This is a genomic window from Paraburkholderia sp. C35, assembly GCF_003121405.1.
GTDB lineage: Bacteria > Pseudomonadota > Gammaproteobacteria > Burkholderiales > Burkholderiaceae > Paraburkholderia.
The window spans coordinates 1-230,686 of record NZ_QBUY01000001.1 but is presented as its reverse complement, the minus strand read 5'-3'; the positions used below and the strand labels follow the sequence as shown (position 1 = coordinate 230,686).

Here is a 230,686-nt window from a genome sequence, read left to right as displayed (position 1 = left end):
GCGGCTTCACCGTCGACCTGCCGATCCTCAACGGCTTCCCGATTGCGAAGGACAACACGGTGCTGCGCAACGCCGTGCTTGCATCGATGAAGGTCATTCAGGACAAGGGCATCCAGAAGACGCTGCTCGACAAGTGGGGCCAGGATGCGGCCTCGCAGCGTACGGCGAGCGACGCCGAGTGATGTCCCGGCGTGACGGTCGTGCATCGATGCCGATGCCTGCCGTCACGCCGCAAAGCATGCAAACCGTTTGACCAAGTAAGCGCCTCGCCGCCATGCAAAACTTTCTGCATTACCTGACTTTCCCGTATCTGCTTCAGGGCTGCGTCACCGCACTCGGGCTGCTGTTCGGCGCGCTCGTGGGCGGGCTTCTGATCGGATTCGTGCTGGCGCTCGGCGCGGATGCACGCTGGATCTGGCTGCGTTATCCCGTGCGCGCCTACATCTATGTGATTCGCGGCACACCGCAGCTTCTGCAACTGATTCTGCTGTTCAACGTCTTGCCGCAGGCGGGCCTGACGCTGTCGCCGTTCGTGAGCGCGCTGCTGGCGCTCACCATCAACGAGACTGCGTTCTGCGCCGAAATCATTCGTGGCGGGATTCGCTCGGTGAACCGCGATCAGCGCATCGCGGCGCAGGCATTTGGCTTTTCCGCGCTGACGGAGCTGTGTTATGTCGTGGTGCCGCAAGGCTTGCGCGCGATCATTCCCGCGCTTGGCAACGAAGCCGTCGGCCTGCTGAAGTCGACGTCGCTCGCGTCGGTGGTCGGCGTCAGCGAGTTGACGCTGCGCAGCCAGACCATCGTGTCGCAGAACTTCGAATTCCTGCCCGTGCTGCTGGCGTCGGGTGTGATGTACATCGTGTTGTCGGCGGGAATCGCGGGCGTGCAGAACTGGTGCGAGCGCAGTATCGGCACAGGTCGTCGACTGCGCCGCAAGCACGCCGCAACGCCCATCGCCGACGATGCCGGTCCGCTCGAACGGATGGCGCCGCATCGCTCCGACGCGACGCCGGGCGTGCCGCAACTCGACATCGACGCCGTACGCGTGCGTTACGGCAACAGGGACGTGCTGAAGGACGTGTCGCTGTCGGTTGCGCCGGGTGAAGTGGTCGCCTTGCTCGGCAAGTCGGGCTCGGGCAAAAGCACGTTGCTGAAGACGATTCTCGCGCTCAATCCGGTGGAGTCGGGCGCGATTCGTATCGAAAGCCGTTCGTTGACGGCGACGCCTTCGGGCGCGCCGATGCCGCGCCGACGCCTGCCGAAAGCCCGCGCCGATGCACGCATCGGCATGGTGTTCCAGAACTTCGCACTATTCGATCACTTGAGCGCCGTCGATAACGCCGCCTCGATTCCGCTGCGTGTGCAGAACGTGCCGTACGGCGAAGCGCTGCGCCGTGCGCGTATCGCGCTGGTGAAGGTGGGCCTGAAGGATTTCGCGGATCACATGCCGCACGAATTGTCGGGCGGTCAGCAGCAACGCGTCGGCATTGCACGGGCGCTCGCCAGCGACCCGCGCGTGATTCTGCTCGACGAGCCGACTTCCGCGCTCGATCCCGAACTGGTCGGCGAAGTCGATGAGACGATCCGACGGCTAGCGCAGACGGGCATCACCATGCTGCTGTCGACGCACGACGTCAACTTCGCCGCGAGCGTGGCGGACCGCGTGGTGTTCCTGCACGACGGACGCATCATCGAACAGGGCACCCCCGATATCCTGCGTGCACCATCCACCCCTGAATTTGCAGCGTTTTTGCGTCATCCCGATGATGATGCACAACCGTTGCGTGCCGCCTCGCCTGAACCGAAGCCGTTCGTGCTGCCCGCCGGCCTGGAGCCCACGCGATGAAAGACTGGCGCGACGAATCCCGCGCGGCGCTGGGCGCCGAACTGTTCGGCTATCTGTTGGGCCGCCCGCATGACATGCGTCCCGATGACGCCGATCCGAATGAACTTGCGTGGTCGCGCTATCGGCTGGTGCCGCGCGTGTTGCAGGGGCACGATGGTGTCGATGTGACGTGCCGGCTGTTCGGTCGCGTGTATGCGGCGCCTGTCGGCGTAGGTGCGTTCGCGGCGGACCGGCTGTTCGGTGCCGATGGCGTGACCGCGATCGCGCGTGCGTGCGCAGCGCTGTGTTTGCCTATCGTCGTATCTGAAGAGGCCGTTACGCCGCTTGCCGACGTCACCGCGACCCATGCCGACTGCTGGCTGCAACTGCGCGCTGCGGGTCCGCTCGAACGCGCGATCCGCCTTTCGGAAAGCGCCGCACAGGCGGGCTGCCAAGGCATCGTACTGACTGTGCTGGCGCCTGTGCATCCTGCGCCGGGCTTGCATCCGGGCGGCGTCGATGTCGCCGCGCAGGTCGCGCAACGCGGCTGGTCAACCATCGGCGCACAGGAAGGCGTGGCGAAGCTGCCGGCGTTTCCGTCGTGGGGCATGGACGAGTTTCGCGAGATGCTCGCGGCGATTCATGCGTTGGGTATGCGCGTCGTCGTGAAGGGCGTCATGCATCCCGCCGATGCCATCGCGATTCGCGCGACCGGTTGCGACGGCGTGATGGTGTCGAACATCGGCGTGCGTCAGTCGTATCGCTGGGCGCCCGTGCCGAGACAACTGGAGCGCGTGAGCGAAGCGCTCGAAGGCAGCACGGCGATTCTCGTCGATGGCGGCATCCGCCATGCCGCCGATATCCTCGCGGCGCGCGTACTCGGCGCGCATCTCGCCGTCGTCGTGCGTCCGGTCGTGCATGCGCTTGCGGCAGGCGGCGAAGACGCGGTGCAGTCCATGCTGCGCGCGACAATCGGCGAGCTGCAATCTCTTTGCGCGTGGATGGGCGCGGCCACGCCTTGCGACATCACGCGCGATCAACTCATCACACTTGCCTGACACTCATGTTCGATCTGCTGTTACGCGGCGCGACACTCGTCGATGCCACTGGCGAGCGTCAAGCCGACCTCGCCATCGCGGGAGAAAAAATCGCCGCGATCCTCGCTCCGGGTACGCCCGCCGAAAGCCTCGCCACGCGTGATGTGCGCGGCCACGTGATGCTGCCGGGTCTCGTCGATGCTCACGTGCATCTGTGCGATCCCGGCTACACGCACAAGGAAGACTTTACGTCGGGCACGCGCGCGGCGGCGGTGGGTGGCGTCACGACGCTGCTCGACATGCCGACTGATCAACCCATCACCACACACGCCGACGACTTGCGCGACAAGATGGATATCGCGCGAGGACGTATTCATGTCGATGTCGGTTTTCAGGTGGCGAAGCTGTGCGACCATCCATCGCTCGATGCCGTGCGCGCGCTTGATCCGGTGTCGTTCGAACTGTTTATGGCCGGCGTGCCCGATGCGTACCGGCACGACACGCAGGAGCGGCTGGTGCGTTCGATGAAGGCGCTGCGCGAGGTCGATGCGATCGCGTGCGTGTCGCCGGGCGATCACTCGTTGCAGACGGCGCCGCAAAGCGCTACGGGCCGCGCTGGCCTCGACGCGCTGCTGGCAAGCCGCCCGCCCGTTGCCGAGGCGGCGGGCATCGCCAACGCCGTGCTGGCGGCAGCTGCCACGGGTGCTCGCGTGCACTTGCGGCAAGGCAATTCACAGCTTGGCTTCGATACCTGGCGACGCTTGCGCGATATTGCGGACGTCACCATCGAAACGACGCCGCAGGCGTTGCTGCTCACGGAAGACGCCTATGGCGAGCGGCGCAACTTCTTCAAGGCACTGCCGCCGCTGCGTCCCGCACAGGATCGCGATGCGTTGCGCGCGGCCTTGCGCGAAGGTCTCATCGATATGATCGTGACCGATCATGCGCCGCATGCTTACGAAGAAAAGGCCGCGCACTACGACGATTTCCGCGACGTGCCGAGCGGCGTGCCCGGCGTGCAGACCTTCCTCGCCGCGATGCTCAGTCTGGTGCAGCAAGACGTTATCGATTTGCGTGGTGTGGCAACGCTGTGCGCGCGCAACCCTGCGCAACGCTTCGGGCTCGGCGCGACGAAAGGACTGCTTGCGCCAGGCTTCGATGCCGATCTGCTGCTGCTCGATCCTGCCGGCGTGATGCATGTGCGCGATGCCGACCAATGCTCGAAAGCACGCTATACACCGTTCGACGGAATGAGCGTGCCGTGGGCGCTGTCGGGTGTCTATTTGCGCGGCCGGCTCATCAATGGCGATGTGCCGTCGGGCAAGGTCGTGGTGTCGGCGAACTGAAGTCCCACGCTGCCGGACAGCGGCAGCGCTGCGCTTCGTCAGAACTAGTATCCGCGTGCGAGATTGACGGCGTCGGGAATCGTGCCGTTCGTGCGATAGCGGCGGATATTCGCGGCGACGATAGCCGAAGCCGTACCGCGATCAGGTGGTGCGGAAATATGCGGAAGCACTGTCACACGCGGGTGACGCCAGTGCCAGCTGTCTTCAGGCAGCGGTTCGACAGCGAACACGTCGAGCACGGCATGACCCAGTGCAGCGCGATCGAGCGCGTCTTTCAGCGCGGCATCGTCGATGACGGGTCCGCGCGCGAAATTGATCAGCGACGCATCCTTGCGCAGCAGACTCAAGGTGGATGCGTTCAGCAGTCCGGTTGTTTGCGGCGTCAACGGCAACAGGCACACGACGATATCGCACTTGCGCAGCATAACGGGCAACTCGTCGTCGCCCGCGTAGCAATCGACATGTTCCAGCGTCTTGTGCGAGCGGCTCCATCCGCAGACTTTGAAACCCGCATCCAGCAGGCGGCGCGCAGCGGCTTCACCGAGTGCGCCGAGCCCGAGCAGACCGATGGTCTTGTGCTGCGGGCGCAGATATTCTTGCGGCTCCCAGCGGCGCTGTGCCTGTTGTGCGGCATAGCGCGGCATCTCGCGATGCAGGTACAGCGTCCACGCGAGCACGGCTTCTGCCATCGTGTCGGCGAGTTGCGGATCGACGAGGCGCACGATTTTCAGATCCGTCTCGCCGAGATCGTTCACCAACCGCTCGACACCCGCCCATACGCTATGCACCCAAGTCAGTGCGGGCAGGGCACGTAAATCTTCCGGACGCGGATTCGCGACAATGGCGACCTCGCATGTGGCACGCGCCGCGTCGTCAAGGGCGTCGAACGGCACGATCCGTTCATCGGGCATCGCGCGTTGTAGCGCGTCGATCCATTGCGCGGTGAACGGATACGTCGGGTTGGCAATGAAGGGCAGCACGGGTTTCATTTCGCGTACACCTTGCCGAGATTCGCGAAGCCTTTGATTTCGATGGGGTTGCCGCTTGGATCGCAGAAGAACATGGTTGCCTGCTCGCCGGGTTGGCCTTCGAAACGCAGGCTCGGCGCAATGATGAATTCGACGTTGTGCGCGGACATGCGATCGGCCAGTGCACGCCAGTCTTGCATGTCCATGACGAGGCCGAGATGCGGCATCGGCACCAGATGATCACCGACGCGCCCCGTGTTGGTTACAGCAAATGGATCGCCGAGATGCAAGGAAATCTGATGACCGAAGAAGTCGAAATCGACCCACGTGTCGGTACTGCGGCCTTCGGTGCAGCCGAGCACGCCAGTATAAAAAGCGCGGGATTCGTCGAGGTCGCGCACGTGATACGCGAGGTGAAAAGCGGTGTGCATGCGGGTTCCTGTATTGCGAGGCTTGTGACAGATGTCAGCCTAGCAGTGGCTTTTCAAAAGAGATAGCATGGATTTATTTTCTAATCGAAAGGGATTCTTTTGGACACGCGTTTTCTGAAAAGCCTGATTGCCGTCGTCGAGAGTGGCTCGATCGCCGAGGCTGCGCGTGTCGAGCATCTGACGGCGGCGGCCATCGGTCAGCGCGTGCAGGCGCTCGAACGCGAACTGGGTTTTGCGCTGCTGTCACGCAACGGCTATACCGCGCAGCCAACGGAGGCATGTCTCGCACTGTTGCCACGCGCGCGACGCATGGTGCTCGAAGCATCGCTGTTGCGCGGCGACGCGGATCGCGACGGGCTGAGCGGTCCGCTGAAAATCGGTGCGATTTCGACAGTGCTGACAGGGATGCTGCCCGCAGCATTGCGCGAGTTCACGCGCCGCGCGCCGAACGGACGGCCCGTGATCGTGCCGGGAACATCGAAGAGCCTGTATCAGGCGCTGCACGCGGGCGAACTCGATGCGGCCATCGTCGTCGCGCCGCCGTTCGCGTTGCCCCGATCGATGTGCGTCGTGCCGTTGCGCTCGGAATCGCTGGTGCTGCTGGCCGCAAAGAACGTGCGCGGCAGTGCGGTGAAACTGCTTTCGACACAAGCCTACATCCGCTATGACCCGGGCACGTGGGGCGGGCGGTATGCGGCCAACTGGATCGCCGACCACGGCATCGAGCCCACGGTGCTTTGCGATCTCGACGCACTGGAAGCCATCGCGATGCTGGTCGCGGACGGCATGGGCGTGAGCCTCGTGCCGCAGTGGTCCGGCATCGAACGCTTCACGGCCGACTGCCGGATGACGCCGCTGCCGGGCGAGATGTGGCAACGCCAGATCGTGCTGCTTTCGAATGTTGGGATGGACCGGCCGAACATGATGCGCGTACTGGCCGATGCGCTCGGCCGGTGACGCGATTTCGCTCACGACGAACACTCGACTCAATAAGAAACAAAACTCATGAATAGCTGCACCCGACGAATATGCGGGAAAACTAGGGGCGCGCGTCACCGCGACTATCGATATATTGTGAACGCGTGTCCTCTCGCACCGTGCCCCGCGTCTACTCACGCGTCTTCATGTTAGGGCCACAGGCCCGATAGCGAGACGAATCGGAGCCAGCCATCGGCGGAATCTGTACCCTTTCGAGGAGGAGCGGTGGAGACCTACGGCGAACTGCACCGTGCCATCCTGAACAACATTCCCGATCAGGCATGGCTCAAGGACACCGAGTCCCGTTACGTGCTCGTCAACGAAGCATTCGTCACCGCATGCGGACGTACCGAACAGGAAATCATCGGCAGCACGCCTGACAAGGTCTGGCCGTCCGAACTCGGCAAGGTGTATCTGTCGACCGATCGTGCAGCGCTCGACGGTGGCGTGCGCCGGCGCTACGAGGAAACCCGCCAGGGCGCGGACGGAACGCTGCGCTGGTTTGACACGGTCAAGATGCCGCTTCGCGACGATGACGGACGCGTCGTCGGCACGGTCGGCATCTCGCGCGACATCACCGACCTCAAACGCTCACAGACGGAATTGCTCGATTCGCGCTCACAGTTGCGGCAGCTTTCGGCTTATCTCCAGTCGATACGCGAAGCCGAACGCACGCGGATTTCGCGCGAACTCCACGACGAACTCGGTCAATTGCTGAGCGGACTGCGGCTCGGACTGAACTATCTTCAGACGCAGGCGAGTGCGACCACGCCCGAGCAGGCCGGTCATCTGCAGATGCTCAAGCATCTCGTCGACGCCACGATGGATGCGGTGCATCGCATTGCGTCCGATCTGCGGCCTGCCGTGCTCGACGAGCTTGGACTGCATGCCGCGCTCGAGTGGCTGACGGAATCGTTCACGCAGCGCAATGGCGTCCCGTGCGAACTTCACCTGGCGATGCCCGAGGAACTTGCCCGCTCGATTGACGCGGAACGCAGCACAGCGATCTTCCGCATAGTTCAGGAGGCGCTCACCAATGTGAGCCGTCACGCGCAGGCGTCGCGCGCCGTCGTCGAGATTCACGCATGCGACGATCACTGTCTCCTTTCGATCGCCGATGACGGTTGCGGAATGGACACCTCGCGTGCCGCCGGCAGCGGCAGCCTCGGTCTGCTCGGCATGCGCGAGCGTGCGTTGATGCTCGATGGCCAGCTCAGTGTGGAAAGCCGTCCTGGCCACGGCACGCGCGTGGCCGCGCGCATTCCGCTGCACCACACGGCAGTGGCCGCTACAGCAGGAGCACGGCAATGATGCGCGTGATGATCGCCGACGACCACGCGATCATTCGCGACGGTCTGAAAAAAATCATCTCGACTGCGCACGACATGGAGGTGGTCGCGGAGGCCGTAGACGGTGCCGACCTGATCGAACGGCTGCGTTCGACATCCGTCGATGTATTGCTGCTCGACATGTCGATGCCGGGCAGAAGCGGCATTGCACTGATCCAGCAGATCAAGGCAAGCCATCCGTCGCTGCCGGTGCTGGTGCTCAGCATGTACCGGGAATCGCAATATGCGGTACAGGCGATCCGCGCGGGTGCCGCCGGCTACCTCACGAAGGACGCCGAGTCCGAGCAACTGATGGGCGGAATCCGCAAGGTCGCGCGCGGTGGATCGGTCGTCTCGCCACTGGTCGCCGAAAAGCTCGTCAAGCAGTTGCATCAGCCCGCGAGTTCCTTTCCGCATACGCGCCTCACGGCGCGCGAATTCCAGATCTTCCAGATGCTCGTAGAAGGCAGTGGTATCAACGAAATCGCCCATTGTCTCTCGCTGTCGAGCAAGACTGTCAGCACCCACAAGGCCAACATCCTCGTCAAAATGGATATCCCGTCGACAGCGGGACTCGTTCACTACGCCATCCAGCATGGCCTGATCGTCGCCAGCACAAACGCCTGAAGTCCGTTCGCGTTGTGCGGTGCGTCTCGGGAAAATCCTAGATAAAAAGCAGTCAATCCCGATGCCTCGCGCGGGCACACGCCCTTAATCTCTTCCTAACGCACCAGCTTGCGTGTTACGCACTGGAAACGCGGAGCACGTCGGTCCATCGATCCCAGACGCAAGGAGACCGCTTCATGCACGTAGACCTACTGATCAGAGACGTGTGCGTTCGCGACGACGACCCACCCGTCGACATAGCGATCCGCGACGGCCGCATCGTAGCGCTGGAGCCGCATATCGACGCATCCGCGGATGAAGCCATCGACGCTCGCGGACGCGCGGCCATTCCGGGGCTGATCGAAGCGCATCTGCATCTGGACAAGGCCCTGCTGCACCGCCGCCTGCCTGCGCGCTTCGGCACGCTCGACGAGGCGATCCGCGTGACGGGCGTCCTCAAGAGCAAGCAGGAACGCAACGATGTGCTGGACCGTTCGCGCCAGGTGCTGGACATGACGGTGCGCAACGGCACGGTTGCCGTGCGCGCGCATCCTGATGTCGATCTCATCCAGGGGTTGATCGGCGTTGAGACGCTGCTCGAACTGAAATCCGAGTATGAAAACCTGCTCGATCTGCAGATCGTGGCTTTTCCGCAGGAAGGCATTCTCAAATCGCAAGGCACACACGAACTGATGATCGACGCGTTGAACATGGGCGCGGATGTGGTCGGTGGTTGCCCGTACAACGAACTGAACTGGGCGGATACGAAGCGCCATATCGATGTCGTTTTCGAACTGGCGCAGCGTTTCGATCTTCCAATCGATATGCACGCCGATTTCGCCGACGACACCACCGACCCGCGCTTCTCGGCGATTTCGTACATCGCGCAGAAGACCATCGAGTCTGGCTATCAGGGGCGCGTCGCGCTTGGGCATGTCACGAGCCTGGGCTCGCTGGATGCCGACACGCTGGGGCCGTTGATGGATCAGATCCGTCAGGCCGACATCAGCATCGTGACGCTGCCTGCAACGGATCTCTATCTGGGCGGACGTAAGGATCAGGCCAATCAGCGACGCGGTCTCACACCCGTGAAGGCGCTGCACAACGCCGGCGTGAACGTCGCCTATTCGTCGAACAACGTGCGCAATGCGTTCACGCCATTCGGCAAGGCGGACATGCTGCTGATCGGCAATATGCTGGCGCACGTCGCGCAGTTCGGCGTGCCCGAGCATCAGCAGGCGATCCTCGACATGGGCACCCGCAACGCCGCGCGTGCAATCGGGCTCGACCGGGACTACGGCATCGCCGTTGGCAAGCAGGCCGATCTCGTCATTCTCGATACATTCAAGGTAGCCGATGCGCTGCTCGACATCCCGCCGAGGTTGTGGGTCGTCAAGCGTGGGCGCATCACGGTGGTGACGCATCACCACTGCGAAATTCACCGGCACTCGTGCTGTTGCGCGCAATGAAGTCCACTACAACTCAAGGAGACAAGCATGAAGAAGCTGCCTGCGGAGATCGTCGCATCATTGCTCGCCGTCACCACGATTCCGATTGCGATGCTACCGTTGCACTTGCCGCCATGGGCGATTTTCATCAGCTGGGCCGCGACGTTCGCGATGGGCGGTCCAAGCGCACAGAACCTCAAGCGCATCTGGCCGACGCTGCCCGTCGGCTCATGCTTTGCGTTTCTGATCGTGCTCGGTTTCGAGCAGGCGTCGAAGCACTTCAGCGGCAACACGCTGGTGCTTGCACAAATGATGATCCTGTTCACGCTGAACGGCACCATGATGGCGCTCGCCCGACTGTTCGTCTGCCTGAACTTCATTCCCGGCATGTTCTTCGGCTTTGCAACGTACTTCGGCACGCTGTTCGGCGGCTTCGGTCCAGTAGCGAACGATCCTGTCATGGCGCTGGCTGCGGCCATTGTGATGAACGCGCTTGGCCCGGCTTATGCTTGGGTGAAAGAGCGCTACTCCGCGCCGGAAGCGACGGCTCATCGCTGGTGGAAGGGCTGGAAGCCGGAAGTCTGATGTCAATTTGCGGAAAAGCGGCAGCGTGCGTCCGGTGAAACCCGCGCTGCAAACATACGACGTACGACGGAGGCGGCATGGCAGTGTTGGTTGAATCGGCATCGGGCAGCATCGGGACCACGCGACGGGATTCTGTGGCAAGTACGGCTGCCGTAGCCAGCAGCGCCGCGTTTCCAGCCGGCCACGTCCCGGACGACATGGCCAGGACGGCCAGGCTCGCGAAATCGGTTCACGGCATGGTCACCTGTCCGCATGAGCTTGCGAGCGAAGCGGGGCTCGACGTGCTTCGCGCGGGCGGCAACGCCATCGAGGCCGCGATTGCGGTCGGCGCGGTATTGAGCGTGACGTATCCGCACTTCACGGGCCTGGGCGGTGATGCGTTCATGATGATCAGCGACCGCGCCGGCAACGTTCGAACGCTGTCGGGCATCGGCCAGGCCGCGTCGCAGCCCCTCGAGTACCGCGGCACGATACCGGTGCGAGGGCCAGGCGCGACGCTCACGGCAGCGGCCACTGTCGCCGTGTGGGACAAGGCGTACACCTTGAGCCAGACGTCGTGGGGCGGCACGCAGGCGTGGTCATCGCTGTTCTCGCGCGCAATCGAATACGCCGCCAACGGATTTCCCGTCACACCGTCACAGCAGTTCTGGCATGAATTCCGTGCGAGCGAGTCGACAGGCTGGAACGGCTTTGCTGAAGTATTTGCGCCGAGCGGGCGAATTCCCCAGGCGGGCGAGCAATTCTTCCAGCCGGCGCTCGCGCGTAGCCTCGATGCCATCGCAACGCATGGCGGTCGCGAGTTCTACGAAGGCGATCTTGCGGCGCGGATCGCAGCAGGCCTGAAGCAGGCCGGTTCGCCACTTACGATGGACGATCTCGCGCGCGCGCAGGCTCGCGAGGAAGTGCCGCTGCGCGTCGCCTATCGCGATGGCGAACTGCTGGGTTTGCGCCCGCCGACGCAAGGGGTGACCACGCTGGAGATTATGGGCATTCTCGATCGGTTTGATCTTGGCGCCATTCCCGAAGGCAGTGCCGACTACTATCACCTCCTCGTCGAGGCCGTGAAGCTCGCGTTTCTCGATCGCAACCGCTATGTTGCGGATCCGGACTTCGTCGATGTGCCCGTCGATCGGCTGCTGTCTGCTGCGACACTCGACGCACACGCACACCGTATCCGCATGGATCGCGCGATGCCGTGGCCGCACACGTTCAAGACTGGCGACACGGTGTATATCGGCGCGGCTGATCGCGATGGAAACTGCGTGAGCATGCTTCAAACGGTGTACTTCGATTGGGGCAGCGGCGTCGTACTCGGTGACACGGGCGTGCTGTGGCACAACCGGGGAGCGTCGTTCAGCCTTGATCCGCACAGTCCGAATGCGTTGCGCGGCGGCAAGCGGCCGTTTCACACACTCAATCCCGGCATGTATCTGAAGGCGGGCCGTCCGCATCTGCTATATGGCACGCAAGGCGCCGATGGACAGCCGCAGACGCTCGCCGCCGTGCTGACACGCCTGATCGATTACGACATGGACCCGCTGACGGCACTCGGCCGCCCGCGCTTTCTGCTGGGCAAGACGTTCTCGGACAGCCGCGACAGCCTTAAGCTGGAGCAGGACGCCGGCGCAACGGTTTTCAGTGAACTGGCGGAACGCGGGCATCAACTGAGTCCGATTGCCGCGCAAAGCCAGCTGGCAGGACACCCCGGCGCCATACGGATCGATGCGCAAGGTTTCACGGGCGCACATGATCCACGCAGCGACGGCCGGGCGCTAGGGTTGTAGGGCGTGGTTGCAAAGCGCGCTTAATCCGGCTTCGGTACTTTATCGGTTTGCAGACTTGCTGCACGCAGGAAGTCGAAATCGACGCCTTCATCGGCTTGCGTGACCGTCTGCAGAAACAGCTTGCGATAGCCGCGCTCAGCGGTTGGGCGCTCGATTGGCGTTTCCGTTGCGCGCTTTTGCAGGTCTTCATCGGCAACCAGCAGGGCGAGTTCGCGGCGAGACACACTCAAGCGGATGCGGTCGCCATTGCGCACGTAGGCGAGCGGTCCGCCAGCGGAACCACCAGCCCGGGACCTCACCCGCTGCATCCATGCTGACAGATAGTATTAGAATTGTTGATACTGTCCCGTCACCTGCTGTTTTCCTGAAATTGCCACTCTAGACTGCTCTCCAAGGTGCATCGCCACGAGCACCACACCAGAGACAGGAGACGACTGTGAGCAAACAGGTATTACTCGAAGACTTGCCGCTTCGCCCGTTCCACGTTGGAGTCGCATTCAGCGGAACGGGCGGGCAGTTCAGTGATGGCTTCGTGCTCGGCATCATCGGTATTGCGGTCAGCATGGCGGCGGGACCGCTGCATCTCGACGCGCTCTGGATGGGACTGCTGGGCGCAGCTTCGCTTGCGGGCCTGTTCTTCGGCAGCATGCTGGCCGGTCCCATCGCGGACAAATACGGCCGCCGCACAATTTTCGCGTACGACATGCTGCTGTTCGCAGTCGTCTCTGCTGCGCAGTATTTCGTGACCTCGCCTTCGCAACTGCTCGTCCTGCGACTGTTGCTCGGGCTGATTCTTGGCGCCGATTATGTGGTGAGCAAGTCCCTCGTGACCGAGTACTCGCCGCGCCGCTATCGTGGCCGTCTGCTGAGCGTGCTCGCAGCAGCGTGGGCGGCGGGCTATGTGGGCGCATACCTTGCCGGGTTCGCGATGCGCGACATCGGACCCGACGCGTGGCGGATCATGCTCGCAGCGAGCGGCATTCCCGCACTGCTGATTCTGCCGTTCCGATTGATCGTTCCCGAGTCGCCGATGTGGCTGATGAAGCGGGGACGTGGTGACGAAGCGCTCGCCATTGTCCGCCACAGATTCGGCCCGGAAGTCACGCTGGCGATAACAACCGCACCGAAGCAACAAAAGGGAGCATGGTCGCAATTGTTCTCGCACCAGTGGCGCAAGAACACGCTGGTCGGCTGCGTTTTCTATACCTGTCAGGTCATTCCGTACTTTGCATTGGGGACGTTCGCGCCGAAGGTACTCGAAGCGCTGCACGTCAAGGACAAGTTCGTGGGCGGCCTCGTCTATAACGTGCTGCTTCTCGCTGGCGCAGTGATCGGGCTGCTGCTGATCGACAGGATCTCGCGCCGCACCTTTCTTCTCGGGACTTTCTATCTCGCAGCGCTTGGTCTCGCGGTGCTGACTTATGCGAGCTTCGGCCCGGTCGGCACAATGCTGGTCTTCGGCCTCTTCGCGTGCGTTCTGTCAGCGGCAGCGAACCTCGAGTTTGTCTATCCGCCCGAACTCTTTCCGACGCACCTTCGCGCATCGGGTGTGGGTCTCGCGGTTGCATCGAGCCGCTTCGGATCGGCCATCAGCACGTTCCTGCTGCCGATCGCGGTGCAGCAGGTCGGCATTCATGCAGCGCTGGGCGTCTGCGTCGCGGTGCTGCTTTTCGGTGGCGTCTTCTGCCACTTCATGGCACCTGAAACGGGCAGTGAGAGTCTTTCTGACCTGAAATCGGACGTCGTTGCCGACGATCAGGTAGACGCCGGACATCATGAAGCCACGTTCGCGACTTCTGCGCCGGGCGGCACCAAAACGCACCTGTGATGAACCCGGAAACGGACGACGCACCGGTCGCGGAACGATAGACAGCCGCACTCACGTCAGGACACGACATGCCGTCGAACAAACCCATTGATATGCACGCTGTACAGGTCTTCGTCGCTGTTGCGGAAGAGGGCAGCATGTCTGCGGCAGCAACGAGGATGGGCATCTCGCAGTCGGGCGTATCGCAGATCATCCGGCAACTCGAAGATGAACTCGGGGTTGTGCTGGTCAACCGCACAACGCGACCGATGGCGCTCACGCCGTTCGGCATCGCCCTGCGAAACCGGGGTGCCGTGCTAAGCGAGGAAATTGCCAATCTGAAGGCACAGGTCGTCGAAGCGGGACGAGGCATCAAACCCGATCTGCGCATTGGACTAGTGGATTCGTTTGCGTCGACATGTGGTTCGGTATTCACGAAGAAGCTGCTGGGGAAGGTATCGCAACTGTCGATTCGCACGGGCCTGAGTCCGCAACAGGGCGAAGCGCTGCTGCGCCGCGATCTCGATCTGATTGTCACGAGCGACCCGTTGATCGACGCCAACGACGTCGTCAGGTATCGGCTCTTTTCCGAGCGGTATTTCGTCATAACGCCGAAGAACCTCAGAACGCCTGTAAAGAGTATCGACGACCTGCGCACGCTGATCAACAGCTTGCCCATCGTCAGATTCAACCGGACTTCGCAGGTGGGCATGCAGATCGAGCGATACCTCCGGCGCATCGAGATACGCGCACCGAACCGGCTGGAACTGGACAACGCCGATGCGCTGACTTCGATGGTAGCGGAAGGAATCGGCTGGGCCATTACGTCGCCGATGTGTCACCTTCAGGGCGTGACGCATGCTGCCAACGTTGCTGCGCATGTCGTCGAGAACATGGGGCTGGAGCGCTCGCTGTATCTCGTCGCGCGCCGTGACGAATACAACGTCTTTTTCGACGACGCGTGCGACACAGCGCGCGAAGTAATCGAAACATCTTTCCTGCCGAGACTGACAGCGCTCGGCAGGGGCATTGAACAACTTATTACCGTTGGTGGAAGGAATCTCTATGAATAAGCTTGCTCAGGGCGAAGCCCGTGTTGAACGTGACTATGTGGGTGAAGTCACGATTCCCGGCGACAAACTGTATGGCGTGAACACGGTTCGCGGCGTCGACAATCTCACGGTTTCACCGTTGACCATCGCCCACTATCCCGCGTTTCGCGACGCTTTTGCGCAGGTCAAATGGGCCGCAGCGTTGGCGAATCGCGACAACGAGGTCATCACGGGCGAACAGTGCGAGGCGATCGTTGCGGCTTGCAAGGAATTGATCGACGGACACTTCGACGCCTCGCTCGTGGTCGATTTGATGGAAGGCTCGGGAGGCACATCGACCAATATGAACTTCAACGAAGTCATTGCGAATCGCGCACAGCAGATTCTCGGCCACGCTGCAGGAACGTACGAGGTCGTTCATCCGAATGACCATGTGAACCACTCGCAGTCGACCAACGACGTGTATCCCGCCGCCCTCAAGATGGCGACCCACGCGATGCTCGGTTCGCTCGTGAGCGAGGTCACGCAACTCGCGGCCCTCTTCAAGGGCAAGGCGACGGAGTTCGCCGACATCCTGCATCTGGGCCGCACCTGTCTGCAGGATGGACAACCGATGCGCCTCGGCCAGCTATTTGGCGGCTACGCGGCGCTGACCGAACGTCTGGCTGAAGAACTGGCCGCAGTTCGCGACAAGCTGCGCACGCTTCCGCTCGGCGGCACGGCAATCGGCACGGGCTTTGGCGCACCGGCGGGCTATCGCGCGGCCGTCTACGCGCATCTGCAGCGCGTCACCGGTGTCGATTATCAGGCGCCTGCCAATCCGTTCGATGCCATGCAGAACATGGATGTGTTTTCGCGCGTCTCCGCAGAACTTCGCACGTGCGCTGTATCGCTTGCGAAGATCGCTTCGGACCTGACGGTGCTGTCGTCGGGTCCGGTGGGAGGTCTCGGCGAGTTGAAGCTGCCTGAGGCGCAGGCGGGTTCTTCGATCATGCCCGGCAAGGTCAATCCGGTGCTGCCGATGGCGATGATCCAGTTGAGCTTCGCCGTGGTGGGTAACGACGTTGCCGTTGCTCAGGCGGTTCAATACGGCGAACTGGAAATCAACCACTTCGAGCCGGTGGTCGGTTCCCGCGTTTTCGACAGCATCGCGTTGCTGAGCAACGGCATTCGACGCTTTGGCGAAAAGTGCGTGAAGGGTATCGAGGCCGATGCGGCACGCAACGAGGAACATCTGCTGGAATCGATGGCCGTCGCGACAGCGCTTGTCCCTAGAATTGGCTATGCTCGCGTGAGCAAGCTTGCAAGACAATCGGTCGCTGAGGGTCGCTCGCTGGTCGCCATTCTCGACGAGTCGGGTTTGCTTCCTCGCGATGAAACGATCGCGGCGATCCGCAAGGCATCGTATCCCGTGTTTGATGCCTGAGCTGAGAGATGTGTGAGGAACCGGCTTCGTACAGTTTCGGGGTCGGTCTGTTTCTGGAACAACGTGAACAACAGCATGTTAGGAAAAGACGAAGTATTGAAGCTTCTTGAAGAACGGGAGATTCCGTTTTCCTGTGAGGAGCATGACGCGGTACTCAATATGGCTGAGTCGGGAATGTTGACGCTGTCCGTTGAAGGGGCTCGCTGTAAGAACCTGCTGCTGCAGGATAAGAAGGAGCAGTACTTTCTTATCGTGACGACTTCAGCGAAGTCGCTGGATCTGGTGGCTATTGCTGAAACGATCGGTAGTAAGCGACTGTCGTTTGCGTCGGCAGACACGCTGTTTGAGTTACTGGGCATCCGTACGGGCTCTTTGAGTCCGCTCGCACTGGTCAATGACGATGCCAAACGGGTGCAACTTGTCATTGATGCTGCGTTGGCCGGGGAAGCGGTGTTTCTATTTCATCCACTTGAGAATAATGCGAGTGTGTCGCTTTCCCGAAGCTCACTGGATGCCTTTCTTTGTAGCATTGAGCATCCAGCGTGTTGGCTGTCTCTTGCTGCGAAATTGATGGATTGACGGTGAATTCGATGTGCCTTGCATGTTCGAGGGCACACTAACGTTGCGCGGCCAATGTCCCTTTTTGCGCGGAAGCGGCGGCCGATGTTACGGCGTTGGGAAGCGCGGTTCAGGGGCGGCTACGGAAGTTGATGGACGGTTTGACGACTCATCATCGTCGGTGGGTTACGAACTGCCGGATCCGGCGGCCAGTTGCATCCATAGGCCGGCTCAGCTTGAGGGCGCGTTGAACGTCGGCTTGCCACACGAGAGCCGACGTTCACTCTAGATCGTTGCAATTGGATCAGGCCTGTGCTCGCCCACGGATAAACGTTACCCTTAATACGGGCGCCCGCCACTCGAAATTGCCAGCTCCGCGCATCGGCGCATCCGCGGCGAAGGGTATGGCGACAGTGCAGGCAACCGGAAAGCCATCTGAATGCAGAGTACGGACGCGAGTTTTCCGAAACTCCAAACTAACGTGCCGTTCGAGTGTCTGAGCGGCAGGGGATGTGTTAATCGGTTTTTGATGTTTGATTAGGCACTCAACTGAGTGTACAGAAGATGTCGATTAGCGTTTCACTGTTTTCAGTTTGAGGGGTGGTTTGATGTGATTGATTTTGAGAGTGCATCATTGGTTCATGTGAGTTCCGGTCACAATTGCCACTCTTTATAAGAGTAATGTAGCTATTGCCATTCAGTAAAAATGTGAATCGCATATTTGACTTTTCAATTTGTATTCTCGACGCCTTTTTAAAGGTTCGGCGATCATTATTCGTTTCAATATTGTAGAATCGCGCGGGTTATTCAGTAACGAACAAATAGAGGCGTTATGGGGGCGCAGGATTTCGTTGCGGCCGTCACGGGTGGGCTTGTGCAAAGCGACCGGCTGTTGAAGCTTGACACTCCGTTGGGCAGCGACTTGGTGATTCCGCAGCGCGCGGTGGGCAGTTCGCGCCTTGGACGGCATTTCGAATTCACCGTTGATGTCGTTTCGGCGTCGTCCAGTATCGAACTCAAGAAACTGATCGCACAGCCCGTCACGCTGTGGGTCCAGCAATCCGACAAGTCGTATCTGCCATATAACGGCTTCGTCCATACCGCGCGACGGCTTGGCTCGGATGGCACGCTAACCAGCTATCAGATCGGCTTTGCATCGTGGATGCATTTTCTCAGGTTCAGGCGCGATCAGCGTATCTGGCAGGATGCCAGCGTCGAGGACATCGTCAGCGACGTATTTAATTCACATCCTCAAGCGCAAGGGCGATTCCAGTTTCAGTTGTCTATGCCGTTGCCGACACGTTCGTATTGCCGGCAGGACGAGTTCGACTGGAACTTCGTGCATCGTTTGCTGGAATCGGAAGGCCTGTATGGTTTCTGGCAACAGGCGGAGGATGGTAAATCGCACACGCTGACGATTACCGACAATCTCTCGACGCTCGCCGCGATGTCACCAGGAACGTTGACGTTTTATCGCGCGGGAACGGGCAGCGAGGCGGACGCACTTACTCAGTGGTCCGGCACGCGCACCTTGCAAAGCGCGCTGCTGACCACGCGCACGTTCGACTATAAACGTCCATCTGGCGTCTATAACCCGAAAGGCACCAGCATCCCGACAATGCCCGCGCAAGGCGCGTTGCCAGCACAAGCTGAAGTCTACGAATACACGGGCGCTTACACGTATGGTGCACAGGATCGCGGCGATGCGCTCTCGCGAATCCGCATGGAGGAGTGGGAGTCGCGAGCAAAGCGGTTTCACGGCGCGGGCGGTGCGCGTGGCGTCGATGCTGGACGGCGCTTCACGTTGACCGACCATCCCGATCACGATAGCGATGCAGCCGATCAACGGGAGTTTGCCGTGATTGAGGCCATATGGACGATTGAGAACAATCTGCCTGTTAGCAGCGATGCGCCGGTGTTCCCCCATAGTCTTCAGGAGACCGTGGCGGCTGTGCGGGCACGGCATCAGGCCGATGCAGCGTCCGGCGTGGCCGCAGGCAATGCGTCTGACGGCTTCTACCGGGTAGATATCGAGGCTCAGCGTTCGACGGTACCCTATCGGAGTCCGTTCGAACATGAGAAACCGGATGTGCAACTCGAATCGGCCATCGTCGTCGGCCCGCAAAACGAAGAGGTCTATACCGACGAACTGAATCGCGTCAAGGTCCGCTTTATCTGGGACCGGCTCAATAGCGGCGACGAACGCGCTTCGTGCTGGCTGCGCGTCGTGCAGTCGGACACGGGCGGTGGTTATGGCGGGGTGCATCTTCCGCGCGTTGGCGAAGAAGTCCTCATCGACTACGTCGACGGAGACTGTGACCGGCCAATCGTGGTTGTCCGAGTCTACAACGGCGCTGCCAAACCGCAGTGGCATTCGAATGGCTTGCTGTCTGGCTATCGATCGAAAGAGTATGGAGGCAGCGGATACAACCAGTTCGTGATGGATGATGCGACCGGGCAGAACCGTCTGCAGCTTTATAGCAGCAGCGCGAACTCGTATCTGCATCTGGGCTTTCTCATCGCACAGAATGGCAATGAGAGAGGCAGTTATCTGGGCAGCGGCTTCGATCTGAAGTCGGATGCATATGGAGCGGTGCGCGCAGGGCAAGGTTTGTATATTACGACCCATGCTGCCGTCAGCCAGCCGCTCGATGCAAGCGCATCACGCACTCAACTGGTGAATGCGCAGAGCGTGCTTGACGCGATGTCGGATGCGAGCACTACACATCAGGCAGAAGACCTCAAAGAAGGCCGCGACGCGTTGAAGTCGTTCACTGATGCGACTGAAAGTAGCGTAACGGGTCCTTCGTCTGGCGGAAACACGGCGGGCGGCGGCACGGGCGCCGCCATTGCATTCAAGCAGCCTGTCATGCTGTTCGGCAGTCCGTCGGGCATTGCGCTGTCGGCACAGACATCCCTGCATATCGGTAGTCGCGAGCACACCAACCTGGTGAGCGGACAAAACGCGCACATCGCATCTGGCAAGTCGCTCATTGTCAGCGTCGCTGAAAAGTTGAGCCTGTTCGTGCAGAACGCAGGCATGAAGCTATTCGCGGCCAAGGGCAAAGTCGAGATTCAGGCGCATTCGGACAACATCGAAATGACCTCGCAGAAGAACCTCAAGGTGCTTTCCGCCACGGAAAATATCGAAGCGGTGGCGTAGCAGGGGATTCTGCTTACGTCGGGTGGCGCGTATATCCGTATCAAGGATGGCGGGATCGAAATTCACGCGCCTGGAAAAATCGACATCAAGGGTGCGCAGCATTCATTTGCCGGACCAGCAAATCTTGAGACGCCTCTTCCCGTTCTTCTACAGGGCGATGTGAAAATCAGCAACGCATATCCCATATCGCGATAGCCATAATGATTATCAGCCCACCTTTTTTACCCGCGGCAGGCGTGACAGCGAACGGCATCAACGTGCTGGATCCTATGATGGACGCTGTCGACCAGTTCGAACTGGCTCACGGCATCTATCCTGTTGCCTTCGATCGCCGGTGGCACACGGGCGTCCATTTGATGCCCACGACGCAGAACGAACGCGTCAGGGCGATCGCGGACGGCGAGGTTGTTGCATATCGCGTGTGTCAGAAAGCAATCGACGGCGGGAGTGGCACACCTGACAGCAATGCCGGCTTCGTTCTCATCAAGCACTCGACCGAAACGGGCGACGGGCGTTCGATCACGTTCTATTCGCTCTACATGCATCTGCTCGAACTCGATGGATACACGGGGCTAGGCGTGCAGTTGAATACATTGCCCGAGTACCTGCGCACACCTACACCCGAGGACGGCCAGGCTGGCGGCGGAAAGAAGATCTACCGGAAGGACGTATTGGGGCTGCCCGGGCGCTGTCACGGGCAGATGCATGTCCACTTCGAAGTATTCATGCTGCCTGCCGACTTCAACGCGTATTTCGGCAGCACCCAGTTGGACAACAAGGGGCCCGCAACACCGACCGGCAAGGATTGCTGGGGGCATACCTACTACATCATTCCAGCGGATCAGACCTTCCTCGCGAAGCCGCCAGGCACGGACAGTCACAACAAGCTGCATGGTGTGCTATTCCAGCCGCTTCAAAGCGGAACTAATCAGGGTGGCGCGCTGCATGTCGAATCGTATTTTCACAAGGGCACGAAATACACGTCGACATGGCAGGTGGGAAGCGACGGGGTGCGCACGCTAATGACGCCGCAGCCAGTTAGCGAGTCTGGCTACGAATACAGCATGATTACGCGCGCAACACAACTTTATAAGGATGGCCCGAACGACGGCTATGAATTGCTGCGATTCGGGCGCATTCTCGCAGACCAGCCGGTGCTGGCCAGCGGCACAGCCAATACGCCCACTGGTGTTGCGCCTGACGTGGCGGGCAATCCGCATCCCATCAGCGCGCCTGGGCCGCGTACGACGTGGATGCGCGTGACGTTCGCGCAAGGGCAGGAGGGATATATCGACATCAACGCGGATAGCATCATCAAGCTATCGGATGCCGATTTTCCATTCTTTACCGGCTGGCAGAAGATCAGCGAAGGCAACACGCCCTTCAGCGACGACGGACTGTGCGACGTCGATCAACTAAAAAAGATCGTCGATGTGGCGCCGCAGGCAACCAATGCGAACGAGTCTGTCGATGACGATGCATTGAGCAGCTACGTCAAGGGACATGCTGCCATTCGCGAGCAGCTGCGCGGATTCATTTGTGAAGCGCCGACTGAATGGAACAGCGCACACAACGATGTCCGCTACGCGAAGCTCAACGAGCCCGATGGCTTTTATGGGAAGCAGAAGAGCACGAATCCCGACGGATATCACGACTTCGTGGAATTGCTGAAGAAATTCCAGTTCTGGGACAAGACGGGCTTGAGTGAAGACAAGCTATGGTTCTTCCATCCATTGCAGTTCATCCGCTATTTCAGGCGATGCGGCTGGTTGAGCGCGGATGAAATGGCGAGGTGCTTTCCGCCGAAATGGCTTTATCTGCAAGGAACCCAGTTCGCGCAATCGACGACGCGATGGAGCACCGCGAGAAGCCGTGCCGGTGAGTGGGTTTTGGCGTTCAACAAAGGTACCAGGAAATACGGTGTATCGGCCAGCCGACAGCGTTTAGCCCATTTTTTTGCGCACGTCGTGCCAGAAACGGACAGTCTTCACTACGTCAAGGAACTCGGCGGCGAGCATGCCTCGTACAACCCTTACTATGGTCGCGGCCTGATTCAGTTGACGCACCTGGAGAACTACAAGCCTTACGGCGAGTTTCGAAAATTTCCGACGGGTACTGCTGTTCCCGCTACGTTTTCCCAGCTTGGCTGGGACCCGAATGCGCTAATCGCTCGCAATAACGATGGTGATAGCAACAAGGAAAACTGTGTCGACAGTTCCTGCTTCTATGTGGCGAATCGGTCTGGCATGCTCCGTCACATGGACGCGGGTGTCACTCAGGATGACGCCGCCGCAGTCAGCAGGGATGTCAACGGCAACGTAAGCATTGAGAATCTGAATGGCTACGATGTCAGGTTGCAGGCCGTTCTCTATTTGCGGAATGCATTGCTCGACGATGTATTCTCAGGCAGTACGACTCCACTTACGTTCGTTTGGCGGCGCAATAGTGCGAAGGAACCTGTTCTTGACGCGCAAGGGCAACCGGTAGCGGTAACGGCCGGCAATCCACCGCATGTCGTCATGACGGGAAATCCGCCGCATCCGAAGATCAAGACAAAGTTCTATGCTACCCAACACACAATCGATGCTTTTTTGACACTGCAAAAACCTTGATTCCATGATATCTATGAAGGCACTAATTTCTACGGCCACTTTGCTTTTCGTTCCTTTGATCGCTCATGCGGAAATCAGTCACGACACGTTTTGCTTTGGTTCAGGCGGGGCGAAATCAACCAATTTCGAACTGCAGACGTATTCTGATTCGTCGAGCAAGTTGTCGTGGGGGTTCGTCAAGTATCAAAACTCCCGGCAAACCATCCCGTTGATACTGGCGGAATCAACATCGGAAACACTTGACAAGAATGCGCCTGATGAAATTACCACGACGTGGATCGAGGTCTACGGAAAGCAGGTCACGGGTGAATATCAAATGGTAAGTCAGGGAACGATGGTCCCGTCGATGGTTTATATCAACAGGAAAAGCGGCAAGAGAACTGCGTTTGGATTGAAGTCCGGCGCTGCGACTGACACAGGTAGTTGCGACTGGCAATGATTCCCGGTGCCTCCATTCTTCCCGGTGGCGCTCGTAAGGGACCGTTTGTCAAGTGTGGAACAACATCGGGGGACAACGACCGCAGTGGCTTTGAGTAATCAAGCGACCCGACAGTAAGTATGACCGCTGTACCTTTAAAAGCGGCCATCCTGACGTTTGGGGTGCGTATTGACTGCTGTGGGTCGAAAGTCCCCATCCCCTTACGCCGACATCCAGCGCAATCAACGAATTGACCACTGCACGTAAGCCATCTGCAAGTTCAAGGCACGTCCCCTGCTGACATTGTCTTCCGCTTATCTACTGCGCACTCGGAACGGAAAACAATGGCGAAGAACGACAAGTCAATCAAAGCCCCGTCGGAACCGCACGATCGCCAGACAGTGCTGACGGAGCAACGTCGCCTGAAAATGGCGCGGTCGCCGCACGCGTATGTGCGCGGCAACACCGAACAGTTCTACGAATGGGCCATCGAAACCAACGGCGATTCATTGCCGCACGGTCCCGCCATCTGGATCTGTGGAGATTGCCACACGGGCAATCTCGGTCCCGTGGCCAACGCGAATGGCGAAGTCGAGATACAGATTCGCGATCTCGATCAGACAGTGATCGGCAATCCGGCTCATGACCTCGTGCGCCTCGGTCTGTCGCTCGCGACGGCGGCGCGCGGCTCGTCGTTATCCGGGTTACACGTCGTTCGCATGATGGAAGCGCTGGCGGCGGGCTACGAATCCGCCTTTGCACACGGCGCGAAGGCGTCTGATCGTCTCGCTCGTCCCGAACCCGTGCACGTCGTGATGAAAGAAGCCGTGCGCCGTTCGTGGCAACACCTGGCGCGTGAGCGCATCGACGACCTGAAGCCCACAATTCCGCTCGGCAAGCGCTTCTGGCCGCTCACGAAGCGGGAGTGCAAGGAGATCGATGCGCTCTTTCGCGACGAGGCGATTGCCAGCCTGCCGACGTCACTGAAAGGCCGGCGCGACGCGGGCGACGTCGAGGTGCTCGACGCAGCGTACTGGGTCAAGGGATGCAGTTCGCTCGGACGTCTGCGCTACGCGGTTCTGCTCGACGTCGATGGCGGCGTGGTCGAAGGGGACGATCTGTGTCTGATGGACATCAAGGAAGGCGTGAAGGCGGCCGCGCCACGCTATGAAAACGTGACGATGCCGCGTGACAACGCGCAACGAGTGGTGGAAGGCGCACGGCATCTTTCGCCGTTTCTGGGCGAGCGCATGCGCGCGGCGCGTTTGCTGGATCGTGCCGTGGTGATTCGTGAACTGCTGCCACAGGATCTGAAACTGGAGATCGATCAGCTCGACAAGGACGATTCGATGAAGGTATCGCACTATCTTGCCGCGGTTGTCGGACGGGCGCACGCGCGGCAGATGGACAAGGCGACGCGCAAAGGCTGGCTTGGTGAATTGCGGCGCAACCGTTCGAAGACCATCGACGCCCCGCTCTGGCTCTGGAACAGCATCGTGCAACTCGTGAGCAGCCACGAAGCCGGCTATCTCGAGCATTGCCGGCGCTATGCAACAGGGCGTTAGGTCAGGTCAATGCGCGCTTGCGGCAGTCGCGGCCGGATAGAGCGTTTCGATCGCGCGCTCGAAGGTGGCGCGCGAGAACGGACCCAGATGCGCGGCCAGCAAGGTTCCGTCGGCGGAATAAAACAGCGTGGTCGAAAAGTCGAATGGCAGTTTAGGGTTCATGCCTGCGATGTCGATGACGGAATGCTGCACGCAGTCCGGACATGGACATTCACCCATCTCCATCAATTCCTGCAAGCTGTCAACGCAAGTGCTTTGACCAACGCGTCAAAGACCAACCGCACACGCCTCGGGACGGGACCGCGCTGCGGCCGGTAGACATAGAGATTCCACGGGTCGGGATCGCTGCGCGGTAGCACCCGTACGAGCCGGCCGTCCGCCAGTGCCTCGCGCACGAGGTACTCCGAACATTGGCTGATACCGCGCGCCGCTATGCAGCCGAGCACTTCAACCTCGGGATCGTCGGTGACGAGCGCCGGCAGCGGCGGGACAAGCTGGCGATTGTGACGAAACGTCCATGGCCACGCACGGCCGGTGCTGCGCTCGATCAGCGCGGTCAGCGGCATGCCGAGCAAAGCGTCGACGTTCTTCGGCACACCGGTCGTATCGAGCAGTCGCGGTGCTGCGACAGTGTGAATCGGCAGCGCGCCGACGCGCCGCGCGATGAAGCGGCCATCCGTAATGAAGCCGGCGCGCACGCCTATGTCGATCTGCTCGTCGACGACGGACGACAGCGTGTCCGACAGGCGCATGTCGATGACGATGCCAGGATGCTCTTCCATCAAGTGCGTCAGCACCGGGGCGATATAACGTCTGCCGAGTCCGCCCGGGGCGGTGACGCGGACTATGCCGCTGGTTGAACTCTTCTGATCGCTGCTCACTTCGAACAGATCATCGACGGACTGCAGGAGCGCGTGCGCACGCACGGCAAACGCCTTCCCGAAAGTCGTGATGCGTACGCTGCGCGTGCTGCGATGAAACAGCGTTTCGCCGAGCCGTTCTTCGAGTTGCTGGATCGCACGCGTGACGACCTGGGGCGACGTGCCGAGGCGGGCCGCCGTCTCGCGGAAACTGTCCGACTGCGCCGCCGCTGTGAAGATGCGGATGAGTTCGATCTGGTTGTCCATGGTATGGGGTTCTGTCCGTCGATGCCGTCGGTGCATCTTAGCGCAGCGGAGCAATAGCACAATTGTTCCCCGAGAGGGAATTTTGAATGCCCCGTCAGGCCATTCTCTTCGACGTCGCTGCTGCCCATAATTCATTGCATGCGGCCAAGCCGCGACTCAACTGGAGAACATCATGAACACATCCGATACTACGAAAAATGGCAGCCATTTCCGTCAACTGGAAGGGAAGGTCGCGCTTGTCACGGGCGCGAGTTCCGGCATTGGCAAGGCGACGGCGATCCTGCTCGCACAACGAGGTGCGAAAGTGGTTGCGACGGCGCGACGTCAAACGGAACTGGATGAAGTCGTGGCCGCGATCACTGCGGCAGGCGGCGAAGCGACCTCGCTCGTCGTCGATGTGACGAAAGAGGAGGAGATCGCCGCGATGGTGCGGCTCGCGGTCGATACATACGGCAAGCTCGACATCGCGTTCAATAATGCAGGCACGGAAGGCGTGTTCGCGCCGCTCGTGGAACAGAATAATGAACGCTTCGACATGGTGTTCGAACCCAACGTGCGTGGCGTGTTCAACAGCATGAAATATGAAGCCGAAGTCATGCTGAAGCAGGGTTTTGGCAGCATTATTAACAATGCGTCGATGGGTGGAGTCATCGGGTTCGAAAACGCGTCGCTCTATATCGGCACAAAACATGCTGTGATCGGAATCACGAAGACGGCATCGATCGAATGGTTCAAACGCGGCGTGCGTGTCAACGCGCTGTGTCCCGGGCTGATCGAGACGCCGTTTCATCATCGCGGCATCTGGCCGTCGGTCGAAGCGCAGCATGCATTCGCCGCCGGTACGCCGGCGGGACGCTTCGGTTCCGCAGAGGAAATGGCGACGGTCGTCGCGTTCCTCGCATCCGATGACGCGTCTTATGTGTCCGGTCACGCGCTGCTTGCGGACGCTGGCTATTCCGTCGCCTGAAGAAACGTTTGAGAGGTCGTTATGAATATCAGCATTATCGGAGCCGGAAACATCGGCAAAGTACTCGCACGCCGTTTCGTTGAAAACGGGCATGCCGTACGAGTCGCGAACTCGCGCGGAGCGGCATCGTTGTCGGAGATTGCGAAGGAAACGGGCGCAATGGCAAGCGACGTGCAGGATATCGTCAGAGACGCGGACGTGATCGTCGTGACGATTCCGCAAGCCAGAGTGACGGATTTGCCGAAAGGTTTGTTCGAGGGAGCAAAGCCGTCGGCTGTCGTCGTGGACACGGGAAACTATTACCCTCGTCAACGCGATGGGCGCATCGACGGCATCGAGAAGGGCGCGACCGAAAGCCAATGGGTCGAGGCAGAGATTGGTCACGCCGTCGTCAAGGCTTTCAACAATATTTACGCATCGCACCTCGAAGGGATGGGCAAGCCTGCCGGCACACAGGGCCGCATCGCGCTGCCCGTAGCAGGCGATGATCCAAAGGCGAAGGAAGTCGTATTCAAACTCGTCGATCAGATCGGCTTCGATCCCGTCGATGCGGGTACGATCGCTGACTCATGGAGGCAGCAGCCCGGCTCGCCTGTCTATACCGGCGATTTCGATGTGCAAGGCGTGAAGGACGCGCTGGAGCGCGCGACGAGTGAGCGCACCGAAGCCTGGAAGGCGACGCCTACGAGTCCTGGCACGTTTGAACGTCCGGCGTGAGGCGATGCCTGGATGGGTACTCCCGTGTCTGATCGGCCCATCTTTATTGTTTCAACTCGAAGATGCTGTCGATCTCGACCGGGATGCCCATCGGCAAGGTATAGACACCGAGCGCACTTCGAGCCGGAAGCTTGTCCTGCCCAAACAAGCTTAGCAAGACGTCACTGGCGCCATTGGCTACTTGGGGGTGCTGGGTGAACGACTGTTCAGCACGCACATAGACTGTCAGTCGGCTGCATCTTTCGATGTTGTCGAGACCGCATGCCTGATCGACGCATGCCAGGATCATCAGCATCGTCAGACGCGCCGCGTGCAGAGCCCTTTCGAGAGACACATCGTCACCGACTATTCCGACGATTGGCTTGTTATCTTCGAAGGGCCCGAGGCCGGAGACATAGAGTTGATTCCCCGAAATGGAGACCGTTCGATACGAGCCGAGCGGGTCGATGGGCGGCGGCAATGTGAGGCCCGCTCGTGCAAGGCGTTCGGATATATTCATGTTCGGCTAAGAGTGATGACAGGAACAAAACACAAAGCAGGAGCGGGTTTGATAGCGCTGTCCGCCAGCGCTTGCGTTTCTATTGCAGTACCGCAGCACAAAGCTTGGCCAGCCGATCGTCGAGTGAACGGCCCTGAACGTCGATCTGGGCGCTGTGGAACTGGCTGAGTTGGGTCGACGGCTTATCGTACTCGATTGTCGTGCCGCCCTGTGCGTTCTCGTAGACCATGATGCGCAACGGTGCGTACAGTCCCGCCGCCATATTGACGCTGGTCATTTCAGTCGCAGTGAGAATGTTGCCGGTGAAATACTCGGTACCGTTTTTGCGCTGTCCTTTCAACGTGAGCCAGTCGCCATGCGGCCCGATGTAGTGAATCACCAGCCCGTCATTGCCAGCGGCTTTTTGAAGGGCAGTGCGCAATTCGTCGACCTTGTCCTGCTTCAGCAGAGTGCGGATGTGATCGTCGAGTCGCCCAAGACGGCTCTCGAGATCCTGTTTAACGAGCGCGTAAGGCTTGCTGGACGAAACGGTCACATGATCGATAATCGTCTTTGTTTCCGATACCTCGACGGTCGCTGCCGTCGCGGGCGCACAGAACGCGCTCACGCTGATCGCTGCAAAGGCTGCCGTGGACAGGGCAAAGCGTGAAGCGGTAGTACATAAGCGAATCACTGGGTGTCTCCTTGTTGGATCGATGGATCGATAGTTGGGTTGAAGTTTCTCGCGTCAGTGCTTCGACGCTGCCTCCGCTCCAAGGCCGCTTAGCATGCGAAGTTGCTGCGCATCGAAGGACGCGTCGCCAATGTGTCGACGTGTCGTGACCGATCCGATCCAGCCCGCGATAAAACCCACGGGAATGCTGAAGAGACCGGGATTCGAGAGCCAGAACGGCGGCGTGGCGTCCTTGAAGATGATGCCTTTCGCTCCGATGACGGCCGGTCCCAGAAGCACGAGGCCAATCGAAGAAAGCGTGCCGGCGATGACTGCGGCTACTGCGCCTCGATCCGTAAACCGCCGCCAGTACATCGAGAAGAGAATCACGGGCAGGTTTGCGCTCGCCGCGATGGCAAACGCGAGTCCGACGAGAAACGCGACGTTGAAGCTCTTCACGAGCAACGCCAATCCCATCGCAGCGATACCGAAGACTATCGTGGCGATCTTCGCGATCACGACCTGCAGACGTTCCTTGTCGCGCGAAGCCGGGAACAGATGACCGAAAATGTCATGAGAGATGGTCGAAGCCGAGGAGATCATGATCCCCGACACGACGGCAAGAATGGTCGCGAATGCAATTGCCGAAACGCAAGCGAGCAGCAGTTCGCCGCCGATCGAACCCGCACCGCCGCCAAGCGTCGTGGCGAGCAACGTGATGGCGCTGTTGCCGGAGCTGTGCGTCGCGAGAATCGCCGCCGGTCCGACGATCGCAGTGGCCGAAAATCCGAGCAGGATCATCATGAACGCAAAGGACGTCATCACGATCAGGCCGATTTTCGCCGACTGTCTCGCCGCGACAGCGGACGGCACCGTGTAGAAGCGGGTCATGACGTGCGGCAGGCCGGCTGTGCCCAACGCGAGCGCGAGCGTGAGCGACAACGTATCTAGCGGGTCCTTGAAGTAGCCACCGGGCACCAGGTACTGCGCAGGATGCAACGACGACAGGCGTGCCTTGTTGAACAGGGCGCCAACGTCGAAGGAGAAATGCACCAGAGCAAGCACCACGAGCACCGCGCCCGCAGTCCAGACGAGGATGGCCTTGACGATCTGCACGTACGTCGCGGCCACCATCCCGCCCAACAGCACATACGCGATCATGAGTACGCCGATCAGCACGATCGCGGCGTCGGGTCCGATCGGCAATAGCAGACTGGCCAGCGCGCCAGCGCCGACGAGTTGCGCGAGCAGATAGGCTAACGAAATGATCAATGAAGAGCCCGACGTCGCCGCCCTCACGCCACGGCTGCGCAAACGAAGTGCGACGACATCCGAGAGCGTGTACTTTCCGCAGTTTCTCACTGGCTCGGCGACGATCAGCATGATCATGATCCAGCCTGCGATAAAGCCGACCTGATAGACGACGCCATCGAATCCGAACAGTGAAACAAGGCCCGTCACGCCAAGGAACGAACCTGCGGACATGAAGTCTCCCGCCAGCGCGAGGCCGTTCTGGGTAGGTGACAGATTGCGTCCTGCCACGAAAAATCCGGAGGTTCCGCGCGATCGGCGTGTGCTCCAGCCGGTCAGAAGAAGGCTGAGTCCGATAAACCCCACGAAGGCGATGATTCTGAGTCCGCCATGATTGATCAGGTTATTCATGTCGATCACCGTCCGGTTGTTGTGCAGACGCGCTGCGAAGCAGGTCGGCCGCTCTCGGGTCGTAGGCCCGTTCGGCCCAGGCGCAGTAGCCCCAGAAGGTAGCGATCGTGAGCGCGAACTGAACGACCACCGCGAGCAGTCCCAGGTTGAGTTCGCCGTAGACGGATAACGACATCGCGCCAGGAAACTCCAGCACGGCGATCAACAGCCCAAAGTAGATCCCCAGTGAGATGTAGAGCAACGGCCATACGAAGTGATTGCGAAACTTTGCGAGCGCCTGTGTCTTCTCGGCGAGGGACGTGCCGGATGATCCGGCTTTCGTCACGTTTTGCCGCTCGAACTCGGCGTTAATTGATTCCATCGATTGCATATCGGGTCTCCTCCGTTCTAGGCTTTCTTGACAGTCTTGTGTCGCAGTCGTCGCTAGCACTTTGCGGGCAACACTTCGCCACGGCTCTCTCCAAAGCCGATTCGGGCAAAGCCCGCTTTCTCGCAGTAGCCGCGCAGAATAATGGCGTCGCCATCCTCCACGTAGCTGCGCTGTTCGCCCGTACCTAGCGTGACGGGTTCGCTTGCGTTACTGGCAAGTTCCATCAACGCGCCTGCCTCCGATCTTTCCGGGCCTGAAATGGTGCCGCTGCCAAGTAGATCTCCCGGTCGCAGATTGCAGCCGCCTATGGCGTGATGCGCGACCATCTGCGCGATGCTCCAGTACTGATGCCTGAAACTCGTGTGTGAGAGTTGCGTCGCCGGAAGATTCGCGGCTCGATGATGAGCAGTCTCCATGTAGACCTCCAACTGGATATCGATGGCGCCCGTCGTGCTGTTATGGTCCGAATCCAGATAAGGCAGCGGCTTGCCATCCGCGTCCGGGCGAGACAGGGGAAGCCTGAAGGGCGCCAGTGCCTCCATCGTCACGATCCACGGCGAGATCGTGGTGGCAAAGTTCTTTGCCAGAAACGGTCCTAATGGCTGCATCTCCCACGCCTGGATATCGCGTGCGGACCAGTCGTTGAGCAGACACAGTCCGAATACATGGCTGTCGGCCTGATCGAGATGGATCGGTTCGCCAGCCGCATTGCCTTGTCCAACGTAGATGCCGAGTTCGAGTTCGTAATCCAGCTTGCGCGATGGCGAGAAGATCGGCGCCTCTTCACCTGGAAGCATGATTTGACCCATCGGGCGATGGAATCGCTGGCCACTTGTTGCGATGCTCGAAACCCGGCCGTGATACGCGATGGGTATCGACTTGAAGTTGGGGCTGACACCGTTCAAGCCGAGGAGCTTGCTGATATTGGTCGCGTGATGAATCGAGGTGTAGAAGTCCGTGTAGTCACCGATCTGCGCAGGCAGGGTGTATTCCACTTCCGCTTGCGGGATCAACGATGCGTCGATTGCCGCACGATCCCTGGAAGAGGCACGCTCATGAAGTGCAGCGAACAGCGCATGGCGCAATGCGCGCCATGCGGAAGGGCCCATCGAGAAAAACGCATTGAGCACGGGCTGCGCGCATGCTCGCGCGGCCTCGCCCGCCATTCCTTCCAGACCGGCACGAGACGCCCATGCAGCGATGTCGACGACCTGATCGCCGATGGCGACCGCGCCTCGAAACGTCTTATCGGCATCTCTTCTGCGGAAAACCGAAAACGGCAGGTTCTGAATGGGGAAATCGCCTGCTTCTGCATTGGCTGAGTCGACCCAACTGCGTGCAGCGGGATCATGAGTCTGATTCAGTGTGTGTTGCATGTTCGTCTCGATTCATTCGTAGTCAGGCGCGAGCCGCGCGCATCAAGGCATCGACATTCAGTCGAACGGGCGCGTGGGGCCCGGGCGGCTGAGAAGTATTCCGCGCTCCTGCAAATCGCGGATGAACGCGGCGCTGAGCTGGCGCTCGGCAAGCACCTCGGCGTTATGCTCGCCCTGGAAAGCGGGGCTGCCCGGCTGCGGCAGTTCTGACTGGCTGAAATGCCAGGGCGCGCCGGGCATGCGTGTCGTGCCGCCCGATCTGTCGTCGACATCGACTAACGCACCCCATTCCTGCACCCACTCGGATTCGGCGAACTCATTGACGCTGCGGACCACGCCGATCGCCAGTCCCGCTTCGCTGACCTGCGTCTGCAGAAGGTCGAGAGCGTTGCACGTGAGAATCCACGCGCGAACTTCGGTCAGCAAATCTGCAATGTTCTGCCGCCGCAACAGCGCGGTGCCAAAGCGAGGATCGCTCAGCAGATCGTTGCGGCGCATCATCGCGCAGTAACGCGCGAACATCGGCGTGTAGATCGGGCTGCCTGCGATAGTGAGCTGGCGTCCGTCGGGCAGATCGAAGATGTGCGAATCGGGTGCCGAAAGAATGATCGGCTCGCCGTCGGTGTCGATTTCCGACAGTTGCGCGCCTACGCGTTCGTTCACCGACAACATGGTGGCCGCCATCGACACATCGACGTGTTGCCCTTCGCCTGTTCGCGCGCGATGCGCAAGCGCGGCCAGGATGCCGATGACGCCGTGAAGTCCCGTGTACATGTCGGCGTGGCTGCATGCGTCGTTGCGGACTTCCGTCAGCGCATCGCCGAAATGATGCTGGACGATGTCCGTCAGTCCCGACTCCGCCTGCACCGTCGGCGCGAACGCAGGCCGGTTGCGCCATGAGGTCGATTGCCCATAGCCACTCAACGACGCGTAGATCACGGACGGATTGAACGCGCGCACCTGCTCGTAGCCGAGTCCAAAACGGTCGAGCGTTCCTGGCCGAAAATTTTCGACGATGATGTCGGCGTCGCGACACATGTCGATCATGATTGCGCGAGCCTCTGGAAAGTTGAGAGCGAGGCTCACGTTGCGCTTGCCGGCGTTCTGCTGCACGTAATACAGCGACATGTCGCCGATATGCGGCATGCTCACGCGACCAATATCGCCGGAAGGCGGTTCGATCTTGGTCACAGTGGCGCCGAGATCGAGGAGTGTTTTGGTGCAATGCGGTCCGGCCAGCACGCGCGTGAAATCGATCACACGAATACCTTCGAGCGGTGCTGACATGATCAGTCTCCCTTGAATTCGGCAGTGGCGGGCCCCGTCGCAAAGAACGAGGCGAAACCGCGTTCGCGATCGCCCGTCTTCCAGATCATGTTGTTGAGGTTGATCTGTTCCAGGTCAGCGCTGCGCACGCCGCCATTGGCCGCGAGATTGGCCTGCTGCTTGATGCCGTTGAGGACTTTGGTCGGGCCTGCCGCCAGTTGGCGGGCGAACGACAGGGCCGCTGTCTGGAGTTCCGCTTCGGGCACGACATGATTGATGATGCCCCAGCGTTCGAATGACTCCGCCGAATGCCGTCGCCCGATCAACGCGATTTCCTTGGCGCGCACGACACCTGCTCGCTGAACGAGTCGTTGTGTGCCGCCGAGCAGCGGGATCAGGCCCACGATGTTCTCGACCTGACCAAAGTAGGCCGTGTCCGCGGCCACGATCATGTCGCAGGTGAGCGCCAGCTCGAGCCCGCCGCCCAGCGCGGCGCCGTGAACGGCGGCGACGGTCGGAACGGGGGCGTTCTCCAGCACGTCGAGGAATTCGAGGAATTGATCGGCGTTGTGCTGGATCATCGTTTCGCCATTCGTGAAGGAACGCATCTCTGCGCCGGCGGAAAAGTGCCGCATGTCACTCTTGAGGATGATCGCGCGGGCGCCATCGGCGACGACACAGCGATATGCGGCCAGCAGATCCGCGATCATCGCGTCGTCGATCAGGTTATGCGGTGGCTTGGCGAGCGAAACGATTCCGACGGCGCCGTCCATCTCAATCTTTACTGTGGTCATGGTTCTCTCTGCAATGTGCGATAAGTCATGTGCTTCAGTCAGGTCATGCCGCGCTGCGGGAGCGGAGGGGGTCGAGCAGGCGAGCCTGTCACTGACGTGTGCTGCGAATGCCGCCAACGGAAATCATCGGACGTGTTGCATCGCCGCATGGGGCGAATCGCGCCAATTTTCGACTTCGGATAAGCGTGGATGGGGGGATGTCGAACGCGTCAGGGCGGAGGTAATTGAGGGCTTCAAGGCTTGTCTCCATCTATTTTCCGGCGTGTGCCGTTGATGGTTACTATCTCAGCGAGCCCTTTTGGCGGCAACGTTCAACCCTGCCAATTGACGCGTCAAAGTGTGCCAACCGCGCTCGACGAAGTTCGGGAAAATATGCGAGCATTGTTCGCAACTGGAGCGAGACATATCGTGCGTCCCCCGAAAATCATTACGCCGTTGCATCCGGATCTCGATGCGCCGACTCAAAGTCTTCTTGGCCTGGCCGCGCTTGCCGCAGAACTGGCCGCAGAGGGCGTGTCCGTCAACAAACTGTTCGCGCACACGGGTGTCCATGCGAACCAGTTGGAGGATTCGCAGGCAAGAATTTCGCATCGCCAGCGTCTCGCCATTTATCGAAACGCCCAACGGCTCGCAACACGAGCAGATGTCGGCTTGCTTGCGGGGGCGCGTCAGAGGATCAGTGACTTTGGCATATACGGCTATGCGATGGTCAGCAGTACGACCTTTGGAGACGCCCTCAAATTCAGCGTCGAGAATGTCCGGATGGCCGGCGCGGTCTTGCAGATCCGCTATTCAACAGAAGGCGATACGGCCATTCTGAGCAGTCACGGACTCGCATCGCTGGGTGACATGCTGCCGTTTGTCGCCGAATTCTGGCGAAGCTCGATGACGGTATTGTTCAGCCGGGTGCTGGAAGCGCCTTTCCCTTCGAAGCGGATGGTCATGGCATATCCTGCGCCGCCACACTGGCGAAATTACGAAAGGATGTTCGCCTGTCCCGTTGAGTTCGGCGCAGACACGATGGAGTGGCATTTCGACGTGCATGTACTGGATCGTCCGTGTCCCAATGCGAATCCCATTACTGCGCAAATCTGCCAGCAGCTTTGCGATCGCATTCTCGAAGAACGGGATGGCATTCCCGAATTGCCGAGGCAGATCCGCATGGCCTGCCTGAACGCGCCAGGCGTGTTCCCATCCGCAGAGAAAATGGCTGCACAGCTCGGCATGTCACTGCGAACCTTGCATCGACGGCTGGCCGACGATAACTACTCGTATCAGACCTTGTTGAACGATGTTCGCCGGTCGCTTGCCATCGAGTTTCTGGAAAATACGCGGCTTCCCATTGATCAGGTCGCCGAGCGCATCGGGTTTTCGGACGCAGCGAGCTTTCGCCGGTCCTTCAAGAAATGGACTGGAAACTCACCTGGCGTGTATCGGAAGGGCGTGGACAAGGATGCGTGAGGAGCGTTGTATCGGATGAGTGCTTTTTTAGTGCCCGTCCGTTCCATCGGCATCGAAATGAAGTTGCAGATGCAAGCAACGCACCCGTAGCCAGTGCTCCGGGCGCGTGCGGGATGCCTGTTCCTGTCAGGCCTGGTCGTTGTTCAGCATGCTCTTCGGAATCGAGAGGATGAGCACGCAGCTGATGAGCAGGCGGGCCCCGAGTGCGTAAGTGCCATTGTTGATATTGCCCGTCATGTCCTTGGCTACGCTTGTAATCATCGAACCTGTGTAGCCGGAAAGGTTGCCGACGGAGTTGATGAGAGCAATGCCTGCCGCGGCTGCCGTGCCCGAAAGAATCTGACCCGGAAAGGTCCAGAAGATTGGCATCAGACCGAGGATTGCGCAGGTGGCAATCGTCAGGAAGAGGATAGACAGGGGCACATTGTTCGCGAAGGGGGCGCTGAGGATCAGGCCATTGCCACCGATGCACGCGGGAATGGCTGCGTGCAACCGGCGCTCGCCTGTCTTGCGCGAGTGGCGCGCATTCCAGATCATCGCGACCACAGCGCTCAGATACGGAATGGCCGTCAGCAAGCCGATATTGAATGTGCTCTTGACACCGGAGGCCTTGATAATCGACGGCAGCCAGAACGCGAGACCATAGAAGCCCGTGTTGAACGTGAGCAGAATGAAGGTCAACAGCCACACACGCGGACTCTTGAGTGCTGCGCGAATGCTGTGAGTTTTCTTTGCGCTTTCCTGTTCGAGGTTCTTCTGGAGCAGTGCTTTCTCGGCTGCCGTCAGCCATGTTGCCGACTGGATACCGTCGCCCATGCGGAAAAGTACGAGGAACGCGACGAGGATCGATGGAATGCCCTCGACCAGCAGCATCCATTGCCAACCGTCCATGCCGAACGCGCCGTGTGTGTTTTCCATCAGCCAGCCAGAGATCACACCGCCCAGCGTCAGGCTCACTGGAATAGCGATCAGGAATCCAGACATGGCGATACTCTGGCGCCGCGCGGGGAACCAGTAATTCATGTAAAGGATGATGCCGGGGAAGAAGCCTGCCTCACAGACACCCAGCAGGAAGCGCAGGATGTAGAACATCGTGGACGTTTGCACATGAAAGAAGCTGGCAAGCGGTGCGATGAAAGCGAGAGAAGAAGAAACGATGCCCCACGACACCATGATGCGTGCGATCCAGAAACGAGCGCCATAGCGATGTAGAAGCAGATTGCTGGGCATTTCGAACAGGAAATAGCCCCAGAAGAAGATGCTTGCGCCGACGGCGTACACGGCGTCGCTCAGCCCCAGTGAATCGAGCATCTGCAATTTCGCGAAGCCGACGTTCACGCGATCGAGGTAAGCCACCACATAACACAGCAGCAGAAGGGGAAGAATGCGCTTCAGAACCTTGCGGTATAGCTGTTCTTCAGTTTCATTGACCGTAGCGGGCGACGCTGCGGTCTGAGCGATTGTCGGCATTGGAATGTCTCCGTTTTTCATTTCTTGAGCGCTACGACGGTGCAAATTGTTCGTGCGAATTCCCCGCGTGGCGCGTGAGCAAGCGTCAATCTGTTCATCGCAAAAGAACAATCAGGCTGGATTATGTTACCGATAACAAATCGGAGCGTAGCTTTCCGTCGTTTCAGATGTTATCGGTAACGAAATTAGCACGTTGTACCCGGAAGAGGCAAGCCAGGGGAATCGGTGAGCTGCTTCTCGCAGCCTATACTGTCGTGGCGCGCGAAAGCGCGTAGCTTCGTCTGTATCTTCCGAAGTGCGCGCTGCGTTCGCGCGTGATACCATCAATGGATGTTACCGATAACAATGCGCGGATAAGCCTTTGCGCGGTTGGCCGGATGCACGCCGAGCCGGCACCCGATATCTGCACAAGAGACGAATTGCGCCCGTTGATCTTTCGACGGGCCATGAAACAGGAGTACAGCATGACCCCATCCAATGCACGCCGCCTGCGCAGTCAGGAATGGTTCGACGACCCATCGCACGCAGACATGACCGCGCTCTATGTCGAGCGTTTCATGAACTATGGGCTCACGCGTGAAGAACTGCAGTCGGGGCGCCCGATCATCGGCATTGCGCAGACGGGCAGCGATCTCGCGCCGTGCAATCGGCATCACATCGAACTGGCCGAACGCACGAAGGCGGGCATTCGCGACGCGGGCGGCATTCCGATGGAATTTCCCGTGCATCCGCTGGCCGAGCAGAGCCGCCGTCCCACGGCTGCACTCGATCGCAATCTTGCGTATCTCGGCCTTGTCGAAATCCTGCATGGTTTTCCGCTCGACGGCGTGGTGCTCACCACCGGTTGTGACAAGACCACGCCCGCTTGCCTGATGGCAGCCGCGACAGTCGATCTGCCCGCCATTGTTCTTTCTGGCGGCCCGATGCTCGACGGCTGGCATCAGGGCAAGCGCGTCGGCTCGGGCACGGTCATCTGGCATGCGCGTAATCTGCTGGCGACGGGCGAGATTGATTACGAGGGATTCATGGAGCTGACCACGGCCTCGTCGCCGTCCATCGGTCACTGCAATACGATGGGCACGGCGCTGTCGATGAACAGCCTTGCGGAAGCACTCGGGATGTCCCTGCCGGGCTGTGCGAGCATCCCCGCGGCGTACCGTGAGCGCGGCCAGATGGCGTACGCGACAGGCAAGCGCATCGTGGACCTCGTGCGCGACGACGTGCGGCCGTCGCACATCATGACCAAAGAGGCGTTCGAGAACGCCATCGTGGTGGCCTCTGCATTGGGTGCATCGAGCAACTGTCCGCCGCATCTGATTGCGATTGCGCGGCACATCGGCGTCGAGTTGAGCCTCGATGACTGGCAACGGGTAGGCGAGCAGGTGCCGCTTATCGTCAACTGCATGCCTGCGGGCGAGTATCTTGGCGAGAGCTTCCACCGCGCTGGCGGCGTGCCAGGCGTGATGCGTGAACTCGACAAGGCAGCAATGGTGCATCGTGACTGTCTGACGGTGTCGGGGCGGACCATGGGTGAGATTGCGGACAGCACGGCCGAGCCTGATCGCGAGGTGATCAGGACGACCGCTGAGCCGCTCAAACACGGGGCGGGATTCATTGTGCTGTCGGGCAATTTCTTCGACAGCGCCATCATGAAGATGTCGGTGGTGGGTGACGCGTTCCGCCAGACGTATCTGAGTGAGCCGGGCGCAGAGAATACCTTCGAGGCGCGCGCTATCGTGTTCGATGGCCCGGAGGATTACCACGCGCGCATCAACGATCCGGCGCTCAACATCGACCAGCATTGCATTCTGGTGATTCGCGGCGCCGGCACGGTCGGATACCCCGGCAGCGCGGAAGTCGTCAACATGGCGCCGCCGGCAGAACTGGTGCGTCAGGGCATCACCTCGCTGCCGACGCTTGGGGACGGACGCCAGAGCGGCACGTCCGCGAGTCCGTCGATTTTGAACATGTCGCCGGAAGCAGCCGTTGGCGGCGGCCTCGCGCTGCTGCAAACGGGCGACCGGATTCGTGTCGATCTGAATGCCCGCAAGGTCAACGTGCTGGTGGATGAACAGGAACTGGCGCGTCGGCGTGAAAGCGTAAGCTTCACGATTCCCGAGGCACAGACGCCGTGGCAGGAGCTTTATCGCAAGACAGTTGGACAACTCTCGACGGGCGGTTGCCTCGAGCCTGCTACGCTTTATCTGAAAGTCATCGAGGAGCGCGGCAATCCGCGCCATTCCCACTAACCGGCCCGATCAGGAGACAACCAATGACTGCCATTCCCTCTGACAATTTCCTTCCGAACGATCTCCAGCAGGCGCTGCTCGTCGGCCGCGTGTGGCGTAAGTTCAGCACGCACGCCGGTGAGATCGAAGGACCGTGTGTGGTGCTGGTGCGAGGCGGCCAGGTGCTGGATATCACAGCAAGCGTGCCGACGACGGCTGACCTGTTCGAGCGTGAGGATCTCATCGCGTTCGCGCGCACTGTGTCAGGCGAATCGCTGGGCTCGGTGGAAGCGCTGATCGAAGCCACCTTGCGCGCTGGCCCGGCGGATGCGCCGCGGCTGCTCGCACCCAATGACGTGCAGGCCATCAAGGCATGCGGCGTGACATTCGCTGTCAGCCTGATTGAGCGCGTCATCGAGGAGCAGGCGGGCGGCGATCCTGCCAAAGCGCAGGAAGTGCGCGCCACCATCGCCGCGACGATCGGCACCGACCTGTCGAAGATCCGGCCAGGCTCCGAAGCGGCGATGAAGCTCAAGGCTGAACTCGAGCGGCGCGGCGCGTGGTCGCAGTACATGGAAGTGGGCATCGGGCCGGACGCGGAGGTTTTCTCGAAGTCGCAACCGATGTCGGCTGTCGGCCTCGGAGCAGACATCGGTTTGCTGGCGGCATCGACCTGGAACAATCCGGAGCCGGAAATCGTGCTCGCCGTCAATAGCCGCGGGGAAATCGTTGGCGCGACATTGGGTAACGACGTCAACCTGCGTGATATCGAAGGCCGCTCGGCGCTGCTGCTCGGCAAATGCAAGGACAACAACGCGTCGTGCTCGATCGGACCGTTCATCCGCCTCTTTGACGACACGTTCAGTCTCGATACCGTGCGCACTACCAGTGTGAGCCTGCGCGTAGAAGGGGCTGACGACGATTTCGTGCTCGACGGCGTGAGCCACATGAGCGAGATCAGCCGCGATCCGCTGGATCTCGTGTCGCAGACGTGGGGGCGTCATCATCAGTATCCCGACGGCTTCATGCTGTTCCTCGGTACGATGTTTTCGCCAATCAAGGATCGCGATACGCCGGGCGGTGGTTTTACCCATCATCTCGGCGACACGGTCACCATCTCGGCGCGCGAACTGGGTGCGCTCGTGAATACCGTCCGGTTGAGCACAGAGGTGACCCCCTGGACGTTCGGCGTGCGCGCGCTGTACCGGAATCTGGCGCAACGCGGCCTGATTCAGGCGAACTGATTGTTGGGCACGAGCGAGGGCAAGGGCGAGAGCGCGCGAAACAGACTCATTGCAGGAATGTTGCCAAGGGTCTCATTACGAACCCGCGGCACGCATCGCCCGATACTCTCGCCGCACGATATCCATCAGTTCCGTCACGGAAGTCAATGCGCTCTTCTGCTCGTACGTCACACGGCCGCGCTGCATCAACATGATGCGATCGGCGATATCAAGCGTCTGCGCGTAGTTGTGCATGATCATGATGATGGACAGGCCGCCCTTTTCCTTCAGACGCATCAACAGATCGATGATGAGACCCGCCTCGCGTGCGCCCATCGCCGCGAGCGGCTCGTCGAGCAGCAGGATCTTCGCATTGGAGTGCACGGCGCGTGCGACGGCGATAGCCTGACGCTGTCCGCCCGAAAGCCGTTCGACGGGTAATTCCACCGAAGGCACGTGGACGCCGATATCGTCGAGACATTGCGCCGCGCGCTCGCGCATCTTCTTGTGATCGAGCAGCTTGAACGGTCCGCGTCGCACGATCTCGCGGTTCAGGAACATGTTGTGATAAATGCTCAGCGAGTTCGCCAGCGCGAGATCCTGATACACGCATTCGATGCCGAGCGACCGCGCATGATCGACGGAGCGCAGCAGCGTCTCCTGGCCGTCGATAAAGAGCTTGCCGCCCGTTTGCTGGTGATAGCCCGTCAGAATCTTGACGAGTGTCGATTTACCCGCGCCGTTATCGCCGAGTATGCCGAGGATTTCGCCCTTGCCGAGCGAGAGCGATACGCCGTCGAGCGCGGTCACCGCGCCGAAACGTTTGACGAGGCCCTCGCCGCGCACGGCGCGCGGGGCATCGCGCGTCGTGCCGGGTGGGGCGCTCGCGCCGGGAAAGGCCGTCTGAGGTTCGTCCATTAGCGTCCTGCCTTGCGGCGAATCCGCCCGACGTGGATGTTGAAGATCATCGCCGCCAGAATCGCAGCGCCGAGGATGATGTTGAACGTGAACGCGTTGATGCCGATGAGCGTAAAGCCGTCGTTGAGAATACCGAGCACCGCTGCGCCGATCAGCCCGCCGACGATCGTGCCCGAGCCGCCCGTGAGCGGCGTGCCGCCGATCACCGCGGCCGCCACCGCAAGGAACATGATCTGGTTGCCACCCGCCTGCGGATCGATCGAGGTAATGCGGAACGCTTCGAGAATGCCTGTCAGACCCGCGAGCACCGCGGCGAGGATGAAATTGCCGAGACGCAGTCTGTTCACATGTATGCCGGCCTCGCTCGCGCCAATCGGATTCGCGCCCGCCGCCTGGGTATGCAGGCCCCAGCGGGTATGCCGCAGCAATACATGCATCAGGAAGGCGACCGCCACGGTCCAGATGATCTCGCTGTAGCCCCAAGCGCCCATGATCGCGGAAAATGCGGGCGATCCTGGCGTGGGCGCAGGCGTGCCGCGCGAAACCGTGAGCGTAATGCCGTTGATGAGAAACAGCGTACCGAGTGTGGTGACGAAGGAGGGCAGCCGCAGCCATACCGTCACGGCGCCATTGACGAAGCCTATGATCGCCGCGGCGACGAGCCCCGCGATCACGGCGAGCCACATCGGCGCGCCCGCGTCATTCGCGAACACCATCATGAACGGCGCGAACGCGAACACCATACCGGCCGACAGATCGATGTCGCCGCCTATCATCAACATGATTTCGCCGAACGCAATGATCGCAACGGGCGCGATGAACTGCGACAGGTTGACGAGGCTTGCGTTCGTCAGCAGGAAATCGTGGTTGGCGAATTCGAAATAGGCAGCCAGCAGCACGGCCACCAGCAGGATGCGCAATTCGGCCGCCCAGTGCGACGCGAATGTGCTGCCCGCGCGCCGGGGCGCACGGGCCGCCTTGACCTTGCTGCTCTCGTTCGCTGTATTCATCACGATCGGATTGCGCCGGACATCGGAACGATTTGCGGCTTGGTGGTCTTGCCTTCATAACGCGTCGACGTATTCAGATAGGGGTCGACGGTTTCTTTGGTGACGAATTTCAGGCCGGTGTTGATATCGGCTGGTCCCACCAGTCCGCCTGACGCGAGGAACACGAACGCCTCCATCACCGTATAGAAACCCTGCACGTACGGTTGCTGGTCGATCGTGAAGTCGAGGAAGCCATCCTTGATGAGCTGGATCGTGGTCGGCAGCAGATCGAAGCCGCCGCCGTGCACGCCCTTCGACGGCAGGCCGGATTCCTTCATCACCTGCGCGACACCTTGCGTGCTGCCTGCATCGACGGCGAACATGCCTTTCAGGTCCTGATGGCCCAGATAGAACGACTTGATCTTCGAGAGCTCCTCGTTGACCGTTGCACCCGTCGCCACTGTCTGGATGTCGATCTTCTTGCCGGACTTCTTGATGGCGTCGCTCGCACCGTCCAGGCGAGGCTGGATGTTGAGTTGCCCCGGCGTCGCGATGAACAGCGCGACCATGCCGCTGTCGATCAGGCTCACGATACGCTCGCCCATCTGATAGCCGGACAGATACAGGTCCTGGCCGATGTAGGCGAGGCGCGGATTTTTCTTGCCGCGCGGCGCGTCGGCGTTATAGGCGAAAACCGGGATGCCCGCATCGAGAGCGGCCTGAATAGGCTTGTCGAAGGCGCCCGGATCGACGATCGGCACGGCGATCGCATCGGCTTTGGCGGCAATCGCGGAGTTCCCTGCCCGAACCATTTCGCCGGCGTCCGAAGTCGCGGAGCCCGTCCATTGATAATCCATGCCGAGCAGCGAACAGGCGTCCTGAATCCCATATTGTGTGGGCACGAAGAACGGATTGGTCGTAACGTGATTGACGAAGACGATCTTCCACTTCTTGTGCGCCGGGAAAGCCGTCTCGGCGGCCTGCGCGGCGCCGATCAATCCGCCCGCGCCGCCTAGCGCGCCCATCAGCGAAAGCGCCGCGCCCAGGCCAGCGCCCTGCATCAGCCCTCGTCGCACTGTGTTCAAGCCTGTGCGGTCCTGTTCCTGGTCGTCCTCGCGTTGCTGTGCCATGTCTTCCTCCGGTTTCATTCTTCGTTGGTCGATTGGGTCGACGTTGCGTCGATCGCGTGCGGATGTTCGGCGGCACCGGGACTGCGCGGCAGTGTTGGACTTCGGTGTGAAGACGCGCTTGAACGATTTGCAACCACTTAACGTGCGCCGACGATACCGAAAAAATGGTAGTGCAACGGGGTGACGCCCTCTAATCCATGTATACCCGTAACTAGTAAGACTATTTCATTACGACTTGATGTGGCCGGCGGCACGACACGGGGTGACGCACCGCCGATATCGCGCGTGTCTGCGCTAATCGTCACGTGGGTATCCTTGCGAGAACGTCTTGTCGGTATAGATGCCCTCCGTTGTCACCAGCCCGAAGCCGCCTTCGGCAAAGCGCCGGTAGTAGTCGAACATGGTCTGCGTCGGATCAGATTGAATGCGGTGAAGCAATGGCCGCTCATCGTCGACGGTGCCTTGATACGCAAACGTGTGGACGCCTGCGTCACCACGACCAGTGTCGAAGCGGCACGCACGGCGGCCGTGCAAGGTCTGAGGCTGGCCCAGTTGACCTACTGGGATGTATTCAGGCAGTTGGCCGATCAATCGCTTGTGGAGATCGAATTGCAGGACGCGGCGATGGAGGATCTGTCCGTATGGGCCGTCATGCCGAGTCGACGCTATGTTCCCAACCGGGTGAACGTCTTCCTGGCTGCACTTCAAAATCAGATTGCCGAACTTGGCCGAAACCTTGGCAAAGAAGCTCGATGATCTGCCACAACCCGCCGTTCCGCGAGAAAGGAACCGGGCCGTCGGTTTGGTTGCATTACTCCGAAACCCGACTGTTTGTCCTGATGCGACGACGCAATTCGACCCCGCCCAGAGTTGAAACCGCGAGTGAGCCAGGCAAATCCGGCATCCTCCCCGGTGCGGTCGACGGCGCCCGCGTTCGGAAGTTGCCAGTCGTTGGTACGTGCCTCATTGGCCTAAAGCCCGCGAGCCGCCCTTCGCAATGACAGCGGCGCTGTTCCATAGGTCCGGGTAAACACTTCGCGGAGATGACGTCCATCACGGAATCCGACTTCTCGCGCAATCGTCTCAAGCGAATGACGGCCACGCTCGACCATGTTTCTCGCCGCTTCGAGGCGGAGTCGTTCGATTGCCCTGGCCGGAGATTCGCCCGTCTCGGCAAGAAAAATGCGTCCGAATTGCCGGGTACTGAGGTGCGCAGCCTTTGCCAGATCGTCGACGCGCAAGGGCTTGGACAGATTGACGCGAGCGTATTCCAACGCCATTTGAATTCTGTCCGACTTGGGTGCGAGCGCAAGCATTTCCGAATGCTGCGATTGTCCGCCGGACCGTCTGTGGTGCATGACCAGCGCGCGTGCTACCGAGGTTGCGAAGTCAGAGCCGTGATCTTTTTCGACAAGGCCGAGTGCGAGATCCATCGCAGCCGTTAATCCCGCCGATGTCCATATCGCACCGTCGACGATAAAAATCCGATCGGCTTCAATCTGCGCGAGTGGACAGCGTGCCTGCAAGGCGTCCGCATACGCCCAATGCGTGGTTGCGCGTCTTCCGTCGAGAAGTCCGGCTTCACCAAGTACAAAAGCACCCGTGCAAAGTCCCGCTGTGCGCCTCGAGCGTGCGAATGCATCACCGATGAATTTCAGTTCTTCGGCCGACGTGATGCGATTGGTTGGATCGGCGACGCCGCTGATCATCCACGTGTCTTCTGCCGTTTCCGCGCTCACTGCTTTTGTTATGACGGAAACACCCAGTGACGAGTGCGTTTCTCCGCCAGCGAGCGAATAGTTCGTCACGCGATAAATCGGCTCACGCGCCACGATGTTTGCGATTTCGAACACTGTCTGGGTTCCGATGGCCATCACCTGAAAACCATCCGTCAAGAAATAACCAATCCGATGCATTACTTTTCACCAGTCGCTATGTCCGAAAAACTGATTATAAATGTCGTTGAAAAACAAGGTGCGTGGGACGGATCATAAGCTTATCGAATCATGTCAAAGCTCTGCTTCCAATCAGCAAGTCGTTAAAAAGGAATATGTGCCTGTGTTTGACATTTTTTAGCGGGCACCGATCGATAAGGATTTTGACTAATCACATGCTGTCATTTTGAACGCATTTCAAACGCTACCCTGTCTGTGAAAAAGCAAACCCCGACTCCGCCACCCACAGATTCATTATCAAACGATGACGATATTGTCGAGCGTGCGCTGCTGCGTTTGCTGTTTCCCGGAAAGTTGCAAGCCCTGCCGCCTGTCGAAACGTCGTACAGCAAAAAAATGCGGCGCGCGAGTGTCGCAGCCGGACAAAAAAATCACGACGCTGAATGGATCCCTCTGCCAGCCCGCATTTTCGTGCATGAAATCCTGTCCGCGCATACGGTCAGTGTCAGCTGGAGCGATTCGCAAACTGGGCACTACGCGGAACAGATCTGGCGCCTAGGCCTCGCACGCAATGATGGCTACTGCGCGCTTTCCGGTCTGCCTATCGTTGAAGGAAATGACGTATTCCGTCCTCGACGCAGTGCGACAGGTGTTCCAGCAAACTGGAGTCGTATGATCCTTGCGTCAGCCGTGCCGATCGAGCGGCAATTTGCTGTGCGTGAAACGGATCATGCGATATGAAAGCGCCAAGGCCGTAGCGGCGGTTTCACGCTCACGTCATGATTGAAGCGAGCTACCACAGGTTCCCGGTTTCGCCTTCGCCCCAACCGACGCTTGCGAGATTCTGAGGCTGAGAGTCGCCAGCGCGAGAAACAGCAGCGAGCTGCCGATCACACCGGCGAATCCAAGGACCGGATAGATCCATCCTGCGACGGCCGAGCCTAAGCCAATTCCACAGAACACGAACGATGCCGTCAACGCCAGCGCGACGCCGCGCCATTGCGGCACGAGTTCGACGATGCGCCGCTGCTGCGAAGGCCACAGCAGATCGGTCGCGAACGCCCACGCCGTGAGTGCGACGAAGAGCCACCGTACGCTCGGCGCCGAGAACCACAGAAACGCGAGGTCGGCCGCAAGCAGCGCGAGTCCAGCAAGCAACATCGTTTCCGCGCGATAGCGCCGTGCTGCGCGCGTCACGAACAGATTGCCTGCGACGCCCGCAACGCCCAGCACCACAAGCGATGTCGATACCGTCCCAGGCCCCGCATGAAATACATCGCGGATGATGGGCGCGATGAACGAATAGGTCGAATAGACGCCCGCTGCAATAAAGAACACGACGAGGAATGCGCTGAGCGTGTCGACGCGTGTCAACAGCGCGGTGACCGTCGAGAGCTTGATGTGTTCGCCTTCGCTGGAATCGGGCACCTGCCATGCGATGAGTGCTGCCGTCGCGGCGCTAGCGACGCCCACGGCCACAAACAGGGTCCGCGCGCCCCACGCATGCGCGATCCACGCCGACAGCGGCATACCGACAAGGCCCGCGACGCTCAGTCCGAGCAGCACGACGGCGATGGCGCTGCCCTGGTGCTCACGATCGGTGAGACTTGATCCAAGTGCGCCCAGCACGGGGCCGATGAATGCCGCACCGAGCCCCATCAGCACGCGCGAAAGCAGCAGCACAGGATAATTCGGCGCGGCAGCGAACAGCAGCGCCGCCGCGCTGAAGACAGCCAACCCGAGCAATACCTGGCGACGCCGTCGCAAGTGTCCGAAGCCGACTTGCAGCAACGGCGCAGCAAAGGCGAACGTGACGCCGAATACGGAGAGCAGGTAGGCGCTTTGCGCATCGGCAAGCCCCCATTGACGCGAGATGGCATCGAGACTGCCGACGACGGACAGCGCGCCCGTCGCTTGCACGAAGTACGCGAGGCTGAGGGTACGAAGTGCGCGTTGGGTCGGCGCGGAAAAGGGCGTGGTCATGAGTGGTTCCAGAATTCAGGCGCGCTGCAATCAGACACCGAGCGCGTACCGGATGGCATCCGCTGCGAGGCGAAGTGCGCCCGCAGCGAAGATCAGCCAGCCGAGCGTTCGACGCAGCGCAAGTGGCTGCGCGTTCACAGGTTCGCGAGCAGCGTGTAGCTGGCCGCTTTTGTGACATCGGCATGGGGATTCGAGATCGCGTTCTCCATCACGCCGACAACCTTTCCGCCGCTCACCAGCGCGGGCGCATCGTGGCTCGGCAGCAGGAAGCGACTGGTGGCGAGAGCACGCTTGATCGCGCGCTTTTCGTCGAGTGTCGACATCGCGCGGTTCGCCGTGATGGTCGGCTCGTGCGACGCCTGATCGAGAATTGGGTCGATCAGTTGATCCTTCACGTTGTACGCAATGTCGCCGCTGATATTCGCGATACCTTCGTCGGTTTCGACCAGTACGGACAGCGAGCCCGGCGTGTGTCCGCCCGAGAGCCGCACGGCAACGCCAGGAATCACTTCTTCCTCGTACGTGCCGTCGATGTCATACAGCCGCAACGCGCCGCGTGTGTACAGGCGGTCGATCAGATGTTTGGTGGCGGCGGCGGTGTACATCCCCGGTCCCATGATCCCGGACGCGGCAAATTCGAGTTCGCGCCGTGTGATGCCGACCGTGGTCGTCATCGGAAAGCGGTCGGTCATGCCGACGTGATCGATATGCGCGTGCGTATGCACGATGTGCCGGATGTCGCGCATCGTCAGCTCGTGCTGAGCGAGGTGATACTCGATCGCCATCTCGGGCGTGACCTCGTACGGCATGCCGAACTCGGCGTATTGCTCGACGTTGCGTGAACCCGTGTCGACCAGCACCGGATGTTTGCCGCCCGTAATCAGGAATCCGAGCACGGGAATCGTCACCTGCTTGCCGGGTTCGCGAAACAGGACGAGGCCGCTCGAATCGAGCGATATGTTGCCGAAATTGATGGGGTGGACTTTCAGTGCCATGACTGCTCTCCGCTGGAAACGCTATTTATTGAACCGACCAGTTCATTATGTGTGGCGTAACGCGGTGCAGCAAATGAAAAAAACCAATCGGTTCAGAATAGTCGATCTATGGCCGGCGACCGACGTGATTCGAAACCCGGAGAGTTACAGAAGGCGCACGGCCTGCATGAAAGCGCCGACGGGATCGCTGTCGGCCAGTGCGGGCAGATTGCGTTCGATGCAATAACCCGAAAAGAACACCGTCACGATAGTGGCGATGGTGTCGGCGGGGAGCCGGTGAGGCTCTGCCTCGATGTTCTCTACAAGTTGCGGTATCAGCCGATGGTGATACGCGCCGACGACATCGCGCACGCGCGCCGACAGCGACGGGAATTCGCGGATCGCGCTAACGGAAAAGCAGCCCACGCAGCCGTCGTCTTGTGGATCGCCTAGCCGCAGGAATCGCTCGATGTTCCCGTAGCCCTTGGGTTCGGCAGTGAGGATCTGCAATGCGCCACGATGCTCGTAGTAATAGACGAGCGATTGCAGGAACAGGTCTTCCTTGTCTTCGAACTCGGAATACAGCCCGGACTTGTTCACGCCTGTCGCCTGTTCAAGTTGCTGCAGCGAAGTGCCGGCGAAGCCATATTTCCAGAAGAGCGGAAGCGTCTTCTGCAATACGCCTTCGCGGCTGAATTTCTTGGGTCTGCCCATTACCGTCACATCGCAGAGAGAACTGTGTAGCTATTTTAAACCGAACGGTTTGAAACTGCACAGTGTCTCGGCGAAGTGAACGGGAAGGGATCACGAGCGTCAGGCGACGGGGATCGGGCTATCATGCAGCGACAGGTTGAACTGGTCGACGAATGCGTGCTCGTTTGGCCCCGCGTTGTCGCGCAACGGCTGCGCGACGCTGACGATCACTTCCGTGGTGGCTGTGGCCAGCTTGTCCATCGTCTCGGCGATGAACGCATCCAGTGGCATGGCACGCGGATCGCCGCTCTTGTGGACGAGATCCGTGTCGACCCAGGGCGGTGCGATTTCGAGCACGCGCACGCTGGTGTCACGCAGCATGAATCGCTGCGACATCGAGTACGAATGCAATGCCGCCTTCGTCGCCGAGTAGAGTGCGGTGGAAGCCAGTGGCACGTAAGCGAGCACCGAACTGTTGTTGATGATGTACGACTCGGGCTGTTGCTTCAGATGCCCGACGAGTGCAGCGCTCAGCCGTACGGGCCCGAGCAGGTTCGTGTCGATCAGGTGGACGGCCTGCGCGTCATCCAGTACGCCGCCGGCATTGTCGAACGGCATGATGCCGGCGTTGTTGATGAGGACGTTGAGTGCTGGATACTTCGCGATCAGCTGCTGCGCGACCTGCTGGATCTGTGCGCCGTCGGCGATGTCGAGTTCGATTGTGTCGATGCCCGGATTCGCCTTTGCGACCTCGTCGAGCAGCGCCTTGCGGCGTCCCGCGACGATGACCGTGTTGCCGCGCTTGTGAAACGCTTCGGCCAGCGAACGGCCGATGCCCGACGTACCGCCCGTGATGAAGATCGTGTTACCCGTGAGTTTCATGAGTGCTGCTCCAGTGACGATGAAGTGCGAGCGTGTTCAGCGGGAGGCCGCATAGCGCGGTGCGGGCGTATTGGTCGACAGCAGGTTCGACATCGCGCGCCGCGCGCCCTCGAAGTCGTCCCACTTGCCGGCGTCGTGCAGTGACGGGATCGTTACGAGTTCGCCGCGGTCGAACCCGACCAGTGCGGCATCGACGAGGTTGTCGGCAGACATCACGATTGCCTTGTCCAGGTTGTCGAGCGGAAGGCCGCCCGTCTGCCAGAAATCGGTGGCCGTCGCACCAGGCAGGACGGCCTGGACCTGGATGCCCTTGCTGGCCAGCTCGTGATGCAGCGACTGGCTGAACGCGAGCACGAACGCCTTGCTGCCGCCATACACGCCGTTGAGCGCTTCCGGTGCGATTGCGACGATCGACGAGATGTTGATGACGGCGCCCTTGCCACGCGACAAAAAGCCCGGCACGGCGGCATAGGTGAGACGCGTCAGTGCCGTCACGTTAAGATCGATCATGCGCGACATGGCATCGACGTCGCTATCCGCGAGCGAAGTGTGCGTACCGACGCCTGCATTGTTGACCAGCAGCGTGATGGTTGCATCTTCCTTGAGCTTCGCTTCGACGCTCGCCAGGCCCGCCTTGTCGCCGAGATCGGCGTCAAGGATCTCGACGCTGCGCTGCGTAGCTGTGGTAATGCGGTTGGCGAGCGCGGCGAGGCGTTCGCGGCTGCGCGCCACCAGCACGAGGTCGTAGCCGCGCCGTGCGAGACGGTCGGCATAGATAGCGCCGATGCCTGACGAAGCGCCCGTGATCAGCGCTGTGCCCAGATGTGTTTGCGTCATGCTCGCTCCGGATCGGAAAATGGTGTGAGCGAATTGTGGAACAGGCAGCGTTGGGCGCAAACGACGTAGAAGGGTGTGTTTTAGGACATTCTGCAAATCATTGACTATGGACATTCGCTACGTGCAGAGTTTCGTCGCAGTGGTTGAGAGCGGCTCAATTGCCGAAGCCGCGCGGCGCCTTGGTTTAACTGCAACGGCGGTTGCAGCACGGATCCGGTCTCTGGAGGAGACGCTGGGTGCGCCGCTCATCCAGCGCTCGGGCCGATACGTCAGGCCCACTGCCGAGGGCATGAAGGTTCTGGACAGCGCGCAGGCGCTCCTGCGAGCCATGCGGGACATGCAGGCGATCGCCCAGGACGGTCAAACCCAGATTGGCGAACTGAGAGTCGGTGTTTTCGTCTCGGCCATGGTCAGCGTGTTGCCTTCGGTGCTTCAGCGCGTGTATGCGGACTATCCCGATGTGAAGCTCTTCGTGGAACCGGGTAGTTCCGTCGAACTTTGCAGGAAGGTGGCGTCGAGCGAACTGGATGTCGCGATCGTCGTGGAGCCGCAGTTTGCGATGCCGAAGACCTGTGAGTGGCAACCGCTCACAGAAGAGCCGCTTGTTGTCGTGGCGCATGAATCGATGGCGGGACGGGATGCTCACGAGGTCCTGCAAAGCGAACCATTCATTCGCTACGCACGTTCGGTTCTCGGCGGTCAACTCGCGGACCGATACCTTCGTGATCACAACATCCACACGCGGTCGCGACTGGAGATTGATGGCCTGCTTGCCATTGCGACGCTCGTGGACAAGGGACTTGGCGTTTCACTCCTGCCAGACTGGCCGTCGATGTGGACGAGTGGTCTGGCGATTACCCGCATACCGCTGCCTGAACGCGCGCCCGTTCGCCGCATTGGCCTGATCATGGCGCGTCACACTCCGCGTTTTGCGCTGGTCGAGGTCTTTGCTCGCGAGGCGGTTGGCCTGTTCAATCGTCCGCACGGCGATCTCGGCGCGTGACCGTTCCGCTGCGTCAAATCGCAGGCAGATCTGCCGATGATTTCGTTACTGTTGTCATGCAAGAAAGCCCCGCGAGAGCGGGGCCAACATGCAACAGCCAGAGGGGAACTAGCGATACAACGCGCTCAATCCGGCTTCGTCTTTGCGTCGTTCTGCAGGCTTGCCGCACGCAGAAAGTCGAAGTCGACACCCTCGTCGGCTTGCGTGACGGTTTGCAGGAATAGCTTGCGATAGCCGCGCTCAGCGGTGGGTCGTTCGACGGGCATTTCCGCCGCGCGCTTCTGCATGTCTTCATCGGAAACCAGCAGGGCGATCTCGCGGCGAGAGACGCTCAGGCGAATGCGGTCACCGTTGCGCACGTAGGCGAGCGGCCCGCCGACGGCAGCTTCAGGAGTCACATGCAGCACAACGGTTCCAAACGCAGTACCACTCATGCGCCCATCTGAAATGCGCACCATGTCTTTAACTCCCGCCCGCGCGAGCTTTCGTGGGATCGGGATATAACCGGCTTCGGGCATACCGGGCGCACCGACCGGGCCGATGTTCTTCAGAACCAGAACATCGTCTGCGTTGACATCGAGCGCTTCATCGTCGATCCGGTTGATCAGGTCTTCGACATTCTCGAACACCACCGCCCGGCCCTCATGTTCCATCAACGCGGGATCGGCGGCAGACTGCTTGATGATGGCTCCGCCTGGCGCAAGGTTTCCACGGAGCACGGCAAGGCCGCCTTGTGGATAGATCGGGGCTGCGAACGGGCGAACTACATCCTGCCTGAAGCCCTCGCCCCTTGCCTCGATTTCTTCGCCAAGCGTGCGGCCCGTCACGGTCAGCGCATCCAGATGCAGCAGAGGCTTCAACTCACGAAGCAAGGTCACAACGCCTCCGGCTTTGTGGAAGTCCTCCATGTAGTGCTGACCGGTTGGTTTGAGGTCGAGCAGCACTGGCGTTTCCTTGCCCATGCGGTCGAGCGTGTCCAGCTCGATCTTGTGGCCCAGACGGCCAGCGACAGCCGCCAGATGAACGATCGCGTTCGTTGATCCACCAATCGCCAACAGCACGCGCATCGCGTTTTCGAAGGCCTTTGGCGTGAGAATCCTGTCGATGGTCAGACGTTCGCTTGCGATCTTGACGGCAATCGTTCCCGTCTGTTCGGCAACCCGGATGCGGTCAGATGTGACGGCAGGCGGCGTCGCGCCACCCGGCACCGTCATGCCCAGCGCTTCGGCGATGCACGCCATCGTGCTGGCGGTGCCCATCACCGAGCACGTTCCCACGCTCGCGACCAGCTGGTTGTTCACATCCGCGATCTCTTCCTGATCGATCTCGTTCGCGCGGAACTTTCCCCAATACCGCCGGCAGTCAGTACAGGCTCCGACCCGTTCGCTACGATGCGATCCCGTCAGCATCGAGCCGGTGACAAGCTGAATGGCCGGAATGCCAGCGGACGCTGCGCCCATCAATTGAGCCGGTACTGTCTTGTCGCAGCCGCCGATCAGCACCACGGCGTCCATCGGTTGCGCGCGAATCATCTCTTCGGTGTCCATCGACATCAGATTGCGCAGATACATCGACGTCGGCGACGAGAAGCTTTCGTGGATCGAGATAGTGGGAAAGTCCACGGGCAAGCCACCCGCAAGCATCACGCCTCGTTTTACGGCCTCGACCAGTTGCGGCATGTTGCCGTGGCAGGCATTGAATCCGCTGCCCGTGTTCACGATGCCGATGACGGTACGATCCAGCGCCTGGTCCGTATAGCCAGCGCCTTTGATGAATGCCTTGCGCAGGAACAGCGAAAACCCCTGATCGCCGTATGACGTCAATCCACGCTTCATGCCCGTTGCTTCGACGGGTTTCTGGGGAGCATCTTTCTTGTCAGCCATGACTTTCTCCAAATTAAACGGCGCTCGCGATCAGGCGACGGCGCGTACGACGATCTTGCTACGCATGCAATCTGCAGCATGCCAGACGAGGAGGGTCGGAGAAGTGCTTCATTGACGGCTCATCAAATCAGTTATCTCACGACATTTCCCGAGTGTCATCGGTTGACGACGCGGGCGGGAAGAAAAACCAGAATCAGGATCGCAGAAAGGGTCAAACATCCAGCGACGAGGTAAAGGCCGGACGTGAGCGAATGCGTCTCGGTCTTGAGCGATCCCATCACGGAAGGACTGACGAAGCCAGCAAGATTGCCTGTCGAATTGATCACAGCAATGCCGGCCGCCGCGCCCGTGCCGCCGAGAAAGGAGGTAGGAAGCGCCCAAAACATAGGTAGCGCAGAGATAATGCCGGCGGCAGCGAGGCACAAGCCGAGCATCGATGGAACCAGTCGACTGCCACTGAGCGCGCAGATGCAAAATCCAAGCGCGGCCACGAGAGCTGGCGCGCTCACGTGCCATCTGCGTTCCCTGGTTTGATCTGCATGGCGACCCACCATGATCATGGAAACAAGCGCACAGGTATAAGGAACGACTGTGAGCAGGCCGACGATAAACGGATCATTGACGCCGGCGCTTTTGATGATCGTCGGTTGCCAGAAACCGAGTGCATACGATCCCATGATAATGCCGAACAGGATGACGCAAAGCAGCCAGACCCATTTTGACGTAAAAGCGGCCTTGACTGATCCATGTGTGCGCTTTGCCGTGTCGCCGTTTATTTCATGCGCTATGTGCGACTTCTCCTGATCGCTGAGCCACTTTGCATCCTGCACCCGATCGTCAAGAAAGACATAGACGACGATTCCGAGGACGATGGCCGGCACGGCTTCAATGATAAAAAGCCACTGCCAGCCTGCATATCCAGCCGTGCCACTGAATGCGTGCATGATGTAACCGGACAGCGGTCCGCCAATCATGCCCGACACAGGGTTACCCGCTGTGAGTACGGCCATCATCTTCCCTCGGCGATGAGATGGAAACCAGTAAGTGAGGTACAGGATCATGCCGGGATAGAAGCCCGCTTCGGCGACACCGAGAAGGAATCGCACGACATAGAACGTCGCGGGTGTGGTGACCCAGGCAGTCACGAGCGACAGGACCGCCCATGTCACCATGATGCGCGCGATCCAACGGCGAGCGCCGAGGCGGTGCAACAGCAGGTTGCTGGGAATCTCGAAGAAAAAATAGCCCACGAAAAAGAGGCCAGCGCCGAGTCCGTAGACAGCGTCGCTGAAATGCAGATCGTTGAGCATCTGCAGTTTTGCGAATCCCACGTTGACGCGGTCAAGGTAGGCGACGACGTAACAGACGAACAGCAATGGCATAAAGCGCCATGCTGCCCGCCTGAAAATCGCATCGGCGGTCGCACGTTCAGCGTCCACCGGCAAGGCGGAATGTGAGGACATCAGTTGTCTCCTTTCATGAGTCGACTCGTGCCATTCGGCGTCGGGACGATCGCGTGCCGCCTCTCGTTTCTGGAGGCGTTTCGGTGGAACGGGCAGGGCGGTGTCGCCGGGTGGTCAAGCAACGGTGCTCGTTGTCGACGCTGTGAATATTGCTGGAGGCGGGAAGACGGAAAAAGGCGGGATCGGGAGGTTGAGAACGAAAAAATATTTTGGTTTGCGCTTCACACGGGGCGTGTGTTTTTATGATTCTTTGCCCGTCATGGGCAAGCTCATGTTGGCATTGCGCGCTCTTTCGCTCACGGCTTCCACAACGCGAACTCGCCCTCTGCAAGCTCACGCTTGAGAAAATCGATGCAGACGCGCACCTTGGCCGACTGCGCCGCGCGTGCGGCCGACATTGCCCACACGTCGGCCGGTTGCTCCCACGCCGGCAGTACGCGTTCAAGCGTACCGTCGGCAAGCGCCTGTGCCACATAGGACCGCCCGACCATCACGATGCCGTGTCCGTCGTGAGCCCAGCCAAGCACGACGTCACTGTGGTTCGACGCGAGCGTTCCGTTGACCTTCACCGTGCTCCAGCCGCCCGGCCCGAGCAGACGCCACACGCCGAACGGTTCATCGCGCTCGCGAAAGACGAGGCATTCGTGCTGCGCAAGATCCTCAACACTCTTCGGGCGCCCGCGTGTGTCGAGATAGCCAGGCGCTGCACACAGCACACGAGGGCTGACCGCAATGTGATGCGCAATCAGCCCAGGCTCCTGCAGCGCGCCAACACGGATGTCGAGATCAAATCCCTCTTCGACGAGGTTCACGCGGCGATCGACGAGTTCCAGCCAGATTTCGAGCTCCGGATAGCGTTTCTTCATCAACGAGACGATAGGCGTGATGTGACTGCGTCCGAGGCGCTGGCTGGAACTGATGCGCAGCGATCCCTTGGGATTTACCCGCAGGCTGGACAGGTCGTCGCGCATCGAGTCGACATCCTGGAGAATCGCGCGCGCCCAGCGGTGCACCGTTTCGCCATCGGTCGTGAGGGATACGCGGCGTGTCGTGCGGTGCAGCAGCTTCACCCCGAGGTTCTTTTCCAGCAAGGCGATGCGCTTGCTGACGTGAGTCTGCGAACTGCCGAACTCGTGCGCGGCGGCGACGAAACTCAATCGGCGCGCGACTTCACAGAAAAGCCGTAGATCGCCGAGCATCGGTTCATTAAGCATGATCTGGTGATTATGGTGTGCAGAATCGGATAATAATAGTTCAGATTGGTGATAGTAATCTCCGGTCATGCTTTGAATACGGAGACAGGCATGATCAACGGCAATACCGGGCTCATTGCCCACATCGGCTATCCGACCCACGCATTCAAGTCGCCGATGATTTACAACCCCTATTTCGAGCACGCCGGCGTGAATGCGGTAGTCGTGCCGATGGGATGCAAACCCGAGCATTACCCCGCCTTCCTGCAGTCAGTCTTCTCGCTCGAGAACATCTGCGGCGCGCTCGTCACGATGCCTCACAAGGTGACGACCGTCGGCTTGCTCGACGACGCGACGGCGACCGTGAAAATCGCCGGCTCCTGTAACGCAGTGCGGCGCGCGAAGGACGGGCGGCTCGTCGGCGACATGTTCGACGGCGAAGGCTTCGTGCGCGGTGTGCGGCGCAAGGGCGGCCAGCTCGAAGGCGCGCGGGTGCTTGTGGTGGGTTGCGGCGGTGTGGGATCGGCGATAGCCGCATCGTTGGCTGCGGCTGGCGTGGCATGGCTCGCTCTGTTCGACGCGCGAGCCGAATCCGCGCATGGGCTGAAAGCGCGTCTCACGACGCATTACCCGAGGCTCGAAGTCACGACGGGCAGCAATGACCCGGCCGGCTATGACCTCGTCGTCAACGCGACGCCGATGGGCATGAACGACGGCGACCCATTGCCCATCGATGTCACGCGCATCGCGCCAGACACCTTTGTCGGCGAAGTCGTGATGAAGACGGAAATGACGGCGTTCCTCAAGGCGGTGCAGGCACGCGGCTGCCGTTATCAGGTCGGCTCGGACATGCTGTTCGAGCAGATTCCCGCTTACCTCGAATTCTTCGGCTTTCCGACCACCACGCCTGACGTGCTGCGCTCGGTTGCGAAGCTGAGCTACTGAGCCAACCTGAATATCAAGGAACAGACATGACGACGACACCCCAATTCGGCTGGTGCGGCCCGCTGCAGAACGCTACGTTGATGAAAGAGGCCGGCCTCGATTACATCGAGGCGCAGCTTGTGCCAATGAAACTCGAAGACGACGCAGCCTTCGATGATGCGAAGGCACGCATCCGTGATCTGCCATTGCCTGCGCTCGCGTTCAGTTATCTGTTTCCGCACGATGCGCGCATTGTCGGTCCTGAGAAAGATGAAACACGAAATCGCGCCTACTTCGACCGTGTGGTGGCACTGCTGACGCTGGCACGAGCACGCATCGTCGTGCTCGGTAGCGGCTGGACGCGGAACATCCCTGAAGGATGGACTCAGGCGCGTGCCGAAGACGAATTCCTGACGACGCTCGCATGGTGCGCCGACGCCTTGCGGGGCAGCGGCACGACACTCGTGATCGAGCCGTTGAATCGCAAGGAATCGAATCTGGTCAACAGCGTGGCCGATGGTGCGCGCCTCGCGAAAGCGTTGAACCGGCCCGAGGTGCGTGGTCTCGCGGACTTCTATCACATGGATGAAGAAGCCGAGCCGCTTGACGAGCTACGTGAGCATGGCAACTGGCTCGCGCACATTCATCTGGCTGACACAGGGCGGCTCAATCCAGGCACAGGTTCCTACGATTACGCGACGTTCTTCGCGCATCTCAAGTCGTGCGGCTATCAGGGTCTGCTGAGTGCCGAATGTGGTCTCAAAGGAGAGCCGCTCGCCTCGATGCGCGAGAGCGCGGCGTTCCTGCGCGACGCGTGGAGCGCCGCATAGCCCACGTTGATTGAACGGGTCGATACAGACCTGACACGGGTCCGCGACACGCGGGCCGACCTCATCGGAGGAGACAAACATGAATATCGCCATCAATGGCAAGACGGCTGCCGACCGCGCCGTCGACAAATCGACACAACGCCTGATTCCCTTTCTGCTGCTGATGTACGTGCTCGCATTTCTGGACCGGGCAAATGTCGGGTTCGCGAAACAGGCACTGCATGACGTGGTCGGCATTTCCGATGCGGCGTTTGCATTTGGCGCCAGCGTCTTTTTCATTGCGTATGTGCTGCTCGAAATCCCCAGCAACCTCGCGATGTACAAGGTGGGCGCGCGCGCCTGGATGTGCCGGATCATGGTGACGTGGGGACTCGTGTCGGCATCGCCGATGTTCGTGCAAGGATCGACGAGCTTCTACACGGTGCGCTTCATTCTGGGTGCCTGCGAAGCGGGCTTCTTTCCCGGCGTGATCCTGTATCTGACTTACTGGTTTCCGGATCGCACCCGCGCAAAGGTCATGGGTCTTTTCTACTTCGGCGCGCCGCTTGCATTCATGTTCGGTTCGCCGCTGTCCGGGTATCTGCTGCATTTCGACGGCGTGTTCGGACTGCACGGCTATCAGTGGATGTTCATGCTGGAGGGACTCGCGGCAACTGCAGTCGGCGTGTGGGCATTCTTTTATCTCGACGACAGTCCCGCTGACGCCCGCTGGCTTGATATCGAAGAGAAGAGCGAACTCTTCACCGTGCTTCAGGCGGAGCAGTCTGCAAAGATGTCCCATGGACCCCATAGCCTGGGCTCAGCGCTCACCGATCGCACCGTGCTGTACTTTGGCCTGATTTTCTTTCTCATCCAGATGGGCGTGTCGGTGGTGGTGTTCTATCTGCCGACCTTCGTCGGCAAACTGCTCGGCACGGGTCCGAATGCAATCGTGGGCTTCGTCGTTGCGATTCCGTGGACGTGCGCGCTCATCGCGACCTTTATCGTTCCGCGGTGGGCGGCACGTCGAAACAGGCTGGCGTTCTTTGGCAGTGCAAGTTTGCTGGTGGCCGCGATCGCGATGTTCATTTCGGCAGGCGCTTCGCCGCTACTTTCAATGATCGCGCTGTGTCTCGCGGTGGCGGGCCTATGGGCAGTCCAGCCGATATTCTGGTCGATGCTGACGAACTACCTCGGCGGGATGGCAGCCGTCTCTGGCGTCGCGATGGTGAACACGATCGGCAACATTGGCAACTTCGTTTCACCGAACGTGAAGACGTGGGCCGACGCGAACTTCGCTTCCAGCGTGGCCGGGCTGATTCTGTTGAGCGGCGTCGTGGTGCTGGCAGCACTGCTCTTTGTCGGCGCGCGGCGTTCGTCACAACCGGCTGTTGCGAGACCCGTCCAGACGTGAAGTCCATCTAGCGACCGCGTCCGGAATCCGACACGTTCACGACGGCGCTTACGCTACCGTTTCCGTGCAACAGAAAGCGTGGTCTCAGCGGTCGGGTTAGCGCTTAGGCTTCCGACCGCCCGACGACAACACCTGACTGACGCGATCAGCCGCTGGCATCGGAGTCGAGAGCACAAGCGAAGTCGTAATCGTGCCGAAGCTGCCAATCCTGTCGATAACCGCCTCCAGCTCCGCACTCGAGCGGGTCAACACGTGAAGAACGTAGCTATCTTCTCCCGTGACCCGCATGACCTCCACCACGTTTGGCGTTTCGCGAAACGTTTTCAGCAGACTGGTGCCTCGCTCCGCGTAAGCCCCGATGCGGATGATGGCATTGATCGGAAAACCCAGCCGCGTCCAGTCCACTTCAGCGCGATAACCCTTGATCACGCCGCGCTCCTTCAGACGCCGGACACGCTCCGCACACGCGGGCGCAGTCAGGCCGACTTCGGCCGCAAGTGACTTGTAGGGCGCCCTGCCGTCGCGCAGAAGCATCTGCACCAGCTTCAGGTCAATTGCATCGAGAAAGTTTCGATCCGCGCTTTCCATGGAAATAAAAGGTAGATGACGTTCTGACTTTCGATTCTAAAGCGAACAACACCTCGATATAAAGCAAACTTGCTCCATCCCCGACTTCATATGGAGCGTTCGATGAGTAACGTGATGACAGCAGGCTTCGCCTTCGTCGAATTTGTCTGCCGCGATCCCGGCGCGCTGGTTGCCCTGTTCGCCAGGCTTGGATTCAGGGTGCTGGGGCAGCATGCGCACAGTGGGGCAATCCTCTTGCGCCAGGGCGACGCTGTCCTGCTCGTGAATCCTGCGCCGAATCCGTTTCGGGACGTGCACGGGACCTCTGCGCGCGCGATCGCCATCAGGGTCGACGACGCTGAGCATGCCTTGGCGCAGGCGTTGAAGGGCGGCGCCCGCCAGGCCACACCCGCCGGGTTCGGTGCATTCGCCGTCGACGTCCCTGCAATCGTAGGCATTGGCGACAGCCTCGTCTATTTCGTCGATCACGACATCGCGCCTGTGTTTTCGACGCCGTATCGGCCGGGGCAAGTTGCGGAAGTCGCGGACGCGGCCATCCTGGCAATCGACCACACCTCGAATATCGTCAAGCCAGAGAACCTCGATTACTGGGCCGACTTCTACAAAGACACCTTCGCCTTCGTCCAGAAGCAGTATCTGGACGTGAAAGGCAGGCAGACAGGAATGCGGGCCCGCTCGATGGTGAGCCCGTGCGGAAAGGTGTCGATCCCGATTGCAGCCGCCGCGCACGACCAGCCCGGCGTGCTCAACCAGAACGACGAATTCATCCGCGACTACGGCGGCGAGGGCATCCAGCACATTGCCTTCCTGTCGTCGAACATCGAGCAGACCATCGCGGTGATGGACGCGGCGGGAATCGGCTTCATGGATCCTCCGCCGAGTGCTTACTACCGGAACCTGGATGCGCGGGTTCCCGGGCATGGCCAGAACCTCGACAACATGGAACGCCAGGGCCTTCTCGTCGATGGCAAGCGCGACGGCAGGATTCTGCTGCAACGCTTCACACGTCGCCAGATCGGCCCGATCTTCTTCGAAATCATCGAGCGGCGCGGCGAGGACGGGTTTGGCGAAGGCAACTTCAAGGCGCTCTTCGAATCGCAGGAACAGGATCAGGTTCGGCGCGGGTCATTGGACGCTTCATAGGCTGGGCCCGTTCAACACGCTTTCTTTCACAAGGTACCCATCATGCAATCTTCCAAGACGACAGTGTCTCTCTCGAATCCACATCCGGTTTTCGGCAGCACCGAGGTGTTCAGGACATTCAACTACGCGCCGGCCGTTGCGGCGGGCGGCTTGCTGTTCATTGCCGGCCAGATCGGCATACGCGCAGACGGCAGCGTGCCGGAGAGCGTGGAGGAACAGATCGATCTCGCATTTCAGAGGCTGGGCGCGATATTGCAGGCGGCGGGGCTAGGCTTCGAAGATCTCGTCGAGCTGGTCAGCTATCACGTGGATGTCGGGTCACAACTCGCGGCGTTCCGCGAGATCAAGGACCGCTACATCAAGGCGGACGCGCCGGCGTGGACCATCCTCGGCGTAGCGGCATTGGCCCGGCCGACGCTTGTGGTCGAAATCAAGGCAGTGGCCGCGACACGCGCTGCGTAACGGCCAGGACCGCGGCACCGGATATCGACCGAGCGTTTCCTCGTGCGTACCGGGCCGCTCTGGCAGACAGGACTCCCTTTACGCGAGCGACACATATCGCGTTTTACGATTTCGATTTGCCAATCGCTTCGTAGACCGTCTTTTCAGGCGCCCCTATCATAAGCCGACCTCAATTGGAGAGAGGCGATGATGCATCCGGCGACCCATCCTGTTTCCCGCTGTCGGCGCTGAGCCTGCGCGGCAGTCGTCCACACGCGGTACCCAGCGGCGCACACAGCCTCCCCGAGCATGACAAGCCCAGCAGGCGTGAATCGACACGCCTGCGTCGGCGCATGCTCCCCAACCCGACCATCCCATCGTGAGAATCCGAGCATGAGCCAGATCCTGTCCGCTATCCGGCGCGTTTACCACGCGCGAACCCGGGCGGCCCTCCGCGTCATCCTGCTGGCGTTCGCCGTGAACGCCACTTCGGCCTTCGCAGCCGACACCGAGACACTCAAGATCGGCACGGCAACCAGCCCGCAGATCGACGCATTGAAAATTGCGGCCCAGGAAGCGAAGCAGCAGGGACTGGACGTCAAGATCATCGAATTCACCGACTGGAATACGCCGAACGCCGCACTCGCCAACAAGGACATCGACGTCAATTACTTCCAGCACATTCCTTTCGTCGAAAACGCGAAGAAGCAGGGCGGCTACAACTTCGTGGCGATTGCGCCCGGCACGATCATGAAGATCGGTTTGTATTCGAAGAAGGTCACACGCTTTGAAGACCTGAAAGACGGCGCGACTGTCGCGATTGCGAACGACCCCGTCAACGGCGGACGGGGACTGTTGCTGCTGCAACGCGCGGGCCTTATCAAGCTGAAGCCGGGCGTCGATTACCGCGCGACCACGCTGGATATTGTCGACAACCCGAAGCATCTGAAGATCGTCGCGCTCGAAGCCTCGCAACTGGCTCGCTCGCTCGATGATGTCGATCTCGCGCAGGGCTATCCGAGCTTCATCAAGCTCGCAGGCACGGCAGACCCCAATAGCGCACTGCTGTTCGACGGCCTCGAAAACAAGAACTTCGCGATTCAATGGGTAGTGCGCCCGGAAAGCGTCAACGACCCGCGTATCCGCAAGTTCATTTCGATCTACCAGCATTCGCCCGCCGTGCGCGCGGCGCTCGACAAGGCGTTCGGCAACCTGTACGCGGTTGCCTGGTGAAGGCTGCGATGGCGTGAACGGACCGCCTGACAAGGAATCGACGACATGACCCATCTGTTCGACGCAGCGCATTTCATCGAGGACGCCGCCGCGCTCGCCGTCCGACCGGCGCCTGCTGAAGACACCGCGCCCGCCGTCGTGTTCGACGATGCCGGCAAGGTCTTCACGGGCGCACGTGGCGAGTCAGCCGTGGCGCTCGCGAACGTGCGATTGAATGTGCGCCGGGGCGAGATCTTCGGCATTATCGGACGCAGCGGCGCGGGCAAGTCGACCTTGCTGCGTCTTGTCAACGGACTCGAAAAGCCGACTTCGGGCGCGGTGCGCGTGAACGGCGTCAGCGTCGGCGAACTCGATGAACGTGGACTCGTCACGTTGCGACGGCGCATCGGTATGGTGTTCCAGCATTTCAATCTGTTGTCCGCGAAGACGGTGCACGACAACATCGCGCTGCCGCTGAAAATCGCGGGCGTGCCAAAGGCTGCAATCGAGAAGAAGGTGGCGGCGCTGCTCGAACTGGTCGGGCTGTCGGCCAAGCGCAATGCGTATCCGGCGAGTCTGTCGGGCGGGCAGAAGCAGCGCGTCGGCATTGCGCGCGCGCTGGTGCACGATCCCGACATTCTGCTGTGCGACGAAGCGACCTCCGCGCTCGATCCTGAAACGACGCAGTCCATTCTTGCGCTGCTGCGCGACATCAACCGGCGCCTTGGTCTCACGATCGTGCTCATCACGCACGAGATGGAAGTGATACGCGAAGTGTGCGATACCGTCGCCGTGATCGAGCAGGGTGCCGTGGTCGAAACCGGGCCTGTGTGGCGTGTGTTCGGTGCGCCCCAGCACGATGCGACCCGAGCGCTGTTGCGTACATTGGTACACGATCTTCCGGACGATCTTGCCGCACGACTGAAACCCGCGCGCGACGATGCCTTGCCGCACGGCGCGACCGATGTTCTGCTCGATGTCCGCTACACGGGCGCCGATGGGCACGACCCGGACCTCGCCGCGCTGAGCTCGGCGCTGGCCCTCGACGGCGGCCGCGTGAGCTTCGTGCACGGCGGCATCGACCGGATTCAGGGGCACGCGCAAGGCCGTCTGGTGGTGGCCGCACAACTGTCGAACAGCGCGCGCGAACCCGGCGCACTGGCCAGCCGTATTGCCGCATTGATCGAGCGCGCGCGGCGGCACGCGGATCACGTGGAGGTACTCGGCTATGTCTGAACTCTGGCTCTCGGAACTGACGGGCGCGATTCGCGACACCGTGCTGATGGTCGGCATATCGGCCATCGTCGCGTTGATCGTCGGCATTCCGCTTGCCCTCGTGCTCGTTACCACGACGCGCGGTGGCATCTACGAACGGCGTGCTGTGAACTCGACGCTTGGGGCGCTGGTCAACGCGTTTCGCTCCACGCCCTTCATCATTCTGCTCGTTGCGCTATTGCCGCTCACGCGTTTGCTGGTCGGCACGACGATAGGCGTGTGGGCCGCCATCGTGCCGCTTTCCATTGCGGCGATTCCGTTCTTCGCTCGCGTTGCGGAAGTGAGTCTGCGCGAGGTGGATCGCGGCCTGATCGAGGCCGCGCAGGCGATGGGCGCGCAGCGCCGTCACATCATCTGGCATGTGCTGTTGCCGGAAGCGTTGCCGGGCATTCTGGGCGGCTTCACGATCACGGTGGTGGCGATGATCGGCTCATCGGCGATGGCGGGCGCCGTCGGCGCGGGCGGCCTCGGCGATCTGGCCATACGTTACGGCTATCAGCGTTTCGACACGACTGTGATGGTGACGGTCATCATCTTGCTGATCGCAATTGTCACAGCCGTGCAGTTTGCGGGCGACCGGCTGGTTCGCCGTCTTTTGCAGCGCGCGTGACTTTGCCTTGATGCATCGAATCAGGATCGCGGCTATTCGCGAGCCTCGGCTATCTGCGCGTTAGCGCGCATCGAGCGTTCTAACGGGCGCGCATCTTCAACGACTGAGCGAACGACCCGCATCATCAGAGGCCATCTCTGATGGTGCTTTCGCGCGTGCGTCCCCCGAACAGATGAAATGCCGACAAGCAGGCAGGTGGATGTCGCACGTATCCATCGTTCACGAGCCAACTCACCACTATAGGAAATCCTGCGCGTCATCGTAAATGAGCTTTTCGACGAAGCTACGCACGCCGACACAGGACAGCGTGTGCAAATTCGTTCGTTGTCTGCAGTGATTCATTGATGCTCTCATGGCCGTCACTCGACAACCGACAACGGAGAACGTTATGAGCACGGTACTGGACCATCCGCAATCCCAGGCTGACGCGCATCAGGATCTGCACGTGCGCCGCTACAAGCCGCTGATCGGCGCATTGATCGACAACGTGGATCTGTCGCAACCGTTGAGCGAGTCGAACCGGCAAACACTGCGTCAGGCGCTGGTCGATCACGGCGTGATCTTTTTTCGTGAGCAGACGCTCACGCCCGAACAGCATGTGGCGCTGGCGCGTATCTTCGGCAATCCTATCCGCAAGAACATCTATCTGCCTGCCGTGGCGGGGTTTCCCGAGATCGAAGTCATCGCCCATAGCGACAGGACGCGCTCGGGCGGCACGGACAACTGGCACGTCGACGTTTCGTGGCAGCCTCAGCCGCCCAAGGCGACCGTCCTCCACGCCCAGGACATTCCAGAAGGGGGCGGCGGCGATACGATCTGGTCCTCGTCGGCGGCAGTCTACGACTTGCTGGATCCCGATCTGGCACGCTACTTCGAGAAGCTCACAGCCGTGAACACGTTCATCGCGTCGCCAAAGAAGGGCGCGTTGTCGGAACTGCTGAGCGGTTATGACGTGCCGGCAGGCACTCAGGAAGACAGCGTCGAGGCAGGCCTCGCACGGGTGCGCGATGCGGCGCAGAAGTATCCGCCCATTGAAGTGCCCGTCATCAAGACCCATCCCGAGAACGGCCGCAAGCTCGTGTTCGTCAACGAAGGTCATACGAGTCATCTGCTCGGTGTGTCGAAGACGGCGAGCCAGAGTCTGCTCAACTATCTGTACGACCTGATCAAGACGCCCGAAGTGCAGGCGCGTTTCGAATGGCGCAAGGGCGATGTCGCGATCTGGGACAACCGGCAGGTGCAGCACTACGCGGCGCGCGACTACGGCTCGGCGAACCGGCGCATCCATCGCATCACGCTGGAGCACGACGGCGTGTTCTGAAGCAAGCCGTCAGATCGCTCGAACCATCCTCTCGCACTTTCACCACGGAACCTGTTCAATGAAGCGTCGTGTCTTTGATGCCGGACGCCGCCTGGTGGCGCTCGTCGCTGCCAGCGTGATCGCAGTTGTCGCGTCTGCAGTTGTTGTGTCCATTCCCGCACGTGCGCAGACGCCCGAAAAGCTGGAGCTGCGCTATCAGGGCTGGGCCAGCAAGGTGCTGTATCCCGAACTGGCCGAAGATCTCGGTTACCTCGCGCCGATCAGGCTGAAGTGGGTTGGCAACACGATCAGCGGCCCGCAGGACATTCAGGCGGCTGTCACGGGCGATGTCGATTACGGCGGCGCGTTCAACGGCTCGATCGTGAAACTCGTGGCTGCGCACGCACCCGTGAAGGCGGTGATCTCCTACGTCGGAACGGACAAGGAAACCAACGGCGGCCTGTTCGTCTTGCAGGACAGCCCCATCAAAGGCGCGCGTGATCTGATCGGGCGCAAGATCGGCGTGAATACGCCGGGTGCGTACGAGCAGTATATGGTGACGGCCTATCTGCAGAAATCGGGCTTGTCCAAAGAGGACATCGAGAAAGTCGTATTCGTCGCGGCGCCGCCTGTGAATCTTGCGCAATTGCTCAAGCAGAAGCAACTCGATGCCGTGTTCCTCGAAGACATCATCAAGGACAAGCTGCTTGCCGACGGCGGCGCAAGGCTGCTCACCACCGACTATCAGCTGCTTGGCTCGTTCGGCTATGCGAGCTACCTGTTCACCGACAAGTTCATCGCGGAGAACCCGAACACGGTGCGCAAGTTCGTCGACGGCACGGCGCGCGCGATCGAGTGGGCGCGCAATACGCCGCGCGCCGAGGTCGTTGCGAGACAGAAAAAGATCGTCGAGGCGCGTCATCGCAACGAGGACACCTCGATCGTCAACTACTGGAAGTCGGCAGGTGTGGGCGGCAAGGGCGGTCGGATTGCAGCCGAAGACTTCACTACCTATATCCACTGGTACGTCAACAATGGTGTGCTCAAACCGGGGCAGGTGAAGCCAGGCGCCGTCTATTCGAACGAATTCAATCCGTTCAATCAGTCGGTGGCGAGCAAGTAAGCCATTGGCGTATCAACGGGAGGCAGTATGAGTGCGTCGATTAGCGTGCGTAACGTCGGCAAGAGTTTTCATCTGAACCGGCGCGGCTATTTCGTGGTGCTGGATGATGTGTCATTCGATGTCGCGCCAGGTGAATTCGTCGCGCTGGTCGGACCGAGCGGATGCGGCAAGACAACCTTGCTCGATCTGATCGGCGGCCTGACGAAGCCCGACCGTGGACAGATCCTGGTAGGCGGGCGCGAGATCGACGGGCCGGGTCTCGATCGCGGCATCGTGTTCCAGCAATACGCGCTCTTTCCGTGGAAGACGGCGCTCGGCAACATCGAGTTCGGACTGGAAGCGAAGGGCGTCGATAAACGCGAGCGTCGCGCAACGGCGCAGCGCTTTCTCGATCTCGTCGGCCTGGGCGCGTTCGCCGGTCATTACCCTCATCAGCTGTCGGGCGGGATGAAACAGCGCGTGGCGATTGCCCGCGCGTTGTCGTACGAGCCGGACGTGCTGCTGATGGACGAACCATTCGCCGCGCTCGACGCGCAAACGCGCGAAGCCTTGCAGGACGAGTTGCTGCGCATCTGGCAACGCACGGGCACGACGGTGGTGTTCATCACCCATTCCATCGATGAAGCCATCTATCTTGGCCAGCGGGTGCTCGTCATGGCGGCGGCGCCAGGGCGCATCACGCACGCGCTGCCGGTGAATGTGCCTCGCGACGATCTCTCGGAAGACGTGCGTGCCACGCCGGAATTCGTGCGGTTGCGTCACGAGATCTGGCAACTGATCCGCCAGCGCCGCAGCGGGCCGCATCTGCAGGTCGCGCACGCGGCCTGAGCGTGATCCGGACAGGAGGAATCAGCATGAGCACGTTGTCGGTCGAGTCGAAGCACGGCAGCGCGTGGCGTGCGATCCGCGAATACGTATTGACGGCGGCGCCTCGCGTGTTGCGTGGAAGTATCGCTATCGTTGCTTTCGTTGCGCTGTGGGAAGTGTTGCCGCGCGCCGGTTGGGTCGACTCGACCTTCCTGCCGCCGTTTTCGACGGTGCTGCGCGCGTTGTTCGACATGGCCGTGTCGGGCGAACTGGGCCAGCATCTGCTTGCCAGCGCGGCGCGTGCGGCAGCCGGGTTCGCGATCGCCGTGGCAGTCGGCGTGCCGCTGGGGCTCTTTATCGGCTGGTATCGCACGCTTGCCGACGTGTTGAACCCGTTGCTGGAACTCTTTCGCAACACCGCGCCGCTCGCGCTGCTGCCTGTGTTCGTGCTCGTGCTGGGCATGGGCGAGACGTCGAAGGTTTCGATGGTGATCTACTCGTGCATCTGGCCCGTGCTGCTCAATACCGTCACGGGCGTGCGCAATGTCGATCCATTGCTGATCCGTTCCGCACGCTCGATGGGGCTCAGGCCCGTACAACTGTTCGTCAAGGTCGTGCTGCCCGCTTCTGTGCCGTCGGTGTTCACGGGCATCCGTGTGGCGGGCGCGTATTCGATTCTCGTGCTGATCGCAGCGGAAATGGTGGGCGCGAAAGCAGGGCTGGGTTATCTCGTCAACTACTCGCAGTTCACCTTCGAAATCCCCAAGATGTACGCGGGCATCGTCACGCTGGCATTGCTGGGGCTGGCGTTCAATCAGGCCGTGGTGGTGGCCGAACGGCGTCTGACGGCATGGAAGGGCGAAGGCTGATGAGCTGTCTTCCAATGATGTTCTCCAGGACACGGACATACGGATGAGCGAATTAGCGGCAAGCAGAGGTCTCGAGCGCGTGGCAGCAGCCGACGCGCAGGCATGGCATGACGCAGACGTGCTGGTGATAGGCGGCGGGCCGGCCGGCACGTGGGCGGCCATCAGCGCGGCCGCGAAGGGTGCGAAGGTCATCCTCGCGGACAAGGGCTTTTGTGGCACCTCGGGCGCTACGGCACCCTCGGGGACGGGCGTCTGGCACGTCGCGCCCGATGCAGCCGAGCGCTCGCGCGCCAAGGCGAGCCGCTATGCGCTCGGCGGCGAACTGGCCGAGCACGCATGGATGGACCGCGTACTCGAACAGACGTGGATCAACAGCGAGCAACTCGCGCAATGGGGCTATCCGTTTCCCATCGATGAAACCGGCGTCGAGCGGCGCAATTCGCTGCAAGGACCGGAGTACATGCGGCTGATGCGCAAGCACGTCAAGCAGGCGGGCGTGCGTATTCTCGATCACAGTCCGGCGCTCGAACTGCTCGTCGACGAGCAGGGCGTCGTCGCGGGCGCGGCGGGCGTGTACCGGCAATCGGACGAAACATGGATCGTGAAGGCGGGCAGCGTGGTCATCGCCACGGGCGGCTGTGCGTTCCTGAGCAATGCGCTTGGCTGCAACGTGCTGACGGGCGATGGCCAGTTGATGGCTGCGGAAGCGGGCGCGTCCCTTTCAGGCATGGAATTCTCGAATGCCTACGGCCTTGGGCCCGCGTTCGCTTCGGTGACGAAATCGTTGTTTTACAACTGGGCCACGTTCTATGACCGTGAAGGCTCGGTGATCGAAGGGGCGGGCTCGTCGCGCGGCCGTGGTGTGATCGCGAAGACGCTGGAGACGCAGCCCGTCTATGCGTGCCTCGACCGCGCCGACGAAGCGATTCGCACATGGATGCGCAGCGCGCAGCCGAACTTCTTTCTGCCGTTCGACCGGCGCGGCATCGATCCCTTCACGCAGCACTTTCCCGTCACGCTGCGGCTGGAGGGGACGGTGCGCGGCACGGGCGGTTTGCATCTGGTCGACGAGACGTGTGCGACTTCGGTGGAAGGCCTATACGCAGCCGGCGATGCGGCGACCCGCGAACTGATCTGCGGCGGCTTCACGGGCGGCGGCAGCCACAATGCGGCGTGGGCGATGTCGTCGGGGTTCTGGGCGGGCGCGGGTGCCGCAGATCATGCGCGTTCGTCGCGACGCACGCGAGGCGCGCGCACGCTGCTGCACGCGGGCCGTGTCGCATTGCGCGATGGCGGGGGCGTAGCTCCCGTCGATAGCGAGGCTGTCATCCGCGCAGTACAGCAGGAAGTATTTCCGACCCAGCGCAACTGGACGCGCAGCAGTGATCTGCTCGACGATTCGCTGAGCCGTCTCGACGCGCTCTGGCTGCATTTGCGTCATGCGGGCGCACCGCGCGATGTACGGCAGGGCGTGCGCGCCCGCGAAGCGGCCGCGATGCTCGCCACTTCGCGCTGGATGTACCGCAGCGCATTGCAGCGCAATGAAACGCGCGGCATGCATCGGCGGCACGAATATGCGGCAAGCGATCCCGGTCAGCGTCACCGGCTGTTAAGCGGCGGCCTCGACGAAGTGTGGGTCGAACGTGTCAAGGTGAAAGGAGACGTGGCACAAGTCGAAGGAGTGGCGGCATGATCGAGATCGTCGATACGTCCCGCGGCACCGGCTGCAACATCTGCGTGCGCGCCTGTCCCACCAATGTGTTCGATGCCGTGCCTGAAGGCGTGCCAACGATCGCGCGGCAGGAAGACTGTCAAACCTGCTTCATGTGCGAACTCTATTGTCCGGAAGATGCACTGTTCGTCGCGCCCGAGACTGCACAAAGCCTCGACCTCGCTGTCGATTCCGCATTGATGGGCAGCTATCGCCGGGCAGTTGGCTGGGGACGCGACAGGCGTTCGACCGCGAGCGACGACGCCAGCTTCGAACTGCTCAGCCGCGCGCATTGATAACCTCGTAGCCGCGATTCTTTTTTTGCCGCTCTCAAACGCAAACGCCGCGCACATCTCATCGATGTGCGCGGCGTTCTTATGCTGACGCTTCACAGCGCCAGCGAATCCACTCAATCGTGCATTAGAAGTCGAAGCCAGGACCACCCGCGCCCGGACCGCCCGGCGCAGCAGCAGGCGCTGCATCCTTGGGTGCTTCATGCACGGTGGCGTCCGTCGTCAGCAACAGGCTGGCCACGGATGCCGCGTTTTGCAGCGCGGTACGCGTGACCTTGGTCGGATCGACGACACCTGTTTCGACGAGATCGCCGTACTGACCCGTGGCGGCGTTGTAGCCATAGTTGCCCGAACCTTCCGCGACCTTGGCGACGATCACGCTCGCTTCCTCGCCTGCATTCGCGACGATCTGGCGCAGCGGCTCTTCGAGCGCACGGCGCACGATGTTGATGCCGGCGTTCTGATCGGCATTCGCGCCCTTCAGTTCGGCGATCGCCTGCTTGACACGGATCAGCGCCACGCCGCCGCCCGGCACGATGCCTTCTTCGACGGCCGCACGCGTTGCGTGCAGCGCATCGTCGACGCGGTCCTTCTTCTCTTTCACTTCGATCTCGGTCGCGCCGCCTACCTTGATGACGGCCACACCGCCAGCGAGTTTCGCCACGCGTTCCTGCAGCTTCTCGCGATCGTAGTCCGATGTTGCCTCGGCGATCTGCGCGCGAATCTGCTTCACGCGTGCCTCGATGTTGACCTTCTCGCCCGCGCCGTCGATAACCGTGGTGTTCTCCTTGCCGACCTCGATGCGCTTGGCCTGGCCGAGCTCCGCGAGCGTCGCCTTTTCGAGCGTCAAGCCGGTTTCTTCGGCGATCACCTGGCCGCCCGTCAGAATGGCGATGTCTTCGAGCAGTGCCTTGCGACGGTCGCCAAAACCCGGTGCCTTCACGGCCACTGTCTTCAGGATGCCGCGAATATTGTTCACGACCAGCGTCGCAAGCGCTTCGCCTTCCACGTCTTCCGCGATGATCAGCAGCGGGCGTCCCGACTTCGCCACCTGTTCGAGCACGGGCAGCAGATCGCGGATGTTCGAGACCTTCTTGTCGTGCAGCAGGATGAACGGCTCTTCGAGCACGGAGAGCTGGCGATCCTGATTGTTGATGAAGTACGGCGACAGATAACCGCGATCGAATTGCAGGCCTTCGACCACGTCGAGTTCATCGGCCAGCGACTTGCCGTCTTCGACGGTAATCACGCCTTCCTTGCCGACGCGGTCGATAGCCTCCGCAATGCGTTGACCGATCGATTCTTCACCGTTGGCCGAGACGGTCGCAACCTGTGCAATCTCCTTGCTGGTGGTGGTCGGCTTGCTGATCTTCGCGAGTTCTTCGACGGCGGCGATCACCGCCTTGTCGATGCCGCGCTTCAGATCGAGCGGATTGAGACCCGCCGCGACGTATTTCTGGCCTTCGCGCACGATGGCCTGTGCGAGCACAGTGGCCGTTGTCGTGCCGTCACCGGCGGCATCGCTGGTTTTCGACGCGACTTCCTTGACGAGTTGCGCGCCGATGTTCTGCAGCTTGTCCGCAAGCTCGATTTCCTTCGCCACCGACACACCGTCCTTCGTCACGATGGGACTGCCGAAACTCCGTTCGAGCACGACGTTACGGCCTTTCGGGCCGAGCGTGACCTTCACCGCATTGGCGAGCAGGTTGACGCCTTCTACCAGTTTCGAGCGTGCGTGATCGCTGAAAGCGACTTCTTTGGCTGCCATGATTGCATTCTCCTCAGGATTGAACGACCGCGACGATATCTTCTTCGCGCAGCACCAGCAGTTCGTTGCCGTCGACCTTTACCGACTGGCCCGAGTACTTGCCGAACAGCACGCGCTCGCCGACCTTCAGGTCGGGTTCGATACGCTTGCCGTCGTCGCCGCGACGGCCCGGCCCGACGGCGACGATTTCGCCCTGATCCGGCTTTTCGGCGGCACTGTCGGGAATCACGATGCCCGATGCAGTACGGGTTTCCTGATCGAGACGCTTCACGATCACGCGATCATGTAACGGACGCAAACTCATCTGTTTCTTCCTTCAAGGCATAAAGAAATGGGAATCTCGCTGGCACTCTCATGCGGCGAGTGCTGACTGAGAGCCGAGTATAAAAAGCGCTCTGTGCGCACTCCAATAATCGTTTTGCAGAAACTTAACCGGACGCACGAGATTAGCAATGCACGTAGCGGCCTAAAGACGTCGAGCCGCGCTACACGGTTTGGCGCATATCGTTATCGGCTTTTGTTGGTTGCAGCGCCGTGTTGGCGGCGCTTAGTCTGGAGGGCTGTTAACCTGTCCGGAGACTGTCGATGAGTACGATTCCCGCCGCCCCGCACGACGCCGCCAGCGGCGCCGACGACGCGGAACTCGACGCGCGCTTTGCGCCCGTATTCGAGCGGATTGCTGCCGGTAGTATCGAGCGCGAGCAGAATCGGGAACTCGCCTACGATGCCGTGCGCTGGCTGAAAGAAGCGGGATTTACCGCGTTGCGCGTGCCGCAGCGTTACGGCGGCAGCGGCGTGAGCCTGCCGCAGTTCTTTCGCCTGTTGACGCGTCTGGGTGAAGCCGATTCGAATCTGCCGCAGATCTTGCGACTGAATTCGGGCTTTATCGAAAGCCGGCTCGAAAGCGATGACGAAGCACTGCGCGAGCGCTGGCTGCCGAAGATCGCCGCGGGCGAAACCGTCGGTGCGGCGATCTCCGAGCGTACGGGCAGCACGCACAACACCGTGACACTGGTAGCCGACACAGGCGGCAACGGCTGGTGGCTAAACGGCGAAAAGTACTACAGCACGGGCACGCTCTACGCGGACTGGATCGACGTTGCCGCGCACGATGGCACCGACGACGTGCGCGTGGTGGTGCGCGCGGACGCACCGGGTGTCGTGCGCATCGACGATTGGGACGGCTTTGGCCAGCGTCTGACGGCGAGCGGCACGACGCGTTTCGAGTCCGTGCATGTGACAGACGATCAACTGCTGGTGCGCTACAAGGCGTCGGAGCCGCGACGCAATACTTCATTGACGGCGTTCTATCAGACCGTCCATCTCGCGACGCTGACCGGCATTGCGCGCGCCGTGCTGCGTGATGGCGTGGCCTTCGCGCAGGCGCACACGCGCACGTTCGGCGTGCCTGGCCGCTCCAGTCCGCGTGACAATCCGCTCGTGCATCGTGTCATTGGGCGTCTCGCCAGTCTCGCGTATTCGGCGGAGAGCATCACGGCATCCGTCGCACGTTCGCTGGAAAGCGCGTATCAGGCGCGACTCGCGGGCCGCGCGACGAAGGAAACCTATATCGCGCTCGATATCGAAGCGTACCAGGCGCAACAGATCGTGATCGAGCAGGTGCTGGAAGCGGCAACGCTGGTGTTCGAAGTGGGCGGCGCGTCAGCAACCAGTGAGACACGACGGCTCGACCGTCACTGGCGCAATGCGCGCGTGCTGGCTTCGCATAATCCTGCGATCCAGCGTGAAGCGGCCGTGGGCAATTACCATCTGAACGGCACGCCTTCCAATGAACGCTTCAGCCTCGCGCATTCGCGCAGTGAACTGGAGCGCGCAGAAACCGGTCAAGCGGTTGCTGTCAACGGATAACGCGGATTGAACCGTGAGAAGGCGCATCTCGTCGAGATGCGCCTTGCCGCACAGATGACGGCGCTTAGAACGTGAACTGTCCTTCAGCAGCAAACGCCGCCAGCGGATTGCGCGGACTCGGCGACTCGCGCTTCTGCAACCCTTCAGGCAACGACGACTTGTCGCCCGCACGGCCGATAGCGATGGCGGCTTCGACGGCGTAATCATCGGGGATGGCGAGTTCCGCGCGGATCTGCTCGCGTTCGATACCCGCTAGACCGTGCGCCTTCCAGCCGGACAAGCTCGCCTGCAGCGCGAAATAGCCCCATGCAGCGCCCGTATCGAACGAATGCGTGGCCAGCGCGACCGGGTCGGCTGCCCCTGGCGGCGTGAACGAGCGCTTCGACAGCACGATCAGAATGGCGGCTGCATGTTGCGCCCAGCCGCGATTGAATTCGTTGAGAAAGCCCAGAAAGCGGTCCCAGTGGGCCGTGCCGCGACGCGCATAGACAAAGCGCCACGGCTGCGAGTTGTACGAAGAAGGCGCCCAGCGCGCTGCTTCGAGGAAGGTCAGCAGCGAGGCTTCTGGAATCTCGTCCGGCGCGAAAGCGCGCGGCGACCAGCGCTCGAGAAACTGCCGGTCGATGGGATGTTCGGCGGTGCGTGAATTCGATGTGGTCATGGTCGTGAGCATGAAGGGTAATCCGACCCACGACGTTAAGTGGCGACAGGCACGAATCCAAACAATGTTTGTGCATATCCTAAGCAGTGTCGCGCATATTTGCGCAGCCGGGCCGCGCAGCTTCGACCGGCCGGCTCATACATCGTCCACGCGTTGCAAAGCATTGCACAAATGCTTGTTTGTGCAATGCCACCTCACTGACTAGATTCAACTGATATTGCCACTAGCAGGAGGGCGCATCATGTCGATGAGCCTCGCATCGTTTTACCGTCTGGCCGTGCTTCATCCGTTCGAGTTCGTGCGTCAGCGCGCGCAGGCGCGGCCTGTGCCGTCTGTGCCGGAGCACACGTGCAACGACGATCCGGAGCGCCTCGAACGCATCGCCCGCTACGCGCGCGCCGGCTATTTCAACATCACAGTCACATCGGATTCGTGTCAGATCATCGGTGAAATAGCGCCGGACTGATTCGTTCACGCGCAGGCATGGAGCGTAAGCAATGAGCGATGTCGTCATTGAACAGCCGGCCGTCGTCGAGGCCGCCTTGAACTATCTCGTCCCGACGGGAGAAAAGCCCGCTACGTACGCTTATGAGCCGCCTGCCGGCGTGCCGCAGCGCAGTGGCGTGTATCGGACCCAGCGGGTGAATATCGTCAATGCGCGCGTTTCGCCGCCGCCAGGCGGCTTATCGCTGGACCGCAACGGTTTCGAGTTGCGGCAGCACGCGAGCACGCTCAGCGATTTCTCGGACCCTGCCGCGATAGAACGCATCTATTATCCGGAGTCGGAAGCGTTGCTCAGACGCTGGACGGGCGCGAAGCGCGCCGTCATCTTCGATCACACACTGCGCGACGGCCGTGCGGCGCGTCCAGGCAACGTGCGCGAGCCGGTCAAGTTCATTCACAACGACCAGACCTTTGTGTCGGGTCCGCGCCGCGTGCGCGATCATTTGCCGCCGCACGAAGTGGACGCGCTGCTCAAGGGCAGGGTGGCAATCGTCAATCTTTGGCGTCCCATCGGATGGACGGTCGAATCGTCGCCGCTGGCGTTGTGCGATGCGCGCAGTATCGCGCCGACCGATCTCGTGCCGTCGGATCTGATCTATCAGGACAAGGTCGGCGAGACCTATGCGTTCGTGTACAACCCGAAGCATCACTGGTATTACTTCCCGCTGATGACGCCGGACGAAGTGCTGCTGCTGAAAATCTACGATTCCGCCGGCGACGACATCGCGCGGCTGACGGCGCATACGGCATTCGATGATCCGTCGTCACCGCCGGATGCCAGGCCGCGTCGGAGTATCGAACTGCGCACGCTATTGTTTTTCTGACGCTTGCCGGAGCGTGCACGGGCATCTGCCGTCCGTGCCGCCAAACAAGAACAGCAGCGCATCCATCGGGACGGACCGGTTCACCTCGTGTCAACAATGCATCGGCGTAATACAGGGATCTACTGATCCCGCACCGTCACGTCACTCGACAGGCGCGCGGCAATGGCGCGCGCCGCGAGATCCAGCAGAAAACCCAGCACGCCGATCACGAGGATGACGGCCGTCAGCTCCGAATACGCGAGCCGGTCGCGGGTATCGAGAATCAGATAGCCGAGTCCCGCGCTCACGCCGAGCATTTCTGCAGGCACCAGTACGATCCACAAGATGCCGATGGCGAGTCTCACGCCAGTGAGCACATGCGCAGCGACGCCCGGCACATAGATATGCCAGAGCATTTCCGCACGCGTGGCGGCGAGGCTTTCGCCAAGCTGGATCCAGCGCCGGTCCAGATGTGCGACGCCCGACGCCGTGCTCATCACGAGCGGCCAGACAGCGGCGAACGCGAGCAGAAAATACACCGCACGATCGCCGACGCCGAGCGACATCACGGCCAGCGGCATCCACGAAAGCGGCGAGATCATGCGCAGAAACTGCAACGTGGGCGAGAGTGTCTGTTCGAGCCAGCGCAAACGGCCGACGGCGAAACCTAGTGGCACGCCGACCACGAGCGCCCATGCCAGTCCGACGGCAATACGCTTGAGACTGGTGGCCACGAGCACGAGCAACAGCTCCCTGCTGACGAGGGCAGGCAGGGCTTCGAGCGCGCGCTGCGGCGCGAACTGTGCGGCCATCGCGTGGTGGCCCGCGAGCAGCGTGACGGCGAGCCACCAGAGCGCCGGCGTGGCGGCGAGGCCCGCGACGCCCAGCGCGACACTGCGCCAATGCGCGGACGCTGGCTTGCGGCTGCGTGCAGGTGACGAAGCCTCACGAACGAGCACGCTAGACAACGATCGTCTCCTTGCGAACATAGCCCGCATCCTGACCGAACGCCGCGAGGCCGCCGGATGCTTCGATGCTCTTCTTCACGAAGCGGTCATCGACGAGGTCGCTTGCGACCTGCTTCGGATCGAGCGACGCGAGGAACTGGCTCGCGCCTTCCACCTGGGTCGTTTTCAGCCTGCGCACGAGTTCTTCTGTGTAGCTCGGATACGGATAGGGCTGGAAATCGATCCGCTTCGAGTTCCAGTCGGCGTGCTGGATCGCATGGTCGCCGAGATAACGGCCCTGATCGGCGGCCTGGGGCGCCAGCACGCGCGCGAGCAGTTGCGGCGCGTGCGGCGTGTAGTGATTCGGGCCTTCCTTCGACAGCAGCTTTGCGGCCTCTTGCGGATTGGCGCGCGTCCACAGTTGCGCCTTGACGATGGCGTCGACCACTTTCTGCGACCACGCTGCGCGCTGCGTCAGATCCTGCTCGTGCATGAAGATCACACAGCACGCGTGATTGCGCCATACGTCGCCCGTAAACCGCAGAATCTTGCCGACGTTCAGTTGCTCAGCCGCCGCATTGAACGGCTCGGCGACGATATAGCCCGCAATCTGTTTCGAGGCCAGCGCGGGCGGCATATCGGACGGCGCCATCACGATCAGGTTGACTTCCTTCGGCCCAGGCGTGCCCGAATGCTTCAGCACAGGCGTGAGGCCCTGCGCACGCAGCATGTCCTGCAGCACGACGTTATGCACCGAATACCAGAACGGCACGGCAACCGTCTTGCCGCCGAGATCCGCCACCGTGTTCACATCGGGCGAAACCGTCAATGCCGATCCATTCACGTGATTCCATGCCACTACCTTGGCGGGCGCCTTGCTGCCGTAGCGCGCCCACACCGTCATCGGAGAGAGCAGATGCACGACGTTGACCTGTCCGGACAGGAATGCCTCGACCAGTTGTGCCCAGCTTCGCAATAGCGTCGGCTTTTCCGCCTGAATGCCTGCCGCGTCGAAATAGCCGTTGTTATGGGCGACGAGCAGCGGCGTTGCATCGGTGATGGGCAGGTAGCCGATGCGTACGGGCGCATCCGGATCGACGGCAGCGCGCGCATCGAGCGATTTCAGCAGCGGCGCCGCGCCTGCGACGGTAAAGAGCGACGCGAGCTTGAGCCATTCGCGTCGTGACATCGGTACGTTGCACATGAAGATTCCCCGCTTGTTTGTGCCGGATTCGTCTGCCGGATTCAGGCTGTCTCTGATATCGAGTTTTGCAGCGCCTGAAGGATGGATATGCGCAACTCGCCGAGCGAGCGCACCTGGGTGTGGCGTGGCTGCGGCAGTTCGACTGCCCAACGTCCCACGAGCGTGCCGCGATTGCCGAGCAGCACGATCTGATCGGCGACCAGCAGCGCTTCGTCGATATCGTGCGTGACGAACAGCGCGGATGCGCCTGTGTTGCGCACGGCGGCGATCAGAAGCTGCTGCATGTCGGCGCGGGTCACTTCGTCGAGCGCGCCGAACGGTTCATCGAGCAGCAATGCACGCGGTTCGCGCGCGAGGCAGCGTGCCAGCGCGACGCGCTGCGCCATGCCGCCGGAGAGTTGCGACGGCAGCCAGTGACGCGCATGTTCCAGTCCGACGGCGGCCAGCGCGTTCGTCACCCGTTCCTTGCGGACCGTGCGCGTGAGTTGCGGCTGACGCGCGAACGTCAGCCCGAAAGCCACGTTGCGCTCGACCGTGAGCCACGGCAGCAGACACGGATCCTGAAACGCGAGCGCAACTTCGGGGCGCGGTCCATCTACCGTTGCGCCATCGACGCGAATCGTGCCGGACGTGACTCGCGTCAGGCCCGCGATGGCCCGCAACAGCGACGACTTGCCACAACCGCTTGGTCCGAGCAGCGCAACGAGTTCGCCCGGCGCGACCGCCAGATCCACGCCGTTCAGCACGCCGCGCGTGGCATAGCGCAGCGTGACGCCGCTCGCGACGATATGCGCGCCTTGCGTCATGCCGCTGCCGCCCGTCGATGCCGCGCGAGTTGCGACTTCAGTTGCACGAGGCTCGGCGTGACGATGGGGATGAACGACGCCTCTCGCACACGTCGCGCGCCGCCGCTCTGGCCACGCAGATAACCACGCCCACCCGTCGCCTGCACTTCGAGCGAGACGGCTTGCGTGACGGTATCGACGAGTGCGATGCGCAGCTCGAACATCGTTGCAGGCGAGTTGAAGAAGGTGCCGTCGAGCACGCCCTGCTTCAGTTGCGACGACTGACTGGCGAGCGTCGCTTCGAGTTCGTTAATTTCGTCGCGGATCGATCCACGCGACGCTTCGCTCGCTTCCAGCGTGGCGAGCAATGCACGCCGCGCGAGTCCGACCGACATCCCGCATTGCAGGCCGAGAAAGGCCGGGCGCACGCGGGCGAGCCACACGGGTGCGTTGGCGGCGAGCCGGTACGTGTCGTCGAGCACGGTGCCGTTGACGCGCAGCGCAGCCGTATTGCTTGCGCGCAGGGCGATCAGGTCGAGATCGTCGCTACGCTCGACGCCGGGTGCATCGTGCGGGATTGCGAAGATGGAGGGCGGCGAGCCGTCGTCGTGATCGAAGGCTGCGGCGGCGATGAAGCCTTCACGCCGCAGGTTGGTGATCCACGGCAGGCTGCCGTTCAGTGTGAACGCGTTGCCGCTGCGTGCCGCGTGCATCTGCAAGGACTCGATATCCGACAGATACTTCATCGCATTCGACAGCCCTGTGGCGCCTGCGATCTCGCCCGCAAGAAGCGGGGCCAGCCAGCGTGTGCGCAGCGCTTCGTTCTCGCTTTGCAGTACGTATTCGATGAAGGTGCGATGCCCCCACAGCACGAAGGCGGCGGTCAGCGAACGTTGAGCGACGGCGGCGACCGTATCGATTGCGTCCGCGATGCTGCCGCCCGTGCCGCCCAGCGCTTCGGGCACGCCCACCGCAACGGCACGCGAGCGCACCAGTTGCGGCAGCACCTCTGACGCACGGGATGCGTCGACGTCGAGTGCCTCGGCGTTCGCGTCGAGCCACGCGTCGAGCGCCTCGAAGCTCACGGGCGCGTTCATGCCGCCTGCGCCTTCGGCTCCCAGCGATACGCCTCGAGTTGCGGATTCAACTCGTTGCGCGCCAGGTTGTTCGCGAAGTTGCACAGCGTTGCAAGGCTCACGCCGAGAATCACTTCGAGTGCGTTGGCGTCACTGTAGCCGGCGGATTTGAACGCGGCGAAGGCTTCGTCGGACACAGCGCCGCGCGTGGCGATCACCTCGCGTGCGAACGCCGCGACAGCGTTCAAACGCACATCGGACACGGTGCCTTGCGCACGGATTTCATCGACAACCGCTTCGGGCAATTGCGCCTTTTTCAGCGCGACGGCCGTATGACCGGCAACGCAGAAACCGCAGCCGTGAATCGCGGCGGCCGTGATCTGCACGACTTCGCGTTCGGCCAGCGTGAGACCGCTGCGCGAATTGATTTCACCGACGGTCAGATAGGTTTCGAGCGCGGTGGGCGCATTGGCCAAGGCTGCAACCAGATTCGGCAGAAAGCCATTCGCGGCTTGCGACTTCTGAAGAAACGGGCGGCTGGCTTCGGGCGCGCTTTCGATGGTTTGGAGAGGCAGACGGCTCATGGCATCCTCGATCGGAAAGCCTCATTGTTGACGCCGCCAGTCGAGCCGGCAATGCGCCGCCGTCTCGCTTTCATGCGCGTTTGTCTCAAGTCAATGGACGGGCGTTTGAGCGGCGCTTGCGGGCTCGCGGCGACATGTACCCGGCGGCAGGCCCGTGACGCGTTTGAAGGCCTGTGCGAAGGCGGATTCCGATTGATAGCCGACGTGCTCGGCGGTGCTGAGCGTCGATGCGCCGTGCCGCAACATCTCCGCCGCGACCTTCATGCGCAGCAGGGCAAGAAACTGCGCAGGAGGCTGTCCGCACGCTTGCGCAAACTGCTTGCAGAAACGCGCACGCGACATGTGGCAAAACGCCGCCATCGTGTGCGTGGTCCAGTCGTCGCCGGGTTTCTCGATGATCGCGCTGACGAGCGGCGTAAATTCGGAGCGCCGCATCACCGACCACAGGCCCGGCGCGAAATCGTCGGCGCTGGCGACGGCGCGCAGCGCATAGAAGAACAGCGCATCCGTCAGACGATTGATGAGCGGCGAGGGCGCGTCGTGCGCTCGGGCGGCTTCCACACGGATCAGATCGAATAGCGTGCGCGCGCCGTGCAGCTTCGCGTCATCGTGACGCGCGAGGATGTGATCGGGCAGCAGGCCGGTGATCGCTTCGCCGAGATCGGAACGGAATTCGAAGAAGCCGCACGCCAGCGCGATGCCATCGTGTGAACCGTCGAGTGCGTCGAGCGGCGTCATGGCGCCGATGCGCACGGCGTATTCGGCAGCGGATGGCGCGTTGGAATCAGGCGTCAGACAATGCGCCATGTCGTGCATCAGAAACACGGCATCGCCCGCGACGAGCCGCGTGCTTTGCGCGGCGCGGCCGTTTTTGGCCGGAAGATGAAGCCAGCAGGTGCCTTCCAGCACCAGATGAAAACTCGCGCGCTGATGGCCTGCCGTCGACGCGCGATACGCCCCGCAGTAGCGCCCCACGTGAAACAGGGTGCTTCGCAGTTCGAGTCCGGAGAGCAGCCAGTCGGCGGCCTGTTCGGCGGAGGTCGGCATGATGGGCGTAGGCGGTGAAGCCATGGGAAGTCGATGGCGGATTTCGAGCTTAGCGTTGTGCGCTTGCGCCGTAAAACAAGCGATCGTGGAATGCATATGCGTTTGCGGCATAAGCTTTGCACCGTGGTGAGCGGCGGGCGGTCTTCGGCTGGCTGATGCGCGTTTGCGGGACTTACGTTACGCCAAGCTCGAACAGACGATGTGTTTCATCGCGCTCCGTGCCCCCTGCGCGTGCCCGTTTCCAGCCGAGTGAGCGGCCATAGGCGCCAAGCGCACCGTCGTGCACGAGTTGCGCTTCGTCGACAGCCACGTGCTCGTTCGCGAACGGGTGCACGTACAGCGCGTCGGCGGGGCAATACAGCTCGCACATGAAGCAGGTCTGGCACGCGTCGGGGCGGGCGATGACGGGAATACTGCCCTTCACGGCATCGAACACGTTGGTCGGGCAGACGTCGACGCAACGGTCACAGGCAGTGCAGCGCGATTCGCTGATAAGTTCGATCAAAACGGGGTGTCCTGTCAGGCGATGGCGGGGGCGGCAACGGTCTGCCAGCGCAGCGCGGGTTCATCCTCCACGCCGCCGATCAGCAGCCGCGACGCAAGACCGTCTTGCAGCGGAAAGTCGTCACGCCGATGCATCCCGCGCGTTTCGCGCCGCGCGAGCGCACTCGTGTACGACAGTTTCGCGACGTACATCAGCGCGTGGGCGCTGCGGCTGGCAGCGAGTGACGCTTCAGCGGGTGCGCGGGTTGCGAGCGCGGCTTCGATGGTGCGCAGCGCAGCCGTGAGCCGTGGTTCACGGCGGAACAGATGGACCTCGGGCGGCCGGACATCGCGTTCGAGCGTTTCAGCGGCGGCGTGCGGATCGCTGGTGGCAAGCTGCGCACGGAGCGCGTCGACGTCGACCGCTTGCAGGCCGCTGTGCGCTTTCGCGAAGCGGCTTGCCGCCGCGCCCGCCCAGCTTCCCGTGGCGATGGCCCATGCGGCATTCGGCGAGCCGCCGCCTGTGCGCGCACCGACGATCACTTCACGCGAGGCCGCGTCGCCTGCCGCATAGAGGCCCGGCACGTCGGTACTGCCGTCGGTATCGGCAAGGCGGATGCCGCCCGTGCCGCGCACCGTGCCTTCGTGGCGCAGGCCGACGGGGAAGCGCGTACGGAACGGGTCGATACCCATGCGGTCGTAGGGCAGGAAGGCGTTGGCCTGACCCGAGCGCAGCCATCGTTCGATCTCGGGCGTCGCGCGATCGAAGACGGCAAACACGGGCTCGTGGATGAGCGTTCTGGCCACGGGGATAAACGCATCGTCCTCGTCGACAGGAAGTGGCCTGCCGTCCTGCGTCGAATAACTGGCCCAGATGAACGGCAAACCCTTGGTGACCGACGAGAACGCCGCCGCGAGGCCGTACTGGCTGGAAAACTCCATCCCGGAGAACAGCGCGCCTGCTTCGGCCGCCGCCAGATGCCCGTCGCCCGTGCAGACGTTGGTGCCGAGCGCGCCGCCCAGAAACGCGCAGCCGCCCGTGGCGATCACGCAGGCATTGGCGCTTACCTGCCAGCGCGAGCCGTCGCGGCGCTCGCCGAATGCGCCTGTGACGCGGCCCTCGCGCTGGTCGCGCACGAGGCCAAGCAGCGGCGCATGATCGAGTATCGTCACGCCCGCGCGTCGAATCTGCTGACGCATGAAGCGCATGTAGTCGGGGCCGCGCAGCGTGGCGCGATTCGGCGTGCCGTCATCCTTGCGCGGAAATGGAAAGCCGAGCGTCTCGAGCAGTTGCAATTGACGCGCTGAAGCGTCGAGCACGCTCGACGTCCATGACAGTTCGCTGAGTTCGCCGCCGCTGCGATAACGCTCTACGAAATGACGCGCGTAATCGTCTGGGTCCGGCACGTACCAGACATTGTTGTTCGAGGCAGCGGCAGCGCCCGACGTGCCGCAGTAGCCCTTGTCGGCGAGCACGACGCTCGCGCCGCTGCGTGCCGCCATCAGCGCGGCCCATGTGCCCGCCGGGCCGCCGCCTGCCACGAACACGTCCGCCTGCAACGCAACGTCGTGCTGGTCGTGTGACGCGCTCATGCGTGCCCGTCCCACGGCACCAGCGCCTTTTGCACGCGCCGCAGGCCCCATTCGATCGTGGCGGCGATCAGCGCGATCACGATGATGCCCATGATGACCACATCGGTTTCGAGGAACTGCCCGGCGGACTGGATCATGAAGCCGAGCCCACGCGTGGCCGCGATCAGTTCCGCTGCAACCAGTACCGACCAGCCGACGCCCAGGCCGATGCGAATGCCCGTCAGCACGTCCGGCGCGGCGGAAGGTATCACCACGTAGCGTACGATTTGCCAGCTGGACGCACCGAGCGCGCGCGCACCACGCACACGTCCCGGCTTCACGCGCTTCACGCCTTGCTGCGTGGCAATTGCAAGAGGCGCGAAGATGGCGAGCCAGATGAGCAGCACCTTCGACGGCTCGCCGATCCCGCACCAGATCACGATGAGCGGCAGATACGCAAGCGGCGGAATCGGGCGATAAAACTCGATCAGCGGATCGACGATGGCCTGTGCGACGCGGTTCATGCCTGTCAGAATGCCGACGGGAATGGCGGTGACGATGGCCAGCAATAGCGCGGCGAGCATGCGATGCAGACTGGCGAGCGTGTGTTCGAGCAGCGTGGCATTGCTGGAGCCATCCGTGGCGACGGTGACGAATTTCTGCGCGACGGCAGCAGGCGACGGCAGAAACACCGGGCTGACCAGTTGAAGACGCGCCGCAACGGCCCATGCGACGATCAGCACAACCACAGTCACTGCGCTGATCTGGCGCGAACTGAGCCATGCGGCACGCGGCGTACCCGCTGCATGCTGCGAGCCGGAATCTGCGGCCGCGTCCGGCGTACCGGGCGCTGCACGCACGGATTGATCGGCTGCGCTCATATCTTTTCTCCCTCGTCGGCGAAGAAGGTCGTTTCGAGTTCGTCACGCAGTCGCGCGAACGCCGGGTCATTGCGGATCGCGCGGGCGCTTTCGCCTGCTGCGAAACGCCGCCCGAAGTCCAGCGCGCGCACGGTCTCGATACGGCCAGGGTCGCCTCGCATCAGCACGAGATCGGTGGCCATGAAGAGTGCTTCCGTGATGTCGTGCGTGATCATCAGCATGCCCTTGTCGTAGCGCGTCCAGAGTTGCAGCAGGTATTCCTGCATGCGTTGACGCGTGAACGCGTCGAGTGCGCCGAGCGGTTCGTCGAGCAGCAGAAAGCGCGGATCGACGGCAAGCGAGCGTGCAAGATTCACGCGCTGACGCATGCCGCCCGAAATCTTCCACAACGGATAGTCGGCGTACTCGCTCAGACCTGTCAGCGCCAGCAGCGAGTCGACCTTGTCGCGCAACGCGTCGCGTGGCAAGCCGTGCAGCTTCAACCCGAAGCCGATGTTCTGCGCGACGTTCTGCCACGGCAGCAAGGCATCGTCCTGCGAGACGACGCCGCGTTCCGCGCCCGGCCCCGTCACGGCCACGCCGTCCAGCGTGACCTTGCCGGCCGTGGGCGCGATGAATCCCGCGATCACGTTCAGCAGCGTGGTCTTGCCGCAACCCGAAGGACCGAGCACTACCGTGAAACTGCCGTCGCGCAGATCGAGATCGATATTCGACAGCACGGTACGGCGCCTTGCGCCCGTTTCGAAGTCGACGCTGACGGATTCGACGCGAATCATCGGCTGGCCTGTCGCGTCGGCTTACTGCTTGATCGCCTGCTGCACATAGGCGGCAGTGACGGTCGGACGATAGTCGGGCAGCAGCGTGTCGAGGCGCTTCTGCTCCTTGAGGAACTTCGATGTATCCGCCAGCGCGGTGGCCGTGCCGCCGCCCAGCAGCATGCTGCCCGGCTGCTCGTTGAGCAGCGGATAGGTCGTGCCGTGAAGCAGCGGCGGCACATCGGCCGGGTCGGAGCCGCTGACGCGCGCGATGGCCTCGACTTCAGGCGAACTCGCCGTCCAGTTCGCGCCGTTCTTCCGGTAGTCCTCGTTCACCTGGCCCGTCACCTTCGCGAAACTCACCAGAAAGTCCGGATGCGATTGCGCAAAGTCTTTGCGCACGACCCACGCGAGGAAAGTTGGCGAACCCCATTTGCGGACCTCGGCCGACGTCGTGAAGATCTTGCCGGTCTTCTGGATCTTGCCGAGCGCGGGCTCCCATACATACGCGCCGTCGATGTCGCCGCGCTGCCATGCGGCGGCGATTTCGGGCGGCGCGAGATTGAGGATCGTCACGCGATCGGCAGGGACGTTCCAGTGCTTGAGCGCGGCCAGCAGGCTGTAGTGGGTGGTGGACACGAAGGGCACGGCGATCTTCTTGCCGATCAGGTCTTGCGGCGTATTGATGTTGCTGCCGTTGCGCACGACGAAGGCTTCCGCCGAACCGATTTCCGCCGCAACAAAAAATGTCTCGATAGGCAGACCGCGCGTGACGCCCGCAGCCAGCGGGCTGCTGCCCGTGAAGCCGACCTGCACGTCGCCCGATGCCATCGCGGCGATCACGTCGGCACCCGTGTTGAACTTGCGCCAGTTGATCTGGTAACCGCTGTCCTTTTCATACAGACCTTTGGCCTGCGCGATCTTGGAAGGCTCGATGTCGGTCTGATAGCCGATAGTCACGGTCTTGTCGGCCGCATGCGCGAGTGAAGTGCCGAGGATCGCGCTCGCGAACAGCGGGGCAAGCAGCCGGATAAAAAATCGTGTGTTCATTGCATGGACCCTGAATGGATAAAACAGGCAGATGAAGGCGCCGGATGGCGCTTAACGTGCGGAATACAACACCACGTCGATTTCCACGCGGGCGTTGCGACCCAGTTGCGCGACGCCGATCGTGGTGCGCGCGGGGAGCCGCGCCGTATCGTCGAAGTAACGGTCGTAGATGCGGTTGAAGCCCGTGTAGTCGGTGTCGAATTCGCGCAGATAGATGCGTACGAAAACCGTATCCGACAACGCAAAGCCCGCGTGCCCGACGATCCGTTCGATACTGCGGAAACACAGCTGCGCCTGCGCTTCGATGCCTTCTGGCAAGGGCTGATCCGGCGCATCGGGATCGATGGGGAGTTGCCCTGTGACATGCAGCCAGCCGCCTGCTTCGACCGCGTGGCTATAACGCGCCGATGGCGGCGGCGGAGCGGCATCGGGCGCCCGGTGATACACAATGGAAGACATGACGGCAGCACTCTCCGGGCGCGATGTTCACGCATTTGACCGATTCGTCGTTGTTATAACAACGACACTGTGAAGCGAGTATAGGTGCATGCTGTTCGCGTTCAAAGCGATCATTTCTGACATGCTTATGTCGGCGTTCGATTTGCGCGTCGTGCACAATCACGCACCGGCAACGCCTTGCCGCACTTGGGGTTCAACTATCGATGGGAAAAGCCAGACAATCAGCCGCGCCGCTCTATGACCGTGTCCGTGACGCCTTGCATGCGCGCATCCTCGACGGCACGTATCCGCCGGGTTCGCGCCTGCCGACCGAGCACGAACTGTGCGAGTCGTACGGCGTCAGCCGGATCACGATCCGACAGGCGCTGGAGCGACTGCGTCAGGAAGGATGGGTCGAGAAGATTCACGGTCAGGGCACCTTCGTGCAACGATCGCGCGCCGTGCAGAACATCAGCGCGCTGCAGAGCTTTTCGGAGGCAATGACGCCGCTCGGGCATCGCGTGTCGAACCGGGTGGAGAGCGTGCGTGTCGTGGATGCCAACAGCCAGTTGTCGAGCCGCTTGCGACTGAATGCGCAAGCGCGAGTAACGGAGATCCAGCGCGTGCGGATGCTGGACGGCGTGGCCGTATCGTTCGAAGTGACGTACGCGGCGCATGAGATAGGCGAGCAACTGCTCACCGCCGATCTGGCGAACCGCGACATCTTCCACGTCATCGAGCAGGATTGCGGCGAGCGCATCGGTCATGCCGACCTCTCCATCCGTTCGATGCCCGCAAGCGAGGCAGTGGCAGCCGCACTGGAAGTCGAGCCGGGCAGCTCGTTGCTCGGTATCGAGCGAGTCGTGTATAGCCGCGACGGCGCGCCCGTGCTGTTCGAAGCGCTAAACTATCGCGGCGACGCGTTCCAGTATCAGTTGAGAATCGAGCGGTCGAAGCGGTAGGGCGATAACACGGTCGATATGCGCTTCCAGTCATATCGAATGTCGAAATGATGATTTGCCATGACGCGGCACGCACATAAGATGCCGTTCTTTACGCTCGATTCCTGCCATGCCTCGCCAGATCCGTTTCAACGCTTTCATGATGAATTGCGCCGTGCATCTCGCGCCGGGGCAGTGGGCCGCGCCGCAAGATCAATCGGTTGGTTATCTGGACACGGCGTATTGGGTCGAACTGGCAAAGCTGCTCGAAGAAGGGTTGTTCGACGGCCTGTTCCTCGGCGACGTGATCGGCATCTATGACGTGTTCGCCGGGAATGCCCGCGCCGCAGTGCGCACCGCCGCGCAGGTGCCGATGAACGACCCGACCGTGCTCGTCCCGCTGATGGCACACGCGACGAAGCATCTGGGTTTCGGCGTGACGGTATCGGTCGCGTATGAAGCGCCGTATCTGCTGGCACGCCGGTTCAACACGCTCGATCATCTCAGCGGCGGACGGGTGGCGTGGAATATCGTCACGTCGTATCTGCAGAGCGGCGCGCGCAGCCTCGGCGATACCGCGCTGCGCGCGCATGACGAACGTTACGATCGCGCCGATGAGTTTCTCGACGTCTGCTACAAGCTGTGGGAAGGCAGTTGGGAAGAAGGCGCGGTGGTGCGTGATCGGGTCAACGGCATCTACGCCGATCCCGATCGTGTTCATGCGATCACGCATCAGGGGCGCTACTTCGAGACGGACGGCATCTTCCAGTGTGAGCCGTCGCCGCAACGCACGCCACTGCTGTTTCAGGCAGGCGGTTCAGAGCGCGGCACACGTTTCGCGGCCCAGCACGCCGAGTGCATTTTTCTCGGCGCACCGACGCGTAACGGCCTGCGCAAAGCCGCGCAGAGCGTGCGCACTGCGCTCGCCGAAGCGGGCCGCGCGCCGGACAGTGCGCGGCTCTTTGCGATGTTGACCGTGATCGTCGATGAAACGGCGCAGCAGGCGCAGGCCCGTTACGCTGAATATCGTGAGCGCGCGAGCTACGAAGGTGCGCTCGCGCTGCTGTCAGGCTGGACGGGCATCGACCTGTCGCGCTACCAGCCGGACGATACGCTCGCCTATGTCGATACCGACGCGGGCCAGTCGGCGCTCGCCTCGTTCAGCAAACTCGATCCCGATAAGGTGTGGACGGTGCGCGATGCTGTCGAATTCGTGTCGATCGGCGGGCGCGGCGCAGTGGTAGTGGGCGATGCATCGCAGGTCGCGGATGAACTGCAGTCGATTGTCGAGGAAACGGGTATCGATGGTTTCAACCTGACATGGGTCGAGTCGCCGCGCACGTTCCGCGACATCGTGCGCTATCTCGTGCCTGAATTGCAGCGCCGTGGCGCGTATAAAACTCACTACGAAGAAGGCACGTTGCGCGAGAAGCTGCTGGGCGGTGACCGCTATCTGAGCGCGCCGCATATCGGCGCGAGCTACCGGCGTTGATCTCACTGAGCGTTTGCCACGCTCGCGCAACGTGTGTCGTCAGATCAGGCGTCGGTGAACGCGTTGGCGACGTGCAGCGTATGTGAATACACCGCGCCGGCACGCAGAACAACCACGATTGCGTACGCTTCGTCCATCGCTTCGACGTGTTCATCGGCGTCGAGTGCCCGCTGGTGAAAGAGCTGTCGGCGAGCTTCGTTTGCTTGCGTATAGCCGACTGCCGCCGCAACGATGGAGACAAAGCCGGCTTTGAGCGCATCGGTGTCGAAGACGGCTCGCAGGAAATCCGCTCGCGCGGACGCGACAGGCTTGCCAGCAAGATGCGCTTCGTTGTCGAGCGTGAAGCCCTCCTTGCCGAAGGAGATCGCCGCATCGCCAAGCGATTCCAGCGCTGCCGCGATATAGCTCACGGCGAACGCTTCCTGCTCCGATGCGCCGAATTTGCGCGCCAGTTCCGCATGATGTTCGATACAGAACGCGCAGCGCGTTACCTGTGCCACTGCAACGGCCACGAGATGCTTGTCCTTTTCGGACAGATGCCCGTCGCGCCATACAGGCGCGGACAGCGCCCGAAAGGCCTTCGGGCCTGCATGCTTACGTTCGAGTGCGCCGAGCAGGCGCGCTTCGTCGGCATGGGTACGGTCTTGACTCATTGATTCCTTTTCCTCTTCCTTTTACCAGTCGGCGTTAGCCCGCAACGCTCGTCTGCTCGGCGTGACTCGATGCAGCCTGGCTCGCCGAGCGGCGCACGGGATCGGCCGCAGCGAGCACGGCAATCAGGCTCAGCAGGCCGAGCGCGGAGATATACGCGCAGATCAGCCACGGCGCGCCGTTGCCCGCTGCCAGCAGGGCCGCCGCGACGAACGGCGTCAGCCCGCCCGACAGCAGCGTGCCGATCTGGTAGCCCAGCGAGATGCCGCTATAACGCACTTCCACGGGAAACTGTTCGGCGAACCATGCCGCACCCGGCGCGTAGATGGCGGCATCGAAGATAGCGAGCTCGATCGCGTACACGAGCGGCAGATAGGCCAGATTGCCGTGATCGAGGAACCAGAAGAACGGCCACACCAGCAAACTGATACCGACCACGGCCCAGATCGCCGGACGACGCCGGCCGATGCGATCGGACAGCGCGGCCCAGAGCGGCGTCGCAATCACCGCGAAGATCGAGCCGATAATCACGGCGCTCAATGCCGCCGACGCGCCGCCGCGTTTCATGTTCAGATAGCTGATCGCGTAGGTGGTCACGATTGCGTACATCGCGGGCTGCAGCAGGCGCAGGCCGATCGTCACGAACAGCGCGCGCCGATGATGACGCAGCACCTCCGCGACAGGCAGACGGCGGATACGCCCTTCGGCTTTCACGGCGATGAAGGGCGCCGGTTCGTCGATGCGTGTGCGCACGAACACGCCGACTGCGACGAGGATCACGCTGAACAGGAACGGCAGGCGCCAGCCCCACGCGGAGAAGGCATCGGCGGAAAGCGACGAGCGCACGATCAAAAACGTCGCCGACGCGAGCAGCATCCCCGCTGCGGAACCCGCCTGTGTGAACGAGCCGAGCAGCCCGCGCGAACGTGGCCGCGCATGCTCGACGGCCAGCAGCGAAGCGCCGCCCCATTCCGCGCCTGTCGCCACGCCCTGAAGCAGGCGCAGCAGCACGAGCAGCGCAGTGGCGAGCAGACCCGCTGTCGCATAGCTGGGCAGCAGTCCCGTCAGCACGGTTGCAATACCCATCAGGACGAGCGAGAACACCAGCACCTGCTTGCGTCCCAGGCGGTCGCCGAAGTGTCCCGCGAAGACGGCCCCGAGCGGCCGCGCGAAAAAGCCCACGCCATATGCAGCGAATGCGCCGAGGATGCCCGTCAATGGATTGGTCGAAGGCGGAAAAAACGTGTGACTGAAGATGAGTGCCGAAGCCGTACTGTAGATGTAGAAGTCGTACCACTCGATGGTCGTGCCGAAGAAGGCGGCGAATCCGACTTTCTTCGAGTTGGTGTGTGCGGTTGGGGTGGCGGGTTGAGCGGTCGACATAAAGACTATAAGCAGAATGCAAGCAGGTTAAGCGAACGTCAGTTGTACACTGATTATCCAAAACTCTTAACGATGATCGATGCTTTGCTATCGAGAAAAGATGCTAAGCGAGTTGCCACATGCGTGAAAAGGAGAGCATCGCATGGCTTTACAGTGCAATGTTGTCTGAACTGGACGCTATAGCGCGCATGCTCGCGTTCACTGCATGCGCGGCACATATCGTTAGCAAGATTGATTCGTTGGAGAAGGGGAAAGTCTTTACTTAGGCTGCGGGATTGCTCTCCACACTCTTTCCCGATGATTCACGACGTCTCCCGCCGCACACGCGCAAATCATTCGAATAACACCTCTTTCGCACTCCTCGGCGCACTGGCTGTCGGCGCATCCTTGCTGCTGACCGGCTGCAGCAAATCGGACGCCGATACGAATGCGCAACGCGCGCAAGCATTGAAGCCCGTTTCGGGCGGCTCGCTGACCTGGGGTGTGACGACCGAGCCAGCCTGCTTCGATCCGCATCGCTCGTCGCAGCAGAACGCGTTCTGGGTGATCCGCAATTACATCGATTCGCTGATCAGCAAGAAGACAGACGGCACCTACGCGCCGTGGCTCGCCAGATCCTGGACGGTCGCTGACGACGGCAAGAGCTACACCTTCAATCTGCGCGACGACGTGCACTTCACCGATGGCACGCCGTTCGATGCGAACGCCGTCAAGGCCAACTTCGACTACATCCTGAAGAACGTCAGTACGACCTCGGCATCGGCCTCGTTGCTGGTGCATTTCGATCACGCCGAAGTGGTGTCGCCGTATGTCGTGCGGCTCGTGATGAAACAGCCGGATTCCACCACGCTCGAATCGCTGTCGAGCGTGAAACTCGGCTTCATCTCGCCGAAAGCGCTCGCCGACAACAAGGATCTGTGCGGCGGCGGGCCGGGCATCGTTGGCACCGGGCCGTTCGTGTTCAGCTCGTATCAGCGCGGACAGTCAGCGACGTTCACGCGTAACCCTGCGTACAAGTGGGCGCCGGACAATGCACAACACCAGGGCGCCGCGTACCTCGAACATGTGACATACCGCTTTCTGCCCGAGGCCGCCGTACGCACGGGCGCGCTCAGTTCGGGGCAGGTGGACCTGATCGAAGGCGTACAGCCCACCGACGTCAGCGTGTTCGACAAGGTGGACGGCTTCCAGTATCTGACCGGCCCATCGGCGACGACATCGTTCACGTTGAACATCAACTACACGGTCGCACCCGCAAACGACGTCCGCGTGCGGCGCGCGCTGCGCGACGGCTTCGATCTCGATGCGATCGTCAAGAGCGTGTATCTCGGCACAGTTCAGCGGGCCTGGTCGAACATCGGGCCGGATAATCCCGATTACAACGCGCAACTCAAACAGTCGTGGGGCAACGACGTCAAGGAGGCCAACCGCCTGCTCGACGAAGCAGGTTGGACTACGCGCGACAGCGAAGGCTTCCGTACCAGGGACGGCAAGCGCCTGTCGATCGAAGTCGGCTACCCGCAGCCCTACGTGCGCGACAGCCGCGACGTGCTGATCCGCGCGATCCAGTCGGCGTTGCGCCAGAACATCGGTCTCGATCTCGGGCTGCGTATCACGACGGCGGGCGATTTCGCGAACCAGAAGGCCACGGGCAACTGGACCATCTACCCGAACACCGACAATCCGTCCGACGTGGCGATGGAGCTGTGGGACATGCTGGGCGACCAGGGCTTCCTGTACAACGCGATCAAAACGCCGGATCAGACCATCGTCGATACGATCAACCGGGCGCGGCTGCAGCCGGTCGGCGACGAGCGCCGCAAGCTGCTTGCCTTCGTGCAGAAGCGCGCAGTCGATGAGGCGTTCATCGTGCCGCTCTTTGCACCTGCGTATCACCTTGCCGCGAAATCGACGGTGCATGGCGTAGGCTTCGAGCCGCAACTCGACGGCCCGGCGAGTTCGTACGACATCTGGGTCGAGAAGCAGGGAGGCTGACGTGATCAGGCAGCTTGTCACGCGTGTGCTGACGGGCATGCTGGTGATGTGGCTCGCGGCGACCACGGCCTTTCTCGCGATTCACGCACTGCCGGGCCGTATCGAGGACGTGCTGGCGGGCGACCTCGCGTATCCCGGCTTGCGTGAAGCCATTGCCGCACAGTGGGGCCTCGATCACAGCCTGCTCTGGCAGTACGGACAGTTCCTGCTGCGTCTCGCGCGTGGCGATCTCGGCACGTCCTTCGTGATGCAGCAGCCGGTGCTGGCCGTGCTCGGCAGCCAGTTGTGGCCGACCATCCAGCTCGCCTGTGCGGCGGGCGTGCTGGCCATCGTGCTCGCCTTGCTCGTTGCGACCTCGACGGCGGGGCTGGCGGCGGGCCGCCATGCGTGGGCGAGCCGCATCGCATCCGCGCTCGAATTGCTGTTCACGTCGTCGCCCGTGTTCTGGCTCGGGCTGTTGCTGCTGATCGTGTTCTCGTTTCACTGGCGGCGGGTTCCGGTGTCGGGCGCGGCGGGCTGGCGCGCACTGGTGCTGCCCGCCGTGACGCTGGCGCTGCCGACAGCGGGCGTGCTGTCGCAGGTCATGCGTGAAGCGCTGGAGGCCGTGTTCGAACGGCCTTTCGTGACGACGGTGAGGGCGCGCGGTGTGTCCGAATTTGCGCTGCGCACGCGGCATGTGCTGCGTCATGCGTTGTTGCCCGTCGTCACGTTGGGCGGGTGGCTGATCGGCGGCCTGCTGGGCGGCGCGGTGATCACCGAGAAGATGTTCGGCCGGCCCGGCATCGGCAGCGTGACGTTGACGGCGGTGACGTCGCAGGACGTGCCCGTCGTGCTGGCCGTGGTGCTGCTGGCCGCGTTCGTGCACGTGGCGATCTCGACGCTGCTCGACGTGCTGTATCTGTTCATCGATCCGAGGCTGCGCGCATCATGAGTGATCTTTCTACGGCTGGCGTTGCACAGCCGCGTCGCCTGACGCTTGTCAGCCGTCTGCCCGCAGCGGTGTGGGTATCGGCCGCATTTCTGCTGGCGCTGGCTTTTGCGCTGGCTTTTCCGCAAGTTGTGACGTCCTACGATCCCCTCGTCAGCGACGTTGCCCACGCGATGCAGGCGCCTGACGCCACACACTGGTTCGGCACGGACCGCATCGGCCGCGACGTGTTGGCGCGCGTCGTGTATGGCGCGCGCTATTCGCTGCTGATCGGGCTTGCCAGCATGATTGTCAGTCTGCTGATCGGTCTCGTGATCGGCATGACGGCGGGGTTGGGACGTCGTGCCGTCGATGAAAGCGCGTCGCGCGTGTTCGACGTGCTGTCGGCCTTTCCGCCGATTCTTCTGTCGCTGTTCGTCGTGACGTTTCTTGGTCAGGGCATCGTCAATATTGCCGTGGCAGTCGGCATCGCGGGGATTCCGAAGTTCGGCCGTGTGCTGCGCGCGCAGACGCTGGTGGTGCGCCGCGCCGACTATGTGACGCATGCGGTGGTGTGGGGGCAGACGCGCCGCGAGGTGTTTCTGCGTCACATCCTGCCGAACGTGCTGGCCGCGATACCCGTGATCGCCACCATCGATATCGGCAGCGCGATCATCGCGGTGTCCGCTCTGAGCTTTCTGGGTCTCGGCCCGCAGCCGCCGACGCCCGAATGGGGCGTGATGCTCGCCGAAGGCCGCGACGTACTGCGAGTGGCCTGGTGGCCGAGCGTGTTTCCCGGCATGGCGATTACGTTGACGGTGATTGCGTTCTCCGTGATCGGCAAGTATCTGTCACGCGTCTACGGAGTCAAAGCGCGATGAAAAACGATTTCTCCACGGCGCGCACGCTGGTCGATGTGCGTGGACTCGAGATCCGCTTTCCCGATGCAAACGATGGCGAACCGCTGGTGCGAGGCGTCGATCTGACGATACGCGCAGGCGAATGTGTTGCGCTCGTTGGCGAGTCGGGTTCCGGAAAGAGCCTGACGGCGCGCAGCCTGATCGGCCTGGCGGGCCACGGCGCGCGGATTTCGGCGCAACGCTTCGAGATCGACGGAAGGAGCGCGCTGCAATTTCGCGAGCGCGACTGGCGCGGCGTGCGCGGCGGATTCGCGGGACTGGTGATGCAGGACGCGCTGGTATCGCTCGATCCGTTGCGCACGATTGGCGCCGAGATTGAAGAGACGCTCGCGCTGCATGTGCGCTCTGACTCGCGTGCGGCGCGCCGCGCGCGCGTGCTGGAGACGATGCGCGATGTCGGCATGCCTGAGCCCGAGCAACGCGCGCAGCAGTATGCGCACGAGTTGTCGGGCGGTTTGCGGCAGCGGGCGCTGATCGCGTCGGCGATCGTCGCGGGCCCGGCGCTCGTGATCGCTGACGAGCCGACTACCGCGCTCGACGTGACGGTGCAGGCGCAGATTCTCGATGTGCTGGCTGCGCGCCTGCGTGAAGGCGTCGGTGTGCTGCTGGTGTCGCACGATCTCGCCGTGGTGGCGGAGGTAGCCGACCGCGTGCTGGTGATGCATCGCGGCGAAGTGGTGGAAAGCGGCGCGACGCATGAGGTGTTGACGCGTCCGGCGCATGCCTACACGCGGCGGCTGATCGCTGCGCAGCCGTCTGCTGGCTCGCGGGGGCAGCGGCTGACGTCGGCGCGTCTCGATGATGACGCGCCTTCCGGACATGCGTCGCTGATCGGGCGTGATCCGTTGCCGCCTCGCCAGCGGGTGTCGGATGAAGCGTTGTTGCAGGTCGAAGCGGTCGGCAAGCGATATCAGCGGCGAGGCGCAAGCAAGCGCGCCACCGACACAGGCGAGTTCATCGCGCTCGACGATGTTTCTTTCGAGGTGCGGCGAGGTGAAGTAGTTGGTATTGTCGGCGAATCGGGTTCGGGCAAGAGCACATGTGCGAAGCTCGTGCTCGGACTCGCGGCGCCGTCGGCGGGCCAGGTGCGCTTTCTCGGCACGCAATGGAATGGCGCAGGCGTGCATGAGGCGGCGCGCCGTGCGTTGCGCCCAAAACTGCAGTACATCCCGCAGGATCCGCTCAGTTCGTTCGATCCGCGTTATACCGTGCGGCAATTGCTCGCTGAAGCGTTGACCACGTCGGCACTCGATCCGCAGCAGATACGCGATCGTAGTGTCGAATTGCTCGAACATGTCGGACTCGATGCGCGCCATCTCGAACGGCGGCCGCTGTCGTTATCGGGCGGTCAGCGGCAGCGCGTGGCGATTGCGCGTGCGATTGCACCTCAGCCTGAGCTGATCGTCTGCGACGAGCCTGTTTCGGCGCTCGATGTCTATGTGCAGGCACAGGTGCTCGATCTGCTCGGCACCTTGCAGGCCGAACTGGGTTTGTCGCTGCTGTTCATCTCGCACGATCTCGATGTGATCCGGCATGTCAGCGACCGTGTGCTGGTTTTCAAGGATGGGCGCGTTGTCGAAGCAGGCGATGCGCAACGGCTGTTCGATGCGCCACAGCATGCGTATACCCGCTTGCTGATGTCGTCGGCGCCGTCGCTGCGGCGCGCGAAGAAGGAAGCGGGCAGCGATGCGCACACGCGTGAAGTCGAGTTGCATGCCGGTTAAGCGTGAATCTGCAAGCCTGGTGCTAGCGTCGGCTTGCGTGCAACCCGCGCACGCACCTCGGGCGAGGCAAGACAGGTTGCCACCGCTTCGTAGCCGGGCGCGCCCGGATAGGGCGCGACACGCATCGGCGGACTGTGATTGGCGGGGCAAAGAATGATGGCCTCGTCGGCGCCGATTAGCGAAAGATCGAGTACCGCCGACGAACGCGTCAAGATGAACAGTGTCTGTTGTGCTGTTTTCGCACGGTGGCGAAGATAGGCGATCAACGCTTCCTGAGTCGATTGATCGAGATCCTCTTCGATCATATCGACAATCAATGCGCGAGGCGCCTCGCTTTCCAGTGCAGCGAGCAAGGCAACCAGTGCTGCTGAAGCGCTAGAGCCTTCGTCGACGAGCCACGCTAGAGCCTGATCGACGCGTGATCTGAGCGCGGCATCGGCGTTCAGCAACGCAACGGATTCAGCGCTGGCATGATCGAGCCGGTCGAGACCGATGAATATCGTGTCGGGCAGCGTTTCCGCAAGCCTGTGTGCAAGGCGCGTCTTCCCGCTGCCCAGCGATCCGATGATGTAGTTCAACGGACGGAGATCGCGCAACTCGAACCATTCCCCGCCCCACGGCCACGGCAATTCGAAAGCCACGCGCGGCCCGGCCCGGTCGAGCAGACCGGCCAGCTCCGCCCCGGCGGGCAACTGGCCTTGCGCGATATCCGACTGAAGCCTGCGTACCTTGTCGAGCTTCGCAACCAGATCGTGCATCTGCCGACCCAGCGCGGTTTCATGTGCAGCCAGCGCGGAAGCCAGCCCCCGCGCGTCGCCTTGCAGCACGCGGGCAATCTCGGTCAGACTGAGACCGAGCGCGCGCAGGCCCACGACCTCCGTGGCACGCGCCATGTCATGCTCGCCGTACGCCCGATATCCGGCTGCCGTGCGGCGTGGAGATAACAACCCGTGCTGTTCGTAAAGCCGCAACGCTTTCACGGAAACGCCGAGCCTTCTGGCTGCCTCGGATGCGTTCAGACCATGGGCGGGATGTGTCATCTGTCACCTTTCTCTGTTCGTTGAAGAGTGACAATCAGCATGAGGGTAACCCCAAGGTCCGGGTCAACAGGCGTCGCGGATTTTATTTAGCCGGCAATCAGGTATGGGTTAGACGCTGGAGGTAATCACGTCTTCCAGCGCGCATCCGCAACAGTCAGCTTGCCGGGAATCAGCTTGAGCGCACTGAACGCATCGGCAATCTGCTGCTGATAGGCGAGGGTCGCGTCGGTAATCGGTTGAACGCCGTAGCCGGTGCGCTTGAGCGCGACTTCGAGTATCGACGCATCCAGTCCCACGAGCGGCGACAGCTGCGCGGCCACTTGTGCGACGTTGTCGCGCGCCCATGTGTCGACTTCGTTGACTTCGTCCAGCAGCGCGTGAAGCGCCTGCGGCTGGGCCGACGCGAACTTGCGGGCCGCGACGTAGTACTGCGTATTGCGCACCAGGCCGTCGCCGTTGGCAAGCGTGCGCGCATTGGCCTGACGTTCGATCGCGGCGAGGTACGGATCCCAGATCACCCATGCATCGACGCTGCCTTGCACGAAGGCGGCGCGCGCATCGGCCGGCGTCAGATAGACAGGCTGGATGTCCGTATAGGCCAACCCGGCCTGCTGAAGCGCTTTCACCAGCAGAAAATGGACATTCGAACCCTTGTTGAGCGCCACCTTTTTGCCGCGCAGTTGCGCAACGGTGCGGATTGGCGAGTCCTGTGCGACGACGATCGCTTCGCCGCGCGGCGCGGGCGGTTCGTTGCCGATGTAGACGAAATCCACGCCACCCGCCTGCGCAAAAATGGGCGGCGTTTCGCCGACGCTGCCCACATCGACGGCGCCCGCATTCAAGCCTTCGAGCAGTTGCGGACCAGCGGGAAATTCCAGCCATTGCACGCTGACGCCCTGGCTCGCGAGCCGCTTTTCCAGCGTGCCGCGCGCCTTGAGCACGACAAAGTTGCCGTACTTCTGGAAGCCGATTCTCAGCCGGTTGTTCGTGCCTTGTGCGTGAGCGGCGCTTGTCGCGAATGGCGCAAGCGGCGTGAGCAGCCCGCCGAGCGCAGCGCCTGCCACGCCGGCACCCGCGCGCCGCAGCAGTTGACGCCGATCGGGATCGGCGGGAGAAGGGGCGATTGATGTGTCGCGTTTGCTCATCGGCTTTGCGTGTCGGTATCGGAGAATAGATTGCTGACGTTAATTCGCGAGGCGCACGAATTCAAACAACGTTTGCGCATATCGAAAGCAGGGAAACGGCTATAAGACGCAACGCTCAACGCGCGTTGACTGTCCCGCCGAATCTCCCTGCATGCTCGACATCATTCAGGAAACACAGGCTCGCCGAGCGTCAGCATCAGGCGGTTCGCCCACGCGAAGATTGCAATCGCATGGCTCAGGTCGAGGATTTCAGCTTGCGTCAGGCCGTTTTCCTTGAGTGCTGCAATCGATGCCGCATCGATCGTGTCGGGATGCAAGGTCAGATCGATCGCGTAACGGACGATGGCCCGTTCTCGCGCCGTGGTGCCTGCCGTTTGCGGATCGGCGAACACCTGCTGAATGACGTCGTCGCGTTTCGCGAGCTGCTGGAACCGCTGCGCATGCACGGAAGCGCAATAGACGCAGCCGTTCACGCGCGAGACCACCGTGCTGGCGAGTTCACGTTCCGCGCGCGACAAACCGCCCGGTGCATACATGATGCTGTTGAATGCGCCCGAGCGTTGCCGCAAGATCTCCGGCTCATGCACGAGCAGCAGGTAGTAGTCGGAAGTCTTCGCTTGCGGATGGCTTTCTTCCAGAACGGCTGTCTGTTCGGACGTGGCATCGGCGAGCGCCACTGTGTCGAGCCATGCCGACCAGCCGAGTTGCTGCGATGTGAAGCCGTGTGATGTGCTCATGCTGAAGCCTCCAGTGCGCGCAGTGCGGCAACGACGCGGACCTGATACGTGACGAATGCGACGAGCTGCGAAAGCGCGACGATCTCCGGCGTGGACAGTGCGGCTTGCTTCACGCGCAGCAATGCGGACTGCTCGGGAGTTGGGGTGAGGGTCGTCAGCGCGTGCGTGTGCTTGAGAATCGCGGCGAGTCGAGCATCGATGTCAGCCGCGCTCGCATGCGTCACGCCCTCGGCGATGAAGCCTTCCAGCGCCGCAATCGCGCTCTCCGCCGATGACCCCAACGCAAGCAGGCGCTCGCGATAGGCAAACGCCGCCTCGGGTGCTGCCGACAACGCGGCTGCGTAGCTGGCGGCCGCGAAACGCTCGTCGAGCGAAAGCCCGGTGGTGCTCGGGTCGAACAGCGCGTCGAAACTGCCCTGCGTATAGCGTGTGGCATCGGCGCGAGCGGCGCGCAACGCGGCGACGGAACCCGTCGATGCGATTCCGGCCAGACGCGCGGTGTCGTCGTGTGCTGGCGTTGGCTTCACTTCTGTTGTCATGCAAGATCCTCAGGATAAGGTGTTCACGATTCGTCGATGACGGACGGCGCGTCCGCGTCGGTCCATTCGTCGCCGGCAAGCTCGGCCTTGTCGAATGCCTGGAGCGCGGCGTAATGGCTGTCGCGGTCGGCGTCGAACAGCATCGACGCGATCGCGCGCGCAAGCCGCTGCGCGCCGTCGCTGATGGCGGGAATGTCGCCGGCCACCTTGCCGTGCGAGAGGCTCGCCGCATGATTGAAGCAATGAATGCGGGCAAGCGCGGGACAGGTGCCCGGCACGCGCTCCTGAAACGCAAAGCGGCTATCGAGATCGGGCGATGTCGCCAACTCTTCGTTGTCGAGTTCCGCGCCGGGATCGAAACGATCGCGCCAACGCCTCACATGTGGAGCAATGGCGGCGAATTCGTCGCGCGTGTCGATCTCCGAATGGAAGCCGGTGGCGAAAATCAGATAGTCGAGTGCATAACGCCCTTTGGGTGTATCGATCACGAGTTCGTCGGCATGAGCATCAGCATGCGTGATCGGGCTGCCCAGATGCAGATACGCATTGTCGTGACGCGTGACGCGCAGCACGCTGTCGCGCGGCGGCGGTGTCTGGCTTTGCGCCGAATAGTGCAGAAAGCGCCACTTCCATGCGTCGGGCAGATGCATGAAGCCATGCACCAGCCCCGGACTGCCAATCCCCGTCAGCTTGTTGATGCGCGGCAGTTCGCTGCGGCGGATAAACATATCGACGCGTGCGGCACCCGCTTCGAGTGCACATGCCGCGTTGTCGAATGCCGATGCGCTCGCGCCGACGACGCCCACACGCCGTCCACGCAACGCGTCGAAGTCGATGGCATCCGACGAGTGCGCATGGCGATGCGCAGGCAGATGCCGCGCAGCGGGCGGCACATAGGCGCCGCCAAGACCTTCGCGGCCGGTTGCGAGCACGACGTGGCGCGCAAGCACCGTATGTGTCTGCGCGTCATCCGATGTGCGCAGTTCGAGCGCGAGCAGGCCGTCCTCGCGTGGCTGAAGCTGTGCGATGTGCGTGCCGTTGATAACCGGCAGTGCCAGCACCTTTCGATACCAGCGCAAATAATCCATCCATTGCGTGCGCGGGATCTTGTTCAACACTTCCCATTGGTCGCGCCCGAACTGCGCTTCATACCATGCGCGAAACGTCAGCGCAGGAAAACGCAGCGCCGGCCCGGTCAATTGCTTGGGCGAACGCAAGGTATTCATCCGCGCGTAAGTCACCCACGGACCTTCGTGTCCTGCAGTCGCCTGATCGAACAGCTGGATGTGCTCGATGCCGAGCATGCGCAGCTCTGCTGCCGCGGTGAGGCCCGCCATGCCAGCACCGATGATCGCGACGTCGAGCACGCGTTCGTTTTCCGCGAAGCGCGGCGGCACCCACGCAGGCGCAGGCAGTTCGAGCCACGCGAGGTCTTCGCGCAGGCGGGCTTCGAGTGCGGCGAGTCCGCCGCTGTGAGCGGGAGATGTCGTCTGGCTCATGCCGTGGCTCCCGTGGTTTTGCGGATGGTGCGTTTGCTGTTCGCTGCATCGCGTTGAGCGGGGGACGACAGCAGCGCATCATGCTGCGCCGCCTGATGACGCACCGCGCCTGGCAGCAGTTCGCGCGATACGAGGTCGATTGCCGTGATCAACGCGTCGATAGCTGGTGTGACGGCTTTGCCCGAAGCCGTGACCACGCCATAGTAGAAAGGAATGTTCACGTCGACTGGCCGCACGACGACGCCCTGAACGGGCGTGCCGAAGGCCGTAGCCGGATCGACCACCGCCACCGCGAGCTTCGCCTGCGCGGCCATCACGGCGTTGAGCGAGGCATTGCTTTCGAATGCCACGGTCGATGCGAGGCCGGCTACGTCGAATGCCGCGTCGATCCGTCGTCGCAGCCGGTAGCGGTTGGCGACTGTCGCAATCTTGCGCGTGGCCAGATCGCGCAGAGAGATCATGGGCGCGTCGGCCAGCGGATCGTCTTCACTGACGACAGCCACACAAGGCGCTTCGATCAGATAGTGCAGATCGAGCGCGGCATGATCCAGCGGCAGCGTAGCGATGCCGACATCCACCGAACGCGACAGCAGCGACTGCACCACCTGCTCGGCGGACGCGCTGCGCAACTGCGTTTCGCGCGGTGCCACGTCCTGCCCGATTCGCGCAATGGCACGAGGCACCAGCGCGGCCGCGAGCGCAGGCGTGGCAGCGATTCTCAACGGTGGCGCTTCGTTGCGCCCGATGGCAAGCGCACTGGCGCGAATCCGTTCGAGTCCGACGAGCATGCGTTCCACTTCCGCATAGAGCAGAAACGCGCGCTCCGTCGGCGTGACACGTGGGCCTTTGCGATCGAAGAGCGGGTAGTCGATCTCCTGTTCGAGATCCTGGATCATGCGCGACACGCCGGGCTGCGATCTTCCGAGCAACCGGGCGGCTCCCGTCACGCTGCCTGCCGACATCACGGCCGAAAATGCTTCGAGCTGATGCAACTCCATACGCCAATCCATTCATGTGGTGGATGCATTGTAGGAGGGCTTGCATGCGCATTTCTTATAATAAATTCGGCTATCGAAAGAACAGGATTGCAACAGGCAACACTCGTTCACGACGCATGGGATGCGCGAACGGATGCATTCAGCAGCGGCAAAGCCTTGTCGCGTGGCGCCTCGCGGCACATGCCAACGATCAATCAAGCATCATGCAGATGCTTTGCATGCAACGCGATAAGCATTCCACTGAAAAGCACATAACGATTGACGCTTATGTTGTTTGGTTCGCTTCTTTCCGACATGGTTACATCGCATCAACATCATCTGATAGCGTGAGATCGACATGTCGAAAGAGCAGAACAGGGGAAAGCGCCGCGTGACATTGCGGCATATCGCGGGTGTGATGGCGCTGGGCGTTGCATGCGTATTGCCATTGATGCAAACCAGCGTGGCCCATGCCGCAGGCGACCCCTACTGGGTCGGCGTAACGGGGCCGTTGAGCGGTCAGGATGCGCAGTACGGCGAGCAATGGAAGCGCGGCTTCGATCTCGCACTCGAACAGATCAACGCGAACGGCGGCATCAACGGCCATCCGCTCAATTACGACTTCGAGGATAGCCGCAGCGACCCGCGCCAGGCCGTGGCGATCGCACAGAAATTCGTCGACGACAAACGCATCCTGCTCGAACTCGGCGATCTGTCGAGCGGCGCATCGATGGCCGCTTCGCCGATCTATCAGCGCGCCGGTCTCGTGCAATTCGGCTTCACGAATTCGCACCCTGACTTCACGAAGGGCGGCGATTATATGTGGAGCACGGCTATTAGCCAGGCGGAAGAACAGCCACTGCTGGCCAACTACGTCACCAAGGGTCTCGGCTTCAAGAAGATCGCCGTGCTCTATCTGAATACCGATTGGGGCCGCACGAGCAAGGACATCTTCGCCAGGGCAGCGGTGGAAAACGGCGCGCAGGTCGTGGCAGCGGAAGGCTATCAGCCGAACGAAAAGGACTTTCGCGCCACGCTGACGCGTGTGAAGAGCGCCTCGCCGGATTCGCTGGTGCTGATCTCGTACTACTCGGACGGCGCACAGATCGTGCGCCAGGCGCGTGCTTCGGGCGTGCATGAACCGATCGCGGCAGTCGGTTCGGTGTACTCGCCGAAGTTTCTCGATCTGGGCGGTGATGCCGTGAACGGCGTCTACACGGAGTCGAACTTCTTCCCCGGCGATCCGCGCCCGGAAGTGCAGAGCTTCGTGCAGCGCTATCGCGCGAAGTACAACGCCGAGCCCGATACGTTCGCAGCCCGTGCCTATGACGCGATGACCCTGGCCGCCGAAGTGATCCGCCGCTACGGCCCGACGCGCAGCGCCGTGCACGACGGCTTCACGAAGATCGACAACGTGCCGAGCGTGATCTTCGGCAAGTTCCGTTTCGATCCGCAGACGCGCCGCGTGGCAGGCGCGAAGAATCTCGATCTCGTCGTCAAGGACGGCAAGTTCGCGCTGTGGGACGGCAAGGGCGCGCCGCGTGCGCAGTAACCACGATATCGCACAGGACTGAAGCTATGGCGGCGTGGTTCGATTACACGATCAATGGGCTGATTGTCGGAAACATCTATGCGTTGCTCGCAGTCGGGCTGGCGCTGATTTTCGGCGTGTCGCATCTGATCAATTTTGCGCACGGCTCGGTGTACATGGTGGGCGGCTTCATCGGCTGGCTGTGCCTGACACGGCTCGGTCTACCGTTGCCCATCGCGCTGGTTGCGACTATCGGCGGCTGCGCGCTGCTCGGCATCGTGATCGAACGGATTGGCTTGCGGCCATTGCAGGGCGCAGCCCGCATCGCGCCGCTGCTCGCGACCATCGGCATCAGCTTCGTGCTCGATCAGCTGGCGCAGATCGTGTTCGGGCCGGACCCGCGTCCCGTGCCGGGTTCGCTGCCGCAATGGACGGTGGCGATTGGCGGCGCGACGCTCAGTTCGCTCGACGTGCTGATTGCCGCCATCGGCATCGGCGCGGCCGCAGTGCTGTACGCGTTTCTGCGCTTCACGCGGTTGGGCTGGGCCGTGCGCGCCACCGCACAGGACCGCGACGCCGCGCAGCAGATGGGCGTGAACGTGCACGCCGTGAACCGCACGGTGTTCGCGATCGCATGTGGTCTCGGCGGACTCAGCGGATTGCTGGTCGGCATGTACTACAACAGCATCGATCCGGCGATGGGCGTTCAGGCCACCCTCAAGGGCGTGGTGGCGCTGCTGATCGGCGGCCTGGGCAACGTGCCCGGCGCGATTGCCGGAAGCCTGCTGCTCGGGCTGGTGGAAAGCTATGGTGTCGCGCTGTTCGGCACGAGTTACCGCGATCTGTTTGCGTTCGTGCTGTTGCTGCTGTTTCTTGTGTGGCGCCCGAATGGACTGTTCAGTTCGAACCGCCGACTGCCGCCTGAACCGCTGACGGGCACGTTTCTGTCGAACAGCAAGGCCGTGCGCATTTCGCCGCGCGTGATCGGCGTTCTGCTGGTGGCTGCGGTTGCGCTGCCTTTCGTTGCGCCGTCTCCGTATCTGCTGCAAACGCTCACGAACGGCTGGATCTTCGGCCTGCTCGCGCTGAGCCTGACGCTGGTGGCGGGCACCGTGGGGCAGATATCGCTCGGTCATGCGGCGTTGCTGCTGATCGGCGCATATGCGTCCGCGTTGCTGTCCGTCGATCTGGGCTGGTCGCCTGCGTTGACGATCCTGCTGGCGGGCGCGATCACGGCTGTGATCGGCACGCTGCTGATCTATCCATCGTTCCGGCTGCGCGGCCACTATGTGTCGATTGCGACGCTGGGTATCGGCGAGATCGTCGGACTGGTGATTCTCAACTGGGACAGCCTGACGCGCGGACCGATCGGCGTGACAGGCATTGCGCCGCTGTCGCTGTTCGGCTGGGAACTGTCGGGCGCACGCGGGGTGTACTGGTTCACGCTGGCGGTGCTGGTGGTGCTTGCCGCGCTTCAACTGCGGCTGCTGCGCTCGCATCTGGGCCGCACGTGGCGCGCCATCCGCGAAGACGATGTGGCGGCGCGCGCATACGGTGTGCGGCCGAACCGCTACAAGGCCATTGCGTTCGCGTGCGGCGGATTTGCGGCGGGTATCGGCGGCGGGATTGCAGCGCATCTCTATAGCTACATCAATTACCAGACCTTCGATTCGCAAGTGTCGATTCTCGGCCTGACGATGGTGATACTCGGTGGCCTCGGCAACGTGCCGGGCGCGATCATGGGCGCCGTCGCGCTGGTCGGTCTGCCGGAACTGTTCCGGTTCGCTGCCGATTACCGCATGCTGGTCTATGGCGTGGTGTTGCTGCTGCTCGTGCGTTTCCGTCCACAAGGCCTGTTCGGCGCCGTTTGAGGAGATGACGATGACCATCCAGAATAGCCACGCATCGCCTGGCATCCTGTTCGACGTGCGTCACGTGACGCGGCGCTTCGACGGCCTGACGGCGGTAGATCAGGTGAGCCTGTCCGTCGCCGAGGGCGAATGCGTGAGCGTGATCGGGCCGAACGGTGCGGGCAAGTCGACGCTCTTCAATCTGCTCGCGGGCACCGACAAGCCGGATGACGGCATCGTGCGCTTCGACGGCGAGGACGTCACGGGCTTCGCGCCCGAAGCATTGGCGCAGCGTCGCGTCGCGCGGACCTTCCAGCATGGCCGCGTATTCGGCAATCTGAGCGTGCTGGACAACGTGCTGATCGGCGCGCATTCGCGGCTGACGATGACGCGACGCGGCTGGCCGCTGATCGGCGCAATCGCGGAGGTGTATCGCGCGCTCGTACCGGGCACGCGGCTGCGCGACGAAGACGAACAGTTGCGCGACGAAGCGAAGGCCGTGCTGGCGCGCTTCGGAACGCGGCTCACACCGCGCATCGATGCACCCGCGCACAGCCTGTCTTATGCAAACCGCCGGCGCGTCGAAATCGCACGCGCATTGATGCTGCGTCCGCGCATCCTGTTGCTCGACGAGCCGACAGCCGGGATGAACGAATCCGAAACCGCCGAGATGCTCGAACTGATCCTGCAACTCAAGCAGGAGGGTCTGACGATCCTGCTGATCGAGCACAAGCTGGATCTCGTGATGCGTCTGTCGGACCGCGTGATCGTGCTGGACGACGGCAAAAAAATCGCCTCGGGCCTGCCCGACGAAGTGCGCAACAACCCGCGCGTGATCGAGGCCTATCTCGGACATCGGCATGTCGGGCAGCAGACGGGCCACGTCGTGCCTGCTGCTGCGTGAGGCTTTTCATGCGACACAAGAACTGCAATACGCGAGTCGAGCAATGACGGATATTTTGCTGAAGCTGGACAGCATCGACACTTTCTACGGTCAAAGCCAGGTGCATTTCGGCGTGGATATCGCCGTGCCGCGCGGTGAGATCGTTTGCCTGCTGGGCGGCAATGCGAGCGGCAAATCGACCACGATGAAGGTGATACTCGGTCTGCACAAGCCTCGCTCGGGAGACGTGCTGTTCGACGGCGCGTCCATCAAGGGGCTGCCGACGGCGCAGATCATCCGGCGCGGCATTGCGTCGGTGCCGGAAGCGCGCCGCCTGTTCGGCGATATGACGGTGCGTGAAAACCTGCTGATGGGCGCGTTCTCGCGGCATGACCGCGATGGCATCGCGGCAGACTACGAACGCATGCTGGAACTCTTTCCGCGCGTCAAGGAGCGGCTCGCGCAGCGCGCGGGCACGCTGTCGGGTGGCGAGCAGCAGATGCTGGCGATGGCGCGGGCGCTGATGAGCCGCCCGTCACTGGTCTGCATGGACGAGCCGACCATGGGTCTCTCGCCGCTTTATGTCGACAAGGTGCTCGAACTGATCCGCACGGTCAATCAGCAGGGCGTGACGTTTTTCATGGTCGAGCAGAATGCCAGCCTCGCGTTGCAGATTGCACATCGCGGGTATGTACTGCAGACGGGGCGCGTGGTGCTATCGGGCGAAGCGCAGACCTTGCTCGGCGATCAGCGTATCCGCGATGCGTATCTCGGCGGTGCGCTGGCCGCCGAGACGGCGTCATGACGAAAGGTCGGGCTTCGATATGCCGCGCTCTGTAGCGCCAGCACGCTCACGCGGCTCACGCGTGCACGAGGTCAAACCGTGCACCATGCGTGAGTTCGCCCGGCAATGTGCGCGCCTGAGCAGCATCCGCCACGCGTAGCGCTGCACCGATCACGCCTTCACCGCGCGTGGCAAGCTGTGCGCGCAGTTCATCGGCGAGACCTGTCGCGCCAGTGCCGGTATCCTCGACAGGCGACAGCAGCGTCACCGTAGTAGCGCCGAGCGGCAGCGTCGCGAGCTGCACGCCATGACCGACGAGCGTGCTTCTGTGCACTGCCACGTCGCCGAGCAGAATGCGATACCGGTCGATGCTCTTGTCCAGATCCGCCACCGCCACATTGATGGCAGCCAGGCCAGTCGTCCCATTGCGATGCTTGCGCACCTCGCCCTCGGCGACACGCAGAAAGCGTGGCGTCAGATCGCCGCACAGGAACGGCAGATCGCGCGTCGAAGGCCGGCCGATCTGCCACTCGAGCCGCGTGCCGTCGGGACGGACACGGCCGCCCGGAATCGGGCCTTCATAGTAGAGGCCACGCGCATAAGCAGCTTCGACAGTGCGGGAGACAGACTCGGGCAACAGCGCGAAGTCAACGAGCCCTTCACCGACACGCTGTCCCGCATCCCACCAGCGATGTTCCTTCGCGTCTTTCAGGAATGCGATCAGTGCGATATAGCTGCCGTCGTCGAAACCGATCAGCGCATTGTGCGTCGATCCATCGGCATGCGTGCCGCCGCGCTGGACAGTGAAGCCCAGTTCGGTGAAGTCTGCGACGGTCTGTTTGAGGTCGTGCACACGAATCACAAGATGATCTGGCAGCAAGGGCATCCATTCGCTCCTTTGATTGAAGATAAGACAGTATCGACGGGCGCGTTTGACGACGCCAGCAACAATATGTCGATACCTATCCACGTCTTGCGCTAAAGAAGCCGAGGCCTGCTTGAATCTTCATACAAACAGCCCTTTTGACCAGCAGTCAATGAAGAGCGCGCCAATCCACGCCCCCGTCTTTAGAAATGAAATTTGATTGGTTCTGTTTCGGGGCCTGGATGCAACATCATCTCCTTTGATGGCTATAGACGGTTTGCCGCGCTGTTGCGGCACTTTCCATCAACAAGGAGGCGAAATGGCTGCAGTACTCGAAGAACGACCGACCCAGGCAGTGCTTGAGACGGCACGCGACAAGGCGGCAACAGCAGGTCTGACCTATCCGGGCGGCGTTTCTCCACGCGATGCCTGGGCGCTGTTCTCCAGCGGCGAAGCAGTGCTCGTCGACGTTCGCACGGCTGAGGAACGCAAGTTCGTAGGCTATGTACCCGACTCGGTACACGTACCGTGGGCAACGGGTACGAGCCTGACGCGCAATCCGCGTTTTGTCAGGGAACTCGAAGCGAAGACCGGCAAGGATGCCGTGATCCTGTTGCTGTGCCGCAGCGGCAACCGCTCGGCGCTGGCGGCCGATGCTGCCGCCAAGGCAGGCTTCACGCAGGTGTTCAACGTACTGGAAGGATTCGAAGGGGATCTCAACGACGGGCAACATCGCGGCACAGTCAATGGCTGGCGCTATCTCGGCCTGCCGTGGGTGCAGGACTGAGGTGTTGGCCCGGCTCATTGCGAATGCGTGTCACGCTGCGCGTCACGCGCAGCGTGACACGCTGCTCGCCGTATTCGAAGCATAAGGAGCATGGGCAGTGGCGGCATTCGATATCGACAGCATCGCCGGATCGCTGCAGGCGGTCCGGCAACAATGGCGTGACGGCCAACGGCGCGCGCTGGAACCGGGCGGCCGGGATCTGCCTTCGCGCGACGCGCTCGCAGCAGCGATCGACGCACTGAAAGGCGCGCTCTTTCCGATGCGCCTCGGACCGCCTGACTTACGTCAGGAAAGTGAAAACTTTTACGTCGCACACGCACTGGACGCGGCCTTGCATGGGCTGCTCGCTCAGGCGCGACTTGAATTGCATTACGCCGCGCGGCGCGAAAAAACTGCCAACGAAGGCATCGAAGCGCGCGCGCTGTCGGCCATCCGCACGTTCGCGGACCGCTTGCCCGAGATCCGTTCGTTACTCGACAGCGATGTCATTGCCGCTTATCACGGTGATCCCGCTGCAGGCAGCGTCGACGAAGTGCTGCTGTGCTATCCCGGCATACTCGCGATGATTCATCATCGCCTTGCGCACGAACTGTATAAACTTGGTTTGCCGCTGCTCGCGCGGATCGTTGCCGAACTGGCGCACGCACAAACGGGTATCGACATTCATCCGGGCGCGCGCATTGGCTCGGGCTTTTTCATCGATCACGGCACGGGCGTCGTGATCGGCGAGACGTCGGTGATCGGCGAGCGCGTGCGCGTCTATCAGGCAGTCACACTCGGTGCGAAGCGCTTTCCCCTCAACGAGGACGGCCATCTCGAGAAAGGGCTTGCGCGCCATCCCATCGTCGAGGACGACGTGGTCATCTATGCAGGTGCGACCATTCTTGGCCGGGTGACGATCGGGCGTGGCGCGACGATCGGCGGCAATGTATGGATCACACATGACGTAGCGGCAGGATCGCATGTCAGCCAGGCGGTATTGCGCAGCGAGGCGGGCAGGGCTGCGTCTGTCGCCAACGGTGTATCGGCGGGAGCACTGGGATGACAGGACTCGTTCGCGACTTCGGCGCAACCGTGCGCGCGCTGCGCGAAGCCCATGGATGGTCGCAGGAGCAACTCGCCGAGTACGCGGGGCTGAACCGTTCGTATGTCGGCGAGATCGAGCGGGGCAGTGCGATCGCGTCGATCGTCACGGCCGACAAGCTCGCGCGCGCTTTCAACGTGCCCATTGCAACCCTTCTGTGTACTTCTTCGCCGGTTGATCCGCCGCCGCAGGAACGCGGCGCGTCGCCGCCACAGCTTCCCGCCTGACCCGATCACGCTCGCCTGTCGCGAGCTGAACGCACGCACGTATCTGTCATGCGCGGCGGCGCACCACGTGCGGGCTTTTCTTGCCGCCGCGATGCATCACCTTGATGGCTATAGCATGTTGAGCCCCGTTTTCGGGCTCCCGATAATTCCATGCCGTCATAAGCATTCCCGTTTTTCTTCTAACGACCTGGAGCCTTCGTATGTCGACGTTAGCGAGCGGCCAGACCGCGCTCGGCGATAACGCAGCACGGCAACTAGCCAATGCCACCAAAACCGTTCCCCAGCTTGCGACCATCACGCCGCGCTGGCTGACCCATCTGTTGCAGTGGGTGCCTGTCGAGGCGGGCATCTACCGGCTCAATCGCGTGAAAGACCCGGAAGCCGTGCAGGCGCTCTGCACCGCACGGGAAGACGAAAGCACGCTTCCCACGACTTACGTGCCGTACGAAGAGCATCCACGTGAGTACTTCCTTAATGCTGTCAGCACGGTGCTCGACGTCCACACGCGTATCTCCGATCTCTATAGCAGCCCGCACGATCAGATCAAGGAACAGCTGCGCCTGACCATCGAGACGATCAAGGAAGTGCAGGAAAGCCAGCTCATCAACAATCCCGATTATGGGCTGCTGGCTAACGTCGATGAAGAACAGCGCGTGTTTCCGCTGACGGGCGCGCCGACACCCGACGATTTCGATGAACTGCTCACGAAGGTATGGAAAGAGCCTGCCTTCTTCCTGACGCATCCGCTGGCGATTGCAGCATTCGGACGCGAGTGCACGCGCCGTGGCGTGCCGCCGCCGACCGTGAGCCTGTTCGGCTCGCAGTTCATCACGTGGCGCGGCATTCCGCTGATTCCGTCGGACAAGGTGCCCGTTGCCGACGGCAAGACCAAGGTTCTGTTGCTGCGTGTCGGCGACAAGCGTCAGGGCGTGGTGGGTCTTTACCAGCCTGGCGTCGCGGGCGAACAGGGACCGGGGTTGTCGGTGCGTTTCATGGGCATCAACAATCAGGCGATCGCCTCGTATCTGATCTCGCTGTATTGCTCGCTCGCGGTTCATTCGCCCGATGCGCTGGCAGTCCTCGACGACGTGGAGATCGGCAAATACCATGACTATGCAGACACCTATCGCTAGTCCAGTGGGCGCAAGCCCGTTGCCCGACGTGCAGGTGCCTGTGTTGCCCGCAGGGCTGCCCGATCCGGCACAGCTTGCGCGGCTCGCGACGGAGTTCTTCAGCGCGTTGCCGGGCGGCGCTGCCGTGCCGGATGTCGCAGCGGGCAGTGGCGCGGTAGGCGGCCTGCCTTCGGCGTTGCCGGCCGCGGCGCCTATCCTGTCCTCCGTCAGCAATCCCGCGCCGGCTGGTTCGCCGCTCGCGGGACCGGGTGGCACCGGGACCGGCGTGCCGGGACTTTCGGTGCCGCAGGGCAAGGCGCCGGGCGCCAACCTGTTGCCAGGTTCGCCGACGCATATCCTCTCGCTCGGCAACCGAGCGCCCGCGCTCGCGCCGCATGCCGCGGCGCAAAACGGCCTGCCCGACAATCTCGCGACCATAGCACCGGCACTCGAGCCGCGCGCAGGTGGGGCGGCGCTGGGTGTGCCACCTGTGCAGAGCGGTGCGCCTTTATCGGCGGGCAGTGGGACGCGTGGGGCGGCGGCTTCGTCACAGGCTGCGGCGCCTTCGGCAGGCGTTTCGCCGTTCTATTTCATGGACACTCCCGGCCGTGGCTGGTCGCGTCCCGCTGAAGACTTCACCTTGCCGCAGCACGGCGCGGCCGCCCCTACGTCGTTCGGGTTGCCGGGTGAAGACGAACTGCGCGAACTGCTGTCGATCCATCGCTTCGCACCCGCTGCCGATCCCTATGAGCTTCCGCGCGGCGGCACGCCTTACTATGCCGAAGGCGCGCAGGCACGCAGTGGTCCGCACGCGAGTTCGAGCGCGGTTCCGGCAGGTCACCCCCCGTTCGATGTCAACGCCATTCGTCGTGATTTCCCCATCCTGCAGGAACGCGTCAACGGCCGGCAGCTGATCTGGTTCGACAACGCAGCGACCACGCAAAAGCCGCGCCCGGTGATCGACCGGCTGTCGTATTTCTACGAGCACGAGAACTCGAACATCCATCGCGCAGCCCATACGCTCGCGGGCCGCGCCACGGATGCTTATGAACATGCACGCGAAACCGTGCAGCGTTTCATCGGCGCGGCGTCGCCGGAAGAGATCGTGTTCGTGCGCGGCACGACCGAGGCGATCAATCTGATCGCGAAGTCGTGGGGCGATCAGAACGTCGGCGAGGGCGATGAGATCGTCGTGTCGCATCTGGAACATCACGCGAATATCGTGCCGTGGCAGCAGCTCGCGTCGCAAAAGGGCGCGAAACTGCGCGTGATTCCTGTCGATGACTCAGGTCAGGTGCTGCTCGACAAATACCGCAAGCTGCTCAACGACCGTACGAAAATCGTCTCTGTCACGCAGGTATCGAATGCGCTCGGCACAGTGGTGCCGGTCGCCGAGATCGTCGATATGGCGCATCGCGTCGGTGCGAAGGCGCTGGTGGACGGCGCGCAGTCGGTGTCGCACATGCGTGTCGACGTGCAGGCGCTCGATGCCGACTTTTTCGTGTTCTCGGGCCACAAGATTTTTGGCCCAACGGGCATCGGCGTGGTCTACGGCAAGCGGGCGCTACTCGAGGACATGCCGCCATGGCAGGGCGGCGGCAACATGATCTCGGACGTGACGTTCGAGCGCACGGTATTCCAGCCGCCGCCTTCGCGTTTCGAAGCGGGCACGGGCAATATCGCGGACGCAGTGGGTCTCGCGGCAGCGCTCGAATACGTGACGCGCATCGGCATCGAAAACATCGCGCGTTATGAGCACGATCTGCTCGCGTATGCGACGAGCGTGCTGGCGCCCGTGCCTGGCGTGCGCCTGATCGGCACGGCACAGGACAAGGCGAGCGTGCTGTCGTTCGTGCTGAAGGGCTATTCGACGGAAGAGGTCGGCCAGGCGTTGAGCCAGGAAGGTATCGCCGTGCGCGCCGGGCATCATTGCGCACAGCCCATCTTGCGCCGCTTCGGGCTGGAGGCTACCGTGCGTCCATCGCTGGCGTTCTACAACACCTGCGATGAGGTCGATACGATGGTGTCGGTGGTTCAACGGCTTGCCTCACGGCGGACCTGACGCGGCGCTTCCGCGATGCGTTGACCGTTATTACCCGCAGCAAGCAGACAGTCATGGCGCCTTACGGCGCCATGACTTTTTATGCATCGCGAAGAGACGCGTCAGGCACACGCCCGGTCTGCGAAGAGACAGACGCGTCGTCTTCATTACCCGCCAGTTCCGCTTCGATCTCGCGCAAACGATGCGGCGCGAACACGCGCAGCGCGACAAACCATCCAAGTCCCGCCAGCAGCAGTGCAGCGAACACATACGGCAGGATCGCATACGCGCCCGGCGCAGCCGGATAGACGCTGCCGGCAAACGGAATCCCGATCAGCACGACGGCGATCACCGTGATTGCGATATGCAGCGGTTTCAGTTCGCCGCGTTTGCGCAGGAACAGCGGTGCCGCGATCGCCACGATCACGTACGTCAGCAGAAAGCCGAAGGTGGCGATTGTGCTGAGATAGCCGTATGAATCGAAGAGCGACGTGCCTGCGAACTGAAACGCAAGACCCGTGACCAGCGAGAACAGCGCGACGAGCGTAACGGCGACGTGAGGTGTCGCGTTGCCCGCGTGGGCACGGCCTGTCGCCGCATGCAACAGGCCTTGACGTGCAAACGTGTAGAGCAGGCGCGCGGCAGCATTGATCGACGAAAAGAACGCCGCGAAGAAGCTCAACGCGACGCCCACGTCGATCAGAATACCCACCGCGCCAAAGCCGATGCCGTGCGCGACCGACGACAGTGGCGCGCTGACCTGATCGAGCGGCGTCGCATCGCCATGAAACAGCGCGACGAGACCGTACGACGTCACGAGAAACAGCGCAGCCGGCCCGAGAATACTGACGATGACCGCACGCGGAATCAGCCGGAACGGTTCTTTCGCTTCGAGTCCGAGCGCCGTCACGCTTTCGAAACCGGTGAAGCTGAAAAACGCCAGCACCATGCCGAGGCGCAACTGATCGGGCTTCACGCCGTCGAGCGTCAACTGGCTGCTGTCCGCCCAGCGATGCTTCGCAAACAGTGCCACGACGATCACGAGCAGAATCAGTGCGACTGTCGTCAGTTCGATCCACAGCGTGGTGCGCGTGGACAGGCGGATGTCGCGATACGTGATGAACCACGCCGCCAGCGCGATGATCGCCGTGAGCGCCACCGAAACGGGCAGCCATGCGCCCGCGGTTCCCAGCACCCCGACGTCTTTCAGCAGGACCACTGTCTCGTTGACGGTGCCTTGCAGAATGCCAGCCGCGCCGATCGAGTAGGCGATCAGCAGCGACCAGCCTGCCACCACGCCCCAGATCGGGCCGATGCCGCGTGCGGCATAGGTGTACAGCGCGCCCGGCGAAGCGGTACGCCTGGCGAATTGCGTGATGCTCCATGACGCGAACAGCAGGCCCACGGTCGCGAACAGATAGGCCAGCCATGTGCCGTTGCCGGCCGTGGCGAAGACAGCGGGCACGAGCAGGCCGGCGCCGCCCGCCGCACCGACCAGACCGATCGATTGCGCGATCAGTTCCGACAAGGACAGATAGCCGCGGCGCAGAGTGCCGCCGCCGTGCGTATCGACGGTAATGTGACTCATCTGTAGAGGTGCTCCAGAAATATGAAAAGCTGGATGAATGAACGGCCGGGAAGCGCTTATCTCACCGTTTCGGCTTCGGCATGGGCAAGATCGCTCGCGGCGGCCTGCGCCGGTTGCGACTCGCGCTTGACGCGTTCGATATCGCGAAAGCGTTTAGCAGGATGCGTCTCGGGCAGGCGCGCGCCGCCGCCAAACAGCTTCTCGCGCAGCGTGCCAGGCGCGTAGGCAGTCGGATAGACGCCGCGCCGCTGCAACTCGGGCACGAGGTAATGCACGACGTCTTCGAACGTTTCGTGCGCGATCGCATACGCAAGGTTGAATCCATCGACGCCCGTTGCTTCGACCCATTGCTGCAGGATGTCCGCCACCGTCGACGCTGAGCCGACAAACACAGGGCCCATGCCGCCGACACCGCCCCAGATCGCGAGTTCTTCGATGGTCCATGCCTTGTCGCCGCCCGCCAGATGCTCGACCGCCGAGACGATGGCGTTGGTTTCGACTCGTCTCACGAGATCGGTGGGCGCATACTGGCCGAAGTCGATCCCCGTCCATCCCGACATGAACACGAGCGAGCCGTCATACGACACATAGCGCTTGTATTCTTCGAACTTCGCCTGCGCCTTCGCGTCGGTTTCATCGACGATCACGGTGACGAGGTTGTAGATCAGCAGCTTGTCCGCATCGCGTCCCGCTTCCGCGGCCTGGCGGCGCACATCGCTCACGTAGTTTTTCAGGATGGTCGGAGTCGGCGCGGCGACGAACACGCATTCGGCGTGCTGCGCAGCGAATGCCTTGCCCGGACCCGACGCGCCCGCCTGGAAGAGCACCGGCGTGCGCTGCGGCGAAGGCTCGCAGAGGTGGTAGCCGGGCACGTCGAAGTACTTGCCCTTGTGGCCGATTTCATGGACCTTCTCCGGATGCGTGAACACGCGCTTCTCGCGGTCGCGCACGACGGCGCCGTCTTCCCAGCTTCCTTCCAGCAGCTTGTACAGGACTTCGACGTATTCCGTCGCGACTTCATAGCGGTTGCTGTGATCGCGCAATCCGCCTTCGCTGATGTTCTTCGCGCCGCTCTCCAGATACGAGGTGACGATATTCCACGCGAGCCGTCCCTTGGTGTGATGATCGGCGGTCGAGAGGCGGCGGGCGAACGTATACGGATGCTCGAAACTCGTCGATGCCGTGATGCCGATGCCAAGGTGTTCGGTGACCATCGCAATCGGTGCGGCGAGTTGCAAAGGATCGTTGACGGGAATCTGCGCGGCCTGATGCAGCGCGTGATAGTTGTTGCCTTGATAGACGTCGTAATAGCCAATGACGTCGGCGATGAAGATGCCGTCGAAAATGCCTTTCTCCAGTACCTTCGCGAGATCGGTCCAGTATTCGAGATCCTTGTATTGCCACGAGCGGTCGCGCGGATGCGCCCACAAACCCGGCGACTGATGACCGACGCAATTCATCTCGAATGCGTTGAAGCGAATGGGTTTGGTCATGACGCTCACTTGCTCCCTCGGCCGGGGCCGTTGCCGATGCTCCAGATAAACGGCGGCTCCTTGCCGTTTATCACCCAGTCGCCGACGATGCGCGCCTTGTAGACGAGCGGGTTGTGCGACGACACGGTGCGCGCGTTGCGCCAGTGACGATCGAGCGCCTGCGTGGTGCTGATCGCCGATGCACCGAGCGCATCGAACAGATGCGTCGCCGCGCGCAACACGAGGTCCGACACGACGAGCTGGCTCTGCGCCGATTCGATTTCGGCATCGACGTTGGCGCGATGCTCCGCTTCGGCATCGTCGGAAAAGCGGGCTTCGTACGCGCGTTGCAAAGGCTGCGCCGCCTGCGCGGTCAGCGCCTGTGCTGCATAAGCCCACGAAGCGATTTCGCCCGCCACCTGCTGGATCTGCGCATCTTCGCTCACGTGCGGCGCGTTGCCGTGGCTGTAGATACGCTTGCGCTGCCGCACCAGCGTGCCGACGTCGCGCGTGATGGCCGCGCCGATGCCCGCCAGTGTCGCGACATGCACCAGCTGATAGAACGCGGTCTGATACCTGAAGCGCCGCTCGAACGCGATGATGTTGTGCGCATCGACGGCGGCATTGTCGAATACCGTCGTGCCGCTTCCCGTGGTTGTCTGGCCGAAGCCGTCCCAGTCGTCCTTGCGTGTCACGCCGGGCTGGTTCGTGCTGACGGCGGCGATCACATCGGCGCCGTCTTCCTCGCGTTTCGCGAGCACGTCGATCCATTCCGCGAAGATGCTGCCCGTGCTGTAGTACTTCGAGCCATTCACCACGAACTGGCCATCGCGTCTGGATACTTTCGTCGCGAGCGTGCCGACGGCGACGTCGCCCACTTCGGACCACGCGCTGCCCACCAGTTGTCCGCTCACGAAGCGGTCGAACCATGTATTGCGTTCATTCCCCGGCGGCACATTCAGCCAGTCTTCGACGAAAGCGAAGTGTGCGCGCAACGCCTGCGGCAGGTTCGAATCGGCCGCGGCGAGTTCGATCAGAAGACGAAACAGTTGCGGCAGCGATGCACCGGCACCGCCATGCGCAACAGGTATCCGCACCGCGCCGAAGCCCGCGTCCTTGAGCCAGCCAATCGCTTCATGCGGCAATTCGCGTGAACGGTCGCGCTGTGCAGCACCTTCGGCGATGCGCGCGAAGATGGGACGAAAGCGATTGGCGAGTGATTCGTAGTCGGTTCCGATGGAGAGTTCGGCGGCGTGCGATGAGGTCATGCAGATCCTTTGCAATAGCGGTAACGAAGCCCACGGCGCGCATTGGGCGCTGGACTCAGATGAGTATAAAAATCACCGCTTGCCGCCCGTAAATAACGGATTGGCAGATCGTTATCCGTATGGCGACTTATGTCGACGATAGCGGCGGTATGACTGCCAGGACAGAAGCCGCGATCAATCGATTCAGAATACTAAGCATATGAAGAGCGATTCGTTTGCGGCATGGATGAGTTTGTCTAGCATGAAAGGTCATGCATCGAAAAGCGATCCACTCTGCAATGAATCAGCCTGTCCTGAAGGCCGTCTCCATCACGAAGCGATTCGGCGCGACGACTGCGCTGACCCATCTCGATCTCGACATTCGTGCGGGAGAAGTGGTGGCGTTGATGGGCGCAAACGGCGCGGGCAAATCGACGCTCGTCAAGATAATTAGCGGTGTCTACGGAGCGGATAGCGGTGCGCTGTCATTGCGCGGCGAGCCCTTCGCGCCTTCGTCGCCGCAGCACGCCAAACGGCTTGGCGTTGCGACCGTGCATCAAAGCATCGCCGATGCCGTCGTGCCGACCTTATCCATTGCGGATAACCTGCTGCTGGACAAACTTTGCGACGGCGCGTCCGCATGGCGCATGACGCCGGCGGCACGCGTCGATGCCGCGCGGCCACTTGCGCAGCGCGTTGGTCTGGATGCGGACCTGTCTGCGCCGTTGCACACACTGTCACTGGCAGCGCAGCAACTTGTCACGCTGGCGCGTGCGTTGGCGGGCAATCCGTCGCTGCTGATTCTCGATGAACCTACGGCCAGTCTTTCTGCGCCCGAAGCAGAGCGGCTTTTCGCGTTGATCGAGCGTTTGCGCGCCGATGGCGCGGCGATCTTGCTGGTGTCGCACCGGCTGGGCGACTTGCGCCGCATCGCGGACCGCGTGACCGTCATGCGCGATGGCCGCATCGTGGCAGACCTGCGTCCGCCCATCGATTTCGACGCCGCGGTAGAAACGATGATCGGCCATGCACTGCCCGCCGATCGCGCTGCGTCGCGTGAAAGCGGCACATCCGGCAACGTGTTGTTCAGCGTACGTGATCTCAGGCTGACGCCTGCCTCGATACCTTTCGATCTCGACCTGGAAGAAGGGGAGATCGTGGCAATTGCGGGCCCCGTCGGTGGCGGCAAATCGCGTCTCGCACGCGTCATCTTTGGCGAAACGCGCGCCGTGCAAGGTGACATGCAGTTGCTCGGCAAGCCGTGGCGTCCACGCTCTCCCGCTGATGCAATTCGCGCGGGTGTCTACCTCGCGGGAGAAGACCGCTGGCGTTCGTCGCTGTTTCCCGACAGCGTGCCGTTCGCGTCGATTGCGGGCACGCTCAGTTTTCCGTTTCTGTCGCGCTGGCATAGAGGTGGCTTTGTACACCGCGAGACGGAGCGTTCGGCGGCTCGCGACGCGATTCCTGCATTCGGCGTGCGCTGCACAGGACCGGATGACCGGCTGTCGCGTCTGTCGGGCGGCAATCAGCAAAAGGTCGTGCTCGCGCGCTGGCACACGGAACCGTCGAAGCTGTTGCTGCTCGACGAACCGTTTCAGGGTGTCGATGCGGGCGCGCGCGCCGACATCGTCGCGCTGCTGCGCAAGCGTGCGGCAGGGCGCGCCACGCTGGTGTTCGTCAGCGATCTCGAAGAGGCATTCGAAATCGCCGATCGTGTCGTGCATTTCGATCGCGGCACGACACTCGAACGCGCGGCACCCGCCGATTCTTTTTCATCAGTTGCTCTCACTCATTCATGAAATCGACCACCCCGCCTGTGACGACAAACGTCCCTACCCAATCGACAGCGCGCCCGCGCTCGAACAGTCTGCGCGAGCACCTGGAACGCACGGGCATCCTGCTGGTGCTGGCGGTGCTGATCGTCGTGTTCGCGGTGCGCGAGCCAGCCTTTCTGAACGTCGACAACCTGCTGAGCATTCTGCAGGCCGTTTCGATCGTTGCGCTGCTGGGCATCGGCGTGACGATCACGCTGGCGGCAGGCGGCTTCGATCTTTCGGTAGGCAGCGTCGCGGCAACGGCGCAGATGGCGGCGAGCTATGTGCTGATCGTATGGCATGGCGGAGCGTGGAGCGCCGTGCTGGCCTGTCTGGCACTCGGCGTGGTCGCGGGCCTGTTCAATGGTTTGCTGATCACACGTCTGCGCGTGCCCGACCAGCGTGCCACGCTCGGCACGCTATTCCTGCTGGCGGGTCTGCAACTGATTCCGACAGGCGGGCGTTCGCTTGCAACGGGCACTGTGCTGCCCGACGGCACGGAAGCGACGGGCAGCTTTCCTGATCTGTTTCTCGCGCTGGGGCGCTCGCGTCTGTTCGACATCGTGCCGTTGCCCGTTCTGCTGCTGGTCGCGTTGACGGCAGTGGCGTGCTTCGTGATGGAAGCGACGCGCTGGGGGCGGGTGATCTATGCGATCGGCGGCAACGAAACGGCCGCGCGCCTCGCCGGTGCGCCGACGGCCCGCTATCGCATCGCCGCCTATGTCGCGTCATCGACGATTGCTGCGTTGGGCGGCGTGCTGATCGCGGCGCGCGTTGGCCGCGGCGATGTGAGTGCGGGGCATTCGTTGCTGCTTGACGCCGTTGCGGCGGCGCTGGTGGGTTACGCCGTGTGGGGCGCGAAGCGGCCCAACGTGCTCGGCACGGTGGTGGGCGCTGTGTTCGTCGGCGTGCTGCTCAACGGCCTGACGATGCTGAACGCGCCTTACTACATGCAGGACTTCATCAAGGGCGTGCTGCTCGTGTTCGCACTGGCTTTCACATTCAGCGTCGGGTCGCGTTCGGGCGCACGCGCGTGAGACGAGAAAACCATCTGCAATACGACGTCATATCCATTTTCAAATCGCTCAGTTTGTGTTTGTGACGAGCGTTGCTAGATTGTGCCGATAGTCATCAAAGGGAGACATTCATGGCCGACACGGACGTAGCAGATCAACAGCAGGTGGACGCGAATGCGCGCGCGGTGCGCGTGATCGCCGACGATGCACAAGCCATTGCCGTCGCGCATGAACTGGCGCGGCGCGTCGCTGTGGGCGCGTCCGAACGCGATCGCGAACGCCGTCTGCCGCGTGAAGAAATCGAGTGGTTCTCGCAGTCGGGCCTGTGGGCCATCACGGTGCCGAAGGCATATGGCGGCGCGGGTGTGTCGTTCGTCACGCTGACTGAGGTCATCAAGATCGTCTCTGCTGCCGATCCTTCGCTTGGCCAGTTGCCGCAGAATCATTTCGGCCTGGTCGATGTGATCGCGTTGACGGGCACCGAAGAACAAAAGCGCCATTTCTTTGCGGAAATTCTGGCGGGCAAGCGCTTCGGCAATGGCTTCTCCGAGAAAGGCACGAAGAACGTGCTCGATCTCAGGACCACGGTGCGGCGCGATGGTGACGACTATGTGATCGATGGCACGAAGTTCTATTCGACAGGCGCACTGTTCGCGCACTTCGTGCCCGTGCTCGGCCTCGATGAAGCACGCAAGGCATGGCTCGCGTATATCCCGAAGGGCACAGCGGGTCTCGAAGTCATCGACGACTGGTCCGGCTTCGGCCAGCGTACGACGGCCAGCGGTACGGTCACGCTGGAAGACGTACGCGTGCCGGCTTCGCACGTGCTGCCCGCGCAGCGCGTATCGGACGAGCCGACGCTCAACGGCCCGGTGTCGCAGATCATTCAGGCTGCCATCGATGCCGGCATCGCGAAAGGCGCGATTGCCGATACGCTGGAATTCGTGCGCACGCGCACGCGCCCTTGGGTAGACAGCGGTGTCGACAAGGCTAGCGAAGACCCGCTCACGCTGCGCGAAATCGGCCGCCTGCATGTCCAGTTGCATGCCGCCGAAGCGCTGCTCGAACGCGCGGCACGCGTGATCGACGAACTCTCGGCCAGGGGCGCCACTACGGAAGACGATGTCGCGCGCGCCTCGGTGGCCGTCGGCGAGGCAAAAGTATTGACGACCGAAATCGCGCTGCTGGCAGGCGAAAAGCTTTTCGAACTCGCCGGGACCCAGTCGACATTGAGCGAACACAATTTCGATCGCCACTGGCGCAACGCGCGCACGCATACGCTGCACGATCCCGTCCGATGGAAGTATCACCTCGTCGGCAACTACTATCTGAACGGCGTGAAGCCGGCACGTCACGCATGGAACTGACGCTGCCGGTTATCAGGCATCACACAAGGGGACTTTCGATGAAATCGCTGTTTCAAAGCCGCTCGGTCTGGGTGCGTGCGCTCGGCGCGCTGACGTTGTGCTCGGCTGCCGTGCTTTCCGCCGTCTCCGCGCAGGCCGAGCCGCTCAAAGGCGCGCCGGCGCCGTTCGACAAGGGCGGTGTGCGGATTGCGCTCGTCAACTATCTGTCGACGGGTGACTTCTTCCAGGCCTACGAAGCAGGCGCGCAAAAGCAGGCCAAGGCGCTGGGCGTCGACCTGCGCATCTACGAGGGCCGTCAGGATGCGTCGGAGCAGCGAGAGCAGATCCAGCAGGCCATCAGCCTGGGCGTGTCGGCCATCATCGTCAATCACGGCTTGCCGGAGTCGCTCAAGGACGTCGTGCAGCGCGCGCTGGACAAGGGCATCAAGGTCGTCGCGTTCGACGTCGATCTGGCCAATCCCAAGGTGCCGCAAATCGAGCAGAGCGATCACGATCTCGCGTCGCTGCTGCTCGACCAGGCTGTGAAGGATAACGGCGATACGTTCGCGGCCGGGTACGTGTATGTCGCGGGCTTTGCGCCGCTCGACCGGCGTGACGCCGTGTGGCGCGACTTCAAGCGCGCCCATCCGAACGTGCAGGAGAAAGCGCGTTGGGGCACCGTCGATAGCCCGATCGCGCAGTCGGTGGCGAATCAGGCGTCGGCGGCATATCGCGCGCATCCAGAGATTCGCGTCGTGTTCGCGCCGTACGACGAGTTCGCGCGCGGCGCCAAGCTGGCCGCCGACGAAGCGAAACTGTCGTCGAAGCTGCGCATCTACAGCGCGGACATTTCGACCGCCGATATCGAAGCGATCCGCGCGCCCGGTAGCGCGTGGGTGGCGCCAGCGGCGACCAATCCTGCCGTGGTCGGCGCCGTATCGGTGCGCGCGGCGGCCTTGCTGGTGGCAGGGCAGGACCCGGGACATCACATCGTGGTGAAGCCCACGCTGATCACGCGCGACGATCTGGTGAAGAACGACATCAAGACGATTGCGGATCTCGGCGCGAAATTCCCCGCGTTCCGTTCGAGCGATGCAGCCACGGCAGCGTGGATTCCTGCTGCGCAGTAAGCCGCGAGGAGCGTGACACAGGCTGGCATTTGTCGAAGCGTCACTTCGAACCGCTGCAAAACGAAGGCGGCGCGCAACCCGGGAGAGCTCATGCTGTTTTATCACCGTGGGAAAGCCGTCCAGACGTCGGCGGCGAAACGAGGCCGGCTGTTCGTGTCACGCGTGTCGAGTCTCGAGGAAGATGGCGAAGCCACTTCGCTGGGCGATCTGGGCTACTTCGCCAACCGTCGATCGGCGCTGGCGTTTGCGATGCGTTGCGCCACCGCCTTTGCCTACGACGAGCCGATGCCGAAGCCGCCATGCGAAATCGTGCATGTTACTGTCGCGACGCAGGTGAGCCTCAGCGAGGACGCTGCAAATACGGCGCGAGACGGGCGCGCAGTGAGCATCGTGGCGTCGTAGCGGGCACGCATTGGCACAGCAGGGCCGCTGCATCTCATGCGGCGGCCCTGCCGCCATGCTTCTTCGTCAACGTGTCCACGATCCATTGCGCCAGTCGTTGCGCCCCATCCGGCAGTTCCGTGCCTGCCCGCACGCAAAGATAGTAGTGCCGCCCATCGTCGAGTTCGTGCTCGAACAGCCTCACCAACTGGCCTGACGCCAGCTCGCGTTCAATCAGCGGTGCCCGCAGCAGCGCGGCGCCGAGATCGGCGAGCGCCGCATTCAAGGTCAACTGTCCATCCTCGAACAGCGGGCCTTCCGTCCGCGCAACATGCTTCACCCCCGCGCTTTGCAGCCAGTGAGCCCACGTGCTGCGGTCTTCGTCGTGGACGAGCGGGACGCTGGCCAGATCGGCAGGGCGTTTGAATGGACCGTGACGCCGCAGGAAGCGCGGCGTGCACACGGGCACGACCGCACCCGACAGCAGGCGCGTGCTCTCATAGCCCGTCCAGTCGCCCGTGCCGAAGCGGATCGAGAGATCGGCGGCATCGCTGCGATAGTAGCGATGGTTCGCATACAGCACCGTGACGTCCACGTCGTCGTTCCCTTCCAGAAAGTCGTGCAGGCGCGGAATGAACCATCCCATCCCAAACAGCGGAATCAGACTCACGGTGATCTGCCGGCGCGTCGAGCGTTCGCGCACGAAACCCGTCGCGCTGCGCAACACGGCAAAAGCAGTACTGATGGAGCGGTAGTAGTCGCGGCCTTCGTCGGTCAACGAGAGTGCGCGACCGTCGCGCACCGTCAGCGCAGTGGTTACGAAGGTCTCGAGCAATTGCAACTGGTGGCTGACTGCCGAAGGTGTGACGCCGAGCTCACGTGCAGCCTCTGCAACCGAGCCCAGGCGTGCAAACGCTTCGAAGGTGCGCACCGCACGCAACGGTGGATCGCTCGCCGAATGCCGAATTTTTTTCATGTATCAAATTATAGGCGTATGTGGAGGTATGAGTGGAAATTAAGAAACATACTTAAAAACAAAGAGATAAGTGCCAAATGCCGTGTGGAAATATCCATCTGCATTTTGCTGCTTTGCGGCCAGAGGGCGCTTCTCTTTAATGTTTCTCATCTTATGACTCGCGGTGACTCACTGCCGAAGTGACGGCCGCGCCCACACAACTACGGTCCTCGATCATGAACAGACACAAGCCTCTGCATTGCGCCCTCGTGGCAATTTCCGCGTTACTGGCCGGGATGGGCTACGCTCACGCGCAGACACCGCAAACCGTGCTGATCGGCGTAGCCGGTCCGCTGACCGGGCCGTCGGCGCGCATCGGCAAGGATCTGGAAAACGGTGCGCGGCTCGCCGTCGATGACGCCAACAGCACGCACCCCACCATCGACGGCAAGCCGGTCGTGTTCAAGCTCGTATCCGTGGATGACCAGTCGGACCCGCGTACGGCCGTCAGCGTCGCGCAGCAACTGGTCGACCAGCATGTAGCCGGCGTAGTGGGGCATTGGAATACAGGCTGCAGCGTGCCCGCATCGCGTGTCTACCACGATGCAGGGATTCCGCAAATCGCGCCCGCGTCCACCGGTCACGCGTACACACAGCAGGGCTTCGACACGGCGTTCCGGATCATGGGGCACGACGACGGCAGCGGCGCGTACACGGGTGCGTACGCGGTGAAAACGCTGAAGGCGAAACGCATTGCCGTGATCGACGATCAGACGTCGTTCGGCGCCGGACTCGCGAACCAGTTCATCAAAGGCGTGGAGAGCAACGGCGGCACCATCGTCACGCACCAGTACGTGACCGACAAGACGGTCGACTACAGTGCAGTGCTCACGGCGATCAAGGCGCAGCACGCGGACCTCGTCTTTCTTGGCGGTATCGACAGCGAGGCGGCACCCATCGTCCGACGCATGCGGCAGTTGCAGATACAGGCGACCCTGCTGGGCGGCGGCGGTTTCGTCAGCCAGACCTTCCTGAAGCTCGCGGGCTCGCAAGGCGAGGGCGTTACCGCGCTGGAACCGGGACGCCCGCTCGAACGCATGCCCGGCGGAAAACAGTTCGATACGCAATACCGCGCGCGTTATCACGCGCCCATCGAACTGCATGCGCCGTTCGCATATGACGCTGCCGCCACGCTGATTGCGGCGATCGAACAAACCGGCTCGACCGATCCGAAGCGGCTGGTCGCGGCACTGCATGCCATCCAGCGTCCGGGCATTACGGGGACAATTGCTTTCGATGCCGAGGGCAATCTCAAGGATCCCGCCTACACGATCTACAAGGTCAAGGGCGGAAGCTGGGATGTGGTGGACGTGCTGGGCGGTTCGAACCATGCGTCAGCCAATGCGTCGGCCACGCAGACTGCAAAGGAGTAAACGGCTATGAGCACGCGCACGCCTGAACACGATGCGATCGACAACCTCGGCATATTGGCGCGGCGGCGCATCGAGGCGGAAATTATCAAGCCGATCTACGCCATCCTGAAGCGCGACTTCGGTATCGAGCGTGCTCAGGCCGTGATCGCGGAAGCCGTCAGCGGCGCCGCTGTGCAGGCGGGCGAGCAGTTCGCGCAGCGCGAGCCGGAAGGCACCAGCATCGCATCGTTCATCGCGCTGCAGACGTTGTGGGAAAAGGACGATGCGCTGCAGGTCGAGGTGCTGCGCGCCGACGACGCGCACTACGACTACGACGTAAAGCGCTGCCGCTATGCCGAGATGTATCACGCGATGGGGCTGGGCGAGATCGGCCATCTGCTGAGCTGTGCGCGCGACAGCCTGTTTATCGAGGGCTACGATGCGCGCGTCAAGCTCGAGCGGACGAGCACGATCATGCAAGGCGGCAAACGTTGCGATTTTCGTTATCGGTTGGCAGGCGAGGCATCCGGGCCTTCGCATGTGGACCAGCAAGGCAAGGACACATCGCAATGACAGCTGATCTCCGCGTCAATGCGGCTCGCCTGTGGGACTCGCTGGAGCGCATGGCCCAGATTGGCGCAACGGAAAAAGGCGGTGTGCGGCGGCTTGCGCTGACGCAGCTCGACCGCGAATCGCGCGATCTGTTCGTGCGGTGGGCGCAAGAAGCGGGCTGCACCGTGCGTGTCGACCGGATGGGCAACATCTTTGCCCGTCGCGCCGGGCGCAATCCTTCGCTCGCGCCTGTCCTGAGCGGCTCACACGCCGACACGCAGCCGAATGGCGGCCGCTACGACGGCATCTATGGCGTGCTCGGCGCGCTCGAAGTGGTGCGTACGCTGGAAGACGCAGATGTCGTAACCGAGCGTTCGATCGATGTCGTGCTCTGGACCAACGAGGAGGGCTCTCGCTTCGCGCCGGCCATGATCGCCTCGGGTGTGTTCGCGGGCGTGTATCCGCTCGACTATGGTCTGTCGCGCACCGACGCGGCAGGCGTGACCATCGGCGAAGCCCTCACGGAAATTGGCTACGACGGCGCCGAACCGGTTGGCGGCTTCGACGTGCATGCACTGTACGAATTGCACATCGAGCAGGGCGCGATCCTCGAGCGTGCGGGCAAAACCATCGGCGTGGTGTCGGGAGGTCAGGGACAGCGCTGGTATGAAATCACGCTGCGCGGCGCCGATGCGCATGCCGGCACCACGCCCATGGACCTGCGCCGCGACGCGCTGGTCGGCGCGGCCCGGCTGATCGATTTCGTCGATGGGCTGGGGCGCCGCCACGCGCCGGATGGCCGCGCCACCGTCGGCATGATCGAATCGCGTCCCAACTCGCGCAACACGGTGCCGGGCGAATGTTTTCTGACGGTCGAGTTCCGGCATCCCGATGCGCAGGTGCTCGAGCAGATGGACGCCGCGCTTCGCAAGCAGACGGCAGACGTTGCGCACGCACGTGGCCTCACTTACACGCTCGACCAGATATTCGACTGCGCACCTGTGCCGTTTGCGCCGGCGTGTATCGAGACCGTACGCAGCGCCGCGAACCATCTGCGCCTGTCGCATCTGGACATGATCTCAGGCGCCGGACACGACGCAATCTATGCTGCGCGCGTCGCGCCGACGGGCATGATCTTCATTCCCTGCATTGGCGGCGTGAGTCACAACGAAACCGAGGCGATTACGCAGGAATGGGCCGAGGCGGGTGCGAACGTACTGCTGCATGCCATGTTGCATTCCGCCGGCGAACGCGACAGCGACCGAACCGCTACCCATTCCCCAACCGCCTCTCCAGCCAACGCGTAAGCAGCGAAATCGGATAGCAGTAAGCGAAGAAAATCACCAGCGTCGCCAGATAGCTCAGCACGGTAAAGCTCGATCGCGCTACCGTGCTGCTTGCGACCTGCGCCGTGTCGATCAGATCGTGAATGCCGACCAGCGACGACAACGCGGTGCCCATCGTGATGATCGCGTAGACGTTCATCCACGGCGGCAGCATGCGCCGGATGCACTGCGGCAAGACGATATGCAACAGGATCTGCGCGCGCGAGAATGCGAGTGAACCGGCCGCTTCCCATTGGGTAGTCGGAATCGACGCCACCGCGCCGCGAAACACCTCGGCAATGTTGGCGCTGGCGGGAAGCGCGAGCGCAAGGGTCACCTTCAGCCAGTCCGGAAACGGAAATGTCGTGCCGAACAGTGTGAACTCGAACGGAAACACATACGTCGTGAAATAGACCAGCACCAGCCACGGCGCATTGCGGAAGGCCTGCACCCATAGCCTGGCGATGCGTCCCGGCAGCGAATGCGCGAGTGCCAGCGCGCCGATCGCGAGGCCGAGGACCGAGCCAATCGCAATCGCGCCGATGCTGATCAGCACGTTCAATGCAAAACCATGCGCGAGCGCGGGCGCCCACTCGACAAAGCGCGCCAGCGTTTCGCCCCGTGCGCCGGAGTCGGGCGCGAAGGTCCATAGCAGTGCACCCGCAACCAGCACACCGAGCGCCGCAGCGACGCCAGGCGCGGGACCGCGTACGCGCTTTGCGGGGCGGCTTTCTGCAACAGGAAAAGACGATGCAGCCGATCTAGGCGCCATAACCGGGAATCCATAAACGTCGTTCGAGCCAGCGTCCTGCGCGGCTCACCAGCCACGTGAGCAGGCCGAAGAAAAGCAGAATGACGACCATCAATGCGAGCACGTTGTCGCGCTGCGTCCAGATCATGATCGACTGATAGGTGATATCGCCGACGGCAATCGCCGACGCGAGCGCCGTCGCTTTCACCAGTTCGACGAAGTTATTGACCAGCGCGGGTAACGCCGTGCGAAACGCGAGCGGCAATTCGATGCGCCAGAAGCGCGTGGCGCGGTCGAAACCCAGCGACGCAGCCCCTTCGAGCGTTTGCGCCGGCAACGCATCGAATCCGGCGCGCAATGCCTCCGCATGAAACGCACCCTTATGCAGCGACAGCACCAGCACGACCCAGAAAAATGGCTTGAACGGGTTGTCGATATGACTCTCGCGCAGCCACTGGGTGATCAGCATGTTCAGCACCAGAAACGCGCAATAGAGTTGCACCAGTGTTGGCGTGTTCCGCGTGAGTTCGACGTAGGCGCGCGCAGATGCGGCGATCCACACGTTCCGGTGGCGCAACGCGATGAGCAGCAGCAAGCCCGCGAGCGCGCTGCCGACCATCGTCGCGATGACCAGTTCGATGCTCACCACGATGCCCTGTATGAAGGGCACGCGGTCGTAAGCGTCGAACAGAAAACGATAGTCGAAGCCCGCATGCGCCGCCGCATCGACCAGCGAGTGTAAAGAGAAAGCCATGTTTATTGCACGGAGGGCAATTGCTTGTGCCACTCTGCGAGCGCGGGCGACGGCGGCGTCAGACCGTTTTTCGCTTCGTCTTCGATGAGCCAGCCCGTGTGATGCCAGTCACGCACGATGGCATCAAGCTTCGCTGCCGTATCTTTTTCGCCTTGCCGCACCCAGATCACCGAAGGCGCCGGTTCGAGTTCCGGCTGCAGCGTGCGGTAATCACGCCATTCGGGATCATGCTGCTGTAACGGATAAAGCAACGGTGCGGCGTCGTGCACGGCTGCGATACAGCTTCCGCCGCGCAGCGCGAGCAGCGATTGCGACGCGCCGGGGAATGCGCGCGGTATCGCGCCGTATTTCTCGACCACGGGGCGGATATAGCTGCTGCCTTGCGAAATGCAAACCGGTTTGCCGCGCAGATCTTCCCACCTGGTGATACCGCTCGAATTCGGCGTGATCGCCGTGCCGCCCACGCGATAGTACGGCGTCGGCACGTGATCGAGAATTTCGCCGCGTTGTGCGTTGTATTCCATATTCGCGATCAGGATATCGACCTTGCCTTGCTGCAGGAACTGAACGCGCGTCGAGGGCAGCACAGAGACGAGCTGAACCTTCACACCGAGGCGCTTGCCGATGTCATTCGCGAGGTCGACATTCATGCCGCGTGGCTGCTGGGTCTGCGGATCGAGCGAGCCGAACGGACTGCCCGTAATCATCACGCCAACGGCGATTTCATGGCGTGAATTGATTTTGTCGAGCGTCTGGTCTGCATGAGCGCGCGGCGTGCATAGCGTTGCGGCGAGCGTGGCAAGCAGCGCAAAGCGCAGCGGGAAACCCAGGGATCTTTTGTTATGAGCCGCTTTACTGATGGTCATGAGCGATCGGATAAATGAAAGGACTGAGGCGTTCAGGCGAACCACGGTGAATACGCCAAGGCTGGACGGCATACCCTATGCCAATCCCGATGCGTGGCCAACGAAATGAATCTGCTAAGCAAAGCACACAGACGTTAAAGCGTGTCTGTACATGCCGTCGCGCTGTTCTCGTGCATATAGCAGATCGCCGCATAAGGTTTCGCCGATTCGTTGGTTAGTGAATGACTTTTGCGTTCCTAGAATGATCGGCTGCTGCGTGCGCAACTGATCGGATGTGACGCGCGGCACCGCGCCATCGAAACCGGCCCGCAAACCAACCGTGGAGGCGGCATGAACCGCATTGCTATCGACGAACACGCTGCCCTCGCCAACGCCCACACTGCCGGTCATGCGCTGCTGTCGTTGCACGATGTGCATCTGCAATACGGCAATACGTCCGTGCTCAACGGCATCGATCTGTCGGTACAGCGCGGTCAGGCCGTGTCGATCATCGGCCCGTCAGGGTCGGGCAAGTCGACCATTCTGCGTTGCATCAATGGCCTCGTGTCGCCGCAACGCGGCGAGATTCATGTCGATGGTATCGATGTGCGCGCACAAGCTACCGACGCCCAACGCATCGCCTTACGCAAGCGGATCGGCTTCGTGTTTCAGCAGTACAACCTTTTTCCGCATCTGAGCGTACTGCAGAACCTGACCATTGCGCCGATGCGCGTACTCGGCCGCAGCCGCGCGGAAGCCGAGAGTGACGCGCATGCGCTGCTTGCCAAGGTGCGGCTCGGCAACAAGGCAACGGCTTACCCTGGTGCACTGTCGGGCGGCCAGCAGCAACGCGTGGCGATTGCCCGCACGCTCGCCATGCGGCCGGATCTGATCCTGTTCGACGAAGTGACATCGGCACTCGATCCCGAGACGGTCGGCGAAGTGCTGAACGTGATCGGCGAACTGGCCGACGAAGGCCAGACCTGTGTGCTGGTCACGCACGAGATGCGCTTCGCCGAGGACATCAGCGACGAAGTGTTTTTTACGGAAGGCGGCGTGATTGTCGAGCACGGCAGCGCGCGGCAGATCTTCCATGATCCTGTTCACGAACGAACCAGGCTCTTTTTGCAGCGTGCCCGCGGCGAAGACCGTACGGGCCGCGCGCGACGGCGTGATCAACGAGACACGCCGACCACACACGACACCTCAATCTGACGATCATGAGCACAACCACCAACGAAGCCGTCACAGACGTGGCAGCGCAACGCAAGTCCGCTGTGCAGGCGCTGCTCGCCGATGCCCGCACGATCATCGAAGAAAAAGGGGTGACGCGCGAAGCGCTCGCCGCAATCAGCGCGCGTCTGCTCGAACTCGCGACGCATCGCGCGCTGTTCGACTCCGCCGATTTTCCGCCGCCGCAACGCGATAGCGGCGATACGTCGACGCGTTATCGCCTCAATCCCGGCGAAGACGGTTTCGCGCTGTATCTGAATTCACTGCTGCCAGGCAAGACGACGATCCCGCACAACCACGACACGTGGGCGGTGATCGCCGCGATCGATGGTGCCGAACTGAATCGAATCTATCGCCGCACCGACGATGGTCGCGACCCGGACCACGCGAAGATCGAACTGTCGCAGGAAATCGTCGTGCGGCCTGGCGTGCCCATCGCCTTCCTTCCCGACGATATTCACAGCATTCACGTCGGCGGCGCGGAACCGACACTGCATTTCCATCTGTATGGCCGCCCGCTCGAAACGCTGACGGGACGGCTCGGCTTCGAGACCGACACAGGGCTGATCGTGCGATATAACGCGACGCATATGCAGCGCGCGACGCAGGCAGTCGGCTGATGGCGGCACCCGACGATCACCTTCTGACCCGCGTCGTGCACGCGGGCTCACCGCCATTCGATCAAGGCGCCGCGCCTGTCAACGTACCCGTTGTGCGCACGAGCACCGTGCGTTTCGCGAGCGACGCTGATCGCGTCGAGCTTAATCATCGACGTGAAGCGGGCGAGCCTGTCAGTACCTACGGGCGGCACGGCATGGCGACGCACCGCGCGCTGGAAGCCGCGATTGGCGAACTCGAAGGCGCAGATGAAGTGCTGCTTGCGCCTTCTGGCTTGTCGGCGGTGTCACTGGTCTTTATCGCATTGCTGTCGCCGGGCGACCATGTGCTGGTGCAGGACAGTGTTTATGGTCCAGTGCGCGAACGCGTGGAGCCGTTGCTCACGCGCCTGGGTGTGTCCGTCAGCTATTTCAGTGCGGGCGATGGCGTGCCCACCGCGAGCGTCAGGCCAAATACGCGGCTCATCTATGCAGAGTCGCCCTCGTCGTTTTTGTATGAGGTGATCGATCTGCCCGCGCTAGCGGCGTTCGCACGCGAACATCGCATCGTGCTGGCTGCGGACAATACGTGGGGCGCAGGGCTGCTGTATCGGCCGCTCGCGCTCGGCGCGGACATCTCCGTGCAGGCAATCACGAAATATCTGGGCGGCCATTCCGATCTGATGCAGGGTGCGGTATCGACTGCGAATCCCGCGCTTGCCAGCAAACTCCGCGATACGCACGACGCGCTCGGCCTGAGTGTGAGCGCAGACGACGCCTATCTGGCGCTGCGCGGCATCCGCACGCTCGCCGTGCGGCTCGCCCAGCATGGCCGCAACGCACTCGAGGTCGCGCAATATCTGCAATCTGAACGCAAGGCGATCTCGCGCGTGTTCCATCCCGCGTTGCCCGACGATCCGGGTCACGCGCTCTGGCGGCGGGATTTCGCGGGCGCCAATGGACTCGTTTCATTCGCGCTGCGCAACGCGGATCAGACCAGGGCCCGCGCATTCGTCGATGCCTTGCGTCTGTTCGGCATTGGCGCGTCGTGGGGTGGCTACGAAAGTCTCGCGCTGGTTGCGCCGCCGTCACGCGTGCGCGAACACAGTTATTGGCGCGGCGATGAACCCGTGGTGCGGCTCCATATCGGCCTCGAAGATCCCGCCGATCTGATCGCCGACCTCAGGCAGGCCTTCCATCGCGTCCTTCAATAAGCGCGCGCCTTCTCCATTTCATTTGCTGATCGAATCCGAATGACAGACAGTTTCCCTCTGATTTCCGCGACGACGGTGCGCGAATGGTTGAACGACAAACAGGAGCTTGCGCTATTCGACGTGCGCGAAGCCGGCGAATTTGGTGAAGGCCATCCGTTCTTTGCAATTCCGCTGCCATATAGCCGGCTCGAACTCGATGTCGGCCGGCTTGCGCCGCGTCGTAGCGTGCGCGTTGTCCTGATCGACGATGGCACGGATAACGATGCAATTGCCAGGCGCGCCGCGACACGTTTGCATGCTCTGGGCTATACGCGCGTGTCGGTTCTGCAGGGCGGCGCGCGAGGATGGGCCGAGGCGGGCTACACGCTTTTCAAAGGCGTCAACCTGCCGTCGAAGACCTTCGGTGAACTGGTCGAGCATGCGTTGGGTACGCCGCACCTGTCGGCAGATGAACTCGCCCGTTGGCAAGCCAGCGGCGAGCCGCTTGTGCTGCTCGATGGACGTACTGTCGAAGAGCACAAGAAGATGACCATTCCCGGCGCGATCAGTTGCCCGAATGGCGAACTGCCGTACCGGATCGGCGCGCTCGCTGCCGATCCCGAGACGCCCATCGTGATTCATTGCGCGGGCCGCACGCGCAGCATCATCGGCGCGCAGTTGCTGCGCAGTCTCGGCGTACCCAATCGCGTCATTGCGCTGGAAAATGGCACGCAAGGCTGGGCGCTGGCCGGACTCGAACTCGAACACGGCAGCACGCGGCGCTATCCGGATGCGGTTGACGAGCACGCCATCGCCGATGCGCGCAAGCGTGCGGCTGAACTGACACAACGTTTCGAGCTGGCGTCGCTCGATGCGCACACGGCGCAGGCCTGGCTCGACGCGCCCGATCGCACCACCTATCTGCTCGACGTGCGCAGCGCCGCGGAATTCGCTCACGATGGCGTATCCGGCGCGGTGCATGCCCCCGGCGGTCAACTGCTACAGGCAACCGATCAGACCATCGGCGTGCGCGGTGCGCGCGTGTTGCTGGTCGACCACGATCAGGTGCGGGCGCCCGTGATCGCGACATGGCTCGTGCAACTCGGCTTTGAAGTGGCGCTCATTGCGGAACATCACGCGCGAGCGTTGCGTCCAGGCGAAGGCAATCCTGCAAGTGAACCATACGGCGCAGACGTAGCTCGCATCGACGTGAACGGACTGCGCGCATTGCGTGGCGCGGAAGGCGTGCATCTGATCGATTTGCGCGCTAGCGCGGCCTATCGAAACGGTCATCCTCAGGGCGCGCGCTGGTCGATCCGGCCGAGACTGCCTGATGCGTTTGCTGGTGTCGATCAATCTGCGCGGATCGTGCTGTACGCGGATGCTTCGGAACTCGCCGTGCTCGCCGCGCTTGATCTGCGCGATGCGGGGTTCGTGAACGTGTCGGTTGTGGAAGGCGGTATCGAGGCCTTCAAACAGGCAGGTTTCGCGCTGGAAGCCACGCCTCAGACACCGCCCGAAAGTGAGCGCATCGATTATCTGTTCTTCGTGCACGATCGCCATGAAGGCAATCTCGATGCCGCGCGCGCCTATCTCTCATGGGAAACGGGTTTGATCGCCCAGTGTGCAGCCGACGAACTCCAACATTTCAAAATCGCTACGCAGCCCGCTCTTACTGACACGCTTTCGGAATCGACCCATTCATGATGTTCAGTTTGTCGAAGCGCGCGTTGCGCGCCAGTCTGTTTTTATCCGCTGTCGTGACTTGTGCCGCAGCAGCAGGCACCGCACATGCCGATGCCACGCTCGATCGCATCAAGGAACGCGGCACGCTGGTGGTCGGCGTGGTGCTGGATGGCACCTATGGCACGCTCGATCCGGCAACCCGCCAGCCGATTGGCTACAACGTCGAGCTTGGCGAAAGCCTTGCGCGTCATCTGGGCGTGAAATTCGAAGCGATCGAAGTGACGCCGCCGAACCGCGTGCAGTTCCTGCAGCAGGGCAAGGTCGATGCGCTGATCGCCAGCATGCAGTACACAAAAGAGCGTGACGAGATACTCAGCTACGTGCCGACGCCGTTCGAGGAAATTGGCGGCAGCGCGATGGTGCACAAGGGTTCCGGCATTCATGACTGGGCCGATCTGCGCGACAAGCCGGTGTGCGTCTCACAAGGCAGCAATTACACGAAGCCGCTGATCGAGCAGTACGGCGCGCAGGTCAAGGCCTTCAAGGGCATGCCCGAGGCGTTGCTGGCGCTGCGTGGCGGCACGTGTGTCGCATCGGTGCATGTGACGCCCGGCATTCAGGCGCGTCTGGCGAATCCGTCGGGCGAATGGAAAGACTATGAATCGCCGATGCGCAGCCAGCTCATTCCGTCGCCGTCCGTGATCTGGGTTCGCAAGGGGCAGACGGACACGGTTGTCGCGTTCGACAAGATCGTCAAGGACTGGCATCGCACGGGCTTTCTGATCGAAGAAGGCAACAAATGGCACATGCCGCCTTCGCAACAGTTGCAGCAGTGGCATCAGCAATACGCGTCCAACAAGGAAAACTGAACCATGACACAGACTGTGGATGTAGATCACGATGCCCGCCGTACGCTCGACCTGCTCGGGCCGGCGCCCGATAACTGGGTGCCCGCCCATCCTGGCATCGATCACAACGTGTTGATCGTCGGTGGAGGGCAGACAGGTTGTGCGTTTGCGTTCGCGCTGGGACGCGCGGGCATCGGGCGCGTCAGCGTGATCGATGCGGCCGCCGATGCGTCGAAAGCGGGCGTGTGGCTCATCCGTGCGCGCATGAACAAGCTGCGTACGCCGAAGACGCTGGTCGGGCCCGAAGGCGGCTTGCCGGGGTTGAGCTTTCGCGCGTGGTACGAAGCGCGTTTCGGTGCGGCGTCGTATCAGGATATCGACCGTATTCCGCGCGAGCGATGGGCCGAGTATCTCGCGTGGTATCGCGAGTTTCTCGACGTGCCTATTCGCTACGGCACGCGCCTCGTGAGAATCGAGCCTAAGGACACGCATTTCGCGCTGCATCTGGAAACGGACGGCAGCACGCATGTCGAAACCGCGCGCAAGATTCTGTTGTGCAACGGCGTGGCAGGCAACGGCGGGGCGTTCGTGCCGGCGGTTCTGCAGTCGTTGCCTGCGCAGCTTGTTGCGCATACGTCCGATGCGATCGATTTTGCCGCGCTGCGCGGCAAGTCGGTCGCCGTGCTGGGCGGTGCCGCTTCCGCATTCGATGCAGCAGCCACTGCGCTCGAAGCTGGCGCGGGCGAGGTCCATCTGTTCGCGCGCCGCACCACGCTCGCGGCCACGCCTGTCTCGCGCGCGCGTGCGTATCCGGGCGCCTACGACAACTACTTCGATCTCCCGGACGCATTGCGCTGGGCACAGGCGCTTCGCTTCAAGCGTTCGGGATCGACGGCGCCGCCGGACTCGATCGAACGCGTCACGCGCTTCGAGAATTTCCATCTGCATCTCGGCGCGCAATGGGTATCCGCAAGCGAGGCTTCAGGGCAGATCGAAGCCAACGTAGCAGGCGAATCATTTCGCTTCGACCTGGCGATCGCGGGAACGGGTTACTTCGTGAATCCGGCTGCGCGTCCCGAACTGGCAGACTTCGCTTCGCACATTCTGCTGTGGCGCGATCAGTACACGCCATCGAAAGAGGATGCAGACGATGGACTCGGTGCGCATCCCTATCTCGGCCAGGCGCTCGAATACCGCGAAAAGGTCGCGGGCGACGCGCCGTATCTGAAGCATATTCACGTCTACAATCCGGCGGGCTTCGTCAGCGCTGGTGTGCCCGGGGGCGACGTGCCGAGCATGAAGCGCGATATCCCGGCCGTGGTCCGCCGCATCAGCCGCGATCTGTTTCTGGCCGATATCGACCTGCACGCAAAGCGGCTCGCTGCCGACGTGGCGCCGGAATTCGATGAGTCGGCGTATGCGTCGAGCGTGTGGCGCAATGAGACGTCGAGTGCCTGAGCGAGATTGAATGCGGAAATGAAAACGGGCGTCGACGACGCCCGTTTTTTTAAGGCTGTTCCTGCGCACCCGCTAACGGGCCGCTCTCCACGCGCTCCTGTCTTGAGGCGCGGATCGTGCCGCGCAACCAGAACGTGAGTTGCAACGCCACCAGCAGCGCACAGGCGCTGAGCACGCTCGCCGCAATCGGGCTGTCGAACAGCGAGAGCAGATCGCCGCGTGCAAGCAGCATCGAACGGCGGAAGTTTTCTTCGACCATCGGGCCGAGCACATAGCCGAGCAGAATCGGCGCAACGGGAAAGTCGAGCGCCAGCAGCACGGCGCCCGCCACGCCGAATGCCAGCACTTCTCCGACCTCGAACAGATTGTTGTTCGTGCTGTACACGCCCACCGCAATGAAAAACAGCGCGGACGGGTATAGAAAGCGGTACGGCACCCGCAGCAGCTTGACCCACACGCCGATGAGCGGCACGTTCAGCACGACCAGCAGCACGTTGCCGACCCAGAAGCTCGCTATCAAGCCCCAGAACAGATCGGCGTGATCGGCGACGAGATGCGGCCCGGGCTGGATGCCCTGAATCACCAGGGCGCCGAGGATCAGCGCCATGACGGCATCGCCGGGAATGCCCAGACTCATTGTCGGGATAAAGTCGACCTGGGTTTTCGAATGCGAAGCGGCTTCGGGCGCGGCAACGCCTTCCAGCGCGCCGCGTCCGAAACGCTCCGGGCGGCGCGCGAGTTTCTGTTCGAGCGCATATGCAACGAATGTCGTCACCGTCGGACCCGTGCCCGGCATCGCGCCAAACAGCGTGCCGACCAAGGTGCCACGAAGCATCGGCGCGAACGACTGGCGAAGTTCGGCACGGCTCGGGCGCATGTCTTTCATGCTCAGCTTGAGCGTGCTGCCCACCGTGGCCGTCTGGTTCACGCCGCGCAGAAATTCCGCGACGCCGAACAGACCCAGCGCGAGCGCGACCAGTTCGACCTTGTCCGACAACGACTCGAAGCCGAACGTGAAACGCATGATGCCCGTATTGACGTCTGTGCCCACCGTGCCGATCAGCAGACCGACCACGGTCATCGCAATGCCCTTGAGCGACGAGCCTTTAGTCAGCGTCGCGCCGCACAACAGACCGAGCAGCATGATCGAAAAGATCTCTGCGGGCCCGAAGCGGAATGCGATCCGCACGAGCAGCGGCGAAGCGAAGATCATCACGATGATGCCAAACGATGCCGCGAAAAACGACGCAATCATCGTAATGCCGAGCGCAGCGCCGCCTTTGCCCTGACGCGTCATCGGATAGCCGTCCAGGCAGGTGACGGCGTGCGGCGGATGGCAGGGCAGATTGAGCAGGATCGCGCCGATGGCCCCGCCATACTGCGAGCCATAGAAGATGCCGGCGAGCATCAGCACGGCGGGAATAGGCTGCATTGTGTACGTGATGGGCAGCAGCATCGAAATGGCCGACAGCGCGCCCATGCCCGGCAACACGCCGATCAGGTTGCCGACCAGCACGCCGAACAGCGACCACATCAGATTGTGCGGCTCGAGTGCGACGCCGAAACCTTGCCAGAGATCGAGCAGCGATTGAGCGATCATCGGTCAGCCCCAGCGGAACAGGGGCATCTGCAGTTGCAGCGCCCACCAGAACACGATGATGCCGATCGCGACCATCGCGGTGGAAAGCAGCAGGGCCACGCGCAGCGAGTTGCTGCGGTCGCCGAGTGCGGACAGCAAAACGGTGGCGAAGGTCGCCGGAACGAGGCCGCCATATCGCCCGAGCACGATGAACGCAACGGTGCCCGCGCAGATGCACAGCCAGCCGCGCCAGTCCGCGACCCGTGCTGATGCATGGCCGGCTGTGCGTTGACGGCTTGCGCCAACCAGCATCGCGGCGCCGATCAGCGCGAGCACGACGCCCAGCGTGACGGGGAAAAATCCCGAACCCATGTGGCTCAATGTGCCGACGCCGTACGAACGTCCCCGGTACGCGGCGCCGACGCCGATAAGCAGCATCAACGCACCGCCGTAGTAGTCCTTGTTGAGGGAAACGAGGCGGGGCGCGGGCAGCGGTTTGATCGCGATGGCTTCCGGCATGGTCTTGCACCTTGATTCGATGAAGCGTGAGAGAGCGCTGTGATGACGTTGCCGAGGTTCAGGCGGCAGCGCTTCGCAGACGGGCATCGCGGCTCGCCGCGCCTTCGCGCAGCAGGGGGATCAGTTCCTTGCCATATTCGTCGGCATCCGTGCGCGGATCGAAGCCGCGGAACAGGAAGCCGGAGACGCCGATGTCGTAGTAGTCGAGCAGGGCATCCGCAACCTGCGCCGGCGTGCCGACAATCGCCGTGGTGTTGCCGGGCGCGTTGGTCGCGCGTGCGACACCCATGAAGAGGCGCTTGTCGAGCACTTCGCCTTTCTCGACCAGGTCGAGCAGACGCCGCGAACCTTCGTTTTCGGCCGAGGCGGGTGGACGATGGCCGCCGAATACCTTGGACTTCGAACTCCACAGACCGACTTGCTCGGTTTCGCTGACGATCTGATGCGCGCGTTCCCAGGCTTCGTCTTCCGTCGCGCCTAGAATGACGCGGATCGAGATGCTGAAGTCAGGCTTTCTGCCGTATTGCTGCGCTTCGGCCAGCACGCGTTGCGTGAGTTCGCGCGTGCCGTCGAGCGTCTCGCCCCACAATGCGAAGATGTCGGCATGGCGGGCGGCGACCTGAATCGCGGCATCCGATGCGCCGCCGAACGAGATCGGCACGTGCGGCGTCTGCAGCGGCTTGAGTTCGGAGAACGCCTGTTCGAAGCGATAGTGTTCGCCTGCATGGTCGATGGGTTGATCGCTCGTCCAGATGCGCCGCACGATGTCGAGGAATTCATCCGTTCGCGTATAGCGCGCGTCGTGTTCGAGAAAGTCGCCGTCGCGGCGTTGCTCCGCGTTGCGCCCGCCCGTGATGATGTGCACCTGCAAACGGCCGTTGGTGAAGTGATCGAGGGTCGCGAGCTTGCGGGCGGCCAGTGTTGGCGAAATGAAGCCGGGGCGATGGGCAAGCAGGAAATTCAGCTTCTGCGTGACGCCAGCGGCGCGCGCCGCAGTCAGAAAATTGTCGGCCCATCCGGCGTTGTGCGGCAGCAGCACGCCGTCGAAGCCGGCGTTTTCGTGGGCCCGCGCCGTGCGCTCGATATGTTCGATGTCGCACGCCGGACCTGTTGCGGGAATCGTCTCCGAAAAGAGCCGCGGGTAGAGCGTGCCATACAGTTTGATGCTCATGGTGCGTGTTCTCCGTATCAGGCGCCGGCTTTCGCCGTGGGAATGTGAGCCGCGGCGATGACGCGGGCGTTGACCGCGATCTCGGATTTGAGCAGCGCGACTGTCTGGTTGCGATCGAGCGGCCTGATCTCGACGCCGAGCGGCTTCAGACCCGCGACCACGCTGGGATCGGCGGCGAGCTTCAGAAATGCCGCACTCAGATCGCTGACCACGGCAGCGGGTGTCGCGGCAGGGACGACAGCCAGATAGAAATTGGTGATTTCCCAGTGCGGCACGCCCGCAGCATCGATCGACGGCACACCGGGCAGGTCGGGCGCTGCCGTCGCGCCGGAAAATGCGAGGCCGCGCAAGTCACCCGAGCGCACGTATTGCGTCGCGAGCGGATCGATGACGAGTTGCACGTGGCCTGCCACGGCATCCGTCAATGCGGGTGCGGAGCCGCGATACGGCACATGCACGATATCGATGCCCGTGCGCAGCTTCAGGTATTCGCCCGCCAGATGCCCGGCCGTGCCGACACCCGCCGTGCCGTAATTGATCTTGCCGGGATGCGCCTTCGCGTAGTCGATCAGATCCTTCAGGCTCTTCACATTCAGCGAAGGATGCGACGCGAACACGAAGCGGATATCGCCGAGAAAGCCCACCGGGACGAAATCCGTGAGGGGATGGTAGGACGCGCCAATCACCTGTGGCGCGGACGTGAGGTTCCCGCTCGACGCGTTCAGCACGGTATAACCGTCGGCATTGGCCTGCGCGGCGTAGCTCGTGCCGATGGTGCCGCCCGCGCCGCCGCGGTTCTCGACAATCACCGACGTGCCGAGCAAACCCGCAAGCCGCTTGCTGACGATGCGCGCGACGAGATCGTTGGTGCCGCCCGGCGGATACGGCGAAACGTAGTGAACGGGGCGTTGCGGATAATCCGCTGCCAGCGCCCGGCTGAACGGGCTCGCCGAGAGCGCGGCGAACAGCGCGGTCTTTAGCAGATCGCGGCGCGTGGGCTGGACGATCATGCTACGGCTGGGAGTGCGCTTCATGGTTGCGCTCCGCTGTCGAGGGCCGTCAACCGCTCGCGGCTGCGCGCGCTCGTCTTCGTGTCGAAGTCCAGCGGCGCAATCGCCGCGATACCGTCGCGATCCACCTGTTCGACCAGTTGCAGTTCCCACGCAAGGTACGCGTTCATCTGCGCGGCGACCTGATCGGGTGCGGCGTGATAGGGGCTGTACCAGGCATCGTCGTCGCCCGTCAGATTGCCTGTGTCGCCCGTTTCGACGGGCAGCTTGAGCGATCGCCAGCGCCGCGTGCCACCGAGCAACGCGGCGATATCCGGCACGCGATGCGCAAGCCGCGCCGCGACCAGACCCGCCAGCGTGCCGTCTTCCGAGGTCAGCACGATCGGGTCTTTGTCGACCCGTTGTTCCAGGTGATCATCGAGCGCGCTGGCGGCGATGAAGCTTGCGCCTGCGATATGGCCCGCGCGGAAGCCGAGGCTGTGGTCGATATCGATCACCTGAACCTTGCCCGCCGCGACATCGTCCGGTTCGACCCAGCGCGTGCGGCCCTGCGCGGCAGGCAACGGGCGCGGTTCGGGGCCGGCTTCGAGCGAGTGCGCGGCGAGTTCGCTGCTGGCGGCATCGTCGAGTACGTACACGTCGAGATAGCCGAGTTGCACCAGCCACGAAGCCGTCATGCGAGCGCGCACACCGTCGTCGTCGCGCAGCACGACGGTTGCATGCAGGGTGCCGACGTATTCGTCAGTGGCCTGCACCAGTTGTCCGCCGGGTGCCGAGCGCCAGTTCGCCGGATGACCTGCTTCGTATTCGAGCGGATGACGCACGTCGAAGCGATACAGCGTGCGCGTTGCCGTTTCGCGTTCGAGCGCGGCAAGACCTTCGGCGTCGATGATCCGCACGTTGGCCCGCTTCGCGACCGTGGCGGCGAGTTCGCGTGCGGCCGCGAGCGTGTCGCCGGAGGGGCGCGGCGCCGTGCGCGTTTGCCCGTGCTCCAGCGTATAGCCCGACAGCAGCCAGGCCATCGAGCCGCCCGTCAGCGCGGCCACCGGGTTCGGAATGCCCGCGTTGATGAGCGACTGCGCGCCCAGAATGCTGCGCGTGCGGCCCGCGCAATTGACGACGATCAGCGTGTCCGGCGAAGGCGCCGCGGCCAGCGCGCGATAGACGAGTTCCGCGCCCGCGCATTCGATGCCGCCGGGAATGTTCATCGTGTGATATTCGCCGAAGGGGCGGCTGTCGAGCACGATCAGATCGTCGCCTGCATCCTGGCGCGCCTTGAGCGTCACCGCGTCGATATTGGGCGTATGCAGCCGGGCTTCGATGATTTCGCCGAATGCCTTGCCGGGCACATTGGTGCCGCTGAAGACTTCGTAACCCGCGCGCGCCCATCCTTCCACGCCGCCTTCGAGTATGGACACGTCCGTATAGCCGAACTCACCGAGCAGCGCGGCGGCACGCGACGTGTATTCACCGTGATCATCCACCAGCACGATGGGGGCGTCGAGCCTGGGTACGAGGCGGCGGACCACGTAACCCAGCCGGCCAACCGGCGCGACTGACGAATAGAACAGACGGCGGCGTGCAGACACGCCTTCTTCGCGCACGTCGAGCACGGCGACTTCGCTGCGCGTGGCGAGCAGGTTTCTCAGGGCTTCAGGGGTGAGTGTGCGGACTGGTTTGGCGGACATGCGGGTCGATTCCTCGATGCGGTCGCGGGACGGGCCTTGCGGCACGTCGGTTGGAATTCAGGAAAATGGGAAATTTCTTCCATTTTTTGAATTATGCGAGCGCTGAGGCGGCAGACTAACCAACAAATCTGCCTGAGCTTCCGACGAATACGGGATAGCGCGGACCGCCTTGTGAGCCACGCTTGTGAACCGTGCTTCCGCTACGTTCAATGCATCGTCACAGGTTCAGAAAACGTCCGACCGCGCGAACCGCAAGCGACGTGTTCGACAGGATGTTGGTCGCTTCGAGCAGATCGCGGCGCATCGCCGTGACGCGGGGCGGGGTGAAGTACTTGCTGGGCCCCGTCAGCACGATCACGCCGATCGCGCGCGCATCGGGCAGGCCGAGCCGTGCGCCGACGGCGGAAATGCCGAGAATGTTCTCGTTGAAGTTGGTGGCGATGCCGCTGGTGGCAACCTGGTCGAGATCACGCATGAGCGGCGCGCGGGTAATGATGGTTTGCGGCGTACGGGAAGCATACGGTTCGGCGCCGAGCAGCGCGTCACGTTCCGCGACGGAAAGCTGGCTTAGCAGCAGCTTGCCCGACACGGTGCAGTGGAACGGCGTCAGGTGTTGCGTTTCGTAGTAGGGCGCGACGTTGTCGCGTCCCAGCACGATATCGACGTAAAGCCGCATCGTGCCCATGAAAACGATAAGGCCGGCGGAAGCGCCGTATTCATGCTGGAGCGTCTTGAGCGTCTCGGCTGTGTCGCGGCGCAGCAGGTTGAGCGGGTGATCGATGGTCAGCGGGCATACCGCGCGCGGTGTCGGGTAATAGCGGTTGCCGGCATCGCGGTAGACATAGCCCGCCTGGATCAGCGTTTGCAGCAGGCGGTGGCATGTGCTCGACGACAGGCCGACGGTCTCGCCGACTTCGATCAGCGTGAGCGGGCGCGCAGCGGCGATGATGGCTGAAAGAACGGTCAGGCCGCGGGTCAGCGCGCCACTGTCGGCGGATTTGCCGGTGCTGTCGTTGTCGGCTGCGGCGATCTCTGGTGCAGGTGGTTGAGCGACGTCTGCTCGTCGGCTTTTGCGAGGTTGTCTGGCTTGCATGAATAAACGGGCGAGTACGCGATCATGACATCAATGAGTCATCGCATCATACTCGCGGCCATGGCGCACGCCACTTCACATCACTAATAGCCCAGGCGGATATCCACCCGATCTTCCAGCGCGGTACCTGCGGAAAATGCCCTGAAATTGCGCACGAACTTGTGTGCCAGTTCCACCGTATTGTGCGGACCGATGGCCGATGTGTGCGGCGAAAGCCGGACGCCAGGATGCGTATAAAAGCGATGGCCTGCGGGCAAAGGTTCGGGTTCGGTGACGTCCAGCGACGCGCCGCCGATCACGCCATTGTCGAGCGCTTCGAGCAGCGCTGCGTCGTCGATGAGCGAGCCGCGCGCGATATTGATCAGGTGAAGTCCAGGCTTGGCGACCTGCAGCGAAGCCCGATTGACGATATGACGCGTTGATTCCGTAGCAGGTGCCGCGAGTACGAGATGATCCGATTGCTGCAACAGTTCGCCGATGTTCGCTACAAAGGTCACGCCGGGTACGGCTGCCTGATCCGCCGTGCGGCGCCTGACGGCGAGAACCTGCGCGCCTAGCGCAAGCGCTTTCTGTGCAACCGCTTCGCCGATCGAACCGAAACCGAAGATGCCGACGGTACTGCCCGCCACGGTCGCGAGCGGCGACATCTGCCATTGCTGCGCATCGTGAATCCAGATGTCCTGCAGGCGTTTCGCGTGCGCGAAGATCGACGCCAGCACGAATTCCGCAATCGCCTGCGAGGCCGTGCCGCGCGCGGTGGTGACGGGCGGGCCGTCGAAGAACCAGCGCGGATAGAAGTCGATGCCGGACGAACCCAGTTGTACCCAGCGCAGTCCGAACGGCCAGCCTTCGGGCGCATGCTCGGGCGCCGTCGCGCCCCTCACGATGATCGGCGCGGCGACAAGGATCGACGCGTCATCCGGCAATCCCGCCGGCACACCGCGCGGAATGCCGATCACCTGCGTATCGGGCAGGAGGGCGCGCACGGCGTCGTTGAAGGGTTCGGGAAGCTGACTCGCGATCGTGACCATGAATGTGCTTGAGATAGTCGCCAGGGATGCGTGTGCGACGGGCTGTATCGACGGGATGGCGGAAACACGCATTGCGCGCCGGATGCACGAGGCTACGGGCTGATCGCGCACGCGACAACGAACGATTGCTGCAAACCATATGAAGCGCGGCACGCGCGCAGCGGTTGAAGGGCAGTCAGCCGTATTCGCTTCCAGAAGAAACCAAAGATTGATTTGTTGGTTTGGCGTGGGCTGACGTTTTTGTAAGCTCGCATGCCTACAACCGATAAACCGTCGCCGGACCCGATCCACGGGCGTCACGGCGCAGAGGAGAACCCGATGAAAGTGTTTCGCCGTGTCTGGTCGCCCTTGACCGCCATCGCGCTTGGCGCATTGATCGCAGTCAGCGTGACCGCGCATGCCGCCGATCCCGACAAGAAGGAAATCCGTTTCGGCGCGACGGCCGGACCGTATTCCGATCAGATCCGCTACGGCATCAAGCCTCAGCTGGAGAAGGAAGGCTACAAGGTGACGATCGTCGAGTTCAGCGATTACGTTCAGCCGAACCTCGCACTCGCCGACGGCGCGCTCGACGCCAACGCGTTCCAGCACGAGGTGTATCTGAAGAAGTTTTCGGCGGATCACAAGCTCGCGCTGTCGGAACTGGTGAAGGTGCCCACCGCGCCCATCGGGCTATACAGCCACAAGCACAAGCGTCTCGACGAACTGAAGGACGGCGCCACCGTGTCGCTGCCGAACGACGTCCCCAAGCAGGCGCGCGCGATCATCCTGCTGCAGCAGCTTGGCTGGGTGACGCTCAAGCCCGGCATCGATCCCGGGAAGTCGTCGGAACGCGATATCGACGCCAATCCGCACAAGATCAAACTGGTGCCGCTGGAAGCCGCCCAGTTGCCGCGTTCGCTCGACGACGTCGATTACGCCTTCGTGAACGGCAACTTCGCGCTGGCCTCTGGCTTGAAGCTCACGGATGCGCTGCTGCTCGAGAAAATCCCGCCGTACTATCTGAACCTCGTCGCAGTGCGAACGGCCGATCTGAACAAGCCGTACGTGAAAGACATTGCGAACGCGTACAGATCGGCAGAATTCAGGCGCGTGATCGATGAGCGCTTTGCAGGTTTCTCGAAGCCGTCCGAATGAGGTAAGCAGGTGGTGCGCTGCGCCTTCACGGCCGCAGCGCTTCGACTCCCTCCTGACGTGACGCCGCGTCGACACGGCGGTTTCTCGACAGGCGCGGATTGAAGGTGGCGTGCAGCGCATCGCTCAACAGATTGAGCGCGAGAACCGTCAGCGCGATCGCCGAGCCGGGCACCGCGATCATGTACCACGCCGTGCGCAGCGCTTCGCGTCCCGTGCCGACCATCGAACCCCAGCTCACCACGTTCGGATCCCCAAGCCCGAGAAACGAGAGCGCCGCTTCGGACAAAATCGCATTCGCCACGAGCAGTGCGGTGGAAACGAGGATCGGCGTGAGCGCGTTGGGCAAAATCTCGATGAAGATCAGATGCGCATCGCTGGCGCCGAGCGCCACGCTGGCGCTGACGAACTCGCGCTCGCGCAGCACGATGAACTCGCCGCGCGTGAGCCGCGCAATGCTCGGCCACGCGGTGATGCCGAGCGCGAACACGATGGTCGACAGCGAAGGGGTGAGGATCGCGACAAGAATAATCGCGAGTAGAAACGGCGGCACGGTCTGAAAGAACTCGGTGATCGCCATCAGCGTTTGATCGATGACGCCGCCGAAATAACCCGCCCCGCCGCCGATCAGCACGCCCAGCACGAGCGCGATCAGCGCAACGGTGATCCCCACATACAGCGAAACGCGCGCGCCGTGGAACAGCCCGGCGAGCAGGTCGCGGCCCATCAGGTCGGTGCCGAGCGGATAGGCATGATCGGCGCCCGGCCATTGATACGGCGCGGCGACCATGTCGAGCGGATCGCCGGGAAAGAGCCAGTTGGCCGACAGCGCGGCAAACAGCGCGAGTGCGAGCAGGATTACGCCAGCGAGGGCGGACGGCTGGCGCAGGAAATGGAACAGTTTCATCGGCGCGACCTCGTGCGCGGATCGATCAGTCCGTAGAGCAGATCGACGACCAGATTGAGCAGGACCACCAGAAACGCGGAGAGCAGCAGCACGCCAACCAGCAGATTGACGTCGCGGCTCTTGATGGCCTCGAACGACAGCTGCCCGAGCCCAGGCCAGCCGAACACCGTTTCGACCACCACCGACCCGCCGATCAGCGCGCTGCCCTGCAAGCCGAGCATGGTCAGCACGGGTAGCACGGCGTGACGCAGCGCGTGATGCGTCGTCACGTACCACGGCCGTCCGCCTTTCGCGCGCGCGGTGCGGATGAAGTCTTCCTGCAAGGTCTCGATCATCGAGGCCCGCGCGAGGCGCGCAAAGATGGCCACGTAGTACAGCACGAGCGTCGCCGCAGGTAGCACGAGATGGCGCAGATGATCGAGCAGCAGCGCGAAGCCGAGATGCGCGACGTTGGTATCGGCCACGCCGCCGATCGGCAGCCATTCGAGATGCACGCCGAGCACCACGATCAGCATCAGCGCGGTCCAGAACATCGGTGCGGAATAGCCGAGCGTGGCCAGCGTGGACACGAGCGTATCGACGAAGCCATGCGGACGGCGTGCGGCCAGCACGCCGAGCAGCAGCCCAAGGCTCACGGAGACCAGCAGGGCCGTGCCGATCAGCGCGAGCGTGGCGGGCAGGCGGCCGAAGATCAGCGTCGCCACGGGTTCGCCGAAGCGGAACGAGAAGCCCAGATCGAGCCGCAGCGCATGTTCGACATAGTGCAGCAGCTGCCACACCACGCCCTGATTCAGACCATAGGCTTCGCGCAACTGCGCCACGTATTGCGGCGACACATTGCCGCTCTCGCTGGCGATCACGTCGACGAGATCGCCGGGCATCAGCTTGAGCAGCGCGAAGTTGAGCACCGTGGTGCCGAACAGGACCAGCACGAGCTGAATCAGCCTGCGCCCTATCTTGCGCGAAGCCGGCGTGGAAGTGAGCTGCATGATGCTCAAGCCTTGTCGAACCAGACGCGCGCGAAGTTGGCGCGCGAATGGCTGGCCGTATCGGTGACGTTGCGCAGGTTCTTCGCCCACACGCCGAACCAGCGGAACTCGAACAGATTGATCAGCGACAGGTCGCGCTGCGCGATCTTCTGCAACTGCACGTACAGGTCGCGCCGTTTGGCGGGATCGGTTTCCGTCTGCGCGGCTTCGATCACACGGTCCATTTCGGGGCTCGCGTAGCCGGACGCGTTGAACCACGGCGTGCCGTTGGAGGCCGCTTTCGACCAGTAATGCTGCTCGATGCCGATCTGCGGATCGAGACCGTCCGTGCCCCAGCTGCTGATCAGCTGGAAGTTGTAGTCGGTGAAGACGTTCTTGATCCAGGTGGGCAGATCCTGGCCGCGCAGATTGACGTCGATGCCGACCCGCCGCAGCGACTGACGCACGAATTCGCCCGTGCGGCGATAGTCGTCGCCATACGGGATGAAATCGTGATCGAGCTTGAAGCGCCAGCCGTCCGCTTTCTTCGGGAACCCGGCCTTGTCGAGCAGTTCTTCCGCGCGCTTGGGATCGTACGGATATTGCTGCGTATCGGGCGAGTAGAACGCCTTCACCAGCGACGACTCCGGCCCCGTCGCGGGTACCGCATAGCCGCCCCAGACGGTCTTGACCAGCACGTCGCGATTGATCGCGTGCGAAATGGCCTGACGCACTTCGAGCTTGCCGAGGATGGGGTCGCGCAGATTGGGTTCGAGCCACAGCCACGCCGCGTAGCCGTTATAGCCTTCACGCGAGACCACGAGGTTGGGCAGCTTCGCGAGGCGGTCGGCATCGGCGAACGTCACCGGGTTGCGCTCGCCATATTGAGCGGCGCCCGTTTCGAGCGCGGTCGCGCGGCCCGAGACGTCCGGCGTGATCTTCCACGTAATGCGGTCCAGATAAGGCTGACCGGGCGACCAGTACTTCTCGTTGCGGTCGAGCACGATGCGGTCGCCGCGCGCCCATTCCGTGAACCTGAACGGCCCCGTGCCGATCGGCTTGTTGTTGTACGGATTGTTGCGGATGTCGGTGTTTTCGTAGAGATGCTTCGGCAGGATTGGCGTGCCCAGCGAATCGAGAATGCCGAAGGTCGCAGGCGTCGATTTCGACAGATGCAGCACCACGGTATGCGCATCCGGCGTGTCGATCTTCGTCAGGTATTGCAGCACGCGCCGCGAGGCCGGGCTGATCTTGAGCCACACTTCTTCGGCGGAGAACTTCACGTCGGCGGCGGTGAAGGGCTGGCCATCATGCCACTGCACGTTCTGGCGCAGCTTGAAGGTCCACGTCCAACCGTCCGGCGAGACATTCCAGCTTTCTGCAAGCTGCGCGCGCGGCTTCAGGTCGGGACCGTACTCGATCAGGCCGTCGAAAATCTTGCTCGCCACCGCGCCGATCATGGTCGCGGAGTTGACGAAGAAGGCGAGCGTCGGCGGCTCGGGGTGAAGGACCGCGGTGAGCGTGCCGCCGCGCTTCGCGCCGTTCAGCGTGATGGGCGTGGTCTCTGTCGTGGCCCAGGCTGCGCCTGTGAACGTGAAGGGCGTTGCCGCGCCCGCGAGCAGTGCGCCAGCGCCTTTGAGCAGCTTGCGCCGCTTCAGGTCGGCAACCGCGGCGCCCAGCGGATCATCGCGGAACAGGAGCGTCGAAGTGGAAGGGGGCTGCCGCTTGCTCTTGAAAGTCACGATCAATTTTCCTTGTATCGGTTGTAAATGAAGCCTGCGATGACGGCACGGCGTCGATCAGTGTGCGCGTGTAAGCGTGTTGGGGTGAAGTCCAGATGGAAGCCTGATCGCCGCGTTCGACGATGAGCCCCGCCTGCATCACGAGGACGCGATCGGCGATGTAGCGGACCACCGAGAGGTCATGCGAGATGAACAGCAGCGCGAGTCCGAGTTCGTGTTTGAGATCGACCAGCAGGTCGAGCACCTGCGCCTGGATGGAGACATCGAGCGCGGAAACGGGCTCGTCGCAGATGACGAGTTGCGGCTCCAGCACCAGCGCGCGCGCAATGCCGATGCGCTGCCGCTGTCCCCCGGAAAACTCGTGCGGATAGCGCTTCAGCGCCGATGCGGGCAAACCGACTGCATCGACGATGCGGCGGATCTTCGCATCGCGTTCGCGCCGGCTGGCCACGCCGTGAATGGCCAGCGCATAGCCGAGCGTGCGCTCGACGGTGTGGCGAGGATTCAGCGAGCCATACGGGTCCTGGAAGATCATCTGCACGCGCCGCCGGTACGGCCGCAACGCGCGGCGCGCGCGATGCGTGATGTCCTCGCCGTCGAATACGATACTGCCGCCCGAAGGCTCGACCAGCCGTGTCAGCGCGCGCGACAGCGAAGACTTTCCGCAGCCCGATTCGCCCACCAGACCCACGGTTTCGCCGGCCTGAATGTCGAAGCTGACGCCATCGACGGCACGCACGCCGTGATAATCGACGTGGATATCGCGCGCCTCCAGCAAGGTGCGGGCAGGCTTGCTGTCCACACGTCGAGGCGCTGCAACGGGCGCATCCGTGAGCCGCGCGTCGCGATAATGCAGACCTGCGCCGAAATGCAGCGAAGCGCCGAGCAGCGCGCGCGTATACGGTTGCGAGGGCTGCGCGAACAGCGTCTTGCTCGCTGCCTCTTCGACCTTCGCGCCGTCCTTCATCACCACCACGCGATCCGCCCAGCGCCCGACCACGCCGAGATCGTGCGTGATGAGCAGCACGGCCATCGAGAGTTCACGGCGCAAGCGGTCGATCAGTTCGAGAATCTGTGCCTGTATCGTCACGTCGAGCGCAGTGGTCGGCTCGTCGGCGATCAGCAGGCCTGGACGGCAGGCGACGGCAATTGCGATCATCACGCGCTGCCGCTGTCCGCCCGACAGTTGATGCGGATACTGTCCGAAGCGCCGCTGCGGGTCGGGCAGGCGCACCAGGTCGAGCAGCCCGAGTGCTTCCTTGCGTGCGGCCTGCGCCGACATCGGCCGATGCAGCGTCAAGGCTTCCGCCACCTGCTTGCCGATCGGCTGCAGCGGGTTCAGCGAAGTCATCGGTTCCTGAAAGATCATGCTGATGCGATTGCCGCGCACCGCGCTCCATTCGCGCTCACTCTGCCCGAAGAGCGGTTTGCCTTCGAAGCGCAGTGCGCCTTGAACCTGTGCCTGACGGGGCAGCAGACCCATCGTCGCGAGGGCGACGGTGGACTTGCCGCTGCCCGATTCGCCGACCAGCGCGACGATCTCGCCGCGCGCGATCGTCAGATCGAACGGTCGGACGGCGGCTTGCGCGCCGAACGAGACGCTCAACTGGTCGATCTGCAGAAGAGGCGGCGCGGCGCTCATGTCGCCTGCTTGTCCGTGACGTCCGCCGTGAGGTCCGGCAGATTGCGAAAGCTCGCGCCCGTATGCCGCGACCCGAGCCGCGCGCCGTTGCCGAACAGCTTGTCGCGCAGGGTGCCCTGTGCATACGCGGTCTTGTAGATGCCACGCGATTGCAACTCGGGAATGACGAGATCGATGAAATCTTCGTAGCTTTCCGGTGTGACCGTGCGCGTGAGATTGAAGCCGTCGATGTCGGCTTCGTCCACCCACGCCTGCAGGGCGTCGGCCACCTGCTCGGGATCGCCCACGATGGTCGTATAGCGGCCGCCCAGTTGCATCTGTTCGAGCAGATGGCGCACGGTGACGCCGCGCTTGCCATCCGTCACGCGCTGCACCGACGATTCGATGCCGCGCCCTTTGTGACCGCCGGGCGGCGCAAGCTCGTCATCGGGCGCGTAGCTCGAATAGTCGATGCCGCTGCCGGCCGAGAAGTGGGCGAGGCCCGCCTCGGGGCTCGCGTAGCGCGCGTATTCGGCGAATTTCTCTTCGGCTTCTTTCTGGGTGCGCCCGACCACCACGGTGATGCCCATGATGATCTTCAGGTCGCGTGGGTCGCGTCCGGCTTCGGCGGCTTGCGCGCGCAGCGCGTCGACCAGTTTGCGCGTGCCGGCCTTGCTCTGGCTCGATACGAACACGCATTCGGCGTGACGCACGGCGAACGCCTGACCGCGCCCCGACGAGCCAGCCTGAAAGAGCACCGGCGTGCGTTGCGGCGAGGGTTCGCTCAGGTGATAGCCCTCGACGTCGTAATAGCGGCCGTGGTGATGCAGCTTGCGGACTTTCGCGGGATCGGCGAACACACGCTTTTCGCGGTCGCGCAGCACGGCGTCGTCCTGCCAGCTTCCTTCCCAGAGCTTGTACAGCACGTCGAGATACTCGTCGGCGCGATCGTAGCGCTCGTCGTGCGCGATCATTTCGGTGTGGCCCATCGCGCGTGCGGCGCTGTCGAGATAGCCCGTCACGATGTTCCAGCCGATCCGGCCGTCGGTCAGATGATCGAGCGTGGAGAAGCGCCGCGCGAGTAGATAGGGCGCCTCATACGTGAGATTCACCGTGATGCCGAAGCCAAGGTGCTGCGTCGCGGCTGCCATTGCGGAGACCAGCATCATCGGATCGTTGACGGGCAACTGCACCGATTCCTTCAGCGTGACGTCGGCCGATTGCTGATAGATGTCGTAGACACCGACGATATCGGCAATGAACAGGCCATCGAACAGGCCGCGTTCGAGCAGCTTTGCGAGATCGGTCCAGTACGAGAGCTTGCGGTAATCGGTGGAACGGTCGCGCGGATGTGTCCACAGGCCATGATTGATATGGCCGACGCAGTTCATGTTGAACGCGTTCAGAATGATTTGCTTCTTGCTCATGGGAGGGTATGCGGCAGACCTTGGCCCGTTGCACGAGCGTGGCCGGGCGGCGGCGCTCGCATCATGCGTTCAGATGTTGAAACGCATAGCGTCCCACAGATGCAGCCGGCGGCTAACCATCAAATGCGCATTTGCATTTCAGGTACGCCGCTGCCCGTTGATGGTGCGTGCTTGCCGCTGCACCGATGTCAGGCCGATGCCAGCAGGCGCTCAGAAGGCCGGAATGATCGCACCTTGATAGCGCGACAGGATGAACTGCTTCACTTCAGGCGACTGATACGCCGACACCAGTTGCTGCACCCATGGCTTGCCGGCGTCCTGTTCCCGCACGGCGATCAGGCAGGCATAGACGCTCGAGCCGTTCTCGACGAGGATCGTGTCTTTGGCGGGATTGAGGCCCGCCTTGATTGCATAGTCGGCGTTCACAGTGGTGGCGTCGAAATCGTCGAGCGTGCGTGGCAGTTGTGCGGCGTCGACTTCCTTGAAACGGAAATGTTTCGGGTTGTCGACGATGTCGATCGGTGTCGCGTTGATGCCCGTCACAGGGTCGATGCCTTGCCGCAGTTTGATGCTGCCTGCTTTCTGGAGCAGCAGCAGAACGCGGCTTTCGTTGGCGGGATCGTTCGGAATGCCGATGCTCGCGCCATCCGGCAGATCCGCGAACTTCCGGTAGCGTTTCGAATAGAGACCAATCGGCCCGATCCATGTGCGGCCGATGCCCACCAGCTTGTAGCCGCGCGCGCGAATCTGCGACGCGAGAAACGGCCGGTGCTGGTAGCTGTTCGCGTCGAGATCGCCGGCAGCGAGCGCCGCGTCAGGCTGGATATAGTCGTTGAACGACACGATGCGGATATGCAAACCATAGTCACGCTCGGCAACCTTCTTGACGGCCTCGAAAATTTCCTCATGCGGTCCGCTCGTCACGCCGATTCGCAGCACCTGTTCCTGAGCGTGCGCGGAGATGCTGGCAACGGTGGCAAACAATGCCCACACGAGGGCGCGCAGAAACGGAAATGAGAGCACTTGCACGATGAGCGGATACCCGTCAGGGCGTGATAGTCGAATGCGCTCATTCTATGGACGTGTCGTGTGTCCGCTAACCAATCGCTTCGCATAACCTTATGCCGTGTCGCGATTGTCTGATGCTTGCACGCGGCACGCCGACCAAAGCGCGCCGCGCCATCACTACGCTGCAGGCCCTTTGCCCACGCGATACGTCGCGGGCGGCACCGAGCCGTTCACCGCATACGCACCCACCTGACGCTCGCGATACACGCGCGGATTGTGCGAGGAGATCGTGCGCGCGTTGCGCCAGTAACGGTCGAGTCCGGCTGTGCGCAGCGTCGCCGAAGCGCCGAGCGCATCGAACAGTTCCGTGCTCGCATCGAGCACGAGCCGCGTGATCACCGATACCGACTGGTCCACTTCCACATGCGCTTCTGCGTTGGCCTTGTCGCGTTGCGCGTCGTCGGCCCGCGCATCGAGATGGGCGTCGTAGCTGCGTTGCAATGCCTTCGCGGCGTGCAGCGAGGTCGCACCCGCCGCGTACGCCGCGCCGTGCACGCGTCCCACCACCTGCAGGATCTGCGGATCGTCGGCGACGCGCGCGGCGTTGCCGTGACTGTAGACGCGATCACGCTGCTGCACGCGGCGCGCGACATCGTCGGCCAATGCGCGGCCGATGCCCGCCAGCGACGCGAGATGCACCAGCTGATAGAACGGCACCGCGTATGGAAAACGCGCCGCCGTCGGCCGGACCCATTCGGGCCGCACAGCCACGTCTTCGAAGACGGCCGTGCCGCTCGCGGTGAGCGCCTGACCAAAGCCGTCCCAATCGTCCAGCACATCGACGCCGGGCGTCTTGCGCGGCACCTGCAGAAACACGGTCTCCTCGCCATGCTGGGCGGCGACGGCGACCCAGTCGGCGAACAGCGAACCCGTGGTGTAGAACTTCTTGCCATTCAGGCGCAAGCCCTGCGACGTATGCGTGAGCTCGGTGCCGAACGTGCCGCCCTTGGCCGGGCCCGACTCGGACAGTCCCGCCCCCATCAGCGCGCCGTCTGCAAGCACGCCGAGCCAGTGCGTTCTCCATTCCTGTTCGCGCGCGGTGAGCACATCCTCGACAAAACCGCGATGCGCGCGCACGGCGTTGACGACGTTGGTATCGGCCGCACCCAGTTCGATCAGCAAGCCGAACAGTTCCGGCAGCGTCGCACCTGCGCCGCCGTGTTCGCGGGGCAGACGCAAGCGGGTGAACCCCGCCTCGCGCAACCATGCGATCTCTTCGTGCGGCAAACGATGTTCGAGATCGCGCTCGACGGCGCTCGCACGAATGCGCGCGAACAAGGGGCGCAGCGGAGCCGCCAGTTCCTCATAGCGTTCGCTGGGCGGCGCGCCCCATGCGGCAAGCGGCTGGTTCGCCACGCCTTCGCCCGGCGATGAGGGTTGGTTTGACTGGGTCATGGTCGTTGAGTCCCGTTAAAGATAAGGTAGATGGGGAAGAGAGGTCTAGCGCGCTTATTGCAGCGGCAACGGTTCGCGATGCCACACTTCATGGCGCAGCACTCTCGCCGGATGGTGATCGGGCAAGGCCGGACCGCGTCCGAAGACCTTTTCGCGCAGCGTGCCCGGTGCATACGCGGTCTGCATCAGGCCGCGCTTTTGCAGCACGGGCACCACGTGATCGACGAATTCGCTCCACCAGCCGAGCGTCGTCACCGGCACCACGTTGAAACCGTCAACGCCTGCCTGCGCATAGCGCTCGACTTCATCGGCGATCTGTTCGGGCGTACCCGCAAAACGGCCGGACACGGTCTCCTTCAGCAGATCGCCGAACGTGACCGTACGATCCGGCGCGGCTTCGATGAACGCGCGCACGTTGCCGCGCACGCGATTGTTCAGCAGCAGTTCCGACAGCGGGCGGCCCGGATCGATACTTGACAGGTCGACGTCAAGGCTGCCGCTGTAGAACGCCTGCAGTGCTTCGAGACTGAGCCACGCTTTCAGCTCGCGGCGGCGCGCGTGCGCTTCCTGTTCGGTTGCGCCGATCACGGGCGCGAGCGAGACGATGATCTTCAGTTCGTCGTCGGCGCGGCCGAACGCGCGGGCGCGCGCACGCAGATCGGTGACGTGTTTCGCCGCGCTCTGCGGCGTGCGCGCGGCGATGAAGGTCGCTTCAGCATGACGCGCGGCGAACGTGCGGCCGGCTTCCGAGCCGCCCGCCTGAAACAGCAGCGGCGTGCGCTGCGGCGACGGCTCGGACAGATGCGGACCTTCGACGCTATAGCGCGCGCCGCGATGCAGGATCTTGCGCACCTTCGACGGCTCCGCGAATGCGCCGCTGTCTGCGTCGGCTACCAGCGCGTCGTCTTCCCAGCTTGCTTCCCACAGCTTGTAGACGACCTCGACGTACTCCTCGGCCCAGCGATAGCGCTCGTCGTGTTCTTCCAGCGCGTCCTGACCGAAGTTGCGCGCCGCGTTGTCGAGATACGAGGTCACGATGTTCCAGGCGACGCGTCCGTCGGTCATGTGATCGAGCGTGGACATGCGGCGCGCGAAGTCGAACGGATGATCCTGGATCACCGAACTCGTGACAGCGAAGCCGACGTGCTCCGTGGTGGCCGCCAGTGCCGACACGAGGCTGGCGGGATCGAGACTCGGAAACTGCATCGCCGTGCGGACCGCCGTGTCGCCGTTGGCGCTGAAGCGGTCGTAGACGCCGACTACATCGGCGAGAAACACCGTGTCGAAACAGCCGCGCTCGACCGTCTTCGCCAGCTCGATCCACGGCTGGAACCGTTTGTAGTCGAGCTGTCCGCGGCCTTCAGGGTGACGCCAGTAACCGTGGCTGTGATGGTTGGGTGTGACGTGCGTGAAGGCGTTGAAGATCAGATGTCGACGGGTCATGACAGCAGTTCCGTAAGCGTGGCGTGGGCGTCGAGGGTTTCCATGATGGGACAGTGCATGTGAGACGGGCACAGCTTGCTTACCGGCCAGCCGCCGCTTCATATCCCGGCGGCACGAGAAAGCCGCCATACGCTTCTTCGAGCAACCGCGCGAACGCAATCGGTGTACGGTCTTCGAGCCACGGACCGACGGCTTGCGCGCTGACGGGCAAACCCGTGTCATCGAGGCCGAGCGGAAAACTGGTGGCGGGCAATCCAGGCAGCACGGGCAGACCTGCCCAGTAGAAGAAATCGAGGAAGCGCACATCACGCAGACCGTCCTCGTAGGCCACGGGATACGTGCGGGTGTCTTTCGGCTCCGCGCGGTTATGTCGGAACGCGGGCGTGGGCGCGACAGGCGTCACGACCACGTCGAAGGATTCGAAGAGCCGTTCCCATTGATGTCGCAATGCATGCCGCGCTTCATCGGCTTTGAGCCAGTCGCGATGACTGAGCGTGGGCGCGCGCAGCCATGCGGCATCGGCGCTGTGATCGTCCGGCGCGAGGGCGGCGAGCCGTTGCCGTGCCGATTCGCTCTGCGCAGGCGGCTCGGCCAGTGATGAACCCAGCAGCGTGCGATACAACGGATGCGCGCGCGCCAGATCGGGCAGCACGCCGTCGGGCAGATCGGCGGCCCGGCTGACAGCGGCACCTTGCGTGCGCAAACGCTCGACCACGCGCTCGATCACAAAGCGTTCCGACAGGCTGGGCGCGGTGCCTGGCCATCTGTCGATCACGAGCACACGGAAGTCCGCCAGCCGTCGATGACGCGCGGGCGGCAAGTCGACTCGCCATGCTTTGGCCGTCAACGGGTCGCGGTTGAGCAGCAGGTCGAGCGCCAGTTCGAGATCGTCGGCACTGCGCGCGAGCGGCCCGGCCACACTCAGATCGCGCGCCGAGAAGCGTCCCGGCGGCGCGCCCGCGCCACGCAGCGACACAAGGCCGTAGCTGGGCTTGTGTCCATAGACGCCCGTGAAGTGCGCAGGAATGCGGATCGATCCGCCGATATCCGAGCCCAGTTCCAGCGCGACATAGCCTGCTGCAAGCGCCGCAGCCGAACCCCCCGACGATCCACCCGGCGTGCGTTCCAGATCCCACGGGTTGCGTGTCAGGCCGTACACGTCGTTGTAGCTCTGCAGGTCGGCCAGACCGAGCGGCACGTTGGTTTTGCCGACAATCACCGCGCCGGCTTCACGCAGTGCGGCAACCGCGAGCGAATCGGTCGAGGCGCGGTTTTCGGCGAATGCAGGGTTGCCGCCGCTGGTGACGAGGCCCGCCACGTCGAACGATTCTTTCACGGTGATCGGCACGCCGAGCAAGGGCCGTCGTTCGCCGCGCGCCAGTGCCGCGTCGGCTTCACGGGCTGCCGTACGCGCCTGTTCATCGTCGCGTGCGACAACGGCGTTCAGCTTGCCGTCCAAACGCGCAATCCGGGCCAGCGTGTGTTCAAGCAGATCGACTGCGGAAACGCGCTTCGCGGCCAGCGCTTGCGCCTGTTCCTTTGCGCTCGCAAAGGTCAGCGCGTCGAGCACGGCGGATGTCGATTCGTTCAGTTGTGGTGCGGTCATGATCGGAATGGCTCGCTTGAAGGGCAGCGGTTCAGGTTTTCGGTTCGATCCATGCGTCGGAGAAATCGCCGGCCGTCAGATCGATGCTGTTGATCAGGTTGTGCACTCTCGTCTGATAGACCTGCACGGCAGACGGAACCGTGACGAGCGGCAGCACGGGCAGATCGCGGCCGACGATCTGCTGGATCTGCCGGAACGAGGCTGCACGGCGGGTCTCATCCGTTTCCGTCGCAGCTGCACGGAACAGGTCGTCGACCTGTGGGTTCTGATAGTGCGAAGCATTGATCCAGATAAGCGGATGTTTGACCCCGTCCGACCAGTAGATGCGTTGCACGCCAACAGTCGGGTCGTAGAGACGGCCCAGCCCGTTCAGATTCAGATCGAACTCGCGCGCCGTGTAGGCGCGGCGCAGATAGGTCGGCAGATCGCCGTCGAGTATGGGCGCCTTGATGCCGATGCGGGACAGCGCGGCCCGCAGATAGTCCGCCGCGCGCCGGAAATCCGCGCCGCTGATGTAGTTGATCTTCACCGCGAAGCGCTGGCCGTCGGCCTGCTTCGGATAACCCGCTTCGTCGAGCAGACGGTTGGCGGCGCTCAGATCGAATGGATAGTGAAACGTGCTGTCGTCGTAGTAGCTCGCCAGCACGGCGGGCACGGGCGAGTTGACCACGCTCGAACGCTTGTAGAAAACATTGTCCTTGATGAAGTTGCGGTCCACCGCGTGCGCGATGGCCTTGCGCACTTCCGGTTTGGCGAGGATCGGGTTGTCGAGGTTGAATTCGAGGAAGGCCGCGTTGTTCAGGTACGCGTCGTAGCTGTCGTCGATCTTCAGTTGCGGCAACGTTGCCAGACGGCCGAGATCGGCGAGTCCGACGTTGGCGGCGGCATCGACTTCGCCTGTTTCCAGCGCGGTCGAGATCGACGCCTGGTCGGGCACGATCCGGTAGATCACGCGGTCGAGAAGCGGCGCACCTGGGCGCCAGTAGTTCGGGTTCTTGCGCAGGCTCACATAGCTGCCGCGCACCCACTTGTCGAACACGAACGGGCCGGTGCCGATGGGCGCGGTGAGGTTGGGGCTCGTCAGCGGATCGCCGTCGCCGTAGCGGTGCTGCGGCACGATCGGCAGTTCCGCCGACGACAACGCCCTGATCAGATACGGCGTCGGCTTGCCGAGCACCACGACGACTGTCAGGAGATCAGGCGTATCGACGCGTTCGACGTTGGCGAGCGTGATGCGCCCGCGCGGGCCGAGGCGCTTCTGCGTGAGGATCGAATAGCGGACATCCGCCGACGTGAAGCTCTCGCCGTCGTGCCACTTCACGTTGGGCCGCAATCTGAAGGTATAGCGCAGGCCATCGGCACTGACGCTCCATGCAACGGCGAGCAATGGCTGGGGATTGAACTGTGCGTCGTAGCGCAGCAAGCCTTCCGTGATTTTCGCGCTGATGTTGCGGATGACTGTGTTGGTGTCGAGCAGGGACACGAGCGACGGCGGCTCCTGCTGCACCGCATAGGTGAGCGTGCCGCCGGGTGTGGGCGTTGCGCTTTGTCCGGCAGTTGAGGAAGCTGCTTTCCCCAGCGACGGCCACGCGGCAGCCGTCCCCGCTGACAACACGGCCAGCGACGTCTGTATGAACTGACGACGATCGAAACGCATGGCTATCCCTGTTGAACTGGCAGTTCGCTGTCCGTGGCGAGGCCATGACGTGGAATGCGGCCAAAGAACGGATGGCCGGGATCGTTGAATCCGGGTGTCGACGGATGTCCGGTGGTGACGAGCGAGTCTACGAAAGCTTCGTCTTCGGCCGTCAAGCGGTAGCGCAGCGCGGGCAGATAATCGAGCCACTGTGCTTCCGTGCGCGGGCCTGCAATGGTCGAACTGATATAGCGGCTGTTGAGCACCCACGCGAGCGCGAATTGCCCGGCCGACAGCCCGCGCGCTTCGGCATGCTCGCGCACGCGCCGCGCCAGTTCCAGCGACTCCGGCCGCCATTCGGTCTGCTGCAGGCGGCGGTCGCTGCGTCCGGCCCGCGTGTCGGCCTGCGGCGTTGCGCCGGGTTCGTACTTGCCTGTCAGCACGCCACGCGCGAGCGGACTGTAAGAGATCACGCCAAGCCCGTATCGATATGCAGCCGTCAGTTGCTCGGCCTCGGCCTGGCGGTTCGCGATGTTGTACAGCGGCTGGCTGGCCACGGGTGCATCGAGTCCCAATGCCTGCGCGGTGTGGCTGAATTCGGCGATCTTCCACGCGCGATGGTTCGACAGTCCGTAATAACGCAGCTTTCCAGAACGGATCAGATCGTTCAGCGCGCGAACGGTTTCTTCCACCGGCGTGTCGTGATCTTCGCGATGGATGTAGAGCAGATCGATGTAATCGGTATTGAGCCGTTTGAGGCTTGCTTCGACCGCGCGGATCACATGTTTGCGCGATGCGCCGCGCGCGTTGACGTCGCCTTCGTGAGAAGGGTTGGCGAATTTGGTGGCGAGAACCCAGTGATCGCGCTGCGCGGCGATGCTGCGGCCCACTACGCGTTCGGATTCGCCTTTTGCGTAGACGTCCGCCGTATCGATGGAATTCACGCCCTGTTCGCGGGCCTGATCGATGATGCGTGCGGCGGTGGCTTCGTCGGTCGGGCCGCCGAACATCATCGTGCCGAGCGTCAGCGTCGATACCTGGATGCCACTGCGGCCGAGTTGTCTGTGTTCCATATCAGTCGTCTTCAGTTCGAGAAAATCGGAGAGGGGTTCAACGTTGCAGCCACACGTCGGCGAAACTCGCCGACACGCCGTCCGGCGAGATCGTGTGGTTGTGCACCGTGCGTGAATAGACGGTCAGGTATTGCGGCGACACCAGGTTGATGTCGGGCAGATCGCGTTCGAGAATGCGCTGGATCTGCGAGAAGAGCTGCTTGCGTTTCGTTTCGTCGGTTTCTTCGGCAACCTGTGTAAACAGCTGGTCGATTTCCGGATTGCTGTAGTGCGAGCCGTTAGTGAACGGCACGCCGCGCCGGAAATTGCTGGTCGTATAGAGCCGCGCTACGCCGGCGACGGGGTCGAACAGATTGCTCATTCCGTTGATGCTGAAATCGAAATCGCGGTCCGTATAGATGCGCTTCAGATAGGCCGACAGATCCTGGCTGCGCACGGTGACGGTGATGCCGACGCGTGCCAACGCCGACTTCACGTACGCCGCCGTACGCGTGGGCAGATCGCCGATGGGCAGTGGATCCACCGTGAGCGCGAAGCGCGTGCCGTCGGCTTTGCGCGGATAACCGGCTTCGTCCAGCAATGCGTTGGCGCGCTCGACATTGAACGGATAAGGCGTAGGCGTCGGGTCGTAGTAGGGGTTCGACGGAATAATGGGACTGGCGAGCGGCGTCGCGTAACCGTAGTAGATGACCTTGCGGATCACCTCGCGGTCCAGCGCGGACGCGATGGCCTGACGCACCTTCAGGTTCTTCAGCACCGGATTGTCGAGATTGAACTCGATGCGTGCGACGCCGGCCTGAAACTCGTAGCCGCGCGTTTCGAGCGCCAGTTTCGGGTCGCCCTTCAGGCGCTGCACATCGGACAGCGGCACGGGCGAATCGCCGCTCAGGTCCACGGAGCCATCTTCGAACGCGACGGTGCGCGCGGCGGGATCGCTGATCACCTTGACGACAATGCGATCGAGGTAGGGCTTGCCGGTATCCCAGTAGTCGTTGTTACGCTCGTATTCGATGTAGCTGCCGCGCACCCATTTGACGAAGCGGAATGGCCCCGTGCCGATGGGTGCGTTATTGGCGGGATTGCCCAGTACGTCGGTGTTGTCGTAGATGTGCTTCGGCACGATCGGCGTTTCCGACAAAGAGAACGCCTTGAGCAGCCACGGTGCCGGTTTCGACAGTGTGATGACGACGGTGTAGGGATCGGGCGTGGCGATATCGGTGACATTGGCGAAGGTGGTCTTCGCGCGCGGATGCACCTGCCTGAGCGTCTGGATCGAATACGCGACGTCGGCGGACGTGAAGGGCTTGCCGTCGTGCCATTTCACGCCGTGCCGCAGATGGAAGACGAACTTGCGGCTGTCGTCGCTGACCTCCCATGAGGTGGCGAGCGAGGGTTTCGGTTGCAGGCGGAAGTCGTAGTCGAGCAATCCTTCGACCACTTTCGGACTCCCCTTCAGCACATTGGTTGCCGTCGTGGCGAGATCGACGAGTGCGGTCGGCTCCGGCGTGACGACGAAATTGAGCGTGCCGCCGCGTGTCTGTGCGTGCCCTTGCGGCGTGGCCAGCGTAATGAGCAGCGTCAGCGCGAATCCGAGCGCGTGGTGGACGAGGCGGGCACCGTGGGGGCGGCGGGTCGCCCGCGTGAAGACATGAAGCATCGTATGCCTGCGTAGGAAAGGGAGAAGAGGAATGTCACACGGTGGCGTGCGCCGGCAACGCGCGGCGCGCGAGCACGCTGCGCAGTGGCACAGGATCGACCCATGCATCGATGTCGAAGTCCGATGGAATAAAGCCCCACTTGAACAGAAACTGCTTGAGATCGTCGAGCGCGTTCAGCGCGTGAGGATCGAGCCCGATCGTCAACTGTCGATGCAGGCCGCCCGGATACGCGCGCTCGACCCAATGTTCGGCGCTGCGGGTTTCGCGGGCGACGTACTGCGCGACATCGGGTGCATGCGTTTCGGCCCACGCGCCCGTATCGAGCGTGCGCGCCAGCACGCGTTCGACGAGGTCGGGACGCTCGCGCAAAAGTTGCGCGTCCACCGTCAGCGGGCGGGGCGTGCCGTTATTCGCGTGCAACAGGCGGTTCGGCTGTGCGCTGATATCGACGAGTATCTTTGCGTTCAGCACATTCGCGATCTCCAGCCCCGTCGCCCCTTTGACGAACACCACATCGGCTTCGCCGCGCAGCAAGGCTTCGGCCTCGCGCGCGAATTCGTGCGAGCGTTGTGCGTCGAGCCAGTCGGCGAGCGGTGCGTCGGCTGCCGGTTTCGCGTCCTGGAGGCCGCGCGGCGTATGCAGCAGGTCGACCAGATCGACGTCTTCGAACGGGATGCCGTAGACGCCCAGCAACGACGCAAAGCCGCGCAGTGCCGTTGCGCGGTGGAAATCGACCACGCCAGCACGCGTGTTGAGCGGCAGGCCGAAGCGGCTGCGCGCAAGCGCCTCCGGATTGGCGTCCAGTCGCCGGTCGAGCGTGATCAGCGCCTGGAACTCGTCCACCCAGCTCAGGCCGATCAGCCGCGTGTCGCTGCCTTGTGCACGCGCCCACAGCGCGGGAATGTTGCCACCCTGGCGAAACGACCACGGCTGCGTATGCGTGAAATGCGAGCGGCGGATGCGGACGTCGTCGGCATCCTGGAGTGCTTTGACATCGATGCCGTCGGCGGCGAACTCTTCTTCGAGCCAGCCCTTTTGCACGGCAATGCCGAATGGCGTCGGAGCGGGACAGCGTGTGTACCAGAGGCGGCTCATGGTTTGACCTTGTGATCGAGGGCGTCAGGCCTGGTTGAAAGAGGTGTTGCTTGCGGCGCCGCGGATGGATTCAGTATCTGAGTCCGGCTTCGCGCAATAAGGGCAGCACACGCTCGCCAAAGAAGGCGAGGTCCGGCTGAAAATCGAAAAAGCTCAATTGCACGCCGTCGACGCCGGCCTGATGCAGACGCACGATGTAATCCGCGATCTGTTGCGGCGAGCCCGTCATCGAGATGTTGCCGCCCACCGCGCGCGAGGCCGCCTGATTGCGCTGTTCCGCGTTGCCGCGCCACGCGTGCGCGTCGCTATCGAAGCGGTGGAAGCTGCCTTCGTCGCCGTGCGCCACGATGGCATCGCGATACGCGAGGGCTTCGGCTTCCGTCTCGCGGCAGATCACCATCGGATTGAGCAGGGTGCGGATCTCGCGGCCATACTTGCGTGCGGCCGCCTTCACGCGTGCCGTATGCGCCGGCAAGGCGGCGATGGCGGCTTCCACTTCGGAGCCTGCCGGACTCGTGATAAAGACAATGTCGGAGTGGCGCGCGGCGAAGTCGATGCCTGCGTCCGACCCCGTTGCGTTCACGAGCAGGGGGCGGCCGTAGGTCGGCTTCGGCGTGACAAACGCCTTGTCGAGCTTCCAGCTGGATAGCTCCGGCGCGAAGCTGAAGTTGTCGGGCTGCGCCCAGAGTTGCTTGACGGCCTGGAGGAACTCATCGGCGAGTTCGTAACGGTGGTCATGCTCGATACGGTGCCAGCCGAACATTTCGTGCTCGATGGCCCGATGGCCGGTGACCACGTTGATGCCCCAGCGGCCTTGCGAGATGTGGTCGAGCGTAGCGCTGAACTTGGCGAAATGCAGCGGATGCCATGGGCCGTAGAGCACGTGGCTCGTCGCGACGAGGATGATGCGTTGGGTGCGCGCGGTCATCGCGGCGAGCGACATGAAGGAGTCGAGCGCCTCGCCGTTGAACACGCCACCGTAGCCACCTTTGGGCAGCCATTGCGAGAGCGCGAACACCAGATCGAAGCCCAGTGCTTCGGCTTTCTCGACCAGCGCGAGGTTGTAGTCGAAGCGCCAGTCGGTCGTGCGAGGCAGGGTCGAAGCGCTCCAGCCGCCCGCCTGGATCGGCAGGAACAGGCCGAGTAACAGCGGCTGTTCGAGTGCACGCGAAACGGGACTATCGGCGAAGCTCGCCGGAGAACGGGCGGGAACGAATGGCGTGTTGGCGATCGTGTGCGTTGCTTCTGAGGCGGCTGAAGGCGCAGTGCTTTGAGATGTGAGGGTAGAGTGCGTCACAGTGAGTATCCGTGCTTGGGTAGCGGAAATGCGCGTGGCAGGTGCCAATCAGGATTGAGCCTTCCACACAATGTCGCGCACGTTCACTTTCTTCGGAATGAGACCGAGCGCGAACAGCCGGTCTGCTGTCGTCTGCTGTGCGTCGAGCAGGGCGGGTTCGAGCGCGGTCACGTCGAAACTGGCGTTCTGATTCACGATGGTCATGATGTCGGGCGCGATGCCCGTTGCAGCCGACAGCGTCGCGACTACGTCGGCAGGGTGAGACTTCGCCCACTCGGCCGCCTCTTTCGAGCCGTCGATGTACTCACGCACCAGTTCCGGATGCGCGGCCGCGAAGGTGCTGTTGGCGAGCAGGAAGCCCGAGCTGGGTTTGATATCGCCGGTGTACGCCAGAATGCGCGACGGCGTATGGCGCTGCGCGATCGAAAAGTACGGATCCCAGATGACCCATGCGTCGATGCTGCCGTTATCGTAGGCAGCGGCGGCGTCTGCCGCGCCGAGCGAAATCGATTTGATCTCCGATAGCTTCACGCCCGACTGCTCCAGCGCCGCTGCGATCAGATCATGCGAACTCGAGCCTTTGGCGTAGCCGACTTTTTTCCCGCGAAGATCAGCGAGGCTGTGTATGCCCGAATCCGCTCTCACCAGAATGCCTTCGCTTTTCGGTCCCGATGGCTGTGCTGCGATGTACTCGACATGACCACCGCCCGCTTGCAGAAAAATGCACCCCACGTTGCCGGAGTTGCCGAACGTAATCGCGCCGATGTCGAGTGCCTGCAACAAGGTCAGGCCCGAAGGAAACTCGATCCATTTGACGCGCAGGCCGTGCGCGCCGAAACGTCTCTCGAACACCTTCAACTGCCTGGCAACAAGCGGGATGCCCGTTTTCTGAAAGCCGAGCGTGATCGTGTCGGGCTCGGGCGTGAGCGCTTTGGCCAGCGGTGTGATGAAAGTCGAACCCGCCAGTGCAGCGACGCTGGCAGCGAGAAATTGTCGGCGTCCGGGCATGCGCGCCACTCCTGGGCAAGAGATACGGTGTTGATCGAACGAGGCATTGGCCGCGTAAGCGGCACACACATGAGCTGCGCGAGACTCAGGTCTGCCCCGAGGTGGGCGGCCGCACACCGTTCAGATAGAAGTTGCCGACCGCCGCGTATTTCCACCGCACGGGATCGTGCAGCGTGTGAACCCGTGCATTGCGCCAATGCCGGTCGAGATTGAATGACGGATGCGTCGAACGCGTGCCTGCAAGTTCGAACAGTTGATTGGTGGCGTCCACGGCGATCTCGGTAGTCAAGGCTTTGGCTTCCGCGACCGCAATCGATGCGCTGGCAATCGTGTCGGGTCCGGTATCGGCAAGACAACGGTCGATCTCGCGGCCGGCGCGGTCCATCATCGCTTCTGCTGCATGCAGTCGTGTCTTCAGGCCACCTAGCTGGAAAATCACGTACGGGTCGGCAGCGACGGGCGGGATGCCGCTTGCTGCCAATGTAGCGTCGCGATCGCGGATGAAGCCGATCGTCGCGTCGATGGCGGCACGCGCGATGCCCGCATCGATGCCCACGTGGCTGATCTGCGTGACAGCGTTCTGCGGCCACTCCGCGTAGCTGCGGTATATCGGCAGCACGTTGAGGGCAGGTACCCATACGTCGTCGAAAATCACGGTCCCGCTTGCCGTCGTCTTCTGGCCGAAGCTCTGCCAGTCGTCGAGAATCTTCATGCCAGGATGTCCTGCCGGCACAATTGCGACGACGCGGCGTCCCTGCTCGTCCTGACCAATGGTCGAGACATACTCGGCGAACAGCGCCCCCGTCGAGTACAGTTTGGTGCCCGACAGACGGAAGCCGTCGCCGTCCGGCGCGATGGTCATCGCTGACCCGGTGGGCCGCCGTCCACCCACATCCACGTTCGCATTGCCGAAGCGCGCACCGCGCAGAATCTCGCCTAGAAAGAATTCGCGCTGTCGCGCGTTACCTGTTTTCCAGAGCCAGAAGACCGCGCTGTTATGGTTCTGCTGGATCTGTGCAATAGACGGGTCGGCCGCCGCGAGAATCGCGAACACGCGGGCCACCGTCGCGTAGGAAACCTGCGCGCCGCCGTATGCGGTAGGCACTGTGATGGCCCACAAACCGGCGTTCGAGCAGGCGTTCAGTTCGTCGTACGGCAAGATGCGTTCGCTATCGCGGCGTGCGGCATCGATGGCGAAATGTCTGGCCAGTTCCTGTGCGACGCGAATCGCTTCATCGTCCGAGCCGATGATATGTGCCGCCGGATAGTCGCGCGGCGCAGTTCCGCTGTTTCCGGGCAACGTGATATCCGGCGCGTGGGCACTCATCCATGGCTCCAAAGCTGTTTATCCCGGAACGGCAGGTGCCGTCCGGCTTGATAAGCATCGGAAGTTATCAGCCAACAGATACCGTGGACAACGAATAAAAGTTTCTATTCATATGTGATTCATCGAACGGTGAAATGAAGCATCGGCGTAAGCAAAGCAGAATCGCTTGGTTCACGCGTGCACACGGGCTGGTTATGTTGTCGTGTTGCGTGGAGGCGGTTGATGGCGACATCTGCTCCACGGCTTTCACGTTGCTTCCTCTAAGACAATTCGAATCATCGAACCATGACAAGTCTCAACGAGTATCTGGTGCAGAAGCGTGCGGCGTGGCTCGCGAAGCGCGCAGCGGCGCGCAAAGACCCGCATATCAAGGCGAATCAGCTGAAAGCGAACGTGCGCGCATTAGGGCGCAGCGGTGTGCGCGAGATCCGCATTCGCGATTTCCAGGTGATCAGCGATAGCCCCGAAGATTTCGCGGGCTATAACCTCGGGCCGGCGTCGCCTGAATTGCAGCTTGGCGTACTCGGAAGCTGCCTCACGCACATCACCCTGATTCAGGCGGCAGAGCGCGAATTGCGGATCGATTCGATAGAGGTGGAAGTGACGGGTGAGCAGCATCCGCTTGCGCAGCAACCCGGTTTCGAACACGTGCCGATTTTCCCGCACAACATTCGCTATACGCTCGATATCGTCTCGCCTGAGTCGCCCGAAGCTATTCGTGCGTTGCATGAAGCGGTCGAAGCGGTCTGCCCGATCTTCAATCTGCTCAAGAATCCGCAGACGATCGAAGGCGAGTTGCGGCACGCAGCGACGGCATAGGTGCAGCAGGTGGCTGGCTGTCGTCGCATTGACTGTCGGCCTGCACGGTGAATCCTCGATGCAAAGCTAATCTCTTTTGCTTGTTTTTCGTTTTGCAAGGCACGCCTTACCATCCGTCATTCAAAAATAATGGGGACAGGTATGAGCATGCGAAGCAGACTACGGGGAACCTTGCTGGGCGCGTTGATCGCGATCACGCTGACGGGCGCTGGCCTTGCGCCCGCGCTTGCTGCGCCGGACCACGGCGGCACGTTGACATGGCTTGTCACACCCGAGCCGGCGTCCATCGTTCCCCTCACCACGACGGCGGGCGGCAATGCGGAAATCGGCCCGAAGGTGGTCGAAGGCCTGCTTACCTACGACAAGAATCTGAATCCTCAGCCGCTGCTGGCCAGCGCATGGTCAGTCAGCAAGGACGGACTCGAATACCGCTTCACGTTGCGGCAGGGCGTGAAGTGGCACGACGGCAAGCCGTTCACGTCCGCCGACGTTGCCTTTTCGATTTTGACGCTCAAGCAGGTGCATCCGCGTGGGCGCAGCACATTCGCGAACGTCACCGACGTCAGGACGCCGGACCCGTACACCGCGATCATCCAGTTGTCGAAACCGGCGCCGTTTCTGCTAACGGCACTGTCGGGCTCCGAGTCGCCCATCATCCCCAAACACCTGTATGAGGGCACGGACATCGTGTCCAATCCGTACAATAGCGCGCCCGTCGGGACGGGGCCGTTCGTTTTCAAATCATTTGTTCACGGCAGCCATATTCTTCTTGAGCGCAATCCGGACTACTGGGACAAGCCGAAGCCCTATGTCGACAAGATCATCGTGCGCTTTCTGCCTGATGGCGCAGCCCGTGCAGCGGCGCTCGAATCAGGTGCCGCCAATCTCGGCGATCAGGCCATTCCGCTCGCGGACGTCAAACGATTCACGGCGCTGCCCAATTTCAATGTGGACACGACCAACTGGCCTTATGTCAGCAACCATCAGCAGCTGATCTTCAACCTCGACACCCCCGTCCTCAAGGACAAGGCGGTGCGCAAGGCGATATCGCAGGCGGTGGACGTGAATGCATTGAACCGCGTGGTCTGGTACGGCTACGGTCAGGTTTCGGCGGCGGCCATCGGCGTGGCCAACACGAAGTATCACGATGCCGATATTCACTATTTTCCGTATGACATCGCTCAGGCCAACGCAGCGCTCGATGCGGCAGGACTGAAGCGCGGTGCGGACGGGAAGCGCTTCAGTCTGCGGCTGCTGTTCAATCCGTTTCAGGACCCGCGCGCGGCTGACTTCGTGCGCAAGTCGCTCGCGCGGGTGGGCATCGACGCGGAAATCGAAAGTTATGACTTCGCGACTTACGTGAAGAAGGCCTATACGGATCGCGCATTCGATATCACGCTGGAAGCACTCGCCAACGTATTCGATCCGACGGTAGGCGTGCAGCGCGTATTCTGGTCGAAGAACTTCAAGATCGGCTTGCCGTTTTCGAACGCGGCGCACTACTCGAACCCTGAAGTAGACCGTCTGCTCGAAGCGGCTTCCGTGGAGACGGACGAGACGAAGCGCCGGCAACTATTCATCCAGTTCCAGCAGATCGTGCACGAAGACATTCCGTCGATCGAGTTTGGCGCGAATCCCAACATCACGATCGTTTCGAAGAAAGTGAAGGACTATGCACCGACGGGCGAAGGCCTGCGGGGCAATTTCGCCGATCTCTACATCCAGCCTTGAGGTGTCATGGTTGCGGTACGGCGATGTCACGCCGTACCGCATGCCTGAGTCGCGATCAGCGCCGATGCGTTACCTGCCAACGCCGTCAACGCAATTCGAAACCAAGCGCATTGAGCGCATCGCGCAGACGGTCGCGGCCATGCAGTGATTCGCGTGTACGCCAGCGCTCGACCGAACGCTCCGTCCACGATGCGTCGGACTGCCCCTGGCGAGCCTGGAACCCGGCGAGAATCTCGTCATAGCGTGCGATACCCGCAGGCTGTGCATGCGCGTCGTAATGTTCGCGATGCAGCACGACGGACTGCGGCAAGCGCGGTTTAACTTCCGCACGGCGGGCGGGATCCGCGTATCCGACACACAGGCCGAACACGGGCAACACATGCGGCGGCAGCGCGAGTTCCGCCGCGACCTGTTGAGGCGCGTTGCGGATAGCGCCGATGTAAACCGAGCCAAGACCCAGCGACTCGAGCGCGACCACGGCGTTTTGCGCAGCCAACGCTGCGTCGATCACGCCAACCAGCAGGGTCTCGAGATAGTGCAGGCCCTCCGGCTGCACGCCGGCGCGGGCCGCCACCGCTTCGAGTCTGGCGAGGTCGGCGAGCCACACGAGCAGCAGCGGCGCGTCCCGGATGTGCGCCTGATTGCCTGCCAGAACCGACAGGCGGCCTTTTCGCTGCACGTCTTCGACGGCGACCACACTCCACGTCTGCAGGTTCGACGAACTCGGCGCCGATTGTGCGGCGGCAATCAGTGTTTCCAGCGTGCCTGCGGGTAGTGGGCGCTCGCTGAAGGCCCGCACCGAACGATGCGCGAGCAGCGTTTCCAGCGTGTCGTTCCAGTCCGGCAATGCATGCTTGAAGGGGGTGCCGTAACGTGCCTGAAATGCTGCGTCGGGAGTGCCGGAAGCAGGGTGACGCGGGACGAGTTCGAGCGTGTTTTCGGTGGACATGTTTTCTCGCAAGGTTGCTGATGCAATGGATTGCTTTCGATGCGCCAACACAGCGGCGTCCGGCAAGCCGCGCGCGGTTGCCGCATCACGATACCTTGCATGGGTTGATTCAACGACCAACAGATCGGCATTTGCATGTGCAAAATGCTTATTTCTCTTGTGTCGCCAGGCCAGATAACGTTTAACGACCTCTTTCGTGTGGTTCTCAAACGTTCAAGGAAAGTTATGTCTCTCATCAATACCCAGGTGAAGCCGTTCAAGTCGACTGCGTACCATCGCGGTGAATTCGTGCCCGTCAGCGAAGAGAACTTCAAGGGCAAATGGTCCGTCGTGGTCTTCTATCCCGCTGATTTCACCTTTGTGTGCCCGACGGAACTGGGCGATCTGGCCGATCACTACGGCGAGTTCCAGAAGCTGGGCGTCGAAATTTACGGTGTATCGACAGACACGCATTTCACGCACAAGGCCTGGCACGATACGTCGGAGACCATCAACAAGGTGCAATATCCGCTGGTCGCCGATCCGACGGCGACACTCGCGCGCAACTTCGATGTGCTCATCGAGGAAGAAGGGCTGGCCTTGCGCGGCACGTTCGTGATCAACCCCGAAGGCCAGATCAAACTCTACGAAGTGCACGACAACGGTATTGGCCGCGACGCGAGCGAACTGTTGCGCAAGGTGCAGGCCGCGCAATATGTCGCGTCGCATCCCGGCGAAGTCTGCCCGGCCAAATGGACGCCCGGCGCCGACACGCTGACACCGTCGCTCGATCTGGTGGGCAAGATCTGAACGCCGGGCATCGCGCCACTTCAGGGCGCAAGTTTCGGGCGCGCCTTCGATTTCCAAACCGTCATGGCAACTCTATGAGCAAGGATCCGTTGATCGAAAGTCTGATGCTGAAAATGCGCTATAACCGCGTCTACACCGCTGTCACTTTCGCCCGTCTGTTCGAGGTATCCGAACAGGCCGTGGAAGCCGCGCTCGCTACGCTGATTGATGAGGGCAAGGTGCGCGCCTGCAGCAACGCGCGGCGCGATGTGGGCTACTGTCTGGCGGGCGCGGCGCCACAACCCAGATCTGCTGCACTCTCCGAGGTGACAACGGTCGCTACGCCGCCTCGGACACGCCGGATAGACGGCGTGCTGAGAGGCTACGACCGCGAACTCGATGCGCACCGCTCACTTGCGATGCTCGTGCGCCGCTGAGAGCGTGGCGCATCGCGCGCCACGGGGTTGCCGATTTACTTTACCGCCAGCGCGGGCTTGCTGCCGAGTAGCGTCCACTGTCCATTCTGTACGACGAGATTGACGCTTTTGACACCGATCACGCGTCGCGTGGTCGGATCGAAATTGGCCTTGCCGAATACGACGCTCGGCACGTCATGCAGTTTGGGCAGCGCGTCGCGTACGCCTCGCCGGTCCAGGCCCCCGGTGCGCAACGCGTAAGCAGCGATGATGGTGGCGTCATACGCAAACGCGTTGAAGGCGTCCGGCTGACGGTTGTATTTTGCCTTGAAGGCACGCACGAAATGCTGCACCTCGGGGCTCGGGTCATCCGGGAAGAAACTGGTATTGGTGGTGACGCCGTTGACGGCATCGCCGCCAAGCTCCATGAATTTCGGCGAGTACACGGAGCTCGCGGCGACGATGGGCAAGTCGATGCCGCTTGCGCGTGCCTGGCGGGCGATCTGCGCACCGTCTGAATAGTAGGAAATCAGCACCAGCGCATCGGGCTTCGCATCGCGGGCGCGCAGCAAGGTCGCGCGGAAATCCTTGTCGGTGGGCTGATAACCTTCGGCCGCCACGACTTGCGCGCCGCGCGCCGCGGCGGCTTTCACAAAGACATCCTTGCTGGCGCGGCCCCAATCGGTGTTCTGGAAGAGCACGGCAATGTGCCGGAATCCCTGCTTGACGGCAAGATCCGCGAGCAACGGCTGTGCATCTGCCTGGCTGACGGACGGACTCCAGATAAAGTCGCCGCCCTTGGTAAAGTCGGGATGCGAGTTGGTGAAGCCGAGTTGCTCGAGTCCCGCTCGCTGATAGATGGGCGACGCCGCCATCGACGCCGGGCTCGAGAAATCGCCGAGTTCGATGAGGATGCGTTTGTCGTCGACAAACTTCTGCGCGATGCCGACGGCCTGGCGCGGGTCGCTCTGGCTGTCTTCGAACACGTATTGCAAGGGGCGGCCGTTGATGCCGCCATTTGCGTTGATTTCATCGAGCGCGAGATCGAAGCCTGCTTTCCATTGCGCACCGTATTGGGCATTCGGGCCGGTAAGCGGGTCGCTCACGCCAAAGAACACGGGTTCGCCAGCGGCAGGGGCCGCGGATGCCACGCCGAAAAAGGACAGGGCGAGCGCGGCACCGGCGGAAAGCAGAAGTCTTCGGCGCAAAGAAGATGAACGTGTGAGAGACATGAGAAGGCTTCCAGAGGAGTCGGAGTGCGGAGTCTCCAACGCAAGCCCATCGCCCGACAACGAAGCGATTGACATATCCATATCTGCATCGGGCATTTGCTTATCGCGCGGCGAGTCGTCGATGCACGATCAAACGTTGTGATGCGTACTTGATAAACATTGAAGAAATCGTTCGTTCCCGCTACCCGACGTTTCCCGTATTGTTGAAGTGACGGCGTGTGGATCCGATATCTGCGCGACGCAACTGGACCCGGCAGCAACGGAGCGCATGCATGCGCGAAACGCCTACGCCTGAGGTCCAGTTCTCACATTTCAGGGAATGCTCATGGCAACAGGTAAGGTCAAGTGGTTCAACGATGCAAAGGGTTTCGGTTTCATCCAGCCGGACGACGGCAGCGATGATCTGTTTGCGCATTTTTCCGAAGTGCGCACGGAGGGCTTCAAGTCGCTGAAAGAAGATCAGCGGGTGAGTTTTGAAGTCAGGCAGGGGCCTAAAGGCAGACAGGCGTCCGATATCAAGCCGCTCTGAGGTGGTGGCCCGCTATGGCGGGTTCTGGGGCAGGCATAACGTTGCCGTCTGTTCCTTTAGATGCCGATATGACCACCTGGCTTTCACGTCTAGCTCGTGCCTGCGAATCGCGAGCTTTTTTTTGGCCCGGACCCGATCGTCCGGGCTTTTTTTTGGGGCTTCTGTTTGGGTTGGGGCGTTAACGCTTGACTCCGCGATCCGCCGCTTTAGACTGAAACCCACTCCCCGTCGCAGGCAAACAGGAAACGACCATGACACATTGGTTCGAAGACAACTCACGTTCAATCGGCCGCACGCCGCTGATTCGCCTCAACCGCATCACGGAGCATGCCCCCGCCACGATCCTGGCGAAAATCGAAGCCAGAAACCCCGCCTATTCCGTCAAGTGCCGCATCGGCACCGCGATGATCTGGGATGCTGAATCGCGCGGCCTGCTCGGCCCCGGCAAGGAAATCATCGAACCCACCAGCGGCAATACAGGCATTGCCCTTGCCTACGTGGCAGCGGCACGCGGCATTCCGCTGACGCTCACGATGCCCGAAACGATGAGCATCGAACGGCGCAAGCTGCTCATCGCATTCGGCGCGAAGCTGGTACTGACGGAGGGCGCGCGCGGCATGCCGGGTGCAGTGGCGAAAGCCGAAGAAATCGCTGCTGCCGAACCTGATCGCTACGTTTTGCTGCAGCAGTTCAAGAATCCGGCAAACCCCGCCATCCACGAAAAAACCACCGCCCCGGAAATCTGGGAAGACACCGACGGCAAGCTCGACATCCTCGTGTCGGGCGTCGGTACGGGTGGCACGATCACTGGCATCTCGCGGTTTTTCAAGCAAACCAAAGGCAAGCCGATCCTGTCTGTCGCGGTCGAGCCAGCCGCCAGCCCGATCCTCACGCAGACGCGGGCAGGTGAGCCGCTCAAGCCGGCGCCGCACAAGATTCAGGGTATCGGCGCGGGCTTCGTTCCCGACGTGCTGGATCTCTCGCTCGTCGATGACATCGAGCAGGTCACCAATGAAGAGTCGATCCTCTACGCACAACGTCTTGCCAGAGAAGAGGGCATACTTTCGGGGATTTCGTCGGGTGCAGCCGTCGCCGTGGCCGTGCGGCTTGCCAGGCGCCCGGAAAACGCAGGCAAGACGATCGTCGTCATTCTGCCCGACTCAGGCGAACGCTATCTGAGCACCGTGCTGTACGAAGGTGTTTTCGACGCCCAGGGAATCGGTTCGTAACCGGCACACTTTCGCAGGAGAGGCGTATGGCGACCTATGCGATAGAAAGACAGGCGTTGCAGCGGGTCGCCAATGTCCTCGCGGGGCGATTCGATCGGGACGCGCATATCGCCGGACCTGAATCGAGCGAAAAGACGTTCGTGGGACTCACGGTCAGCAACCCGCGCGGACCCGATACGCCCGCTATCCTGCTTCGTTTCCAGCACGATGTGCTCGATCGATACGACCGACTGACGGAGGCCGAGCAGGCCGAGTTCAGCGCCCGGTGCAATGCGAAGCTGGTCGGTGCATTGCTCATCTACGAACGTATTCGCGCCGCGGCTGAACTCGGTGCTACGCAGGTCTACGTAATCGAATTCGGCGACGAACTGCTTTGATTCGTTTCCAGACGCGGTCTGCCAATACCCGCTGGACGAGGCAAGCCGGGCGAGCGTGTGACGTCGATAGCCATCACACCTTTCGACACTGCGTCGCGTCGATACGAGCCACGGTCAGTTGCTTATCAGAAATCAGGCATACGAAGCGTTGGTGCTTGCACTATCGTGTCAGGCAGGCCCACCTGATTTCGAGGAGTAACCTGATGTCGACCCTTGCTTCCGAAGCAAAAGCCTTTTCGCTCGATCGCGCCGCGCCGGGCAACCACGATTCAGCGCACGAACCCATTTCCCGCTTCGGCATTCCCGACGAAAGCAGCTTGCCGCCGCACGTCGCCGACATTTATGCGAAGTTCCGCCGGCAATACGGCTTCGTGCCAAACTGGCTCGCCGCATTGTCGGTGAACCCCGACACGGCGTATCGGCTGGTCGTGTTCTATGAGCACCTGTTCGATCCGCAGCGCAGCCATCTGACAGCGGCGGAACGCGAACTGATCGCCGTCGTGACATCAGCGGCTAACCAGTGCAGCTATTGCGTGTTCAATCACACGCAGGCGCTCGCCGCGGCAATCGGCGACACCGTGCGTGCGCAACGCATCGCGCAAGGCTTTCATCATGTACGCCTGACGGCCAGAGAAAACGCGCTCGCCGAACTGGCCGAACGTCTCACGCGCGAACCGGCCACGATCGACGAAGCCGAACTCCAGCGCCTGAGGCAAGCGGGCTTCACCCGCGAGGCCGTAACGGAGGCTCTCGAAATCTCCGCGTTTTTCAGCTATGCAAACCGCCTGACGATCGCGCTCAACGTGGTCCCCGACGATCAGTTCTTCGCGGGCCGCGATCTGCACTGAATGCCTTGTCGATCCGCATTTGCGCGGCACGCCTGAAGTCCAGTCCGTCATTTATCTTCCGCAACGAACGACACCCTACGACTGAGCCAATTCACCATGAGTACAACACTGGAACATGCAGAGGTGGTTCCGAAGGAAACCGTAACGCCTTTCGCGCTCGCGCCATCCGGGCATGCCGACCAGCCTTTGCTGTCGGACGAACTGCTCGAACGGATCGGCGCACGCGCAGCCGGCTATGATCGCGACAACCGCTTCTTCGACGAAGACCTCGCCGAACTGAAGCAGGCGGGTTTTCTGCGCGCGAGCGTGCCGCTTGAAATCGGCGGTTTGGGCTACACGCTGCCGGCCTTGGTGCGTGAGCAGGTGCGGCTCGCATATCGCGCCCCGGCGACAGCGCTCGCGCTGAACATGCATCTGTACTGGGCAGGCGCAGCGCTGCACCTCTGGCGGCGTGGCGATCGTTCCGCCGAGTGGATTCTGCGCGAGATTGCGGCCGGCAAGGTGTTCGCGGCCGGACATGGCGAGCCGGGCAACGATCTCGGCCTGGCGGATTCGTTCGTGAAGGCGACACCGCTCGCGGACGGCGGCTACCAGTTCGATGGCCACAAGGTGCTGACCTCGCTGGCACCCGTATGGGACTGGCTTGGCGTGCATGGACGCGACGACAGCGACCCGTCGAACCCGAAGATCGTGCATGCGTTCATTTCGCGCGATAGCAGCGGGCATCGCACGGAGCAGACGTGGGATGCCCTCGGCTTGCGCGCCACGCGCAGCGACGACACCTGGCTCGACGGCGCAATCGCTTCGAAGGAACATGTCACGCGCGTGCTGCCGGCAGGCGACCCCGACGATCCGTTCGTGGACGGCATACTCGGCGCTGTGCTGCCGGGCCTCGGCGCGGTGTATTACGGCATCGCCAGACGGGCTTTCGATCTGGCGCTCGCATCGGCCACCACGCGCCGCTCGCAGGCGCTGGCCGGCCGCACCTATGCATTCAAGCCACTGACGCAGTGGAGCGTCGCTGAGGCCGCGATCGAACTGGAGAGCATCGAGGCACTGCTCGAACGCACGGCAGAACACTGGTGGCGAGGCTATGCAGCGGGCGAGCCCTGGCTCGCGAAGCTGCTATCGGCCAAGCAGCATGCCGTCGATGGCGCGCTGCGCGTGGTGAATCTCTCGCTGCAGATCGCAGGGGCGGGGTCGCTGGCACGACGTAACGAACTGGAGCGGCTGTACCGCGATGTGCGCGCGGGCGCGTTCCATCCGCCTAACGCCGATGCGTCGCACGAGGTCATCGGCCAGTCGTGGCTGGGTGTGCACGGAAAGGTGGGCGCGCCGGCTTGATGCGATGTGAGCTTGCCCGATCATCGGGCGGGCTCACATCGTTGCGCGCAATTGGGGTGCAGGTCGCTTCTCTGAAGGCTTTACGCGCGCAGCCAGACATCGGCGAGTGAGCCATTCAGTCCCGATGCTGTCGTCGTGTGATCCTGCACACGTTTGTTGGCAATCGTGACCTGCTTCAGTGAAACCAGATTGATGTCAGGCAGTTCGTCCTCGACGATATGCTGAAACTGCGTGAACAACGCACGCCGCTTCGCCGCGTCCGGTTCGACGGCTGCCGCTTCGAGCAGCCGGTCGACTTCAGCGTTGGTGTAATGAGCGCCATTGGAAAACGGCACGCCGCGCTTGAAGTTTTGTGACCAGTAGAGCCGTTGCACGCCTGCGGTGGGATCGAAGAAATTCCCCATCGAATTGTTCGTGAACTCGAAATCGCGTTCCGTATACACCCGCCGGATATAGGTCGGAAAGTCTTGCGCGCGGATCGTCACGTCGATGCCGACACGGGCGAGTGCGGGCTTCAGATAGTCGGCAACCCGCTTGAAGCCATCGCCATACGGCAGGAAATCGTGCACGAGCGCAAAGCGTTTGCCGTCCGAGCGACGCGGATAACCGGCTGCATCCAGTAATGCCTCGGCCTTCTTCGGATCGTACGGATAGGGTGACGGACGCGGATCGTGAAAGGGCGAGCCTGGCGCGATAGGTGTGGGCGAGTCATCCGCATAGCCGTACCAGATCGTATTGCGGATGACCTTGCGGTCGAGTGCGTGGGCAATCGCCTGACGTACAGGCAGCTTGCCGAGAATCGGATGATCGAGATTGAATTCGATGCGCGTCTGCGTGATCGAATATTCGTAGCCGCGCGTGTCGAGTGTCAGCGTGGCGTTGTCGCGCAGGCGCGCGAGATCGGACAGCGGCACCGGGCTTTCTCCGCCCAGATCGACAGCGCCCGATTCGAACGCGGCGGCGCGGGCCGCCGGGTCCGGGATGAACTTGACGATGAGCGTGTCGATGTACGGCTTTCCGCCGTCCCAGTAGTCCGGATTGCGTTCGTAAATCACATGCGAGCCGCGCACCCACTCCTTGAAACGATACGGGCCCGTGCCGACGGGCGCATTGTTGTTCGGATGCGCGGCGATCTTCGGCGCGGGTGTGTCGCGATACAGGTGCGCAGGCACGATGGGCGACTCGGCGGCATCGAAAGCCTGCAGCAGATAGGGCGACGGTTTCGACAGAATCACGATGGCGGTAACGTCGTCCGGCGTGCGCACTTCCGTCACATTGGCGAAAGTGCCGCGTCCGCGCGGATGCACCTCTTTCAGCAAGCCAATCGAGAAAGCCACATCCGCCGAAGTGAAAGGCCGTCCGTCATGCCATTTCACGCCACGCCGCAGCGTGAAACGGTATTGCAGGCCATCCGTGCTGACTTGCCAGGCGGTTGCGAGTTGCGGCTGCGGGCGCAGGTCGAAGCCGTACTTCAGCAACCCTTCATTCGTTTTCGCGCTGGTCTTGACGGTCGAACCGGCGGTGTTGGCGACCGACAGCAGGGTGGGCGGCTCGGGATCGACCAGCAGTGTCAGCACGCCGCCGCGGCGCGGCGTCAGCTCGGCTGCGAAACCATCGGGCACGCCAAAAGGGAACGGTAGAGCAGCCGTCAGCGTGCCGGCAAGCGCAAGAAACTGTCGTCGATCGATACGAGGCATGTGTCGAATCCTGTCGGGCATGGTGACGCACATGGTGATTCGACTTGCGGCTTCGCAGAACGAAGGAATTTTCCTATCGTTAGCATTCGCCGGGCACTGGGTCGCGCTGGGTCACGCCGGGTCATATGGTTAGCAGCATCGATTCGTTCGCCGTTGCGAGGCGCGTTGCTAGCATGATGAGCTCGCTTGCCCTGGTGATCGCATGGATTGCGTCGCCGCGGCGGCATACCCCACCGCAAGCAACGCCCCGAAGGAGAGCGACGACATGACGCGACGAGTGCGCTGGCAGACCATCCTGCTGCGGACGGCCTGGCAGGCGCTGCCGACGGTGATCGGCATTCTCGTGCTGAACTTCTTCCTGCTCAAGCTGATGCCCGGCGACGCCGCCGACGTGATCGCCGGCGAGGCCGGTTCCGCGACAGCCGAAACGATGACGATGCTGCGCGCGAAGTTCGGCCTTGATCAGACGCTGCTGCATCAGCTGTGGAGCTATCTGACGCATCTGTCGCACTTCAGTCTCGGCTATTCGCCGCGCTATGACATGCCCGTGATGCAACTGATCCTGTCGCGCCTGCCGAATACGCTGCTGCTGATGGGCGTGGCCTTGTCGCTGGCGATCGTGGTGGGCGTCGTGCTCGGCGCGGTGATGGCGCATTGGGCCGGCAAATGGCCCGACCGCGTACTGTCGGTGTTGGCGCTGCTGTTCTATTCGACGCCGGGTTTCTGGATCGGCTTGCTGGCGATCGTGCTGTTTTCGGTGCGGCTCGGCTGGTTGCCGAGCGGCGGCTACGTGACGATCGGACTGAACCTGCCCGGCTTCGCGTATCTGGCCGATCTGCTCAGGCATGTGTTGCTGCCCGCGACCACGCTCGCCACGTTCTTCGTCGCGATCTACGCGCGGCTCACCCGCGCAGCGATGCTCGAAGTGCAGCGCCAGGATTTCGTCAGGACGGCGCATGCAAAGGGCTTGCATCCATGGCGCGTGACCGTGCGTCATGTGCTGCGCAACGCGCTGATGCCGCTGTCGACCATCGTCGCGATGCACTTTGGCACGCTGCTGGGCGGCGCGGCCGTGACGGAAACGGTGTTCAGCTGGCCGGGGCTCGGCCGGCTCGCACTGGATGCCGTGCTGGCGCGCGATTTCAGTGTGCTGCTCGGCGTGCTGCTGCTTTCGTCGCTGCTGGTGATCGTCGCCAACGTGGTGGTGGATCTGCTGCAGGCGTGGCTCGATCCGCGCATCGCCGCGTGATGCGGCATCTTTTATTCCGTCCGGCTGGAGGCTCGCGATGAGTTCCGAATCGTCAAACGTGCATACCCAGACAGGCGAGAGCGTGTCCGCCGATGCCGTCAGCACACTGTCCGCGGGTTCAGCGTGGCGGCGTCAACTGGGCGGCGCGCTGTTCGGCCGCCGCGCGGTCAATGCCGATGCCGATGCGCCGCGCCACGCGCATGCCGGCGCATGGCGCGCGCTGTTGCGCAATCCATCCGCGTGTGCCGGACTCGTGCTGTTGCTCGCCTTCATCGCGCTGGCGCTGCTCGCGCCGCGTCTTTTTCCCGGCGATCCCCTCGACATGGTCGGCGCGCCGTTCGAATGGCCGGGCACCGACCCGCAATTCTGGCTCGGCACCGATTCTTTGGGCCGCGACGTTGCGGCGGGCATCGCGCATGGCACGCGCGTGTCGCTGCTGATCGGCGCGGCATCGGCGGCGCTGGGCCTCGTGATCGGCACGCTGGTCGGTGCGGCGGGCGGCTATTTCGGCGGTACCGTCGACAACCTGCTGGTGCGTATCACCGAACTTTTCCAGACGATCCCGTCATTCCTGCTCGTCATCGTGATCGTCGCGATTGGCCGGCCGAATGTGACGGTGATCGCGCTCGCTATCGGGATTGCCTCCTGGCCGACCGTCGCGCGCATCGTGCGTGCCGAATTCCGATCGCTGCGGCGCTCCGACTTCGTGCTCGCCGCACGCAGCGAAGGCTTCAGCAACACGCGCATCATCTTCGGCGAGATTCTTCCCAATGCGCTGCCGCCTGTGATCGTCACGGCTTCCGTGATGGTCGCCAGCGCGATCCTGATCGAATCGTCGCTGTCGTTCCTGGGCATGGGCGACCCGAATGTCGTCAGCTGGGGCGCGATGATCGGCTCGGGACGCGACTCGCTGCGCACTGCGTGGTATCTGACGGCTTTACCGGGCACGGCGATCGTGCTCGCGGTGCTCGCGCTGAATCTGCTTGGCGATGGTCTGAACGATGCACTGAATCCGCGCTTGCGGCAACGAACCTGAGAGGCGCGACGTGAGCCAACTGCTCGAAGTGCGGGATCTGCGCGTCAGCTTCGGCGCGCATGAAGCGGTGCGGGGCATCAGCTTCGATATCGCGGCGGGCGAGACGCTCGCGCTGGTGGGCGAATCGGGCTGCGGCAAGTCAGCGACGGCGCTCTCCCTGATGCGGCTTGTTCCGGAGCCGGGCCGCGTGACGGGCAGCATCCTGTTCGATGGGCAAGAACTGCTCGATCTGAACGCGCGGCAGATGCGCGACGTTCGCGGTGGCCGTATCGCGATGATCTTCCAGGAGCCGATGACGTCGCTCAATCCTGTGCTCTCCATCGGCGAGCAGATTGTCGAGACGCTGCGTCAGCACGAGTCGCTGTCGAAAGCAGCGGCGCTCAAGCGCGCGGTCGAACTGCTGGAACTGGTGCGCATCCCCGAGCCGCAGCGCCGCGTGTCCGACTATCCGCATGAACTGTCGGGCGGGCAGCGGCAGCGCGTGATGATCGCAATGGCGGTGGCATGCCGGCCGCGTCTGCTGATCGCGGACGAGCCGACTACGGCGCTCGATGTGACGATCCAGGCGCGCATCCTCGAACTGCTGAACGCGTTGCGCAAGGAACTGGCGATGTCGCTGCTGCTGATCACGCACGATCTCGGTGTGGTCGCGGATCATGCGGACCGTGTCGCGGTGATGCTGGCGGGGCACAAGGTCGAAGAAGCGCGCACCCAGGAGATCTTTGCCCGTCCGCGCCATGCGTACACGCGTGGCTTGCTGGGCGCATCGTTGAATCTTGCGGACGATCTGCACTATCGGGCGTCGACGTTACCGGAGATTCGCCACGACACGCCGGCAGGCGGCGACGCTGTCTTCACGGTCGTGCCGCGTGCGGCGCGCGCGCTGACGCAACATGGCGATGCAGCGGCGCGCGCAGCCTCGGTGGAGACGGCGCCACTGCTCGCCGTGCGCAATCTGCGCGTCGACTATACGCAGCGGCATGCCCGCACGGTGCTGCGCGCGGTGGACGGCGCGAGCTTCGAGATTGGCCGCGGCGAATCCGTGGGCCTTGTCGGAGAGTCGGGATGCGGCAAGTCGACCTTGTCGCGCGCGATCATGCGGCTCGCTCCTGTCGCGCACGGCGAGATCCGGCTGGATGGCGTCGATCTGGTCCCGTTGAGCGAGCGCGCGTTGAGACCGCTGCGCCGCAAGGTGCAGATGGTGTTTCAGGATCCGTACGCGTCGCTGAATCCGCGCCGTACGGTGGCACAGATTCTCGATACCGTGCTGATCGTGACCGGCACGCGCGATGCGCGCGAACGCGACGCGCGTGTTCGCAGGATTCTCGATCGCGTGCGTCTGCCATCGGCGGCACTGGCGCGCTTTCCACACGAGTTCTCGGGCGGCCAGCGACAACGGATTGGCATTGCGCGCGCGCTGGTGCTCGAACCTGAGTTGCTGATCTGCGACGAGCCGGTGTCGGCGCTCGACGTATCCATTCAGGCGCAAATCCTCAATCTGCTGGTTGAACTGAAACAGGAACTCGGCCTGTCGCTGCTGTTCATTTCGCATGATCTTTCGGTGGTGCGCTATATCGCCGATCGCGTGCATGTGATGCAGCAGGGCCGCATCGTCGAAAGCGGCGGGCACGGCGAAATATGGCATCGCCCGCAACACGACTACACGCGCACGCTGCTCGAGGCGATTCCCGGCAGGGCGCGCGAATCGATGGCCGCATGACCATGCAAGGAGACAGTCAATGAGCGCAGCGAGCATCCCGGCAGCAACGGCAGCCCAACTCGATGTCCGTCCGCTGTCCGCCCATATCGGCGCGGAGATCACGGGCGTCGACCTTGCGCATCCACTCGATGCGCAGACCACTGCCGCGATTCGCGCTGCGTTGCTCAAGCATCGCGTGATCTTCTTTCGCGAGCAGTTCCTGAGCCACGAGCAGCACGTCGCCTTTTCTGCGCAGTTTGGCGAGCTGACGGTGGGGCATCCCGTGTTCGGGCATGTGGACGGCTATCCGCAGATCTACTCGATCTCGAAGTTCCGCAAAGCGACGCGCTTTGAAGGCCAAACGCTGCTGCGGCCGTGGACAGGCTGGCATACGGATGTCACGGCAGCCGTCAACCCGCCGTTCGCATCGATCCTGCGCGGCGTGGAGATTCCGCCTTACGGCGGCGACACGCAGTGGACCAATCTCGTCATCGCGTATGACAAGCTGTCGGAGCCGGTGCGCCGGTTCGTGGATGGCCTGCGCGGGGTGCACCGCTTTGCACCGCCTGCAGGCGCAACGGGTACCAGCGCGTTTGCGTCGGCCGTCGAGCATCACACGCTGGTCAGCGAGCATCCGCTGGTGCGTGTGCATCCCGAGACGGGCGAGCGTGCGCTGTATGTGAGTCCAGGTTTTCTGAAGCACATTGTGGGTGTCACGCCGCGCGAAAGCCAGGCATTGCTCGAATTGCTGTGGGAACACGTGACGCGGCCGGAGTTGACGGTCCGCTTCAAATGGGAGCCGGGCAGCATTGCGTTCTGGGATAACCGCTCGACCGCGCATCTCGCGCCAACCGATATCTTCGATCTCGACTTCGACCGGCAACTGTATCGCACGACACTCGTCGGCGACGTGCCTGTCGGGCCGGATGGGCGTGCGTCGGTGGCGATAGAGGGTTCGCCGGTGGGTGCGGCTGCCGCGGTTGCGCTCAACTGAGCGAGGCGGGACGGCGATCCTGATCGCCGTCCCGCGGCCACTGTGCCGCAATGACCTTCGCCACCGTCAGCGCGCGATTCAACGCGTCTGCGCTCCTGCTGCAGACGGCGGATCGGTCGGCTTCTGACTTGCACGCACATCGAATGCGCCGCCTGTGAGCACCTGATCGCGCAACGTCACCGGCTTCTTGCCCGGCAGATAAGGGAACACCAGTTCCGCGAAACGAATCGATTCTTCGAGGTGCGGATAGCCGGATAGCACAAAACTGTCCGCGCCTGCTTCGACGTATTCCTGCAGCCGCGCGGCGACTGTCTCGGCGTCGCCGACCAGCGCCGTGCCCGCACCGCCGCGCACCAGTCCCACGCCTGCCCAGAGATTCGGGCTGATCTCCAGCTTGTCGCGCTGCCCGCCATGCAAGGCTGCCATCCGCTGCTGGCCGACGGAATCCATGCGCGCATAGTTCTCCTGGGCCCGGCGGATGTCCTCGTCGTCGAGCTTGCTGATCAGGCGATTGGCTTCCGCCCACGCTTCTTCATTGGTTTCGCGCACGATCACATGCAGGCGCACGCCGAGACGCAGCTTGCGCCCATGCTTCGCCGCGCGGCGCTGGACATCGGCGAATTTCTCCGCGACGGCTGCGGGCGGCTCGCCCCAGGTCAGATAGGCATCGACATGCTTCGCCGCCAGCTCATGTGCGGCCGGCGATGAACCGCCGAAGTAAAGCGGAGGATGCGGCTGCTGCACAGGCGGATGAAAGTTGCGCGCGCCTTCCACGTGCACGTACTTGCCCTTGTAGTCCACTGTCTCGCCTGACAGCAGATCGCGCCACACGGTGAGAAATTCGTCGGCGGCGGTGTAGCGCTCGTCGTGTGCGAGAAATACGCCATCGGCAGCCAGTTCAGTCGCATCGCCACCCGGCACGACGTTGAGCAGCAGGCGGCCATTCAAGGCCTGATCCAGTGTGGCTGCCAGGCGCGCCGCCGCCGTCGGCCCGGTGATCGACGTGCGCAGCGCGACCAGCAGCTTGATGCGCTGTGTCACAGGGATGAGACTCGCCGCCGTCACCCACGGATCCTGACAACTGCTGCCCGTCGGAATCAGCAAGCCGTCGTAGCCCAGTTGATCGGCGGTGACGGCAATCTGCCGCATGTATTCGTTGGTCGGCGGGCGGCCAAAATCGGACTTGCCGAGATAGCGCGTATCGCCGGAAGTCGGCAGAAACCAGAAGATGTCGAGACTCATGAATGCTCCTTCGCAAGGCGTTCGTGCGCGCCCTTCGTATCGTTTGTATCGCCGGATGGGTGCGCCGAAGCAGGGCGGCGGAAACCTGCGGCAGCGTGCCGTTCCGGAAGATGATCGCCCTCGCCGAACAGCCGCTGGCGCAGCGTGCCGTCGGCGTACGCGGTCTTGTAGAGGCCACGGCTTTGCAATTCGGGCACGACGAGATCGATGAAATCCTCGTAGCTCTCCGGCACCACCGTGCGGCTCAGGTTGAATCCGTCGATCCCCGTTTCGTCGTTCCACGCCTCCAGTTCATCTGCCACCTGCGCCGCGCTGCCGACGATCGCGGGATAACGGCCGCCCAGCTCGAACATCTCCAGCAGCTTGCGGCGCGTCCAGCCATGTTGCTTCGCGGTGCGCGTGGCCGATTCGATCGCGTTGCCGGGCGTGTAGTCGACAGGCGCGTCGAGATCGTATTGCGCATAGTCGATGCCCGTGCTCGCCGCAAAATGCGCCAGCCCAGCTTCGCGGCTCGCGTACTGCAGATAGTCGGCGTATTTCTCGCGCGCTTCGCGTTCGGTTTTCCCGGCAACGACGGCCGTGCCTGCGAAGACCTTGACGTCGTCGGGACGCCGTCCTGCCTGCACGAGCTGTTCACGCAAGGTCTGCACCGTTTCGCGCGCGACCTTGCGGTTCGGCGGTGAGATAAACACGCACTCGGCGTGACGCGCGGCAAAGCGCTGGCCGCGCCCGGAACTGCCGGCCTGAAACAGCACGGGAGTGCGTTGCGGCGACGGCTCCGCAAGGTGATAGCCGTCGACGTTGTAGTAGCGTCCGGCATGCCGCACCGCATGTACTTTCGCCGGGTCTGCGTACACGCGCGCTGACTTGTCGCGCCGCACGGCGTCCGTCTCCCAACTGCCTTCCCACAGCTTGTAGAGCACGTCGAGATACTCATCGGCGCGCTCGTAGCGTGCGTCGTGCGGAAGCTGTTCATGCAGGCCCATCGCGCGCGCCGCGCTATCCAGATAGCCGGTGACGATGTTCCAGCCGATGCGCCCTTGCGTCAGATGATCGAGCGTCGAGAAGCGGCGCGCGAGCAGATAGGGCTGCTCGTACGTGAGGTTGACCGTCACGCCGAAGCCCAGATGTTCCGTCACGGCGGCCATCGCCGAGATCAACAGCAGCGGGTCGTTGACGGGCAACTGGATCGACTCGCGCAAGGTCACGTCGACGTTATGCTGATAGACGTCGTACACACCGACGATATCCGCCAGAAACAGCCCGTCGAACAGGCCGCGTTCCAGTGTGCGGGCAAGATCGGTCCAGTACGGCAACTGACGGTAATCCACCGAACGGTCGCGCGGATGCGTCCACAAGCCGTGATTGATATGGCCCACGCAGTTCATGTTGAACGCGTTGAGCAAAATCTGTTTTCGTGTCATCACAACGCTCCATGCCGGGGCGGCAGCTTGTCGTTGAGGTAGTAGTTGCCTACCGCGTGATACTTCCAGCGCACGGGATCGTGCAGCGTGTGAGTGCGCGCGTTGCGCCAGAAACGGTCCAGACCGAGTCCGTCGAGTGTTGCCGAGGTGCCCGCCAGTTCGAACAGCCGCGTGCCTGCATCGAGCGAGATCGTCGTGGTCAATGCGCGCGCTTCCGCAACCGCCACCGATGCCTGCGCGACCGAGCGTTCCGTCGGCTCGGCCTGGGCCGCATCGACAAAGCGTCCCGCGCGGCGCAGCAAGGCCTCCGCTGCGCGCAGCCGTACGGCGAGATCGCCGAACTGTGCGATGGTCAGCGGATCGTCCGCGGCGCGGTCCACCTTTGCATCGATCCAGGGCCGCGCGTGTTCGCGCACGAACTGCTGCGCGGCCTGGAAAGCGCCGCGCGCCTGGCCCAGATCGATGGCGGCGTGGATGATCTGCGCGAGCGGTCCGATGGTGGTCGGACGTTCAAACGAGGCCTGAAACGGCACGACCCATTCCGGTTCCACACGCACGTGACTGAACTGCACCGACCCGCTGCCCGTGATCCGCTGGCCGAAGCCATCCCAATCGTCGATCACTTCGACACCGGGCGCGTTGCGCGGCACGAACGCGAGACAGGTGACGTCGCGTCCGCGCTCTTCCGTAATCACGAGCGTGGGAATCCAGTGTGCGTAGAGTGCGCCCGTGCAATAGAACTTGCGGCCATCGATATGCCAGCCTGCCGTGGTGCGTGTGAGCCGCGTGCGGCGCCTGAAATCCTTGTGGCCCGTTTCGGCCAGCGCGTTGCCGAAGCGCTCGCCCGCCAGCACCCGCTCGTAGAAAAAGCGCTGCTGTTCCTCGCTGCCGCCGACGCGCAGCACTTCGAGCGCATAGAAATGATTTTGCGGAATCTGCCCAAGCGAGCCGTCAGCAGCCGAGATCGCCGCCGTCACTTCCGCGAGCGTGCCGCTGCGCACGCCGGCGCCGCCGAACTCGCGCGGCACCGTGATCGCCCACAGTCCGCTCGCGACGAACGCATCGAGTTCGGCCCACGGCAGGCGGCGTTCGCGGTCGCGCGCGGCGGCCTCGGGTGCGAATGCATCGGCGAGGCGCTGTGCGACGCGCAGTGCGTGTGCATCGTCCTCGATCCGGTCGGGTGTGGGTTGCGCTTGCGATGCGTGAAGCGCCTGCCCGCCGACCGCGCTGTCGCGCGTCTCTTCAGATAGTTCGATACTCATGTCTCAGTTCCACGAATGCCGCGTGGGCAGCACATGATTCAGGTGATAGTTGCCGAGCAGATGCAGCTTCCAGCGCACGGGATCGTGCAGCGTATGGGTGCGCGCGTTGCGCCAGTGACGGTCGAGGTTATGCGCGGCACGCGTCGAAGCGGACCCGGCCAGTTCGAACAGCTTTTCGCTCGCTTCGAGGGCGCTGCGCGTAGTCAGTATCTTGGCCTCCGCCACGGCAACGGAAGCCCGCGCGCTTGCTTCGGCATCGATCGGTGCGGCGGCGATCGCATCGAGCGTATAGCCCGTTTCCAGCAGCACTTCGCGCGCAGCGTGCAAGTCGATCTCCAGACGGCCCACGTCACCGATGATGTAGGGATCGTCCGTTGCGCGCTCCAGACCTGAATCGATCCACGGTCTCGCGCGTTCACGCACGAAGGCGATTGCATCGACGACGGCGGCCTCGGCGATGCCTTGATCGATGGCAGCCTGGATCAGCTGCGAGTTCGGACCGAACAGGCCGGGACGGTCGGCAAGCTGCCAGATTGGCAGGACGTCCTGCGGATCGATATGCACATCTTCAAAGATCACCGTGCCGCTCGCCGTGGTGCGCTGGCCGAATGAGCGCCAGTCGTCGATGACTGTGAGACCCGGCGCATCGCGCGGCACCCACACCTGCACCGCGCGTCCTGCGTCGTCCGTCGCACGGGCGGGGACACGATGGGCGAACAGCGCGCCCGTCGAATAGAAACGCTTGCCGTCGAGGCGCAAACCATTGTGCGTCTCGCGAAGCCGAGTCGTGCCCTGCAGGATCGTCGTGGCCGCCGCCGAGCGGCGTTCCGGACCGGCATTGCCGAGCCGGCGACCGGCCAGCACTTCGCCATACAGGCGCGCTTTCTGCCCGGGCGTGCCGATTTCACGCAGCACGCCCAGCAAACCGAAATGATTCTGCGGAATCTGGCCGAGCGCGGGATCGGCTGCGCAGAGGATCACGAACACTTCAGCCAGCGTCGCAAACGATACGTCCGCGCCGCCATACTCGCGCGGCACCGTGATCGCGCCGAGTCCGCTTTCGGACCAGAGATCGAGTTCGGCCCACGGCAGGATGCGCTGGCGGTCGCGTTCGGACGCGCCCTCGGCAAAACTGGCGGCAAGCGCGTGAGCGGCGGCGATCGCGTCGGCATCGCTGGCAATGTGCTTTACGCGCGTGGGGTCGGGATTCCGCGGCAAAGGCGCCGCAGCAGGGGACGATTCGACTGTAGACATATTGGCTCACACGAACACGGAAAAGCCTTTCGCGCCGTTCGCTCACCGTGGCAACGTCGCGGTTTGCATCGGGCAAGGCCAATCCTGTATTGGATCAGTCCAGGCGAGCCAGTCCTACTATCGAATATGAAATTGCTTATGACGGATGCCGATTTTCGAACCGGCACCGGGCTGCGCTCAGGAATAGAAGGAGGGCGTTGGCAGTTCGTCGTTGACGGCCCACTCGCCGAGTTCCTGCAGCTTGTAGTCCACCGGGTCATGCAGCGTTTGCACGCGCAGATTGCGCCAGAAGCGGTCGAGCCGCAGCGCGCCGTGCGTCGCACGCGCGCCCGCCACTTCGAACAGCCGGCTGCTGAGATCGAGACCGACGCGCGTCGCCGCTACCTTGGCCGTGGCGACCGCGACGGCAACGTGGCCGCGTTCCGTTTCGTCGAGCGATGCACCGCGTGCCCACGCAGCGTCGAACATTTGCACCGCGCGCGCAGCCAGCAAACGCACACTTTCAAGCTCGACCCAGAACTCGCCATAGTGACGCAACACATGCGGATCCTTGCTGGCCTGTTGCGCCGGTGACTTGAACCATGGCCGCGATTCGTGGCGCGTATAGTGCTTCATCTCCGCGAACACACCCTCGCCGATGCCCAGAAACAGTTGCGCGAAGATCAGTTGCGCCAGCAGCGGCCGCAGGCACGCGAACGGCGTGCTCAACGGACCTGGATCGAGCAGCAATTCGTTCGTTTCGATGCGGACGTTTTCGAACAGCGCGCTGCCGCTATCCGTTTGCCGTTGCCCGAAGCTGTTCCAGTCGGGATTCAACGTAATGCCCGCACGTGCCGTGGGGATCGCCGCGATCAGCAGCTTGCGGCTCTCGGAGTCGAGACCCGACGCGACCAGCATGTCGGAATCGAGCGCGCCCGAGCAGAAGCTCTTGCGGCCCGAGAATACGTAGCCGGTATCGGTCCGCTGCGCGACGGTGCGCGTATCGAGCGGATTCAACGTATTGCCCCAGAACCAGTTGTTCTGTGCCGTCTGCGTGAGCCACGGTTCCCATTGATCGGGACGTCCGAACAGCTGCACCGTCGCGAGCAAAAGATGATGAAAGCCGAACACGTGTGCGATCGAACTGTCGACACGCGCGAAGGTTCTGACGACATCCAGTGTTTCCGTCCACGACGCACCCGTTCCGCCGTATTGCCGGGGAATGGAGAGCGCGAGCAGACCGCTCGCCCGGATCGCGTCACGCTCGGCTTTGGGCGTGCCGCCTTTTTCGTCGCGCTCGACAGCGCTTCCGGCAAATTGGGCTGCAAGAACCCGCGCGGTTTCGTTTTGCGCAGCGGGATGGAATTCAACGTGTGCTGACATGGTAGGGAAGGCCTTGGAACAACGGGCGGCACGTATCGGAGCCGCTTCGAAGCGGGCTGCCGGCAACACTGCCGCAGCCCGCGGCTAACCAGCTAGTGTAAGAAAGCTGCCGCGACGCGGCCTACTATCGAGTGCTCGAATGCTTATACGAATTCGTGCTTTAGATCTTTGCACCCTGGAATTCAAGCACCATTTCTGCAATAGCGCCAGGACTGCTTTGATTCTGAACTTTAATTGGTTCGCAGATGCGATCGGCTTCGTTACATTGAAAGCTTAAATGACACACGACCATAAAGGACAATCGATGGCATCGGTTCGGGGCTTTGCATTCTTCGCACGCGCGCGACGCGCGTCCATTGTGCGCCACATCATGACGACGGCAGCCGCTGCGCTGGCGCTTTGCTACTTCGGCAGCGCGCAGGCCGCGCCGCTCACCGAACTGAAGCTCGACTATGCGTACTACTCGCCGGAAAGCCTTGTGATCAAGCGCAACGGCTGGCTCGATCAGGAATTCGCCGCCGATCACACGCAGGTCAAGTGGGTGCTGAGTCTTGGCAGCAATCGCGCGCTCGAGTATCTGAATAGCGGCGCGATCGACATCGGCTCGACAGCCGGTCTTGCCGCCGTGCTCGGCAAGGCGAACGGTAATCCCATTCGCGCCGTCTATGTCTTCTCGCGCCCGGAATGGACGGCGCTGGTGGGGCCCAAGGATTCGCCCATCAAAAGCCTCGCCGATCTGAAGGGCAAGAAGATTGCGGCGACCAAGGGCACCGATCCGTTTCTGTTCACGTTGCGTGCGTTGCACACCGTGGGCCTGACGCGCGATGATGTGGAAATCGTCAACCTCCAGCATCCGGATGGACGCACGGCGCTCGTGAATGGACAAGTCGATGCATGGGCCGGGCTCGATCCGCACATGGCGGCGGCAGAAGTCGATAACGGTGCGCGCCTGCTGTATCGCAACGTCGATTTCAACACGTGGGGTCTGCTCGACGCGCGTGAAGATTTCATTCAGGCGCATCCGGGCGAACTGGCCCGCGTGCTGAAGGTCTATGAGAAAGCGCGTGTCTGGATTGCATCGCATCCCGACGATACGGCGAAGATCATCTCGGAAGAATCGAAGGTCTCGCTCGCGGTGGCGAAGCTGCAGTTGAGCCGCAATGACTTCAGCCATCCGCAGCCCGGCGCGCAGCAAATCGCTGCGCTCAAGGCCGCGGCGCCCATTCTCGTCGACGAACAGCTGGTAAAGAGCGGCACGAATCTCAATCAGGTCATCGATGCGCTGATCGATTCGAAGGTCGCGCAGCCGGTTATTGCGAGCAATGGCGCGCAATGACGCGCGCAATCAGCACAAGCATGCATCATGGCTGCTCCTGAACAGACACTCGCGCTGGAGGTGCGTGATCCTCCGCCGATATCCACCCGCGAAACTGGCTCACGCAAACGTCCGCACGGCACACTGCGATGGTGGCGTTACGCGGGGTTCGCGTTGCCCGTGGCATTCCTCGCTGCAATCGAAGCGCTGGTGCGGACCTCTGTCCTGCCGATGCATCTCGTGCCCGCGCCCAGCGCCATCATGCAGACACTGTGGGATCTGGGTGGCGCACGCGTGGCGCGGCACATCGGCGCGAGTGTCGCGCGCGTCTACGCAGGCTTTGCGCTCGGCGCGGGGCTCGCGTTGCTGATTGGCGCGGCGATGGGCCTGAGCCGCCGTGTCGATGCGCTGCTCGACCCTACGTTTCAGGCACTGCGCGCGATTCCGTCGCTGGCGTGGGTGCCCATTCTGCTGCTCTGGATGGGTATCGATGAAGCGCCGAAGATCACCCTCATCGCGATTGGCGCGTTTTTTCCGGTGCAATTGAGCGTCGTCGCCGGTATTCATGGCGTGGACCGCAAGCTGATCGAATTCGGCGAACTGCACCGGCTGACTGCACGCGCCATGTTCACACGCATATTGCTGCCCGCGTCGATGCCACAGATTTTCACGGGTCTGCGCACCGGGTTGAGTCTCGCCTGGATGTTCATGGTCGCCGCCGAACTGATCGCCGCGACGCGCGGCCTTGGCTATCTTCTCAGCGACGGACGCGAGACGGGCAGGCCGGACCTCGTGTTCGGCGCGATCCTGTTGCTGGCACTGCTGGGCAAACTGAGTGACGGCGCATTCAAGCTGATCGAAAGGCGTGTGCTGTCGTGGCGTGATGCGCGCCATGTTTCGGGAGACACACCATGACATTGCCGTCGGCGTCTTTGCTGGAAGTGCGAGGGCTAACACGGCGCTTCGGCGCGCGCACCGTATTCGAGCACGTTTCGTTTGCGCTCGCGCGCGGCGAGATCGTCAGTCTGGTGGGGCCGAGCGGTTGTGGCAAAAGCACGCTGCTGCGGGCGATTGCCGGCCTCGATGCGCACACGGACGGTTCCGTGTTGCTCGAGCGGCAGTTGCAGCGTGGCCCTTCTGACCGCATCGGCATGATCTTTCAGGAGCCGCGGCTGTTGCCGTGGCTCAGCGTAGCCGACAACATCGCGTTCGCCGCTGGATCGCGGCGAGGCAATGATCCGCGTGTCGATGCGCTGCTGGCTGAAGTCGGCTTGCCGGGCATTCGCGACGCGCTGCCGAAGCAGTTGTCCGGCGGCATGGCGCAACGCGTCGCACTGGCGCGCGGGCTATTTGCCGAACCCGATCTGCTCTTGCTCGACGAACCGTTCAGCGCCGTAGATGCGATCACACGTGCGCGCCTTCAACGCGTATTGCTTGCGTTGACGCAGGCGCACGGCACGACGGCTTTGCTCGTCACGCATGATCTCGATGAAGCATTGCATCTCTCGGATCGCGTGCTCGTGCTATCACCCGCAGGCGACGATCGGCCGAGCCGCATGGCACGCGATATCCGTATCGATGCGACGCGGCCGCGCGATCTGCGCGACCCCGCGATGAATGCATTGCGCGACACGCTGCTGGAAGGCATCGCGACAACTGCTGTCTAGTGACGATGTGCGGGCATCAGGCGCTTAGGCGCTGGCCGATGTTCGCATCGGCATTTGCGTCACGATAGTCTTCTCCATCGATGTCATAACCCGACGGCTCCCAGCGAATCGCCAGCAGCACCAGCAGCGACGTCAGCGGCGCAATGGCGATAACCCAGAACACCTTGGTGCCGAGCGCGGCTGCCAGTACGGGAAACAGGAACAGCGAAACCGTCGATGCCGTGCGCACCAGCGTCTGATTGAACCCCACACCAATGCCCCGCAGCGACGTCGGATAACTGAGCGACGCGTAGGTCATCGAATGGGAACCGGGTCCGAAGCCTTGGCCGAACAGATAGCCGCCCAGCAGCAGGATCGCAACGACCACCAGCACGCCGCCGCTCGGCTTGCCAATGAGCGCCAGTCCGATCAGGGAGGCAAACTGCAGCGAATGCCCGAGTACCGTCATCTTCCATGCGCCGTCCGTGGGCGCGGTGCGTACGCCGATCAGACCGCCTACGAAGGCAAACACCAGATTGAGTGCGAGCGAGGCGACGATCGTCGTCAGTGGTCCTTGCGCGAAGAAGCTCGTGATGATGACAGGCAAGCCGAAGATGATCGCGTTGTAGCCGAACGATGACGCACTGCCGATCACGGCAGCGAGTATCGTGCGCTTGCGATAGGTCGCGTTGAACAGCACACCATAATTGCGCCACGACGCGCGGCGCGGCTGTGCAACGGCTGCTGTGCTTCGCTCAACGACGACATCGACGCCCCAGGTTCGCTTCAAGATGCGCGCTGCGCCCTCGAGATCGCCCTGGTTGGCGGCCCACACGGGCGATTCGCTGATGTAGCGGCTGCGCACGAGGATGATGACGATGGCGGGCACTGCACCGAAAGCGAGCGTGAATCGCCACAGCCAGCCGAGATGATGCTCGGGCAAAACAGCGTAGAGCCCGAGTATCAGCAGATAGCAGGTGCTGGTTGCCGCATACCAGGCGGGGCACCACGCGGCGACGCTTGCGGCCTTGTTGCCTTTTCCTGCCACGCGGGAGAACTCGGCGAGAAACGCCATCGCGACGGGGAGATCGAGGCCGACGCCGAAGCCCATCAGAAAGCGGGCGGCACCGAGCACCCACGCATTAGGTGCGAGACCGGCTGCAATCGCCGCGACGACGAAGAACAGCATGTCCGCCATGAACACCCGATACCGGCCGATCCGGTCGGTCAGATAACCGCCGAATAGCGCGCCCAGAATCGCGCCGAAGGTGATCGCCGATGAAACGAAACCGACCTGCACGGGCGTCAACGCGAACTGCTTCGCAATGTCCTTGATGCCGTAGGCGAGTGAGGTCAGATCGTAGGCGTCGAGAAAGACGCCGCCAAGTGCAATCGCGATCACGATGCGGGCATTGCTGCCTTCCGCTGCGCCAGCGTTGACGATGCGCGATACGTCCTGCGCGGAACGGATCGTGACGGGTGCGGCAGACGCCTGCTGCGTAGAAGCGTCCGCAGGGGAGGAAGGAATAGCGACGGTAGACATGGTCAGCATCGAGGCATGAAGTCGAAGATCCATGCATGCTAGCGACGCCATTCCCGTCTGTTAAACGACGAATGCGTATATGCAAATTGCCGGAAACTGGATTGCACCAGGCGGTCGCACGCATCGGCATGACGCATAACTTCCAGGAGGGTAGAGCGCGAGATCGTGTGCGTGTACCGAGTGTAGTCTGCAATGCCAGGAATTTGCCGCGATGGTCTCTCAAATCAATCAGAACCTGTAGTTAGCCCGATCGATCAGCGTCTGAACTCTGCGCAGCAACCTTCGGGGTGCCATAGCCATCTCAGGATCGTAGTAGTGAATGATCAGGGATCGACGCTCTCCAGTCGAAACGTTGAGGTTATGGTGAAGCGTGATAAAGCCATTGAATATATATACGTTGCCAGGCGTGCAAGGGATTCTCACGTATCCTCGAAGGATCTCGTCGGATGCAATGACTATGCGCCGAAGCGCGAGGGGAAGGCGATGCTCGACAAAAAGCCAGCTCTTGATCACGAAGTGGGATAGGGCTGAAAATCGTTGCCGCTGTTTCAGCCGGACTACGAGATCGCCGTTTTTTTTGTCTTCGCCCACGGTCTGCAAAGAGATGAGCAAGGTGAGGACATGCGAATCGAAATGCCGCAGGTAGCTCTGAAATGGCATGTCGCGGTTCACGCAGCGCAAGACATAGAGTGGATCACTATGCGGTTCATGACCAAACGTGCTTGTGTACCAGTGTCGCGCCGATGCGCGCACGTTGGCTTCCATCGTAGAGAATGCATGTGTGGTTCGTAGCAACTCGGCAAACTGTCTTGCCAGATCGGACGCGCGGCGGCCATCTCGTGGTCGCCATCCGTCGCGCTCAATGTTGATCGTTTCGTTTAGCTGTGCGAGAAGACGCGATGGCACAACATGTTCGAAGGTACTGACGGGCACAACCTGTGTTGCCTGCCATTGAGCCGTCATAGCACCCCCGGTGTGAGTAGTCTTCTTCCCGAATCCGCTATCTGCGTCGACGCATCGGCGACGACATCCGATGATTTCGCCTCTTGCTGACCCATTAAAAATAATATCGATAGACGTATTGACGTCGGACAATCTATGTGAAAAACGCGACGCGGTAAGCCGGCGGAGAATCGCTATATAAACTATTTATTTTCCATGCACCTTTAAATTTTCACAGATCATTCATTAACAGATGGTGAGCCTGCTGATGATTCATTTCACCTGTCAATTATTATGATTTAAAACCTCGATACGTATTATCGTAAGTCCAATAAAAGACCTGCAGAAAGCAAGGCGTCAAGAGTGATGGCCGTGCGCGCAGGCGGGATGCAAATATCGGAAGATACTTCACCAGGAATGGGTCGATGCATCGCTCAAGGTCTGGGCTGCGGGTGTGAAGGCACCTGGCGTGCTCGATGGCCTTGACGGGCTGGAGTCGAATGAGGCCAATCAACTGATTGTGTTGCCTTCGCTCCAGACCACGCTTGACCCGTCTATTTTTGCTCTGGGCGATTGCGCGAGCATGTCGATATCGACATCGAAACGCGGGCTGCCTCCGACGGCTCAGGTCGCCCATCAACAAGCAAAGCACCTGTGTGCTCATATTCCGCGGCTGCTGTCCAATGGTGTGCCGGTTCCGGGATTCCAGTATCGGGATCTGGGTGCACTTGTATCGCTTGCGGACTACGATGCTTTTGCTTCGCTGGGACGGCTAGGATTGCTTCGCGGCACGACGTTTCGCGGTGACCTGGCCAGGTTGAGCCACGCAATGCTTTATCGGGCACATCAGGCAAGGTTGCATGGACCTTTGCGTGGGACCTTGCTTTGGGCTGTCGATGTGCTGGGTTCGCTGGCCAGGGCTCCGGCCCAGATGGGGTGAGGTTGTGCGGGCGAGACATTTGTCTGTAGACGCTCGATCCGGCCAGGAAGGGACGTTCGACCAATGTCCGCGACCGTCTGGTCATCGCAGGACAGGAGACGCGCACCGCGGACGCAATAGCGTGTCTCACCTATACGCGTCGACTTCCCGGTCGTCGATCTACTGGTGGTGTAACGAATCGCGCGCACGGTTCACACTTTTCCGCGATCAAAATCACTGCTTCCGCTTGCTTCTTCGTTCGATCGGTGCGGAGTGTCGCCCTTGAGTGCGCGGTGACGCCATTCGCCTGGCGTCATGCCCATGCGCTCGGTAAAAACGCGGCGAAAAGCAGATACTGACTGATACCCAACGAGATCGGTAACGGACTCGGTGGATGACGTAGTCTTCCTTAGCGCGTTAGCAGCGGCGCCAACACGAATATCGGTCAGCAGGTCCATTGCCGAACGGCCCAGGCTTGCCTGGAATTGCCGCATGAACGTAGCGCGCGACATACTGCAGAGTCCTGCCAATTCGGGAAGCGTCCATCCTCGAGCCGGGTCGTTGAACATTGCCGCGGCCGCAGGTGCAAGCCTTGGGTGAGCGCCAAGCGCCAGCATTCCGGTGCGGGCCTCACCAGCCTCACTGGCAACCCGCAGCGTCAACGCAAACATTGCAGAGGAAAGGCCATTCAGGATTGCGCCGCTCCCCACTTCATTGTCTATCGCTTCGGCCCGCATTAGCGCGACGAGTCGACCCAGACGTTCCGCCTGCGGCAGCTTCCTTGCTGCAATGTTGACATCTTCGGAGTGAATCACGAGCTCCGACGGCAGATAGCTCCGGATCAGGCGGTCATGCGGCGGTGAGACCAGAAAGCGTCCGCATAACATATCGAATGCGTCGCCGTCCCCGCCATTTTCGCTAATCAACAGACACCCTGATGTGCGTACTTTGGACGGCATCGGGAGCGCGCCGCTACCGTCTTGCAGTTTGTGCGCCGAGCCATGGGGCAATAGCACGATGTCGCCTGCCTGTATTTCGCAGGTCGCTCCATTGTCGATGTTCTCGAATACCGCTCTGCCAGTCAGGACGACGTGATACGGCATTTCCTGAGCCGCAGCCTGAGGATATTCGAGGATCCACGGCGCTCCCATCATGCACCGGACTTCCATCTTCCCGGTGACGGTCGTGAGTTCCATGAAACGGGTGAGCCAATCGATCTGTTGCATATCGGATGCCTCGTGAATAGTGGTAATGCGACGGGTATTCGGCGCTTACTTGCTGTTTTCTGCTAATTCGATAAGGCTGCCCCGCAGTCGCATCGACGGCAACGGCCGGTCCGTTTCGTTGGACGTCACTCGGGAGCGACGCACATGAAGCATGACGATGTGCGCCGCCCCAGCGGCTGGGGCTAACCGGCAAGACGATAAGTAAGAGGCGCGAGCCTTTTATGATCAGACCGTGACAATGTTCGTAACGATCTCGATGTTGCCACGCACAGACTTCGAATACGGACAGATCTGGTGGGCCAGACGTGCGATCGACTCGACGACTTCCGTTGAGAGCCCAGGTACGCGGATAGTGAATTGAGCGCCGAGAAACCACGCGGTGGCGGTCTGCCCGATGTTGCCCTTGACGTCTACGGAATAGTCCAGTGGCAGCGCAACCTTCTTCAGTGAGGCAGCCATCCCGAACACTGTGGTGTAGCAGGCCGACCACGCACCCGCGAATAACTGCTCGGCTGTCGGATGCGGTTCGGTACCGATGAGCTCAATGGTTTCAACTCCGGGCGCCGAAAGGGTGAGGTCATAGACGCCAAACTCGCCGCGCTGCAACTCGGGTGCGCGATTCACCGTGCTGTGGGTGTTGCCTGAGGCGAGGACTTTCTCGATCTTTTCCATGATGAATACCTGTGTAAATAAGACGGCTTAAGTAACGTTTATCTGGTTAGCATGCGTCGCTTCCATGTAGGGAATGCCTGCATGTAAAGCGTATAAGATTTAATCGCATACGATATTAATCACACGGAGATGACGACTTTCCGTTCCAATCACGCCGTAATGATGTTCAAGGCTACCTCGATGTTCCCGTGCACGGCTTTCGAGTACGGGCAGATCTGGTGGGCCAGTTCGGCGATTGCCTTGACGACTTCGGGTTGCAGGCCAGGCGCGCGTACAGTGAACTCGGCACCCAGACAATGGCCGTTGCCGACCTCGCCGATGCTGACCTTGATGTCCAGGGAATAATCGGCAGGCAGTGAGATTTTCTTGAGCGATGCAGCGATTTCGAATGCGCTGATGTAACAGGCCGACCATGCCCCAGAAAATAACTGCTCGGCTCTCGGGTGTAGATTGGTGCCGATGAACGCGCGGCTTTTGTCGCCAGCTGCTGACAGTTCGAGATCGAGTACACCGTGTTCACCGCGCGGGACATTGGGATCGTGATTGATCGTGGCGTGGCTGTTGCCTGAAAAGAGGACCTGTTCAATCTTGTTCATGATGGCTTCCTTCGATGTGTGGATAGGAGCCCACACTTTAGATTGGGGTGTTGCGCTTGCCGAGTCGTGAACGGGTCAAACGGCTCCTCAAAAGGATCAACTTATACAAGGGTGCCATCAACTAGCGGCCTTACCAGGCGGTTTTGCTTCCCGTTGACTGTTTGTATGCTGAAGCCGCCCACGGGGTGCGGGCACGACGACTGGAAGCCTGCATCTGTGCACCGTGAACGTTGAACCTGGCACGACCGACTGGCTGTGGATGAACGGAAAAGTCCTTCCCGTGGAGCCACTACTGCGTGAGCTTCTCAAAGGTATGCTCCACGATGGCCACGACTACGAACCGGGCAGCCGCACGGCCCTTGCGGTGCCTTTCCTGCTAAAGATGCTCGAAGAAGCGCCGGCGCTGGGAGAAGAGGGGCTGCCTCTGCCGCACGACGCGAAGTTGCTCGCCATTTGCGAGCACATGATGACGGAGCCGGCCACTGACTACACGCTTGACCGCTGGGCCGACGAGATCGGCACCAGCGGCAGAACGCTTGCGCGACATTTCAAGGAAGAAACGGGCATGAGCTTCGGGCATGTGCTGGCGTGACTCAGGTCGCACTGGATCTCGACTACAGTACGCCGAGCGCCTTTGCTGTGATGTTCCGGCGACTGTTCGGCGCGTCGCCGCAGCAATATATGTCGTCCAGTGGCGGATAGCCGTAAGTAGCGAGATTCGCGCTACGCGGTTGTGTTTAGAGCCCTGGACCGACACATATCAGGGCGCCGAACATTCCAAATAGCGAGCCGATCACGATGCTAGATATTGCTGTGGCGGACTGCCGGTGATCTGGCGAAACATCACGATAAACGCGCTCGCGCTGCTATACCCAAGGTCACTCGCGACACGTGAAAGCGGCTGGCCGAGCGTCAACCTCGTGATGGCCTCGTCCACGCGCAGGTGCTGCCGCCACAGCCCAAACGTCATGCCCGTCTCTTCCTTGAAGCGGCGCGCAAGCGTGCGGTCGCTCGCTCCCAGCCGCGCGGCCCAGAAATCGAGTGGTGTATCGCCGCCGGGGTCGTTCATCATGTGCTCGCAAATCGTCACGAGCCGGGCATCGGTTGGCAGAGGGACGCCGCTCTCCGGCAGGGTCGCCGCTTCGGCGATAACCTTGATCAGCAGCGGCGCGGAAAGGGCAGCCTGACTGGAAGGCAGATAGTTGGGGCCACCTGCGCTCAGGTTCAGAACTAGCTCGCGCAACAACGGCGACGCCGACAACGCGAGTGGTGCGTCCCAGGACCATTCAAATGCTTCGGGTTCGATCGACACGTTGCACAGTTCGAGTGCGCCGACCGCATGCAATTCGTGATCGATGTCCGACGGCAGCCACAGGGCTCGCGATTGAGGCAGCGTCCAGGTACGCTGCGGCGTCAGCACACGAACCACACCGTTTATTGCCAGTACCAGTTGCCCATGATGATGCTGATGCCACGAGATGCGCTCGCCGTGCCTGTGACGAGTCACATGCGCGAGTACGCTGCGCGACAGCGGCAACTGCGCCATCGGATAACGCTTCAGTAAAAAATCTTTCATCTGTTCCTCTGTGCCGCGTACAGCCTGCGGCCAATCGACGGATAAATGTCGAATAATGGACATATTTTGTCAAAAAATCGACATCGATTGTCGGCATTTCGTTTCTCGAAACCGATATTCTCCTTACGCATCAACCTTTGAGCCGCACATCGCGAGAAATAAGGAATGAGTCTCATTCGCCCGTCGGAAACAATCTTACCCGGAAAGATTGCAATACACACCACGTCGCCGAGGCGCGGGTGACGCTGATCCTGTTCCTGTTCAGAAGCGCCCGTTGGCTGGTGCTGATCGCGCTGGCGACGAGCGTCGTCAGCGGGCTCGGCAACGCGGCGCTGGTCGCGCTGATTAACCGGGCGCTCGCCGCGCCGGCGTCGCAGTTGTCCATGCTCGGGATGCAGTTCGCAGGCGTCGGTCTGATCGTGCTCGTCACGCGGCTCGTCTCGCAGACGCTTTTCATGTATCTCGGACAGCGCGCGAAAGCGACGCTCAGAATGCGGACGATCGCGCGCATCGCCAACGCGTCCTATGCGCATCTGGAGAAATACGGCGCGGCCCGCTCGCTCGCGGTGCTGACGCAGGATCTCGACGCGATCGTGGTGTTTTTCATCGGCTTGCCCGCCATCGCGATGCAAGGCGCGGTGATCGCAGGATGCCTTGTCTATCTGGGCGTGTTGTCCTGGCAAATCCTGCTGTTTGCGCTCGTGACGATTGGTATTGGATCGCTCGGATTCCACTATGTGAATGGCCGCGCGCTGTTTCTTTTGCGGGCGTCGCGTTTGCGCGAAGACGCGCTGGTCACGCAGTTTCGCGCGCTCTTCGATGGCGCGAAGGAACTCAAGCTGCATCGTTCGCGCCGCGAGGCTTTCGTCGGCGAAGCACTCGCGCCGCATGTCGAAGCCGTGCGCGTTCAACGTACTCGTGGCTATGTGCTGTACGCCGCTGCCGCCAGTTGGGGCAGCCTGATTCTGCTCGCGTTCGTGGGTGTGACGTTATTCGTGCTGGCGCACATCTTTACGGTCGATACGCACGTTATGTCGGGCTATGCACTGGTGTTTCTGTACATGATCATGCCGATCGAGAGTCTGCTTTCAGCGTTGCCTGGCATCGGCGGCGCGCGCGTTGCGCTCGAACGTATCGAACAGCTGAATGCGGACTTGCCGCTTGAACGGGCGAGTACAAGTCAGGCGCAGGCGGCGTTTCGCAGCATCCGGCTCGAAGCGGTCGTGCATCGCTATTTCCGCGAAAAAGAAAACGGGTGTTTCGCGCTCGGCCCCATCGATATGACGCTGCGCCCCGGTGAACTCGTGTTTCTCACGGGTGGCAATGGCAGCGGCAAGACGACGCTGGCGAAACTGCTCGTCGGTCTTTACGAGCCAGAAGAGGGCGCTGTGTTGCTCGACGGCCATCGCGTGGACGCGTCGAACCGCGAGCATTACCGGCAGTTGTTTTCGGTGGTATTCAGCGACTTCCATCTCTTCGATGCGCTGTTTGGACTGCCGCCCGAAAGCGAGCAACTGGCGCACACGCTGCTCGTCGATTTGCAGCTGGATCACAAGGTACGGATCGAAAACGGTGCCTTTACCACGCTCGATCTGTCGCAAGGGCAACGCAAGCGTCTCGCGCTGCTGGTCGCGTTTCTCGAGGACCGTCCGGTGTATCTGTTCGACGAATGGGCGGCCGACCAGGATCCTGTTTTCAAGGACGTTTTCTATCATCGCCTGTTGCCCGCGCTAAAGGCGAAGGGCAAAACAGTCGTCGCGATTACGCACGACGATCGCTACTTTCACCTCGCGGACCGGCAAATCAAGCTCGACTACGGAACCATTGTCGAAGACATTTCGCGCGACGGCGTTTCAATAGTGCAGTCAGGGCCGGCGGCGGTGTCGTCATGAATATGTTCGACAACGCGGCCACGCGGGCCTCGTCTCACACACAAGGGCAGTCGTCAGCCGGATCGACGATCGTGGCCGACCGTACGCTGCACGACAGCGCCGCGCCGCTCTATCGTCTGGAGTGCTGCACGTTTGCGCTCGGTGCGCGCACGCTGCTGCATCCACTCGACCTGACGCTGGAGGCCGAGCGTGTCTATGGTCTGATCGGCCACAACGGCTCAGGCAAATCGACGCTACTCAAGCTGCTCGCGCGACAGCTACAGCCCACAGGCGGCTCGATCGGGTTCGCCGGACGAGCGCTCGACGGCTGGCCCAGCCGCGATTTCGCGCGCGAAGTCGCGTATCTGCCGCAGCAACCGCCATCGGCTGACGGCATGCTGGTGCGCGAACTCGTCGCGCTTGGACGCTATCCGTGGCATGGCGCGCTCGGACGCTTTACGCAGGATGACGCGATGCGTGTCAACGCAGCGATGGAACTGACCGACGTCGTGCAGTACGCGGATCGCGCCGTCGACAGTCTGTCGGGCGGCGAGCGTCAACGTGCGTGGATCGCGATGCTGGTCGCGCAGGACTGCCGCTGCATGCTGCTCGACGAACCGACGTCGGCGCTCGATATTGGCCATCAGCTTGCCGTGCTGGACCTCGTTCGCACGCTGTGCGCGCAGCGCCGGATGACTGCCGTTGTCGTGCTGCACGACGTGAACATGGCGGCGCGCTTCTGCGATGAGGTGATCGCATTGCGCGAAGGCCGGATGTTGATGCGCGCCACGCCTGATCGACTGATGCGCGCCAACTGCCTCGAAGCCATCTACGGCGTGCCGATGCACGTGCTGACCGATCCCGTTGCTGGCCGGGTCGTGGGAGTGCCGCGATGACGTCGAAGCTCGGATCGCACGTACGTCGTCGCGTAGTGCGCGCGATGTCCGCTGGCGCGTTCATCGCGGCCTCGGGCAGGCTGCATGCGAGCGCTGCGACCGCTGGGACCGCTGCGGCTGTTGCGCCCGCACCGCATGCGACACCGCCGCGCCGCATCGTGACGATGAGCTGGGAGTTGACCGAGACGCTGCTTGCGCTCGGTGTCGCGCCCGTCGGCATGTCGCTGCCGCCCTGGTACACGCAGACCATTGTCGAGCCGCCGCTGCCCGCTGGCGTGGCTGATCTCGGCCTGCTGTATCAACCTAATTTCGAAGTGCTGCAAAGGCTGGCGCCGGACCTGATGATCATTACGCCTGGCCATGCGAGCATTCGCGGCGCCCTCGAACACATCGCGCCGACGCTCACGCTCGGCGCTTATATGAGCGATCCGCAACCGTATCAGAGCTTGCGTCGCGAGACCGTCGAGCTGGGTCGGGCGCTGGCGCGCGAGTCGCACGCTACGACCCTGCTCGACGCAACGACGCGCTACGTTGCCGGAGAAAAGGCGCGACTCGATGCGCAACCTGCATGGCGCGCATCGCCCGTGATCGTTGCGGATGCGGTCGACGATCGCTTTGTGCGCGTCTACGGCGCGGGCAGCCTGTTCGACGATCTGCTGCGCGAGATGAACGTCGCCAATGCCGTGCACCCGTCGAAGCCGGCCGGCCGCACGGCGTGGACGATGAATATGGCGGGCTCCGCACTCGTGCCTGTGCAGCGGCTTATGGACGCCGGGCTGGCCAGCGTGCTGCTGGTCGGCCCGGTGCAGCCGGCTGTGCGCGCCGGGTTGCTGCGCAATCCGTTGTGGCAGGCGTTGCCGGCGGTGCGCAGCGCTCGCTTGATGGAACTGCCCGTGATTGCGCCGTATGGCGGCCTGATATCGATGCAGCGTTTCGCACGGGCGGTCACCACCGCGCTCGCGCAGATTGCCGACGGGAGCGCGCAACGTGGATAGTCCGATGTCCAACCCGTCGCCGTCGCCGTCGCAAGCCATGGCGGGCGATCATCGTGTGCCGCTGGTCGGGGGACTGTTTGCGCTCGCTATCGCGCTCGCCGCCTATCACATTCACGATGTGCTGGATGGCGCATCGCTGTGGTCCGCATTGACCGCCGCGAACCCGCTCGACGTCCACGCGATCCTGCTGCGCGACAGCCTGCTGCCGCGTATCGCGATGACGCTGTTATGCGGAAGCGCGCTCGGTCTTGCCGGCACGCTCACGCAGCAGGTACTGCGCAATCCGCTCGCGGAGCCGATGACGCTCGGCGTATTTCCCGGCGCGTATCTGGCCTTGATGTGCGCCGAATTGTGGCTGCCAGGCTGGTTGTCGTCGGGACGCGAACTGATTGCATTGGCTGGTGGCGCAACCGCGATGCTGATCGTGTTCGCGCTCGCATGGTCGCAACGCATGTCGTCGCTTGGCGTGATTCTGTCGGGGATGATCGTGTGTCTGTACTGCGGCGCAATCAGTCTCGCGCTGTCGATGTCTCACTTCGACCTGCTGCAAGGGCTGATGATCTGGGGCGGCGGCTCGCTCGATCAAACCGGCTGGCACGCCAGCCGGCATCTGCTCGCCGGCTGCGCCGCGTGTGCGTTGGCAACGTGGCTGATTCGCCGCCCGCTCGGCGTGTTCGATGCGGGCGACGCGACCGCGCGCAACCTCGGCATTTCCGTTGGCTTTACGCGCTTCCTGGTGCTGCTGATCGCCGTCGCGCTGACGGCATGCGTGGTGTCGGCGGTGGGCGTGCTCGGCTTCGTTGGTCTTGCCGCGCCGCCGCTCGTCAAGCTCGCCGGGGCCCGCCGTCTGCGCGACCGCCTGCTATGGGCGCCGCTGCTCGGCGCAGCGCTGCTGTGGGCAACCGATGAACTGGTGCGCTTCGTCTCGACCGCCGACGTGTTCTCCGCCTATCTGATACCGACGGGCACGGTCACGTCGCTGCTTGGCGTGCCGTTGCTGATCGCGCTGCTGCCGCGCCTTCGTTCGCGTCCGACGCTCGATCACGCCGCACCAGTCGCCGTTACACCGATCCATGTCTGGACGCGTGCGCCGTGGTGGCTCGCGTCGACGGCTGTGATCTGCCTGCTGTCGCTGGCCGTTTCACGCGACGGCGAGGGCTTTCGGATCGCCACGTTCGCGCAACTCGACACGTTGTTGTTCTGGCGCTTGCCGCATCTCGCGTCGGCGCTTGCTGCGGGCGTGCTGCTGGCCGTAGCCGGCACGCTGATGCAGCGCACGACCGCTAATCCGATGGCGAGCCCCGATCTGCTCGGCGTGGGATCGGGTGGCGCGCTCGGCATCGTCGTCACGCTTTTTGGCGTCGCGGACCCGGGACCAGGGGCGTTATTCGCAGGGTGTGCCGCAGGCGCGTTGATCACGCTGGTCGTGCTGATGGGGCTCGCGCAACGCGCGTCGTTTGCGCCCGAGCGGCTGTTGCTCATTGGCGTTGCGATCAGTTCGCTGTTTCAGGCCGTGGTATGCGCGTTGATGGCAAGCGGCGATCCGCGCGCCGGGCTGATGATGAACTTCATGGTGGGTTCGACGTACTACGTGGCGCCTGCGGCGGCGTGGACTTCCATCGGCGTCGCCATTGTTGCGCTGTGCGTTGCGCCGCTGACCGCGCGCTGGGTGCTCGCGCTGGGGCTGGGCGGCGAAGTGGCAGCGAGCCTTGGCGTTTCCGTTGCGCGAGCACGTTTCATCGTGTTGCTCTTTGCCTCGATGCTGGTCGCAACTGCGACGTTGCTGGTTGGTCCGCTGTCGTTCGTCGGCTTGATCGCGCCGCATATCGCGCGCATGTCGGGCGGCAGACGGCCACTCGCACAGCTGTATCTGTCGGCGATGGTGGGTGCGTCGCTGATGGTGCTGGCCGAGTGGATTGGACGGCAGGTCGTGTTTCCGCAGGAAATGGCCGCGGGGCTGGTCGCCACGCTGCTGGGCGGGCCATTCGTGATCGTGCTGGCGTTGCGACGTCCAGCCGTTGGAGAGCATAGGTGAAGTAGCGCATCGCAATCCGAACGCATCGATATCCGGTCATTCGCCAGGCCGGACTGCATAACAATAAATCGTCCCTTCGTCGTGTTTGAAGAACTCCGCTTTCGATCGGAAGGGCATTGCTCGTCCATTTTTTTAACGCACTGGGTTCATTGCCATATGAAAACAACCATAGACCACGCACCACCCTGCGTTACGCGGCGGCCTGCGCGCGGGCCGCAAATGACCTGTCTAGCACTGTCGCTGCTCGCCGTATGGACACTGCAGGCGCACGCGCAATCCACGTCGGCGACGACCAACGGCACGTTGCCCGCCGTCGAGGTCAACGCGGCAGCGGATGCGACCACGGAAGGCAGCGGCTCGTACGCGGGCCGCACGGCGACCATCGCAGGCAAGACGGAGCAGGCGATCAAGGAAATTCCCGCTTCGGTGTCGGTGCTCACGCGTCAACGGATGGATGACCAGAACCTGACGTCCATCCAGGACGCGCTGAAATACGTGACGGGCGTCCAGTCGATCGATTACGGCGACGGCACGGCCTATTACAAATCGCGCGGCAACTACCTGAGCATCGAATTCGACGGCGTGCCGATTATTGGCGGTCTGCAATACCTGCAGCAGTTCGATCTCGCGATGTACGACCGTATCGAAGTCATTCGCGGACCGTCGGGCGTGATGGACGGCGTCACCGATCCCGGCGGCACCGTCAACCTCGTGCGCAAGCGCCCGCAAGACACTTTCCATGTCACGACCGAAACGCAGATTGGTTCGTTCGGCAGCGCCCGGCAAGTGGTCGACGTCACCGGCCCGCTGAACAAGGATGGTTCGCTGCGAGGGCGTGCCGTGCTGGTCGGCAGCGACGCGCTGAAGACGATCGACCGCACGCGCGAAAAAGAAGTCATGGCGTACGGTGCGATCGATTACGACTTCAGCCCGCGCACCACGCTGTCGGTTTCGGCTGGATATCAGATCAATCCGATCAACGGGCTCGACTATGGCGCAAGCGGCGTCACCGATGCCGATGGCAATCCCGTCGGCCGTGTGCAGAGCCCGTATTCGCAGAACTTCAGCCCGAGCTGGAACTATGCATATACGTCGCTGTATGAAGTCAACGGCAACCTCGTGCATCGTTTCGAAAACGGCTGGAAGTCGCAGACCACGCTGTTCTACCGGCACGAACTCGTGAAAGCGGACTACGCGTACGCCGGTCCGGGCGCGACGGCGGACGGCCTCACTTACTATGGCGAACAGCGCCAGCGCAACACGTACGACTGGTGGGGCGCGGACACCAACGTGACGGGGCCGATCAGGGCGTTCGGCCAGACCCATACGCTGACGATCGGCGCCAATTACACGCTGGAAAACAGCACGGCGGATTCCGGTTTTGTCGCACTGAACGGTCCTTTTGACGGTCAGACTTTCAGCCTGTTCGATCCGAACGCCGTGCAGAAAACCGACGTGCCGTTCACGTTCGGTTCGAACAATCGTATCGAGCAGTACGGGATTTACGCGCAGGCCCGCATCCATCTTCTGACGCCGCTGACGCTCGTGCTCGGCGCGCGCGAAGCGTTCCTGCAGGAGCAGTCGCAGCCGACCATTCCGAGCGTCGAAGACTGGACCACGCAAGTGCAGGTCAATCACCGCTTCCTGCCGAACGTCGGTCTCGTGTATGACATCACGCCGTCGATGACGGCTTATGCGAGTTACTCGAGGTTCCTGACCGCGCAGACGGCGACAACGTATACGGGCGGATTGCTGCCCGCGCGCACAGGCGAGCAGTACGAAATCGGCCTGAAAAACAGCTTCTTCAACAACCGGCTGGCGACGACGGCGGCGCTGTTCCGCATCAACGACAACAATCGCGCGATCACCGATCCGAATAACCCGACGGGATCGATTGCCGGCGGCAAGGCGACCGATCAGGGCTTCGAGTTCGAGGTGACGGGTCAGCCGCTGCCGAACTGGAATCTGTATGCGGGTTATACGTATCTGAACGTTCACTACGATAACGACACGCCGAACCTGACGGATGGGACGGACCCGAAGCATCTGTTCAAGCTCTGGACCAACTATCTGTTCTCGCAGGGCATGATGCGAGGTCTCTCTATCGGCGGCGGCATGCTTGCACAGACGCGTATCTCGCGCGGCGTCGAGCAGGGCGCGTATGCGATTTTCAACGCGCAGATCGGTTACCAGTTCAACAAGCACGTGCAGGCGTCGCTGAATCTGAACAACATTTTCGATCGCGACTACTACATCCGTCCGCCTGGCAACTTCTATAGCGAGTTCGGGGTTCGACGCAACGTGATGCTGACCGTGCGCACGGACTTCTGAGCTTCTTGCAATTGAAGACGGGCGTGTCCAGCAACGATGACGCGGCGATTCTCCGGCTGAATGCCGGCGAATCGCCGCGTCGCTGCGTTGCCGGGTTGCTTCGAGACAGATGACATGCCTCACGTTCATCGCGGACTGCCTTTATACTGCGCAGCGCAAACCGGCAGTCTTCCAGCACCGTGATGAAAAATAATCTTGGAAAATATCGGCGGCACCTGGCCGTTGTTGTCATCCTGTTCCTGTTTTGCTGGCTGGTCTGGGCGATCTTCTTTCGAACGTCCGAACACGTTGCCACTGTCACGATCGGGCGTGGCGATATCGAGTCGAGTGTGACGGCGCTCGGGACCTTGCAGCCGCAAAGCTATGTCGATGTCGGATCGCAGGCTTCGGGGGAAATCCGCCGTATCCATGTCAAGCCGGGTGATGTCGTCAGGCGGGGCGCGCTGCTGGTCGAGATCGATCCGAGTGTGCAGCAGGCGAAGGTCGACGCGGACCAGTCGGCGCTTGCGAGTTTGCGCGCGCAACTCGTCGGTGCATATGCGAGACGATCATTCGCGCAACAGCAATACGAGCGGCAGCGCAAGATGGCCGCGGACGGATCCACACGCGACGAAGACCTCCAGAGTGCGCACGCGACGCTGCTCGACGCGGCCGCGACCATCGACAATCTGCGCGCGCAGATTGCCGGTTCACAGTCGAATCTGAAAGGCGACGAGGCGCAACTCGGCTACACGCGCATCTATGCGCCGATGAGCGGCACGGTGGTCACGCTCGATGCTCGCGAAGGCCAGACACTCAACTCGACGTACCAGACGCCGACGGTTCTGCGCATCGCGGATCTTTCGACGATGACGGTCTGGACCCAGGTGTCCGAAGCCGACATCCTGCGCGTCAAACCGGGCATGCGCGTCTGGTTCACCACATTGGGATCCGCCGATCGCCGGTGGGACGCAAGCGTGCGGCAAATTCTGCCGGCGCCGCCGAACCAGCCCGTTTCGTCCGATAGCAACGGCCAGCGGCAGGGCGCGACGGGCAGCGGCCAGCCGGGAAGCAAGGTCGTGCTGTACACCGTGCTCTTCGATATCGCCAATCGCGATGGCGATCTGATGCCGCAAATGAGTGCACAGGTTTTCTTTGTCGCCGGGCGCGCGGGCAATGTCGTCACGGCGCCACTGGCCTCGATGACACCCGTGGATGGCCAGCCCGACCGCTACAAGGCGCGGGTGCTCCAGGACGGCCACGTCGTGTCGCGCGATGTGCGTATCGGCGTGCATGACCGTCTCAACGGAGAAGTGCTGTCAGGGCTCGTTCCGGGAGACCGGCTCGTGACGGGCATCACCTACTCGCGTGCCGTCGACGGGAGACTCACATGGTGAGTCATGCGCCACCACTTATTGAATTGCGCAACATAGTCAAATCGTACGGAGCCAATACGGCGAGTGCGGACGGCGCCCAGTCTGCCGTCACGCGCGTGCTCGACGGCGTCAGCCTGTCGATCGAAGCAGGGGAGTTCGTGGCCATCGTCGGCGCATCGGGTTCGGGCAAGTCGACGCTGATGCATATTCTCGGCTGTCTCGACCGGCCCAGCGCAGGTCAATACCTGTTCGCGGGGCGTGATATCGCCGGTTTCAGCGCGGACGAACTGGCGTGGCTGCGTCGCGAGGCCTTCGGTTTCGTGTTTCAGGACTATCACCTGATTGCCACCGAATCAGCGCGCGAGAACGTCGAAATGCCTGCGATCTACTCGGGCGCCAGCGAAGCGGAGCGACGGCGGCGGGCCGACGATCTGCTCATCCGGCTCGGGCTCGATAACCGGCTCGATCATCGGCCGAACCAGCTGTCCGGTGGGCAACAGCAACGTGTGTCGATCTGCCGTGCACTGATGAACGGCGGCCATATCGTGCTCGCCGACGAACCGACTGGCGCGCTCGATTCGAAGACGGGCGCAGAGGTCATGCGTCTGCTCGAAGATCTGGCCGGGGACGGTCACACCATCATCCTCATTACCCACGATCGCGACGTCGCCGCCCGTGCCAGGCGGATCATCGAGATCCGTGACGGGCAGATCATCGCGGACTCCGGCGCGCCTGCGCGCGCATCGCGGCGTGCATCGCTCGATGCAGGCGCGCTCGTCGCTTCGATGACTGCCGGTGTCGCGCGCTCGGCCAGCTTCGGCGCGGACCTGCGCGACGCGTTACGCGCGGCCTGGCGCGTGATGTGGATCAATTCCTTCCGCACGCTGCTGACGCTGCTAGGCATCGTCATCGGCGTCGCGTCGGTGATCGTCATGATGGCGATCGGCGCGGGCACGCAGAAACAGGTGCTCGAAAAGATGGCCACGTTCGGCTCGAACCGGCTTTACGTGATTCCCGGCGGCGACAATCCGCGCGGTCCAGGCGGAACGCTGTCTCTCGACGATGTATCGATCGTGCGCGATGTTCCCAACGTCACGGCCGCGATGCCGTTCCTGAACAGCACGGTGACGGTGCGATACGGAAATATCGATGCGCAGTCGCCGCTGTGGGCGGTCACCGAAGAAGCGCCGCGCGTGCTGAACTGGAAGCCCGTGCGTGGTGTCTTCTTCAGCGCGGACGATGAACGTCGTCTCGCGACGGTCGTGCTGCTCGGCAAGCGCGTTCGCGAGAAACTGTTTGGCGCGACTGATCCCGTCGGCCACTACATACTGGTCAACAATGTTCCGTTTCAGGTCATCGGTGAACTCGAAGAAAAGGGCGCGACATCCGGCGACGCCGATAACGACAACATGATCATGGTGCCCTGGTCGACGGGCAGCTATCGACTGGTCGGAACGACTAATCTCTCGTGGATTTCCGTGCTCATCGATCGGCTCGACCTCGCCGACGAAACGGCGCAGAAGATCAACCAGACGCTGGAACGCGCGCATCGTCTGCACGACTTCGAAGTCTACAACCAGGCTGCATCGGTAAAAGCGCAGACGGAAACGCAGAGCACGCTCACGCTGATGCTGGGATTGATTGCAGCGATATCGCTGGTCGTCGGCGGGATTGGCGTGATGAACATCATGCTGATGACAGTGAGAGAGCGCACGCGCGAAATCGGCATTCGCATCGCGACGGGCGCGCGCCAGCGGGACATCCTCAGACAGTTCGTCACAGAAGCGACCGTTGTGTCCTGCGTGGGCGGCACGCTTGGCGTCGCGGCGGGACTGATCATCGGCACGGGGCTGATCGCTGCGGGGATTCCCGCGATCTTTTCGATCCGGGCCATTCTGGGCGCCTTCACGTGCGCGTTGCTCACCGGGCTCGTGTTCGGCTTCATGCCGGCGCGTCAGGCGGCGCGGCTCGATCCTGTCGTGGCACTGACGAGTGAGTAGCGCGATGAAATTCTGGACCATCGGATGCGCTATTTTGGTGCTCGGCGCTTGCACCACGCCTCGTCACGCTGACGAGTCCGTCCCGCTGCCCGCCGCCTGGCGATATGCAACGGCCAGCGGGGCGGACACCCCCGTCCCGCCGGACTGGTGGTCGGCGTTTGGAAACGCGGAACTGGAGCGACTGGTCGATACCGCGAAGTCGAACAGTTTCGATCTCGCCGCCGCTTACGCGCGTGTCGAGCAGGCGCGCGCACGTGCGCGTATCGCGGGTGCCGCGTTGATGCCGAACGTGTCGGCATTCGCCGATGCGAGCCGCCAGTCGGGCTTCATGGTCAACAACGAGATTCCGGGCGGGAGCGCCTTCGATCTGGGTCTCGCGGCCAGTTACGAGCTCGACTTCTGGGGACGCAATCGGGCATTGCGTGAAGCGGCAATCGATGAAGCGCGGGCGACGGAGTACGATCGCGCGACAGTCATGGTGACGCTCACATCGGATGTCGCCAGTGTGTGGCTGGAGACCGTCGCATTGCGCGAGCGGGCGGGCATCGCGCAACGCAGCCTGACGATCGCGCTGCGCGTGCTGGCACTGACCGATTCACAAGTGCGTGCGGGGCACGCCACGCCGCTCGATACTGCGCGTCAGCGCGCGCTCGTCGCGGCGCAGCAGCGCAGCGTGGCGCAACTCGATCAACAGGCGAACGACAGCGAAGCGGTGCTCGCGGCACTGCTCGGCACACCGGCATCGACATTCGATGTGGCGACACGTTCGCTCGATGATATCCGCCTGCCAGGCGTCGATGCTGGCGTGCCGTCGTCGCTGGTGACGCGCAGGCCGGACGTCGCGTCTGCCGAAGCGAGACTCGCGGCTGCGCACGCGGACGTCGCCGCCGCACGCGCGGCCATGTTGCCGACGATCACGCTCACGGGCACGGTCGGCTCGGGCAGCGATCGCATTCAGCACATCTTCGACAATCCGCTCTACACGGTGGCGGCAGGCCTCACGGCGCCGATCTTCGACGCAGGCGCGCTTGCGTCGAATCGTGACATGGCGATCGCGCGGCAGCAGGAACTGCTTGCAACGTATCGCCAGTCGATCATCGCGGCACTTGGCGATACAGAGCGGGCGCTCAATGCGAGCGCCGGCGCGCAGGCGCAGACCCACGCGCAGGATGTGGAGTTGCTCGAAGCGCGACGCACGCTTGCGCTTGCCGAAAGCCGGTATCGCGCCGGTGCGGAAACGTCGCTATCGGTGCTCGATGCGCAACGGACGCTTTTCGCGGCGGAAGACATGCACGTGCAGGTTTTGCTCGCGCAGTTCCAGGCGGCTGTATCCGTGTTTCGCGCGGCAGGTGGCGGCTGGCAGCCAGACGATGACAACGCGGGCGGATAACGCGGGGCTCGCTGCATTCCCCACGAGCCTGCTCGGTACGGGTAGATCCAGCGTGTAGCTGGATCACTACTGCCGGTTATCTCGAGGGCAGGTCCTCAGGATTCACTGCTTCCGCCTTTTCCTTGCCGACTGCCATGGCGGCAGCACTCGCAAGGCTGGGATCCGGCGCGTTGGGACACATTCCTTCGATGATTGGGACAGCGTCGGGATCGTCGCGCCGCGTAATCCGGTACCGACCGTACCAGACGCCACTTGATTTCCGCCCAATGAGTGTCGTCACCTGAAAGTGACCGACGTTTTCGGTTGCCATGCCGAACTCCTCCTAGCGAAGAACGAAAATCCTAGCACGACGAAATTGCGCTGCCAGCGCCTGATTTCCGCGCACCCTTTGCACAACTCCCGTGGTAGGGCACAAGAGAACGATCATCATCTCGTGAGGCGGCGGCGTGCATGCGCGGACGCTCGAGCGACTGTTCGGCACATGCCAACGGGCCTGCGGCTATGCACCCGTCAGGCGACTCGGTCACGTCGTGCCTGAATGTCGCTGTGTGTCTCGGGGGGATGTTTGCTGGCGGAAATCTCGCCGTGAAGACCGCCATGTCGATGCTGATCGGCATGAAGCGGGACGCATGCGAAGCGCTCGAAACGTCGGATGAAAGCGCAGGACTTTTTGTCTGGCATTCCCGCCGGGCGCAGCGGCTCGAGCCTGGTTTTGTATCGCCATGTATCTGCTCTATACATCGATACGTGCGCTTACACAAACCGCGTTGCCCGGACACAAATGCGATACATCCGGGCGTTTCAATACATTCAACGTGTAGCGAGCTAGCGCAGCAGCGAGTCAAGCGACAACACTCGCGCACAAACATGGTCCGTCGCGCCAACCCGAGCCAAGGACGTGCTGGGTGAAATAAGTGCTCTAGCGCTGATGGAAATCGCGGGCGAGTTGTCGCAACGGATGACGCGTTCAAGGTAACGACACATTGGCTCTGCATCTGCTGCATGAAGCACCGCCATGGGCGGCTCATGCATCGCATGGTCACTGATCCGAATCCAGTTACATGACTATCAGGACATCCTATGTCAGACAGCACCATTCCCCAGGTCCCGTCGCGCCGCCGGTTTATTGGCGTCGCGGCGGCCGCTATCGCTGCCGGTTCGTTGAGCCAACTCGCCTTCGCAGAGACGAACCGGGCGATCACGAATGTCGCGCCGGCGACGGTCGGCGACAACAACGCTATTCGCCCGCTTCGTGTGCGCGTACCCGAATCGCAGCTGATCGATTTACGCCGACGCATCAAGGCGACACGGTGGCCAGAGCGCGAAACCGTCACCGACGACACGCAAGGCGTGCCACTCGCGATGATGCAGGAACTCGCACGTCATTGGTCAACCGACTATGACTGGCGTAGATGCGAAGCGAAGCTGAACTCGTATCCGAACTTCGTGACCGAGATCGACGGACTGGATATTCACTTCATTCACGTTCGATCGAAACATCAGAACGCGATGCCACTGATCGTGACGCACGGTTGGCCTGGTTCAATCATCGAGCAGCTCAAGATCATCGATCCGTTGACCAATCCAACAGCGCATGGCGCGAGTGCGTCGGACGCATTTCATCTGGTCATTCCGTCTTTACCGGGGTATGGATTTTCCGGCAAGCCCACCGAGACCGGAGGGGGTCCGGAGCGTACCGCGCGTGCGTGGGTCCAGCTGATGAAACGCCTGGGATACGAGAGGTTTGCCTCTCAGGGTGGCGACCTGGGTGCGATCGTCTCCAACGTGATGGCCAAACAGGCGCCGCCGGAACTGATGGGCATTCACGTCAACCTCCCGGCGACGCTTCCGCCCGAGATTGTGAAAGCGCTCCAGAACAATGCTACAACTGTGCCCAATCTCTCGGACGAAGAGCGGCACGCGTACGAACAATTGCTCGCCTTGCAGAAGCGTCGGGCTTACGCGCTCGAACAGGGAACGCGTCCCCAAACGCTTTACGGGTTGGCGGATTCCCCGATCGCGCTGGCAAGCTGGCTGATGGACCACCCCGATGGCAATGGCCAGCCGGCGGCTGCGATGACGTCGGCTGTATACGGACATACGGTGAACGGGTTCTCCTCAGGTGATCTGACGCGAGACGATGTGCTGGACGACATCACGCTTTACTGGCTAACCAATACCGGCGTGTCAGCTGCTCGCATTTACTGGGAGTCGCATTTCAACTTTTACGCTGCCGCTGACGTGTCTGTCCCTGCCGCCGTGAGTGCCTTCCCCGGTGAGAATTATCAGGCGCCGCGCAGCTGGACAGAGCGGGCTTATCACAACCTTATCTATTACAACCGGCCTGAGAAGGGTGGTCATTTCGCAGCATGGGAACAACCACGCATCTTCTCCGACGAAGTTCGCGCGGGGTTACGCCCCTTGCGCACATAACGCACGGGAGGACAGTGAAATGACCGAACAGATCGTACTGGTATGAAGCAGTGGCGAACTGATTTCGCCTTACGGTTGCTGTCAGATACGTGGCACAGCGCACCTGCGTCTGCGTGTGCCTTGGGTCGTCCATCAAGTTGAACCTTCAATGCCTTCCGCCGATGCCGTGGTTTTCTTAACGAGCCGTGCGAGATTGTCAGCCGCCGCCGCGCCACAGCGCTTGATGCGTTCACGAGCATCGATGACATCGGGCACATCGCGGTAGTGTGCGATTCCGCCGAACGGGTTGAGCCGGGTTTCCTTCGCCCAGGCCGTCAGGGCCGCACAAGACATCCTGGCCCGCTCGTTCACAAGCGTTGCGAGGAAGCCGGACACGTAGTCACTGTTCGCATCCCAGTAAGCGATGGGTGGACAGAGTCGATTCTTTTCGTCGTCGCTTTCCACGAGGGCCTCGATCATGCCCAGCATGGCGAACTGATAGCACGCAAATCCCAGGAAGATTGGCTGAATGGTGACTCGCCCCGCCTCGAAGATCGGGCGCAGCGGACGGCGAGCCAGCCCCCTCGACGCGCAGTGGATGTGTACCGCCGCCTTGCTGGTAGGCACGTGACCTTCGTCGAGGACAATCTCGTCACGTCCTATCTTCCGCACGTGGCCGAGACGAACGACATCCTCTATTCTGCGTAGAAGCTCCAGTTCGGCTTCGCTGATTACCGCACCGCGAAACATGGTGGGAACGACGCCAGGATCGACGCGAAGAAAGAACTTTTCCGCTTCGAGACGCGCAAAGAGATCTTCGATGGAAGTCGCTTGCGACATCGCCTCGAACTGTAGTGCCACGCCGCGATACGACTCGGGAAGCAGAGTCAGCGGCTGCTGGAACCGGCGGTTCATCCACCAGGCTTCCCGCGGCTTGATCCACTGGATAGCTGACGCGGGCACCGCCTGCTCGAGCAGCCACACGCAGGTGTCGAGAGCCGTCTTGCCCGCACCGATGACGACGATACGCTCGGGCCGCTCCGTCATGCGTGCGATCTCGCCTGCAGGCACGCATCGGACACCATCGTCGACTTCGAACGGCGGCGTGCTGGTTGCAGGAATGGTCCCTTCGAGATACGTGGTGTCGACGATCTTGCGCCGCACCCGAACTTTCCATGACGCTTGTGCGAGCCGGGACACAAATCGTCCCTCTCCCAAGTATTCGCTACATGGGAAATACCGGACACGACCGCCTGGTAGAAAGCGCTGGTGCATGACTTTCGCGAAGTAGGCCCGAAGCTCGTCCGGTCCGGCCAGTTCGTAGTAACCGGTATTCGTGCCGGCCAGATCCCGCACGTCCTCGCCAAGCGGCACCGAACTGACGCCGTAGAAAGCAGACGGTTGATGGAGGCGAACATACGGATAGGCGTCGATCCAGTGACCGCCGGGAGCGTGCCGGCGATCGACGATGACGAACGTCGCATCAGAATGCGTGAGCAACGCGTCCGCAAATGCCATCCCGGCGGCCCCTGCACCGATCACGAGATAGTCTGTTTCGAGTACTTCGTCGGACATTTCGCTCTGCCAGCGTGGCGGCGCGGGGCGAGATCGCTTGAGACAAACGGGCAGACACGGGTCTGTGCCGAAAAGGTCGCACTTTGCTACCACTCACTACGTAAGGCGTGCGTTCGCGGCGCAGCGTCGGATTGCTCGACATCACGAGCAACGCACCAAATCAGATTCTACGACTCATCTGGTTGTGTGGTGATGCGATGGCGATATGACGCCTCGCGATCGGAAGCGGTTATTGCCGTGTTGCAGATACCGGGAACATCAAACATATAGATGCACCACACCTGCATCAAAGATCACGCGATCTGCGAGTCAGATCCTTACTCTCTGCAAACGTTTGCTTTCGACTGATCCAGAACTGATCGGATCGCGGTAAGGCAATCTGTAAAAAATAGAAACAAATTTGTCAACGAACGACTCATGATCAGCGTTATTGCAAGGATCTTGCCGGTCCCGCCTTCCGCGGAAAGCGCGCTCGCACGGGGGACTCCTCACGTTTTGCGCCAAGGTGGGCCGGTACGAAAAAAATATTACCAATCATTTCAATCCCCACACCCATCGATCCATACTTTGCAGGGAGGCAGGCGGTACATGAAGGCTTTAAGTATTCTTCACAGCGAGTCGTCGCGTGGGTGGGGCGGTCAGGAAGTCCGTACGCTGAAGGAGATGATCGCGCTGCGCGCGCTCGGTCATCACATCGAACTCGTGTGCCCGCGCGATGCGGTGCTCGGCGAGCGTTCGCGGTCCGAAGGGTTTACCGTGCATCACGCGCGTATTCGGTCGGGCGCCGATGTGCGCTCGATGCTGCAGATTCGCTCCATTCTTGCGCACGGCCAGTTCGATATCCTGAATACCCACAGCGGACACGACAGCCTGGTGGCGGGCATGGCGGGGCGGCTCGCTCGCACACCGCTCATCGTGCGGACGCGCCATCTCGCGCTGCCGATCACATCGCTCGCCACGTATAACCTGTTTCCTCACCGGGTGGTTGCGGTGAGTCGCTATGTTCGCGATTACCTCGTGTCTGCGGGCGTGAAAGAAGGTCGCGTCGAAATGATTTACGACGGTATCGTCAAGCCGGAGCCGCTTGCTCTTTCCTCGCTGCGCGACGAGCTCGGAGTGGGGCCGGAAGCGACGATCGCGGGCATTGTCGCCATTTTGCGTGGCAAGAAAGGCCACGATGAACTGATCGCTGCAGTTGGCCCGCTGATGATCGAGCGGCCCCATCTGCACGTCGTAATCGTGGGCAATGGTGCGGAGTTCGGCCGGCTTCAGACGATGATCGCGGAACTCGGTCTTGCACATCGCATCCATATGCTCGGGTTCCGTCAGGACGTGTACAACGTTTTGCGTGGCTGTGATCTTTTCGTGTTACCGACGCATCAGGAGGCACTGGGCCAGGCGTTTATCGAAGCAATGGCGATCGGGTTACCGGTGATCGGCACGCGCGTCGACGGCGTGCCCGAGCTCATCGAGGACGGCGTGAATGGCCTGCTCGTGCCGCCTAAGGATGTCGAAGCGCTTCGTAGCGCGATCGCGCGACTGGTCGACGATGCGCCACTGCGTGCGCGCTTTGGCGCAGCGGGCCTCGTCAAGACGGACGGTCATTTCACGGTGGAGAACATGGCCAGCGAAACGGTCGAATTTTATCGGCGAGGGCTCGAAGCACGGCGAACCCTTGCAGGTCGTTGGCGCCGGGCGGCGACGTGAGACGCAGCGCCAGAGTCGTACCGGTGCTGATGTACCACCACATCAGCACATCGCCGGGCATGATCACCGTGTCGCCTGCGCACTTCGCTGCGCAGATGGCATGGCTCGCAAAGTCCGGCTACCGGACAATCGGCAGTGCGCAGCTGATGGCATGGTTCGCAGGCGAGCCGCTGCCGGAAAAGTCCGTCATGCTGACTTTCGATGATGGCTATCTCGACAACTGGGTGCACGCGTATCCCGTGCTGAAAGCGCACGGACTCACCGCGCTGTGTTTTCTCGTGACGAATTGGCCGGGAGAAGGGCCGCCGCGCGCTCATGCCGACTCGGGTGGCGCATTGCCGCCGCTGCTCGATCATCATGCGGGCGAAGTGGCGATCGAAAACGGCGCGGCTGACAGCGTGATCCTGCGCTGGTCGGAGATCGATGCGATGCGCGCGGCGGGCACGTTTGAATTTCATAGCCATACGCACACGCACGTGAGATGGGACAAAGTTGCAGCCAGCGCGCAGGACAAGCGCGAGCGTCTCATGCGTGACCTGACCGAATCACGAGCTGTGCTTCAAGCCCGGCTCGGTGAAGAGTCCGACCACTTGTGCTGGCCTCAAGGCTACTACGACGACGATTATCTGAATGCTGCGCAGCAGGCGGGTTTTCGTCATCTCTACACGTGCGAGACGGGGCCAAACTATCCGCAAAAAGATGCAAACGTCGTGCGTTCGATATCTCGCCTGGAAGTGCGGGACCGACCCGCGTCGTGGCTGGCATCACGGCTTTGGGTGCATACGCGTCCTATGATCAGTCGGGCCTATCTGCGCATCAAGCGGTAGAGGCTTCTCTCGTGTAGCGCCCGGCAGCGACGTTAGAGTGCCACTCTCTGAAGCTCGCATCAGCGCCCTGGCGTCGTATCTTCTGGCTCGAACCATTCAGGCCAGGAACTGCGGTGCCTTTTTTCTGCTTCGATGCATGGAATCAACGTTTGCGCCAGCACAGGTAGCTGATTGGCAGATTTGGCAATCCGGTATTTGACACTGTGCACGCACTCGCGGTCGCCAAATTCACAACGATTGAGCCGGGTACCGCCACAGGGGCCGTTCGCGAGGCCTTTGGGGCATGTCTCGGGGCACACGTAGAGGGTGTCTTGCAAGCGGCAGCGGCCGCACGTATCACAGCCGACCAGAGGCCGTTTGACCGTCCGTTCGACAGCATGTAGCGCATCCGCAGCGACGCCCGCCTTCCAGATCGGCCGCGTCACACTCCAGCCAAAGGCTTTGCTGAGCCATCCAGTGCGACTGAAGAACTGGCCATGTACCGCAGAGAGCAGCGTGTGCTGCAGGCGCTCCCGGCGGGTGGCGGTGACATCCGATTGGCCCATTTCCCACGCGTCGGTCTCGGGAGCGAAGCATACTTCGCGCGCACCTGGCATTTGCCAACTTGCACGCCATCGTTCGGCCCAATCGGTCAGTGAGGTCATGCCGTCCCGCAGCTCAGCAATAGCCTGCTCCAACGAAAGCAGTTCTTCCAGCGTGTGCACCCCGGACACATGAGCACCCGCATAGCCCATCAATTGCAGGCCCACTATCTGCAGGGCGAGGCGTTCGAGGCTTCGTGCGCTGGCATAGGCCTGTGATACCTGCTGCTCCTTGTACAACAGCTCACGCATGGATTCGGTGATGACGACGCCGGGCACTGCCTGCAGAGCGGCCGCGCGCCTGTCAGTCAGCGTCATTACACAGGCCAGCATGGGTTTCATACTTACCTGAGCGCGCATCCATGTCTGGGCTTCCCTATGCTTGGAAGCGTCGAAACCCAGTTGCAGGGTCAGGAAATCAGCGCCAGCCAGAAGCTTTTTCTGTGCCTTCAGGTACTGTGCGCCGCCTTCTTCCTCGCGGTATTTGAACGGGTTCAACGCGGCGCCCAACAGCCAGTCCGGGCAGTGCTCACGGGCAATCTGCAGCGCAGGTACCGACTCCAGATAGCGCACGGGTGCTTGATCAGGATGGTGCCCTGGCAAGCGATCACCACTGAGTAGCAACAATTGCTTCAGGCCACGGGCCTTCATCGACTCTATCTGGAGCAGCAAGTCTGCACGCTCGCGATCCTTGCCTGAAAAGTGCAGCAAGGATGAGGCTGGATTGCCCAGTCCTCCAGCGCCTTCCAGGGGGCTCAAGTCCGAGTGCACACCGACGCGATCGGCGAAGGCCGGCAGCAACGGCCAGCCTGCCAGCTGCCCGCGTTGCAAGATTTGCTCGAGCGCGGCCAGGCGCGAAGGGGACTGTTGAGGAACGACCTCCAGCACGCAGACGAAGCGTCCTTCGCTCAGTGCCTTTTTCAATGAACTCAAGACAGCTCGATACCTTGTGAATCAGAGGAGCATGCTGCGCAGCTGGTACATCAGCGCCAACAGCGACAGGAAAGCGCTCAATCGATTGAAGCGCAAAAGAGCGCAGCGGAAGTCGGCGCTCAAACCGCACTATGCGCGGCGATGTTTCGATACTGTCCTTTGAAATACAGCAATGGCTGTGTCGCAGCAGCTTCCTGCAGGTTTAACGCTTTCACTTCGCCGATCACGATCAGGTGATCACCTGCGGCGTGTTCGGCGTAAATTTCGCAATCGAGCCAGTGAAGGCTGCCGGCGATGATCGGATTTCCCAGTGGCGATGTCTGCCATTCGACTCCCTGCCACTTGTCCGTGCCTCGCCGGGCGAACTGGTTGGAAATCTGGACCTGCTCGTCTGACAGGATATTGACTGCGAATCGACCTGCCTCGCGAATCCTGGGATAACTCGCCGAACTGGACATGACGTTGAATGACACCAGCGGCGGGCTCATCGACACGCTATGGAACGACTGGCAAGTGAAGCCAATCAGCTCGCCATCATTGTGTGACGTAATCACCGTGATACCGGAAGCGTAGTGCCCGAGCGCTTCGCGAAAGCTCAGTGGCTCGATAGCAGTACTGGAAAGTGCCATGATAGATACTGGATACTTGGGGCGCAGCTCGAAAGTGTTAAGGAAGGCCAGTGGATACTCGGGCAGCAAGGGTGGCGTATTTCAATAGATTCAGGGAGTTGTTTTAAGAAATCCCTTGAAAGCAATACCGCCTTCAATCCCCGAGCACCACTTCCGACTTCAACTCAGAATGAGTTCGAAAGTTCTTTTCGGACGATTTCCGCGCCTGCGCTCAAGGCTTCCAGCTTGCCTCTCGCGATTGCACGCGACAAGGGCGCCATGCCGCAGTTGGTGCAAGGATAGAGCTTGTCGGCATCCACAAACTGCAGTGCTTTTCGCAACGTGTTGGCGACTTCCTCGGGGGTTTCAACGGTATCGGATGCCACATCGATGGCTCCCACCATCACCTTCTTGCCGCGAATGAGCTCGATCAGATCCATGGGAACGTGAGAGTTGTGACACTCCAGCGAAACCATGCCGATACTGGATTTTTGCAGCTTGGGAAAGGCTTCCTCATATTGCCGCCACTCCGACCCCAGCGTCTTTTTCCAGTCCGTATTGGCCTTGATGCCATAGCCATAGCAGATATGCACGGCCGTTTCGCATTTGAGACCTTCAATTGCCCGTTCCAGCGTCGCGACGCCCCATTCATTCACCTCATCGAAAAAAACATTGAATGCGGGTTCGTCAAATTGAATGATATCTACGCCGGCAGCTTCCAGTTCTTTCGCTTCCTCGTTCAGGATCTTTGCGAACTCCCAGGCCAGTTTTTCGCGACTCTTGTAATGATCGTCGTAAAGCGTATCGATCATGGTCATCGGGCCCGGCAAAGCCCATTTGATCGGCTGGCTGGTCTGCTGACGCAAAAACTTTGCATCTTCGACAAAGACCGGCTTCTGGCGAGCAACAGCGCCAACGACCGTCGGTACGTTCGCATCATAGCGATCGCGAATTCTCACGGTCTTGCGGTTCTCGAAATCAACGCCGCTGAGGTGCTCAATAAACGTGGTGACAAAATGCTGGCGCGTTTGCTCGCCATCACTGACGATGTCAATACCGGCGTGTTGTTGTTCTTGCAGAGACAACCGCAAAGCATCCTGTTTGCCCTCGATCAATCCCTCATCTTGCAGTTTCCACGGTGACCAGAGCGTCTCCGGTTGTGCGAGCCAGGAGGGTTTGGGCAAGCTGCCAGCGGTTGCAGTGGGTAGCAATTTTTTCACAGTATATGACCTTGTCTTTTTCGATTAATCAAAGAGCGTAGTTAGCGGACCACTGCTCGAGAATCGCCTGGTATGGTTTGATAAACTGCTCTTCAGCAAACCGTCCCTGCTCAATAGCCAGTCGACTACGTTCCTCCCGGTCATAAACAATCCGGGTGAGCGAATAATCCTGGTGTTTCAAACTTGGTTGATAGGATTTTCCGGCTGCAGAATTCGCGTTGTATATCTCAGGCCGGTAAATCTTCTGGAACGTATCCATCGTGCTGATGGTGCCAATCAGTTCGAGATTGGTGTAATCGCCAAGCAGATCGCCGGAAAAATAAAAAGCCAAAGGCGCAGCGCTATTCGGCGGCATGAAGTAACGGACCTGTAGGCCCATTTTCCTGAAATATTCGTCAGTCAACGAGTATTCATCTTGCTGGTATTCAACGCCCAATACAGGGTGCTGATTTTCAGTCCGATTGTAGGTCTTGCTGCTCGAAACACTGAGGCATATAACAGGCTGCTTCTTGAAATTAGCCTTGTAAGTGCTCGAATTCACAAAACTCTTGAAGAGCTTGCCATGCAGAGATCCAAAATCATCCGGCGTGCTGAACCCGGGTTGATTTTTATTGTGTTCCAGCAGCAGGACGCTGAAATCATAGTCTCGTACGTAAGAGGAAAAATTATTCCCCACGATACCTTCGATGTGTTCGCCAGTTTTTCGATCGAAGATATTCGTTTTCAATACTTCAATCAAAGGCAGGGTATTGCCACTGCGTTCGCCGTCGATGTTCATTTCAACCGAAATGATTTCCAGCTTGACGGTGTAACGGTCGCCTTCAGGATTGTCCCAATGCGCCAGTGCATTGAAACGATTGTCAATCATCCTGAAGGTGTTGCGTAAGTTCTCCTGGCGGCTGGATCCTCGAGCCAGGTTGGCAAAGTTCGTGGTAATACGCGTATTGTCTGAAGGGTGGTAGTCTTCATCGAAACAAATGCTCTTAATACCAAATGTGAAATCTGTACTCATTTTGATCTGGCGCCTTGATGTCCGGTAAAAGCTTGCGTTTATTGCTTGCTTTTGCGGGATTTTATGCTAGCCGATCCATGAATAAAAATGAAATGATTTCATCCAACCATTAGGCGCGTTCATGGAGTGATGTGCGCGCTGACCTGTTCGAAGAGTTGACCCACTCGATAGTTGAAGAAGCCCGCCGCGGAGTGACCTGGCGAGCCTTCATGTCGTCTGCGAGGCATCAGTCGCGCATCGTCCAGATTCAGTCGGGTGACCCCATAGCCGATTGCTGATAGTTCTGGATGCCGACCTTATCGACCAGTTCGATCTGCGTCTCCAGCCAGTCGATGTGGTCTTCGGTGTCGTCGAGAATCGCGACGAAGATCTCACGCGATATGAAGTCGCTGACCGATTCGCAAAATGCGATCGCTTCTTTCAGGTGGGTCTGGGCTGCCTGTTCGAGTTTGAGGTCACACTGGAGTATCTCCAGCGTGTCTTCGCCGATGAGCAGTTTGTCGAGATCCTGCAGGTTGGGCAAACCGTCGAGCATCAGGATGCGCTCGATCAGCTTGTCCGCATGCTTCATCTCCTCGATGGATTCCTTGTATTCATGCTCGCCAAGCTCTTTGAGCCCCCAGTGTTTGTACATCCGGGCATGTAGAAAATACTGGTTGATGGCCGTCAGCTCATACTTCAGCTCGGCGTTCAGGTACCCGATAACTTTTGGATCGCCTTGCATCCCGTCCTCCGTATCGCGGTTGATTTCCTTCGATAAGGTGGAGGATAGACCCTTAAAATGGTCCTGCAGTTAATGAGACAGGCAACGAAAATCATTACGTTTTCACTCTCCGCGCAATCATCTCTACGCGTACCGCTGTCTGGAATCTGATGTATCGGTTCGGCGTTGTGCGTTGCGTTGACCCGTCATGCGATAGCCGTCGACCGTGGAACAGTCGTGACGGCGCTCTATGCGCCGCCACTTTCCCGATGGACTAGCAGTGTTCCAGTGCATTCGACAGATCCGCGATCAGGTCATCGGGATGTTCCAGCCCGACTGATATCCGGATCAAGCCTTCTGATACGCCCGCCGCAGCGCGCGCCTGGGCAGGAACGCCCGAGTGTGTCGTCGACGCGGGGTGGCACACGAGAGACTCCGTCCCGCCAAGGCTGACTGCCGACTTGAAAAGCGTCAACCCGTTGATGAACCGGAAAGCCTGCTCACGACCGCCGTCCAGTACAAACGCAAACGTAGAGCCGGGGCCAGTGCACTGGCGTCGATACACCGCCTGATACGCCGGATCGTCGATGAGTTCAGGGTGTAGAACCTTGACGGGTTTGAACGGATTGTTCGCCAGCCACCGCGCCACGGCGCTGCCGCTGCGCGCAGCCTGCTCCATGCGAAGCACGAGCGTTTCCATCGAGCGTGTGATCATCCATGACGAATGCGGGTCGAGCTGTGAACCCAGCGCGCTGCGGATCGCGCGTACCTTCATGATCAGTTCGCGGTGTCCCGTGACGCCGCCCGCGACCAGATCGCTGTGACCGCCGATGTACTTCGTCAACGAATACACACTCAGATCGATCCCCTGTTTGACGGGCTTCTGGTACAGCGGCCCCAGCAACGTGTTGTCGCATACCGAAACCGGACGATAACCGTGGCGCTGCTCGAAGGCATCGATTTCCTGACGCAGTCCTTCGAGATCGAACAGCGAATTGGTCGGGTTCGCCGGCGTTTCGATGTAGCACATGCGAACCTTGCCCTTCGTCGCTGCTGTCTCGAGCGCGGCCCGGATGGCTTGCGCGGACAGGCCGTCTTCGATGATCTGCGAACTGATTCCCCATTCGGGAAGAAAGCGGGAGATCAGCGTCTCGGTGCCACCGTATAGCGGCACCGACTGCACGACACAGTCGCCCGGCCGCAGGAAAGCAAACAGGATCGCTGCGATGGCCGACATGCCGCTCGATGTGACAACGGCAGCCTCGGAACCGTCCAGCAAGGCCAGCCGATCCTCGACAATCTCCAGATTCGGGTGATTGAACCGGCTGTAGACGAGGCCCGCACTCTCACCTTCAGGCGCGGGCTTGCGTCCGGAAACAATATCGAAGAATTCGGCGCCGTCCTCTGCTGTGCGAAACGCAAATGTCGAAGTGAGGAAGACTGGCGGTTTAACCGATCCCTCCGAGAGGAAGGGGTCATAGCCATACGACATCATCTGCGTTTCAGGATGCAGATCACGATCGGCAATCTTGCGCTTGTGGTAGTTGCTAGAGGTCATGTTTTCTCCGTGCTGGGGCAAACGAGATTGAACGGTTTTTACATCCCGTGCGCGCCAGTGCCCCAAGAGGATCGCCCTTTGGGCTGGCGCGTGACCATGCTGCGTTGTTGCGACGATGCGTTGTTGAAGATCCGATGCGGCTAATTAAAAAACGATTATTCGTCTCGTAGGGCGCGTTCACGTCGGGAGAGCAGGAGTGAGCGCGCGCGTGCTTTCAAACCATCGGTCTGATCGCCAGCGGGCAGGGTATCGAGCAGTTTGCTGGCTTCTTCGAGCAAGGTCCGGTGAACGGACCACGCGCCGTTGCGGGCGCGGGGAATCCGAAGACGCAGCGCGAGTTCAATCATTGCGGTACACGCATCCACCGCTTCAGACGAAGCAACCGGCGGTTGCTCGCGAAGTAGCCGGCTGAGCCCTAGCACCATCTGCGCCTGCCCGGCGCTGGCCGTCACGCTCACGGCAGCCGCAAGATCTTCAGGCGCAAGCACGGATTGCCGGGCAATCAGCATGTCGAGCCAGGCTCGCGTTTCCTTTCTGCGTCCCATGCTCCAGCACGTCTGTGCGCCGATCAGTGCAAGGTGGCCGGCTTCTGCTGAATGCGCCTGCAAGGATCTTCCATAGCGGGACTCGACAGCCCGCATATTCAGTCCCGATGCAAGGGCCGAACGAATGTCATCTGCGATGCGCCGGACATCGGCCTGCTCAGGATCATCGTGGGTATGGTTCACTCATCCCCCTAGGTTCCCACCAGCGAGAGATCATACGATCCATCGTACACGGGGATGTGCTGCGGCGGTTTGGCCCGGCTGTCTCGCGACAAGCCAAGGCTTCGGGCCCACGCATCGTACAGAAGAGACCGCGCCAGGTTAAATGCATTAAATTCAGTGAACCATTAGTTTCATTCATGCACATGGTTGAGCACATGCGCGTTGCGCAGTACTCGATACTGAATAAAAAAGGCCGCAAATCGCGGCCTTGTATAACGAATGCATAATTGCGTTACGCAGCGCGCAAGCGGTCCTTCACGAGTCCGCTGCGCTCGACCAGCGCACCAAACAGAAGCCCGATCGTGGTCCACATGATCACCTGCATGCCAATCGCCGCGACCCGGAATTTCCACAGCACGACCGCCGGGAAAGCTGCAGGCACCTCATTGATGACGGGCAGACCGAATTGCACCACGGCGATGATCACGACATACACGAGCCCCCCGACGATCGATCCATTCCACGGTCCGAGGCTGACGGAAGCAACCCGTCGTACCTTCAGCGAAAACACCATCGCTGCGATCGAGATCGCGATCATCAGGAAAAAGAGCCCGGTTCGGTATCCAATCGTCTCCGGATCGCCGACGGAAGGCGGGTTCGCCGGATACTTGAGGTTCGGAACGATGACCACGGAGACAAACGCCGCGAGCGCCAGCCATGCCGACAGCGGACGCACACCCAGCCGGCTGGCGCGGCCATAGAGGTACGCGAACGTCAGCGAGAAAAGGCCACCGATGGCAGCGCCGTAGGTAATGACACCCGTAAACAGGCCCAGACCCGCCTGGGTCGGACGGCTCACGAGTTCCGGCTCAGGCGCTTCACCCTTGGCCGCGTCCATCTTCTCTTCAAACGAGATAGCCTGATCGACCTGCGGTTCTCCGAAAGTTTTTGCGAATCCGAACGTGAGCAGTCCTGCGGCGATGCCAGCGAGCATCCCGCGTACAAGCAGTTTTCCAACCATATCCGAACTCCCGGTCAGTGGCAGGGGAAGCCGAGCAGATGGCGGCCGGCGTGGACGAATTCGTGAACGTACATGCCCGGCACGATCGACGTGGCGCCTTCTTCGGCACCGACAAAGTAGATCGCCAGCAGCATCAGCAGGCCGCCAAACACGAACCAGGGCAGCAATTCGCGCAGGGGGATGGGAACCGGCTCGGCGACGGGATGAAGAACGGTGTCGTTCATTTGCAGAGATCTCCTGGGGTTTGGCGCCCCGAAAGCGATTGAGAAAGTGGCCCAAAAGTGGGTCTGGCTTTCGGCTTCC

204 protein-coding genes and 3 pseudogenes (1 of these 207 cut by a window edge) are annotated in these 230,686 nt (G+C 62.0%); 102 read left to right on the top strand and 105 right to left on the bottom strand.

Features of this window, described 5'->3' with window-relative positions; all coding sequences use genetic code 11:
* From DK391_RS01040 to DK391_RS01025, 4 genes are all read left to right on the top strand, one after another.
* On the top strand, positions 1–182 hold the 3' end of the coding sequence (locus DK391_RS01040; protein ID WP_109476162.1) for a transporter substrate-binding domain-containing protein. It extends 703 nt beyond the left edge of the window; only the last 182 of its 885 coding nucleotides appear in the window; its start codon lies off the left edge, out of view; its stop codon occupies positions 180–182.
* A gap of 92 nt (positions 183–274) precedes the next feature.
* Positions 275–1,846: an amino acid ABC transporter permease/ATP-binding protein gene (locus DK391_RS01035; protein WP_109476117.1), complete on the top strand. Its 1,572-nt coding sequence runs from the start codon at positions 275–277 to the stop codon at positions 1,844–1,846.
* Positions 1,843–2,883 carry an alpha-hydroxy acid oxidase gene (locus DK391_RS01030; RefSeq protein ID WP_109476116.1) on the top strand — a complete coding sequence of 347 codons (1,041 nt, stop codon included), beginning with the start codon at positions 1,843–1,845 and terminating at the stop codon, positions 2,881–2,883. Before DK391_RS01035 ends, DK391_RS01030 begins: the two co-directional genes overlap by 4 nt.
* 5 nt (positions 2,884–2,888) lie before the next feature.
* A complete protein-coding gene (locus tag DK391_RS01025) occupies positions 2,889–4,208 on the top strand; it encodes a dihydroorotase family protein (RefSeq protein WP_109476115.1) in 1,320 nt (439 codons plus the stop codon).
* A gap of 44 nt (positions 4,209–4,252) precedes the next feature.
* On the opposite strand, the gene DK391_RS01020 is transcribed toward DK391_RS01025, so the two are convergent.
* Both DK391_RS01020 and DK391_RS01015 read right to left on the bottom strand, forming a co-directional pair.
* On the bottom strand, positions 4,253–5,197 hold the full coding sequence (locus DK391_RS01020) for a glyoxylate/hydroxypyruvate reductase A (RefSeq protein ID WP_109476114.1): 945 nt from the start codon (positions 5,195–5,197) through the stop codon (positions 4,253–4,255).
* Positions 5,194–5,607, bottom strand: coding sequence for a VOC family protein (locus DK391_RS01015; RefSeq protein ID WP_109476113.1), 414 nt, complete (start codon positions 5,605–5,607; stop codon positions 5,194–5,196). The genes DK391_RS01020 and DK391_RS01015 overlap by 4 nt, the downstream gene beginning before the upstream one ends.
* A 99-nt stretch (positions 5,608–5,706) precedes the next feature.
* Here DK391_RS01015 and DK391_RS01010 point away from each other — a divergent pair, with 99 nt between their 5' ends.
* The 6 genes from DK391_RS01010 to DK391_RS00985 all read left to right on the top strand — a co-directional run bounded on the left by DK391_RS01010 (position 5,707) and on the right by DK391_RS00985 (position 12,336).
* Entirely contained in the window at positions 5,707–6,564 is an 858-nt protein-coding gene (locus DK391_RS01010; RefSeq protein ID WP_109476112.1) for a LysR substrate-binding domain-containing protein, read from the top strand.
* Positions 6,565–6,810: 246 nt separating this feature from the next.
* Positions 6,811–7,896 carry a PAS domain-containing protein gene (locus DK391_RS01005; protein ID WP_109476111.1) on the top strand — a complete coding sequence of 362 codons (1,086 nt, stop codon included), beginning with the start codon at positions 6,811–6,813 and terminating at the stop codon, positions 7,894–7,896.
* The gene (locus DK391_RS01000; RefSeq protein ID WP_109476110.1) at positions 7,893–8,540 is read left to right on the top strand and encodes a response regulator transcription factor; all 648 of its coding nucleotides are present in this window, start codon (positions 7,893–7,895) and stop codon (positions 8,538–8,540) included. The genes DK391_RS01005 and DK391_RS01000 overlap by 4 nt, the downstream gene beginning before the upstream one ends.
* A gap of 176 nt (positions 8,541–8,716) precedes the next feature.
* Complete coding sequence (locus tag DK391_RS00995; protein ID WP_109476109.1) at positions 8,717–9,988, top strand: amidohydrolase family protein; 1,272 nt, start codon at positions 8,717–8,719, stop codon at positions 9,986–9,988.
* A gap of 27 nt (positions 9,989–10,015) precedes the next feature.
* On the top strand, positions 10,016–10,552 hold the full coding sequence (locus DK391_RS00990; RefSeq protein WP_109476108.1) for a DUF1097 domain-containing protein: 537 nt from the start codon (positions 10,016–10,018) through the stop codon (positions 10,550–10,552).
* Between the two features lie 77 nt (positions 10,553–10,629).
* Complete coding sequence (locus DK391_RS00985) at positions 10,630–12,336, top strand: gamma-glutamyltransferase family protein (RefSeq protein WP_109476107.1); 1,707 nt, start codon at positions 10,630–10,632, stop codon at positions 12,334–12,336.
* Positions 12,337–12,356: 20 nt separating this feature from the next.
* Here the strand turns inward: DK391_RS00985 and DK391_RS00980 are convergent.
* Positions 12,357–12,684 (bottom strand): annotated as a pseudogene (locus DK391_RS00980) (dihydroxy-acid dehydratase); the annotation flags it as partial.
* Positions 12,685–12,772: 88 nt separating this feature from the next.
* Here DK391_RS00980 and DK391_RS00975 point away from each other — a divergent pair.
* From DK391_RS00975 to DK391_RS00940, 8 genes and pseudogenes are all read left to right on the top strand, one after another.
* Entirely contained in the window at positions 12,773–14,164 is a 1,392-nt protein-coding gene (locus tag DK391_RS00975) for an MFS transporter (RefSeq protein WP_109476106.1), read from the top strand.
* Between the two features lie 68 nt (positions 14,165–14,232).
* Positions 14,233–15,216, top strand: a complete 984-nt coding sequence (locus DK391_RS00970) for a LysR family transcriptional regulator (RefSeq protein ID WP_109476105.1) — start codon at positions 14,233–14,235, stop codon at positions 15,214–15,216.
* Positions 15,209–16,621: an aspartate ammonia-lyase gene (locus DK391_RS00965; RefSeq protein ID WP_109476104.1), complete on the top strand. Its 1,413-nt coding sequence runs from the start codon at positions 15,209–15,211 to the stop codon at positions 16,619–16,621. The genes DK391_RS00970 and DK391_RS00965 overlap by 8 nt, the downstream gene beginning before the upstream one ends.
* A 63-nt stretch (positions 16,622–16,684) precedes the next feature.
* The gene (locus DK391_RS00960) at positions 16,685–17,200 is read left to right on the top strand and encodes a prolyl-tRNA synthetase associated domain-containing protein (protein ID WP_162600630.1); all 516 of its coding nucleotides are present in this window, start codon (positions 16,685–16,687) and stop codon (positions 17,198–17,200) included.
* 811 nt (positions 17,201–18,011) lie between these two features.
* Positions 18,012–20,483, top strand: a pseudogene (locus DK391_RS00955) (type VI secretion system Vgr family protein); the annotation flags it as partial.
* A gap of 398 nt (positions 20,484–20,881) precedes the next feature.
* The gene (locus tag DK391_RS00950; RefSeq protein WP_162600629.1) at positions 20,882–22,954 is read left to right on the top strand and encodes a hypothetical protein; all 2,073 of its coding nucleotides are present in this window, start codon (positions 20,882–20,884) and stop codon (positions 22,952–22,954) included.
* Positions 22,955–22,967: 13 nt separating this feature from the next.
* The gene (locus tag DK391_RS00945) at positions 22,968–23,393 is read left to right on the top strand and encodes a hypothetical protein (RefSeq protein WP_109476161.1); all 426 of its coding nucleotides are present in this window, start codon (positions 22,968–22,970) and stop codon (positions 23,391–23,393) included.
* Between the two features lie 323 nt (positions 23,394–23,716).
* The gene (locus DK391_RS00940) at positions 23,717–24,937 is read left to right on the top strand and encodes a DUF2252 domain-containing protein (protein WP_109476101.1); all 1,221 of its coding nucleotides are present in this window, start codon (positions 23,717–23,719) and stop codon (positions 24,935–24,937) included.
* A 6-nt stretch (positions 24,938–24,943) separates the two neighbouring features.
* Here the strand turns inward: DK391_RS00940 and DK391_RS00935 are convergent, their stop codons facing one another.
* Both DK391_RS00935 and DK391_RS00930 read right to left on the bottom strand, forming a co-directional pair.
* Positions 24,944–25,099, bottom strand: a complete 156-nt coding sequence (locus DK391_RS00935) for a hypothetical protein (protein ID WP_162600628.1) — start codon at positions 25,097–25,099, stop codon at positions 24,944–24,946.
* A 62-nt stretch (positions 25,100–25,161) separates the two neighbouring features.
* On the bottom strand, positions 25,162–26,064 hold the full coding sequence (locus tag DK391_RS00930) for a LysR family transcriptional regulator (RefSeq protein ID WP_109476099.1): 903 nt from the start codon (positions 26,062–26,064) through the stop codon (positions 25,162–25,164).
* Between the two features lie 172 nt (positions 26,065–26,236).
* Here DK391_RS00930 and DK391_RS00925 point away from each other — a divergent pair, with 172 nt between their 5' ends.
* Both DK391_RS00925 and DK391_RS00920 read left to right on the top strand, forming a co-directional pair.
* Positions 26,237–27,031 carry a glucose 1-dehydrogenase gene (locus DK391_RS00925; RefSeq protein ID WP_109476098.1) on the top strand — a complete coding sequence of 265 codons (795 nt, stop codon included), beginning with the start codon at positions 26,237–26,239 and terminating at the stop codon, positions 27,029–27,031.
* A 21-nt stretch (positions 27,032–27,052) separates the two neighbouring features.
* On the top strand, positions 27,053–27,748 hold the full coding sequence (locus tag DK391_RS00920) for an NAD(P)-binding domain-containing protein (protein ID WP_109476097.1): 696 nt from the start codon (positions 27,053–27,055) through the stop codon (positions 27,746–27,748).
* A gap of 43 nt (positions 27,749–27,791) precedes the next feature.
* Here the strand turns inward: DK391_RS00920 and DK391_RS00915 are convergent, their stop codons facing one another.
* From DK391_RS00915 to DK391_RS00885, 7 genes are all read right to left on the bottom strand, one after another.
* Entirely contained in the window at positions 27,792–28,247 is a 456-nt protein-coding gene (locus DK391_RS00915) for a RidA family protein (RefSeq protein WP_109476096.1), read from the bottom strand.
* Between the two features lie 79 nt (positions 28,248–28,326).
* Positions 28,327–28,854, bottom strand: a complete 528-nt coding sequence (locus DK391_RS00910; protein ID WP_239482649.1) for a DUF302 domain-containing protein — start codon at positions 28,852–28,854, stop codon at positions 28,327–28,329.
* Between the two features lie 120 nt (positions 28,855–28,974).
* Positions 28,975–30,561 (bottom strand): cation acetate symporter, encoded by a 1,587-nt coding sequence (locus tag DK391_RS00905; RefSeq protein ID WP_109476094.1) that lies wholly within the window; start codon positions 30,559–30,561, stop codon positions 28,975–28,977.
* A complete protein-coding gene (locus DK391_RS00900; RefSeq protein WP_109476093.1) occupies positions 30,554–30,931 on the bottom strand; it encodes a DUF485 domain-containing protein in 378 nt (125 codons plus the stop codon). Before DK391_RS00900 ends, DK391_RS00905 begins: the two co-directional genes overlap by 8 nt.
* Before the next feature lie 53 nt (positions 30,932–30,984).
* Positions 30,985–32,307, bottom strand: a complete 1,323-nt coding sequence (gene fahA / locus DK391_RS00895; protein ID WP_109476092.1) for a fumarylacetoacetase — start codon at positions 32,305–32,307, stop codon at positions 30,985–30,987.
* Between the two features lie 57 nt (positions 32,308–32,364).
* Complete coding sequence (locus DK391_RS00890) at positions 32,365–33,594, bottom strand: CoA transferase (RefSeq protein WP_109476091.1); 1,230 nt, start codon at positions 33,592–33,594, stop codon at positions 32,365–32,367.
* 2 nt (positions 33,595–33,596) lie between these two features.
* A complete protein-coding gene (locus tag DK391_RS00885; protein ID WP_239482648.1) occupies positions 33,597–34,346 on the bottom strand; it encodes an enoyl-CoA hydratase/isomerase family protein in 750 nt (249 codons plus the stop codon).
* Between the two features lie 294 nt (positions 34,347–34,640).
* Here DK391_RS00885 and DK391_RS00880 point away from each other — a divergent pair, with 294 nt between their 5' ends.
* Positions 34,641–35,828, top strand: coding sequence for an AraC family transcriptional regulator (locus DK391_RS00880; protein ID WP_239482656.1), 1,188 nt, complete (start codon positions 34,641–34,643; stop codon positions 35,826–35,828).
* 126 nt (positions 35,829–35,954) lie between these two features.
* Here the strand turns inward: DK391_RS00880 and DK391_RS00875 are convergent, their stop codons facing one another.
* Positions 35,955–37,298: an MFS transporter gene (locus DK391_RS00875; protein WP_109476088.1), complete on the bottom strand. Its 1,344-nt coding sequence runs from the start codon at positions 37,296–37,298 to the stop codon at positions 35,955–35,957.
* 464 nt (positions 37,299–37,762) lie between these two features.
* Here DK391_RS00875 and DK391_RS00870 point away from each other — a divergent pair, with 464 nt between their 5' ends.
* Positions 37,763–39,547: an IlvD/Edd family dehydratase gene (locus tag DK391_RS00870; protein ID WP_109476087.1), complete on the top strand. Its 1,785-nt coding sequence runs from the start codon at positions 37,763–37,765 to the stop codon at positions 39,545–39,547.
* Between the two features lie 23 nt (positions 39,548–39,570).
* Positions 39,571–40,770 carry a fumarylacetoacetate hydrolase family protein gene (locus DK391_RS00865; protein WP_109476086.1) on the top strand — a complete coding sequence of 400 codons (1,200 nt, stop codon included), beginning with the start codon at positions 39,571–39,573 and terminating at the stop codon, positions 40,768–40,770.
* Positions 40,771–40,845: 75 nt separating this feature from the next.
* On the opposite strand, the gene DK391_RS00860 is transcribed toward DK391_RS00865, so the two are convergent.
* From DK391_RS00860 to DK391_RS00850, 3 genes are read right to left on the bottom strand one after another with little or no spacing between them, the layout of a single operon-like run.
* Positions 40,846–41,667: an ATP-binding cassette domain-containing protein gene (locus DK391_RS00860; RefSeq protein ID WP_109476085.1), complete on the bottom strand. Its 822-nt coding sequence runs from the start codon at positions 41,665–41,667 to the stop codon at positions 40,846–40,848.
* Entirely contained in the window at positions 41,667–42,677 is a 1,011-nt protein-coding gene (locus DK391_RS00855) for an ABC transporter permease (protein ID WP_109476084.1), read from the bottom strand. The genes DK391_RS00860 and DK391_RS00855 overlap by 1 nt, the downstream gene beginning before the upstream one ends.
* A complete protein-coding gene (locus DK391_RS00850; RefSeq protein ID WP_109476083.1) occupies positions 42,677–43,786 on the bottom strand; it encodes a sugar ABC transporter substrate-binding protein in 1,110 nt (369 codons plus the stop codon). The genes DK391_RS00855 and DK391_RS00850 overlap by 1 nt, the downstream gene beginning before the upstream one ends.
* 429 nt (positions 43,787–44,215) lie before the next feature.
* Here DK391_RS00850 and DK391_RS00845 point away from each other — a divergent pair, with 429 nt between their 5' ends.
* Positions 44,216–44,542, top strand: coding sequence for a LysR substrate-binding domain-containing protein (locus DK391_RS00845; RefSeq protein ID WP_239482655.1), 327 nt, complete (start codon positions 44,216–44,218; stop codon positions 44,540–44,542).
* A 215-nt stretch (positions 44,543–44,757) separates the two neighbouring features.
* Here the strand turns inward: DK391_RS00845 and DK391_RS00840 are convergent, their stop codons facing one another.
* Positions 44,758–45,702 (bottom strand): helix-turn-helix domain-containing protein, encoded by a 945-nt coding sequence (locus DK391_RS00840; protein WP_109476082.1) that lies wholly within the window; start codon positions 45,700–45,702, stop codon positions 44,758–44,760.
* A 234-nt stretch (positions 45,703–45,936) separates the two neighbouring features.
* Here DK391_RS00840 and DK391_RS00835 point away from each other — a divergent pair, with 234 nt between their 5' ends.
* Positions 45,937–46,422 (top strand): DUF3331 domain-containing protein, encoded by a 486-nt coding sequence (locus DK391_RS00835; RefSeq protein WP_109476081.1) that lies wholly within the window; start codon positions 45,937–45,939, stop codon positions 46,420–46,422.
* A gap of 36 nt (positions 46,423–46,458) precedes the next feature.
* On the opposite strand, the gene DK391_RS00830 is transcribed toward DK391_RS00835, so the two are convergent.
* The 5 genes from DK391_RS00830 to DK391_RS00810 form a co-directional block, all read right to left on the bottom strand.
* A complete protein-coding gene (locus tag DK391_RS00830) occupies positions 46,459–47,664 on the bottom strand; it encodes an MFS transporter (protein WP_109476080.1) in 1,206 nt (401 codons plus the stop codon).
* 134 nt (positions 47,665–47,798) lie between these two features.
* A complete protein-coding gene (locus DK391_RS00825) occupies positions 47,799–48,659 on the bottom strand; it encodes an N-acyl homoserine lactonase family protein (protein WP_109476079.1) in 861 nt (286 codons plus the stop codon).
* 144 nt (positions 48,660–48,803) lie between these two features.
* On the bottom strand, positions 48,804–49,352 hold the full coding sequence (locus DK391_RS00820; protein WP_109476078.1) for a TetR/AcrR family transcriptional regulator: 549 nt from the start codon (positions 49,350–49,352) through the stop codon (positions 48,804–48,806).
* A 99-nt stretch (positions 49,353–49,451) separates the two neighbouring features.
* Complete coding sequence (locus tag DK391_RS00815) at positions 49,452–50,213, bottom strand: SDR family NAD(P)-dependent oxidoreductase (RefSeq protein WP_109476077.1); 762 nt, start codon at positions 50,211–50,213, stop codon at positions 49,452–49,454.
* 36 nt (positions 50,214–50,249) lie between these two features.
* Entirely contained in the window at positions 50,250–51,050 is an 801-nt protein-coding gene (locus tag DK391_RS00810; RefSeq protein WP_109476076.1) for an SDR family oxidoreductase, read from the bottom strand.
* Between the two features lie 106 nt (positions 51,051–51,156).
* Here DK391_RS00810 and DK391_RS00805 point away from each other — a divergent pair, with 106 nt between their 5' ends.
* A complete protein-coding gene (locus DK391_RS00805) occupies positions 51,157–52,053 on the top strand; it encodes a LysR family transcriptional regulator (RefSeq protein ID WP_109476075.1) in 897 nt (298 codons plus the stop codon).
* A gap of 125 nt (positions 52,054–52,178) precedes the next feature.
* Here the strand turns inward: DK391_RS00805 and DK391_RS00800 are convergent, their stop codons facing one another.
* From DK391_RS00800 to DK391_RS00790, 3 genes are all read right to left on the bottom strand, one after another.
* A complete protein-coding gene (locus tag DK391_RS00800; RefSeq protein ID WP_109476074.1) occupies positions 52,179–53,936 on the bottom strand; it encodes an IlvD/Edd family dehydratase in 1,758 nt (585 codons plus the stop codon).
* Between the two features lie 155 nt (positions 53,937–54,091).
* The gene (locus DK391_RS00795; protein WP_109476073.1) at positions 54,092–55,399 is read right to left on the bottom strand and encodes an MFS transporter; all 1,308 of its coding nucleotides are present in this window, start codon (positions 55,397–55,399) and stop codon (positions 54,092–54,094) included.
* 296 nt (positions 55,400–55,695) lie between these two features.
* Complete coding sequence (locus DK391_RS00790; RefSeq protein WP_343225222.1) at positions 55,696–56,736, bottom strand: LysR family transcriptional regulator; 1,041 nt, start codon at positions 56,734–56,736, stop codon at positions 55,696–55,698.
* On the opposite strand from DK391_RS00790, the gene DK391_RS00785 reads away from it, so the two are divergent.
* The 3 genes from DK391_RS00785 to DK391_RS00775 all read left to right on the top strand — a co-directional run bounded on the left by DK391_RS00785 (position 56,704) and on the right by DK391_RS00775 (position 59,739).
* Positions 56,704–57,537, top strand: coding sequence for a ThiF family adenylyltransferase (locus DK391_RS00785; RefSeq protein WP_109476071.1), 834 nt, complete (start codon positions 56,704–56,706; stop codon positions 57,535–57,537). The genes DK391_RS00790 and DK391_RS00785 overlap by 33 nt on opposite strands.
* Before the next feature lie 26 nt (positions 57,538–57,563).
* Positions 57,564–58,346: a sugar phosphate isomerase/epimerase family protein gene (locus DK391_RS00780; protein WP_109476070.1), complete on the top strand. Its 783-nt coding sequence runs from the start codon at positions 57,564–57,566 to the stop codon at positions 58,344–58,346.
* Positions 58,347–58,425: 79 nt separating this feature from the next.
* Positions 58,426–59,739, top strand: a complete 1,314-nt coding sequence (locus tag DK391_RS00775; RefSeq protein WP_109476069.1) for an MFS transporter — start codon at positions 58,426–58,428, stop codon at positions 59,737–59,739.
* Between the two features lie 96 nt (positions 59,740–59,835).
* Here DK391_RS00775 and DK391_RS00770 read toward each other — a convergent pair whose 3' ends face one another.
* Positions 59,836–60,327, bottom strand: coding sequence for an Lrp/AsnC family transcriptional regulator (locus tag DK391_RS00770; RefSeq protein WP_109476068.1), 492 nt, complete (start codon positions 60,325–60,327; stop codon positions 59,836–59,838).
* A 114-nt stretch (positions 60,328–60,441) separates the two neighbouring features.
* Here DK391_RS00770 and hppD point away from each other — a divergent pair, with 114 nt between their 5' ends.
* The 11 genes and pseudogenes from hppD to DK391_RS00715 all read left to right on the top strand — a co-directional run bounded on the left by hppD (position 60,442) and on the right by DK391_RS00715 (position 71,114).
* The gene (gene hppD, locus DK391_RS00765) at positions 60,442–61,470 is read left to right on the top strand and encodes a 4-hydroxyphenylpyruvate dioxygenase (protein ID WP_239482647.1); all 1,029 of its coding nucleotides are present in this window, start codon (positions 60,442–60,444) and stop codon (positions 61,468–61,470) included.
* Positions 61,471–61,512: 42 nt separating this feature from the next.
* Positions 61,513–61,932, top strand: a complete 420-nt coding sequence (locus DK391_RS00760; RefSeq protein WP_109476066.1) for a RidA family protein — start codon at positions 61,513–61,515, stop codon at positions 61,930–61,932.
* A gap of 480 nt (positions 61,933–62,412) precedes the next feature.
* Positions 62,413–63,144 (top strand): annotated as a pseudogene (locus DK391_RS00755) (MetQ/NlpA family ABC transporter substrate-binding protein); the annotation flags it as partial.
* A gap of 45 nt (positions 63,145–63,189) precedes the next feature.
* Positions 63,190–64,359 (top strand): ATP-binding cassette domain-containing protein, encoded by a 1,170-nt coding sequence (locus tag DK391_RS00750; protein WP_109476064.1) that lies wholly within the window; start codon positions 63,190–63,192, stop codon positions 64,357–64,359.
* On the top strand, positions 64,352–65,008 hold the full coding sequence (locus DK391_RS00745) for a methionine ABC transporter permease (protein ID WP_109476063.1): 657 nt from the start codon (positions 64,352–64,354) through the stop codon (positions 65,006–65,008). Before DK391_RS00750 ends, DK391_RS00745 begins: the two co-directional genes overlap by 8 nt.
* Before the next feature lie 388 nt (positions 65,009–65,396).
* Positions 65,397–66,329 (top strand): TauD/TfdA family dioxygenase, encoded by a 933-nt coding sequence (locus tag DK391_RS00740; RefSeq protein WP_109476062.1) that lies wholly within the window; start codon positions 65,397–65,399, stop codon positions 66,327–66,329.
* 58 nt (positions 66,330–66,387) lie between these two features.
* On the top strand, positions 66,388–67,431 hold the full coding sequence (locus DK391_RS00735) for an ABC transporter substrate-binding protein (RefSeq protein ID WP_109476061.1): 1,044 nt from the start codon (positions 66,388–66,390) through the stop codon (positions 67,429–67,431).
* Positions 67,432–67,458: 27 nt separating this feature from the next.
* Positions 67,459–68,259 carry an ABC transporter ATP-binding protein gene (locus DK391_RS00730; RefSeq protein WP_035994691.1) on the top strand — a complete coding sequence of 267 codons (801 nt, stop codon included), beginning with the start codon at positions 67,459–67,461 and terminating at the stop codon, positions 68,257–68,259.
* A 26-nt stretch (positions 68,260–68,285) separates the two neighbouring features.
* Complete coding sequence (locus tag DK391_RS00725) at positions 68,286–69,107, top strand: ABC transporter permease (protein WP_035994688.1); 822 nt, start codon at positions 68,286–68,288, stop codon at positions 69,105–69,107.
* Positions 69,108–69,150: 43 nt separating this feature from the next.
* Positions 69,151–70,800, top strand: a complete 1,650-nt coding sequence (locus DK391_RS00720) for an FAD-binding protein (protein WP_109476060.1) — start codon at positions 69,151–69,153, stop codon at positions 70,798–70,800.
* Entirely contained in the window at positions 70,797–71,114 is a 318-nt protein-coding gene (locus DK391_RS00715) for a ferredoxin family protein (protein WP_109476059.1), read from the top strand. The genes DK391_RS00720 and DK391_RS00715 overlap by 4 nt, the downstream gene beginning before the upstream one ends.
* 124 nt (positions 71,115–71,238) lie before the next feature.
* Here the strand turns inward: DK391_RS00715 and groL are convergent, their stop codons facing one another.
* On the bottom strand, positions 71,239–72,879 hold the full coding sequence (gene groL, locus DK391_RS00710) for a chaperonin GroEL (protein WP_109476058.1): 1,641 nt from the start codon (positions 72,877–72,879) through the stop codon (positions 71,239–71,241).
* 13 nt (positions 72,880–72,892) lie between these two features.
* The gene (groES, locus tag DK391_RS00705) at positions 72,893–73,183 is read right to left on the bottom strand and encodes a co-chaperone GroES (protein ID WP_035994677.1); all 291 of its coding nucleotides are present in this window, start codon (positions 73,181–73,183) and stop codon (positions 72,893–72,895) included.
* Between the two features lie 281 nt (positions 73,184–73,464).
* Between groES and DK391_RS00700 the strand changes: the two genes are divergently transcribed.
* Positions 73,465–74,748, top strand: coding sequence for an acyl-CoA dehydrogenase family protein (locus tag DK391_RS00700; RefSeq protein ID WP_109476057.1), 1,284 nt, complete (start codon positions 73,465–73,467; stop codon positions 74,746–74,748).
* Positions 74,749–74,812: 64 nt separating this feature from the next.
* On the opposite strand, the gene DK391_RS00695 is transcribed toward DK391_RS00700, so the two are convergent.
* Positions 74,813–75,409, bottom strand: a complete 597-nt coding sequence (locus tag DK391_RS00695) for a nitroreductase family protein (RefSeq protein WP_109476160.1) — start codon at positions 75,407–75,409, stop codon at positions 74,813–74,815.
* Between the two features lie 241 nt (positions 75,410–75,650).
* On the opposite strand from DK391_RS00695, the gene DK391_RS00690 reads away from it, so the two are divergent.
* Entirely contained in the window at positions 75,651–75,875 is a 225-nt protein-coding gene (locus DK391_RS00690) for a hypothetical protein (RefSeq protein ID WP_109476056.1), read from the top strand.
* A 31-nt stretch (positions 75,876–75,906) separates the two neighbouring features.
* Positions 75,907–76,737, top strand: a complete 831-nt coding sequence (locus tag DK391_RS00685) for a CmcJ/NvfI family oxidoreductase (RefSeq protein WP_109476055.1) — start codon at positions 75,907–75,909, stop codon at positions 76,735–76,737.
* 119 nt (positions 76,738–76,856) lie between these two features.
* On the opposite strand, the gene DK391_RS00680 is transcribed toward DK391_RS00685, so the two are convergent.
* The 12 genes from DK391_RS00680 to DK391_RS00625 form a co-directional block, all read right to left on the bottom strand.
* On the bottom strand, positions 76,857–77,684 hold the full coding sequence (locus DK391_RS00680; RefSeq protein ID WP_204117262.1) for an ABC transporter permease: 828 nt from the start codon (positions 77,682–77,684) through the stop codon (positions 76,857–76,859).
* Positions 77,677–78,867, bottom strand: a complete 1,191-nt coding sequence (locus DK391_RS00675) for an ABC transporter substrate-binding protein (protein ID WP_109476053.1) — start codon at positions 78,865–78,867, stop codon at positions 77,677–77,679. The genes DK391_RS00680 and DK391_RS00675 overlap by 8 nt, the downstream gene beginning before the upstream one ends.
* 41 nt (positions 78,868–78,908) lie before the next feature.
* Positions 78,909–79,673: an ABC transporter ATP-binding protein gene (locus tag DK391_RS00670; protein ID WP_109476052.1), complete on the bottom strand. Its 765-nt coding sequence runs from the start codon at positions 79,671–79,673 to the stop codon at positions 78,909–78,911.
* Complete coding sequence (locus DK391_RS00665; protein ID WP_109476051.1) at positions 79,670–80,749, bottom strand: acyl-CoA dehydrogenase family protein; 1,080 nt, start codon at positions 80,747–80,749, stop codon at positions 79,670–79,672. Before DK391_RS00665 ends, DK391_RS00670 begins: the two co-directional genes overlap by 4 nt.
* Positions 80,746–81,312: a carboxymuconolactone decarboxylase family protein gene (locus tag DK391_RS00660; RefSeq protein WP_109476050.1), complete on the bottom strand. Its 567-nt coding sequence runs from the start codon at positions 81,310–81,312 to the stop codon at positions 80,746–80,748. Before DK391_RS00660 ends, DK391_RS00665 begins: the two co-directional genes overlap by 4 nt.
* Before the next feature lie 90 nt (positions 81,313–81,402).
* Complete coding sequence (locus tag DK391_RS00655; protein ID WP_109476159.1) at positions 81,403–82,359, bottom strand: AraC family transcriptional regulator; 957 nt, start codon at positions 82,357–82,359, stop codon at positions 81,403–81,405.
* Positions 82,360–82,531: 172 nt separating this feature from the next.
* Positions 82,532–82,864 (bottom strand): 4Fe-4S binding protein, encoded by a 333-nt coding sequence (locus tag DK391_RS00650; RefSeq protein WP_109476049.1) that lies wholly within the window; start codon positions 82,862–82,864, stop codon positions 82,532–82,534.
* A 14-nt stretch (positions 82,865–82,878) separates the two neighbouring features.
* Positions 82,879–84,435 (bottom strand): FAD-binding protein, encoded by a 1,557-nt coding sequence (locus DK391_RS00645; protein WP_109476048.1) that lies wholly within the window; start codon positions 84,433–84,435, stop codon positions 82,879–82,881.
* On the bottom strand, positions 84,432–85,295 hold the full coding sequence (locus DK391_RS00640) for an ABC transporter permease subunit (protein WP_109476047.1): 864 nt from the start codon (positions 85,293–85,295) through the stop codon (positions 84,432–84,434). The genes DK391_RS00645 and DK391_RS00640 overlap by 4 nt, the downstream gene beginning before the upstream one ends.
* Positions 85,292–86,071 (bottom strand): ATP-binding cassette domain-containing protein, encoded by a 780-nt coding sequence (locus DK391_RS00635; protein WP_109476046.1) that lies wholly within the window; start codon positions 86,069–86,071, stop codon positions 85,292–85,294. Before DK391_RS00635 ends, DK391_RS00640 begins: the two co-directional genes overlap by 4 nt.
* 21 nt (positions 86,072–86,092) lie before the next feature.
* On the bottom strand, positions 86,093–87,100 hold the full coding sequence (gene tauA, locus DK391_RS00630; protein ID WP_109476045.1) for a taurine ABC transporter substrate-binding protein: 1,008 nt from the start codon (positions 87,098–87,100) through the stop codon (positions 86,093–86,095).
* 51 nt (positions 87,101–87,151) lie between these two features.
* Positions 87,152–87,559 (bottom strand): RidA family protein, encoded by a 408-nt coding sequence (locus tag DK391_RS00625; RefSeq protein WP_109476044.1) that lies wholly within the window; start codon positions 87,557–87,559, stop codon positions 87,152–87,154.
* A 203-nt stretch (positions 87,560–87,762) separates the two neighbouring features.
* Here DK391_RS00625 and DK391_RS00620 point away from each other — a divergent pair, with 203 nt between their 5' ends.
* Entirely contained in the window at positions 87,763–88,500 is a 738-nt protein-coding gene (locus DK391_RS00620) for a GntR family transcriptional regulator (RefSeq protein WP_109476043.1), read from the top strand.
* A 109-nt stretch (positions 88,501–88,609) separates the two neighbouring features.
* Positions 88,610–89,971, top strand: coding sequence for an LLM class flavin-dependent oxidoreductase (locus tag DK391_RS00615; protein ID WP_109476042.1), 1,362 nt, complete (start codon positions 88,610–88,612; stop codon positions 89,969–89,971).
* 44 nt (positions 89,972–90,015) lie between these two features.
* Here the strand turns inward: DK391_RS00615 and DK391_RS00610 are convergent, their stop codons facing one another.
* Positions 90,016–90,624, bottom strand: a complete 609-nt coding sequence (locus tag DK391_RS00610; protein WP_109476041.1) for a carboxymuconolactone decarboxylase family protein — start codon at positions 90,622–90,624, stop codon at positions 90,016–90,018.
* Positions 90,625–90,658: 34 nt separating this feature from the next.
* On the bottom strand, positions 90,659–92,005 hold the full coding sequence (locus DK391_RS00605) for an MFS transporter (RefSeq protein ID WP_109476040.1): 1,347 nt from the start codon (positions 92,003–92,005) through the stop codon (positions 90,659–90,661).
* Positions 92,006–92,392: 387 nt separating this feature from the next.
* On the opposite strand from DK391_RS00605, the gene DK391_RS00600 reads away from it, so the two are divergent.
* Genes DK391_RS00600 through DK391_RS00585 form a run of 4 tightly spaced genes read left to right on the top strand, consistent with a single transcriptional unit; the run spans position 92,393 to position 97,551 of the window.
* Entirely contained in the window at positions 92,393–94,000 is a 1,608-nt protein-coding gene (locus DK391_RS00600; protein ID WP_239482646.1) for an ABC transporter substrate-binding protein, read from the top strand.
* Between the two features lies 1 nt (position 94,001).
* Positions 94,002–94,931 carry an ABC transporter permease gene (locus tag DK391_RS00595; protein WP_109476038.1) on the top strand — a complete coding sequence of 310 codons (930 nt, stop codon included), beginning with the start codon at positions 94,002–94,004 and terminating at the stop codon, positions 94,929–94,931.
* Positions 94,928–95,788, top strand: coding sequence for an ABC transporter permease (locus DK391_RS00590; protein ID WP_109476037.1), 861 nt, complete (start codon positions 94,928–94,930; stop codon positions 95,786–95,788). Before DK391_RS00595 ends, DK391_RS00590 begins: the two co-directional genes overlap by 4 nt.
* Positions 95,785–97,551, top strand: a complete 1,767-nt coding sequence (locus DK391_RS00585; protein ID WP_109476036.1) for an ABC transporter ATP-binding protein — start codon at positions 95,785–95,787, stop codon at positions 97,549–97,551. Before DK391_RS00590 ends, DK391_RS00585 begins: the two co-directional genes overlap by 4 nt.
* Here the strand turns inward: DK391_RS00585 and DK391_RS00580 are convergent.
* The 6 genes from DK391_RS00580 to DK391_RS00555 all read right to left on the bottom strand — a co-directional run bounded on the left by DK391_RS00580 (position 97,548) and on the right by DK391_RS00555 (position 103,509).
* The gene (locus DK391_RS00580) at positions 97,548–98,591 is read right to left on the bottom strand and encodes a MerR family transcriptional regulator (protein ID WP_109476035.1); all 1,044 of its coding nucleotides are present in this window, start codon (positions 98,589–98,591) and stop codon (positions 97,548–97,550) included. The two genes, DK391_RS00585 and DK391_RS00580, sit on opposite strands and share 4 nt — an antisense overlap.
* Before the next feature lie 125 nt (positions 98,592–98,716).
* Complete coding sequence (locus DK391_RS00575) at positions 98,717–99,736, bottom strand: sulfonate ABC transporter substrate-binding protein (RefSeq protein ID WP_109476034.1); 1,020 nt, start codon at positions 99,734–99,736, stop codon at positions 98,717–98,719.
* Positions 99,737–99,897: 161 nt separating this feature from the next.
* Positions 99,898–100,473 (bottom strand): peroxidase-related enzyme, encoded by a 576-nt coding sequence (locus DK391_RS00570; protein WP_109476033.1) that lies wholly within the window; start codon positions 100,471–100,473, stop codon positions 99,898–99,900.
* Positions 100,470–101,012 (bottom strand): hypothetical protein, encoded by a 543-nt coding sequence (locus DK391_RS00565; RefSeq protein WP_109476032.1) that lies wholly within the window; start codon positions 101,010–101,012, stop codon positions 100,470–100,472. The genes DK391_RS00570 and DK391_RS00565 overlap by 4 nt, the downstream gene beginning before the upstream one ends.
* A 23-nt stretch (positions 101,013–101,035) precedes the next feature.
* Positions 101,036–102,511, bottom strand: coding sequence for an NAD(P)/FAD-dependent oxidoreductase (locus DK391_RS00560; protein ID WP_109476031.1), 1,476 nt, complete (start codon positions 102,509–102,511; stop codon positions 101,036–101,038).
* Positions 102,508–103,509, bottom strand: coding sequence for a LysR family transcriptional regulator (locus tag DK391_RS00555; RefSeq protein WP_109476030.1), 1,002 nt, complete (start codon positions 103,507–103,509; stop codon positions 102,508–102,510). Before DK391_RS00555 ends, DK391_RS00560 begins: the two co-directional genes overlap by 4 nt.
* Before the next feature lie 397 nt (positions 103,510–103,906).
* Between DK391_RS00555 and DK391_RS00550 the strand changes: the two genes are divergently transcribed.
* From DK391_RS00550 to DK391_RS00535, 4 genes are read left to right on the top strand one after another with little or no spacing between them, the layout of a single operon-like run.
* Positions 103,907–105,040, top strand: coding sequence for an ABC transporter substrate-binding protein (locus DK391_RS00550; protein WP_239482654.1), 1,134 nt, complete (start codon positions 103,907–103,909; stop codon positions 105,038–105,040).
* A gap of 26 nt (positions 105,041–105,066) precedes the next feature.
* Positions 105,067–106,890, top strand: coding sequence for an ABC transporter permease (locus tag DK391_RS00545; RefSeq protein ID WP_109476028.1), 1,824 nt, complete (start codon positions 105,067–105,069; stop codon positions 106,888–106,890).
* A 10-nt stretch (positions 106,891–106,900) separates the two neighbouring features.
* The gene (locus DK391_RS00540) at positions 106,901–107,773 is read left to right on the top strand and encodes an ABC transporter ATP-binding protein (RefSeq protein WP_109476027.1); all 873 of its coding nucleotides are present in this window, start codon (positions 106,901–106,903) and stop codon (positions 107,771–107,773) included.
* A gap of 43 nt (positions 107,774–107,816) precedes the next feature.
* Positions 107,817–108,557, top strand: coding sequence for an ABC transporter ATP-binding protein (locus DK391_RS00535; RefSeq protein WP_109476026.1), 741 nt, complete (start codon positions 107,817–107,819; stop codon positions 108,555–108,557).
* A 55-nt stretch (positions 108,558–108,612) separates the two neighbouring features.
* Here the strand turns inward: DK391_RS00535 and DK391_RS00530 are convergent, their stop codons facing one another.
* Positions 108,613–109,422: a VOC family protein gene (locus tag DK391_RS00530; RefSeq protein WP_109476025.1), complete on the bottom strand. Its 810-nt coding sequence runs from the start codon at positions 109,420–109,422 to the stop codon at positions 108,613–108,615.
* A gap of 298 nt (positions 109,423–109,720) precedes the next feature.
* Here DK391_RS00530 and DK391_RS00525 point away from each other — a divergent pair, with 298 nt between their 5' ends.
* The 5 genes from DK391_RS00525 (at position 109,721) to DK391_RS00505 (ending at position 114,673) form a co-directional block, all read left to right on the top strand.
* Positions 109,721–110,188: a rhodanese-like domain-containing protein gene (locus DK391_RS00525; RefSeq protein ID WP_109476024.1), complete on the top strand. Its 468-nt coding sequence runs from the start codon at positions 109,721–109,723 to the stop codon at positions 110,186–110,188.
* Between the two features lie 97 nt (positions 110,189–110,285).
* Positions 110,286–111,233, top strand: a complete 948-nt coding sequence (gene epsC, locus DK391_RS00520) for a serine O-acetyltransferase EpsC (RefSeq protein WP_109476023.1) — start codon at positions 110,286–110,288, stop codon at positions 111,231–111,233.
* On the top strand, positions 111,230–111,499 hold the full coding sequence (locus DK391_RS00515; RefSeq protein WP_109476022.1) for a helix-turn-helix transcriptional regulator: 270 nt from the start codon (positions 111,230–111,232) through the stop codon (positions 111,497–111,499). The genes epsC and DK391_RS00515 overlap by 4 nt, the downstream gene beginning before the upstream one ends.
* Positions 111,500–111,699: 200 nt before the next feature.
* The gene (locus DK391_RS00510) at positions 111,700–112,632 is read left to right on the top strand and encodes a family 2A encapsulin nanocompartment shell protein (protein WP_109476021.1); all 933 of its coding nucleotides are present in this window, start codon (positions 111,700–111,702) and stop codon (positions 112,630–112,632) included.
* Positions 112,607–114,673, top strand: coding sequence for a family 2A encapsulin nanocompartment cargo protein cysteine desulfurase (locus tag DK391_RS00505; RefSeq protein WP_109476020.1), 2,067 nt, complete (start codon positions 112,607–112,609; stop codon positions 114,671–114,673). Before DK391_RS00510 ends, DK391_RS00505 begins: the two co-directional genes overlap by 26 nt.
* Positions 114,674–114,752: 79 nt before the next feature.
* Here the strand turns inward: DK391_RS00505 and DK391_RS00500 are convergent, their stop codons facing one another.
* From DK391_RS00500 to DK391_RS00490, 3 genes are read right to left on the bottom strand one after another with little or no spacing between them, the layout of a single operon-like run.
* Entirely contained in the window at positions 114,753–116,240 is a 1,488-nt protein-coding gene (locus tag DK391_RS00500) for an APC family permease (RefSeq protein WP_109476019.1), read from the bottom strand.
* A 56-nt stretch (positions 116,241–116,296) separates the two neighbouring features.
* The gene (locus DK391_RS00495; protein ID WP_109476158.1) at positions 116,297–117,733 is read right to left on the bottom strand and encodes an LLM class flavin-dependent oxidoreductase; all 1,437 of its coding nucleotides are present in this window, start codon (positions 117,731–117,733) and stop codon (positions 116,297–116,299) included.
* 5 nt (positions 117,734–117,738) lie between these two features.
* Positions 117,739–118,980: an acyl-CoA dehydrogenase family protein gene (locus DK391_RS00490; RefSeq protein WP_109476018.1), complete on the bottom strand. Its 1,242-nt coding sequence runs from the start codon at positions 118,978–118,980 to the stop codon at positions 117,739–117,741.
* Positions 118,981–119,258: 278 nt separating this feature from the next.
* On the opposite strand from DK391_RS00490, the gene DK391_RS00485 reads away from it, so the two are divergent.
* The 5 genes from DK391_RS00485 to DK391_RS00465 all read left to right on the top strand — a co-directional run bounded on the left by DK391_RS00485 (position 119,259) and on the right by DK391_RS00465 (position 124,667).
* Entirely contained in the window at positions 119,259–120,758 is a 1,500-nt protein-coding gene (locus DK391_RS00485; protein ID WP_109476017.1) for a sugar ABC transporter ATP-binding protein, read from the top strand.
* Positions 120,755–121,810, top strand: a complete 1,056-nt coding sequence (locus DK391_RS00480; RefSeq protein WP_109476016.1) for an ABC transporter permease — start codon at positions 120,755–120,757, stop codon at positions 121,808–121,810. The genes DK391_RS00485 and DK391_RS00480 overlap by 4 nt, the downstream gene beginning before the upstream one ends.
* Positions 121,811–121,920: 110 nt before the next feature.
* Positions 121,921–123,156, top strand: a complete 1,236-nt coding sequence (locus DK391_RS00475; RefSeq protein ID WP_109476015.1) for an SfnB family sulfur acquisition oxidoreductase — start codon at positions 121,921–121,923, stop codon at positions 123,154–123,156.
* A gap of 38 nt (positions 123,157–123,194) precedes the next feature.
* Positions 123,195–124,265 carry a substrate-binding domain-containing protein gene (locus DK391_RS00470; protein ID WP_109476014.1) on the top strand — a complete coding sequence of 357 codons (1,071 nt, stop codon included), beginning with the start codon at positions 123,195–123,197 and terminating at the stop codon, positions 124,263–124,265.
* 90 nt (positions 124,266–124,355) lie between these two features.
* Positions 124,356–124,667, top strand: a complete 312-nt coding sequence (locus DK391_RS00465; protein ID WP_239482645.1) for a hypothetical protein — start codon at positions 124,356–124,358, stop codon at positions 124,665–124,667.
* Positions 124,668–124,701: 34 nt separating this feature from the next.
* Here the strand turns inward: DK391_RS00465 and DK391_RS00460 are convergent, their stop codons facing one another.
* On the bottom strand, positions 124,702–125,622 hold the full coding sequence (locus DK391_RS00460; protein WP_109476013.1) for a LysR substrate-binding domain-containing protein: 921 nt from the start codon (positions 125,620–125,622) through the stop codon (positions 124,702–124,704).
* 275 nt (positions 125,623–125,897) lie between these two features.
* Between DK391_RS00460 and DK391_RS00455 the strand changes: the two genes are divergently transcribed.
* The 3 genes from DK391_RS00455 to DK391_RS00445 are packed head-to-tail and all read left to right on the top strand — an operon-like array spanning position 125,898 to position 128,872.
* A complete protein-coding gene (locus DK391_RS00455) occupies positions 125,898–127,034 on the top strand; it encodes a branched-chain amino acid ABC transporter substrate-binding protein (protein ID WP_239482653.1) in 1,137 nt (378 codons plus the stop codon).
* A gap of 6 nt (positions 127,035–127,040) precedes the next feature.
* Positions 127,041–127,586, top strand: coding sequence for an L-2-amino-thiazoline-4-carboxylic acid hydrolase (locus DK391_RS00450; protein WP_109476011.1), 546 nt, complete (start codon positions 127,041–127,043; stop codon positions 127,584–127,586).
* A complete protein-coding gene (locus DK391_RS00445; RefSeq protein WP_109476010.1) occupies positions 127,583–128,872 on the top strand; it encodes a Zn-dependent hydrolase in 1,290 nt (429 codons plus the stop codon). Before DK391_RS00450 ends, DK391_RS00445 begins: the two co-directional genes overlap by 4 nt.
* Here the strand turns inward: DK391_RS00445 and DK391_RS00440 are convergent.
* The 3 genes from DK391_RS00440 to DK391_RS00430 are packed head-to-tail and all read right to left on the bottom strand — an operon-like array spanning position 128,835 to position 131,261.
* Positions 128,835–129,662 carry an amino acid ABC transporter permease gene (locus DK391_RS00440; protein ID WP_109476009.1) on the bottom strand — a complete coding sequence of 276 codons (828 nt, stop codon included), beginning with the start codon at positions 129,660–129,662 and terminating at the stop codon, positions 128,835–128,837. The two genes, DK391_RS00445 and DK391_RS00440, sit on opposite strands and share 38 nt — an antisense overlap.
* Positions 129,652–130,395 carry an amino acid ABC transporter permease gene (locus DK391_RS00435; protein WP_109476008.1) on the bottom strand — a complete coding sequence of 248 codons (744 nt, stop codon included), beginning with the start codon at positions 130,393–130,395 and terminating at the stop codon, positions 129,652–129,654. The genes DK391_RS00440 and DK391_RS00435 overlap by 11 nt, the downstream gene beginning before the upstream one ends.
* A gap of 2 nt (positions 130,396–130,397) precedes the next feature.
* The gene (locus DK391_RS00430; RefSeq protein ID WP_109476007.1) at positions 130,398–131,261 is read right to left on the bottom strand and encodes a transporter substrate-binding domain-containing protein; all 864 of its coding nucleotides are present in this window, start codon (positions 131,259–131,261) and stop codon (positions 130,398–130,400) included.
* Between the two features lie 330 nt (positions 131,262–131,591).
* On the opposite strand from DK391_RS00430, the gene DK391_RS00425 reads away from it, so the two are divergent.
* Genes DK391_RS00425 through DK391_RS00400 form a run of 6 tightly spaced genes read left to right on the top strand, consistent with a single transcriptional unit; the run spans position 131,592 to position 138,254 of the window.
* Positions 131,592–132,455 (top strand): amino acid ABC transporter ATP-binding protein, encoded by an 864-nt coding sequence (locus DK391_RS00425; protein WP_275426806.1) that lies wholly within the window; start codon positions 131,592–131,594, stop codon positions 132,453–132,455.
* A 5-nt stretch (positions 132,456–132,460) separates the two neighbouring features.
* Positions 132,461–133,093, top strand: coding sequence for a cysteine dioxygenase family protein (locus DK391_RS00420; RefSeq protein WP_109476006.1), 633 nt, complete (start codon positions 132,461–132,463; stop codon positions 133,091–133,093).
* Complete coding sequence (metC, locus tag DK391_RS00415; protein WP_109476005.1) at positions 133,093–134,283, top strand: cystathionine beta-lyase; 1,191 nt, start codon at positions 133,093–133,095, stop codon at positions 134,281–134,283. Before DK391_RS00420 ends, metC begins: the two co-directional genes overlap by 1 nt.
* A gap of 39 nt (positions 134,284–134,322) precedes the next feature.
* A complete protein-coding gene (locus DK391_RS00410; protein ID WP_109476004.1) occupies positions 134,323–135,969 on the top strand; it encodes a rhodanese-like domain-containing protein in 1,647 nt (548 codons plus the stop codon).
* Positions 135,966–136,817: a transporter substrate-binding domain-containing protein gene (locus DK391_RS00405; protein ID WP_109476003.1), complete on the top strand. Its 852-nt coding sequence runs from the start codon at positions 135,966–135,968 to the stop codon at positions 136,815–136,817. The genes DK391_RS00410 and DK391_RS00405 overlap by 4 nt, the downstream gene beginning before the upstream one ends.
* Positions 136,818–136,820: 3 nt before the next feature.
* Positions 136,821–138,254, top strand: a complete 1,434-nt coding sequence (locus DK391_RS00400) for a SidA/IucD/PvdA family monooxygenase (protein ID WP_109476002.1) — start codon at positions 136,821–136,823, stop codon at positions 138,252–138,254.
* Positions 138,255–138,303: 49 nt separating this feature from the next.
* Here DK391_RS00400 and DK391_RS00395 read toward each other — a convergent pair whose 3' ends face one another.
* The 7 genes from DK391_RS00395 to DK391_RS00365 form a co-directional block, all read right to left on the bottom strand.
* Positions 138,304–139,854 (bottom strand): tripartite tricarboxylate transporter permease, encoded by a 1,551-nt coding sequence (locus DK391_RS00395; RefSeq protein WP_109476001.1) that lies wholly within the window; start codon positions 139,852–139,854, stop codon positions 138,304–138,306.
* 3 nt (positions 139,855–139,857) lie between these two features.
* The gene (locus DK391_RS00390) at positions 139,858–140,352 is read right to left on the bottom strand and encodes a tripartite tricarboxylate transporter TctB family protein (protein WP_109476000.1); all 495 of its coding nucleotides are present in this window, start codon (positions 140,350–140,352) and stop codon (positions 139,858–139,860) included.
* Between the two features lie 58 nt (positions 140,353–140,410).
* Complete coding sequence (locus DK391_RS00385) at positions 140,411–141,523, bottom strand: LLM class flavin-dependent oxidoreductase (RefSeq protein ID WP_109475999.1); 1,113 nt, start codon at positions 141,521–141,523, stop codon at positions 140,411–140,413.
* A 17-nt stretch (positions 141,524–141,540) separates the two neighbouring features.
* Entirely contained in the window at positions 141,541–142,557 is a 1,017-nt protein-coding gene (locus tag DK391_RS00380; RefSeq protein WP_109475998.1) for a tripartite tricarboxylate transporter substrate-binding protein, read from the bottom strand.
* Positions 142,554–144,221, bottom strand: a complete 1,668-nt coding sequence (locus DK391_RS00375; protein WP_109476156.1) for a rhodanese-like domain-containing protein — start codon at positions 144,219–144,221, stop codon at positions 142,554–142,556. Before DK391_RS00375 ends, DK391_RS00380 begins: the two co-directional genes overlap by 4 nt.
* 217 nt (positions 144,222–144,438) lie before the next feature.
* The gene (locus tag DK391_RS00370) at positions 144,439–145,314 is read right to left on the bottom strand and encodes an IclR family transcriptional regulator (protein ID WP_109475997.1); all 876 of its coding nucleotides are present in this window, start codon (positions 145,312–145,314) and stop codon (positions 144,439–144,441) included.
* A gap of 83 nt (positions 145,315–145,397) precedes the next feature.
* Positions 145,398–146,345, bottom strand: coding sequence for a D-isomer specific 2-hydroxyacid dehydrogenase family protein (locus DK391_RS00365; protein ID WP_109475996.1), 948 nt, complete (start codon positions 146,343–146,345; stop codon positions 145,398–145,400).
* Between the two features lie 318 nt (positions 146,346–146,663).
* Here DK391_RS00365 and DK391_RS00360 point away from each other — a divergent pair, with 318 nt between their 5' ends.
* Complete coding sequence (locus tag DK391_RS00360; RefSeq protein ID WP_109475995.1) at positions 146,664–147,482, top strand: MetQ/NlpA family ABC transporter substrate-binding protein; 819 nt, start codon at positions 146,664–146,666, stop codon at positions 147,480–147,482.
* A 25-nt stretch (positions 147,483–147,507) separates the two neighbouring features.
* On the opposite strand, the gene DK391_RS00355 is transcribed toward DK391_RS00360, so the two are convergent.
* The 16 genes from DK391_RS00355 to DK391_RS00280 all read right to left on the bottom strand — a co-directional run bounded on the left by DK391_RS00355 (position 147,508) and on the right by DK391_RS00280 (position 168,750).
* Complete coding sequence (locus DK391_RS00355; protein WP_109475994.1) at positions 147,508–148,386, bottom strand: ABC transporter permease; 879 nt, start codon at positions 148,384–148,386, stop codon at positions 147,508–147,510.
* Positions 148,383–149,375 (bottom strand): ABC transporter permease, encoded by a 993-nt coding sequence (locus DK391_RS00350; protein WP_109475993.1) that lies wholly within the window; start codon positions 149,373–149,375, stop codon positions 148,383–148,385. The genes DK391_RS00355 and DK391_RS00350 overlap by 4 nt, the downstream gene beginning before the upstream one ends.
* Before the next feature lie 5 nt (positions 149,376–149,380).
* On the bottom strand, positions 149,381–151,096 hold the full coding sequence (locus tag DK391_RS00345; protein WP_109475992.1) for an ABC transporter substrate-binding protein: 1,716 nt from the start codon (positions 151,094–151,096) through the stop codon (positions 149,381–149,383).
* Positions 151,038–152,738: an ABC transporter ATP-binding protein gene (locus DK391_RS00340; RefSeq protein WP_109475991.1), complete on the bottom strand. Its 1,701-nt coding sequence runs from the start codon at positions 152,736–152,738 to the stop codon at positions 151,038–151,040. The genes DK391_RS00345 and DK391_RS00340 overlap by 59 nt, the downstream gene beginning before the upstream one ends.
* Positions 152,735–154,144, bottom strand: coding sequence for an LLM class flavin-dependent oxidoreductase (locus DK391_RS00335; protein WP_109475990.1), 1,410 nt, complete (start codon positions 154,142–154,144; stop codon positions 152,735–152,737). The genes DK391_RS00340 and DK391_RS00335 overlap by 4 nt, the downstream gene beginning before the upstream one ends.
* A 210-nt stretch (positions 154,145–154,354) precedes the next feature.
* The gene (locus DK391_RS00330) at positions 154,355–155,173 is read right to left on the bottom strand and encodes a MetQ/NlpA family ABC transporter substrate-binding protein (protein WP_109475989.1); all 819 of its coding nucleotides are present in this window, start codon (positions 155,171–155,173) and stop codon (positions 154,355–154,357) included.
* A gap of 156 nt (positions 155,174–155,329) precedes the next feature.
* Positions 155,330–156,607 carry an acyl-CoA dehydrogenase family protein gene (locus tag DK391_RS00325; RefSeq protein ID WP_109475988.1) on the bottom strand — a complete coding sequence of 426 codons (1,278 nt, stop codon included), beginning with the start codon at positions 156,605–156,607 and terminating at the stop codon, positions 155,330–155,332.
* A gap of 54 nt (positions 156,608–156,661) precedes the next feature.
* The gene (locus DK391_RS00320; protein ID WP_109475987.1) at positions 156,662–158,050 is read right to left on the bottom strand and encodes an LLM class flavin-dependent oxidoreductase; all 1,389 of its coding nucleotides are present in this window, start codon (positions 158,048–158,050) and stop codon (positions 156,662–156,664) included.
* Positions 158,051–158,129: 79 nt separating this feature from the next.
* Positions 158,130–159,656 carry an amidase gene (locus tag DK391_RS00315; RefSeq protein ID WP_109475986.1) on the bottom strand — a complete coding sequence of 509 codons (1,527 nt, stop codon included), beginning with the start codon at positions 159,654–159,656 and terminating at the stop codon, positions 158,130–158,132.
* Positions 159,657–159,687: 31 nt separating this feature from the next.
* Positions 159,688–161,313, bottom strand: coding sequence for an ABC transporter substrate-binding protein (locus DK391_RS00310; protein WP_109475985.1), 1,626 nt, complete (start codon positions 161,311–161,313; stop codon positions 159,688–159,690).
* 2 nt (positions 161,314–161,315) lie between these two features.
* Positions 161,316–162,365, bottom strand: coding sequence for an aldo/keto reductase (locus tag DK391_RS00305; protein WP_109475984.1), 1,050 nt, complete (start codon positions 162,363–162,365; stop codon positions 161,316–161,318).
* A gap of 37 nt (positions 162,366–162,402) precedes the next feature.
* Positions 162,403–164,022, bottom strand: coding sequence for an ABC transporter substrate-binding protein (locus DK391_RS00300; protein ID WP_109475983.1), 1,620 nt, complete (start codon positions 164,020–164,022; stop codon positions 162,403–162,405).
* 34 nt (positions 164,023–164,056) lie between these two features.
* The gene (locus DK391_RS00295; RefSeq protein ID WP_109475982.1) at positions 164,057–165,118 is read right to left on the bottom strand and encodes an ABC transporter substrate-binding protein; all 1,062 of its coding nucleotides are present in this window, start codon (positions 165,116–165,118) and stop codon (positions 164,057–164,059) included.
* Between the two features lie 70 nt (positions 165,119–165,188).
* On the bottom strand, positions 165,189–166,349 hold the full coding sequence (locus tag DK391_RS00290) for an LLM class flavin-dependent oxidoreductase (RefSeq protein ID WP_239482651.1): 1,161 nt from the start codon (positions 166,347–166,349) through the stop codon (positions 165,189–165,191).
* Positions 166,350–166,463: 114 nt separating this feature from the next.
* Positions 166,464–167,423 carry an aliphatic sulfonate ABC transporter substrate-binding protein gene (locus DK391_RS00285; protein ID WP_109475980.1) on the bottom strand — a complete coding sequence of 320 codons (960 nt, stop codon included), beginning with the start codon at positions 167,421–167,423 and terminating at the stop codon, positions 166,464–166,466.
* Positions 167,424–167,508: 85 nt separating this feature from the next.
* Complete coding sequence (locus tag DK391_RS00280; RefSeq protein WP_109475979.1) at positions 167,509–168,750, bottom strand: SfnB family sulfur acquisition oxidoreductase; 1,242 nt, start codon at positions 168,748–168,750, stop codon at positions 167,509–167,511.
* Positions 168,751–169,035: 285 nt separating this feature from the next.
* On the opposite strand from DK391_RS00280, the gene DK391_RS00275 reads away from it, so the two are divergent.
* Positions 169,036–169,569: an OsmC family protein gene (locus DK391_RS00275; protein WP_035994546.1), complete on the top strand. Its 534-nt coding sequence runs from the start codon at positions 169,036–169,038 to the stop codon at positions 169,567–169,569.
* Between the two features lie 141 nt (positions 169,570–169,710).
* Complete coding sequence (locus DK391_RS00270) at positions 169,711–171,300, top strand: ABC transporter substrate-binding protein (protein WP_109476155.1); 1,590 nt, start codon at positions 169,711–169,713, stop codon at positions 171,298–171,300.
* 85 nt (positions 171,301–171,385) lie between these two features.
* Here DK391_RS00270 and DK391_RS00265 read toward each other — a convergent pair whose 3' ends face one another.
* Positions 171,386–172,249, bottom strand: coding sequence for an NADPH-dependent oxidoreductase (locus tag DK391_RS00265; protein ID WP_109475978.1), 864 nt, complete (start codon positions 172,247–172,249; stop codon positions 171,386–171,388).
* A gap of 225 nt (positions 172,250–172,474) precedes the next feature.
* Here DK391_RS00265 and ahpC point away from each other — a divergent pair, with 225 nt between their 5' ends.
* Together ahpC and DK391_RS00255 are read left to right on the top strand one after the other, a co-directional pair.
* The gene (gene ahpC / locus DK391_RS00260; protein ID WP_109475977.1) at positions 172,475–173,038 is read left to right on the top strand and encodes an alkyl hydroperoxide reductase subunit C; all 564 of its coding nucleotides are present in this window, start codon (positions 172,475–172,477) and stop codon (positions 173,036–173,038) included.
* 74 nt (positions 173,039–173,112) lie between these two features.
* Positions 173,113–173,454 (top strand): hypothetical protein, encoded by a 342-nt coding sequence (locus DK391_RS00255; protein WP_109475976.1) that lies wholly within the window; start codon positions 173,113–173,115, stop codon positions 173,452–173,454.
* 35 nt (positions 173,455–173,489) lie between these two features.
* Here DK391_RS00255 and DK391_RS00250 read toward each other — a convergent pair whose 3' ends face one another.
* On the bottom strand, positions 173,490–174,665 hold the full coding sequence (locus tag DK391_RS00250; RefSeq protein WP_109475975.1) for an ABC transporter substrate-binding protein: 1,176 nt from the start codon (positions 174,663–174,665) through the stop codon (positions 173,490–173,492).
* 325 nt (positions 174,666–174,990) lie between these two features.
* Between DK391_RS00250 and DK391_RS00245 the strand changes: the two genes are divergently transcribed.
* The 5 genes from DK391_RS00245 (at position 174,991) to DK391_RS00225 (ending at position 178,992) form a co-directional block, all read left to right on the top strand.
* Positions 174,991–175,194, top strand: a complete 204-nt coding sequence (locus DK391_RS00245) for a cold-shock protein (protein ID WP_109475974.1) — start codon at positions 174,991–174,993, stop codon at positions 175,192–175,194.
* A gap of 251 nt (positions 175,195–175,445) precedes the next feature.
* Positions 175,446–176,423, top strand: coding sequence for a cysteine synthase A (cysK, locus tag DK391_RS00240; RefSeq protein ID WP_109475973.1), 978 nt, complete (start codon positions 175,446–175,448; stop codon positions 176,421–176,423).
* A gap of 26 nt (positions 176,424–176,449) precedes the next feature.
* Complete coding sequence (locus DK391_RS00235) at positions 176,450–176,800, top strand: hypothetical protein (protein WP_109475972.1); 351 nt, start codon at positions 176,450–176,452, stop codon at positions 176,798–176,800.
* A gap of 203 nt (positions 176,801–177,003) precedes the next feature.
* Positions 177,004–177,648: a peroxidase-related enzyme gene (locus DK391_RS00230; RefSeq protein ID WP_109475971.1), complete on the top strand. Its 645-nt coding sequence runs from the start codon at positions 177,004–177,006 to the stop codon at positions 177,646–177,648.
* Between the two features lie 96 nt (positions 177,649–177,744).
* On the top strand, positions 177,745–178,992 hold the full coding sequence (locus DK391_RS00225) for an acyl-CoA dehydrogenase family protein (protein WP_109475970.1): 1,248 nt from the start codon (positions 177,745–177,747) through the stop codon (positions 178,990–178,992).
* An 80-nt stretch (positions 178,993–179,072) separates the two neighbouring features.
* On the opposite strand, the gene DK391_RS00220 is transcribed toward DK391_RS00225, so the two are convergent.
* A complete protein-coding gene (locus tag DK391_RS00220) occupies positions 179,073–180,689 on the bottom strand; it encodes an ABC transporter substrate-binding protein (protein WP_109475969.1) in 1,617 nt (538 codons plus the stop codon).
* A 265-nt stretch (positions 180,690–180,954) separates the two neighbouring features.
* Between DK391_RS00220 and DK391_RS00215 the strand changes: the two genes are divergently transcribed.
* From DK391_RS00215 to DK391_RS00200, 4 genes are read left to right on the top strand one after another with little or no spacing between them, the layout of a single operon-like run.
* On the top strand, positions 180,955–181,938 hold the full coding sequence (locus DK391_RS00215; protein WP_109475968.1) for an ABC transporter permease: 984 nt from the start codon (positions 180,955–180,957) through the stop codon (positions 181,936–181,938).
* Positions 181,939–181,975: 37 nt separating this feature from the next.
* The gene (locus DK391_RS00210) at positions 181,976–182,974 is read left to right on the top strand and encodes an ABC transporter permease (protein WP_109475967.1); all 999 of its coding nucleotides are present in this window, start codon (positions 181,976–181,978) and stop codon (positions 182,972–182,974) included.
* A 10-nt stretch (positions 182,975–182,984) separates the two neighbouring features.
* Positions 182,985–184,694 (top strand): ABC transporter ATP-binding protein, encoded by a 1,710-nt coding sequence (locus DK391_RS00205; RefSeq protein ID WP_109475966.1) that lies wholly within the window; start codon positions 182,985–182,987, stop codon positions 184,692–184,694.
* 19 nt (positions 184,695–184,713) lie between these two features.
* Positions 184,714–185,667, top strand: a complete 954-nt coding sequence (locus DK391_RS00200; protein WP_109475965.1) for a TauD/TfdA family dioxygenase — start codon at positions 184,714–184,716, stop codon at positions 185,665–185,667.
* Positions 185,668–185,745: 78 nt separating this feature from the next.
* Here the strand turns inward: DK391_RS00200 and ssuD are convergent, their stop codons facing one another.
* The 5 genes from ssuD to DK391_RS00175 form a co-directional block, all read right to left on the bottom strand.
* Positions 185,746–186,909 carry an FMNH2-dependent alkanesulfonate monooxygenase gene (gene ssuD / locus DK391_RS00195; protein WP_109475964.1) on the bottom strand — a complete coding sequence of 388 codons (1,164 nt, stop codon included), beginning with the start codon at positions 186,907–186,909 and terminating at the stop codon, positions 185,746–185,748.
* A complete protein-coding gene (locus DK391_RS00190) occupies positions 186,906–188,333 on the bottom strand; it encodes an LLM class flavin-dependent oxidoreductase (protein WP_109475963.1) in 1,428 nt (475 codons plus the stop codon). The genes ssuD and DK391_RS00190 overlap by 4 nt, the downstream gene beginning before the upstream one ends.
* Positions 188,333–189,595 carry an SfnB family sulfur acquisition oxidoreductase gene (locus DK391_RS00185; protein WP_109475962.1) on the bottom strand — a complete coding sequence of 421 codons (1,263 nt, stop codon included), beginning with the start codon at positions 189,593–189,595 and terminating at the stop codon, positions 188,333–188,335. Before DK391_RS00185 ends, DK391_RS00190 begins: the two co-directional genes overlap by 1 nt.
* Before the next feature lie 3 nt (positions 189,596–189,598).
* Positions 189,599–190,849: an SfnB family sulfur acquisition oxidoreductase gene (locus tag DK391_RS00180; protein WP_109475961.1), complete on the bottom strand. Its 1,251-nt coding sequence runs from the start codon at positions 190,847–190,849 to the stop codon at positions 189,599–189,601.
* Between the two features lie 177 nt (positions 190,850–191,026).
* Positions 191,027–192,211, bottom strand: coding sequence for an acyl-CoA dehydrogenase family protein (locus DK391_RS00175; RefSeq protein WP_109475960.1), 1,185 nt, complete (start codon positions 192,209–192,211; stop codon positions 191,027–191,029).
* Positions 192,212–192,515: 304 nt separating this feature from the next.
* On the opposite strand from DK391_RS00175, the gene DK391_RS00170 reads away from it, so the two are divergent.
* From DK391_RS00170 to DK391_RS00160, 3 genes are read left to right on the top strand one after another with little or no spacing between them, the layout of a single operon-like run.
* Positions 192,516–193,547 (top strand): aliphatic sulfonate ABC transporter substrate-binding protein, encoded by a 1,032-nt coding sequence (locus tag DK391_RS00170; protein WP_109475959.1) that lies wholly within the window; start codon positions 192,516–192,518, stop codon positions 193,545–193,547.
* Positions 193,548–193,574: 27 nt separating this feature from the next.
* Complete coding sequence (locus tag DK391_RS00165; protein ID WP_109475958.1) at positions 193,575–194,441, top strand: ABC transporter permease; 867 nt, start codon at positions 193,575–193,577, stop codon at positions 194,439–194,441.
* Positions 194,438–195,193: an ABC transporter ATP-binding protein gene (locus DK391_RS00160; protein WP_109475957.1), complete on the top strand. Its 756-nt coding sequence runs from the start codon at positions 194,438–194,440 to the stop codon at positions 195,191–195,193. Before DK391_RS00165 ends, DK391_RS00160 begins: the two co-directional genes overlap by 4 nt.
* A gap of 16 nt (positions 195,194–195,209) precedes the next feature.
* Here the strand turns inward: DK391_RS00160 and DK391_RS00155 are convergent, their stop codons facing one another.
* Both DK391_RS00155 and DK391_RS44060 read right to left on the bottom strand, forming a co-directional pair.
* Complete coding sequence (locus DK391_RS00155; RefSeq protein WP_109476154.1) at positions 195,210–196,715, bottom strand: MFS transporter; 1,506 nt, start codon at positions 196,713–196,715, stop codon at positions 195,210–195,212.
* A gap of 228 nt (positions 196,716–196,943) precedes the next feature.
* On the bottom strand, positions 196,944–197,678 hold the full coding sequence (locus tag DK391_RS44060; RefSeq protein WP_162600627.1) for a hypothetical protein: 735 nt from the start codon (positions 197,676–197,678) through the stop codon (positions 196,944–196,946).
* A 382-nt stretch (positions 197,679–198,060) separates the two neighbouring features.
* Here DK391_RS44060 and DK391_RS00145 point away from each other — a divergent pair, with 382 nt between their 5' ends.
* Positions 198,061–198,597 (top strand): FAD-dependent oxidoreductase, encoded by a 537-nt coding sequence (locus DK391_RS00145; protein WP_109475955.1) that lies wholly within the window; start codon positions 198,061–198,063, stop codon positions 198,595–198,597.
* Between the two features lie 191 nt (positions 198,598–198,788).
* Here DK391_RS00145 and DK391_RS00140 read toward each other — a convergent pair whose 3' ends face one another.
* The 3 genes from DK391_RS00140 to DK391_RS00130 form a co-directional block, all read right to left on the bottom strand.
* Positions 198,789–199,802, bottom strand: coding sequence for an AraC family transcriptional regulator (locus DK391_RS00140; RefSeq protein WP_109475954.1), 1,014 nt, complete (start codon positions 199,800–199,802; stop codon positions 198,789–198,791).
* A 225-nt stretch (positions 199,803–200,027) separates the two neighbouring features.
* A complete protein-coding gene (locus DK391_RS00135; protein WP_109475953.1) occupies positions 200,028–200,474 on the bottom strand; it encodes an OsmC family protein in 447 nt (148 codons plus the stop codon).
* A 149-nt stretch (positions 200,475–200,623) separates the two neighbouring features.
* Positions 200,624–201,070: an OsmC family protein gene (locus tag DK391_RS00130; RefSeq protein ID WP_109475952.1), complete on the bottom strand. Its 447-nt coding sequence runs from the start codon at positions 201,068–201,070 to the stop codon at positions 200,624–200,626.
* Between the two features lie 223 nt (positions 201,071–201,293).
* On the opposite strand from DK391_RS00130, the gene DK391_RS00125 reads away from it, so the two are divergent.
* A complete protein-coding gene (locus tag DK391_RS00125; protein ID WP_162600626.1) occupies positions 201,294–201,662 on the top strand; it encodes an AraC family transcriptional regulator in 369 nt (122 codons plus the stop codon).
* Positions 201,663–201,863: 201 nt separating this feature from the next.
* Here DK391_RS00125 and DK391_RS00115 read toward each other — a convergent pair whose 3' ends face one another.
* Entirely contained in the window at positions 201,864–202,646 is a 783-nt protein-coding gene (locus tag DK391_RS00115; RefSeq protein WP_109475949.1) for a helix-turn-helix transcriptional regulator, read from the bottom strand.
* A 239-nt stretch (positions 202,647–202,885) separates the two neighbouring features.
* Between DK391_RS00115 and DK391_RS00110 the strand changes: the two genes are divergently transcribed.
* The 8 genes from DK391_RS00110 to DK391_RS00075 all read left to right on the top strand — a co-directional run bounded on the left by DK391_RS00110 (position 202,886) and on the right by DK391_RS00075 (position 215,519).
* Complete coding sequence (locus DK391_RS00110) at positions 202,886–204,538, top strand: cyclic peptide export ABC transporter (protein ID WP_109475948.1); 1,653 nt, start codon at positions 202,886–202,888, stop codon at positions 204,536–204,538.
* A complete protein-coding gene (locus DK391_RS00105; protein ID WP_239482643.1) occupies positions 204,535–205,413 on the top strand; it encodes an ATP-binding cassette domain-containing protein in 879 nt (292 codons plus the stop codon). Before DK391_RS00110 ends, DK391_RS00105 begins: the two co-directional genes overlap by 4 nt.
* Positions 205,410–206,408 carry an ABC transporter substrate-binding protein gene (locus DK391_RS00100; protein WP_204117261.1) on the top strand — a complete coding sequence of 333 codons (999 nt, stop codon included), beginning with the start codon at positions 205,410–205,412 and terminating at the stop codon, positions 206,406–206,408. Before DK391_RS00105 ends, DK391_RS00100 begins: the two co-directional genes overlap by 4 nt.
* A 4-nt stretch (positions 206,409–206,412) precedes the next feature.
* A complete protein-coding gene (fhuB, locus tag DK391_RS00095) occupies positions 206,413–208,443 on the top strand; it encodes a Fe(3+)-hydroxamate ABC transporter permease FhuB (protein WP_239482642.1) in 2,031 nt (676 codons plus the stop codon).
* A gap of 219 nt (positions 208,444–208,662) precedes the next feature.
* Positions 208,663–210,774 (top strand): TonB-dependent siderophore receptor, encoded by a 2,112-nt coding sequence (locus DK391_RS00090; protein WP_239482641.1) that lies wholly within the window; start codon positions 208,663–208,665, stop codon positions 210,772–210,774.
* Positions 210,775–210,956: 182 nt separating this feature from the next.
* On the top strand, positions 210,957–212,150 hold the full coding sequence (locus tag DK391_RS00085) for an efflux RND transporter periplasmic adaptor subunit (RefSeq protein WP_109475945.1): 1,194 nt from the start codon (positions 210,957–210,959) through the stop codon (positions 212,148–212,150).
* Positions 212,144–214,129: a MacB family efflux pump subunit gene (locus DK391_RS00080; RefSeq protein WP_109475944.1), complete on the top strand. Its 1,986-nt coding sequence runs from the start codon at positions 212,144–212,146 to the stop codon at positions 214,127–214,129. Before DK391_RS00085 ends, DK391_RS00080 begins: the two co-directional genes overlap by 7 nt.
* Positions 214,130–214,133: 4 nt before the next feature.
* Positions 214,134–215,519, top strand: a complete 1,386-nt coding sequence (locus tag DK391_RS00075) for an efflux transporter outer membrane subunit (protein ID WP_109475943.1) — start codon at positions 214,134–214,136, stop codon at positions 215,517–215,519.
* Positions 215,520–215,595: 76 nt separating this feature from the next.
* Here DK391_RS00075 and DK391_RS00070 read toward each other — a convergent pair whose 3' ends face one another.
* Positions 215,596–215,829 carry a hypothetical protein gene (locus tag DK391_RS00070; protein WP_109475942.1) on the bottom strand — a complete coding sequence of 78 codons (234 nt, stop codon included), beginning with the start codon at positions 215,827–215,829 and terminating at the stop codon, positions 215,596–215,598.
* A gap of 770 nt (positions 215,830–216,599) precedes the next feature.
* Here DK391_RS00070 and DK391_RS00065 point away from each other — a divergent pair.
* Positions 216,600–217,952, top strand: coding sequence for an epoxide hydrolase family protein (locus DK391_RS00065; protein ID WP_109475941.1), 1,353 nt, complete (start codon positions 216,600–216,602; stop codon positions 217,950–217,952).
* Between the two features lie 132 nt (positions 217,953–218,084).
* Here the strand turns inward: DK391_RS00065 and DK391_RS00060 are convergent, their stop codons facing one another.
* Positions 218,085–219,506 (bottom strand): NAD(P)-binding protein, encoded by a 1,422-nt coding sequence (locus DK391_RS00060; RefSeq protein WP_109475940.1) that lies wholly within the window; start codon positions 219,504–219,506, stop codon positions 218,085–218,087.
* 588 nt (positions 219,507–220,094) lie between these two features.
* Here DK391_RS00060 and DK391_RS00055 point away from each other — a divergent pair.
* Together DK391_RS00055 and DK391_RS00050 are read left to right on the top strand one after the other, a co-directional pair.
* Complete coding sequence (locus DK391_RS00055) at positions 220,095–221,213, top strand: glycosyltransferase family 4 protein (protein WP_109475939.1); 1,119 nt, start codon at positions 220,095–220,097, stop codon at positions 221,211–221,213.
* The gene (locus tag DK391_RS00050; RefSeq protein WP_239482640.1) at positions 221,210–222,040 is read left to right on the top strand and encodes a polysaccharide deacetylase family protein; all 831 of its coding nucleotides are present in this window, start codon (positions 221,210–221,212) and stop codon (positions 222,038–222,040) included. The genes DK391_RS00055 and DK391_RS00050 overlap by 4 nt, the downstream gene beginning before the upstream one ends.
* Positions 222,041–222,099: 59 nt before the next feature.
* Here DK391_RS00050 and DK391_RS00045 read toward each other — a convergent pair whose 3' ends face one another.
* The 9 genes from DK391_RS00045 to DK391_RS00005 all read right to left on the bottom strand — a co-directional run bounded on the left by DK391_RS00045 (position 222,100) and on the right by DK391_RS00005 (position 230,607).
* Complete coding sequence (locus tag DK391_RS00045; protein WP_109475938.1) at positions 222,100–223,554, bottom strand: methylenetetrahydrofolate reductase C-terminal domain-containing protein; 1,455 nt, start codon at positions 223,552–223,554, stop codon at positions 222,100–222,102.
* A 119-nt stretch (positions 223,555–223,673) separates the two neighbouring features.
* Positions 223,674–224,183, bottom strand: coding sequence for a flavin reductase family protein (locus DK391_RS00040; protein WP_109475937.1), 510 nt, complete (start codon positions 224,181–224,183; stop codon positions 223,674–223,676).
* Positions 224,184–224,347: 164 nt separating this feature from the next.
* The gene (locus DK391_RS00035) at positions 224,348–225,382 is read right to left on the bottom strand and encodes a methionine synthase (RefSeq protein WP_109475936.1); all 1,035 of its coding nucleotides are present in this window, start codon (positions 225,380–225,382) and stop codon (positions 224,348–224,350) included.
* Between the two features lie 28 nt (positions 225,383–225,410).
* A complete protein-coding gene (locus tag DK391_RS00030) occupies positions 225,411–226,394 on the bottom strand; it encodes a DUF1852 domain-containing protein (protein ID WP_109475935.1) in 984 nt (327 codons plus the stop codon).
* A 247-nt stretch (positions 226,395–226,641) separates the two neighbouring features.
* Positions 226,642–227,118 carry a bacterioferritin gene (bfr, locus tag DK391_RS00025; protein WP_109475934.1) on the bottom strand — a complete coding sequence of 159 codons (477 nt, stop codon included), beginning with the start codon at positions 227,116–227,118 and terminating at the stop codon, positions 226,642–226,644.
* Positions 227,119–227,371: 253 nt separating this feature from the next.
* Positions 227,372–228,655 (bottom strand): cystathionine gamma-synthase family protein, encoded by a 1,284-nt coding sequence (locus DK391_RS00020; protein ID WP_109475933.1) that lies wholly within the window; start codon positions 228,653–228,655, stop codon positions 227,372–227,374.
* Between the two features lie 155 nt (positions 228,656–228,810).
* Positions 228,811–229,383 carry a hypothetical protein gene (locus DK391_RS00015; protein WP_162600624.1) on the bottom strand — a complete coding sequence of 191 codons (573 nt, stop codon included), beginning with the start codon at positions 229,381–229,383 and terminating at the stop codon, positions 228,811–228,813.
* Between the two features lie 271 nt (positions 229,384–229,654).
* Positions 229,655–230,383, bottom strand: coding sequence for a CbtA family protein (locus DK391_RS00010; RefSeq protein WP_109475931.1), 729 nt, complete (start codon positions 230,381–230,383; stop codon positions 229,655–229,657).
* A 14-nt stretch (positions 230,384–230,397) separates the two neighbouring features.
* A complete protein-coding gene (locus DK391_RS00005; protein WP_109475930.1) occupies positions 230,398–230,607 on the bottom strand; it encodes a CbtB-domain containing protein in 210 nt (69 codons plus the stop codon).
* Positions 230,608–230,686 lie beyond the last annotated feature (79 nt).

Bases quoted from the DNA above. Each gene is read 5' to 3' on its own strand.
- DK391_RS01035 (WP_109476117.1), top strand. From the start codon at position 275: ATGCAAAACTTTCTGCATTACCTGACTTTCCCGTATCTGCTTCAGGGC.
- DK391_RS01030 (WP_109476116.1), top strand. From the start codon at position 1,843: ATGAAAGACTGGCGCGACGAATCCCGCGCGGCGCTGGGCGCCGAACTG.
- DK391_RS01025 (WP_109476115.1), top strand. From the start codon at position 2,889: ATGTTCGATCTGCTGTTACGCGGCGCGACACTCGTCGATGCCACTGGC.
- DK391_RS01020 (WP_109476114.1), bottom strand. From the start codon at position 5,197: ATGAAACCCGTGCTGCCCTTCATTGCCAACCCGACGTATCCGTTCACC.
- DK391_RS01015 (WP_109476113.1), bottom strand. From the start codon at position 5,607: ATGCACACCGCTTTTCACCTCGCGTATCACGTGCGCGACCTCGACGAA.
- DK391_RS01000 (WP_109476110.1), top strand. From the start codon at position 7,893: ATGATGCGCGTGATGATCGCCGACGACCACGCGATCATTCGCGACGGT.
- DK391_RS00995 (WP_109476109.1), top strand. From the start codon at position 8,717: ATGCACGTAGACCTACTGATCAGAGACGTGTGCGTTCGCGACGACGAC.
- DK391_RS00990 (WP_109476108.1), top strand. From the start codon at position 10,016: ATGAAGAAGCTGCCTGCGGAGATCGTCGCATCATTGCTCGCCGTCACC.
- DK391_RS00985 (WP_109476107.1), top strand. From the start codon at position 10,630: ATGGCAGTGTTGGTTGAATCGGCATCGGGCAGCATCGGGACCACGCGA.
- DK391_RS00970 (WP_109476105.1), top strand. From the start codon at position 14,233: ATGCCGTCGAACAAACCCATTGATATGCACGCTGTACAGGTCTTCGTC.
- DK391_RS00965 (WP_109476104.1), top strand. From the start codon at position 15,209: ATGAATAAGCTTGCTCAGGGCGAAGCCCGTGTTGAACGTGACTATGTG.
- DK391_RS00950 (WP_162600629.1), top strand. From the start codon at position 20,882: ATGCATCTGCTCGAACTCGATGGATACACGGGGCTAGGCGTGCAGTTG.
- DK391_RS00945 (WP_109476161.1), top strand. From the start codon at position 22,968: ATGAAGGCACTAATTTCTACGGCCACTTTGCTTTTCGTTCCTTTGATC.
- DK391_RS00940 (WP_109476101.1), top strand. From the start codon at position 23,717: ATGGCGAAGAACGACAAGTCAATCAAAGCCCCGTCGGAACCGCACGAT.
- DK391_RS00935 (WP_162600628.1), bottom strand. From the start codon at position 25,099: ATGAACCCTAAACTGCCATTCGACTTTTCGACCACGCTGTTTTATTCC.
- DK391_RS00930 (WP_109476099.1), bottom strand. From the start codon at position 26,064: ATGGACAACCAGATCGAACTCATCCGCATCTTCACAGCGGCGGCGCAG.
- DK391_RS00925 (WP_109476098.1), top strand. From the start codon at position 26,237: ATGAACACATCCGATACTACGAAAAATGGCAGCCATTTCCGTCAACTG.
- DK391_RS00920 (WP_109476097.1), top strand. From the start codon at position 27,053: ATGAATATCAGCATTATCGGAGCCGGAAACATCGGCAAAGTACTCGCA.
- DK391_RS00915 (WP_109476096.1), bottom strand. From the start codon at position 28,247: ATGAATATATCCGAACGCCTTGCACGAGCGGGCCTCACATTGCCGCCG.
- DK391_RS00905 (WP_109476094.1), bottom strand. From the start codon at position 30,561: ATGAATAACCTGATCAATCATGGCGGACTCAGAATCATCGCCTTCGTG.
- DK391_RS00900 (WP_109476093.1), bottom strand. From the start codon at position 30,931: ATGCAATCGATGGAATCAATTAACGCCGAGTTCGAGCGGCAAAACGTG.
- fahA (WP_109476092.1), bottom strand. From the start codon at position 32,307: ATGCAACACACACTGAATCAGACTCATGATCCCGCTGCACGCAGTTGG.
- DK391_RS00890 (WP_109476091.1), bottom strand. From the start codon at position 33,594: ATGTCAGCACCGCTCGAAGGTATTCGTGTGATCGATTTCACGCGCGTG.
- DK391_RS00885 (WP_239482648.1), bottom strand. From the start codon at position 34,346: ATGGACGGCGCCGTCGGAATCGTTTCGCTCGCCAAGCCACCGCATAAC.
- DK391_RS00880 (WP_239482656.1), top strand. From the start codon at position 34,641: ATGGTTACTATCTCAGCGAGCCCTTTTGGCGGCAACGTTCAACCCTGC.
- DK391_RS00875 (WP_109476088.1), bottom strand. From the start codon at position 37,298: ATGCCGACAATCGCTCAGACCGCAGCGTCGCCCGCTACGGTCAATGAA.
- DK391_RS00870 (WP_109476087.1), top strand. From the start codon at position 37,763: ATGACCCCATCCAATGCACGCCGCCTGCGCAGTCAGGAATGGTTCGAC.
- DK391_RS00865 (WP_109476086.1), top strand. From the start codon at position 39,571: ATGACTGCCATTCCCTCTGACAATTTCCTTCCGAACGATCTCCAGCAG.
- DK391_RS00860 (WP_109476085.1), bottom strand. From the start codon at position 41,667: ATGGACGAACCTCAGACGGCCTTTCCCGGCGCGAGCGCCCCACCCGGC.
- DK391_RS00855 (WP_109476084.1), bottom strand. From the start codon at position 42,677: ATGAATACAGCGAACGAGAGCAGCAAGGTCAAGGCGGCCCGTGCGCCC.
- DK391_RS00850 (WP_109476083.1), bottom strand. From the start codon at position 43,786: ATGGCACAGCAACGCGAGGACGACCAGGAACAGGACCGCACAGGCTTG.
- DK391_RS00840 (WP_109476082.1), bottom strand. From the start codon at position 45,702: ATGCATCGGATTGGTTATTTCTTGACGGATGGTTTTCAGGTGATGGCC.
- DK391_RS00830 (WP_109476080.1), bottom strand. From the start codon at position 47,664: ATGACCACGCCCTTTTCCGCGCCGACCCAACGCGCACTTCGTACCCTC.
- DK391_RS00825 (WP_109476079.1), bottom strand. From the start codon at position 48,659: ATGGCACTGAAAGTCCACCCCATCAATTTCGGCAACATATCGCTCGAT.
- DK391_RS00820 (WP_109476078.1), bottom strand. From the start codon at position 49,352: ATGGGCAGACCCAAGAAATTCAGCCGCGAAGGCGTATTGCAGAAGACG.
- DK391_RS00815 (WP_109476077.1), bottom strand. From the start codon at position 50,213: ATGAAACTCACGGGTAACACGATCTTCATCACGGGCGGTACGTCGGGC.
- DK391_RS00810 (WP_109476076.1), bottom strand. From the start codon at position 51,050: ATGACGCAAACACATCTGGGCACAGCGCTGATCACGGGCGCTTCGTCA.
- DK391_RS00805 (WP_109476075.1), top strand. From the start codon at position 51,157: ATGGACATTCGCTACGTGCAGAGTTTCGTCGCAGTGGTTGAGAGCGGC.
- DK391_RS00800 (WP_109476074.1), bottom strand. From the start codon at position 53,936: ATGGCTGACAAGAAAGATGCTCCCCAGAAACCCGTCGAAGCAACGGGC.
- DK391_RS00795 (WP_109476073.1), bottom strand. From the start codon at position 55,399: ATGTCCTCACATTCCGCCTTGCCGGTGGACGCTGAACGTGCGACCGCC.
- DK391_RS00785 (WP_109476071.1), top strand. From the start codon at position 56,704: ATGATCAACGGCAATACCGGGCTCATTGCCCACATCGGCTATCCGACC.
- DK391_RS00780 (WP_109476070.1), top strand. From the start codon at position 57,564: ATGACGACGACACCCCAATTCGGCTGGTGCGGCCCGCTGCAGAACGCT.
- DK391_RS00775 (WP_109476069.1), top strand. From the start codon at position 58,426: ATGAATATCGCCATCAATGGCAAGACGGCTGCCGACCGCGCCGTCGAC.
- DK391_RS00770 (WP_109476068.1), bottom strand. From the start codon at position 60,327: ATGGAAAGCGCGGATCGAAACTTTCTCGATGCAATTGACCTGAAGCTG.
- hppD (WP_239482647.1), top strand. From the start codon at position 60,442: ATGACAGCAGGCTTCGCCTTCGTCGAATTTGTCTGCCGCGATCCCGGC.
- DK391_RS00760 (WP_109476066.1), top strand. From the start codon at position 61,513: ATGCAATCTTCCAAGACGACAGTGTCTCTCTCGAATCCACATCCGGTT.
- DK391_RS00750 (WP_109476064.1), top strand. From the start codon at position 63,190: ATGACCCATCTGTTCGACGCAGCGCATTTCATCGAGGACGCCGCCGCG.
- DK391_RS00745 (WP_109476063.1), top strand. From the start codon at position 64,352: ATGTCTGAACTCTGGCTCTCGGAACTGACGGGCGCGATTCGCGACACC.
- DK391_RS00740 (WP_109476062.1), top strand. From the start codon at position 65,397: ATGAGCACGGTACTGGACCATCCGCAATCCCAGGCTGACGCGCATCAG.
- DK391_RS00735 (WP_109476061.1), top strand. From the start codon at position 66,388: ATGAAGCGTCGTGTCTTTGATGCCGGACGCCGCCTGGTGGCGCTCGTC.
- DK391_RS00730 (WP_035994691.1), top strand. From the start codon at position 67,459: ATGAGTGCGTCGATTAGCGTGCGTAACGTCGGCAAGAGTTTTCATCTG.
- DK391_RS00725 (WP_035994688.1), top strand. From the start codon at position 68,286: ATGAGCACGTTGTCGGTCGAGTCGAAGCACGGCAGCGCGTGGCGTGCG.
- DK391_RS00720 (WP_109476060.1), top strand. From the start codon at position 69,151: ATGAGCGAATTAGCGGCAAGCAGAGGTCTCGAGCGCGTGGCAGCAGCC.
- DK391_RS00715 (WP_109476059.1), top strand. From the start codon at position 70,797: ATGATCGAGATCGTCGATACGTCCCGCGGCACCGGCTGCAACATCTGC.
- groL (WP_109476058.1), bottom strand. From the start codon at position 72,879: ATGGCAGCCAAAGAAGTCGCTTTCAGCGATCACGCACGCTCGAAACTG.
- groES (WP_035994677.1), bottom strand. From the start codon at position 73,183: ATGAGTTTGCGTCCGTTACATGATCGCGTGATCGTGAAGCGTCTCGAT.
- DK391_RS00700 (WP_109476057.1), top strand. From the start codon at position 73,465: ATGAGTACGATTCCCGCCGCCCCGCACGACGCCGCCAGCGGCGCCGAC.
- DK391_RS00695 (WP_109476160.1), bottom strand. From the start codon at position 75,409: ATGACCACATCGAATTCACGCACCGCCGAACATCCCATCGACCGGCAG.
- DK391_RS00690 (WP_109476056.1), top strand. From the start codon at position 75,651: ATGTCGATGAGCCTCGCATCGTTTTACCGTCTGGCCGTGCTTCATCCG.
- DK391_RS00685 (WP_109476055.1), top strand. From the start codon at position 75,907: ATGAGCGATGTCGTCATTGAACAGCCGGCCGTCGTCGAGGCCGCCTTG.
- DK391_RS00675 (WP_109476053.1), bottom strand. From the start codon at position 78,867: ATGTGCAACGTACCGATGTCACGACGCGAATGGCTCAAGCTCGCGTCG.
- DK391_RS00670 (WP_109476052.1), bottom strand. From the start codon at position 79,673: ATGACGCAAGGCGCGCATATCGTCGCGAGCGGCGTCACGCTGCGCTAT.
- DK391_RS00665 (WP_109476051.1), bottom strand. From the start codon at position 80,749: ATGAACGCGCCCGTGAGCTTCGAGGCGCTCGACGCGTGGCTCGACGCG.
- DK391_RS00660 (WP_109476050.1), bottom strand. From the start codon at position 81,312: ATGAGCCGTCTGCCTCTCCAAACCATCGAAAGCGCGCCCGAAGCCAGC.
- DK391_RS00655 (WP_109476159.1), bottom strand. From the start codon at position 82,359: ATGCCGACCTCCGCCGAACAGGCCGCCGACTGGCTGCTCTCCGGACTC.
- DK391_RS00645 (WP_109476048.1), bottom strand. From the start codon at position 84,435: ATGAGCGCGTCACACGACCAGCACGACGTTGCGTTGCAGGCGGACGTG.
- DK391_RS00640 (WP_109476047.1), bottom strand. From the start codon at position 85,295: ATGAGCGCAGCCGATCAATCCGTGCGTGCAGCGCCCGGTACGCCGGAC.
- DK391_RS00635 (WP_109476046.1), bottom strand. From the start codon at position 86,071: ATGATTCGCGTCGAATCCGTCAGCGTCGACTTCGAAACGGGCGCAAGG.
- tauA (WP_109476045.1), bottom strand. From the start codon at position 87,100: ATGAACACACGATTTTTTATCCGGCTGCTTGCCCCGCTGTTCGCGAGC.
- DK391_RS00625 (WP_109476044.1), bottom strand. From the start codon at position 87,559: ATGTCTTCCATTGTGTATCACCGGGCGCCCGATGCCGCTCCGCCGCCG.
- DK391_RS00620 (WP_109476043.1), top strand. From the start codon at position 87,763: ATGGGAAAAGCCAGACAATCAGCCGCGCCGCTCTATGACCGTGTCCGT.
- DK391_RS00615 (WP_109476042.1), top strand. From the start codon at position 88,610: ATGCCTCGCCAGATCCGTTTCAACGCTTTCATGATGAATTGCGCCGTG.
- DK391_RS00610 (WP_109476041.1), bottom strand. From the start codon at position 90,624: ATGAGTCAAGACCGTACCCATGCCGACGAAGCGCGCCTGCTCGGCGCA.
- DK391_RS00605 (WP_109476040.1), bottom strand. From the start codon at position 92,005: ATGTCGACCGCTCAACCCGCCACCCCAACCGCACACACCAACTCGAAG.
- DK391_RS00590 (WP_109476037.1), top strand. From the start codon at position 94,928: ATGAGTGATCTTTCTACGGCTGGCGTTGCACAGCCGCGTCGCCTGACG.
- DK391_RS00585 (WP_109476036.1), top strand. From the start codon at position 95,785: ATGAAAAACGATTTCTCCACGGCGCGCACGCTGGTCGATGTGCGTGGA.
- DK391_RS00580 (WP_109476035.1), bottom strand. From the start codon at position 98,591: ATGACACATCCCGCCCATGGTCTGAACGCATCCGAGGCAGCCAGAAGG.
- DK391_RS00575 (WP_109476034.1), bottom strand. From the start codon at position 99,736: ATGAGCAAACGCGACACATCAATCGCCCCTTCTCCCGCCGATCCCGAT.
- DK391_RS00570 (WP_109476033.1), bottom strand. From the start codon at position 100,473: ATGAGCACATCACACGGCTTCACATCGCAGCAACTCGGCTGGTCGGCA.
- DK391_RS00565 (WP_109476032.1), bottom strand. From the start codon at position 101,012: ATGACAACAGAAGTGAAGCCAACGCCAGCACACGACGACACCGCGCGT.
- DK391_RS00560 (WP_109476031.1), bottom strand. From the start codon at position 102,511: ATGAGCCAGACGACATCTCCCGCTCACAGCGGCGGACTCGCCGCACTC.
- DK391_RS00555 (WP_109476030.1), bottom strand. From the start codon at position 103,509: ATGGAGTTGCATCAGCTCGAAGCATTTTCGGCCGTGATGTCGGCAGGC.
- DK391_RS00550 (WP_239482654.1), top strand. From the start codon at position 103,907: ATGGCGCTGGGCGTTGCATGCGTATTGCCATTGATGCAAACCAGCGTG.
- DK391_RS00545 (WP_109476028.1), top strand. From the start codon at position 105,067: ATGGCGGCGTGGTTCGATTACACGATCAATGGGCTGATTGTCGGAAAC.
- DK391_RS00540 (WP_109476027.1), top strand. From the start codon at position 106,901: ATGACCATCCAGAATAGCCACGCATCGCCTGGCATCCTGTTCGACGTG.
- DK391_RS00535 (WP_109476026.1), top strand. From the start codon at position 107,817: ATGACGGATATTTTGCTGAAGCTGGACAGCATCGACACTTTCTACGGT.
- DK391_RS00530 (WP_109476025.1), bottom strand. From the start codon at position 109,422: ATGCCCTTGCTGCCAGATCATCTTGTGATTCGTGTGCACGACCTCAAA.
- DK391_RS00525 (WP_109476024.1), top strand. From the start codon at position 109,721: ATGGCTGCAGTACTCGAAGAACGACCGACCCAGGCAGTGCTTGAGACG.
- DK391_RS00515 (WP_109476022.1), top strand. From the start codon at position 111,230: ATGACAGGACTCGTTCGCGACTTCGGCGCAACCGTGCGCGCGCTGCGC.
- DK391_RS00510 (WP_109476021.1), top strand. From the start codon at position 111,700: ATGTCGACGTTAGCGAGCGGCCAGACCGCGCTCGGCGATAACGCAGCA.
- DK391_RS00505 (WP_109476020.1), top strand. From the start codon at position 112,607: ATGACTATGCAGACACCTATCGCTAGTCCAGTGGGCGCAAGCCCGTTG.
- DK391_RS00500 (WP_109476019.1), bottom strand. From the start codon at position 116,240: ATGAGTCACATTACCGTCGATACGCACGGCGGCGGCACTCTGCGCCGC.
- DK391_RS00495 (WP_109476158.1), bottom strand. From the start codon at position 117,733: ATGACCAAACCCATTCGCTTCAACGCATTCGAGATGAATTGCGTCGGT.
- DK391_RS00490 (WP_109476018.1), bottom strand. From the start codon at position 118,980: ATGACCTCATCGCACGCCGCCGAACTCTCCATCGGAACCGACTACGAA.
- DK391_RS00485 (WP_109476017.1), top strand. From the start codon at position 119,259: ATGAATCAGCCTGTCCTGAAGGCCGTCTCCATCACGAAGCGATTCGGC.
- DK391_RS00480 (WP_109476016.1), top strand. From the start codon at position 120,755: ATGAAATCGACCACCCCGCCTGTGACGACAAACGTCCCTACCCAATCG.
- DK391_RS00475 (WP_109476015.1), top strand. From the start codon at position 121,921: ATGGCCGACACGGACGTAGCAGATCAACAGCAGGTGGACGCGAATGCG.
- DK391_RS00470 (WP_109476014.1), top strand. From the start codon at position 123,195: ATGAAATCGCTGTTTCAAAGCCGCTCGGTCTGGGTGCGTGCGCTCGGC.
- DK391_RS00465 (WP_239482645.1), top strand. From the start codon at position 124,356: ATGCTGTTTTATCACCGTGGGAAAGCCGTCCAGACGTCGGCGGCGAAA.
- DK391_RS00460 (WP_109476013.1), bottom strand. From the start codon at position 125,622: ATGAAAAAAATTCGGCATTCGGCGAGCGATCCACCGTTGCGTGCGGTG.
- DK391_RS00455 (WP_239482653.1), top strand. From the start codon at position 125,898: ATGGGCTACGCTCACGCGCAGACACCGCAAACCGTGCTGATCGGCGTA.
- DK391_RS00450 (WP_109476011.1), top strand. From the start codon at position 127,041: ATGAGCACGCGCACGCCTGAACACGATGCGATCGACAACCTCGGCATA.
- DK391_RS00445 (WP_109476010.1), top strand. From the start codon at position 127,583: ATGACAGCTGATCTCCGCGTCAATGCGGCTCGCCTGTGGGACTCGCTG.
- DK391_RS00440 (WP_109476009.1), bottom strand. From the start codon at position 129,662: ATGGCGCCTAGATCGGCTGCATCGTCTTTTCCTGTTGCAGAAAGCCGC.
- DK391_RS00435 (WP_109476008.1), bottom strand. From the start codon at position 130,395: ATGGCTTTCTCTTTACACTCGCTGGTCGATGCGGCGGCGCATGCGGGC.
- DK391_RS00430 (WP_109476007.1), bottom strand. From the start codon at position 131,261: ATGACCATCAGTAAAGCGGCTCATAACAAAAGATCCCTGGGTTTCCCG.
- DK391_RS00425 (WP_275426806.1), top strand. From the start codon at position 131,592: ATGAACCGCATTGCTATCGACGAACACGCTGCCCTCGCCAACGCCCAC.
- DK391_RS00420 (WP_109476006.1), top strand. From the start codon at position 132,461: ATGAGCACAACCACCAACGAAGCCGTCACAGACGTGGCAGCGCAACGC.
- metC (WP_109476005.1), top strand. From the start codon at position 133,093: ATGGCGGCACCCGACGATCACCTTCTGACCCGCGTCGTGCACGCGGGC.
- DK391_RS00410 (WP_109476004.1), top strand. From the start codon at position 134,323: ATGACAGACAGTTTCCCTCTGATTTCCGCGACGACGGTGCGCGAATGG.
- DK391_RS00405 (WP_109476003.1), top strand. From the start codon at position 135,966: ATGATGTTCAGTTTGTCGAAGCGCGCGTTGCGCGCCAGTCTGTTTTTA.
- DK391_RS00400 (WP_109476002.1), top strand. From the start codon at position 136,821: ATGACACAGACTGTGGATGTAGATCACGATGCCCGCCGTACGCTCGAC.
- DK391_RS00395 (WP_109476001.1), bottom strand. From the start codon at position 139,854: ATGATCGCTCAATCGCTGCTCGATCTCTGGCAAGGTTTCGGCGTCGCA.
- DK391_RS00390 (WP_109476000.1), bottom strand. From the start codon at position 140,352: ATGCCGGAAGCCATCGCGATCAAACCGCTGCCCGCGCCCCGCCTCGTT.
- DK391_RS00385 (WP_109475999.1), bottom strand. From the start codon at position 141,523: ATGAGCATCAAACTGTATGGCACGCTCTACCCGCGGCTCTTTTCGGAG.
- DK391_RS00380 (WP_109475998.1), bottom strand. From the start codon at position 142,557: ATGAAGCGCACTCCCAGCCGTAGCATGATCGTCCAGCCCACGCGCCGC.
- DK391_RS00375 (WP_109476156.1), bottom strand. From the start codon at position 144,221: ATGTCCGCCAAACCAGTCCGCACACTCACCCCTGAAGCCCTGAGAAAC.
- DK391_RS00370 (WP_109475997.1), bottom strand. From the start codon at position 145,314: ATGCAAGCCAGACAACCTCGCAAAAGCCGACGAGCAGACGTCGCTCAA.
- DK391_RS00365 (WP_109475996.1), bottom strand. From the start codon at position 146,345: ATGGTCACGATCGCGAGTCAGCTTCCCGAACCCTTCAACGACGCCGTG.
- DK391_RS00360 (WP_109475995.1), top strand. From the start codon at position 146,664: ATGAAAGTGTTTCGCCGTGTCTGGTCGCCCTTGACCGCCATCGCGCTT.
- DK391_RS00355 (WP_109475994.1), bottom strand. From the start codon at position 148,386: ATGAAACTGTTCCATTTCCTGCGCCAGCCGTCCGCCCTCGCTGGCGTA.
- DK391_RS00350 (WP_109475993.1), bottom strand. From the start codon at position 149,375: ATGCAGCTCACTTCCACGCCGGCTTCGCGCAAGATAGGGCGCAGGCTG.
- DK391_RS00340 (WP_109475991.1), bottom strand. From the start codon at position 152,738: ATGAGCGCCGCGCCGCCTCTTCTGCAGATCGACCAGTTGAGCGTCTCG.
- DK391_RS00335 (WP_109475990.1), bottom strand. From the start codon at position 154,144: ATGAGCAAGAAGCAAATCATTCTGAACGCGTTCAACATGAACTGCGTC.
- DK391_RS00325 (WP_109475988.1), bottom strand. From the start codon at position 156,607: ATGACCCAGTCAAACCAACCCTCATCGCCGGGCGAAGGCGTGGCGAAC.
- DK391_RS00320 (WP_109475987.1), bottom strand. From the start codon at position 158,050: ATGACCCGTCGACATCTGATCTTCAACGCCTTCACGCACGTCACACCC.
- DK391_RS00315 (WP_109475986.1), bottom strand. From the start codon at position 159,656: ATGACCGCACCACAACTGAACGAATCGACATCCGCCGTGCTCGACGCG.
- DK391_RS00310 (WP_109475985.1), bottom strand. From the start codon at position 161,313: ATGCGTTTCGATCGTCGTCAGTTCATACAGACGTCGCTGGCCGTGTTG.
- DK391_RS00305 (WP_109475984.1), bottom strand. From the start codon at position 162,365: ATGGAACACAGACAACTCGGCCGCAGTGGCATCCAGGTATCGACGCTG.
- DK391_RS00300 (WP_109475983.1), bottom strand. From the start codon at position 164,022: ATGCTTCATGTCTTCACGCGGGCGACCCGCCGCCCCCACGGTGCCCGC.
- DK391_RS00295 (WP_109475982.1), bottom strand. From the start codon at position 165,118: ATGAGCCGCCTCTGGTACACACGCTGTCCCGCTCCGACGCCATTCGGC.
- DK391_RS00285 (WP_109475980.1), bottom strand. From the start codon at position 167,423: ATGCCCGGACGCCGACAATTTCTCGCTGCCAGCGTCGCTGCACTGGCG.
- DK391_RS00280 (WP_109475979.1), bottom strand. From the start codon at position 168,750: ATGAGTGCCCACGCGCCGGATATCACGTTGCCCGGAAACAGCGGAACT.
- DK391_RS00275 (WP_035994546.1), top strand. From the start codon at position 169,036: ATGACAAGTCTCAACGAGTATCTGGTGCAGAAGCGTGCGGCGTGGCTC.
- DK391_RS00270 (WP_109476155.1), top strand. From the start codon at position 169,711: ATGAGCATGCGAAGCAGACTACGGGGAACCTTGCTGGGCGCGTTGATC.
- DK391_RS00265 (WP_109475978.1), bottom strand. From the start codon at position 172,249: ATGTCCACCGAAAACACGCTCGAACTCGTCCCGCGTCACCCTGCTTCC.
- ahpC (WP_109475977.1), top strand. From the start codon at position 172,475: ATGTCTCTCATCAATACCCAGGTGAAGCCGTTCAAGTCGACTGCGTAC.
- DK391_RS00255 (WP_109475976.1), top strand. From the start codon at position 173,113: ATGAGCAAGGATCCGTTGATCGAAAGTCTGATGCTGAAAATGCGCTAT.
- DK391_RS00250 (WP_109475975.1), bottom strand. From the start codon at position 174,665: ATGTCTCTCACACGTTCATCTTCTTTGCGCCGAAGACTTCTGCTTTCC.
- DK391_RS00245 (WP_109475974.1), top strand. From the start codon at position 174,991: ATGGCAACAGGTAAGGTCAAGTGGTTCAACGATGCAAAGGGTTTCGGT.
- cysK (WP_109475973.1), top strand. From the start codon at position 175,446: ATGACACATTGGTTCGAAGACAACTCACGTTCAATCGGCCGCACGCCG.
- DK391_RS00235 (WP_109475972.1), top strand. From the start codon at position 176,450: ATGGCGACCTATGCGATAGAAAGACAGGCGTTGCAGCGGGTCGCCAAT.
- DK391_RS00230 (WP_109475971.1), top strand. From the start codon at position 177,004: ATGTCGACCCTTGCTTCCGAAGCAAAAGCCTTTTCGCTCGATCGCGCC.
- DK391_RS00225 (WP_109475970.1), top strand. From the start codon at position 177,745: ATGAGTACAACACTGGAACATGCAGAGGTGGTTCCGAAGGAAACCGTA.
- DK391_RS00220 (WP_109475969.1), bottom strand. From the start codon at position 180,689: ATGCCTCGTATCGATCGACGACAGTTTCTTGCGCTTGCCGGCACGCTG.
- DK391_RS00215 (WP_109475968.1), top strand. From the start codon at position 180,955: ATGACGCGACGAGTGCGCTGGCAGACCATCCTGCTGCGGACGGCCTGG.
- DK391_RS00210 (WP_109475967.1), top strand. From the start codon at position 181,976: ATGAGTTCCGAATCGTCAAACGTGCATACCCAGACAGGCGAGAGCGTG.
- DK391_RS00200 (WP_109475965.1), top strand. From the start codon at position 184,714: ATGAGCGCAGCGAGCATCCCGGCAGCAACGGCAGCCCAACTCGATGTC.
- ssuD (WP_109475964.1), bottom strand. From the start codon at position 186,909: ATGAGTCTCGACATCTTCTGGTTTCTGCCGACTTCCGGCGATACGCGC.
- DK391_RS00190 (WP_109475963.1), bottom strand. From the start codon at position 188,333: ATGACACGAAAACAGATTTTGCTCAACGCGTTCAACATGAACTGCGTG.
- DK391_RS00185 (WP_109475962.1), bottom strand. From the start codon at position 189,595: ATGAGTATCGAACTATCTGAAGAGACGCGCGACAGCGCGGTCGGCGGG.
- DK391_RS00180 (WP_109475961.1), bottom strand. From the start codon at position 190,849: ATGTCTACAGTCGAATCGTCCCCTGCTGCGGCGCCTTTGCCGCGGAAT.
- DK391_RS00175 (WP_109475960.1), bottom strand. From the start codon at position 192,211: ATGTCAGCACACGTTGAATTCCATCCCGCTGCGCAAAACGAAACCGCG.
- DK391_RS00170 (WP_109475959.1), top strand. From the start codon at position 192,516: ATGGCATCGGTTCGGGGCTTTGCATTCTTCGCACGCGCGCGACGCGCG.
- DK391_RS00165 (WP_109475958.1), top strand. From the start codon at position 193,575: ATGGCTGCTCCTGAACAGACACTCGCGCTGGAGGTGCGTGATCCTCCG.
- DK391_RS00160 (WP_109475957.1), top strand. From the start codon at position 194,438: ATGACATTGCCGTCGGCGTCTTTGCTGGAAGTGCGAGGGCTAACACGG.
- DK391_RS00155 (WP_109476154.1), bottom strand. From the start codon at position 196,715: ATGTCTACCGTCGCTATTCCTTCCTCCCCTGCGGACGCTTCTACGCAG.
- DK391_RS44060 (WP_162600627.1), bottom strand. From the start codon at position 197,678: ATGACGGCTCAATGGCAGGCAACACAGGTTGTGCCCGTCAGTACCTTC.
- DK391_RS00140 (WP_109475954.1), bottom strand. From the start codon at position 199,802: ATGCAACAGATCGATTGGCTCACCCGTTTCATGGAACTCACGACCGTC.
- DK391_RS00135 (WP_109475953.1), bottom strand. From the start codon at position 200,474: ATGGAAAAGATCGAGAAAGTCCTCGCCTCAGGCAACACCCACAGCACG.
- DK391_RS00130 (WP_109475952.1), bottom strand. From the start codon at position 201,070: ATGAACAAGATTGAACAGGTCCTCTTTTCAGGCAACAGCCACGCCACG.
- DK391_RS00115 (WP_109475949.1), bottom strand. From the start codon at position 202,646: ATGAAAGATTTTTTACTGAAGCGTTATCCGATGGCGCAGTTGCCGCTG.
- DK391_RS00105 (WP_239482643.1), top strand. From the start codon at position 204,535: ATGAATATGTTCGACAACGCGGCCACGCGGGCCTCGTCTCACACACAA.
- DK391_RS00100 (WP_204117261.1), top strand. From the start codon at position 205,410: ATGACGTCGAAGCTCGGATCGCACGTACGTCGTCGCGTAGTGCGCGCG.
- fhuB (WP_239482642.1), top strand. From the start codon at position 206,413: ATGTCCAACCCGTCGCCGTCGCCGTCGCAAGCCATGGCGGGCGATCAT.
- DK391_RS00090 (WP_239482641.1), top strand. From the start codon at position 208,663: ATGACCTGTCTAGCACTGTCGCTGCTCGCCGTATGGACACTGCAGGCG.
- DK391_RS00085 (WP_109475945.1), top strand. From the start codon at position 210,957: ATGAAAAATAATCTTGGAAAATATCGGCGGCACCTGGCCGTTGTTGTC.
- DK391_RS00080 (WP_109475944.1), top strand. From the start codon at position 212,144: ATGGTGAGTCATGCGCCACCACTTATTGAATTGCGCAACATAGTCAAA.
- DK391_RS00075 (WP_109475943.1), top strand. From the start codon at position 214,134: ATGAAATTCTGGACCATCGGATGCGCTATTTTGGTGCTCGGCGCTTGC.
- DK391_RS00070 (WP_109475942.1), bottom strand. From the start codon at position 215,829: ATGGCAACCGAAAACGTCGGTCACTTTCAGGTGACGACACTCATTGGG.
- DK391_RS00065 (WP_109475941.1), top strand. From the start codon at position 216,600: ATGTCAGACAGCACCATTCCCCAGGTCCCGTCGCGCCGCCGGTTTATT.
- DK391_RS00060 (WP_109475940.1), bottom strand. From the start codon at position 219,506: ATGTCCGACGAAGTACTCGAAACAGACTATCTCGTGATCGGTGCAGGG.
- DK391_RS00055 (WP_109475939.1), top strand. From the start codon at position 220,095: ATGAAGGCTTTAAGTATTCTTCACAGCGAGTCGTCGCGTGGGTGGGGC.
- DK391_RS00040 (WP_109475937.1), bottom strand. From the start codon at position 224,183: ATGGCACTTTCCAGTACTGCTATCGAGCCACTGAGCTTTCGCGAAGCG.
- DK391_RS00030 (WP_109475935.1), bottom strand. From the start codon at position 226,394: ATGAGTACAGATTTCACATTTGGTATTAAGAGCATTTGTTTCGATGAA.
- bfr (WP_109475934.1), bottom strand. From the start codon at position 227,118: ATGCAAGGCGATCCAAAAGTTATCGGGTACCTGAACGCCGAGCTGAAG.
- DK391_RS00020 (WP_109475933.1), bottom strand. From the start codon at position 228,655: ATGACCTCTAGCAACTACCACAAGCGCAAGATTGCCGATCGTGATCTG.
- DK391_RS00010 (WP_109475931.1), bottom strand. From the start codon at position 230,383: ATGGTTGGAAAACTGCTTGTACGCGGGATGCTCGCTGGCATCGCCGCA.
- DK391_RS00005 (WP_109475930.1), bottom strand. From the start codon at position 230,607: ATGAACGACACCGTTCTTCATCCCGTCGCCGAGCCGGTTCCCATCCCC.